A 230,686-nucleotide genomic window follows, 5' to 3' on the forward strand; every position below is an offset into this window, starting at 1 on the left:
GCACGCGATGCCTGGAACGTCGGCGACGGGTTCTGACCGCTACCCGAACGACGGAGAACATGAGCTTGGCACCGATGCCGAGCGTGATGGCGAGGACGACGACGTAGAGAGTCCACAGGGGCAGACCGAGCGCGTCGATCTCGTCGGTCGGTGCCGTCGTGGGACGACCGTCAGGTCCGGGGACGAGCAGCAGTCCGCCGATCGCGAGGCCGGAGCTGAAAGCCGAGAGCACCGCAGCGAGAGCAATTGCCTGCCAGAGAACCAAAGCGGCGCGCGGTGACCGGTACGGCCAGCTCGCGCGAGCGAGCACTGCCGGAACCGGCCCAGCCAGGATCAGCGCGAGTACTGCGAATACCAGCGCAGTCGTCGAGTTCATGTCCTCACCTACTGCCGCGAGCGTCAGTCCGTCGGACGGCGATCTCCAGCCGAAGGGGACTTCGATGTCGATTGTGCCACTTCCAACGCGGCAAGCGCCTCACGGAGGGCGTCGGCTTCGTCGGCCCCCACCTGACCGACGAAGTGCACGAGTGCCGCTGCGCGTCCACCCGACGCCGGTGCCTGCGACAGCGCATCGACCATAAGGCTTGCGACCAGCTCGTCGCGACCGTGCAACGGTGCGTAGCGGTGCGCTCTGTCGTCGCGTTGCTGGACGACCAACTTCTTCTTGGCCAGCCGCTGCAGCACCGTCATCACTGTCGTGTACGCGAGTTCACGATGCGTCGCAAGTGCCTCGTGGACCTGTCGAACGGTCTGGGGATCGGACGACTCCCACAGATGGTCCATCACTGCGCGCTCTAGTTCACCAAGACCAGCCATTCGTCCGAGTCTACGGCTACTCCGACGTGGATGCGTACTACTCGTGGTAGTACCGACCGTTCAACTGGTGTGGGATCGGTCATAGTCACAGTCGCGACGAATCGGCGGGTCTCGACCGCGGGACTCCCGGGGCGAATAATCTGTGCTGTGATCGTGCCGCCTTTCGGCCCGACGTTCGAGAAGTGAGCGGAGACGAAAGCGTGGAGTGGTTCGATTCCCTGTCGTTGATCGATGGTCCGGTACCGGTGATCGTGTCCGTTCTCGGTGCCCTCGGTGGTCTGTGGAAGCTCGTCTCGAGGTCGCGGCGATACGCCACACGTGCAGTGCCGATCGTCGTCACGGCAGCGATCGTCGTCACGGCGATCGGCTACGTGGTGGTCGAGAAGGTGTGGCGACCGTTCCCGGATCCGATAGAGACCTCGATCTACGTGTGGATCGGAGTGGGCCTCGCTGCGCTGTTCGCGGTGATTCCCAGGGCGGTGACCGCCCGAGGGGTGCTGGGCACGCTGGCGTCGGTGCTGGCGATGGTGTTCGTGGTGGCGGCGTCGGCCCTGCACGTCAATCTCGAGTTCGACGCGTATCCCACCGTGGGCAATGCTCTCGGCGCCGAGTCGGCGGCGCGCATTCAGTTCTCGGATGTGCCCGCTGCGGTGGAACAGACCGTTACGGGAACACCTCTGGACTCGGTGTGGACAGCACCGGCAGATCTGGCAACCGCCGGAAAGATCACCTCGGCATCCATTCCGGCCACCGCGTCGAACTTCACCGCACGAGATGCGGAGATCTACCTGCCGCCCGCCTACTTCGCCGATCCTCGCCCGCTCCTTCCGGTTCTCGTGCTGCTCGCCGGCCAGCCGGGAGCACCCGAGGACTGGCTCAACGGCGGAAAACTCGCCGAGACGATGGACGATTTCGCTCGCGATCATGCCGGTCTCGCGCCGGTTGTCGTCGTCGCGGACGGAACCGGGTCGTCGATGGCGAATCCGCTCTGTGTCGACTCGCCGCTGGGCAACGTGGACACGTATCTCTCCCGCGACGTTCCCGACTGGATCGACTCGGCGCTGCAGGTGGACCGCAATCGCGCACACTGGGCGATCGGCGGATTGTCCTACGGCGGTACGTGCTCGATTCAGATGGCGACCAATCACCCCGATGTCTATCCCACGTTCCTCGACCTCTCCGGCCAGCGCGAGCCGACTCTCGGCGATCGAGACCGCACGGTGCAGCAGGCCTTCGGAGGAAACTCCGCGGCGTTCACCGCCATCAACCCACTCGACCTGCTGAAATCACGTCAGTACCCCGACTCCGCCGGTATTTTCGTCGTGGGGTCCGACGACAACGACTACAAACCGGGCCAACAGGAGATGTACGACGCGGCGAAGGCCGCCGGAATGGATGTGCAGTACGTGGAAGTACCGGGCGGACACAGCTTCGCGGTGTGGTCGGAAGGCCTCCGGCGCGAGCTGCCATGGTTGGCAACGAGAACAGGGTTGATTTCGTGAACGTGACCGATCCGGAACGACCGTCCGCGGCGGACGCCGAACCACCCACACCCGCCGAACCGTCGTGGATGTCCGCGCGCACCGAATCCCTGAGGTCAGGTGCGTCTGCAGTGATGCGCCAGCTTCGGCGGGTGTGGGCGCTCATCGTGTTCGGTGCCGTGGGAGCACCGGTCAGTTTCACTTTGCTCGCCGTCGTCTGGGTGATGGGCATCGTCGCCGCGGTCGTGGACAACCGCGGCGAGATGGACAAGTACTTCGCCGTGGGCATCATGCCGTTCGAGCACTGGCACCTGTGGACCCCGCTCACCTCGGGTCTGGCGGCACCCAACATCGCCGGTTGTGTGGTGGCCACGGTCGGGGTGCTGCTGGCCGCCGCACCGATCGAGCGCCGTATCGGATCCCGTCGCTTCGCCGTCGCTGCGTTCGTGACGCAGGTGGCCGGTTCGTTGTTCGGCCTCGGTCTCGCGGTTCTGGCCAAGACCTTCGACGCGGACTGGGGATTCCGGTTGCACGTCGGAACCGCTGTGGGCCCGACGACCTGGATCTTCGGTGTGGTCCTGGTCGCGACCTCGCGAATGGATACGTTGTGGCGCAGGCGAATCCGCGTCGGCGTGCTGGCCTTGCTGGTGACATTGGCATTGTTCGGTGGACACCTGCAGGACGTCGTTCGACTCGCTGCGGCGGTGATCGGCCTGATCGTGGGCCCGTGGATCGTCGGTCGATCGGCACGTGGCCCTCGACTGGCGGGTACCCGACGCGAAGGCCGGGTGCTGGTTGCGCTGATCGTCGCTGCGAGCGCCCTCGGCCCGGTACTGGCGGCCCTGAGCCCCAACGCTGTCGGGCCGTTCGCGGTACTTCGTGATGTGGTGCGGGGAGTTCCGTACACGGCGGCGGAGGTGCGCGAAATCTGCGCCGACGCGACCACCGACCCGGTCGAATGCCGTCGTGGTCTGCTCGATCTCAGACTCGGGGGAGTCGGCCCGACCATCCTGAGCATCATGCCGTCGTTGTTCCTGCTGGTGGTCAGTGACGGCCTGCGTCGAGGCAGGCGTTTCGCGTGGGCCATGGCGGTGGTCTCGAAGGGAATTCTGCTCGCACTGTCGGTGGCCAACTTCGCGATTCGATTCCTCGAGTCCGGTGACGACCAGTCCCTGTTCTACGGCTTGGAATCGCCGACGGCGTACCGCACTGCGGTACCGTTCCTGCTGCCCCTGATCGTGTTGCTCGTTCTGATCGTCACGCGCAAGTTCTTCGACGTGTCGGCACCTTCGGGTACCTACCGTCGATGGGCGGCCTCGGTGGTCGGGGTGGCGGCAGGACTCGCCCTGATCTACTCGCTCGGTGGGTATCTGGCCCGCGGTGGCTTCGCCGATTCGCCGTCCTTCGGCGGACTGCTGGTGGACTTCCCGCAACGATTGGTTCCCCCGGTCTACCTGCAATGGCTCGAACCTGCCCTGCTCCCGCAGAGCACGCCGACGACCCTGCTCTTCGAGTGGACCGGTGTGGTGTTCTGGGTGGTGGTCTGCGTGCTCGCTGCGAGTACCTTCCTCACCCCGGTGTACGGCACCGAGACCGACGCCGCCGAACGTGCGCGCGCTTTGCTGATGTCGAGCAGCGGATCCGCTCTGTCGTGGATGACGACCTGGCGAGGCAACAAGTACTGGTTCGGTTCCGACGGTCGCAGCTACGTCGCCTACCGGGTCATCTCCGGCGTGGCACTGACCACCGGGGATCCCGTCGGTCCGCGGGAGTCCCTGCGGGACAACGTCGTCGAGTTCGCCGAGTTCGCGTCCGAGAACGGGTGGATCCCGTGCTTCTACTCCGTCACTCCCGACGTCCGCCGCATAACCGACTCCCTCGGTTGGGGAGGAATCCAGGTCGGTGAGGAAACGGTTCTGGACCTCGACGGCATTGCGTTCACCGGCAAGCGATTCCAGGACGTGCGGACTGCGCTGAACAGAGCGAAGAAAGCCGGCGTCGTCGCCGAGTGGATCCGCTTTCCTTCTGCCCCGCTGGCGATCACGGACCAGATCACTGCGATCTCGGAGGAATGGGTCGCGGACAAGGGTATGCCCGAGATGGGCTTCACCCTCGGCGGTCTCGAGGAGGTCGACGACGAGAACGTGCGGTGCCTGATCGCCGTCGACGAGAACCGGACCGTGCACGGCGTGACCTCGTGGATGCCGGTGTACGAGGACGGCGTCATCGTCGGATGGACGCTCGACTTCATGAGACGCCGGTCCGAGGGCTTTCGGCCCACGATGGAATTCCTCATCGCATCGGCGGCCCTGCTGCTCGAACAGGAAGGTGCCCGATTCCTCAGCCTCTCGGGCGCACCCCTGGCCAAGGTCGACGAGAAGCAACCCGAACACGTCTCCAGTGCCGAGCAGTCCACGCTGTCTGGGCTGCTCGAGCGATTGCTCGACGTCCTCGGACGCACCCTCGAACCCGTCTACGGATTCCGTTCCCTACTGGCGTTCAAGTCGAAGTTCCAGCCTCGCTACGAACCGATGCACATGACCTTCGCGGATCCGGCCGCACTGCCCAGCATCGGAAATGCGATCGGCCGGGCATATCTGCCCGACGTGTCGATCGGCCAGGGCGTCAAGCTGGTACGCACGATGATCGAGCGGTGAGACCCCGCGCTACCGCTCGGTGGAAGCACCTGCGGCGGCGTGACTCTCGGACCGGACGGGTCCACCGACCGACCCGTACACGTGGCGGGTGCCGATCGGAACGATGAGCGGACGGTCGGACATCGGATCGTCTATCACGGCGGCTTCGAGGCCGAACACGTCGAGCAGCAGCTGCTCGGAGATGACGTCCTGTGGCCTGCCCGAGGTGACGATCCGGCCCTGCTTCATCACGATCAACCGGTCGCTGTACCTGATTGCCAGGTTCAGATCGTGCAGGACCATGACGATGGTGCGGCCGAGTTCGTCGTGCAGGCGGTCGACGAGATCCAGGACCTCGATGGAGTGCGCCAGATCGAGATAGGTGGTCGGCTCGTCGAGCAGCAGGATATCGGTGCCCTGGGCCAGTGCCATCGAGATCCAGGCGCGTTGCCGTTGGCCACCGGACAATTCGTCGACGGGTCTGTCGGCAAGGTCGCTGATTCCGGTCAGTTCGAGTGCGTTCGCGACCTCTGCCTCGTCGTCCGAGCTCCACTGCCGGATCCACGATTGGTGGGGGTGACGACCGCGTGACACGAGATCTGCGACGGTCAGTCCTTCGGGAGCAGTGGGCGCCTGAGGCAGCATCCCGAGGGTGCGGGCCACCTCTTTGGTCTTCATCGACGAGATCGCCCGACCGTCGAGCATCACGCTGCCGGCCTTGGGCTTGAGCAGGCGGCCGAGCGAACGCAGCAGCGTCGACTTTCCGCAACCGTTGGGTCCGATGACCGTGGTGATGACACCGGTGTGAATCTCGAGATCGAGGTGTTCGACGATGGTGCGGTCGCCGTACCCGAGGCTCAGATCGTTCGCGATCAGACGCGAGGTGTGGCTGGTGGTCATACGGAGGCCTTTCGGTTACTGCGAACGAGTAGGTAGAGCAGGAACGGTCCACCGAGGGCCGAGGTGACGATGCCGACCGGGAGTTCCACCGGCAGAATAGTGCGCGCGATCAGATCGCTTGCCACGACCAGCAATCCACCGAGAAGTGCCGACGCGATGATCGGCGGGCCGGGCGTTCGCAGCACCCTCAGCGCTATTTGGGGAGCGGCGAGCGCCACGAATCCGATGGGTCCCGCGGCGGCGGTGGCGATCGCGGCGAGTGCGACGGCCGCGAGCAGCATCATGGCCTGACTGTGTTGCAGACGGACCCCGAGCGATCGTGCGTTGTCGTCGCCGAGTCGCAGGGCACCCAGAGTGAACGTCGCGACGACGGTGCCGCCACCGACGAGGACGACCGCGATGGCGACCGGCCAGACCGCGGACCAGTCCGCTCCGTTGAGTGACCCGTTGAGCCAGACCTGAGCGCGGGAGACGTCGTTGATGTCGGCGCTGATCAGCAGCCAGCCGATCACCGCGGTGAGCATGGCGTTGACGGCGATGCCGACCAGAATGAGCCGGAATCCGTCGACGCCCTTGCGCCAGGCGAGGGTATAGATCGCGATGGCGGTGAGCAGGCCGCCGATCAAGGCCGCCAGAGGAAGGCCGAGGGTGGCGAGCAGCCCGCTGAAGCTGCTGCCACCGCCGAGCACGATCAACGCGACGGCCGCGGCACTGGAACCGGCCGTGATGCCCAGTATGTCGGGGCTGGCGAGGGCGTTGCGGGAGATCGACTGCGTGATCGCGCCGGATATACCGAGGGCGGCCCCGACCAGGAGCCCGGTCAGTGATCGGGGCAGCCGCAGGTCCATCACGATGAATCGTTCGATCCTCGAACCGCCGCCGAGCAGCACGTCGAGGACCTGCACGATCGACAGCGGGAAGTCGCCTCGGCCGATGTTCACACACATGACCAGCACCAGCGCCGCAGCCAGTAGGACGGTCGTCAGTACCATCAGTGGCCGTCGGACCATCGAGATCGGACCGAGGCGGAACGCAGGCCGGGTGCGAACGCCGCCATGGCTGGGCGTCGGTGTGGGGGACTGCAGGTCGGCGGTCACAGGCCGACCAACTTCCGGCGTCGGACGAGAGCGATGAAGAACGGCGCTCCGATCAGTGCCAGAACGATGCCCACCTGAAGCTCGCCCGGACGCACCACGACCCGGCCGATGACGTCGGCGATCATGAGCATCACTCCGCCCATGAGGCCTGCATACGGGACGAGCCAGCGGTAGTCGGGTCCGGTCACCGCGCGGGCGATGTGCGGGACGACGAGGCCGACGAACGCGATGGGCCCGCATGCTGCGGTGGCTGCACCGGTGAGCAGCGTGATGGCGAGGATGCCGACGGTTCGGGTGATCGCGATGTTGGTCCCGAGGGATCGTGCGACGTCCTCGCCGAGGCTCATGACGTTCAGGCCGGGGGTGCTCGCCAGTGCGATGAGGACGCCGATCACCAGGAACGGCAGGACCTGCCACAGTACGTCGAGGCCGCGTCCGGCAACGGATCCGACCACCCAGAAGCGGTAGCCGTCCAAGCTGGTCTGATCGAGCAACACAACGGCGTTGGTCATCGCCGAGAGAAAGAATGCGACGCCTGCTCCGGCCAGGGCGAGATTGACCGGACTCGATCTGCCCGACCCGATCGACGACAGTCCGAAGACGACGATGCTCGCCACCGCCGAACCGGCGAACGCGAACCACAGGTACTGACTCGGCGAGGTGAACCGAAACAGATAGATGGCCATGACGACGAAGAACGCCGCCCCGGAATTGAGGCCGAGCAGGCTGGCGTCTGCCAACGGGTTACGGGTGTGCCCCTGGATGAGAGCGCCTGCGATGCCGAGTGCGATGCCGACGACCAGTGCGAGCACCGTGCGTGGGATCCGCAACGTGCGCACGATGATGTCGGTGTCGGTGCCCGTCGAATTCAGCAGCGCATGGGCGATTTCGGCGAACGTCAGTGGCCGCGCGCCGATGGCGATGCTGGCGAGGATGCCCGCCACGAGCGCGACGACCAGGACTGCCAGGCCGAGCAACCTGCGCCTTCGGATCGCGGCGACCGAGCCGTCCTTGGGAACGGGCTCGAATCCTTCTGCTGCCGCGGTCTTGTCGCGGACCACTTCCGACGACGACGTGTCGATCCCGAACTGACGACGCAGAGCCCGGCGTGCGCCGATGGGGCCATGGGTCGAGGTGTCTCGCAGCGTGAGCCCCAGCCAGCGCTTGCCGGTGCTCTGGCCTTCGTTGCCGTCGCGGTATCCGCGGTTCCAGACGAACAGAGCCACCGCGACGCACACCGCGATGGTGCCGAACACGAATCGGTCCGCCTGGCCGCCACCGTTGTCGTCACGAAGCGCGTCGACGGTCGACCAGCCGACGAACAGGGGGATCAGCACGATCAGTGCGTCGATCGCGGCTGCAGCGAGGCGAGAGCTACGCGGCGGCGGCCCGGTGGGCACGTCCTCGGTCCCGTACGGCTCGTCGGAAGACCGGCGTGCGCCGTGGGGGCCGAGTAGCGGAGCTGTTGTCACAGTGCTCGTGACTCCTCGCTGTTTCGAAGGGACACGGTTTAGGTTACGGAACCCTTCCTCGGCGCGTGAGGTGAGGTAAGGGTAGCGGCCTGACCGCTTTATAATCTGGTTAGGCTAACCTACATTGAGTGGGTAGGGGTGCGACGCGTGCACCCGCCGGGAAACTGAGGAGCGATCAGATGTCAGTTGCAGCAGCGTCGTATACGGGTTGGGCCGATGTGCATCGACTCTCGAGTCGATCCGGCGGGGCGGCGCTGTTGGCCGACTCGTGTGCGACCCTGCGTGCACTCAACCCCGATTACCCGCGGATGTACGCGGTGGCAGCGATGGCGAACGAGGGCAAGCGCCGTTGGTGGCAGTTGGCGGTGGGTCTCGACGACGGTCGCGTCGAGCAGATGTACCGGCGATCGCTCGAGGATCTCGATGTTCCCGAAGCTGCGGCAGTGCAGGTCGCTACGGCTCTGATTCATGCCGTCGTCGGGCGCGTGGCCGCGCTGCTGGTGTTGGAGGCACGAGCCTGGGATCCGGGCATCGACAATCTGTGGATCCACATGGACAGTGACGGCGGGATCGATTGGGCGGGAGTGACATCGCCGATCCTGCGCGTGCTGCCCGAGGATCCCGCCGCGGGTGAGCCCGGGACGGTCACACTTCCGTGCGAACAGGCTCTGTTGGTCTGGACTGCACATCGATGCACGACGTCGCTCGGCGCGGTGTTCCGCGCGATAGCCGACCGCGCACCGCTGAATGCGCGTGTCTTCTGGGCTCTGGTCGGCGACGCCATCCTGGGGGCCTCGACGTATGTACCGATTCTGGCTGGGGCGAGCGCATCGGCAGGTGCGCGCCGGGGTCAGATGCTGCTCGACGCCATGGTCGCGGCCGGGGCACCCGTGCGGTCACGCGTCGGCGTTCCTGGCCGCGCGAGACTGCGGGCATCATGGAGGCCTTGCGCCGAAACTAAGGTTTGCCTATGCTTACTTCGTACCAACGGACCGCGCCGGAGTCCTGAGGGCTGCAGTGACTCCCGGTCCTTGCCACGGTGGGCCTCTCGTTCTTCGCGAACGAGAGGCCCACCGATTTTTGTGGGTCCATCGTCGTGTATCTCTGAACGGGAGCCGACTGCCGAGTCGGCCACCCTCTCGACGCAACCGGAAGGCACAGCAATGACGGACTCGAACGGCACCACGGGGGAGACCTCCTTCGACACCATGACGCCGGAACAGCTCACCGAATTGTGTGCACGAGGATTCGACGGGGTCATCGGCCTGCGGTACCTCGAGGTATCCGGCGACGAGGTGCGCGCGGAATGGACCGTCAGTCCGCAGCTCCACCAGCCGGCCGGAATCATGCACGGCGGGGTTTTGTGCTCGGTGGTCGAGTCGGTGGCGAGTATCGGCGGATCGGCCTGGTTCGGCTCCCGGGGGCACGTGGTCGGAACCAACAACAACACCGACTTTCTGCGCGCGACTCGATCGGGAACCCTGGCCGCGCACGGACATCCGATTCATCGGGGCCGCACCCAGCAGCTCTGGCAGGTCGACATGACGGACGAGAGTGGACGCCTGGTTGCTCAGGGCAAGGTCCGGCTGGCGAATATCGAAAACACGGCGCATCTGGGACAGTGATGCCCATGACGGGACACAGCGACAGCGCCGACTCTTCCATCCGGCCGGGCGCAATTTCACTGACTGCCGACGCCTTCGATCGCCTCGAATCACTGTTCGGTCCCATCGACGACGAACTCGCGCAGCATTATCCAGGCGACCGAGTCGGTGGCCAGCCCTCTCACACCGTCTACGTATCGGCCTCGGATGCGTCGGCGGCTGTGCCCGCCGAATGGGGTGCTGCCGCTCTGGCAATCCTGGACGCCCACCCCGAGGTGTTCGCCGGACTCGACACACAGAACGCCTTACCCCTCGTACGCGACCGGCTCGGAAGTGCGCCCATCCAGGACCTCAGATTCGATTTCGAGGACGGTTACGGATGGCGATCCGACGCCGTCGAGGACCGCCACGCGACCGCAGTCGGGGCAGCTCTGTCCACTTTGGCCGAAGATCCGGCCGGACCGACGTGGCTCGGGATCCGCGCCAAAGGGCTTGCCGCACATGAGCGTCGGCGTGGGATTCGCACCCTGGAGCTGGTCCTGGACGGAGCCGGGGGAGTACCCGACGGCTTCGTGTTCACCGTACCCAAGCTCCGCGCCGTCGAGCAGGTAGCCGCCGTGGTCGCCCTGTGCGAGGAACTCGAACGTGCGCACGGCCTGCCCGATCGCGCCCTTCGCTTCGAGCTGCAGATCGAGAGCCCACAGGCGGTGATCGGGGCCGACGGAACGGCGACCCTGGCGAGGGCGATCACCAGGGCGGACGGCCGCTGCACCGCCCTGCACTACGGTACCTACGACTACAGTGCCGCCTGCGGAATCACCTCTGCACAGCAGTCACTGGCCCATCCGGTGGCGGACCATGCGAAGAACGTCATGCTGGCGGCAGCGGCGCAGACCGGGGTGTGGGTGTGCGACGGTTCGACTCAGGTGGTGCCGACGGGCGATTCCGCGCAGGTGGCTGCGTCCGCGCGTCGACATTTCGAGCTGGTGACCAGATCCCTCGAGCGCGGCTTCTATCAGGGTTGGGACATGCATCCCGGCCACCTGGTGACGCGGTGGTCGGCGACATTCGGCTTCTTCCGTCAGGCCATGCCGGTCGCTGCTGCTCGGCTGGGCAGCTACCTCGACCGCCAGGGTGGTGAGGTGATGGACGAGCCGGCGACAGCGCAGGCGTTGGCAGGCGTTCTGGTGCGGGGCCTGGATTCGGGCGCGTTCGGCATCGCCGAGTTGCAGAACGTGGCTGCCGGCATCGACCGAAACGTGCTGCGGGGACTGCTCGATCGATCGGTGACCGTGCCGCTCGGATGAGATGCGTCGGCGCGCTCCGCTGCCGGCAGGTCCTAAGCGTGTCAGAATTGCCGGGCACCATCACCGATCGGGACGGAGAACTCCAATGCGGTTGTCTCCGCACGAGCAGGACCGACTGCTCGTCAGCTACGCGGCCGAGCTCGCTCGGCGTCGTCAGGCACGCGGCCTCAAACTCAATCACCCCGAGGCGATCGCGGTCATCACCGATCACCTGCTCGAAGGTGCCCGCGACGGCCGGTCGGTCGCAGACCTGATGTCCTCGGGTCGCGAGATTCTGGGGGCCGACGACGTCATCGACGGTGTGCCCGAGTTGCTCCCCGAGGTGATGGTCGAAGCGACCTTCCCGGACGGCACGAAACTGATCACGGTGCACGAGCCGATCTCTCCGAAGCGGGGTGACGGTCACCTGATTCCGGGCGAGATCATCACCGTCGCAGGCGACATCGAGATCAACGACGGCGCCGAGGTGATCTCCATGGCCGTCGTCAACGCGGGAGATCGACCGGTACAGGTGGGCAGCCATGTGCATTTCCCGCAGTCGAACGCAGCTCTGCAGTTCGACCGCGAACGGGCGCACGGCTGCCGCCTCGACATCCCTGCGGGCACGGCGGTGCGTTTCGAGCCCGGCATCGAACAGACGATTCGGCTCGTGCCCCTCGGCGGCACGCGCGAGGTACACGGATTGAGCATGACACCTCCCGGAAAGTTGGACAGCTGATGGCGCGTATGAGTCGCAGTCGATACGCCCAGTTGTTCGGTCCCACCACGGGTGATCGAATCCGCTTGGCAGACACCGATCTTCTGATCGAGGTCACCGAGGACCGCAGTGGTGGCCCCGGCAACGCCGGTGAGGAGGCCGTCTTCGGCGGTGGCAAGGTGATCCGTGAATCGATGGGTCAGTCCCGAGCCACCCGCGCCGACGGCGCTCCCGATACGGTCATCACCGGGGTTGTCGTCGTCGACTACTGGGGAATCATCAAGGCCGATCTCGGTATTCGCGACGGACGCATCGTGGCGCTGGGGAAGGCGGGCAATCCCGACACCATGACCGGGGTGCATCCCGATCTCGTCATCGGCCCGTCCACCGAGATCATCGCGGGCAACGGAAAGATCGTCACCGCAGGCGGTATCGACTGCCACGTCCACCTGATCTGCCCGCAGATCAAGGAGGAGGCTCTCGGTGGTGGCATCACCACGGTGATCGCAGGCGGTACCGGCCCCGCCGAAGGCAGCAAGGCCACCACCGTCACGCCGGGCGCATGGCACCTGTCTCGGATGCTCGAGTCACTGGACGACTGGCCGATGAACATCGTGCTCCTCGGCAAGGGCAACACGGTCAATCCGGACTCGATGTGGGAGCAATTGCGCGCCGGCGCATCGGGTTTCAAACTGCACGAGGACTGGGGTTCGACCCCGGCCGCGATCGACGCGTGCCTGCGAGTGTGCGAGGACGCAGGTGTTCAGGCAGCGCTGCACTCGGACACTCTCAACGAGGCCGGATTCGTCGAGACCACCCTCGATGCGATCAGGGGACGTGGAATTCACGCGTATCACACCGAGGGTGCGGGCGGCGGGCACGCACCCGACATCATCACCGTGGCGGCGCAGCCGCACGTCCTCCCCAGCTCGACCAACCCGACGCGACCCCACACCGTCAACACCCTGGACGAACATCTCGACATGCTGATGGTGTGCCACCACCTCAGTCCATCGATTCCGGAGGATCTGGCGTTCGCCGAGAGCCGAATCCGGCCGTCGACGATCGCAGCCGAGGATCTGTTGCACGACATGGGTGCGATCTCGATGATCGGCAGCGACGCTCAGGCAATGGGCCGCATTGGTGAGGTGGTTCTGCGCACCTGGCAGACGGCCCACGTGATGAAGTCTCGTCGCGGCTTCCTGGCCGGCGACAACGGAGCCGACAACAACCGAGTCATGCGCTACGTCGCCAAGTACACCATCTGCCCGGCCGTCGCACATGGCCTCGACGACGAGATCGGTTCGATCGAGCCGGGCAAACTCGCCGACCTGGTGCTGTGGGATCCGGCATTCTTCGGGGTGCGTCCCCACATGGTCATCAAGGGCGGCATGATCGCCTGGGCTGCCATGGGCGATGCCAACGCGTCCATCCCGACCCCACAACCCGAACTGCCACGTCCTATGTTCGGGGCGTCGCCGAAGGCAGCCGCCGCGACGTCGCTGCATTTCGTTGCCCCGCAGGCGATCGAGGACGGACTGGCCGGACGTCTGAACTGCGATCGTCGGTTGGTTCCGGTCAAGAACGTGCGCGGTGTCAGGAAGTCGAACATGGCACTCAACGACGCTCTGCCCGACATCCGAGTGGATCCCGATACCTTCACGGTCCGTATCGACGGTGACGTGTGGACGGAGCAGCCGGCAACCGAACTGCCGATGGCGCAGCGATACTTCCTCTTCTGATGCCCGATGCCCGACTGCAGGTGACCACGCTTCTCTCGCTTGCGGATTCACGGCTGCCCACCGGTGGCCACGTGCATTCCGGCGGCGTGGAGGAAGCGATCGCCTCGGGCTTCGTCCGAGACATCGAGACGCTCGAGGCGTTTCTGCGGCGCCGCATCCGAACCTCCGGGGCCACAACGGCGTCCATTGCCGCATCGCTGGTGTACGGGTCGTCGAGCACGGACGAGGCAGATGCCGAATCCGACGCACGAACACCGTCCCCGGCCGCGAGGTCTGCTTCCCGTGCTCAGGGTCGCGGATTGCTTCGGTTGGCCAAGTCTGCTTGGCCGCATCATGATTGGGCGGCAATCGGCCGCAAGCCGCATCTGGCCGTTGCCGCCGGGCACGTCGGACTCGCGGCGGGCCTGTCGGTTACCGACACGGCCGCCGTGCAGGTGTACATCACCATGACCGGGTCGGCGATCGCCGCCCAGCGTCTGCTCGCGCTCGATCCGGCCGAGGTCGCGGCGTGCACCATCCGGTTGGGCGACTTCTGCGACGACGTGACCTCGGCGGTGTGCGAGTGCCTGCCCGAGCTGATGGAGTTGTCGGATCCGTTGCTGGACATGTTCGCCGAAGCCCACGCCGTCCGCGATCGGCCGTTGTTCGTATCCTGAGTACGGATCCATTTTTTTCTCTAGCGACAAGGAGTTCGACATGCCCCCGCACCTGATCGACGGTGAGCCCCACGACCACGGTTTGGATCGGCCCAAGCGCGCACGGGTGGCAGGTGACGCGCTGCGCGTCGGCATCGGTGGACCCGTCGGTTCCGGGAAGACGGCGTTGGTTGCTGCACTGTGCCGCGAACTGCGCGACGAACTTTCGCTCGCCGTACTCACCAACGACATCTACACCACCGAGGACGCGGACTTCCTGCGTAGGCACGCCGTGTTGCCCGACGAGCGCATCACGGCGGTCCAGACCGGTGGCTGCCCACACACCGCGATCCGAGACGACATCACGGCCAATCTCGACGCCATCGACGATCTGATCGAGAACAACCCGCCCCTGGATCTGATTCTCGTGGAATCCGGTGGCGACAATCTGACGGCGACGTTCTCGTCCGGTCTGATCGACGTGCAGATATTCGTCGTCGACGTGGCCGGGGGAGACAAGGTGCCGCGTAAGGGCGGTCCCGGTGTGACTTTCTCCGACCTGTTGGTCGTCAACAAGACCGACCTCGCTCCGTACGTAGGAGCTGATCTCGGTGTCATGGAACGGGACGCGGCTCAGGTACGCGAGGGGCGCCCGACTGCGCTGATCTCCCTCACCGACGATCCGGCGGCGACCATGGTGCTCGAGTGGGTGCGGGAGCAGCTGAAGGTGATCGCCGACGCCGACGCGCACGCCCACACACACTGAGCGTCGATGCACACAGAGCTCTGCATCGACGCGAGCCGCAGCCGCAGCCCACGCATCACCTCGGTGGGCGGACTCGCCGGCCGACAGACCGGACCGGACACGGTTCACCTGATCGGAACGGCGGCAACTCCTCTCGGCGGTGACACCATCGTGGTCAGAATCTCGGTGGCGGCCGGCGCGCACCTGGAGGTGCGCAGTGTCGCAGCCTCGTTGGCGATGCCCGGTGGGCTGCATCGTCACTCCTCCGCGCAGTGGCACTTCGAGGTCGGTGCAGGTGCGTCGCTGGTCTTCGACCCGGAACCGATGGTCGTCGTCTCCGATGCCTCGCACTCGGTGATCAACACCGTTGTGCTGGAACAGGATTCGACTCTGTGGTTACGAGAGCGAACGCAGATCGGCCGCTTCGAGGAAGCGTCGGGACAGTGGAGCAGTGCGATGCGATGCGACGTCGGAGGCAGCCCGCTGCTGCGTCATCGAGTGGAACTGGGTGCGGGATCGGTTGCGCACGACGCGTTGTCGGCACCGCTGTCGATGTCCAGCACGCTGAGGTATCCCGATACTCGGGCGTCCGAGGTCGATCTGGCAGACGGTTCCGTCCGGCTGGCGCTGGCCGGAGGCGGTTCGCTGAGTACCTCGGTGGGGCGTCGTCTACAGCCTGTCGATTCGCTCGGCTGAGACAGCCCTGACAAACGAACGACGCACGGGCCGACGGTATGTCGTCGGCCCGTGCGTCGCAGTCGTAGCGACGGGTCAGCTGCTGATCAGCCTGCGGCCTTCTCGCGTTCCTGTTCCTGATCGGCTGCGTCCGTCTTGACGGCACCCGCACGTTCGAGAGAGTTGAGTTGCTCGATGGCCAATCGCGCGAACACCTGCTGTTCGGTCGACGCCATCTGCGCGCGGCCCTTGCCGAGGAACGTCACGAACCACGAGATGACGGTCGTGATGCGGCTGCGGTATCCCACGAGGTAGTACAGGTGCAGAGCGAGCCACATGAGCCAGGCGATGAATCCGCCGAACTCGAGCTTGCCGACCTTGGCCACGGCGTTGAACCGCGACACCGTCGCCATCGAACCCTTGTCGAAGTACTTGAACGGGGCCCGCTGGGCGGGATCGTCCTGGCCCTTGACCGACGCCTTGATCAGCTTGGCAGCGTAGGTCGCTCCCTGAATGGCGCCCTGCGCCATGCCCGGAACGTCCTTGACCGACATCAGGTCGCCGACCACGAACACGTTCGGGTGACCCTTGACGGTGAGGTCCGGTTCGACCAGCACGCGTCCGGCGCGATCGGTCTCGGATCCGGACTGGTCGGCGAGTTGCTTACCGAGTGGGCTGCCCTGCACGCCTGCGGACCAGACCTTGCACTGCGCCTCGATGCGACGCGTCGTGCCGTCCTTCTCCTTGACGGTCAGGCCGTCGTTGTCGACGTCGGTGACCATCGCGTTGAGCTGGATTTCCACGCCGAGCTTCTCGAGCCGCTCGGCAGCCTTGCGGCCGAGCTTCTCGCCCATCGGCGGCAGCACGGCGGGAGCGGCGTCGAGCAGGATGACGCGGGCGTCGCGCGGATCGATGTTGCGGAAAGCTCCGTCGAGGGTGCGATCGGCGAGCTCGGCGATCTGCCCGGCGAGCTCGACACCGGTGGGACCCGCGCCGACGACCACGAAGGTCATGAGGCGGTCCTTCTCCTCCTGATCGTCGGAGAGTTCGGCCTGCTCGAACGCACCGAGGATGCGTCCTCGCAGTTCGAGTGCATCGTCGATGGTCTTCATGCCGGGCGCGAACTCGGCGAAGTGGTCGTTGCCGAAGTAGGACTGCTGTGCGCCTGCAGCGACGATCAGGCTGTCGAACGGAGTGACGGTGATGCGTTCGAGGAGCTTGGACGTCACCGTCTTGGCCTCGAGATCGATGTTCAGCACGTCTCCGAGCAGCACCTCGGCGTTTTTCTGCTTGCGCAGAATGACGCGGGTGGTGGGAGCGATCTCGCCGACGGACAGAATGCCTGTCGCGACCTGATAGAGGAGAGGCTGGAAAAGGTGGTGTGTCGTCTTGGCGACGAGGGTGATGTCGACGTCGGCTTTCTTGAGCGCCTTGACGCCGAACAGACCTCCGAACCCGGAACCGATGACGACGACGCGGTGACGCTTCGATTCGAGCGGTTGGATGCTCATTACCTGCTCCCTAACGATTGCGGTGTGAGGTCAACGGTAGTCGCCATCGATCGCGACGTCTCGACAAGGTCGTCGTGTCTGTGGTGGCAGCGCGCACCTATCGGCCGGCTGCTGCGCGCTTCGCCAGTTCCACGGTCGCGGCTCGCAGTTCGGCAGCCGAGCCGATCGGAGTCGCATAACCGACCCTGGTGTACGCGATTCCGCGCGGCGTGTGCACCTTCAGATCCAGTCCGTAGCGGTCCGCTGCCGTGCACTCCGCGGACGTCGCATCGGGAAAGCCGCCCAGTTCGCGGGCCATCGCAGTCAGCGACGTCGAGTGGTCGGCGTTGAGGTGCTCGACCGCGTACGCGGAGGTCGGCGACACCGGATCGGGCGCGGCCTGGGAATACGCTTCGGCAGTTGCAGAATCCATCCGGCCGTATCCGCCGACCCACCGGACCCGATGCACGCGCATGACCCAGAGCGTGAAATCGCTGTAGTCGAGGTAGTACTTCGCCGCCGGTACGCCGTCGAGGTGCGCCGCGCGTGCTGCGGCCAGCTCGTCGCCCTCCGGCCGCTCGACCACACCTGCCAGCGTGATTCGGCCCGACGCCAGCGGATCGGTCTGCGATTGCGGTGCCACGATCGACAGGCTCATCCGTTGATCACCGGTGAGGTTGCGTCCATGTTCGGCCATTCGCGAGACACACAGAACGGGAGCGCCGTCGAGCAATCCGTACGTGACGAACGAAGCCCAGGGATCGCCGTCCGCGGTCAGGCTCGCAAGAGTTGCGGTGTTGGTGGACGCAGCGATCGTGCGTGCTTCCTCGGCCGCGGACGGCCGACGGTCCTCGACGACGGGGGCCAGGGGAGGGGGAACGGACGGGGCGTCACCGGGATCGCCATGATCGAGTGCCATGCGCAGAAGCTTACGGCGACGACCTACAGGAGGTCTCGGGCATGAACGAGCGCGTCGGCGACGAGTGCGACACCGAGTACGACGAAGATGACGCGCACCGTCGGTGGGCCGTACCGCGTCAGAGCCCGCACGGTCGCGGTGAACGCCCGCCTGGAACGTCGACTCTTTCTCGACGCCAGAATCAGAACGAGGATGGGCGGTAGCAGCCCGATCAGGCAGTACACCACGACGATGGCCGGCCACCACGGCGGACGGGGATCGTAGGTGGAGAGCATCGTCAACCCGGCGAGATACGGCACTGCCGTCGGGCCCTGCACCAGACCGATCGTCAGTCCGGTCAGGGCAACGACGGGAATGCTCGAGCCGGCTCGGGCTGCCCACGCCGGTGGGCGGCGTTCGGTGGTGCGCAGTGCACCGAGACCGATCAGCACCAGCCCCACAACCAGTTCCGTTCGATACCGGAGCGTGGCAGTGATGGTGATGTCGAACAGATCGGTGAAGAAATCGATGCCGAGAACGGTGAGGATGCCGAACGTGGTGGTCGCCGTGAACACTCCGCCGACGAACGCCAGCCCGGCTCGGAAAGGAGACCGGCGGGTGGTTCTCGAGTGCACAGCGATGGCAGCGGTCACGCCGATCAGCAGCACGTCGAGTGAATCGAGTAGTGCAAATCCGACAAGCGCAAGCAGCAAGGTCACCATGGAGGGTCCAGGATATCGGTCAGTCGAAGGTGACCTTGTCGGTGACGACGGCCTCGGCGGTCCGGCCGGGAATCGGTTGCACGTCAGCTCCCCACGTACGCGGCCAAGTGCTTGCCCGTCAGGGTCGAACCGTCCGCCACCAGATCGGACGGCGTGCCCTCGAACACGACCAGTCCGCCGTCGTGCCCGGCACCGGGACCGAGATCGATGATCCAATCGGCGTGGGCCATGACGGCCTGATGATGCTCGATGACGATCACGGACTTGCCCGAGTCGACCAACCTGTCCAACAGCCCCAGGAGCTTGTCGACATCGGCGAGGTGCAGCCCGGTGGTGGGTTCGTCCAGCACGTAGATCCCGCCTTTGTCGGCCATGTGCGTCGCCAGCTTGAGGCGTTGGCGTTCTCCACCCGACAGCGTGGTCAACGGCTGGCCGATCTTCAGGTAGCCCAGTCCGACGTCGTTCAATCGCTGCAGAATCCTGTGTGCCGGGAGCAGTTTCGCCGGCCCGTCAGAGAAGAATTCCTCGGCCTCGGCGACCGACATCGACAACACCTCGTCGATGTTGCGCCCGCCGTAGTGGTACTCGAGTACCGATGCCTGGAATCGCTTGCCCTCGCACTCCTCGCACGTCGTGGCCACCCCGGCCATCATCGCGAGGTCGCTGTAGAGGACGCCAGCGCCGTTGCACGTCGGGCACGCGCCTTCGGAGTTCGAGCTGAACAACGCGGGTTTGACGTCGTTCTCCTTGGCGAACGCCTTGCGGATCGGTTCGAGCAACCCGGTGTACGTCGCGGGGTTGCTTCGACGCGAGCCACGGATAGCCCCCTGATCGACCGACACCACATCGTCTGTCCCCGAGAGCGATCCGTGAATGAGCGAACTCTTGCCCGAGCCTGCGACGCCGGTGACGACGACCAGTACTCCGAGTGGAACGTCGACGTCCACGTCGCGCAGATTGTGGGAGTCCGCGCCGCGGATTTCGAGTACTTCGGAGAACTCGCGCACCGATTCCTTCAGTGATGCCCGATCGTCGAAATGCCGACCGGTGACGGTGTCGCTCTGCCGCAATCCGTCGACGGTGCCCTCGAAACAGACGTGCCCGCCCGCGCTTCCCGCACCGGGGCCCAGATCGACGACGTGGTCTGCGATGGAGATCGTCTCGGGCTTGTGCTCGACCACGAGTACGGTGTTTCCCTTGTCGCGCAACTGAAGCAGCAGGTTGTTCATCCGCTCGATGTCGTGGGGATGCAGACCGGTGGTCGGCTCGTCGAACACGTACGTCACGTCGGTCAACGAGGATCCGAGGTGGCGAATCATCTTGGTGCGCTGAGCCTCTCCACCGGACAACGTTCCCGACGGACGATCCAGGCTCAGGTAGCCGAGCCCGATCTCGACGAACGAGTCGAGAGTCTCGCCGAGTGTGGTCAGCAGTGGTGCCACCGACGGTTCCTTCAGGCCGCTCACCCACTTCGCCAGGTCGCTGATCTGCATCGAACATGCGTCGGCGATGTTGACGCCCTTGATCTTCGACGACCGAGCACCTTCGTTGAGCCTGGTTCCGAGGCAGTCCGGGCAGGTGGTGAAGGTGATCGCACGTTCGACGAAGGCGCGGATGTGGGGCTGCATGGCGTCGACGTCCTTGGACAGGAACGACTTCTGAATCTGCGGCACGAGCCCCGAGTAGGTCAGATTGATGCCGTCGACCTTGATCTTCGTCGGTTCGCGATAGAGCAGGTCGTCGAGTTCCTTCTTGGTGTACTTCGCGATGGGCTTGTCCGGGTCGAAATACCCGCAGCCGCGGAATATTCGGCCGTACCAGCCCTCCATGCTGTAGCCGGGGATCGTGATCGCGCTCTCGTTGAGCGACTTGCTCGCGTCGTAGAGAGCGGTGAGATCGAAGTCGCTGACGGAGCCTCTGCCCTCACAGCGTGGGCACATGCCACCGGTCACGGTGAAGGACTTCTTCTCTGTGGTCTGCCTGCCGCCCTTGTCCACCTTGTACGCACCTGCACCGGACACCGACGCGACGTTGAACGAAAAGGTCTGTGCGGAGCCGATGTACGGCTTTCCGATTCGGCTGAACAGAATCCGCAGCATGGCGTTGGCATCGGTTGCGGTGCCGACGGTGGAGTGAGGATTGGTGCCCATGCGCTGTTGATCGACGATGATGGCCGTGGTGAGTCCGTCCATGACGTCGACATCCGGGCGGCCGAGCGTGGGCATGAATCCCTGAACGAAGGCACTGTAGGTCTCGTTGATCATGCGTTGTGATTCGGCCGCAATCGTACTGAAGACCAGCGAGCTCTTTCCTGACCCGGAGACCCCGGTGAACACGGTCAGTCGCCGCTTGGGCAGCTCCACATCGATGTCCTGGAGATTGTTCTGCCGCGCCCCCTGAACACGAATCGAATCGTGACTGTCGGCAGCATGCCGTGCCGAGCCCTCCGAGACCTTCTTCGTCGCCATGAGCAGTCACGCTAGTCGTACCGAAACGTGCTCGCTTCTCGATTCCTGATCGAATCCGGTGGCCGACAGGGCCGCGTCGAGTCGGCTCAGGTCGGCCGCCGAGGATGCGAGAAGTGGGCGTCGCACGGTCGCGTCGGAGATGACGCCGATCCTGGCGAGCGCGGCCTTCGCCATGATGGCCCCCTGCGTCGTGCGCATGATGGCGTCGGTCAACGGCAGGAGCAATCGCTGTACTGCGTTCGCTCGGTCCAGGTCGCCGACGCGGATTGCCGCGATCAGCTCGGTGTAGCGGTCTGCCACGACGTTTCCGGTGACGCTGACCAATCCTGTTGCACCGGAGGCGAGGTAGGGCAGCGCGAGTTCGTCGATTCCGCAGTAGTAGGCGAGGTCCGTCGAGGACATGACGGTCATGGCCTCGTACAGATCACCCTTGGCATCCTTGACAGCACCGATGAGCGGGTGGTGAGAGAGCTCGACTAGCGTCGACGCCTCGATCGCCACACCTGTGCGCGCCGGGACGTCGTACGCCATGACGGGTAGCCCGCCTGCTTCGGCGATGGCGACCATATGTTCCACGATGCCGGCCTGGGTGGGGCGCGAATAGTAGGGAGCGGTGATCAGCAATGCGTCGGCACCGGCAGCTGCTGCGGACCGAGCCATCTCCATCCCCGTGGAGGTGTCGTTGGTGCCTACTCCAGCGATCACGCGAAGAGCGTGATCGCGATGCCTGCAGGCGCAAGCGATCAGCTGCGAGACCTCGTGGCCCGTCAAGGTCGGTGCTTCACCGGTTGTTCCGGCGATCACGACGCCATCGCATCGTCTCGCCGACAGGTGCGTGAGAAGAGCATCGACGCCCGCAAGGTCGAGTGAACCATCGGGGTGCATCGGGGTCGCCATGGCGACGAGGTTCGTACCGAAGATCGTCGAGGCCGGCGACCGATTGGTGTTCATGGTCCGAGTGTGGACCGCTCGATACCTGAGGTCCAGCGATGCATTTGTGGCATTACTGCGTACTGTTCCTTCATGATCGATACCAGCGCCCTGCACGCACTGCGCGCTGTGGCTGCACTCGGCACTCTTGCGCGGGCCGCCGACGAGCTCGGCTACACCTCCTCGGCGATCTCCCAGCAGATCAAACGACTCGAACGGCAGATCGGCACCCCGGTACTGGCACAGGCCGGCAGAGGCGTTGTGCTCACCCCCGCAGGTCGGGCGGTGGTCGAGTCCGCGGGGGAGGTGTTCGACGCTCTGGAACGCTGCGTCGAGGCCGCTCGATCCGCCGACGGGGGCATCGCTCGTGGGGTCGTTCGATTGGTCGGCTTCTCGACCGCGGTGCGTGGATTGGTAGCTCCCGCGCTGATCGAGCTGGACCGACGGTACCCCGATCTGACGGTGCACATCAGCGAGGAGGATCCGGATCGTGCACTGCACAGCGTCCATGCCGGGACCGCAGATTTGGCGCTGGTGCACGATGCAGACGGGGTATCGGCACCCGCTCCTCCCTCGGTCGTTCGCCAACCGATTCACCTGGACTTCGGCGACGTGATCATGAAGCGAACCCACCCTCTCGCCCGACGCGAGACCGCGTTGACCCATGCCGAACTCGCTCGGTACCCGTGGGTGACGAGCCCGGCCGGGACGGTCTGTCACCAGTGGTTTCGGCGGCTGTTCGCCGAGTCATCCGCCGAGATCGATGTTCGCCATCTCGTCGACGATTTCTCCACGCAACTCGCGCTGGTCGAAGCGGACGACGTGCTCGCTCTCGTGCCTCGCCTCGCGCGTCCGGTGCTCGGTGCCGGTCTCGTCGCGGTTCCGCTCGAGCGCGCTCCCGCTCGTGAGGTGCAGGCCGCGTGGCGGCGCAGCGCCGATGCCAGCCCGGCAATTCATGCCGTGCTGGGCGTCCTCGGTGCGGCCTCGCGCTGAGCGGTCAGAACGACCAGCTGGCCGGTCGCTCGCGTCATGGCCACGTACCTGTCGACGGCACCGGCGATTCCTGATCCGAACGAATCCGGGTCGATGAGCACGACCAGATCGAATTCGAGGCCCTTCGACGACTGCGGTGTCAGCGAGCGGATGCGCTCCGACGGGGGAAACGTGGGATCGCCGATGACGCAGGCGATTCCGTCGATGTTCGATTGCAGCCAGCGATCGAGGATCGACGCCAGCTGTGCCGCGTCTCCGTACTCGACGGGCACTCCGGTACTGCGGATGGAGACCGGGACGTTCGCGTCCGGCAGCGCTGCACGGATCACCGGCTCGGCTTCGGCCATGACTTCCTGCGGGGTGCGGTAATTGACACCGAGGGTCGCGATCCTGACCCTGTCGAGACCGACCCGTCCAAGTCGTTCGCGCCAGGACTCGGCGAATCCCAGACGCGCTTGCGCGCGGTCTCCGACGATGGTGATGCTGCGCGACGGGCACCGGCGCAGGACCATGTGCCATTGCGCGTCGGTCAATTCTTGCGCCTCGTCGACGACGATGTGTGCGAACGGCCCCGCCAAGGGGTCCGACGGGATCTGCTCGAAGCCCGCCGAATCGACGAGCGCATCGCGAATTCCGTCTTGCCGCAACTGCGCAGCCATCATCTCGTCGTCGTCGGCGGCCATGAGTTCATCGACGACGCGGTCCATTCGCGCGCGCTCGTGTACAGCTGCCAGCTCCCGACGCCGAGTGCGCCGTGCATGTTCAGGATCTCCCAGCCGCATTCGTGCGGCGTCGAGCAGCGGGAGATCGGCCACCGTCCATCGCGTCGGATCGGGTCGTTGTAGTGCGTGGATGTCCTCGGGGGCGAGCCAGGGTGCGCACGAGCGAAGGTACGCCGGCACGCTCCACAGGTCTGCGACGAGGTCGGGAGCATCGATGATCGTCCAGGATCTTTCCAGCTCCGCGCGTAGAGACTCGTTGTTCTGCAGTGACTTTCGTATGTCGGTCGGGTCCTCGTCGCCGTCGTAGCGGTCCATCAGAATCGTCAGCAGCAATTCCCAAACCTGTTCACGAGCCTCGTTGTGTGGAGTGCCGGGGTCGGGTGCCTCGAAGGCCTCGGCCCAATCGGCCGCAGTCAATGTCAGATCGGCCCATTCGGTCTCCACGATCATGGTCCGAGTCGGTGGCTGCTCGTAGAACGCAACGGCCGCGTCGATCGCCACGTTCATGCTCTCGGTCGCCTTCAATTGCGCCACAGAAGGATTCGTCTCGTCGATCGCGTTCGTTCCTTCGGCGACGAGATCTCGAAGAGTACAGGTCTGCACACCGTCCTCGCCCAGACTCGGTAGGACGTCGGAAACGTAGGCGAGGTACGGCTCGTGTGGGCCGATGAACAGCACGCCGCCGCGGCTGTGTCCCAGACGCGTCTCCGCATACAGCAGATACGCGGTGCGATGCAGTGCGACCACGGTTTTCCCGGTTCCAGGACCACCGTCGACGACCAGCGCGCCGCGGGCGTCCGCTCGAATGATCGCGTCTTGATCTGCCTGAACGGTGCCCAGCACGTCACGCATTCGCGGTGAACGTGCCGTACCCAGACTGGCGATGAAGGCGGACTGATCGTCCAGCGCAGCATCGGTGATCGGTTCGGTCAGATAGAACACCTCGTCCCAGTAGTCGGTGATGGTGCCGTTCGTCCACCTGTATCTACGACGACTTCGCAGCCCCATGGGATTGGCGTGAGTAGCGCCGAAGAACGGTTCGGCTGCGGGGGAGCGCCAGTCGACGAGGAGTTGCTTGCCCGCGGTTCCCAGCAGTCCGAGTCGTCCGATGTATACCGGCTCGTCCGCGTCGGTGGTCACGACGCGACCCAGGCACAGATCGACTCCGTACCGACGCAGTGAACGGAGACGGCCGCCCAAGCGGTGTATCTCGAAGTCGCGTTCCATCACTTCTCGGCCCATACGGCCCGACGACTTCTGCGCTGCCTCCAGCCGTGCCGACGTGTCGAGACGAGACTTCTCGATACTCGAGCGAATAGCTGAAAAGTGTTGCTTGTCTTGGCCGATCAATGCCGAGTCACGCTTGCGCGCGAGATTGTCGGGTAGGTCGAAAACACTCGGGTACGCATGTTTCACAGGACTCCGATCGATAGCTACGTGGCTGCAGCGTGCAATTCTGAGCCCTGTACGGGGTCTTGCCGCAAGCCCCTGGGTGCGCTATACATTGAAAGGGGAAAAGAAGTAACAGTCGCTCTCGATCCCGTCCCCAGACACCAATGCCGACGAAACCGGCTGTGCATCAGATGATTCGAAGTCAGGATCAGGCCACAGGTGCGCGGCCGGCGAACTGCCCCTCGCGGTCGGGGTTCATCGATCGCCGAGAAGCAGATCGGCGATGGCTCCGGCACCGACCGGCCGACCCAAGAGGTATCCCTGCGCGAAATCGCAGCCGGTGGCGGCCAGCGCGTCGAGTTGCTCCTCGGTTTCGACTCCCTCGCCGACGACGGTGACGTCGAATGCGCGGGCGAGCGAAACGATGGCCGAGACGATCGCGCGAGCCCGAGGGGCCGGCAGCCGCGCTATGTACGACTTGTCGATCTTGAAGCACTCGAACATGGGGTAGCGGTCGAGGTACGACATGGAGCTGTGGCCTTTGCCCATGTCGTCGAGCAGGAGAGCCACCCCCATGGCGTGCAGGGCGGAGACGGTGTCGGCGACCCGTTCGGTGTCGGCGACCCACACGGTTTCGGTCACCTCGAGGCCGAGAGCGAAGGCAGGCAGTCCTGTTTCTTCCAGTACCGAGGCGACCTCGGTGGGAAAATCGGGATCGCGGAGTTGAAGCGCGCTGACGTTGACGCGGACCACGATGTCGGAGAACGTTCGCCATCGCGCCGCGGCCGTGCATGCGGTGCGCAGCGCCCACGCGCCCAACGGCGTTGCAAGACCGGTTCTTTCGGCGACTCCGACGAACTCGCTCGGTTCGATGGGGCCGAGTTCGCGGTGATTCCAGCGGGCGAGCGCCTCCACGGCAACGATCTTCCGTGTGGCGATGTCCACCAACGGTTGGTAGGCGAGAGTGAGTTCATCGGCGAGCAGTGCCGCTCGGAGATCGATCGACAGCGATCTGATGCGATCCGCGTCGTAGAGATCGGTGGGATCGAACACTGCATGCCCACCGGTACCACTGTCCTTTGCGCGGTACATGGCCAAGTCGGCGCGGTGGATCAGCTCGTGCCGACTCGAATTCGGTTCGGACACCGCGATACCGATGCTGGCGCTCAGGGGGATGGGCACGTCTTCGGCGGAGAAGGGAACGGCGATGGAACTCGAGATGTGTCGAGCGAGTTCCTCCGCGTGAGCAACGCTGTCGACGCCTTCACAGACGATCAAGAATTCGTCTCCGCCCAGGCGCGCGATGGTGTCGGCGTCTCTGATGGCCGAGGCGAGCCGTTCGACGAACTTGACCAACGCCCTGTCCCCGGCGTCGTGTCCCAGGCTGTCGTTGATGATCTTGAAGTCGTCGATGTCGAGCAGAAGCAGTGCTACGGTGCCTGCCTGTTGTCTGGCACGGTCCAACGCCGAATCTATGACCTCGTACGCGAGGGTGCGGTTCGGCAGACCGGTCAGGGCGTCGTGCGTACTCCGTCGTCGCAGTTGGAGTTCGAGGTCGATGCGTCGTATCGCCGCGGATACGATCCCGGCAACCGAACTGAGAAACGATACTTCTTCGTCACGATAGAGACGGGCCTCAGCGCTGTGGATGGAGAGAACTCCCCAAACCTTTCCGGCGGCGGTGAAGATGGGGACTCCGACGCCGCTGCGGAGGCCGAGAGAGATCATCGTGTCGGTACGGAAACGATTCTCGGCGTGACTGTCGTTGCACACGACAGGCTCCGAGAGCGTCAGTACGAATCCCACCAACGAACCGTTCCCGGACGGAACGTTCTGACGCACGCCCAGTGCACCGCTGGCCGCGTCCATGGTCAAGTACGGATCGGTCGGGTGCTCGAGATGGGCGATGGCGGAGTTGCCCACGCCGATCAAGGTGGCGGCTGTGTCGGTTGCTGCGGTGAGTAACCTGGGTAGCTCGGCTATGACGGCGAATCGGCTCAGATCGGCGAGAGCCTTCTGCTCCAGCGCGTGACGACCGGCGATCACCGCGTCGGCCGCCATCCTGGCACTGCGCTGTTCCACCGTGTGTCGGTGCCTGATGGTGGATACGACCACGTCGGGGCCACCGTCGTCACGACTGATCACGTAGGAAGACACCACGACCGGCATGCCGGTACCGGTCACGTGGTGACGCAGCTCGCAGTAGCCCTCCCACTTGCCTTCGGCGAGTAGACCGGCGGCGATGTCGTCGGTGAGATCGAGTCCGTCGGAAGTCAGCAGATCCAAGGCCGACAGCTGGCCGATATCGGCCACGTCCGAGACCCCGATCAGCTCCGAACCCGCCGGATTGATGTACAGAATCTTCCCCGTGAAATCGGACAGCGCAACGAAATCAGGGGAGCGTTCCAGAAAGGATCGAAGACTCACCGGATCGCCCGGGAGATCGAACATCGGCCCTCCGATCCGTGTCGCCCGGGATACGTGCGGCTCCGGGTCCATGTTATTCGTCGTTCGCGGCCGGTGTGCCCGAACAGCCCGTGCCGGGTATCAGTCTGTCCGTTGTCGTGCCTCGACGGTATGTCGAGCGACGAAGAGCGCCATATTTCCCACCATCGTGACCTCTGCTTGAATCTGTCGGCCAGGACTTCTCGTAAGCCAGGCAGATCGTCGCGCCGTTCACCGCACGCCTTGTACGTCTGTTCGACGCCGATCGCTGGCGATCCGAACAACCCGGGCACCGCACAACCGTCCGCAGTCCGGCACCAACGCTGTCCGGCACGAACGCGACCGACGAATGGATGCGACGTCGTCCCCGAAAATGGTTGTCGCCGTTGATGATTACGGTCATCTGATGGACGTGAGCGCAGAGTGCAGGGGAGTGAGGTCGATTCGTCGTTGTGCGGCCGACCCCAGCTGATGGCTGTGTCGGTCGGACAACGGGCAGTCTGTTGTCGCCGATGGCGGTGATCGGATTCAGGCTCGGCGTCGCCGGTACAGCGGCGGTTCGTTCGGATGCTGGGTGGTGGAAATTGCACCCGGTGACATGCAGTTCAGCCCAATTCGGGGGTGGCACCGAAGGTCGGATTCCACGTCATGATGGGCGGTCGCGACGGCGATGGTTCCGGGTGGCCGTGGGCGATGACATGAAGTTCGGCGATATGGGAATCGAACGCTTCCCGTCCGGCACCTGTCAGCTTCACCCACGTCACTCTCCTCGAGTCCGAACGTGACAGCGACGCAGTCTTCTTCATCGAGACGTAGCCCGCGTCGGAGAGCGCTTTGAGATGTTTCGACAGCGACGCGTCGCTGATCTCGAGTGTGTCGCGTATGACCGCGAAGTCGATTTCGTCGATTCGCCGCAGAATTCCGCAGACGCGCAGGCGGATTGGAGCATGTATGACGGAATCGAATTTCGGCCCGAAACCGGGATCTTCGGTCACGATCGGTTACTCCTGGACCGGCGGCCGGTGAGCTGCCGGACGCCTCCAGCGTGCAGATGGGTTCGGTACACGCCGTCGAACAGACGACCGCCGATCAGCACGACGACGAAGCACACGGCCTGCGGCAGAAGTACCCACCACGCAGACAGTGACGCCACCACACCGTAGGACACGCTCAACAAGCCGAGCACGCTCACCAGGAGCCCGATGAGAACACCCCATCCCACCATGCCTACTGCCGCCGGTCGCACCCCGGATATCCGGGGGTAGAGCAGAGCCAATGTCGCGGCTGCCGCTACCGGGAGAGCGGCGAATGCGGCACCCACGTTGCTGTCCGGCAATACCGGCGTTCCTACGTGCAGAGCGGTCACGGCGGCGAAGACCGGGTAGAACCAGGACGGTGCAGCGAGACGATCTGCGAGGGAGACGCGATCGGCGTGGAGCGCACCCAGAAGATCGCGCACGTCGTCCGGCGACTGATTGCTTTCCATGTTGGCAACTCTAACACTTTCCGTCTAGGCAAGTGTTACGTTGAATCCTGAAAGTACACCGCGCACATCCATGGAGGGTCATGAAGAAGCATCCGGTCGTCACTCGTTCACTCGTCCTCGCCAGCGCGCTCACAGCCGTGATCGGTACCAGCGCCGCGCAAGCCGGTGCCCAGGAGAGATACTTCTCGCCGCAACAACGGATTTACACGCTCGCCGAGGTTCCCCAATGTCTCGGCGGTACCGTCGATGTGAATGTCCAGAGCGGTTACGCGCCCAACGAGATTCGTGCGAATTTCACCACCCACCTGTACAGCCCGGCATGGGCCGGATCAGCCGACTACGAGTGTTATCTGAGCATCTATGCGGATTGGCGTAACCACGACACAGGACTCAGCGGAACCGCCGAGCAGCGGGTGGCGAGCTGGCGGTTCCAGGGCCCCAATGTGGCAAACCCTTACGTGGACATCGAGACAGGGGAGGGGCCGCTTACGGTCACCTTCAGAACGAGTGCCGCGCATACACCGAGCCCCACCTTCGAGGTGCCGGCCCGCTGAACAGCGCCGAACCGGCTTCCGGCGGGCGAGAGCCGTGACGTCTTCATGTCGACTCGAAAGAGAAAAGAGAAAACGTGACAATTGCTCGGAAGTCAGTTGTTCTGGTCGCGACTGTGTGCGGATTGGCCCTAGGTGGTTGTGCGAGTGGCGATTCGGACACCAGTGCCGCGCCGGACACGACACGTGTGCCCGCTGGGACGACGACGTCGCCCGCGGGGACGAGCACCGAGTCGTCGGTTGTGGCCGAGCCGCCGACTCGGCTCGAGGCCGAATCCCCACAGAAATCTGCAGTCGCTCCGTCGACGCGAACGCCGGAGGAAGCAGCGGACCTGGTGCCGGGTGGTGGTGGTGCGATCTTGCAGCCGTCGGGAGACGAAGCAGGCAACGTCGATCCCGTGACGTTCCGGACGGGGAGTGACAAATACAACTTCACGTCGCCTACGGGCAACATTCACTGCGGCATCTGGGACGCCGACGGGCCCGAGGGGCGAGTGGGATGTCAGGCCGTGGACGGCAGAAATCCTTTCGACGGACCGCAATGCTCGAACGCCGAGAACGACAAGGTCGCTGTTCGCGTAACCGCGGCGGGCTCGGAAAGCATGTGCACGACACAGGGCATCTACGTGGATGCGAACGCCCCAATACTCGAGTTCGGCCAGGTGCTGTCGGTCGAGGACGTGGTGTGCCGGTCCGGGCCCGACGACATAATCGGGTGTACCGCACCCACGGGCGGATTCACGTTCTCCCGAGGTATCAACTACACCTACTGATTCGGACGTTGCGGGGTGTGAGTCGACAGTCCACACTTGGACCCACCATGACGAACTACGATCTGCGCGCCAACCCACGGAAATTGCGGCCGCGGCCAGCGGTCCCGCGCGAGGTGGCGGTCGAGCTGACGTCCAGCGGGGTGCCTGTTGCCGAGCGCGACTTCTTCGTCGAGGAGTTCCGCGGGGTCACGATCGTGATCGCCCTTCCCATGGTGGGCGTCGCGGCTCTGGAAGCAGTGGAACGGACGGTCGGTGAGTTCGGCACCGGCGACACGCGATTCATATTCGTGGTTCCGGCCGACCATGCTCCGGAAGTCACCGCTGCAGTCGGTGGTGTGGCCATGGCCGGTGCGACTGTCTGGAACGACGAGTCCGTCGCCCGTCTGTGGCTCGCAATCGCGGACTCGGAATGCGTCGTGATCGGGGCGGAGGCGGCCGCTGTCGCGCGCACTGCAGGCACCGTGTCTGCGAGCGTGCGGGCATCGAAAATGGTCCTGACCGATCCGGGCGGGGGTTGGGGTAATCCTCCTCGTAGCTTCGCCGACATCGACCTGCACCGCGAGCGCCTGGTCGCCCACCTGGCCGAACGGGGGCTCGACAATTTCCCCCCAGCCGCCGAGGCAGCACTTGCCGGTGGTGCATACAGCGTAAACCTCTGTCGTGCTGAGGATCTCGAATTCGAGCTGTTCACATTCGACGGCCGAGGGACCGTCCTGACCCAAGGCCGCTACCTGCACTTGGCCTCGCTACAGGTGGACGACTTCCCGGCAATAGAGGCTTTGGTGGCACAGGGAGTGCGAGAAGGGGTTCTCAAGCAGCGCAGTCGGATCGAGATTGCCAGGATGGCTGTCGGTGGGCTCGGTGCTCGGGTACTGCGCACGGGGCACCTCGCCGGCATCGTCGGACTCGAGGTGGACCGTTACGCCGGAACCGGATTCGGCGAAGTGTCCGGCTTGATCACCGTTGCCGAGTTCTCCGGACTGGGAGCAGGCGGCTTGTTGATGGACGGATTGTTGGAGGTCTGCCGCACGAAGGGCATCTCGTCCCTGTTCGCGGTCACCGTCAGCAGTGAGGCCGCGGAGTTCTTCGCCAAACGCAGTTTCGTCGAGGTCGGGCATCAGGATGTGCCTGCAGCGAAGTGGGAAGACTACGACGCCGATCGGCTCGAGTCTGCTCGCTGTTTTCTACGATCAGTCTGAATATTTGTGAGCAGTGTTTTTCCGGGGTGGACCTGGTGTTGACACTCCCCTTGGGGGAGGCATCACCGTGGGGTCATGACAACACAATGGGATGGACTCCCGGACAACGTCAAGAAGTTCATGACCGCACTCGACTCCAAGCAAGGCGCTCGCGGGCTCTCCGTATTCACCGCGGATGCCGTGGTGACCGATGAGGGCCACGACTACTCGGGCCGAGACGAGATCGAGGCCTGGCTGATCGCCTCGGTCAGTGAGAGTGAGTACACCTACACGAGCGAGTTCACCGGAGCGACCACGACCGGCACGACTGTCGACGTCGAGCAACATCTGGAAGGCAACTTCCCCGGGGGAGTCGTCGACCTGCACTACCGCTTCACGCTCGACGGTGCGCTGATCCAGCGGCTGGTGATCGAACCATGAGCAAGCGATGGTTCATCACCGGTGGCACACCCGGCGGTTTCGGCATGGCGTACGCCGAGGTGGCGCTGAAGGCGGGGGACCGCGTGGTACTCACCGCCCGGCGTCCGGAGGAATTGGCGGCGTGGGCCGATCGGTACGGTGACCGCGTTCTCGTAGTGGCCATGGATGTCACCGACGCAGCACAGGTGCTCCGCGCGGTGCACACGGCCGAGGAGCATTTCGGCGGTATCGACGTGCTGGTCAACAACGCCGGTCGAGGCTGGTACGGATCGATCGAGGGAATGGACGAGTCCTCGATACGGGCGATGTTCGAGCTGAACTTCTTCGCCGTGCTGTCCGTCACGCGCGCAGTGCTACCAGGTATGCGCACTCGCGGAAGCGGGTGGATCGTCAACGTGTCCTCGGTGGCCGGGCTTCTGGCGGCGGTCGGATTCGGCTACTACAGCGCCACGAAATACGCGAGCGAGGCCGTCACCGACGCGCTGCGCCAGGAAGTCGCCGAGCACGGCATCTCCGTGTTGGCAGTCGAACCGGGCGCTTTCCGCACGAACGCGTACGCCGGATTCGCCGACGAGCCCATCGCGGAGGCCATTCCGGAATACCGCGAGATGCTGCAACAGGTGCGGGCCGCCTTCGTCGACATGAACGGGGTGCAACCGGGAGACCCGCATCGCGGTGCCCGTGCGGTGATCGCAGCGATGGCCCAGGACCCACCGCCACACCGGCTGATCCTGGGCAACAGCGGATACGACGCCGTGATCGACGCGCTGGAAGAAAACCTGAGCGACATCCGGTCGAACGAAACACTATCTCGTAGCGCGGATTTCCCTGCCTAGCCAGGCCCGCTGAAACAGAGAGGTATTGCGCTGTAACTGACGCAGAGCCGTGGGTTCCAATTAGTTGACATAATGTTGATTATCGGCAAAACGGAGCAGCAGTTCAGAAGGTGTCGACGGACGCTGCGGCGGTTCGGTTCCTGTGGCCGACGCATTCACAACGCTTCCGCGTCGAACGCTGTGTGCACGTCCCACTCGAGCACTGCGGCGGACACTCGGCGCTGTTGTCCAACGGGCAGCTCCTCGCGACGGTTGAATGAAATGTGTGGATCCGGATGAAATGTGTGAATCCGATCGAGCTTGCGTCACTCTCTTGCATCCCGCTCGCCCACCTTCAACCCTCCGAATCGTCACAGTGACGTTTTGCAAGGGTGGAGTTGGGACGAGCAGGCCGCGGTCCAGTCGCCGATTCGGTGTCTCTCCCCTGGCCCTCGAATATCCCACGCGAATCGGTCAGGGATGCTCATCGAGCGGTACCGGTCCCGTGGTCGGCCGAGGGACCTTCTCGGACTGCGAGGTACCGAAGTCGGAGTCGCTTTCGTTGCCGACGGGATCGGGCGATGTCGTGGCGACCTGATCCGCCAATTCCAACCCCGCACCTGCATAGACATTGAACGCGATGTCCACGCCGTGCTCCTTGGCCCACTGCACTTCGTCGTCGTAGCGGGCCACTGCGGCAACTGTTCCACTGAATCCGGATTCGCGCAGACAGGCGAGTGCTGTGACATTGGCACCGTGACGCGGCATCGCGAGCACGGCAATGCGTACCGACTCGGAATGCCGTAGTTGATGCCAGAAATCGAGATCGGTTGCGTCCCCTTCGATGACTCGTAGTCCCTGATCAGCCAGGCGACGAATGCGAGGCCCGTCGTAGTCGACTCCTACGGCATCGAGGCCGTAGTGATCGGTGAGCCGCTGATATGCCGCGAACCCGACACGCCCCATTCCGATCACGACCACCTCGGCGTCGCCGGCATCGCCGGAGCGTTCCTCGGGATGCAAGCTCGACTCGTCCTGCTCGGGTAGACGGGTCGCGATCTTCTCGACCATCAGGTGGCCACGACCGTTCACCAGAGCCGACGCGACGAAACTCAAAGCCACGGCGATCGACATCTCGACCAGCCAGGCCGGTGCGAGTAGGCCGGTCGTCACTCCTACCGACACGACGATCAGGCCGAATTCGGAGTAGTTCATCAGGCTCAGTCCGGCCAGGAGCGCGGTCCGATATCGCAACTTCATCAGGGCGAACAGCGCCAAGTACAGGACGGATTTGAGTGGCAGCAGAAGCACCATGAGGAGGGCGACACCGAGACTGGGTAGGTCCGGCAGCCCGGACAAACCGATCGAGACGAAAAAGCCCACCAGGAGCAGTTCCTTGATGTGGAACAGCGATCGTGACAGTTCCGACGAGGCCGGATGCGATGCCAGCAACACGCCGATGACCAGTGCGCCCAGATCCCCCTTGAGCCCCAGGGCGGAGAACAGGGCGTAACCCGGGACCAGCGCCATCACGATGCCGAACAGCGACTGCATCTCGCCGTGGCCGAGTCCGCTCCAGATCTTCCGAAGGATCCGCGTCACCGGCCACAGCAGTACGAGCGTCACCGCCCATGGGCTCGGTAGCGAGCCGCTGGTTATGGTGAGGAAAACCACGGCAACGATGTCCTGCATGACCAGGACACCGATCGCCACCCGTCCGTAGAGGGCGTGCGACTCCCCTCGCTCTTCCAGAACCTTGACCACGAACACTGTGCTCGAGAACGACATCGCGAATGCGAGCAACGCTATCGTCGTCAGACTTTGGCCGGACAACATGGCCAACCCGGCGACGGCGGCGAGCCACAGCACGGTGGTACCGACCACGATGCTCGCCACCAGATGCACCGATGTTGTCAGCCACACCTCCCGGCGCAGAAGAATACGAACGTCGAGCTTGAGACCGATTGCGAACAACAGCAGTGTCACGCCCAGGTCGGCGATCAGCTCGAGCTGGGGCACCTCACCGACATCGAGCGCATTGATGACGAAACCGGCAGCGAGAAACCCGACCAAGGGAGGTAGCCGTACCACCATGGCGAGTCCGCCCAGACCGAAGGCGATGACGAGGTAGATCGCGGCAACTGTCATGCACGGTCCCTTTGCTGGTGGGCTGCAACCGGATCTCCAACGGATCTTTCGACGTCGGCACAAGCCGTCGGAGTGCCCCTAGTATCCCGGCATACGCCACATTTCACAGCGGCGACTGCCGACGAGAACGGCGATCGACGAAGTCGCCTGATGACTTCGTCGATCGCCGTCAGCACGATCGACTACCGCGGTCCTTTCGTACGGAAGGACTCAGAGCTCGAACTCGGCCGGATCGATTCCGACTGCGAAGCACGCATTGCGCACGGCAGCCTTCTCGTGATCGTCGAAGTGGCCGTCCGCGCCGCCGATGATGATGCCGATCTGGATGACGGCCCGTGCCTGGTCGGGCTTCGACTTCAGCTTGCCGATCGTGGCTGTCGCCTCGACCTTCCCGAAGTCGAAGTCTCCCTGCAGCTTGTCGCAGTACCAGTCGAACTTCTGCCGAAGCTCGTCGGGCTCGAACACTCTCAGAGCCTCGTTGCCGGCGATCAGTGATGCCGTCTTCTGGCGCTCGGCAGGATCGATGGTGCCGTCCGCCGCCGCGATCAGGGCACACATGGCCATGCTGCCGTTGGCGAATTCCTTGTTCTTGAACTGGCTGGTCTTGGTCTGCAGCTGGCCGTTCAATTCCTGTGCCTTGGATTTGAGTTGATCCCAGAACGCCATGGAGCTCCTCACTAGGTCGTACCGCCTGCGCAGTCGCGCGGGCGGTACGACCATTGTCCATGGAGTCGGTGAACGAGTAAGGAACCGCAGTTCAGCGCAGTCGCTCTGCGTCATGAGCTTTGGCCAACAGCTCGGCGCACAGTCGGTGCAGTTCCGCAGCGTCGGCACCTTCCGCCACCGCCGTGCTGACGTCCTCGGCGGCACACCGAACCTCGAACGCTCTGTCTGCCACGGCCGACACCTCCTCCGCGGTCAGCACGACGGCGTCGTCGGGAATCGACGTCCCTTTCGTCGCGCTGCGCTGCTCGTAGGCTCGCTGACGGCACGATTGACGGCAGTACCGCCGCTTACGGCCGGTTCCTGTATCGGCGACCGGGCGCCCGCACCAGGCGCATGTCTGGTCGCGGCGGGTTCTGGCGGACATGGTCGTTCAGCCTACTGCGGCCGCGAGGTAAGATCGCCCGATAAGCTGCGCCGATGGGATCGCACCGGGACTCATCGGCCCGGGAACGAACCGACGCGCGGCGACGTTGTAGATCAGTGGGTAGACGGTGTAGTTCGATGTCGACGGATGGCTTCGACGCACGTACCTACTATCGATGGAGAGGACTTCACCATGGCAGATCGTGTACTTCGAGGTAGCCGACTGGGAGCGGTCAGCTACGAGACCGACCGTGATCACGACCTGGCGCCCCGCCGCGTTGCGCGCTACCGGTGCGACAACGGCGAGGAGTTCGACGTACCGTTCGCCGACGATGCCGAGATTCCCGGAACCTGGGCTTGCCGCAACGGTCTGGAAGGGTCGCTGATCGAGGGAACCGCGCCGGAGGCCAAGAAAGTCAAGCCTCCCCGTACGCACTGGGACATGCTGCTCGAGCGTCGTTCGGTCGACGAGCTCGAGGAGCTTCTCAAAGAGCGTTTGGACCTGCTGAAGGTCAAGCGCCGCGGCGCATGACGTTCGCCGCACTCTGCACCGCCTGATTGGAAACAATCCGGCGGTGCAGTTTTTTTTATGTATATCGAACTTATCGGATGTTTTCGCGGACCTTTGTTGCATTCATTGTCGCCTGACCAGCTATTCCAATACGATCGAGTGGCGAGGTGGCTGTCCGAGGTGCCATCATGGAGTATCGGTTGTCACACAAGTGGACGATTCGTGAACGGTCGCCGTAACAGTTGTCGGACAATACCGATAAACAGCGGCATCGCACTCGAAAAATCAGGGGGCAATAACTCGTGAGCCAGGATTCTGATCAGCGCTCGACCGACGCTTTGCGCACGGCGGCCTCCGAAGCGGAATCGGAAGGCCATCGCGCAGTCGGCGAGCAGAAGCTTGCGGAGTTGAGGCGCGAGTTGGACGGAATCGACGAAGTTCTGCGCGCTGCAATTCGAGACCGCATCGATGTGTGTGTACGTGTTGCACACGTAAAACGAGAACACGCCATTCCGATGATGCAACCAGGCCGTGTCGGATTGGTGACAGAGCGAGCGAGAGAATTCGCGTCGGCCAATGGGATGTCCCCCGACTTTCTCGAAGATCTGTACCGAACGATGATTGCAGAGGCATGTCGCGTCGAGGATTCGATCATCGATTCTCCGACGCCCGGGCCGGGCCTCGACAGGAAACGGTAGAAGCACGCCGATGACGATTCATACGCTCCTGGTGGACAATTACGATTCGTTCACCTACAACCTGTACAGCCTTCTCACCGAGGTGAACGGACGGCCGCCAACGGTGGTCAAGAACGACGTCGAGTGGACGTCTTTGGATTTCGAGGCTTTCGACAACGTCGTGATCTCACCCGGTCCAGGGCGGCCCGATGTGGAGCAGGACTTCGGGATCAGTTCTCGCGTGATACTCGAGTCCGGTCTACCGATACTCGGCGTGTGCCTCGGGCATCAGGGTCTGTGCCATCTGTTCGGTGGCAGTGTCGATCTCGCGCCCGCGCCGATGCACGGCAGGATCACCGACATCACTCATTCCGGCGTGGACCTGTTCGCCGGAATCCCCTCGCCCTACTCGGTGGTGCGGTATCACTCGCTCGTGGTGACCCGCACCCCTGCCGACTTCGAGGAAGTCGCATGGACGCCCGACGGACTGGTCATGGCCGTGCGGCACCGGAGCAAGCCCATGTGGGGCGTTCAGTTCCATCCCGAGTCGATCAGTACCGAATACGGCCGCGAACTACTCGCCAACTTCCGCGATCTGACACTGGCTCAATCGGCCGCATCGAGCGCCGCACGGACTCAGGATTCGATCTTCACCATCGAAACACGTTCGCTCGACGAGGCTTTCGACTCCGAGCAGGTATTCGACGCTCTTTTCGCGGACGGCTCGAAGAGTTTCTGGCTGGACGGTAGCGCGGCTCTCGAACCCGACTGCAGATTCACCGTCATGGGCGACTGCTCGGGTCCTCATGCGGAGTACGTGACCTACTCGGTTGCCGAGACCACGGTGACCGTGCAAGGTGCCGACGGTACGACCGAGCGCATCCACTCGACATTCTTCGACTACATCGACGAGCGATTGCGAGAGCGGTCCACTCCCCCTCGACACGACCTACCGTTTGCATTCGGACTCGGCTACGTGGGGTATCTGGGATACGAGCTCAAGGCCGATACCGGTGGCCAACTGGTTCACACGGCCTCGACTCCCGACGCGTCGATGGTCTTCGCAGATCGCGCGCTGGTGTTCGACCACGAAGCCGGCACCCTGTATCTGATGGGGTTGGCCACCACCCCCGGGGATCCTGTGTTGGCGCAGTGGTTCGACTCTGTCACCGAGACCCTGCGTGGCTTGTCTCGAAAGGCAGTCCCGAACGACCACGCGGATGCGCCAGCGTCGGGCACTCCCCTGCTCGGAGCAGATCGATCGCTCGAGCCCCGTCTACGCCACGACCGTGCCCACTACCTCGATCTGATTTCCCAGTGCCTCGCCGAGATTCGCTCCGGTGAGACGTACGAGGTCTGTTTGACCAACACGGCGACCGTAGCCGGATCCATCGACGCGACCGCCACCTACTCGTACATGCGTGAAATCAACCCCACTCCGTACAGTGCGCTGCTGAAGTTTCCCGAGCTGTCGGTGTTGAGTGCGTCTCCGGAACGCTTCTTGCGCATCGACGCCGACCGCGTAGTCGAGTCCAAGCCGATCAAGGGGACGCGTCCCCGCGGAGCCACGGCGGAAGAAGACAACGCGCTCAAGGCCGATCTCGTCGCGAACGAGAAGGACAAGGCCGAGAATCTGATGATCGTGGATCTGGTGCGCAACGACCTCGCCCAGGTCTGCGTGCCGGGGTCGGTTCACGTACCGAAGCTGTTCGATGTCGAAACCTATGCTCCCGTGCACCAATTGGTCTCGACCGTTCGTGGCCGCCTGCGCGAGGACGCATCCGCGGCGGACTGTATCCGTGCCGCGTTTCCCGGTGGTTCGATGACAGGAGCCCCCAAGATCCGCACGATGGCGATCATCGACAAGCTCGAAGACGGACCGCGCGGGGTGTACTCGGGTGCCATCGGTTACTTCTCGATCACCGGCACCGCAGACTTCTCGATCGTCATTCGCACGATCGTGGCCACCGAGCACGAAGTGACGTACGGAGTGGGTGGTGCAATCGTGGCACTGTCGGATCCCGACGAGGAGTTCGAGGAGACGATGGTCAAAGCCGTGTCGATGCGCCGGGCGTTGACCGGGCGGACAGCGAACAGCGGGTAGAGCGCACGCGCTCCACCCGCTGTTCGGACCTCCGTCGGCTCGGGGCCGTTCTGCCTTACGGAGTGGTGAAGTACTCGAACACGGCAGGCTGAGCCTGCGGGTTTCCGTTGGACGTACCGATGACCGCGCCGGCAACCGTACCGATGACGGTTCCGATGATGCACCCGGAGATGAAGTTCGGGAAGATCGATACACAGCCGATGGCGAAGCCGAGGCCTGCGCCGATCGCCGTGCCGACACCGCCACCGTTGTTCCAGCCGATTGCGAGCTGGTTGACCATGTTGTCGAATGCCTGCTGCTTGGTCCGCGGACCTGCGACCTCGGCGACGGGAACCGTCTGCGGAGTCAACGTCAGTTCGCGACCCTCGGCACCGATCAGCGGTGCGATCGAGTAGACGGTGCCGTTGATGGTGTATTCCAGCGGAACGGTTGCGAGCGTGGCACCGGCCTGGTCGATGACGGACACGTTCTCGCTCGTGGCGTCGACCCGGAACAGCCCGGCATCGAGGATGGTGGTGACCGTGCCGTCCGGGTTGACCGAAGTCTCGTAATTCACCGGGTCCGACGACGGGTCTGCCACAGCATGGCCTGCTCCGGTGGCCACCGCAGCGGTCAACGCCACCGCTACCGTTGCTGTTCTGATCAGTTTCACTTCTGTCCCCTGGTGGTAGTGATTCGTATTCGACGGCATTCGTCTCGAGTGCCGATGGTATTCGTAGATGTGCCCTGCGATGTGAAGAACACATCAATTGTTATTCAGGTGTATTCCCGAGATGAGAATCGACGACCGGCCCGATCACAGTGGCCGCATCTGCATTGGTCATCTCGTTGTGGAAAACGTCGACATCGTGGATGACGATATCTCCTGTCACATACGGCCGCCATTCCTGCGGAGATCGAACAATTCCATCGCTCGCACCCTTCGTTGCGGAGAAGAACAAAACATCTCCGTCGAACACGTCCGGGATGAACTCGGCCATTATTCGAGTCGAGTTCTCGAATCCCGCATTGATACGTAGCAGATGATCGGCGGAAACGCCGGTCGTCTGTCCCAACGACTCGTCGAGTAGTTCGACGCCCCGTTCGTAGGTCAACGGCTCGGTCGAGGGCTGAGCAGTCAGATCGAGCCCCAATCCCGCAAGCAGGTTCTCGACGCTCAACGCTCCCTCGACCGCTTCGCCGTCGTGCCCGTCGACGTAGCTGTCCAACAGTGCGAGGGTGCGAACATCGCTGCCGGTGCTGCGCAGTTCCACCGCTATCGCATGAGCGAGCGAGCCGCCGAGCGACCACCCGAGCAGGTGGTACGGACCCACCGGCTGAACAGCGCGAATCTCGTCGGCGTAGCGGTGCGCGAGATCGCGAATGGACCCGAACGTCGACCCTTCGACGATGCTCGGCAGCTGTAGGCCGTACACGGGACGGTCGTCGCTCAGATGCGAGACGAGACCGGCGTAGCCCCACGACAACCCGATTCCCGGGTGAACGCAGAACAACGGTGCCTTGGACCCGCTGCCGCGCAGCGGAATCACGACCCCGAACACCGAATCGAGATCCGCGCCCCCGGCGTCGGCATCCGCGGCGACCCGCGCTGCCAACCCCGACGGTGTCGGATCGACGAACAGCGCTTGCAGCGGCACCCGCACTCCGATGGCGTTCTCGATGGCAGGCACGATCTTCGTGGCCACCAGCGACGTCCCGCCCAGCTCGAAGAAGTTGTCGTCCATGCCGACCCGATCGACTCCGAGAACCTGCGCGAACGCATCGGCGATCGCAGCTTCCACGTCGGTGGCCGGTGCCCGGTACGGAGTGGTCGACGTCGTCAGCTCCGGAACCGGCAGGGCCCGCCGATCGAGCTTGCCCACAGGCGTCAGCGGAATGTCGTCCAGCTCGATGATCGCCGACGGAACCATATGACGCGGAAGCACTTTGGCGACTCGGTCTCGAAGTGCTTCGGTGTCGACCGATTCGCCGTCGGCCGCGAGAACGTAGGACACGAGAACGGTGTCACCCGACGCCGCCGTGTGCCCGATCGTGGCGGCGAATCCGACCTGCTCGTTCTCGGTGAGTGCGGAGTCGATCTCGCCGAGTTCGATGCGGAAACCGCGCACCTTGACCTGGAAGTCACTGCGTCCGACGAACTCGACGGCTCCGGCACTTCCCCAGCGCACGACGTCACCGGTTCGATACATCCGGTCGCCAGGAGTACCGAACGGATCGGCGACGAAGCGCTCGGATGTCAGCCCGAAACGCCCGAGGTATCCACGGGCGGTACCGGGACCGGCGATGTAGAGCTCGCCCGACACTCCGGCCGGAACCGGCCGCAGTCGTGCGTCGAGCACCTGGAACCGGAATCCGGTTCCAGGCCTGCCGACGTCCACCGTGCCACCGGGCACCAGCGGACCACCGACACTCGCCTGGATGGTGGTCTCGGTCGGACCGTAGCCGTTGAACATCTGGCGGCCCGGTGCCCATTTCGCCACCAACTCCGGAGTACAGGCCTCACCTCCGACGGCGAGGACCCGAACGTTGCCCAGACGTGTCTCGTCGATCGACGACAGCGCCGCGGGCGTCAGGAACGCGTGCGTGACGTGTTCGGATTCGAGCAGGTCGGCCAAGTCGCCGCCGCCGAAGACTCCCGGCGGCACGATCACGACGGTGGCACCGACGCCGAACGCCATCGTCAGCTCGTAGATCGATGCGTCGAAACTCGGTGACGCGATGTGCGAAACACGCGAATCCCGAGTGGGGCGGAATCGCTCGAGCACCTCGGCCTGGAGGTTGGCCAAGCCACGGTGCCGCACTGCAACGCCCTTCGGGCGACCGGTCGAACCCGATGTGTAGATCAGGTAGGCGGGGTGGTCGATGTGCAGGGTCGCCGTACGCTCGACGTCGGTCACCGCGTCCGCCGGGTAGCGAGACAACTCCGCGGAAATTTCCGGATCGTCCAGAACCAGCCACGGGACGGTGTCGGGCAGCGATCCCCTGCTGTCGATGTCGGTCAGACCCATTGCGGCATGGGAATCTTCGAGCATGTGCGCGATTCGGTCCGCCGGGTAGTTCGGATCGACGGGCAGGAATGCAGCACCGGTCTTGGCCACGGCCCACACCGACAGCACCGACTCGATCGATCGAGGCAGCGCCAACGCGACGAACGTCTCGGGCCCGACGCCGTAGTCGATCAGCATTCGAGCGATTCGGTTGGACCAGCTGTCCAGATCGGCGTAGGAAAGGCTGATGCCTCGGTAGGTGACGGCCACTGCGTACGGGTCGAGCGCGACCGCCGCCGCGAGCAACTCCGGCCACGTCCGGACTGCTGCGTCCGGGTTTCCTCGCGCCGGCGCCAACGCGCGCTGTTCGTCGGCGCCCAGAATTTCGATGTCTCCGACCACCGCGTGCCGGTCGCGTCCGACGGCGTCGAGAACTCGAATCAGTCGCGCCGCGATGGCCTCGACGCTGGCCGCGTCGAACAGCGCTGTGGCGTAGTCGAATGCGGCCTCGAAGCCGGACGGACGTCCCGCCTCGTCGAAGGTCTCGGACAGCAGCAGCTGAAGATCCTGCTTGGCTACCGGAACGTCGAAGTCGAAGCCTTCGACGCGGAGGTCCGGAAGCTCGAGCGAGGCCTTCTCGTTGTTCTGGAACGACAGCGCGACCTGTGACAGCGGAGCGTATGCCGTCGAACGGGTGGGATTGAGAACCTCGACGATTCTCTCGAAGGGCATCTCGGTGTGATCGAACGCGTCGAGATCGTGTGCCTTGACCTGGTTCAGCAGATCGTCGAACGTCGCGGACTCGTCGACTCGGCTGCGCAGCACGAGCGTGTTGACGAACATACCCACGAGGTCGTCGAGCGCCGCGTCCCCGCGCCCGGCCACCGGAGTGGTGATCGCGATGTCGTCGGTGCCGCTCAAACGAGCCAGAACGACCGCGAACGCCGCGTGCAGCACCATGAACATGCTGACGTTCTGTTCCCGAGTGATGTCGACGAGCGTCCGATGGATGTCGGCATCGACCGTGAAGCGAACTCGGCCACCGTGGAAGTCCTGCGTGGTCGGCCTCGGTCGGTCCGTCGGCAACGGCAGCAGGTCGGGAAGACCCGCGAGCGCGGTGGACCAGTGCTCGAGCTGGGCCGCGGCCACGCTCGACGGGTCCTGCTCGTCTCCGAGCAGCGAACGCTGCCAGATCGTGTAGTCGGCGTACTGGACGGGCAGCGGCTGCCAGTTCGGTGCCTGACCTGCACTGCGCGCCGAGTACGCGAGCACGACGTCGCGAGCGAGCGGTGCCATCGACGCGCCGTCGGCGGCGATGTGGTGCACCACCATGGCGAGTACGAAGACAGGATCCTCGGACGCGTCGACGCCGGCATCGAGCACCTCGAACAGCTCGACGTGCACCGGGATCTCGGTGGTCACGTCGAATCCTCGACCGGCCAACAGGGCGACGCGATCGGTCAGAACTGCGGCATCGATCCGTTCGGATTCGACCGCAGGCGCGACCTCGGCAGCCGGGTGCACGAGCTGCACCGGGAACTCCGGGCCGTCGGGGAAGGTCGTGCGCAGAGATTCGTGGCGTCCCAGAACATCGACCACCGCGGCGGCCAGCGCAGCGGTGTCGAGCCGCCCGGTCAGCTTGACGACCAACGGCACGTTGTACGCGGCCGACGAGGTGTCGAACTGGTTGATGAACCACATCCGCTGCTGAGCGAGCGAGAGCGGAATGTGCTCCGGACGCGCCGCCGCAACGAGAGCCGGGCGCTGCGCGCGAGTGTCGGCAGTGCCGACTGCGCTCGCCAGTCCCGACACCGTCGGGGTCTCGAAGATCGTGCGGACACCGATCGAGGTACCGAACTCGGCGTTGACGCGAGCGATCACCCGCGTTGCGCTGAGCGAGTCACCACCGAGCTCGAAGAATCCGTCGTCGGCACCGACTCGATCCACCTCGAGGATCTCGGCGAAGACCGCCGCGACCGTCAGCTCGGCCGGCGTGCTCGGCTCTCGGTACGAGGTGGCCGAGCCGAACTCCGGTACGGGCAGTGCGGCGCGATCGAGCTTGCCCACCGGAGTGAGAGGAATCGACTCGACCACGACGATGGCGCTGGGCACCATGTGCGACGGCAGCGCGGCGGCAAGATGGTCACGCAGAACCGCAGTGTCGAAGGTGTCGACCGCGTGTGCCGGGTTGTCCCCCGTCAGGCGCACGTACGCCACGAGAACAGTGGCACCGGACGGCCCGGGAGTTCCGAAGGTGGCTGCGAAATCCACCGCGGGATGTGCCGAGAGCGCGGCGTCGATCTCGCCGAGTTCGATGCGGAAGCCGCGGACCTTGACCTGCGAGTCGCTGCGACCGACATATTCGATGGCCAGATCCGGCGACCAGCGCACCACATCTCCGGTGCGGTACATGCGGGCACCGGGAGCACCGAACGGGTCGGCGACGAATCGTTCGGCCGTCAGCCCCATCCGATCGTGGTAGCCGCGGGCCAGGCCGACGCCTGCGAGATAGAGCTCACCCGCGACCCCGACGGGAACCGGCTGCAGTCGCGAGTCGAGAACCACCTCGTACACACCCCGCACCGGCCCACCGATCGACACCGGCTCGCCGGCGACCATCGGTGCACTGATGTTGGACATGATCGTGGCCTCGGTCGGTCCGTACCCGTTGAACAGGTTGCGACCGGGAGCCCACTTGGTGACCAACTCGGACGGAACGGCCTCGCCGCCGACCACGACATCGGCGAACGTGTCGAGACCGGCCGGATCGACCGAGGCGAGGGCGGACGGGGTGATGAAGCCGTGAGTGACCGATTCCTCGGCCAGCAACGACGCCAGCTCGGCTCCGCCGTACACCGTGGGTGGAACGATCACCATCGTGGCACCGACGCCGAACGCGAGCAGGTACTCGAGTACGGACGCGTCGAAGCTGGGTGACGAAACATGAAGCGTGCGTGAGTCCTTCGTGACTCGATAGCGCTCGCGCTGCTCGGTCGCGAAGTTGTCGAGGCCGGAGTGGGTGACCACGACCCCCTTCGGTACACCCGTCGAACCCGACGTGTAGATCGTGTACGCCGCACTCGACAGGGTGACGCGACCACGGCGTTCGTCGTCGGCGACGGGCTCGTCGCTCACCGCGTTCGGACCGTCGGTGGCGAGGTCGTCCAGGACGATCCACGGCACGGTCGACGGCAGGTCGTCGAGGTGAGTGCGGGTGGTGACACCGAAGGTTGCTCCGGAGTCGGCCAGCATGTGCTCGATGCGATCGGCCGGGTAGTTCGGATCGACCGGTACGAAGGCGGCACCGGACTTCGCGACGGCCCAGACGGTCAACACCGACTCGATGGATCGTGCGATCCCGAGAGCGACGAACGTCTCGGTGCGGACACCGCGGCCGATCAGAATGCGAGCGAGCCGGTTCGACTGTCGATCCAGCTCTCGGTACGTCAACTCGCCGTCGACGCTGCGCACCGCGATGGCGTCCGGGTCGACGGCAGCTGCGTCTGAGAAGATCTCCGGTAGCAGCCGAGTCGATCGGCCTTCGAGGCCGAATACCGGAGCCAGAGAAGCGAATTCGGTGTCGGCCAGCAATCGCAGCCGAGCCAGTGGCTGCTGCTCGTCGGCCAGCACTGCGTCGAGCACCCGCTCGACCCGATCGACGATGGCGTGCACGTCTTGGAGCTCGAAGAGTTCGGGCAGGTACTTGGCCTTGAGGTTCAGGCGCTCGTCGACCGAAGACACCAGTGTCAGCGGATAGTGCGCCGCGTCGGTGCCGAGGATGTCCGTCACCTGCATACCTGCGAAATCCGTTGCAGCAGAGGCTCCGGCGCGATCGACCGGGTAGGACTCGAACACCGTCAGCGTGTCGAATGCGACGCCGGCTCCGGCCGCGCGCTGGATGTCGGTCAGACCGAGGTAATGGTGATCGAGCAGCGCTGCCTGTTCGGCCTGCACACGATCGACCAGAGCGCCGAGTGTCTCGGCCCGATCGAGCGTGACCCGAACGGGAAGCGTGTTGATGAAGAGCCCGATCATGCCTTCGATGCCCGGAACCTCGGGCGGACGACCCGACACCGTGGCACCGAAGACGACGTCCTCGCGACCGGTCAGAGTGGCGAGCACGATGCCCCACGCAGTCTGAACGAGTGTGTTCAGAGTGGACCCGCGGCGCGCCGCGAAATCGCGCAACGCCGCTGTGGTCTCGATCGACAACGACCGCTCGGTCTCGCTCGAGACAGTGGACAACTGACGACCCCGGTCACCGGTGACGAGCAGTGTCGGCTCCTCGACGCCGGCCATCGCACTGACCCACTGCGCGGTGGAGATGGCGACGTCGCGTTGCCGCATCCACGCGAGGTAGTCCCGATACGCGGGAACTCGCGGCAGCATCGAATCGTCGGACTCGGTGACGTAGAGGGTGATCAGTTCCTTGACCACCAGCGGCGTCGACCAGCCGTCGAGCAGGATGTGGTGATTGGTCAGCAGCAGTCGCCAGTGATCGTCGGCGAGGGTGATCAGCGTGAACCGAAGCAGCGGTGCCGAGTCCATCTCGAATCGCACGCCGCGATCGGCCTCGAGTACGGCTTCCAGTGCTGCCTCGACATCGGCTTCACCGCGGAGATCGACCTCGGACCACGGCACCGTGACCGAACTCTGCACGATCTGCAGAGATTCGCCGGTGCTGTTGTGCACGAACGCTGCTCGCAAGTTCGGATGACGAGAGACGAGCTTGTTCACGGCGGAATGCATCCGCTCGGCATCGACGACGCCGCGCAGCTCCAGACCGAGCTGCACCATGTAGGCGTCGACTCCAGCACTGTCGCTGCCGACCTCGCCTGCGAGACGGGCGTGGAAGAGCAGTCCGGCCTGCAGCGGCGACATCGACCACACATCGTCGAGATCGGGGAACTGCTTCTCGAGCACCTCGATGGAGCGCTGATCGATGTCCACCAGCTCGAGGTCGGACGGGGTGAAGCCGCCCGCACCCTCGGTCGAGGCGTGCTCGGTGATCGCGGTCAGTGCCTGCGTCCACAGTTCGATCAACCGATCGACCTCGTCCGCATCCAGGATGCCGGCCGGGAACGCGAAGGTGGCGTCGAGCTGGGGCCCGTCGGGTGTCGAGGTGGTGACGGCGTTGATGTCCAGCGCGGCCGGTACCGGCATGTCCGGGTTCTGTGCGTCGCCCAGTTCGGCGTCGGCCACAGGAATCCAGCCCAAGTCTTCCATGCCCTCGGACGATCCGGTCGAGAAGCGCCCGAGGTAGTTGAAGCTGACCTGCGGAGCGGCGTAACCGGACAGTGCCTCGGTCCCGTCGGAGTCCAGGTACCGCAGCATGCCGTAGCCGATTCCGTGATCGGGGATCTCGAGCAGCTGTTCCTTCACGGCCTTGATCAAGGCTCCGGCGGAGTCGCCACCGGACAACGCGTCGGCGATGTCCAGGGAGCCGAGGTCGAGTCGAACCGGGAAGATCGTGGTGAACCAGCCGACGGTCCTGCCGAGATCGGCTCCGGGCACCACGGCGTCTTCACGGCCATGGCCTTCGAGTGTGATCAACGCACTGCGGACAGTGGCTCCCCGTTCGCGACGCCACGCCGTCAGTGCCAATGCCAGCCCGGCCAGGAGACCGTCGTTGACGCTGCCGCGGAAGGCATTCGGCACCGCTGTCAGCAGTCGCTCGGTCACCTGGACCGGAAGCGATGTGCGGATGCGCTGGACGGTCGCGTCGACATCGACGCGCTTGTCCAGTGGTCGCGAACCGATCGTCGGATCGTCGCCGCTCAGAATGCGCTGCCACAGGCCGATTTCGTCGGCGCGGCTCGGGGTGACCTCGGTCAAACCGGTGGACCACCGTCGCATCGATGTGCCGATCGGTGCCAGCGCAGGCGTGTCGCCCGCGACTATCTGGCTCCAGGCCGTCGCCAGATCCGGGACGAGGATGCGCCACGACACGCCGTCGATCACGAGGTGATGTGCGACGACGAGCAGTCGGCCGGACCCGTTCGGGGCCTGGAACCACACCATCTGCACCATGACCCCGTCGGCGGGGACCAGTCGATCTGCTGCAGCGTCGAGTTCCGTTGCAGCACGGGAGGAGAATTCGGGACCGTCCACGGAATCGACCGAGACCGCGTGGATCACCGACGCGGCGGACACAGTGCCGATCGGAGCTACTTCCTCGTGCCAGATTCCGTCCGCATCCTGGAACAGTCGCGATCGCAGCATGTCGTGACGATCGAGCACGGCCTGCACGGTGCGCTCGAGCGTGACGCTCTCGATGCCGACCGGGAGCTGAAGCAGTGCTGTCTGGGTGTAGCGCCCGAAGTCGGTGCTGCGCTCCAACATCCAACGCACGACCGGAGTGAGGGGCAGCGGGCCGACTCCCCCACCGTCGAGTTCTTCCAGTACGACGACGTCGCCTCCGAGGACCACGACCTCGGCCAATGCCGCGACGGTCTTGCGCTCGAAGATGTCGCGCGGAGCCAGAACCAGACCGGCCGCCTTGGCGCGTGAGACCAGCTGGATGGACATGATGCTGTCGCCGCCGAGCGCGAAGAACGAGTCGTCGACGCCGACGGTGTCGAGGCCGAGGACATCGGCGAACAATCCGGCGAGAATGGACTCGACTTCGGTTGCCGGCAAACGGCTCTCGGTGACATTGGCGGAGAAGTCCGGAGCCGGCAATGCCCGGCGGTCGAGCTTTCCGTTGGCGGTGAGCGGCAGCTCGTCCAGCACGATCAAAGCGGCCGGAACCATGTACGACGTCAGTGAGTGTCCGACGAATTCGAGAACGGCGGAGTGGTCGAGTGTTCGGCCCGCCTCGGCGACGACGTATCCGATCAGTCGATCGCCGAATCCGTCGTCTCGAACCGAGACCACGGACGCCGCGACGCCGTCGAATGCCAACAGCGCGCTTTCGATCTCGCCGAGTTCGATGCGGAAGCCGTGCAGCTGCACCTGCATGTCGCTGCGGCCCAGGTACTCGAGCGCGCCGTCACGATTCCACCGTGCGGTGTCGCCGGTGCGGTACATCCGGGCACCGGCTTCTCCGGCCGGATCTGCCACGAAACGGGTGGCCGACAGGCCGGCCCGGCCCAGGTATCCGCGAGAGAGCTGTGCCCCGGAGACGTACATTTCACCGGTGACGCCGGGTGGTACCGGATTGAGACGCGTGTCGAGAACGGCGACGCGCAGTGCGGGGATGGCCTGACCGATGACGCTGGCCGAGGCCGATGCCGCGAACTGCTCGGTCAAGGCCAGGTGGCTCACGTGGACTGTCGTCTCGGTGATGCCGTACATGTTCACCAGAGTCGGGGCGGACTCGTCGTGCCGGGCGTACCAGCGAGCCAACTGCCCGAGATCGAGTGCCTCGCCGCCGAAGATCACGTAGCGCAGCGAGAGATCGGAGTCCGTGGTGCCGGCGAGGTTCCCGGTGGCCACACGATCGGCTTCCGCGAACTGGTAGAACGCCGTCGGTGTCTGGTTGAGTACCGTGACCCGCTCGCGAACCAGCAACTCGCGGAACAGCTCCGGAGAGCGTGCCGTGTAGTAGTCGACGACCACGAGCGTTCCACCGTGCAGCAGCGGTCCCCACAGCTCCCACACCGAGAAATCGAACGCGTACGAGTGGAACATCGTCCAGACGTCACGATCGTCGAAATCGAAGAGACCAGCGGTGTTCTCGAACAGTGTCGCCACGTTGCGGTGCGCGATCTGCACGCCCTTGGGGCGACCAGTGCTGCCCGAGGTGTAGATGACGTACGCGATGGAATCGGCGCTGGTGCCACCCGAACGGTCCGCGTCGGTCAGCGGGGCACCCGACATGCCGGCCAGCTCCGCGATCAGCTCGGGCGAATCGATCTCGAGGACATCGAGATCCGAGGCGGGCACCGCCGCGCTGTCGGCAACAGTGGAGATCACGCAGACGGGCGAAGCGTCTTCGAGCATGAACGCCAGCCGGTCCGCTGGGTAGGACACGTCGATCGGAAGGTAGCCGCCACCGGACTTGATCACCGCGAGCAGCGCGACGATCAGCTCCTCGTTGCGAGGCATCGCGACCGCTACCAGCGATTCCGACGTCACACCGCGCTGTACGAGAAGCCGTGCGAGGCGGCTGGAGCGGTCGTCGAGCTCGGCGTAGGTCAGCGTGTGATCTCCGAAGACGACGGCGCGCGAATCGGGGAATCGCGCTGCGGCAGCAGCGAATCGATCGGCCAGCGTCGCATCGGATGCCACCCGGCCAGGGTGGTTCCAGTCATGCGTCATGGCGTCGAGCTCACCCGGCAGGAGCAGATCGATATCGCCGACTGCGCGCTCGGGATCGCTCGTCACGGAGGCGAGCACGGCACCGAATCGTGCCGAGAACTCCTCGACGGACGTTTCCTCGAACAAGTCGGTCGCGTAGGTGATCGCGGCGGTCATCCCGGCCGGTGCACCGGCCTCGTCGAACTCCTCGGCGACGGTCAGTTGCAGGTCGAACTTCGCGATGTGAGCATCGATGTCGACGGCCTCGACCGTGAGGTCCGGCAGTTCGAGCGTCGCGGACGTGTTGTTCTGGAACTCGAGAAGCACCTGGAACAACGGCGAGCGGTCGGTCGAACGAGCGGGGTCGAGAACGTCGACCAACCGCTCGAACGGCACATCGGTGTTCTCGAACGCCGCGAGATCGGCTGTCCGCGTGGCCCGAAGCAGATCGGTGAACGAAAGCTGCGGTGCCACCTCCGTGCGCAGAACCAGGGTGCCGACGAACATGCCGACCAGATCGTCGAGTGCAGCGTCACCTCGTCCGGCGATCGGCGTTCCGACAGCGATGTCCTCGGTGCCGCTGATGCGCGCCATCAGGATCGACCACGCCGCGTGGACGGCCATGAAGACGGTCGCCTCGTTGGCACGCGCGAGGTCGACCAGCCTGGCATGAGTGGTGCGGTCGATCTCGAACCGAACACTGTTGCCGCGCATGGACTGCCGAGCGGGCCGCGGGTGATCGAGCGGTAGCGGCAGAACATCGGGAAGATCCGCCAGGGCGGTCTTCCAGAAGTCCAACTGCTGCGCGGCGAGGGACGCGGGATCGGACTCGTCGCCGAGGACGGTGCGTTGCCAGAGTGCGAAGTCCGCGTACTGAACGTCGAGCGGTGTCCACTTCGGAGCGCCGGCAGCCGCGCGAGAGCCGTAGGCGACCATGACATCTCGCGCCAGGGGTGCCATGGATGCGCCGTCGGCAGCAATGTGATGGACGACGATCGAGAGCACGAACTCGTCCGGTGCGATCCGGTACAGGACCGCGCGGAACGGTAGATCGGTCGAGACATCGAATCCTGTTGCGGCAGCGGTCGAGATGGCCGCAACGACCTCGGTGGCGTCCAGCTCGACGACGGCGAGTTCGGTTCTCGCCGCCTGCACGTCGAGGATCTTCTGCTCAGGACGATCCCCGCGGGTGGGGAACACCGTGCGCAGCGACTCGTGACGTTCCAGAACGTCCCCGACGGCCGCGCTCATCGCGGCGATGTCGAGTCGACCCGTCAGTCTCACCGCAAGCGGGATGTTGTACGCCGCCGAGGTCACGTCGAACTGATTGATGAACCACATTCGTTGCTGCGCAAGCGACAACGGAATCGAATCCGGTCGCGGCTTCGCCACGAGTGCGGGACGGCGAAGGGTACCGACCGGGTTGCTGAGCACTCGCACCGCAAGTGACTCGACGGTGGGAGCCTCGAACAATGCGCGGACGCTGATCGTGGTGCCGAGGGCGGAGTTGACGCGCGCAGTGAGTCTGGTGGCACTGAGCGAGTCGCCACCCAGATCGAAGAAGCTCGAATCGATTCCGACGCCGTCGATCCCCAGTACCTCGCCGAAGATATCGGCGATGACCTGCTCGGTGTCGTTCCGCGGTGCACGCGAGTCGCCCCCGAGATGGAGATCGGGTGCAGGCAGGGCATTGCGGTCCAACTTGCCTGCCGGTGTCAGCGGAATCGACTCCAGTGCGACGAAGGCCGTCGGGATCATGTGGGTCGGTAGCGAACTCGAGACATGAGTGCGCAGAGCTGCTGCATCGACCTGCTCGCCGGACCTCGGGAGGACGTAGGCAACCAGAATGGTGTTGCCCGTCGGACCGTCGACACCCACGGTGGTGGCGAACTCGACCATCGGATGGTCGGTCAGGACGGCGTCGATCTCGCCCAGTTCGATGCGGAAGCCGCGCACCTTGACCTGGAAATCGCTGCGTCCGACGTACTCGAGCGTTCCAGACTCGGTCCACCGCACCACGTCGCCGGTGCGGTACATCCTGGCACCGCTCTCGCCGAAGGGATTCGCGACGAAACGGTCTGCGGTCAGACCGAATCGGCAATGGTAGCCACGAGCCAGTGCCGGGCCGGCGAGATAGAGCTCACCCACGACCCCGACCGGAACGGGATGCAGTCGTGCGTCGAGGACCACCTCGCTGAAACCGATTGTCGGAGAACCGATGTCGATGGCGGAGTCGACGTCGAGTCGATCACTGATGGACGAGAAGATCGTCGCCTCAGTGGGGCCGTACGCGTTGAACATCCGACGGCCCGGTGCCCAGCGAGCCACGAGCTCGGGCGGACACACGTCGCCACCGGTGGCCACCACGGCCAACTCGGTCAGGCCGTCCGGATCCACCGATGCCAGCGCGGCGGGCGTGACGAACGCGTGCGTGACGTGCTGTGCTGCGAGCAGTTCGGCCAACTCGGTGCCGCCGTAGACGGAGGTCGGCGCGATGACCATGGTCGCGGCACCGGAGAACACCATCAGCAGTTCCAGGATGGAGGCATCGAAGCTCGGGGACGCGAACGCGAGAACCCGAGCGCCCGGGGTCACCTCGAAACGAGTCCGCTCCTCTTCTGCCAGATTGGCCAGCCCGCGGTGGGTGACGGTGACGCCCTTGGGAACACCCGTCGAGCCCGAGGTGTAGATCAGGTAGGCGAGCTGATCGATGTGCATCGGGCGAATTCGGTCGCTGTCGCGAACCGGGGCGGTCGAGTGACCGGCGAGTTCGGTGCGCGTGGCGTCGTGGTCGAGCACGGTCCACCGAGCAGAGCCGAGACCGGAGACAGCGGCCTCGTGCTCCGACAGGGTAAGACCGATCGACGCGTTCGAGTCGACGAGCATGTGTTCGACGCGATCGCGCGGGTAGCTCGGATCGATCGGCAGGAACGCCGCCCCGGTCTTGGCGACTGCCCAGATGCCGAGTACGGATTCGACGGACCGTGGCAGAGCCAGTGCAACGACAGTTTCCGGGCCGGCACCGCGAGCGATCAAAGTTCTTGCGAGAGCAGACGATTGCGCGTCCAGTTCGGCATAGTCCACGGTGCGGCCGTCGCTCCACAGAGCGGTGCCCTGCGGGTCGACTGCGGCAGCGTCGGTGAAGATATCGGGAAGCAGTCGAGTATCCGACGACGCCGGTCCACGAACCGGTGCCAGCCGGCGCAATTCGTCCTCGGACAGCAACGAGAGCGATCCGACGCGTCGACCGGTGTCGGTTGCGATGGCCTCGAGAACACGCACGATTCTGTCGACCGTCGCCGCAACGACGCTGTGCTCGAACAACTCCGGCAGGTACTTCGCCTCGATGTGCAGCCGGTCGTCGACCATGGCGACCAAGGTCAGAGGATACTGCGCGGTGTCGCTTCCGTCGTGCACGTCGTGCACCTGCATGCCGGCAAGGTCGGTCTCCGCCGACAATCCCGCGCGGTCCATCGGGTACGACTCGAACACCGTCAGGGTGTCGAAGGAGACGGCCGGTCCGACTGCTCGCTGAATGTCGGTGAGCCCGAGGTAGTGGTGATCGAGTAGCGCGGCCTGTTCGGACTGCACCCGTTCGAGGTACTCACCGAGTGTCTCCGACGGATCGAGCACGATCCGCACCGGCAGAGTGTTGATGAACAAACCGACCATCGACTCGATGTCGGAGACCTCCGGCGGGCGTCCGGACACGGTGGCACCGAACACGACGTCGGAGCGTCCGGTCAGAGTGCCGAGAACCAGCGCCCAGGACGCCTGGACCATGGAGTTGATCGTCACGCCACGGGCGCGAGCGACGCTGCGCAAGCGGTTCGTCTGCTCCACATCGAGTGAGACCAACGAACGGCCGGCCAACGTCGATTCCTGGCGTCGGCTCTCGACCGGCGTCAACAGCGTCGGCTCGGACAAACCGGCGAGAGCGTTCGTCCACGCTTCGAGTGCCGACGAGCGATCACGCTTGGCCAGCCACGACAGGTAGTCGCGGTAGGCAGGAACTCGTGGGAGCACGGTCTCGTCACCGTCGACCACGTAGAGCGTCAGCAGGTCCTTGAGCAACAGCGGCGTGGACCAGCCGTCGAGCAGGATGTGGTGGTTGGTCATCACCAGGCGCCACTCGCCCGGTGCCACGGTGATGAGCATGAAGCGCAACAGAGGTGCCTGTGCCATGTTGAACCGAGTGGCACGGTCCTCGTGTTCGATGCGATCGAGCTCGACGGCTCGATCCTCCGGATCCAGTCCGGTCAGGTCGATCGACGACCAGGGGGCATCCACGTCGTGGTGGACGATCTGAATCGACTCGCCGTCGCTGTTGTGCACGAAAGCGGTCCGCAGGTTCGCGTGTCGACGCAGCAGCCCCCGAGCAGCACGCCGGAACCGCGCCTCGTCGACGCTTCCGCGCAACTCCAGCACCAGTTGGACGATGTAGGCGTCGACGGACTGATCCGACAGCTCGGCGTGAAAGAGCAATCCGGCCTGCAGCGGCGTCATGGACCAGATGTCGTCCAGCGTGGGATAGACCCGTTCGAGGTCGTCGATGGAACTCTGATCGAGCCGCACCAGATCGAGGTCGGAGGGCGTGAAGCCACCGGCCCCCGGTCGCTGGGCCAGCTGCGTCAGCGCGGTGAGAGCCTGACGCCACAGCTCCGCCAGCTCGGTGACCTCGTCCGCGTCGAGCACGCCGGTGGGGAAAGCGAACGTCGCCTCGAGCCGCGGGCCGGTCGGCGTCGCGGTGGTGACGGCATTGATGTCGAGAACGGCTGCGACCGGAAGATCCTCGTCCTGCGAATCGCCGACACCGGAGTCGTCGACCGGCAGCCAGCCGTGTCCGCGAAGTTCGTCGGGAACGTCGGTGCTGTAGCGCCCGAGATAGTTGAAACTGATCTGGGGAGCCGGGAAGTCACGCAGTGCAGCGGCACCGTCCTCGTCCAGGTAGCGGAGCATGCCGTAGCCGATACCGTGGTCCGGAACGGCCAGCAGCTGCTCCTTGACCGACTTGATCAGACGCGCTGCGTCGACGCCGCCTGCGAGTGCGTCGTCCAGATCCAGATCGGCGAGGGTCAGCCTGAGCGGGTAGAGCGTGGTGAACCAACCGACGGTCCGGCCGAGATCTGCACCGGGCACCACGTGGTCCTCGCGGCCGTGACCCTCGAGCGAGATGAGAGCGTCGTCGACGACCACTCCCCGACCACGTCGCCACACCGCCGTGGCGAGGGCGAGAGCCGCGAGCAGGCCGTCGTTGACGCTGCCGTGGAACGCGTCGGGCAGTGCCGTCAGTAGCCCCTCGGTGACGTCGGTGGACAGCGTCAACTCGACCTTGTCCACTGTTCGGTACACGTCGATCTCGCGATCGAGTGCTCGTGATCCGATGAGTAGATCCGGTTGTGCCAGAACGTCGCGCCAGATCGCCAGTTCGTCTCCGCGGGTGGCGGTGACCTCACGCAAACCGTGCGACCAACGACGCATGGAGGTGCCGACCGGAGCCAGCTCGGGGGTGCTTCCGCCGATGATCTGGGCCCACGCCGACGCGAGGTCGGGAACCAGGATTCTCCAGGACACGCCGTCGACGACCAGATGGTGGGCGACGACGAGCAGACGGCTCCCCCCGGAGCCGGCGTCGAACCACACCATCTGGATCATGACACCGGCATCGGGTGCCAGCCGGCCGACTGCTGCTTCTGCCTCGGCGTTTGCTTGCTCCGAGAACTCCTGTCCCCGAACGGTTGTCGAGGTCACGCGGTGCACGACCGAGTTCGCCGAGACCGATCCGACGGGAAGAACCTCCATCGCGGGGTGCTCACCCCGGTGCAGGACACCGCGAAGCATGTCGTGGTGATCGAGGACCGTCTGGACGGTGGCTTCGAGCACATCGAGTTCGATGTCGACCGGAAGTGTGAGAACCGCCGTCTGCGTGTGCTTGTCGAGAACGTCCGTCCGATCGAGCATCCACGCCACGATCGGAGTCAGAGGTACATCGCCTACGCCGCCGCCGGGCAACTCTTCCAGTACGAGAGGTGCGGTGCCGTCCGAGGACGCGACCACCTCGGCGAGCGCCGCAACCGTCTTGTGCTCGAAGACATCTCGTGGCGACAGAGACAGTCCGGCCGCCTTGGCGCGCGAGACCAACTGAATCGACATGATGCTGTCGCCGCCGAGGGCGAAGAACGAATCGTCGACACCGACACGGTCCAGTCGAAGCACCTCGGCGAACAAACCGGCCAACGTCTTCTCGACCGCATTGTCCGCGTCGCGACCGGACGTGACCTGAGCGGACCAATCGGGTTCGGGGAGTGCGGTGCGGTCGAGTTTGCCTGCCGGAGTCAGAGGAATGGACTCCAACATCACGAACGCAGAGGGCACCATGTGCGCAGGCAGCACCGAACCGGCATGCTCACGCAACGCATCGACCTCGAGGACCGTACCGGCCACCGGCAACACATACGAGACCAACACCGTTGCCCCGGCAGCAGACTCACGTCCGATGGTGACCACGAAATCGACACCCGACACCGCAGCCAACACCGAATCGATCTCACCCAACTCGATCCGGAAACCACGCACCTTCACCTGAAAATCGCTACGCCCCACATACTCCAACGCACCCGAGGCATTCCACCGCACCACATCACCGGTGCGATACATCCGCGAACCCGCACCACCGAACGGATCGGCCACGAACCGCTCCGCCGTCAAACCCAACCGCGCGTGATACCCACGAGCCAACGCCGGACCCGCCAGATACAACTCACCCACCACACCCACGGGCACCGGATTCAACCGCGAATCCAACACCACCTCCGCGAAACCGATCGTCGGCGAACCGATATCGACCGACTCCCCCACCACCAACGCCGACGAGATCGACGAAAAAATCGTCGCCTCCGTCGGACCGTACGCATTGAACATCCGCCGACCCGGCGCCCACCGCGCCACCAACTCCGGCGCACACACATCACCACCGGTCACCACCACCTCGACCGACTCCAACCCCACCGGATCCACCGACGCCAACGCCGCAGGCGTGACGAACGCATGCGACACCCGCTCCTCGGCCAGCAACGACGCCAACTCCACCCCACCGAACACCAACGGCGGAGCAATCACCATCGTCGCCCCACCCGAGAACGCCAACACGAACTCGAGAATCGACGCATCGAAACTCGGCGACGCGAACGCCAACACCCGCGACGACGGACCCACACCGAACCGAACCCGCTCCTCGGCAGCCAAGTTCCCCACACCACGATGAGTGACCACCACACCCTTGGGCACACCCGTCGACCCCGACGTGTAAATCAGATACGCCGCATCATCGAGCCGCAACACACCCGAACGCTCCACATCCAACACCGGAGCAGACGACCGAAACGCCAGATCCGCCACCACATCCGGATCATCGAGCACCACCCACGACACCCCACCCACACCCGAGAGCGCACCCACATCCGCACCCAACGTCACACCCACCACAGCACCCGAATCGACCAACATGTGCTCGATCCGATCCACCGGATAATTCGGATCCACCGGCAAGAACGCACCACCGGCCTTCGCCACCGCCCACACCGCCACCACAGACTCCACCGACCGCGACAACGCCAACGCCACGAACGACCCCGGACCCACCCCACACGACATCAACATCCGCGCCAACCGCGACGACGCCGCATCCAACTCACCATACGAAACAGACCGCGACCCCGACACCACCGCAACACCACCGACACCAGCAACACCCACCGCACCAGCCAACAACTCCGGCAACACCACACCCACCACAGACCGCGGACCACGAACCGGAGCCAACGAGTCGTACTCGTTGGCAGACAGAATCTCGATGTCACCGACTCGGATGGACGGCGTTGCCGTCACGGCGTCGAGGATCCGTACGAGGCGATCGGCGAGAACCCGGACGGTGTCTGCATCGAACAGTTCTGTGGCGTAGCGGAATCCGGCTTCCATGCCGACCGGTGCGCCGGAACTGTCGAATTCTTCCGAGACCGTCAACTGCAGGTCGAAGTTGGAAATGTCGTTGGGTAGCTCGATGCTCTCGATCGACAGTCCGGGCAACGTCACCGTCGGTCGGTCGGTCTGTTGGAACTCCAGCATCACCTGGAACAACGGCGCATGGGCAGTCGACCTCGCGGGATCGACCGCATCGACCACTCGCTCGAACGGGACATCCGAATGAGTGAACGCGGCGAGGTCGACCGAGCGAACCTCCGAGAGCAGGTCCTCGAACCGTGTCGAGCCGGGCACCTGGGTGCGCAGAACGAGGGTGTTGACGAACATGCCGACGAGCTCGTCGAGTGCGGCGTCTCCTCGGCCCGAGATCGGCGTGCCGACCGAGATGTCCTCGGTGCCCGAGAGTCGGGCCAGAAGGACGGCCAGAGCCGCGTGCACGATCATGAACGCGCTGGAATTGTGCTCGGCGGCAACAGCAGCAAGACGAGCATGGATTGCGGCGTCGATCTCGAAGGAGACGCTGTCGCCACGCAGGGATGCGACCGCGGGACGCGGGCGATCGGTCGGCAACGCCAGGACCTCGGGGCTGCCGGACAGTGTGTCGACCCAGTAGGCGAGCTGCTTGGCCATCATCGACTCGGGATCGGACTCCGCACCGAGGAACCGGCGCTGCCACAGCGCGTAATCGGCGTACTGCACCGGCAACGGTTCCTGGCTCGGTGCGTGTCCTGCGGCGCGGGCGCTGTAGGACACCATCAAGTCACGGGCCAGCGGAGCGCTGGAGAACCCGTCGGAGGAGATGTGGTGCACCACCATCACGAGCACGTGCTCGTTCTCGCGTACCCGAACCAGTCGTACCCGCAGCGGAACATCCGCCACGACGTCGAAACCCGAGCCGGCGACGTCGGCGATCAACTCGAGGACGTGACGCTCGTCGTTCGCGTGAATCGGAGTCAGATCCGGCAGTGCCGATGCCACGTCGAGGATGGACTGCGCGGGAACGTCGTCGGTCAGCGGGAACATCGTGCGCAGCGACTCGTGCCGGCTCAACACGTCACCGATGGCCGAGTGCATCGCGTCGACATCGAGCACACCACTCAGGCGCATGGCGAATGCCACGTTGTAGGCAGCCGACTCGGTGTCGTACTGATTGATGAACCACATTCGCTGCTGCGCGAGCGACAGCGGCACCACATCCGGGCGCTCCTGCGGGACCAGTCGAGGGGCAGCCGCAGCGTCGTGCTCGCCGATGTCGATGCCTGCAGACAACGCTCGCACCGTGGGGGCGTCGAACAGATCCCTGATGCCGATGTCCGTTCCGAGGGCCGCGTTGACGCGCGCGACCAAACGCATCGCGATCAGCGAGTTGCCACCGATCTCGAAGAAACTCGACGTGACACTGACCTGAGCGATACCGAGTAGATCACCGAAGACACCGGCGACGATCTCTTCTACCGGGTTCTCCGGGCCGAAGAACTCCGACGCGGCGACGGTGAATTCCGGCGCAGGCAATGCCTTGCGATCGAGTTTGCCGCTGGCGTTGACCGGCAGCGAGTCCAGTACGACCACGTGTGAGGGCACCATGTACCCCGGCAGGCGGCGCGAGGCCTCGGCCGTCAGCTGTGCGGGGTCGACGGCGGAGCCGGGTGCACCGACCACGTAGGCCACGAGGGTCTCACCGGTGTTCGGGTCCTTGTGCACCAACGCGACCGCCTGTGCGACCGACTCGGATCGAAGGAGAACCGATTCGATCTCGGGTAGTTCGATGCGCAGGCCGCGCAGCTTGACCTGGAAGTCCGTTCGGCCGATGTACTCGAGTTCGCCGTCGGCGCGCCAGCGCACCAGATCGCCTGTGCGATAGAGCCTCTCGCCGGGCTCGCCGAACGGATCCGCGACGAAGCGATCCGCTGTGAGATCGCCGCGACCGACGTACCCACGAGCGAGTTGCACGCCGGCCAGATACAGCTCGCCGGGAGCCCCGATGGGAGCCGGTCGCAACGAGGCGTCGAGCACGTACAAGCGTGTGTTCCACACCGGTGCGCCGATGGGGATCGAGACGGCGTCGTGGCCGGTCACGTGGTAGTAGCTGACGTCGACGGCTGCTTCGGTCGGGCCGTAGAGGTTGTGCAGTTCTGCGTTGGAGAACTGCGCGAACTGTGCCGCGGTGGCAGGCGGAAGTGCCTCGCCACTGCAGAAGACGAGTCGGAGCGAGACACATTCCGCAGCTCGTCCACCTGCCGCGAACACCGCGAGCATGGACGGTACGAAGTGCGCGGTGGTGATGTGCTCGTCCGCGATGATGCGGGACAGGTAGACCGGATCGCGGTGTCCGTCGGGTTCGGCCACGACGAGCTTGGCACCGACCTGCAGGGGCCAGAAGAATTCCCACACCGAGACGTCGAACGTGGCCGGCGTCTTCTGCAGAACGGTGTCCGCAGGCTCGAGGTGATACTCGTGCTGCATCCACAGCAACCGATTCACGATGGCCGAGTGCGTGACAGCAACACCCTTGGGTCGACCGGTCGAACCGGAGGTGTAGATGACATACGCGGTGTTGGAGCCGTGCAGTCTTCCCAGTCGATCCGAATCGGTGACAGAGGTGTGGTCGCGATCGGACACGTCGAGCAGATCGACGGCGAGGACCGGAGTTGCGACCGGGATGTTGATCCAGTCGCGGCTCGTGGTGAGGATGCACACAGGCTGGGCGCTGGAGAGGACGTAGGACGAACGCTCGACCGGATGGTCCGGGTCGATCGGCACATAGGCACCACCGGCCTTGACGATCGCGTACATGCCGACGAGCAGGTCGATCGACCGTCGGATCGCGAGGCCGACGTGCGATTCGGTCGTCACGCCGAGCGAGATGAGATGTCGCGCGAGCTGATTCGCACGTTCGTCCAGTTCGAGATAGGTGATGTGCTCGTCCTCGAACACCAACGCGGTCGAGTACGGGCTGCGCTGCACCTGTCGGTCGAACAGACTGCTGAGCGTCATGTCGACGTCGCCGGCCGGGATGTGCTGGTGGACCGGAGGTTCGATCAGCCGTGCAGTGTCGTTCCACTCGAACAGGACGAGTTCCCGCTCTGCGGCGGACAGGATGTCTATGTCGCCGGTGCGTACGTCCGTCGACGCCCCGATGGTCGACACGATCCGCAGGAAGCGATCGACGAACCTGTCGATGGTTTCGGGATCGAACAGATCTGTGGCGTAGGTGAACGAGGCCGACAGTGCCCCGGACGGATCCACGGGCTCCTGATCCACGCGCAGCTGCAGATCGAATTTGGCTGTGTCGGTGCTGATCTCCTCGAAACCGACGGTGAGATCGGGTAGTTCCAACGTGACAGCTGCATTGTTCTGGAACTCGAGGAGAACCTGGAACAGCGGCGAGTGGTCGGTCGACCTGGCCGGATCGAGTACGTCGACCAGTCGCTCGAACGGGATGTCGGTGTTGTCGAAGGCGGCGAGGTCGGAGCGACGAGTGTCGGCGAGCAGTTCGGCGAAGGTGGCTCGAGGCTCGACCTGCGTTCGCAGCACCAGGGTCCCGACGAACATGCCCACGAGGTCGTCGAGGGCCGCGTCGCCGCGACCCGCGATCGGAGTACCGACAGCGATGTCCTGGGTGCCGCTCAGGCGCGCGAGCAGCAATGCAAGCGCAGAATGGACGACCATGAACAGCGTCGAGTCGTGTTCGGCAGCAACCGAATTCAACCGAGCGGCGACATCGGCGGGAATCGTGAACGGGGTGACGCTGCCACGCATCGACTGCCGGGTGGGCCGCGGGCGATCGAGTGGCATCGGCAGCACGTCCGGCAGGTCTGCCAGAGCCGTCTGCCAGAACTCGATCTGCCGCGACGCCACCGAGGTGGAGTCGCTCTCGTCGCCGAGAACGGCGTGCTGCCACAGTGCGAAGTCCGCGTACTGAACGGTGAGTGGCTCCCACGCCGGAACCGAGCCGGCGGAGCGGGCGCCGTAGGCGACCATCACGTCTCGGGCCAGCGGTGCCATCGAGGCACCGTCGGCCGCAATGTGGTGGACGACGATGGAGAGCACGAAGCTCTCCGGGCCGGTCCGGTACAGCACCGCGCGGAACGGAAGATCGACCGTGACGTCGAATCCTGTTGTCGCAGCTGCACGTACGAGCTCATCGACCGAACCGGCGTCGACGTCGACCACGTCGAGGGGGAGCTTCGATCCGGTGACGTCCTCGACGGGTGCGATGACCTGAATCGGCAGATCGCCCACAGTCGGGAACACCGTGCGGAGCGACTCGTGCCGGGACAGGACGTCGCCGACGGCAGCAGCCATCGCACTCACGTCCAGACGGCCGGTCAGGCGCACGGTGAGCGGGATGTTGTACGCGGGCGAGGACACGTCGAACTGGTTGATGAACCACATCCGCTGCTGCGCGAGAGACAGCGGGATCGAATCGGGGCGGTCGACGGGGACGAGTGCCGGGCGGCGATGCAGCGACGCGCCCTTGGCTTCGGCACGTTCCGCCAGAGTCCGAACCGTCGACGCCTCGAACAGATCCAGTACCTTCAGATCGGTTCCGAGAGCCGAATTGACCCGTGCGATCAAACGCGTGGCCACGAGGGAGTTTCCGCCGAGATCGAAGAAGCTGTCGGTGACACCGACTCGATCGACCTCGAGAACGTCGCAGAACACGGACGCCACCGCGGCCTCGTATTCCGTTTCCGCGGCCTCGAATGCACCCTGTGAACCGAGTTCGGGTTCGGGGAGTGCGGTGCGGTCGAGTTTGCCTGCCGGAGTCAGAGGAATGGACTCCAACATCACGAACGCAGAGGGCACCATGTGCGCAGGCAGCACCGAACCGGCATGCTCACGCAACGCATCGACCTCGAGGACCGTACCGGCCACCGGCAACACATACGAGACCAACACCGTTGCCCCGGCAGCAGACTCACGTCCGATGGTGACCACGAAATCGACACCCGACACCGCAGCCAACACCGAATCGATCTCACCCAACTCGATCCGGAAACCACGCACCTTCACCTGAAAATCGCTACGCCCCACATACTCCAACGCACCCGAGGCATTCCACCGCACCACATCACCGGTGCGATACATCCGCGAACCCGCACCACCGAACGGATCGGCCACGAACCGCTCCGCCGTCAAACCCAACCGCGCGTGATACCCACGAGCCAACGCCGGACCCGCCAGATACAACTCACCCACCACACCCACGGGCACCGGATTCAACCGCGAATCCAACACCACCTCCGCGAAACCGATCGTCGGCGAACCGATATCGACCGACTCCCCCACCACCAACGCCGACGAGATCGACGAAAAAATCGTCGCCTCCGTCGGACCGTACGCATTGAACATCCGCCGACCCGGCGCCCACCGCGCCACCAACTCCGGCGCACACACATCACCACCGGTCACCACCACCTCGACCGACTCCAACCCCACCGGATCCACCGACGCCAACGCCGCAGGCGTGACGAACGCATGCGACACCCGCTCCTCGGCCAGCAACGACGCCAACTCCACCCCACCGAACACCAACGGCGGAGCAATCACCATCGTCGCCCCACCCGAGAACGCCAACACGAACTCGAGAATCGACGCATCGAAACTCGGCGACGCGAACGCCAACACCCGCGACGACGGACCCACACCGAACCGAACCCGCTCCTCGGCAGCCAAGTTCCCCACACCACGATGAGTGACCACCACACCCTTGGGCACACCCGTCGACCCCGACGTGTAAATCAGATACGCCGCATCATCGAGCCGCAACACACCCGAACGCTCCACATCCAACACCGGAGCAGACGACCGAAACGCCAGATCCGCCACCACATCCGGATCATCGAGCACCACCCACGACACCCCACCCACACCCGAGAGCGCACCCACATCCGCACCCAACGTCACACCCACCACAGCACCCGAATCGACCAACATGTGCTCGATCCGATCCACCGGATAATTCGGATCCACCGGCAAGAACGCACCACCGGCCTTCGCCACCGCCCACACCGCCACCACAGACTCCACCGACCGCGACAACGCCAACGCCACGAACGACCCCGGACCCACCCCACACGACATCAACATCCGCGCCAACCGCGACGACGCCGCATCCAACTCACCATACGAAACAGACCGCGACCCCGACACCACCGCAACACCACCGACACCAGCAACACCCACCGCACCAGCCAACAACTCCGGCAACACCACACCCACCACAGACCGCGGACCACGAACCGGAGCCAGGCGCGCGCGCTCGGCGGTGGACAGCAGATCCACATCGCCTATCGGCAGATCGGGCTCGTTGGTCGATGTGTCGAGAACGCGGACGAGGCGACGGGCGAGTTGAGCCGTGCTCGCGGCATCGAACAGTTCTGTGGCGTAATCGAAAACGACGGTGACAGAATCGGACTCGTCGACGGTGACGACCAGATCCATGCCGACTCCGTCACGCGGTAGTGCGGACGGACCGAACCGGAGCGCAACCTGAGCGAGGGGGCTGTGCGATTCCGTTCGAGGCAGATTCAAGGCCTGAACGACGTCGTCGAACGACGTGTCACCGTGTGCCATCGCCGCATCGAAGTCGGCTGCGGACGCATCGACGAATTCGGTGAACGACTGCCGAACGTCGGGTCGGCTTCGTAGCGCGACGGTGTTTCCGTGACCCGCGGGTACGGCTATCACCAGGTCGTCGGTGTTCGCCAGTCGCGAAAGCAGCACGGCGAGAGCAGATTCGAGAACCACGAACGGCGTCGTGGACCGTTCTGCCGCCAATCGAGTCACTCCGGACCACGTTTCGGATCCGATCGTAACCTCGTGGGATGCGCGAACGTGTCCGATGTGCGAGGCGCGCGAGCGGTCGGTCGGAAGATCGAGGAGATCGGGGGCGTCGGCGAGCCGTTCGGTCCAGTAGGCGAGCTGGGCTGCCGCGCGCCGCCGGCGCTGGCCCTCGCGTGCGCTGACCGGATGGACGTCCAGAACAGCGGTCTCGGGCCCGGCCGCGATGAAGGCTTCCACCATGTCGACGAAGCTCGAGTGGTGCGCGGTGAGGTCGTCGTCGTCGTACCGGTTGGGGTTGGCCCTGAAATCGACGAACGTCCGGGCCGGAGATCCGCTTTGATAGACGTTGACCAGGAGGTCCTCGACCGGACCCGAGGTCACGATGTTGAACTCGCCGACGATCGACCCGAGTTCGATCTGCTGATGGAACAGCATCATGTTGACCATCGGGCCGGACAGCTGCTTGTCACTACCCGAGGCCGCCAGCTCGCGCCGAATGTCCTCGATGCTGAAGCGCTGGTGCCGCAGCGCTCCCATCAGTTCGAGCTGCACCTGCTGAACCAGCTCGCCGACGGTCGCGTCCTGGGGCACGTGGATCGAAATGGGGGCGACGTTGACGAGCATTCCACCGGATCGGCGAAGCAGTGCGGTGGTGCGCGCGGACACCGGGATGTTGACCGAGACGTCTTCTCGCCCGGTCATTCGCGAGAGGTAGCAGCCGAAAGCGGCGATGAACACCGCAGCCGCGGTTCCACCCTTGGTCGCGTCGGACGCCTCGAGCTCGGCGACGACGTCCTCGGGGAGAGCGACGCTGCGCAACTTGCTGGCAGCGATCGTGCGACCGGTCGTGTTGGACAGAGAAGCTCCGTCCTGGATGTCCGCGGCGCGAGCAGTCCAGTACGCCTTGTCGGACTCGAAGCGCGACGACGTCCGGTAGTCCTGATCGAGCTCGTAGAGTCGGCGAAGCTCGGCCGCCTTGTTGGGAGCAGGCTCGACGTGTTCGACGGCCGCCGTGTACAGCGCGGCGGTTCGGTTGACGAGAGTCATGGCACCGTAGCCGTCGAGTGCTACGTGGTGAATCTTGCTGTACCAGAGGTTGCGATCGTCCTCGACCTGAATGATCCAACTGTCGACGAGAGGGTCGTGTTCCATGTCGACGGGCTTGACGTAGTTCTCGTCGATCCACCTCAGCGCCGACGCCATCGGGTCCTCGGCATCACGCAGATCGAGGTAGTGCACCGACTGGTCGATGGAGTGGTCGACCAGCTGTACGGGTTCGCCGTCCACCTCGGCCAGTCGGAGATATGCGGACTGGAACTCGTGTCCGGCCTGAGCCGAGGCCTCTTGCAGAACGCCGATGTCGAGGTTGCCGCGAAGGTCGACATATTGTGCGATACAGACCGGGACGTCAGGGGCAAGCTGCTGAGCGAACCACATGCCACGCTGAGCGGACGACAGCGGGAAACCGTTCTCGAAGCCGGGGCCGGTCGGGGGCGTCTGAGATCCACCGGAAATTGCTGCGCGCATTCACTTGCCCTTCGACGGCACGGTCACGATGGCCGACATCGGGTCGGTGGACCCGGAGACCTCGGTTCGGTTCGGACTGTCGAGCCGCGGCGGCCTGTGCGCGCGATTGAGCAATTCTGGCTTCCGTTCTGGTCTGCGTTCGTGTCGATTCACACACGTTCGGTGGTGATATGCCGTCGTATCGATTCGTCGCGCACGGCCCACTGGATTGAAACAGGGAAAGGGTACGGTTCTACCGAGGAGAACCAACCTCGAGTTCGCAAACCGAGTGCGTGGTGACCCTCGAATTCGACGTCCTGTCCGACATGAACTCCCCTCCCCACCAGGCGTACGACACGTTCGACCACGTCGGCGTTCGTGCTGCACTCACATACACACACGAGACCGTCGGCCAACCGCCGAAAGCCGACCCGAAATTCCGCGTCGAGCATCCCAGCGGCTTTCAAAGATACAACATCGGCAGGATTCTTTTGTGCAGTAATCATAAGAACCATCGATCGCCGACTCCAGCCTGTTACAGAAGTGACCCCGAGTGCACCCGAACAGGCGCTATTCGGTCGAACGAATGACTGCTCACGCCGCGTCGCACAGCATTGTCCGACCCGTATCGGACCTGTCGTTCTGATCGACCCGCCGTTTACCGACTCGACGATTGTTTCAGGAGGCGGAGCGGCGGCGCCCGACCACGAGCGTCGCGCCGAGGGCTGCGACTGCTGCCAGACACAACACCAGTTCCGATCCGAAGCCGAGTCGTGTCGCGACGGTGAGGGATTGTCGCAGTACAACACTGGAAACCAGCACGTCGGGAGTGAAGAGTGGCGAATCCTGCAGAACCTCTCCGTCCGGTGCCACGATCGCGCTCACACCACTCGTCGCGGCCACCACGACAGTTCTTCCGTGCTCGACGGCGCGCACCCTGGACATCGCGAGTTGTTGGTAGGTCATCTCGGTGTCGCCGAAGGTCGCGTTGTTGGTTGGAATTGCGATGAACTCCGCGCCCGATCGGACCGATTCCTCGAGGGCACGGTCGAATGCGACTTCGTAGCAGGTCGCTATTCCGGCTGCTATTCCCCCGGCGCGGACAACTCCGTTTCCGTTACCTGGAACGAAATAACCCGCTCGGTCGGCATATTCCGAGAACAATCGAAAAAAACTTCGGAATGGCAAGTATTCGCCGAACGGTTGAATTATCTTCTTGTCGTGCCGCTCACCGGGCCCGTCCGTACCGTTCCACGCAATCACCGAATTCGTGTTCGTGCCATCGGCATTGACGAGTACGGTCCCGACGAGAATCGGAGCCCCCACAGCCACGGACGCCTGCGTGATGAGAGTTGCAGCGTCGGGATTTCTCAGTGGATCTATGTCGGACGCATTCTCGGGCCACACGACGAGATCCGGGGCAGGTTGCCTGCCTGCCTCGACGTCGGCGGCCAAACTCATCGTTTCACGGACGTGATTGTCCAGTACCGCTCGCCGCTGCGCGTTGAAGTCCAGACCCAGACGCGGAACGCTTCCTTGGACGGCTGCGATCGTCACGGTCCGTTCGTCGCCTTCCGGTGCGTCGTTGCTGTGGAGCGTGGGTAGCAGCGCCACGGCCGCTATGGACGCGACCGTCGTGGCGACGACCGGCCCGAGGAACGAACGCACTCCGTCGCGCCGACTGCCCGCGACCAGCAGCGCGGCCGTTCCGGTTCCGGTCAGTGCCACACCGAAGCTGAGCAACGGTGCACCCCCGATGCTCGCCAAGGGAAGCAGCCAGCCCTCGGGTTGTCCGAACGCCAACCGGCCCCACGGGAAACCGCCGAAGGGAACACTGGACCGAAGCCACTCGGTCAGGCTCCAGGCCAATGCCATCGACACGGGCCACCAGGCACTCCGTGCTGCGACCACACCGAGCATTCCGAACAAGCCGACGAAGACGGACTCGGCGGCGGCGAGCGCCAGCCAGGGCATCGGTCCCACGTAGACACCGATCCACGGGAGCAGTGGAACGAAGAATCCGAGTCCGGCGGCACAGCCGTAGCCGAATCCCGCTTTCAGCGACAACGGACGTCGGCCGCCGAAGCCGGTCAGGACGAGGGCCAGCAGCGCGATCCCGAGCGGTGCCAGAAACCACAGGGTTCGCGGAGGAAAGCTCGCGAATATCAGGGCACCACCGGCAACGGAGAGTGCAGTGGACATCGAAGCTCGTCGTAGTCGCCCCGCCGACGGGGCCCTGGCCCCGATATCCGAGGCGGACTCAGTTCTCATGGATGACCTGCCCGCGATGGACGGTCATCGAGCACTGTGGGCTCGTGGACGACGGGTCGAGACCGGGCAACGGAGATACCCCCGCACGGGGGTCCGTCGACCAGCGTTGCACGCTGTCCTTGGGTGCTCGCACGACGAGTTCGTCGACCTCCCACACCGCGAAGGACGCGGGAGCTCCCGGCACCAACGTTCCCGCCAGTCCGTCTCGGACTCCGCCCGCACGCCACGCTCCGCGGGTACCGGCCGAGAAAGCGGCCCGAGGCGAGATGGCACTGCCCGGCGTGCGGTGGTTGACCGCAGCTCTGATCGTCGCCCACGGATCGAGTCGGGTGACCGGCGCATCCGAACCGAATGCGAGCGCCACCCCCGCCGATGCCAGGCGCGCGAACGGATGGAGCGCCGACGCACGATCCGCGCCGAGTCGCGCCGAGTACAGCCCGTCCGAACCGCCCCACAGGGCATCGAACATCGGTTGCATGCTGGCTATGACGCCCCACGAGGCCAATTTGTCGGCCTGTTCGGGTGCGACCATCGCCAGATGTTCGAGCCTATGCCCGCACGCGGCGACGGCAGGAGTTCCGAGCTCGGCCACCACCCGCTCGAACGCTGTGACGGCAGCCGACACAGCCGCGTCGCCGATGACGTGGAAACCCGCCTGTATCCCGGCGGTCGTGCACGCCGAGATGTGTTCGGCGATCGCATCGACGTCCTCGTACGGGACACCCGATCCGGAGCCGTCGGCGTAGGGCGACGACAGCCACGCGGTCCGCGACCCCAGCGAGCCGTCGACGAAGATGTCGCCGGCCAGTCCGTGGGCACCGGTGTCGCCGAGCAGCTGCCGCGCCTGCTCGGCCGTCTCGACCAGCTCGCCCCAGTATCCGCGAACCTCCACCCCGTGTTCGGTGGCCATCAGTTCGCGGAAGTCGTCGATACCCGACACGATCGGACCGGCACATTCGTGGACTGCGACGATTCCCTGCGCCGCAGCACTGTCGAGCGCAGCCGTTCGTGCCCGAGCGCGGGTATCGGGCGTGATCATCGACCGCGCTGTCTGCCGCGCGAGGTGATGCGCGGCAGCGGTGAGCGGGGACTGCTCCGAGAAGCCGGTGACGGATTCGATACCGGTCGCGGCGACGCGCAACGGCGTCGAGACGGCGGCCGAATGCGAATCGATGCGAGTGAGATACACCGGACGACCAGGAGCTGCCGCATCGAGGTCGGCTGTGGACGGTGCACGATGTTCGGGCCACCCGGTTTCGTCCCAGCCGTGTCCCCAGATCAGTGCGTCCGAGGACGATGATGCGTGTTCGGCGAGCACCCGTATGCAGTGTTCGAGCGAAGTGCAGCCGGACAGATCGAGTCCGATCAGCGACAGACCCAGATCGGTGACGTGCACGTGAGTGTCGACGAACGCCGGTGCCACGAAGGAGCCCGCCAAGTCGGTGATGCGGACTCCTGGATGGAGCGCTCGCCCGGTGCGGTCCTCACCGATCCAGCTGACGATTCCATCGGTCACGGCCATGGCGGTGGCGTCGGAGGCCATCGGACTGTAGATCCGTCCGCCGCAGAACAATTCGGTGGTCACGAACGACCAGTCTGCCCCTACCGGTGTGGCTTCCGGAAATCCCCGGCTGCGGGATCGAAGCGGTCGGCCTCGATCACCTGTCCCTCGAGTATCGGCGCAGAACCGGATGCATTCGGTGCTCGCGTGCTGTCGTCGAGGATCTCACCGTCGATGACGGTGGGGCGCATGCGCCGGGTGGCGGTAGCGACCTGTGGCAACCAGCGCGCGGCGGCCCACATCACCGCTGGGCGCAGTAGCCACCTGGTCGGCGGGATCAACAGCAGCAACCCGATCACCGTGGTCACCAGGCCGGGCACGAACATCGCGACCGACCCTGCGGCGAAGAGAGCGCCGTCGGCCACGGCACCGCCGGCCGATCGCTCGCCTCGCGATGCCCGCTGCAGACCGTCCAACACACGTCTGCCCTGCGATCGCACGAGGAGTGACCCCACCAGCGATCCACCGATCAGCAGCACGACGGTCCAGAGCACACCGAGCGCGCTTCCTACGGCGACCAGCGCTGCGACCTCGACCACGACATAGAGTACGAACAGAGCGAGCATGACGGTCCTTTCTTCGCTTCACCGGTACAACGCGCGGGGCATCGAAATAGCTCCCGACTTGCCGTGTTTGTCGGCAGATTCTCAGGAACCCGGCCGGACGAGGCCGGTTTCGTACGCCACGACGACGGCCTGGACTCGATCGCGGACGTCCAACTTCGTCAGGATTCGGCCGATGTGAGTCTTGATCGTCGCCTCGGACAGATGCAGGGCGGCCGCAATCTCGGCGTTGGACAAGCCGGTAGCCAAGTGCACCAGCACCTCGCGCTCGCGTCCGGTGAGAGCATCGAGAACGGCGGCATCGGTGGTCGACACGGACTGCTCGACGAACCTCGACAGCAAACGCTTGGTGACCTTCGGCGAGACGACGGCATCGCCTGCGGCGACGCTGCGAATCGCGGAGACCAGGTCCTCGGGTGGAGTGTCCTTGAGCAGGAATCCACTGGCCCCTGCCCGGAGTGCCCCGAGGACGTGTTCGTCGAGATCGAAGGTCGTCATCACCAGAACGTTGGCGTCCGAACCCGATTCGGTGATGCTGCGGGTGGCGGCGACGCCGTCGATGCCGGGCATGCGGACGTCCATCAGCACTACCGCCGGTGCCAGTCTGGCGACGGCCTCGACGGCACCCGCCCCGTCCGAGGCCTCCCCCACCACCTCGATGTCGTCCTGCGCCTCGAGCACCATGTTCAATCCCATGCGCATGAGTTCCTGGTCGTCCACGACGACAACGGTGATCGGCACCGACCCAACCTAGCCCTCACTCGATCGGTAGCGTTGCCCGCACGAGCCAATTGCCGTGCGGCGTCCGCCCGGCGTGCAGGGTGCCTCGAAGCACCGCTACTCGCTCGCGCATTCCGAGAAGTCCGTGTCCACCACCGTCCTCGGACGGTGGTGCGCCGGAGCCGTTGTCGGAGATCTCGACGGTGACCGCATCTTCTCCGCGAACCACCTTGACCACAGCGCGTGGCGCATGACCGGCGTGGCGGAGGACGTTGGTCAGCGATTCCTGCACCAACCGGTGCACTCCCAGGCTGATCGCCGGACTGATGTCGTCCAGGTTTCCGGTCTGTTCGAGCTCGACGTTCAATCCGGCGCGACCCATCATCTCCACGACACGGGCCAGACCGGCGGTGCCGTACTGGGGCATGTCGTCCGAGTCGGGCGAGGTTCGCAGCAACGCGACCGTTCGACGGAGCTCGGCCAATGCCGAACGGCCCGTTGCGGAGATGTTGGCCACGGCCTGCTCGGCGCGATCGGGATTGCGCCTGATGGCGTACGAGGCACCGTCGGCCTGCACCACCATGACACTGACGCTGTGGGCGATGACGTCGTGCAGTTCGCGTGCAATGCGAGTGCGCTCGGTGAGCACGGCCTCTTCGGCGCGTCGGTCCCTGTCGTACTCGGCCACGACGAGCCGGGCCTGAGTCGCTTCGTCGTACGCCCGGCGGGCACCGAGAAATTCCGCCGCAACCCACGACAGGGCGTACATCAGCGCGCTGAACAGCAGTGTCGTGAACACCGGTTGGGCGAACAGAAGCAGGTTCGCGGCGGTGTACACGGCGAGTGCGGCGGCATAGACGCCGCCCTGAACTCGACCGACGTACGCGACCAGCGTGTAGAGCATGATCGGCAGGGCGAGCGCTGCCGGGTGACCGTTGTACGCATCGCCCACCAGGCTGCCCGCTATGTCGGAGCTGAGCGTGGTGACGAGAGTCAGTGCTGCGATCGTGCGGGGCAGACGCCGCCGCCACGCGACGGGAATCGTCAGCACGACCGAGAAGACCAGGAACAACGGCCCGTTCAGACCGTCGACCGAGCTGACGAACACCAGAATGTCGACGACGAACAGCCCGACGGCCAGCAGAGCATCGGCCACGAACGGCTGCCCACGGAGCCACAGACTGAATCGACGCATGTGATTGAGTTTGCCGTATGACTGCCGCCGACTGGGGATTGCTGATGGTCGCGGCCACGGCCGCCGGTTGGGTCGACGCAGTGGTTGGCGGAGGTGGCCTCATCCTGTTGCCGGCGATTCTTCTCGTGGCACCTCAGCTGACGCAGCAGGCAGCGCTGGCGACGAACAAGGCGACTGCAGTGTTCGGTACCGTCGCCGCCGTCGTGACCTTCGCACGGAAGGTTTCGCTGAATTGGGCGGTGCTCGTTCCGGCCGGCGTCCTCGCCGCCGTGACCTCGGCGGCCGGCGCTGCTGCGGTGTCGTTGATCGATCGCGAGCTGTTCATCCCGATCATCATGGTGGTTCTCGTGGGTGTGGCAGTACTGGTCACCTGCCGTCCGACCATCGGCCTGACCGCGGCGCCGTCGCCGCCGACCCATCGCAAGGTTCTGATCGTCATCGGTTGTGCAGCCGCCGGAATCGGCTTCTACGACGGCATTCTCGGGCCCGGCACCGGAACGTTCCTCATCATCGTCTTCGCCACGATGCTCGGCACCGAGTTCGTGCGCAGCGCCGCGATGGCCAAGGTGATCAACGTCGGGTCCAATGTCGGTGCCCTCGCCTTCTTCGCCGTCACCGGCAGCGTCTACTGGCAACTCGGAGCAGTCATGGCGGTGTGCAACGTGTTCGGTGCCGTCCTCGGGTCAAGAACGGCGGTCGCCCGCGGTGCCGGATTCGTGAGAATCGTCCTGCTGGTCGTGGTCGTGGGGATGGTCGTTCGACTCGGCTGGCAACAATTCGGCTAGCGTCTTCAGGCGTGACGAGACAATCGGATCGGTCGGTCGACGCCGACTTCCTGGCTCTGCCCCTGCAGGCCCTCGCGGACGCCGCCCTGAGCACGGCTCGATCCGCCGGGGCAACGCATGCCGATGTTCGCGTGCAGCGCTTGACGACTCAGTCGATCTCGCTGCGCGACGGCTCGGTTCAATCGGCAATCGACGCCGGGGAGATTGGCCTCGCCGTACGAGTCGTGGTCGACGGCACCTGGGGTTTCGCATCGCACGCCGAACTCGGCACGGACGCAGCGGCCGAGACAGCGCGTAAAGCTGTCGAGGTGGCCACGGCACTGCGTGCGCTCAATCGTGAACGCGTCGAACTCGCCGCCGAGCCGGTGTACTCGAACGCGACGTGGACGTCGGAGTACGACATCGACCCGTTCGAGGTACCCACCACCGAGAAGGTGGCACTACTGGCGGAGTACTCCTCCCGGCTGGCGGCGTCGGACGGCGTCGATCACGTGACCGCCTCGGTTCTGCAGGTCAAGGAGCAGTCGTTCTACGCGGATCTGGCCGGCAGCAGCATCACTCAGCAGCGGGTGCGACTGCATCCACAATTCGAGGCCACCACGGTGGATCGATCTGCCGGTGCGTTCGAGACCATGCGCACCCTCGCTCCACCCGTCGGACGAGGCTGGGAGTACCTGGGTGAGCACAGCACGTGGGACTGGGCCGACGAGCTGGCCCGGATCCCGGACTGGTTGGCCGAGAAGGTGAAGGCGCCGTCCGTCGTGGCAGGCCCAACGGATCTGGTGATCGATCCGACCAATTTGTGGCTCACCATTCACGAGTCGATCGGGCACGCAACGGAATACGATCGCGCCATCGGCTACGAGGCCGCCTACGCCGGCACGTCGTTCGCGACCCCGGACCAGTTGGGGACGCTGCGCTACGGATCGCCCATCATGCACGTCACCGCCGACCGAACCGAGATCAACGGCCTGGCCAGCATCGGTTGGGACGACGACGGAGTGGCGTCGCAGAGATGGGACCTGGTCCGCGACGGCACACTGGTCGGCTACCAACTCGATCGAGTGTTCGCCCCCAAACTCGGTCTGGAGCGGTCCAACGGATGTTCGTACGCCGATTCTCCGCATCATGTTCCGATCCAGCGGATGGCGAACGTATCGCTGCAGCCCGACCCCGATGTCGATCGATCCACCGCCGACGTCATCGGCGAGGTGGAGGACGGCATCTACGTCGTCGGAGACAAATCCTGGTCGATCGACATGCAACGCTACAACTTTCAGTTCACCGGCCAACGCTTCTACCGAATCCGCAACGGCGTGCTCGACGGCCAGGTGCGTGACGTGGCGTACCAGGCGACGACCACCGAATTCTGGGGCTCGATGGAACTGCTCGGCGGACCGTCCACGTGGCGACTCGGCGGCGCATTCAACTGCGGCAAGGCCCAACCCGGGCAGGTGGCCGCCGTCAGCCACGGCTGCCCCGTCGCGTTGTTCCGCGGCGTCAACGTTCTCAACACCCGATCGGAGGCAGGTCGATGATCGCGCCGCAGCTCGTGATCGAACGTGCACTCGCCTGCGCGAGTGTCGACGACACCATCGTGACGGTCACCGACTCCAGCGACGCGACACTGCGGTGGGCCGGAAACTCCATGACCACCAACGGAATTGCCACCTCCCGGCGCTGGGAAGTGATCTCGATCGTGCGAGAGGCCGACACCGTTCGAGTCGGCACCGTGTCGTCGACGAGTGTCGATCCGGAGGACATCGAGGCAGTGGTTCGGGCGAGTGAGGCGGCGGCGCGATCGGCAGAGCCCGCCGAGGACGCGATGCCCTTGCTGCCTCGCGAGTCGGTCTCGGACCCGCACGACTGGGACCGCCGAGCACAGCATACGTCGATCGACGTGTTCGGCTCGCTGGCAACGGAATTGAACGTCGGATTCGATGGTGAGGACGCGCTGTACGGATTCGCGCAGCACACCGTCGACAACGTCTGGCTCGGAACCTCGACCGGGGTGCGTCGTACTTTCACACAGCCCACCGGATCGGTCGAGATCAACGGAAAGCGATCCGGTGCGAGCGCCTGGGTGGGCACCGGAACCACCGACTTCCAGAACGTGTCGGCCGAGACGATGTTGGCGGAGCTGTCCACCCGGCTCGGCTGGGCCCGAAACACCGTCGAACTGCCCGCCGGTCGCTATGAGACTGTGCTGCCCCCGTCGGCGGTGGCCGACCTGATGATCTACCTGATGTGGACCATGGAAGGCCGCGGAGCGCAGGAAGGCCGCACCGCACTCTCGCGGGCAGGTGGGACGCGAGTCGGCGAGAAACTCACCGACCTGCCGCTCACCCTGTACTCCGATCCACACGCATCCGGACTCGAGTACGCGCCGTTCGTGGTGGCCGGGTCGTCGAGTGATTCGGTGTCGGTGTTCGACAACGGCATGGACATCGAGCGCGTCGACTGGATCCGCGACGGATCGGTCTCCGCCCTGGCCTACCCACGTGCAACGGCGCAGAAGTTCGGAGCTCCCGTCGCGGTCCCGGGCGAGAACCTCGTTCTGACGGGCGGCACGGACGTCGGTCTGGACAAGATGGTTGCCGACACCGAACGCGGGTTGCTCCTGACGACACTCTGGTACATCCGTGAGGTCGATCCGACCTCGCTGTTGCTGACCGGGCTGACCAGAGACGGCGTCTATGCCATCGAGAACGGTCGAATCACCGGTGCGGTGAACAACTTTCGCTTCAACGAGAGCCCGCTGGATCTGCTGCGACGCGTCACCGAGGCGGGCGCAACCGAGGCGACACTGCCGCGCGAGTGGAAGGACTGGTTCACTCGCACGGCGATGCCACCGCTACGCGTTCCCGACTTTCACATGTCGTCGGTCAGCGCGGCACAGTAGGGTTGAATTCTGGTCGTTCCTGCAGGCTCCACTCCTGCCCGGCCTACTTGTCGGGACCGGTCAGCTCGAGGGCGATGTTGTCGGGGTCTCGGAACTCCACGATGGACATGCCGGGGCCCGCGTCCTTGATGCCCTCGTGCGCAATGCCCAACTCGTCGAGGGTCTTCACGGCATCCTCGAGTGCGGCTCGGGTGTCGACGGTGAAGCTGAGGTGATCCAGCCCGCACCGGTCCTCGCCGAAGGTGTCGTCTTTCGGTGCGACCGGGCGCAGCCCGAGCAGCCCGCCGCCGAACTTGTAGATGACGCCGCCGAAGAGGAACCACAGGGCCTTCTTGGTCTCTTCGTCCGCGTCGGGATCCCAGGCGTAGGCGACGTCGAAGCCGAACACCGAGTCGTAGAACGACCGGGACCGGTCGATGTCACTGACGGTGAGGCGAACATGGTTGTAATCGGTCACTGCGATAGGCACGTGGTGCTCCATTCCGGCAGCAGGGGAAGCTGCCTCACGAAGCATTCGGAACTGCGCATACGAGCGATGGTGCCGACTTTCGCTACCTGGCGGCGGTGATCGCCAGTCCGACGGAACCGCTCTTGCCCCGGCGCAGCACACTGCCCTTGACGGTGAGCCACCCGAGAATGCCGTACTTCGAGGCGATCGCTGCCCGGGCCTTCTCGGTTCCGTCGGCATCGAGGATCTCGGCGGTGGCGTCGATCGCCTCGCCCTGAGGCTTGCCGCGCATGTCGCACGGTGCCAGGGTGACTGCGGGGTTGCGGCGAATTCGTTTGACCTTCCACGAATCGGATACCGTCCAGACCAGCAGCCGATCACCGTCGAGGGCACCCCACAGCGGGGTCGGTACCCCGGTGCCGTCCTTCTTGAACGTCGTCAGCAGTACGTACTTGCCCTTGGCAATGTCTTCGAAGGTGGCAGCCATACCGCTCAGAGTACGTCGCTACTCCCCTTCGAGCTCGCCCTCGGTTTCCAGATACACCTGGCGCAAGCCGTCGAGAACCTGCTTGTTCGGCTCGGCCCACATCTTTCGCTCCGCGGCCTCGAGCAGTCGCTCCGCGATACCGTGCAGGGCCCATGGATTGGACTGTTGCATGAACTTCTTGTTCTGCTCGTCGAGCACGTACGTCTCGGCCAGCTTCTCGTACATCCAGTCCTGGACCACGTCGGTCGTCGCGTCGTAGCCGAACAGGTAGTCCACGGTCGCCGCCATCTCGAACGCGCCCTTGTAGCCGTGCCTGCGCATGGCGTCGAGCCACTTGGGGTTCACCACCCGGGCGCGGAAGACTCGTGCGGTTTCCTCCGACAGTGTGCGCGTACGAACCGATTCCGGCCGTGTGCTGTCACCGATGTACGCCTCGGGCGACTTTCCGGTCAACGCGCGCACGGTCGCGACCATGCCGCCGTGGTACTGGAAGTAGTCGTCGGAATCGGCGATGTCGTGCTCACGCGTGTCGGTGTTCTTGGCGGCGACGTCAATGCGCTTGTAGGCGGTGCGCATGTCGTCCGAGGCCGGTACGCCGTCGAGACCGCGGCCGTACGCGAAGCCACCCCAGGTGGTGTAGACCTGCGCCAGGTCGTCGTCGCTGCGCCAGGTCTTGCTGTCGATCAGCTGGAGCAATCCGGCACCGTAGGTGCCCGGCTTCGATCCGAAAATGCGCGTCGTGGAACGTCGTTCGTCGCCGTGCTCGGCCAGATCGGCCTGCGCATGGGCTCGCACGTAGTTCTGCTCGGCCGGCTCGTCCAACGCGGCGACCATCCGGACCGCATCGTCGAGCAATGCGAGAACGTGGGGAAACGCGTCGCGGAAGAAGCCGCTGATCCGGACCGTCACGTCGATGCGGGGACGGCCGAGCTCGACGAGGTCGATCACCTCGAGCCGCGTCACCCTGCGCGATGCCTCGTCCCACACCGGCGAGACCCCCAGCAAGGCGAATACTTCTGCGATGTCGTCGCCGGAGGTGCGCATGGCCGAGGTTCCCCACACCGACAGTCCGACGGATTTCGGCCACTCGCCGTGATCCTGGCGGTAGCGAGCGAGAAGTGATTCCGCCATCGCCTGCCCGGTCTCCCATGCCAACTTAGAGGGCACGGCCTTCGGGTCGACGGAGTAGAAGTTGCGGCCGGTGGGGAGAACGTTGATCAGCCCGCGCAGCGGGGAACCGCTCGGCCCGGCCGCGATGAACCCGCCGTCGAGAGCGTGCAGTACCTGGGCGATCTCGCGTGAGGTCCCGCGCAGACGCGGAACGACCTCGGCTGCGGCGAACTCGAGAATCTGGGTGACCACGCCGCCGTGCTCGCCCGCGACCCGTGCGGCAGCTGCGGGATCCCACTGCGCTGCCTGCATCGCCGCGACCAACCCGTGGGCCACGGCCTCGATGCTGTCGACGCGGGTCCGGTCCTCGTCGCCGTCCTCGCTGAGCCCCAGTGCTTCTCGCAGACCGGGGACCGTCTGCTCTCCACCCCACATCTGCCGAGCTCGGAGCATCGCGAGCACCAGTTCGACCTCGGCGTCTCCGACGGGTTCCTGGCCCAGGATGTGCAGTCCGTCGCGGATCTGTACGTCCTTGATCTCGCACAGCCACCCGTCGACGTTCAGCAGCATGTCGTCGAACACTTCTTCGTCGGGGCGCTCCTCGAGTCCGAGGTCCTTGTGCATCTGCGCCGCTGTCATCAGGGTCCAGATCTGCTGGCGGATGGCGGGCAGCTTGGCCGGGTCGAGGGCCGAGATGTTCGCGTGCTCGTCGAGCAGTTGCTCGAGGCGGGAGATGTCGCCGTAGCTCTCCGCGCGCGCCATCGGCGGAATCAGGTGATCGACGAGGGTGGCGTGCGCTCGACGCTTGGCCTGCGTGCCCTCCCCCGGATCGTTGACCAGGAACGGGTAGATCAACGGCAGATCTCCCAGAGCCGCGTCGGTTCCGCAGGAAGCGGACATACCGAGTGTCTTGCCCGGCAGCCATTCCAGGTTGCCGTGCTTGCCCAGGTGCACCATGGCGTCCGCACCGAAGCCGCCGTCGGCCTGCGTGGCCGAGATCCACCGGTAGGCCGCCAGATAGTGATGGCTCGGCGGCAGGTCCGGGTCGTGATAGATCGCAACCGGCTTCTCGCCGAATCCGCGCGGCGGTTGCACCATGATCACCACGTTGCCGAATTGCATTGCTGCGATGACGATCTCACCGTCCGGATCGGCAGACCGATCAACGTAGAGATCGCCCGGTGCCGGGCCCCAGTGCTCGACGACGCCGTCGCGCAGATCCGCGGGAAGCTTCTCGAACCACCGGCCGTACTGCGCGGCCGAGATACGAATGGGATTGCCCTCGAGCTGGGCATCGGTGAGCCAGTTGGGATCCTGGCCGCCGCGGGCGATCAGCGCATGGATGAGGGCGTCACCGTCGCGGGCAGCCAGACCCGGCACCGAATCCGGGCCGTCGAGCGGACCGAGGTCGTAGCCGGCGGTGCGCATTTCGGACATCAACGCGATTGCGCTGGCCGGAGTGTCGAGGCCGACGGCGTTACCGATCCGCGCATGCTTGGTGGGATAGGCCGAGAACATCAGGGCGATACGGCGATCGGCGGCCGGAATGTGCCGCAGCCGCGCGTGCCGTACTGCGATGCCTGCTACTCGAGCGGCCCGCTCGTGGTCCGGCACGTATGTGGTCAAGCCGTCGTCGTCGATCTCCTTGAACGAGAACGGGACCGTGATGAGGCGGCCGTCGAACTCCGGAACGGCGACCTGCGTGGCGACGTCCAGAGGGGAGAGTCCGTCGTCGTTCTCGGCCCACGTCGCGCGAGAACTCGTCAGGCACAGTCCTTGCAGAATCGGCACATCGAGCGCGGCGAGTTCGGCGACGTCCCAGGCTTCGTCGTCGCCGCCGGCAGACGCGCCGGCAGGTTTGGTGCCACCGGCCGCGAGCACGGTCACGATCAGGGCGTCCGCCGACTTCAGGGTCTCGAGCAGATCGGCTTCCGCGGTGCGAAGGGAGGCGCAGTAGATCGGAAGCGCGGTGGCCCCAGCGTTCTCCACAGCCGTGGCGAGAGCATCGATGTACGTGGTGTTTCCGGCCAGATGCTGGGCGCGGTAGTACAGGATCGCGACCGTCGGCCCCGCGGACTGCGGAGCTGAGGTTCGTTCGAGGTGGCCCCACGTCGGCAGGTGCCGTGGTGCATCGAAACCGTGCCCGGTCAGCAGCACCGTGTCGGAGAGAAAGTTGTACAGCTGACGAAGATTGTCCGATCCGCCCTCGGCCAGATAGTTGTGTGCCTGCGCCGCGACGTTGGCAGGCACCGTCGAGATCTCCATCAGATCGGCGTCGGGTGCCTGTTCACCGCCGAGCACGACGACCGGCAGTCCGGTGGCCAGAACCGCGTCGATGCCCGACTCCCACGATCGCCTCGACCCCAGGATGCGCACGATGATCAACTCGGCCGACTCGGCCATCGCCGGAATGTCCGCGGCGAGCAGTCGGGAAGGGTTACCCCAGGTGAAGTCTCCTCCGCTCGCGCGGGCGCTCAGCAGATCGGTGTCCGACGTGGACAGCAACAAGAACACGGGTAACGCCCTCCTCGGGGGTTTCGCGCCCCTGACTTCGGTGGTTCGAATGATCGGTGAAAACTGCTCTTCGACTCGTCGGAGAGAGGGTCTGACTCCAGCCCCGACCCGAAGGATCGAAGGCCGTCACAGTGGCGCGACCGTACCGGATTCTCGCCGGTTTCCTCTCGGCCGGAGCCGTGGACATCGAATGCTACCGGGGCGAGCGGGGAATCGGGCCACCCGTTGCGCTTGTAGCCTGGTGACCATGAGTTCGCCAGAGAGGTCGGTGCCCGACGGCTGCCCGGGAGCACTGACGACCCATCTGGCGGCGGACGGGCCGCTGGCACGAATCCGGCTGCCGGGTGGCGTCGTGTTGCCGGGGCAGATGCAGGTGTTGGCGCAGGCCGCTGCCGAGCTGGGCGACGGCACGTTGGAGCTGACCTCGCGGGGCAATATCCAGGTGCGGGCGGTGTCGGACCTGGACGACTTGGCGAGCAGGTTGGCCGACGCCGGGCTGCTTCCGTCCTCGACGCACGAGCGTGTACGCAACATCCTCGCCTCTCCCCTCTCGGGGCGGGTGGGAGGTCTCACCGACGTGCGCGCGCTGGTCGGTGCGCTGGACGAGGGCCTGTGTGCACGACCCGATCTGGCAGACCTGCCGGGTAGAACGCTGTTCGCGCTAGACGACGGTCGGGGCGACCTGTGCGGACTCGAACCGGATTTCGGTGCCTACGCCCAGTCCGACGGGTCGTACGCACTGCTGTTGGCAGGCCGGGACAGTGGCGTGCGCGTGGACCGCGACAGTGTCGTGTCGATGCTGCTGAACTGCGCGGGTGCCTTCGTGGAACTTCGGCAGTCCCAGTGGCGGGTAGCCGAAATGGACGACGGCCCGGCCCGGATCCTCGACCGACTCGGTCTCGCGGCCGGCCCTGTCCTGCCGATGCCCGCACCCGTGGAGGTGCCACCGATCGGTTGGCTCGATCAGGACGACGGCCTGGTCGCGCAGGCGGCGGGACTGGCCAACGGTGTTCTCGGAGCGCGGCTCGCGGAGTTCCTCGCGGCGATCGACCGCCCGCTGATCATGACCCCGTGGCGATCGCTGATCGTGTGTGATCTGGACGAGGAACCGGCCGAACAGGTCGTCCGCGTGCTCGCCCCGATGGGACTGATCTTCGACGCGGCATCGCCGTGGATTCGAGTGAGCGCATGTACCGGATCGCCGGGGTGCGAGAAGTCGTTGGCCGACGTACGAGCCGACCTCTCCGCCGCGGTCGATGCCCGGATGACCCCGCGCGACGAACGGCAACACTGGTCCGGGTGCGAACGGCGTTGCGGACGACCCAAGGGCGAAGTGACCGACGTCATCGCAACGGGAATCGGCTACCGCGTCGAGTGAGGGGACCCAGACCGGCTTCCGGCTGAGGGGCCCCTCTCCCCTATCGTGACACGCATGCACGACTACGTCCGCGACGGCGCGGAGATCTACCGACAATCGTTCGCGACCATCCGAGCCGAAGCAGATCTGTCTCGATTCGCACCGGACGTCGCACAGGTCGTCGTGCGCATGATTCACGCGGTCGGAGAGATCGATCTGACCGAGACCATCGGCTACACCCCAGCAGTCGTGACCTCCGCTCGCGCGGCACTGAACTCGGGCGCGCCGATTCTGTGCGACGCCAACATGGTCGCCGCCGGCATCACTCGTCGCCGTCTTCCGGCCGACAACGAGGTGCTGTGCACCCTGTCCGATCCTCGGGTACCGGATTTGGCTCGAAGTATGAACACCACGAGAACCGCTGCCGCCCTGGAGTTGTGGGGCGACAAGCTCGGCGGTGCCGTCGTCGCCATCGGAAACGCTCCGACCGCTCTGTTCCACCTGATGGAGATGCTGGAGGCAGGGGCACCGAAACCCGCAGCGATCGTCGGCGGCCCGGTCGGATTCATCGGGGCGGCGGAGTCGAAGGAAGATCTGATCGCCGCGGGCCTCGGCGTCGAGTACCTGGTGGTTCGCGGTAGGCGTGGTGGCAGCCCCATCACCGTCGCCGCCGTCAATGCCATTGCGAGCGAACAAGAATGACCGGCACCGGAAAACTGTGGGGAGTCGGAGTCGGTCCCGGCGATCCGGAGTTGTTGACCGTCAAGGCCGCTCGCGTGATCGCCGAGGCCGATGTGGTTGCTTTCCACAGTGCACAGCACGGTCGCAGCATCTCCCGCGGACTGGCGGCCGGGTACATGCGGAGCGGGCAGCTCGAGGAACATCTGGTCTACCCGGTGACCACCGAGGCCACGGCGCACCCCGGCGGATATCAGGGTGCGATCGACGAGTTCTACGAGTCCGCTGCCGCACGGCTGGCTACCCATCTGGACGCGGGGCGCTCCGTAGTACTTCTCGCCGAGGGCGATCCGCTGTTCTACAGCTCCTACATGCACATGCACAAACGGTTGGCCGACCGGTTCGAGGTCGAGGTCGTGCCCGGCGTGACGTCGGTCAGTGCCGCCTCGGCCGCGCTGGCAACTCCGCTCGTGGAGCGAGACGAAGTGTTCACCGTGCTTCCCGGCACACTGCCGGCAGACGAACTCACGCGCCGACTGCGCGGCACCGACGCGGCCGTCATCATGAAACTGGGCCGGACCTACCCGACGGTGCTCGAGGCCCTGGAGCGTTCCGGCCGGCTGAGTGAAGCGCGCTACGTGGAACGGGCCAGCACACCCGAGCAGCGGGTGCTCGACGCCGTCGACGCAGACAACGTTCCCTACTTCTCGATGATCGTCGTACCGAGCCCCTCCAATCGAACCCAAACACCAACTTGCGCCGGTGAAGTGGTGGTCGTCGGCCTCGGACCAGGCGACGACGCATGGACGACCGACGAAGTGCGCGCCGAACTCGCCGCCGCCACCGATCTGGTCGGCTATGTCACCTACATCGATCGGGTACCGCAGCGCCCCGGTCAGATCCGGCACGCGAGCGACAACAAGGTCGAGTCGGAACGTGCGGCGTTCGCTCTCGATCTCGCCAAACAGGGTCGCCGCGTCGCCGTGGTCTCCTCGGGCGATCCTGGTGTGTTCGCGATGGCAACCGCGGTCATCGAGGTCGCGGCCGAGGAGCAGTGGAGCTCGGTCCCGGTGCGGGTGGTGCCCGGGATGACGGCAGCCAACGCCGTCGCCAGTCGGGTGGGCGCACCGCTCGGACACGACTACGCCGTCATCTCTCTGTCCGACCGCCTCAAGCCCTGGAACGTCGTGGCAGCGCGGCTCTCGGCGGTCGCCGGAGCCGATATGGCGATCGCGATCTACAACCCCGCGTCGAAGTCGCGGACCTGGCAGGTTGCCGCAACGAAAGAGATTCTGCTCGAGCATCGTTCGCCACAGACCCCCGTGGTCATCGGACGCGCGGTGGGCAGCCCGCAGGAATCCGTTCGCACCGTGGCGCTGGGCGAACTCGACCCCGAGTCGATCGACATGCGATGCCTGCTCATCATCGGATCGTCGATGACGACGGTGGTCGAGACGGGAAGCGGGCCGAAGGTGTTCACCTCCAGGCGTTATCCGTCGGCAGGCAGTTCTTAGCGATCCGTCAACCGGTCCACGGCGGCTGCGACGTCGAACACCGTCGGTGCCGAGCCGGTTCGCGTGGGACGGTCGACCATGAGAACCGGAATCGATGCCGCTCGGGCGGCATCGAGCTTGGCTCGCGTCATGTCGCCGCCGCTGTTCTTGGTGATCAGCAGGTCGATTCGGTTGTCTGCCAGCATCATCGACTCGTGGTCGACGTCGAAGGGGCCACGGCTCAGTTGCAGCGTCATGTGCGGCGGCACCGCACCGGTCGGAGGGTCGATCGCCCGGACCAGAAACCACGAGTGATCGACACTCGCGAAATGGTGAACACCCTGCCTGCCTGTCGTGAGGAACACCCGGCTGCCGGGGGTGATCGCCGACGCCGCGTCGGGCAGTGAGGCAACCGAGGTCCATCGATCACCCTCGCCCGCGGTCCACGGTGGCCGCGTCAGCACCAGGAGCGCGACCGACGTTGCCTGAGTGGCCTGCTCGGCGTGTGCGGCGATGGTGGAGGCGAACGGGTGCGTCGCGTCCACCACCACGTCGATTGCGTTGTCTCGCAGCCACACTGCAAGGGCATCCGGACCTCCGAATCCGCCGATTCGAGTCTCGCCGACGGGCAACATCGGCTCGGCGACCCGGCCGGCTAGCGAGGTGATCGTCTCGATCCCCTGCACCGTGTCCAGAGCGGCCGCGAGTGCCCTCGACTCCGTCGTACCACCGAGAATCAGGACCTTCACCGTTTGGTCGCACTCCATTGTGTGACCGGCAGCTGCGGTCTCCACGTCGTGAACGCGCCCAGCGGTTCACCGCGGTAGATCTGGAACCTGCGGAGCTCGCCGCCGTACTTCGCCGCGGCGGTCAGCAACAACGAATCCGATTCGGCCGTCACCGAATTCGCGACCACTCGCCCGCCGGTGCGCACCGCATCCCAGCAGGCCTCGAGCATGTCGGCACCGGTCAACCCGCCACCGATGAACACTGCATCGGGTACGGCGTCCGAGACCGCCGCGAAACTTTCCGGAGCGCCGCCGTGGACGACGAGGCTCGGAACTCCCAGAAGCCGTGCATTGGTCTCGATCTGCTCACGGCGCACCTGCGAACTCTCGAACGTCACTGCACGACAGGATTCGTCGGTCCGCATCCATTCGATGGCAATGGTTCCCGATCCGCCCCCGATGTCCCACAACAGCTCTCCTGGCACCGGTGCCAACGCGCTGAGCGTCAGTGCGCGAACCTCCCGCTTGGTCATCTGACCGTCTCCCGTGTACGCGGAATCGGCCAGGCCGGGAATGCGGGTGTGGCGGGCAGCGTCGGGATCTCGGACGCACAGCAGTGCAACGACATTGAGTGGATCGACGCCTTCGAACGTCGACTCTCCGGCGATCCCGCGGGCGACCCGCTCGGCCGGTCCGCCGAGCTGCTCGAGGACCGTCATCTCGCTCGCGCCGAAACCGTTGGCGGACAACACCAGCGCGATCTCACCAGGAGTGCTGCTGCCCCGGCTCAACACCAGTATCCGACGACCGTCGGCCAACTCGGGCAACACCGTCTCGGCCGGGCTGTTCACCAGCGACACCGTCGTGGTGTGGTGGAGCGCCCAGCCCAAGCGAGCGCATGCCAACGACACCGAAGACGGGGCCGGGTACATCCGCAAGCGATCGGCACCGAACTCCCGCGCCAACGTCACCCCGATGCCGTGGAACATCGGATCGCCGCTGGCCAGCACGCACACGCGAGAACCCGTGCAGGCGTCGATCATCGGCCGCAGATTCGGCACCAACGGACTGGGCCATGTCCTGGTCTCGCTGCAATGCTCCTGTACTCCAGCGACCTGGCGCGCGGAGCCGAACACCACATCTGCTTGCTCGACGGCCCTGCGCGACGCGAGAGGCAGTCCGTCCCAGCCGTCCGCACCGATTCCCACGACCACGATCGGAGTGGGCACGGGTGCCACCATCAGCGCGGCATCCTGCGCCAGAGCCACTGCGGCAGTAGACGCATGGCGAAGAACACCGGTCGCAGCCTGCCGGGGATCCACACGGTGGCCCGACGCGTGCGCAGCGCAGCGACGACGCCGTCGGCCACCTGATCCGGCGTACTCGACATGGGTGCCGGGGTCATCCCCTCGGTCATCGAACCGATGACGAATCCGGGACGAACGAGCAGGAGGTGCACCCCGCTACCGTGCAGTGCGTCGCTCAGTCCGCTGGTGAAGCCGTCGAGACCGGCCTTCGCGGATCCGTACACGTAGTTGGCGCGTCGCACTCGAACCCCCGCGACCGACGAGAACACGACCAGGTCGCCACTCCCCTGTGCTCGGAGGATCTTCGATGCGTGCGTCAGCACCGAAACCTGAGCCAGGAAGTCGGTGGTGATGACGTCGAGAGCGTGCTGCGCGTCGTCCTCGGCGCGTGCTTGATCCCCGAGGATCCCGAACGCCAGCACCACGATCCCGATCGGGCCGTATCGCTCGGCCACCCGGCTCAGCAGCTCGGCGTGAGTGTCCATCTCGTTCGCGTCGAACTCGACGGTGTGAACGGCGTCCGCGCCTGCCTGCTCCACTCGTCGTTGCTGAGCATCGAGGTCGGTACTGCGCCGAGCTGCCAGTACGACGGTTCGCCCCGAAGCGAGTCGGGTGGCGACCTCGAGTCCGATCTCGCTGCGCCCGCCCAACAGCAACAGCGTTCCGGCCGCGGGTTCTGCTCGTCTGCTCACGACGACCAGTCTTGCCGATGAAATCGCATTCACTACAGTCGGGGCATGGCCGCCATCCCCGCAGACGCGACTGCCCTCGCCGACGACGCATTCGAGTTCCTTGCCGAGCGGCACCTCGCCACTCTGACGACACTGCGACCCGACGGAACCCCGCACGTCGTCGCCGTCGGCTTCACCTACGACGCCGAGGCCCGGTGTGCTCGGGTCATCACCAACAACGTGTCGCAGAAGGCGATCAACGCCGGCCGCGGTGCCTACGCCGCCGTCACTCAGATCGACGGTGCCCGCTGGCTGACGTTGGAAGGGCCCGCGTCGGTCCGACACGACCGTGAATCGGTCGTCGATGCGGAGAACCGCTATGCGCAGCGCTACCGCGTACCCAGAGAGAACCCCACCCGAGTCGTCATCGAGATACAGGTGCAGCGTGTATTGGGTAGCCGTTCTCTGCTGAACCGCTAGCGCGTCGTCGGCTCCATCGGCCACGGCAGAACCGTCAGGTTCGGCCACTCCGTCGTCCACCGGGCAGCCTTGGCCTCGTACACGTGTCGCATCGGCAGGCGCGGGTTCGGCCGCACGATTCCCCCGAAGAGATCGTCGAATCCGTGCGGTGCGTACACGACATCGGTTCCGCCATGGTCGGTGGTGATGCCGAAGCAGCACGTGGTGGACACGAAGTGATCGATCGCATCCTCGGTACTTCGGTACGGCGCGATCGGAGTGCCGAAATGTTTTTCGTACCACAGGTGTACGCGCGCCTCGTTGCGCACTTCGACGTCCACCCCGAGGTCGTCGAACACCGAGGCCGCGCGCTCGATCACCTCGTTCTCCGCGTCGTAGGACAGGTCGGAGTCGTCGAAGTAGAAGAAGTCGTAGTCCCGAATGCCGGCACGAAGGTCCCGGCCGGCCAGGTGGTTCCAGACCGTCTGGAAGAGGCCACCTGCCGTCAGATACCACCCGGGAAGCCCGAGTTGCGGCGCGCGCCCCAGTATTTCGGCGACGGCCGGATTGGACCTGACGACCGAGACGAACTCGTCCTCGCCCGGACGCGTCACACCGGCAGGACGGCCAGAGCGTGAGGCCTGAGGTTGACCGACTCGCACCCGTCTGCGGTGACCACGACGATGTCCTCGATGCGTGCACCCCACTGCCCGCGGAAATAGATTCCCGGCTCGATGCTGAACGCCATCCCCTCGGTCAGCGTGATGTCGTTGCCCGCAACGATGTACGGCTCCTCGTGCACCGACAGGCCGATCCCGTGACCGGTGCGGTGCAGGAACGCCTCGCCGAGACCGGCGTCGACCAGGACGTCGCGAGCCGCCGCGTCGATGGACTGCGCCGTGACACCGGGCACCACCGCGTCGACAGCCGCCTGCTGCGCCCGCTCGAGTACCGCGTACTGCTCGGCGATCTCCGCCGACGGTTCGCCGAGACTGTAGGTGCGGGTCGAGTCGGAGTTGTATCCCGGTGCGACGGGTCCGCCGATGTCGATCACCACGATGTCTCCTGCCTCGACGACTCGATCGGATACCTCGTGGTGTGGATCGGCACCGTGGGGCCCGGAACCGACGATGATGAATTCCGGTGCCGTGTGGCCTTCTTCGACGATCGCGGCAGCGATGTCCGCGGCGATCTGCGCTTCCGTTCGGCCCACCCGAAGCCATTCGCCCATCCGGGCGTGCACGCGATCGATGGCATACCCGGCTCGCCGCAACGCGTCGATCTCGGCCGCATCCTTGACCATTCGGAGTTCGCGAAGCACGTCGGTGGCCAGAACCGGGACCGTGCCGAAGACACCGGCCAGCGGCACGAAATGCAGGGCGGGCATGGCGTCGGCAACGGCTGTTCTCGTTCCGCCGGGAACCGCTGCTGCCACCAGTGCGTACGGATTCACACCGTCGACCCAGTCGACGAGAGTCAGAGACAGTTCCTGCGCTGCGGAGTCGCCCAGTGCGGCGAGCTCGAGCCGCGGAACGACGACCGTGGGGGTGCTACCGTCCGCCGGAACGACCAGCGCGATGAGCCGCTCGAACGAGCTGGCCTTGGACCCGATCAGGTACTGCAGATCCGGCCCCGGGGTGATCAGCAGGGCATCCAGGCCTGCATCCGACGTCAGGCGAGCCGCGCGGGCGAGCCTGGACGCGTATACATCGCTGGAGAAACGTGAGGAACTGACCGAAGAATCGACACTCATACCTTCAGGCTAATGCCGTACGGCAAGATGAGCCCCATGACCGCCCCCGGAAAGTCTCCGTTGCTGCTCCTCGACGGTGCGAGCCTGTGGTTCAGGGCCTACTACGCACTGCCCGAGTCGATTACGGCCCCCGACGGGCGACCCGTCAATGCCGTGCGCGGCTTCCTCGACATGATCTCGGCATTGATTGCGCGCACCGAACCCGGCCGACTTGCAGTGTGTCTCGATCTGGACTGGCGGCCACAGTTCCGCGTCGACCTCGTGCCGTCCTACAAGGCGCATCGTGTTGCCGAAGCCGCGCCGGAGGTCGCCGAGAGCGAAGAGGTGCCGGAAACGCTGACACCACAGGTGGACATGATCATGGATGTGCTCGCCGCGTTGGGGATCGCGACCGCAGGCGCAGACGGTCTCGAAGCCGACGACGTACTGGGAACCTTGGCCGCGCGCGAGCGGCAGGACCCCGTGGTCGTGGTCAGCGGAGACAGAGACCTGCTTCAAGTTGCCGCCGACGAGCCGAACGAGGTGCGCGTTCTGTACGTGGGACGCGGCCTGGCGAAAGCCGAACTGTTCGATCCCGCAATGGTTTCCGAGCGTTACGGGGTGCCGCTCCACCGTGCGGGTGCGGCGTACGCGGAACTCGCCTTGCTGCGCGGCGATGCGTCGGACGGTCTGCCCGGAGTGAAGGGCATCGGGGAGAAGACAGCGTCGACGCTGATGATGCAGTACGAATCCGTGGAAGCGTTGCGCGCTGCTGCACTCGACCCGTCGTCGGACATGGCCAAGGGCATCCGGGCGAAACTGGCCAATGCGAGCGACTACCTGGACGCGGCGCTGCCGGTTGTCCGAGTCGTCACCGACGCCGATGTCGTCCTGTCGAAGTCCGACGAAATTCCCGCCGAGCCCGCCGACGTCGATGTACTGAACTCGCTCGCCGAGACTCTCGGCATCGAGAACGCCGTGGCACGCCTCGTCGCCGCGATGGCGGCCACGGCGTCGACGACCTGATCGTGCGACCTGATCGGGTCTACTGGGGCAGGGAGACTTCGTAGTTGGCGTCGTCGTCGAGGAAGGTCAGAGTCACGGTCTTGAACGCACCGTCGACAGTCAGGGTGCACTCGACACTGGTCTGGGCCACGACCTCGATGTCCTGGGGACAGGACACACCGGAGACGTCGGACGCACCGTAGGACTCGGTGACGACCGTGCGAACACCCTCCTCGGCCGCCGCAGTATCGAGGGTGGTCGTTCGACCGAAAGCGAAGAACGACACCACAGCGATCACGGCGAGCACTGCGACCAGGGCACCCGCGATGATCAGGGGCTTCTTCGATCGAGCCCCGGCCGGTCCCGGCCCCTGCTGATTCGGATACTGCTGATTCGGATACTGCTGATTCGGATACTGCTGGTTGGGATACTGCTGGTTGGGACTCCACGGCTGCTGTGGTTGCTGGCCGTACGGACCCGGCCCGTATTGCCCACCACCGAATTGCTGTGGTGCGTAAGGATTCTGGTACGCCGCATCGCCCGATGCAGGCGCGCCGTACTGCTGACCGGAGGGGTAGTGCGCGGTGGGGTTCTGTCCCTGAGGGTAGCCGCCCTGTGCATTCGGGGCCGAGGGGTACTGCCCCTGCGGATAGCCGGCAGGTGGGTACTGACCTTGGGGGTACTGGCCCTGCGGATATTGACCCTGAGGGTACTGGCCGCCGGGTTGTTGCGGGCTCTGCCCGTAGCTCTGACCGGGTTCGCCGTACGGCGTGGCCTGTGGCTGTCCGTACTGACCCCACGCCGATGGCGTCGGAGTCTGTGACTCGGCGGAGGGAGCAGGCTGCGTGTCCGGTGTGTCGTTCGCGGCACCGTCCTGCTGATCGGGCGTGCGCGACCAGCTGTTGTCCGGATCGGTCGGACCGTATGGGCCGCTCATCTCGCCTCCACTGAAAATTCGGATTCGTCGGGGGTACAGTAACCCGCCCGTACGACTCTCTGCTGTACCGACCCGACAGTCCGATTCGGTGCCGTCATGCGGCATCTACGGCGACCACGCCGCGGCGCAAGGCCGCGATCGCGCGCGCCGCAGTTCGCGACAGTTCCGGCTCCGGGGCCGCGAGCCGAACCTGGTCCAACAGGTCGATCACCTGCCGACACCAGCGCACGAAGTCTCCACCCGAGAGTGCTTTGCCGTTGTCACCCGCGGTGACGAGCGCATCGACCAACGAATGGTTCGACGCCCACTTGTAGATCGCCTTCACGAAGCCCATGTCGGGTTCTCTCGTCGGCGGCAGCTTGTGTCGCACCTCGTCGGACCGCAGCTCGTGCCACACCCGGACGGTCTCGGTCAGCGCGTGCCGAATCGGACCCGTCGGTCCGTGCGGGGTGATGTCACCCTCCGATCTGGACTCGTAGACCACCGCCGAGACCACCGCCGCCAACTCTGCCGGAGAAAGCCCCTGCCACAGGCCGCCGCGCAAGCATTCGGCGACCAGCAGATCGGACTCGGAATAGATTCGGCTCAGCCGGGCACCGTCCTCGGTGACCTTCGGATCCTTGCCTGCCGTCACGTAACCGCGGTCGGCGAGCAAAGCCAGGATGCGGTCGAACGTTCGGGCGAGGGAGTTCGTCGTGGCCGACACCTTCTGGCGCATCGTCTCGGTCTCTCGCGCCAACCGGTTGTAGCGTTCACCGGTGCGACCGAGCTCGTCGCGGTCCGGGCGAGCGTGCACCGGATGCGAGCGGATTGCTCGCCGAAGGGTGGCGAGCTCCTTGTCGTCCGCTGCCGTCGACTTGCGTCGGATACGGTCCGACGGCTGCGAAATTCCGCGGGTGACCAGGGCGGCCGCGAGATCGCGCCGGGTCTTCGCGGTGCGGTGGTCGACGAATCGCGGCAGTCGCATCGTTCCCAGAGACGTTGCGGGCGATGGGAAGTCCGCTGCCGAGAGCCGGCCGGCCCACTTGTCCTCGGTCAGCACCAGCGGACGCGGATCGGCCCGGTCGTCATCGGGCTCGAGAACCACGGCAAGGCCGCTACGGCGACCGGTCGGCACCGAGATCACGTCGCCGCGGCGCAGGGCACGCAGCGAATCGACGGCCTTGTCCCGCCGATCGGACCTGCTCTGGCGTTCGAGGGTCTTCTCCCGATCCTTCAGTCGTTCGCGGAGCTTCGCATACTCGAAGTACTCGCCCTCGGGGCCACCGAGGCGTGCACCGAGTGCCTCCAACGTCTGCATGTTCTTCTCGATACCGCGAACCATCCCGACGACGGAGCGGTCCGCCTGGAACTGCGCGAAGGACCGTTCGAGCAGCAGACGCGAATCGGCCGCACCGAACTGTTCGATGAGGTTGATCGACATGTTGTATGCCGGCGCGAACGAACTGCGCAGTGGGAACGTACGCGTCGACGCCAGGCCCGCGACCTCGGTCGGTTCCGTGCCGGGCTGCCACAGCACGACGGCATGCCCTTCGACGTCGATGCCGCGGCGGCCGGCCCGGCCGGTCAGCTGGGTGTACTCCCCCGGCGTCAATTCGGCGTGTGTCTCACCATTGAACTTGACCAACTTCTCGAGCACGACGGTTCGGGCCGGCATATTGATCCCGAGAGCCAAGGTCTCGGTGGCGAACACCGCTCGGACGAGACCCTTGACGAACAATTCCTCGACGGTGTGCCGGAAGACCGGCAACATCCCGGCGTGGTGGGCGGCGAATCCCCGTTCCAGTGCGTCGCGCCACTCCCAGAAGCCCAGGACTTCGAGGTCCTCGCGCGGCAGCTCCGAGGTGTGTTTCTCGACGATGTACCGGATCTCCTCGGCCTGCTCGGGCGTGGTCAACACCAGCCGCGAACGCATGCACTGGGTGAGCGCGCCGTCGCAGCCGGCACGGCTGAAGATGAATGTGATGGCCGGGAGCAGACCCTCTTCGTCGAGTTTGGCGATCACATCGGGTCTGGCCAGTGGTCTGTTGTTCGCGCCGCTGCCCTGACCGCCACCGCGACCTCCGCCACCCGAACGTCCGCCGCGGCCCCTGCTGTGCGGCGCGTGCCAGCGGTCCATCGAGTCGAGGGACTGGCGTTGTTTGACGTGTCGGACGAGTTCACGGTCGACGACGATCTTCTGACTGCCGTCGGCCGACTGGGCTCGTGTGTCGAACAGATCGAACAGTCGGCGACCGACCATGATGTGCTGCGAAAGGGGCACCGGACGGTTCTCGTCCACCACGACCGCGGTGTCACCGCGAACCGTGCTCATCCAGGCACCGAACTCCTCGGCGTTGCTCACCGTTGCCGACAGGCTGACCAGTCGCACGTCGTCGGACAGGTGCAGGATGACTTCTTCCCACACCGCCCCACGGAAACGGTCGGCGAGATAGTGCACCTCGTCCATGACGACGTGCGAGAGTCCTCGCAATGCATCCGAGGATGCGTACAGCATGTTGCGCAGCACTTCGGTCGTCATGATGACGATGGGCGCGTCGGGGTTGATCGACGAATCTCCGGTCAGCAGCCCGACAGTGTCGCGCCCGTACCGTGCGGTCAGCTCAGCGAACTTCTGGTTGCTCAGCGCCTTGATCGGGGTGGTGTAGAAGCACTTACGTCCCGCAGCGAGCGCCAGGTGCACCGCGAATTCGCCGATGACCGTCTTGCCCGCACCGGTGGGGGCACAGACCAGTACCCCGTGACCGTTCTCCAGGGCTGTGCAGGCATCCACCTGGAACCGGTCGAGGGGAAAGCCGAGCTCGGCGGAGAATCGTTGCAGCTGGGTGGGTCGGGGGCTCGTCCCCGTATCGAGAACCGTCTCGGTCATGCTTTCGACCCTACGGGCCGGTCGATGTCAGATCGTGTCGTCGTACTGCGCCTGTACTCGGGTCGCGGTACCGAGACCGCTGGACGGCGGTGTCGGAGCGACAGCATCCGGTGATTCGATCGAACTTGCGCCGTCGATGCGCGTTGCTTCGTCATCTGACACATCACCCCATTCGTCTCTTCTCTTGCGCAACTTACGCTTGTCGTGAATTCGCGCAATCTGCACTGCCATCTCGAAGAGCACCGTCAACGCCAAGGCCAGGGCCAGCATCGAGAACGGATCCTGGCCAGGAGTTGCGATGGCCGCGAAGACGAACAATCCGAAGATGAGACCTCGACGCCACGCCTTGAGTCGCTCGTAGGTGAGTACGCCGACGAAATTCAAGGCAACGACCAGCAACGGAATCTCGAAGCTGACGCCGAAGATGATGAGGAGGTTGATCAGGAATCCGAAGTACTGATCACCGCTCAGCGCGGTGATCTGCACGTTGTCGCCGATGGAGAGCAGGAAGTGCAGGCCTTTGGCGACCACGAAGTAGGCCAGGACGGCTCCGGCGACGAACAGCGCAGCCGCTCCGGAGACGAACGAGACTGCATGTCGCCGTTCGTTGGCGTACAGGCCCGGGGTGATGAAAGCCCAGATCTGATACAGCCAGATGGGGCAGGCCAGTACGACACCGGCGGTGAACGCGACCTTAAACCGCAGCAGGAACTGATCGAACGGTCCGGTCGCGAGCAGACGACACTGATCGTCGTTGCTCAGATTCGCACGCAGACTCGGGTCGAGCGTGCAGTAGGGACCGCGTAGGAGGTCGCCGAGGCTCTCGACGCCGAAGATGGTGTGCGAGTACCAGAAGAACCCGAAGGCAGTCGTCACTGCGACTGCTACCAGCGACCACAGGAGCCGGGTTCGCAGCTCGTACAGATGATCGACCAACGACATGGTGCCGTCGGGATTGATTCGGCGCTTGCTTCGCCGCGGATCGAACGGAATGCGCATGGTGTTCTACGGTCAGCCTTCGTCGGTCGGACGACAGCGAGAAGCCGTCACCGACAGCAGTGAACCTTCGGTGCCGAACTGGCACCGAAGGTGTGCTGAGCGGCCGTGCGCTCAGGCAGACTTCGCGTCGTGCTGGGTCTCGGTGTTCGGCTGCGCGACCGGGGCGGGCGAGGGCAGCTGAGCGGGAGCGACGGGCTGCTGAGCGGGAGCGACGGGCTGCTGAGCGGGAGCGGTGTCGGCGTCGGACTTGCCGTCGTTCTGCATTTCCTTCACCTCGCTCTTGAAGATGCGCAACGACCGGCCGAGTCCGCGAGCAGCCTCGGGCAGCTTCTTGGAACCGAACAGAATGATGACGACCACCGCAACGATGGCCCAGTGCCAGGGACTGGTGAATCCCATGTGAACCTCCTACAGATCAGATGAATCGAGCGTACCCGACCACGGGTGCCGACTTCGGCAGCGGCGGGTCCGGGTTTGCCCGGTGTTCATGTGGCGACGGGACCGTCCGCGCTGGTGGCGTCGAACTCTGCGTACGCGTCCAGGGCCGAACGTGCTCGGTCGCGGACGGAGTTCACCAAGGATTCAGGTGCCAGTACCGTGACTCCGCCGCCGAAGCCCAACGTCAACCGTGTCATCCACTGCAGCGTGGCGAATCGCATCGTGACCACGATCGACCCGTCCGCATCCGCCGCGACCTGTGTCATCGGATAGTAGTCCAGGATCCAGGTGAATGCAGGTGAGACCTTCAGCCGCGCCTGCGACAGCGAGGGATCGTCGTTGAAGATCTCGAAGGCGTCCTCGTCCTGCACCGATTCCGGCGGCGCGGCCGGTTCGTCGAGTTCGGTTGCCGAGTCGATGCGGTCGAACCGGAACAGCCGAACACCCTCGGCGCTTCGGCACCACGCCTGGACATAGCTGTTGTCGTCGACGACCACCGTCCTGATCGGGTCCACGGTCCGCTCGGTCAGGACGTCCCGCGACGCGGAGTAATAGGTCAGTTCCAGAGCGTGCCGGTGCCGCAATGCGGATCGGACGGTGGCAGGGACCGGCCCCTCCTCCGTATCCGTGCCGTCGTGATCGGACGAGAGTGGCACGTTGGCCGCCGCCGATCCTGCCGCGGTCTCGATCTTCGCGATGGCGCGCTGAGCGGCGGACGGGTCGACCATCCCTGGCATCGACGTCAGAGATCGAAGCGCAACCAACAGGGCCGTCGCCTCGGTCGACGTCAGGCGCAGCGGTCGATCGATGCCGGCCGAGAACGTCACGTCGATGCTCTCCTCGGAGAACGACAGATCGATGAGATCACCCGGGCCGTAGCCGGGCAGACCGCACATCCAGAGCTGATTGAGATCGGCCATCAGCGTCGCCGTCGACACCCCCAGCTCCCGCGCGGCCTCCTCGGCGCTCAACCCGGGATTGGCCATGAAGAACGGCACCATGTTGAGCAACCTGGCCAGCCGAACCGACAGTCGCGCGCTCATCGCTCGTTCTCCACATCGGCCGCTGTCCGCAGTGTCGAGATCACGTCGGCGCGCAGTTCGGCGGGTTCGAGTACCACCGCATCCGCGCCGTGACCTGCGATCAACCGCGAGATCCAGTCCCAGGACCGCACGGGAACCTCCACGACGGTGCCGCTGCGGGCACCGAGACTCTGCACACCCACCACCGTCCCCATCCTGCGTAATTCCAGCGCCTTGCCGTCGTGCAGCCATACCCGGGCCGTGCCCGAGACCGAGGACGTGCCCGCCACTCGGCGGACGATGTCCTGCAGGTCGATGCCGTCGGGCTTGCGCACGCTCTGCGCGGTGCCGAACGGTTTGACGTCGTCGCCGATTCGGGAGAGGCGGAACGTGCGGGTGTCGTTGCGATCCACGTCGTGTCCCACCAGATACCAGCGGCCGCGAAATGTCACGACACCCCACGGCTGGACGGTTCTGGTGGTGAACGGCTCGGTCAGCGAGGGTCGGTGTTGGAAACGTACCGATCTACCGTCGTCGATCGCGGCCAGCAAGGCACCCAGCGCAGGTTCCGAGCCCCTGGTGCGTGCGGGAACCGCGGTCACCGCCGCAGCGGACTCGCTCTGGTCGACCTGGATTCCCGCCGCTCGAAGTTTGAGCAGCGCGCTCTGCGCCGCGGAAGTGAGCTCCGGTGATTCCCACAGTTTAACGGCCACCGCGACGGCGGCCGATTCCGCGCTGGTGAGGTCGATGTCGGGCAGTTCGTACGCGTCGCGGTTGATGCGATAGCCCTCGACGCCCCCGAACCTGGTGGCAGTGCCGGTCTCCAACGGGACTCCGAGATCGCGCAGTTCGTTCTTGTCCCGCTCGAACATCCGGCTGAACGCCTCGTGGCTGGTGGAGTCGTCGTATCCGGCAACGCTCTCGCGGATCCACTCCGCGGTCAGGAACTGACGTGTCGACAACAGACAGATGACCAGGTTCATCAGGCGTTCGACTTTGGTGGTGGCCACGACAGTCGAGCCTAGTTGCTCATCGGAGGACCGAGCGGTAGCGACCCGAGCTACCGGAGGTCCACCTGGCTACATCGACGCGATCAACCGCTCGACCCGCTCGTCGACCGAGCGGAACGGGTCCTTGCAGAGCACGGTTCGCTGAGCTTGATCGTTGAGCTTGAGGTGCACCCAGTCGACCGTGAAGTCGCGACCTGCCTCCTGGGCGGCCGTGATGAATTCTCCGCGCAGCTTGGCTCGGGTGGTCTGAGGCGGTAGATCGACGGCCTCGTCGATCTGTTCGTCCTCGGTGACTCTCTTCGCAAGACCCTTGCGCTGCAACAGGTCGAAGACCCCCCGGCCACGCTTGATGTCGTGGTACGCCAGGTCCAACTGAGCGATCTTGGGATCGGACAGCTCCATCGAGTACCGGTCCTGGTAACGCTGGAACAGCTTGCGCTTGATGACCCAGTCGATCTCGGTGTCGACCTTCGCGAAATCCTGTGTCTCGATGGCGTCGAGCGTGCGTCCCCACAGATCGACGACCTGCTCCACCTGAGTGTTCGGCTCGCGCGTCTTGAGATGCTCGACGGCTCGCGCGTAGTACTCGCGCTGAATGTCGAGGGCGCTGGCCTGTCGTCCCCCGGCGAGTCGAACGGGACGGCGTCCGGTGAGATCGTGGCTGACCTCTCGGATGGCGCGAATCGGATTGTCCAGTGCGAAGTCTCGGAAGGACACTCCCGCTTCGATCATTTCGAGAACGAGGGCTGCCGTTCCGACCTTGAGCATCGTCGAGGTCTCGGCCATGTTCGAGTCGCCCACGATGACGTGCAGCCGGCGGTACTTCTCGGCGTCGGCGTGCGGCTCGTCGCGAGTGTTGATGATCGGCCGCGAACGGGTGGTGGCCGAGGAGACGCCCTCCCAGATGTGCTCGGCGCGCTGCGACAGGCAGAACGTCGCCGCCTTCGGCGTCTGCAGTACCTTGCCTGCGCCGCAGATCAACTGACGCGTGACCAGGAACGGCAGCAGAACGTCCGAGATTCGGGAGAACTCCCCCGCCCGCTGAACCAGGAAATTCTCGTGGCAGCCGTAGGAGTTGCCGGCCGAGTCGGTGTTGTTCTTGAACAGGTAGATATCGCCGCCGATGCCCTCCTCTGCCAGGCGCTGCTCGGCATCGATCAGCAGATCTTCCAGTACCCGTTCGCCGGCGCGGTCGTGGGTGACCAACTGCAGCAGACTGTCGCACTCGGCGGTGGCGTACTCGGGGTGCGAGCCCACATCGAGGTACAGGCGGGCACCGTTGCGAAGGAACACATTCGAGCTGCGACCCCACGAGACGACTCGACGGAACAGATAGCGAGCCACTTCGTCCGGACTCAGGCGTCGATGTCCGTGGAAAGTACATGTGACACCGAACTCTGTCTCGATGCCCATAATTCGTCGCTGCACACTTCGACACTACAACGCAACCCTGGAAACGATGTGTCGGAGCGCCCCGATGTCGTCCGTCGGTGAGGATGCTGTCGCACGTGCTTAGGCTGGGCGTCATGACTTCCACGCGCACCTCGATCTCGACGGCCGTTCACGCGTGGGATCTGTCCCTGGTGGCACGAAGTGCTGCTCTGCGGCAGAGCCGAGCGGACGGCGGCCTGCGCGCGCTGAGCAACGCCGCCGATCACGGTCGTCTGTGGCTCGGCGCGGCTGCGCTTCTCGTCGCTGCAGGTGGCCCGGCCCGACGCGGGGGCGTTCGGGGTCTCGTCGCTCTGGCGGGTGCGAGCTCGGTCGCGAACGGCCTGCTCAAACCGTTGTTTCCGCGAACTCGTCCGGACTCCGAGTCGGTTCCCGTCCTGCGTCAGGTGCTGGCTCCACCGGTGTCGTCGTCGTTCCCGTCCGGTCATTCGGCGTCCGCGGCTGCGTTCGTCACGGCGGTGGCGATCGAATCCCCGGTAGCGGGTGTGCTGCTGGCGCCCGTTGCGGCTGCGGTGTGTTACTCGCGGGTCCACGTCGGGGTGCACTGGCCGACAGACGTCATCGCCGGTGCCGCTCTCGGCTCGGCCATCGCGTTGTCCACCCGTCGCTGGTGGGCCGTGCGGTCGGGCAAGCCCGCCGATCTGGGCTCGCCGGTCGACGTCGAGCCGCTGCCGGGCGGCCGGGGGCTGCTGGTGCTCGTCAATCCGGGTTCGGGCGACGACTCGGAAGCCGTGCCCGACTCGATCCGTCGAGCACTTCCCGAGGCAGATCTGTTCGTACCCGATCCCGACCGGGACTTCAACGAGCAACTGGAGCAGCGAATTCGGAGCACCTCACCGCGTGCGCTCGGTGTCTGCGGCGGCGACGGAACTGTGGTCAGCGTTGCCGCGTCGGCGGTACGCAACGGGTTGCCGCTCGCAGCATTTCCGGGCGGCACCCTCAACCATTTCGCTCGCGACACCGGGCTGACCGTCGTGGAGGACACCGCTGCCGCCGTGGAAGCGGGCACCGCCGAACTGGTCGACATCGCCGAGGTGTCCGTCGACGGCCGCAGCGTGTCGTTCGTCAACACCGCTACCTTCGGTGGCTACCCCGACTCGGTGCGGCTGCGTCAGAAGTTGCAGCGCCGAATCGGCAAATGGCCGGCCGCCGCCATTGCGATGACGAGGGTGCTGGCGGCTGCGGAACCACTGAACATCGGGCTCGACGGCACCAGGCATTCGGTCTGGATGCTGTTCGTGGGCAACGGCAACTACGTACCGGCAGATCAAGTTCCCATGTCTCGCAGCAGCATTCACACCGGAACCCTCGATGTCAGGTTTCTACCGTCGGAGCCGAAGGCATCGAGAACCAGACTGCTGTGGGCAACGTTGACCGGCACCCTCGGCTCGTCACCCGCCTACGTCCGTCGAGCGGTCAAGAAACTGACCGTCGAGGTGGAGGGCGCCCCGGTTGCGCTGGCGGCCGACGGCGAAGTGGTGGGCGACGGAACGTGGTTCGAGTTCACCAGTGACAAGAACGGTCTCGCGCTCTATCGGAAGCGATAGAGCGCGAGACCGTGGGAAAATCGGGGCCACCGATCAGGAGGGCGGTGCCGCTTCGGTATCGGTCACTGCCTCGGCCGCCGCAGACGGCGTCGGCAACATGTCTTCCAGCGCAGCTCCGGCAATGCGTCGGAACGCTCGCCTCGGCCGACCCTGGTCCAGCACCGCAACCTCGAGCGCCGACACCTCGAGAACCTTCTTCTCCGGCTCACCGCCCGCCGCAGGCGGCGTCGCCGGACCTGCCGTGAGTGCGTCGACGGCGACACGGACCGCGTCGGCCAGGTCGAGTCCGGACCGGTACGTGTCCTTGAGCGCAGCCACGATCGGCTCGGTCGTTCCGCCCATGACGACGAAATCCTGCTCGTCGACGATGGATCCGTCGTAGGTGATGCGGTAGAGCTGGGTCGCGATGGGCTCGTCCTGATGCGAGACCTCCGCGACACAGATCTCGACCTCGTACGGCTTGAGCTGCTCGGTGAAGATCGTGCCGAGTGCTTGGGCGTACGTCTTGGCGAGCGAACGGCCGGTCACGTCACGCCGATCGTAGGTGTATCCCTTGATGTCGGCGTGCTGAATTCCGGCCTTGCGCAGGTTCTCGAACTCGTTGTACTTGCCAACGGCCGCGAAGCCGATCCGGTCGTACAGTTCGCTCACCTTGTGCAACGCGGTCGAACGGTTCTCGGCCACGAAGAGCACCCCGTCCGCGTACGTCAGCACGATGACGCTGCGGCCGCGGCCGATTCCCTTGCGCGCCAACTCCGAACGATCGCGCATGATCTGTTCGGCAGATGCGTAGTACGGCATCGTCATGGTGCGCTACCCCCTTCGCTCACTTGCTGACCGGCCCGGGTGTGATGCTCGGCACCGCCGGAATGTGCGGCGCTCTCGGTTCGCTCCGCGAGGACGGACCGAGCTGCAGCCGAAATCCTGTCGTGCGCAACATCGTCCGCACCGACGCTGGTGATGGCGACAGCCGTCGGGTAGATCCCGCGGGTGACGTCAGGACCACCGGTGGCCGAGTCGTCGTCGGCGGCGTCGTACAGCGATTCCACCGCTGCGCGAATCGCCTCCTCCTCGGTCATTCCGGGGCGATAGAGCTTCTTGAGCGCGGACTTGGCGAACAGCGATCCCGATCCCACCGCGTGGTAGCCCGAACGCTCCTCGTATCGCCCGCCGACCACGTCGTAGGACACAATTCGTCCGGCACGATCCGGATCCGAGATGTCGATGTCGAATCCGACCAACAGCGGGACCGCGGCGAGCCCTTGCATCGCGGCACCGAGATTGCTTCGGACCATCGACGACAGCTTGTTGGCCTTGCCGTTGAACGTGAGCGGCACGCCCTCGATCTTCTCGTAGTGCTCGAGTTCGACGGCGAAGAGACGTACCAGTTCGATCGCTATGCCGGCAGTTCCGGCGATACCCGCGGCGGAGTAGTCGTCGGTGACGTAGACCTTCTGCATGTCGCGATTGGCGATCAGATTGCCCTGCGTGGCTCGCCGGTCACCCGCGATCAGAACGCCGCCTGCGTAGGTCAGCGCGACGATCGTCGTCCCGTGCGGGGCGATACCGGACTTGTCCGACCCGCCGTTCGCGGTGTGGGACGCCAGGTCCGCTGCGATACCGCTCTCGGGCAACAGATGAGGGGCGTGCTGACGAAGATAATCGGAGAACGACGAGCTGCTCGACCCGAACGGAATCGCCGTTCCGTCGCCGGCCGACCGTGGGTCCGAACGATCCACCGTCACTGGCCGCCCTTCTGAACGTAGGCGCGCACGAAGTCCTCGGCGTTTTCCTCGAGCACGTCGTCGATCTCGTCGAGAAGGTCGTCGGTCTCCTCGGCCAGCTTCTCGCGTCGTTCCTGACCACCGGCTCCGGTGTCGCCTGGAACCTCATCGTCGTCGCCGCCGCCAGAGCGCCGTGTCTGCTCCTGTGCCATAGTCGCCGACCTCCTCCGTATATCGAGAAAACAGATCTACTGCACTCTCACCGGTCGATCCGAGGTGCACCGTCGTGGATGTGCAAGTGCAACCGAACGTTCCGCCGAAAGTGCACGGACCTTTACCCTACCGACAGACCGACTCCGTCGGTCGGCAAGACACCGCGAATAGTCGGTGCCGGTCTTCGAGCGCGTCAGTTGGTGAGCTGATCGACGAGTTCGGCGGCACTGTCGACCGACTCGAGCAGCGCACCGACGTGCGATTTCGTGCCTCGAAGCGGCTCGAGGGTCGGGATGCGGACAAGGGAGTCGCCGCCGAGATCGAAGATGACCGAGTCCCAGCTCGCGGCGGCGATGTCGGCACCGAACTTGCGCAGGCACTCACCGCGGAAGTACGCCCTCGTGTCCTCCGGCGGCGTGCCGACGGCATCGAGTACCTGCTGCTCGGTGACCAGTCGATCCATCGACCCACGAGCAACCAGCCGGTTGTACAGGCCTTTTTCCAGGCGAACATCGGAATACTGCAGGTCCACCAGATGCAGCCGAGGAGCCGACCACCCGAGCCCCTCCCGCTGGCGGAACCCTTCGAGCAGGCGCAATTTCGCGGGCCAGTCCAACAGATGGGCGCACTCCATCGGATCGCGTTCGAGAAGGTCGAGGACCATCGCCCACTTGTCGAGCACATCCAGAGCGCGCGCGTCGTCACTGCCCTCGGCGGCCACGAACTTCGCAGCGCGCTGGTGGTAGATCCGCTGCAGCGCAAGCCCGGTCAGCTCGCGGCCGTCGGCGAGCGCGACGGCCTTGCGCAGCGTCGGATCGTGGCTGATCTGATGGACTGCGGTCACCGGCCTGGCCAGCTGCAGATCGGACAGGTCGACCCCTGCTTCGATGAGGTCGAGCACGAGCGCGGTGGTGCCGACCTTGAGGTAGGTCGACATCTCGGCGAGATTGGCGTCGCCGATGATGCAATGCAGGCGGCGGTACTTGTCCGCGTCCGCGTGTGGTTCGTCGCGCGTGTTGATGATGCCGCGCTTGAGGGTGGTCTCGAGGCCCACCTCCACTTCGATGTAGTCCGCCCGCTGCGAGAGTTGGAAGCCCGCTTCGTCACCGGACTGGCCGATTCCGACACGTCCCGATCCGGTGATGACCTGTCTGGAGGCGAAGAACGGAGACAGACCGGCGATGACCGCCGAGAACGGCGTCTCGCGCGACATCAGGTAGTTCTCGTGGGTGCCGTACGACGCGCCCTTACCGTCGACGTTGTTCTTGTAGAGCTGCAGGCGCGGGGCACCGGGCACACTCGAGGCGTGGCGAGCGGCGGCCTCCATGACGCGCTCGCCGGCCTTGTCCCAGATCACTGCGTCCAACGGATCGCGTACCTCCGGGGCGGAGTACTCCGGGTGCGCGTGGTCGACGTACAGGCGGGCACCATTGGTGAGAATCATGTTGGCCGCGCCGATCTCGTCGGCGTCGATCACCGGTGCCGGACCGCTGAAGCGTCCGAGGTCGAATCCGCGGGCATCACGCAGCGGCGACTCGACCTCGTAGTCCCAGCGTGTGCGCTTGGCCCGGGGTACCCCGGCGGCTGCCGCGTAGGCGAGCACTGCCTGGGTCGATGTCAGGATCGGGTTGGCGGTGGGTTCGGTGGGCGAAGAAATGCCGTACTCGACCTCGATACCGATGATGCGCTGCATATGTCGAGCCTAGACGTCGGCTACAGACCGCATTCGGGGCGCGCCCTGTGCGGACGCGCCCCGAAAGTGGTGTTCGACGAAGCTACAGGTACTGACCGGTGTTGGCCTCGGTGTCGATCGCCCGGCTCGCGCTGGCGTTCTTGCCGGTGACCAGCGTGCGGATGTAGACGATCCGCTCGCCTTTCTTGCCGGAGATTCGAGCCCAGTCGTCCGGGTTCGTGGTGTTCGGTAGGTCCTCGTTCTCGGCGAACTCGTCGACGATGGAGTCGAAGAGGTGTTGAATTCGCAGCCCGCCGTTGCCGGTCTCCAGTACCGACTTGATGGCGTACTTCTTGGCGCGGTCGACGATGTTCTGGATCATGGCACCGGAATTGAAGTCCTTGAAGTACAGAACTTCCTTGTCTCCGTTGGCATACGTCACCTCGAGGAAGCGGTTGTCGTCGCTTTCGGCGTACATACGCTCGACGACGCGGTCGATCATCCCTCGGATGCAGGCAGCGCGGTCTCCGCCGAACTCTGCGACATCGTCGGCGTTGACCGGCAGCGAGTCGGTCAGGTACTTGGAGAAGATGTCCTGTGCCGATTCGGCGTCGGGCCGCTCGATCTTGATCTTCACGTCGAGGCGACCGGGCCGCAGGATCGCGGGGTCGATCATGTCCTCACGGTTGGAGGCACCGATCACGATGACGTTCTCGAGCCCCTCCACGCCGTCGATCTCGGCGAGCAGCTGTGGGACCACCGTCGTCTCGACGTCGGACGAGACGCCCGAACCACGGGTGCGGAAGATCGAGTCCATCTCGTCGAAGAACACGATGACCGGGGTGCCCTCGGAGGCCTTCTCCCGTGCACGCTGGAAGATCATGCGGATGTGACGCTCGGTCTCGCCGACGAACTTGTTGAGCAGCTCGGGGCCCTTGATGTTGAGGAAGAACGACTTCGCTTCCTTGGCGTCCTGGCCGCGGGCCTCGGCGATCTTCTTGGCCAACGAGTTGGCAACCGCCTTGGCGATCAACGTCTTTCCGCAGCCGGGAGGGCCGTAGAGCAGCACACCCTTGGGCGGACGCAGGGAGTACTCGCGAAACAGATCCTTGTGCAGGAACGGGAGTTCGACGGCGTCGCGAATCTGCTCGATCTGCCGACCGAGACCACCGATGTCCTCGTATCCGACGTCCGGCACCTCTTCGAGGACCAGGTCCTCGACCTCGGCCTTGGGGACACGCTCGAAGGCGTAGCCGGCCTTGGTGTCGACGAGCAGGGAGTCGCCGGGGCGGAGTTTGCGGGACGGTTCGTCCGGGTCGATGGGGCCCTCGTCGTTGACCATGTCGATCAACGGCTTGGCCAGCCACACCACTCGCTCCTCGTCGGCGTGACCGACGACGAGTGCTCGGGATCCGTCGCCCAGAAGCTCACGCAGAGTGCTGATTTCGCCGACCTGGTCGAAGGTGCAGGCCTCGACGATGGTCAGCGCTTCGTTCAGGCGCACCGTCTGCCCCGGTGCCAGTGAGTCCGCCTCGATGTTGGGTGAGCACGTCAGCCTCATCTTGCGCCCGGAGGTGAACACGTCCACCGTGCCGTCGTCGAAGACGCTCAGCAGAACGCCGTAGCCGCTCGGCGGTTGGCCGAGGCGGTCCACTTCCTCGCGAAGGGCGATGAGCTGTTGCCTGGCCTCTTTCAGGGTGTCCATCAACTTCGCGTTGCGCAGCGACAGAGAATCGACGCGTCCTTCGAGTTCGCGTACCTGTTCGGGGGACTCCCCCAGTTGACGGCGCAGTGAAGCAGCTTCGGCTCGCACGGCGTCCAGTTCGGCTCTGGCCGCGGCCACATCCGGATTGTCTGTTGAGCTCATGAGCGACTCCTCCCAGTGACGATCTATCAACGCTACCGGCACCGGCCCGAATGTGCGGACCGACACCACGATCGGGACGGAGAAGCAGTGTGTCTCGACCGCACCCGAGCGTCGGTCGAGTTCATGTTAGCCTCACCTGACCAAGCGGCGGACCAACCATGGAATCAGGGGCTTCACCAGTGAAGATGCGTATTTTCTCGGCAGGTGTCGCGCTCGCGGCAGCGATGATTTCGGTGGCCGGCTACGGTTCGGCCGACGATTCCGATCACACCGATCACAATTCGACGGCGGCCGCCGAAACCAGCGATCCCGCAACCGATGCACCCACTGTCGCAGCACCTACGTCCGGTGAACTCGAAGCATCTCTGCTGCAACTGGTGGCACCGGATGTCGACGCGGCGACGAAAGCGGCTTCGGTCGAGAACGGGCAGGCCCGCCTGAGCAACCTCGAAACGATGACCGCGGCTCTGGCGAACTACGGCGCGATCACGTTCGAGGTTGCCGAACCGACGGTCGAGGGCCAGACGTCCACCGCGGACGTCGCGATCGCCACTCCGCGGGGAACGGCAGCACCGTCCCCGCAGACCTGGGTGCTGATCGACGGCGACTGGAAGCTCTCCGATGCCAGTACCTGCCAGATTCTCGCCATGGGGCAGGCGCCCTGCGCCTAGAGGCCGGGAATCCTCGCCGACGCCGCTGGGATCGTCAGCCCTTGCCGGACCGACGCTGCGGCTTCGGCGTGACGGTGCCCTCGGCGAGGCGTCGGACACTGACGAGGAATGCCGTGTGTCCCTGCATCCGATGCTCGGGACGAACGGCCAGTCCGACGACGTGCCACCCGCGCACCATCGACTCCCAAGAACGAGGTTCGGTCCAGCACTCCTGCGCGCGAAGGGCTTCGACGACCTTCGACAACTGCGTCACCGTTGCGACGTAGACCAGCAGCACGCCGCCGGGAACGAGAGCCTTCGATACGGCAGGCAGTGCGTCCCAGGGCGCAAGCATGTCGAGGACGACCCGATCGACCTGCTCACCGGGACGATCGACACCGAACCGGTCCACGTCTGCCACCGTCAGGTGCCAGTTGGCCGGCCGCTCGCCGAAGAACGTCTCGACGTTCTTGATCGCGTAGTCGGCGTGGTCCTGGCGAATCTCGTAGGAAATGACCGTCCCTGCGGTACCGACGGCACGCAGCAGCGAGCACGTCAGAGCGCCCGATCCGGCACCGGCCTCGAGTACACGCGCACCGGGGAACATGTCGCCCTCGTGCACGATCTGGGCTGCGTCCTTGGGGTAGATGACCTGCGCGCCGCGCGGCATCGACAGCACGTAGTCGGTCAGCAGCGGCCGAAGCGCGAGGTAGGGGGTGCCGTTGACGGAGGTGACGACGCTGCCCTCATCGGCACCGAGCAGTTTGTCGTGCGTGATTCCGCCCCGGTGGGTGTGGAACTCCTTGCCCGCCTCGAGCACCACCGTGTAGTGGCGGCCCTTCCCGTCGGTGAGCTGGACTCGATCTCCGACGCGGAACGGTCCGCTGCGGGCGGGTCCGGTCGGTACCGACTCGACCGGCACGTCGTCATCGGTCGCGAGAGCTTCGTCGAGTTCGATTTCGTCGACAGTTGCGGTGACCACTTCGTCCGCACCGATGACCGGGGCATCGACGATCGCGTCGACCTCGGGCCCGTCGGTCGACGCGGACGCGGAATCACCGAAGGACACAGCATCACCGGACGGCACAGCGGAACCTGCTTTCGTTGCTCTGTTCGGTGCCCGACCTGTTGCGGTCCGGCACCTGGGACGACTCGACGTGCCAGACTACGGCCTTGACCGAAGATGTCGGACCAACGGCATAGGGTCGCAGTCGTGAGTATTTCCGTGTCGACGCCCGTCGACTTGCCTCTACTCGATCTCGGCGACAGCGAGCACCGGTCGCCGGCGACGTCCGGCTCCCGCAGTACACCGGCGTTGTCGCCCTCGCGCGCAGGTGATTTCAAGCAGTGCCCACTCCTCTATCGCCTGCGTGCCGTCGACCGGATTCCCGAGGTCTCCACCGAAGCTCAGGTGAAGGGAACTGTGGTGCATGCCGCATTGGAGGCCCTGTACGCGTTGCCCGCACAGGATCGTGTTCCGGCCACTGCGCGAGAACTCGTCGATCCGGCGTGGGAGCGAGTGGTCGCTCGGTCACCCGACATCGAGAGTCTGGTTCCGGCGGACGAAAGACCGGCGTTTCTCGACCGGGCTCGCGCGCTGGTCGCCGGGTACTACGAGCTCGAAGACCCCACTCGATTCGAGCCCGAGTCCTGCGAACAGCGCGTGGAGGTAGTGCTGGACGACGGTACGCCGCTGCGCGGATTCATCGATCGGATCGACGTGGCACCAAACGGGATGATCCGCGTCGTCGATTACAAGACCGGCCGGGCACCGCGAGAGTTCACCGAGTCCAAGGCGCTGTTCCAGATGAAGTTCTACGCGTTGATGATCATGCGGATGCGCGGAGTCGTTCCGGCACAACTGAAGTTGATGTACCTCTCCGACAAGCAGGAGCTGACCTACACCCCGGACGAGGGTGAGTTGCGGAGGTTCGAGCGCATGCTCTCGGCCATCTGGAAAGCGATTCTGGCTGCGGGCGAGACCGGCGATTTCCGCGCCAAACGGGGCGCGTTGTGCAAGTGGTGCGACCACCAGGCGCTGTGTCCGGAATTCGGTGGTACTCCCCCGGCGTATCCGGGCTGGCCCACGGCCGCTGCCGAACCGGCGGGGGCCGAGCTGTGACGGTTCCGAATGCCTTCTTCGTGCCCGCCGGTGTCGGCAGCGAAGGCCACGAGCGGGTCACCGCTACCGAGCACACCGTCAGCCTGTGGGCACCGACGATGCAACACGGCGCTCCGCCGTCGGCCCTGTTGGTCCGGGCGCTCGAGCGAGTCGACGCCAGGGAGGACACCCGTATCAGTCGCGTGGCCGTCGACATCCTCGGACCGGTTCCGGTCGGGGACATCGAGATCCGGTCATGGACGGAGCGTCCCGGTGCCAATATCGAGCTCGTCGTCGCGGAACTCTGGGCGGACGGCACGTCGGGAACTGCCCGGGCGGTGGCCCGCGGCAGCGCATGGCGTATGCGCACCACGCCGACCGACGACGTTGCACACTCCGGGGATCCGGTGATGCGATCGGTGAGCAACGGTGTCGATTACACCTTCGGTGGCACCTGGTCGTCGGGCTATCTCGACGCCGTCGAGTTCAGGACTCTCACCGGACTCGGCGAGCCGGGGCCGGGCCAGGTGTGGGCAAGACCCAGACCCGTTCTGGTGCAGGGTGAATCGATGACTCCGTTGGAGAGACTGTTCTCGATCGCCGACATCGCCAACGGAATCGGAGCCAAGCTCCCGATCGACGAATGGACGTTCCTGAACACCGATCTGACCGTGCACGTGTTCCGCGTGCCGCAGGGAGATTGGATCGGGGTGTCCGCCGAGACCTCCACCGGGCCGGACGGAATCGCAATGTGCGCGGGCACCCTCAGCGACGAACGAGGACCTGTCGGTCGCATCGCTCAGACGGTGTTGGTTCGACGTCGCAGCTGACGTCTCGTCCGATCGAGACGTCAGCGCTGTGACGACGTGAATTCGGATTCAGAACGCGCGGCAGGACCTGATGTCGGAGGCGAGGATCGCCTTGGCACCGAGATCGGCGAGCTGGTCCATGACATTGTTGTGGACCTTACGAGAGACCATGGCGCGCACGGCAACCCAGTTGTCGTCGACCATCGGCGCCAGGGTGGGCGATTCGATTCCAGGAGTGATCTTGACGGCCTCGTCGAGGATCGACTTGGGGCAGTCGTAATCGAGCATCAGGTACTGCTGCGCGAAGACGACGCCCTGTACGCGGGCGATGAGTTGCTTGCGTGCGGAGTCGGTGCCCGGGGTGCCTGCTCGTTCGATCAAGACGCCCTCGGAATCGCAGAGAGATTCGCCGAATGCCACGAGGTTGTTCTGACGCAGCGAGCGACCCGACTCCACGACGTCGGCGATCGCGTCGGCGACCCCGAGCTGGATGGAGATCTCCACCGCACCGTCGAGGCGGATGACCGTTGCTTCGAGTCCTCTGGCGGCCAGATCCTTGCGCACCAGGTTGGGATAGGACGTCGCGATGCGCAATCCACCCAGATCCTCGGGTGCCCACTCCTTGCCCGCGGGTGCGGCATAGCGGAAGGTCGATCGGCCGAATCCGAGTGCCAGCCGCTCTTCGACAGCAGCACCCGAATCGAGAGCCAGGTCGCGTCCGGTGATGCCCAGATCCAGCTGCCCGGATCCGACGTAGATCGCGATGTCCTTGGGGCGCAGAAAGAAGAATTCGACGCCGTTCGCCGGATCGAGAACCGTCAGGTCCTTGGAATCGCTTCGGCGTCGGTAGCCGGCTTCACTGAGAATTTCGGCGGCGGACTCGGAGAGAGCGCCCTTGTTGGGTACGGCTACGCGCAGCATGGAGTTTTCCTTGTTCGACGAGTTCGTGAGCGACATGCGGATCGAACTCACAGATGTTTGTAGACGTCCTCGAGTTCGAGGCCTCTACCCACCATCATCACCTGGACCCAGTAGAGCAGCTGCGAGATCTCCTCGGCGAGTGCCTCGTCGCTCTCGTGCTCGGCGGCGATCCACACTTCACCGGCTTCTTCGAGGACCTTCTTGCCCTGGAAATGAACTCCCGCGTCCAACGCTGCTACGGTGCCCGAACCCTCGGGGCGGGTCTTCGAGCGGTCGGTGAGCTCGGCGAACAGCGAATCGAAAGTCTTCACGGATGGATATTCTTTCACGTAGTCGCTCGGGGGTACGAATCGGTCGAGATCAGGATGCCCAGGCTCGTCGCACCTCGTCGGCGGTCAATCCGACGAGACCATCGCGGATGGTGTACCCCGGTGCGGCCTGCACCGCAATTTCGGACGGAACCACCAGCACCGGGCAACCGGCGGTGTGCGCAGACAGCGAGCCGGTGGGCGAATCCTCGACCGCAAGGCACGAAGCTGCGTCGAGTCCGAGCAACGCTGCACCGCGCAGGTACGGGGCCGGGTGCGGTTTGCCTGCCTCGACCTCGTCGCCGGTGACCGTGATGTCGAAGTACTCGCGCCCCAGGGTGTCCAGAGCCCGCTCGACCAGACCCCGCTCGGTGTTGGTGACCAACCCGGTCGACAGACCCATCTCGCGCACGAGCGCAAGAGCGTCCTTGGCGCCGGGTCGCCACGGAATCCCCTCGGCGAACAGATCTCCGACGCGGGCCGTCAGCCACTCGCGGCCCTCGACCAGGCGCTCGTCGGTGACCTCGACCCCGGCATTCGCCAAGACCTTGCGCAGTGCATCCCACATCGAGTTGCCGAGGGTGCTTTCACGCACCTCCGCGCTGAGTTCCGTTCCCAGTGAGCGGGAGTACTCACCGATGGCGACGTCCCAGATCATCTCCGAGTCGAGCAGTGTGCCGTCCATGTCCCACAGGACACCCTGCAGGTGGGTTCTAGACATTGAAGTACTTGGCCTCCGGGTGATGAAGTACGAACGCATCGGTCGACTGTTCGGGGTGTAGCTGCAGTTCCTCGGAGAGCTTCACGCCGATTCGCTCGGGTTCGAGAAGTGCGGCGAGCTTGATGCGGTCCTCGAGATCGGGGCATGCACCGTAGCCGAACGAGTAACGCGCACCGCGATATTCGAGTTTGAAGAAGCCCTCGGCCTCGGTGGGATCCTCCGAGGCGACGGAATTGCCGTCGGAGAGCTTCAGTTCCTCGCGTACCCGGCGGTGCCAGTACTCGGCCAGGGCTTCGGTGAGCTGAACGCCGATTCCGTGGACCTCGAGGTAGTCACGGTACGAGTCGGCGGCGAACAGCTCGTTGGCGAAGTCCGCGATGGGCTGGCCCATCGTCACCAGGTTCATCGGCAGGACATCGACCTTGCCCGATTCCCGTGCCGCCGAACGCGACCGAACGAAGTCCGCGATGCAGAGGAAGCGGTCGCGGTGCTGCCGTGGGAACGTGAACCGAAAGCGTTCGGGCGCATCGGGTTCGGGTTCGGTGAGCACGACGACGTCGTCGCCCTCCGAGACCGCCGGGAAGTACCCGTACACCAATGCCGCGTGCGCGAGGATGCCGTCGGTGCTCAGCCGATCGAGCCAATACCGCAGGCGCGGTTTGCCTTCCGATTCCACCAGGTCCTCGTACGTGGCACCTTCGCCCTTGCGGGCACCGCGCAGACCCCACTGCCCCAGGAACAGGGCCCGCTCGTCGAGCAGCCCCGAGTACTCCGACAGTGACACGCCCTTGACGATGCGCGTGCCCCAGAACGGCGGCACCGGGATGTCGATGTCGGCAGCGACATCGGATCGTTCGGGCACGACCACCGGCGCTTCGGCGGCCTTGCGCTTCTCGGCGATGCGCTTGGACCGCTCGTGGCGTTCCTTGCGCTCGGCCGTCTTGGCCTTCGCAGCGAGTGCCTCGGGGCTGTCCGGGGCCGGTCCGCCACCGCGCTTGGTGGTCATGATGGTGTCCATCAGACGAAGGCCCTCGAATGCATCACGCGCATAGTGCACGTCGCCCTCGTAGACGTCCTGCAAGTCGTTCTCGACATACGACCGGGTCAGCGCCGCTCCGCCCAGCAGAACCGGGAATTGCTCGGCAACACCCTTCGAGTTGAGTTCGATGAGGTTGTCCTTCATGACAACGGTGGACTTGACCAGTAGCCCGGACATGCCGATCACGTCGGCGCGCTTGTCGATCGCGGCTTCGAGAATGGTCGAAATCGGTTGCTTGATACCGAGATTGACCACCTCGTACCCGTTGTTGCTCAGGATGATGTCGACGAGGTTCTTACCGATGTCGTGCACGTCGCCCTTGACGGTACCGAGCACGATGCGACCCTTGCCGTCGTCGTCGGTCGCTTCCATGTGCGGTTCGAGATACGCCACAGCAGCCTTCATCACCTCGGCGGAGGCGAGCACGAACGGCAGCTGCATCTGACCGGAGCCGAACAGCTCGCCCACGGTCTTCATCCCCGAGAGCAAGGTCTCGTTGATGATCTCCAGCGGCGGCTTCTCGGCCATCGCGGCGTCGAGATCGGCGTCGAGGCCGTTGCGTTCGCCGTCGACGATGCGTCGTTCGAGTCGCTCGAACAGCGGCAAACGGCCGAGTTCTTCCGCTCGAGATTCACGCGCCGACGCTGCGGAGACCCCCTCGAAGAGCTGCATGAGCTTCTGCAGCGGGTCGTAGCCCTCGCTGCGGCGGTCGTACACCAGATCGAGGGCCGTCTCGCGCTGCTCGTCGGGAATCTTGTTCATCGGCAGGATCTTCGACGCGTGCACGATGGCGGTGTCGAGGCCGGCCTGTGTGCACTCGTGCAGGAACACCGAGTTCAGCACCTGGCGTGCAGCGGGATTGAGGCCGAACGAGATGTTCGACAGCCCGAGGGTGGTGTGCACCTTCGGGTACTTCTCCTTGAGCTGCCGGATCGCCTCGATGGTCTCGATGCCGTCGCGTCGCACCTCTTCCTGGCCCGTCGAGATCGGGAAAGTGAGGGTGTCGACGATGATGTCCTCGTGGCGCAGGCCCCAGTTCTCGGTGATGTCGGTGATCAACCGGTCTGCGACGCGCACCTTCCACTCGGCCGTACGTGCCTGTCCCTCTTCGTCGATGGTCAACGCAACGACGGCGGCACCGTGCTCCTTGACCAGACGCATGATCTTCTGGAATCGCGAGTCGGGTCCGTCGCCGTCCTCGTAGTTGACCGAGTTGACCGCGCTGCGGCCACCGAGGTGCTCCAAACCTGCTTCGAGAACGGCAGGTTCGGTGGAGTCGAGCATGATCGGCAGCGTCGACGCCGTCGCCAATCTGCTCGCCAGCGCGGCCATGTCCGCGGCACCGTCGCGGCCGACGTAGTCGACGTTGAGATCGAGCATGTGTGCACCGTCGCGCGTCTGATCCTTGGCGATGTCGAGGCACTTCTCGTAGTCCTCGGCGAGCATCGCGTCGCGAAATGCCTTGGAGCCGTTGGAGTTGGTGCGCTCACCGATCATCAGGATGCTGGCATCCTGCTCGAACGGAACGGCGGTGTACAGCGAGGAGACGCCCGGCTCGGGCGCGGGCTGCCGTTCGAGTTTCGTTGCCCCGTGCACCATATCGGCAACCTGGCGGATGTGCTCGGGGGTGGTGCCACAGCAACCGCCGACCAGAGCCAACCCGTACTCGCTGACGAAACCGCTCAGTGCCTCGGCCAGTTCGGGAGCGGTCAGTGGGTACTCGGCCCCTTTCGCGCCCAGGGTGGGTAGGCCGGCATTGGGCATCACCGACACCGGAAGACGCGAATGCTTGGACAGATGGCGCAGGTGCTCGCTCATCTCGGCCGGGCCGGTCGCACAGTTGAGCCCGATCATGTCGATACCGAGGGGTTCGAGTGCCGTCAGTGCGGCACCGATCTCGCTGCCGACGAGCATCGCGCCCGTCGTCTCGACGGTGACGTGGGTGATGATCGGGATGCGGACGCCCAGCTTGTCCATCGCGTGCTGGCTGCCGATGATCGCGGCCTTGACCTGTAGCAAGTCCTGGCAGGTCTCGACCAGGATAGCGTCGGCACCGCCGTCGATCATGCCGAGGGCGGCTTCGGTGTACGCGTCGCGCAGTCGGGCGAAGGGAGCGTGGCCGAGCGTGGGGAGCTTGGTGCCGGGGCCCATGGAACCCAGCACGAAGCGGCCCATCCCGTCGCGGCCCGGGCCCATCTCGTCGGCGGTCTCACGCGCGAGACGAGTGCCCTTCTCCGCAAGTTCACGGATGCGGTCCTCGATGTCGTAATCGGCCAGGTTGGGCAGATTGCAGCCGAAGGTGTTGGTCTCGACGGCGTCCGCACCGGCCGCGAAGTACTCGCGGTGAATCTCACGCAGCACGTCCGGCCTGGTGGCATTCAGGATTTCGTTGCATCCCTCCAGGCCGAGAAAGTCGTCGAGAGTGAGGTCGGCGTCCTGGAGCATCGTGCCCATCGCTCCGTCGCCGATGACAACACGACGTGAAATCGCATCGAGCAGACTGGGCTTGTGTTGAGCGGGCATCACTACAGAGTAGTGGGCACCGAAGTTACGTCGGGTCGTAGGCTGTCGTGGTGAGTCCCCGAAACCTCGATGGCCAGTCCCCGATCGACGACGGAAACGAAAATACGGACATTTCAGGTACCGGATCGGATGTGCCTCTGGATGCTGCATTGATCGAGGCCGTCCACGATGCTGTGGCCAATGCCACAGACCTCGACGACCTCGACGATCTCGACGATCTCGACGACGTCATTCCCGAGTTGCGCTCCCCGATCCTGGTCGCTGCCTTCGAGGGCTGGAACGACGCGGGAGATGCGGCCAGCGGCGCGATCGAGCATCTGGAGCTGATCTGGGACGCCAGCCCGCTGGCCGAACTGGATTCGGAGGACTACTACGACTACCAGGTCAACCGCCCGACGGTCCGGCAGGTGGACGGTGTCACGCGCGAGATCGAGTGGCCGTCGACTCGGTTGTCGGTGTGTTCGCCTCCCGGCAGTTCGCGCGATGTGGTGCTGCTACGCGGCATCGAGCCGAACATGCGCTGGCGCAGTTTCTGCGACGACCTCCTCGAATTCGTCGAACAGCTCGGCGTCGAGACGGTGGTGATCCTGGGCGCACTGCTGGCGGACACTCCCCACACCAGACCCGTTCCGGTGACCGGCACCGCCTACAGCACCGAGTCGGCCGAACAGTTCAACCTGGAACAGACTCGCTACGAGGGACCGACCGGGATCACCGGTGTGCTGCAGGACGAGTGCGTCAAGGCCGGGGTGCCCGCGGTCTCCTTCTGGGCTGCGGTCCCGCACTACGTCTCCCAGCCGCCCAACCCCAAGGCCACCGTGGCGCTGCTGCAGCGGGTCGAGGACGTGCTCGACATCGAGGTACCGCTCGGCGAACTGCCCACCCAGGCCGAGGAATGGGAAGAGGCGGTGACCGAGATGACGAAGGAAGACGAGGAGATCAGCGAATACGTCCGCAGCCTCGAGGAACGCGGCGACGCCGAGGTGGACATGTCCGATGCGATCGCCAAGATCGACGGCGACGCCATCGCGGCCGAGTTCGAGAAGTACCTGAGGCGACGCGGTCCGGGCAACTTCGGGCTCTGACCGACCGCACAGGAGGAGCCGGGGGCCGGTGAGGTCTTTCTGATCCCGACGTAACGTCACCGCAGCGGTGACGTCACCCCGACCCCGCAACCTCGTGGGTATGGCCAGCACACCGCGATTCCTGCAAGGCGTCTTCTCGTTCACCGGACACGGTCTGGACAAGCCCGAGCTGATCGATCCCAGCCTCAGCTTCGTCGTCCCCGAGGGTGCGACGGCTCAGCCGCTGTACTTTCGCGGCGGGAATTCGAGCGAGGAGCTGGTGGTCGTGACCTTGCTGCGCGACGGCAGCCCGATGCGGATGTTCCCGATGGGTGCCAAGAGCGGGGTGAACATTCCGCTGCGGGTGGTCGAGGACGTGGATCCCGACACGGTGCTCGAATTGGTCGTCGCCGCCCCTGCCGGAACCAGCGGAGAGGTCGTCGTCGATTTCGGTCTGGTGCTGATCTGATGACCGCGGGCAAGCAGCGGCTGCTGGTGGTCGGTAACGGGATGGCCGGTGCCAGGGCGGTCGAGGAGATCATCAAACGCGGCGGCAGTTCGTCGTTCGAGATCACCATGATCGGCGACGAGCCGTACGGCAACTACAACCGAATCATGCTCTCGCACGTGTTGTCCGGCGAGGCCACCGTCGACGACGAGGATCTGATCCTCAACCCGATGAGCTGGTACAGCGAGAACGGCGTCACGCTGCACGCCGGAGACCGCGCGATCTCGCTCGACCGGTTCTCCAAGACCGTCGTCTGCGAGAGCGGTCGGTCCGTCGACTACGACGTGTTGATCATCGCCACCGGCAGCAACACGTTCTTCCCCAACATGGACGGTCTCCGCGAGTCCGACGGCAGGCTGGCGCGCGGCGTGTTCGGGTTCCGCACCATCGCCGACACCAACGGCATGCTGCAGATGGCGCAGTCGCGCGACGACGTGTGCGCCGTCGTCATCGGCGGCGGACTGCTCGGACTCGAAGCCGCATACGGCTTGCGCACGCAGGGCCTGGAAGTGAACGTGGTGCACTCCCCCGGTCACCTGATGAATCAGCAGCTCGACGAGCGGGGCGGCCGCGTACTGCGTAACAAGATCGAGTCACTCGGCGTCGGCGTGCACACCTCCAAGCGAACCACCTCGGTGTTGCGCTCCGAGGACGGCGTCGTCACCGGCGTGGGGTTCAACGACGGCACCTCGCTCGCCGCTGACATGGTCGTCGTCACCGCGGGCATTCGTCCCAGCGTCGATTTCGCTCGCGCCGGCGGACTGGTGATCGAACGCGGAATCGTCGTCGACGACCAATTACGGTGCGAGGACGAGGGTTCCATCTATGCCGTCGGTGAATGCTGCCAACACCGCGGCGAGGTCTACGGCCTCGTAGCTCCGCTGTGGGAGCAGGCCGTCGTGTTGGCAGACGTGCTCACCGGAGCCGATCCCACTGCGGCGTACCACGGTTCGCGTCTGACCACCAAGCTCAAGGTCGCCGGTGTCGACGTGGCCTCGATGGGGATCACCGCCCCCGAACGCGACGACGACGAGTTCGTCCAGTTCTACGAGCCGCGCAGCGGTACCTACAAGTCGGTGATCGTGCGGAACAACAAACTCGTCGGTGCCACCCTGCTGGGCGACATCTCCAAGGCGAACTTCCTCACCCAGGCGTTCGACGGGAAAGTGCCGTTGCCCGACGAGCGCATCAGCATGCTCTTCGACATGGGAACCCCCTCTGCGGCAACAGGAGCCGCCGAGCTGGCCGACGACGTCCAGGTGTGCAACTGCAACGGCGTCACCAAGGGAGCCATCGTGGCCTGCGTACACGCAGGCGCGAAGAACCTCGGCGACGTGACCGCGAAGACCAGGGCGGGCAAGGGGTGCGGATCGTGCAAGGGACTGGTGAAGGACATCATCGCGTGTGCAGCAGGCGGGGCCGTCGAGGCCGACCCGACCGCAGACTGGTACGTGCCGTGTATCCCGATGACCAAGCCGGAGCTGATCGACGCGATTCGCGCGCAGGATCTTCGGGCGGTGTCTGCGGTCTTCGCCGCGTTGGCGACCGGTGGAGCGGAGGATGCCGCGGCCAAGATGCCGTTGGCGTCGCTGCTGCGGACGGTGTGGGGCCCGGACTGGGTGGACGAGCGGGGCGCGCTGTTCATCAACGACCGAGTCCACGCCAACATCCAGCGGGACGGCACGTTCTCGGTGGTGCCGCAGATGAAGGGTGGCGTCACCACCCCGGATCAGTTGCGCAAGATCGCCGACGTCGCTGACAAGTACCACGTTCCGCTGGTCAAGGTCACCGGCGGTCAGCGTATCGACCTCCTCGGCATCAAGAAGGAAGACCTGCCGAAGGTGTGGGGCGATCTGGACATGCCCTCCGGCTTCGCCTACGGCAAGAGCATGCGCACGGTGAAGACCTGCGTCGGCAGCGACTTCTGTCGCTTCGGCCTCGGCGACTCGACGGCACTGGGCATCGCCCTCGAAGAACGGTTCCAGGGCTTGGAGACCCCGGCGAAGTTGAAGCTCGCGGTCGCGGGCTGCCCGCGCAACTGCTCGGAGGCACTGTGCAAGGACTTCGGCGTCGTCTCGGTGGGTGAGGACAAATGGGAGATCTACGTCGGAGGTGCGGCCGGTGCACACATCCGCAAGGGCGATCTACTGGCCACCGTGACGGGGGCCGAGGAGGTTCTGACCGTGGCAGGCAGGTTCATTCAGCATTACCGTGAGAACGCCCAGTGGCTCGAGCGAACGTACGCGTGGGTTCCGCGTGTCGGTTTGGAGGAACTGCAGAGCGTGCTGATCGACGACCGCGACGGCATCGTCGCCGGACTCGACGAACGAATGCAGGCATCGGTGGACGGGTACATCGACCCGTGGCAGGACCGCGCCGCCCCGAAGTCACCCGCCCAGTTCACCCCATCGCTGCCCCTGCTTCCGCTGCCACAGGTGCCGGTCCGATGAGCGTGCCGGTCGGGGCCGTGGAGGACCTGACGCCAGGCGAGGGACGGGCCTACGTGGTGGACGGCAAACAGGTGGCGGTGTTCCTGCTCCGCGACGGCTCGGTCCGGGCCATGGACGCCGTGTGCCCGCACAAGGGCGGACCGCTGGCAGACGGTCAGATCGACGGATCCATCGTCGTGTGTCCACTGCACCAGTACACCTTCTCGCTCGACGACGGCACCTGCCCCAGCGGCATCGACTCGGTGCGCACCTACCCCGCCGCAGTGGTGGACGGAAAAGTGACCGTGGAGCTCTAACCGGCACGGTTGAACGACTGACACCGCTGCACCGCCTGGTCGTTTCGCAGGCTCCACTCCTACCCCCTACCCTGTTCCAGTGAGCGAATCAGGCGAGGACGCACGACAGGGAGTCGTGAATGCGTTCGTGGAGGAAGATCGTCTCGGTCTCTTCTCGTTCGCCGTTGCCGAGAAGCGTTCCGAGTACCTGGCTGTTCTCCGGGCATTCGACACCGCACGAGCCAACTACGTCGTCCTGCTGCACTCCGGAGATGTCGCCGATCTCATCGCACGCAGCTCCGGGCGCCACGAAGCGCTGAGCACCCTCGACATCGCGCCTCTGCTCGATCAGCTCCATGCCTGGGGCCTGCTCGAACGCAGCTACGACGGCACCCGCGCCGCCACCCTCGCCGAGTACCGCAACCGTCACTTCGTCTACCAGTTCGGCCAAGCCGGCTACAAGGCCTACCGAGCGGTCGAGGACGTGCTCGGGGCCCGCCTGGACGACGCCGCCCTGTCGCGGCTGGTGCTGCCCGAGCTACTGGCCGACATGCACGAGTTGGCCGAGGCGAACCGTCAGGCCGACGGCGATCGCATCTACCGCAAGCTCAGCCGACTCGATTCGACACTGTCGGAGATGGCTACCCGCGCCGCGCACTTCTATCTGGTGCTCGGCGACCTCGTGCGCACCACCGAGATCACGCCGGAGTCGTTCCTGGTCCACAAGGACGCCCTGCTGACACACATGCGCGAATTCAGCTCCGATCTGACCCGCTACGCACCGAAACTCGCCGAGGCGATAGCACTCGTCGAGAGCACCGGAATCGAAGAACTCGTCGAGCGAGCCGCGATCAGCGACGAACGAGTCTTTCTCACCGTCGCCGAACGCCGCGCCGACTGGACCGATCGCTGGGCCGGCCTCTCGCACTGGTTCGTCTCGGCCGAGTCCGAACTCAGCGAGTCCGAGCGACTCCGCGAGGGCACGATGAGCGCAATCGCCGCCGTGCTGTCGCTGCTGCGCCGGGTCACCGAGACCCGCAAGGGCGGCGTCAGTCGCGAGAGCCAATTGCGCCACCTGGCCGGTTGGTTCGCTGCCGCACCGACCGAAGACAGCGCGCACGCTCTGTTCCATGCCGTGTTCGGTCTCGGCAGACCGCGGCATCTGTCGATGGTGCATCCCGACGCAGACATCATCCCGACATCCCGATCGTGGTGGGAGGCGCCTCCGGTCGAGATCTCGCGCACCCTGGCCGAGACCGGACGCACCCCGACCCCCGGTGTTCCGGGACGGGTGCAGCGCAACGACGGCGGCATCAGACGGCTTCGCGAGCAGCAACTCGAGTCGCAGCGATCACGCAGTGCCGCAGCGCAGTCGCTTGCCTCCGCCGGAATCCACGACCGGATTCTCGACGAGCAGGAAACCGAGGTGCTGTTGAGTCTGTTGAATGCAGCGTTGACCGCCCGGGTACGCGTGAGCGGACGCACCTCCGACTCGTCCGGATCGGACAGCGGCGTGCGCCTGACCCTCAGCGACAGCGACCGTTCGACGATCGTGCGGACCAGCAGAGGCCGGCTGCATCTGGACCGCCTCGCGCTCGAGGTCAGCGAGGTGGCACGCCGATGAGAGCTCGCGAGATCTCCACCCTCGCACTGGATTCCTACCAGCGGGCCGCCCGGGTTGCGCTGTCGAATCACCTGGTGACCACGACGTACCCCGATCGGATCGCGCTGCCACTGCTGCGCAGATGGGCCACCGAGTTGCGCGAGGATCTGCTCGAGCTGTTCGGGTATCGCCTCGAGGTCACCGAGACCACGGCTCGCCTGTTCCCGGTGATCGACGCACTCGACGACAGTCAACCCGCGCGAACGCCCACCGACCGAATCTTCGACCGCCGCAGGTACGCGTACCTGGCGTTGGCGCTGGCGGCACTCGGCCGGGCGGGCAACCAGATCACTCTGTCCGAACTCGCCGATCATGTTGCAGCAGAGGCGAGTCAGGTCGACGGTGTAGAGCTGACAACCGACCGGGCAAGCGACCGAGACGCGTTCGTCGACGCGATCGGGTGGCTCGCGACACGCGGGGCCATCGCGTTGGCCGACGGTGACGCGAGTGGCTGGGCGAACAACCCGTCCGCGGGCGAGGCGCTCTACGACATCGACCGTCCCGTCGTCGTTGCCATGTTCAGGCCGCCCCGCGCCGTGCAGCATCTGCGATCGATTCGCGGTTTGCTGGCCGGCTCGGACGCCGCGATCGACCCCGAGGAATCCGATGCGGGACAGACCGATTCGGGGCGTGAGGCAGATCCGAAGGAAACGCTGCGTGCGGTACGCCGGGCGTTGGTGGAGCAACCGGTGGTCTATGTCGACGATCTCGACCCGGACGGCCGCACGGCCCTCGCCGCGTCGCGCACCGTTGCCGACGTCGAGTTGCTGACCGGCCTCGTCGCCGAGCGTCGCGCCGAGGGAGTGGCCCTCATCGACACCTCGGGACGACTCTCGGACTACCGATTCCCCAGCACCGGAACCATTGCCCAGGTCGCATTGCTGATCGCGGGCGAGATCTCGGACCGGGTGATCGATCCGGATGCACCCGCGCTGGCGACCTACCCCCTTCCCGACGGTGACGCCCTGATCGAGCAGTTGGACGGTGCCATTCCCGACGGTGGAGTCTTCGGTGATCTCGCAGAATTCGGGTTCGGTTCCGATGCAACGGCATTCGACGATGCCGTGGACAAGAAGCAGTATCCGCTCATCGAGGACAGTTGGTTGGTCTCGGTGGTCGACGATCTCGTCGAACGGTTCGGGCGAACGTTCGCCGCGCAGTGGCAGACCGATCGCGACGGCCTACGGCTCCGAGCGATCGCGATGCTGCATCGACTTCGATTGGTGCACAGCGTGTCCGGCGGCGCGCTGGTGCTGCCGGTGATCGCGCGCTACCGCGACGTGATGGTCAGCGTACGCGATCGGGCCCCGCAGGATTCACTGTTCGCTACCGAACAGTCCCCCAGTACCGACCAGTCAAGCAGCACCGATGCATCCGAAGTAGAGGCTTGAGTAGATGACCGCACACTCGTCACGTTTCCGGCCGACGCGAGCAGGGATCGTCAACCTGTGGGACTACCGTGACCAGGAGTTCTCCTTCGCCGACGGTCGGCTGGTATTGCGTGGGCCCAACGGTTCCGGCAAGACCAAGGCTCTCGAAGTGCTGTTCCCGTTCGTCCTCGACGGCCGGATCGAACCGCGCCGGCTCAATCCGTTCGCCGGCGAAGAGCGGACGATGAAGTCCAACCTGCTCTACCGAGGGCAGGAAAGCGCGCACTCGTACGTGTGGATGGAGTTCGGCCGCGGGTCACGCGAGGACCCCGAATCGGTGACGGTCGGAATCGGAATGCGGGCGAGCCGCCACAACGACAAGGTGACCCGCTGGTACTTCGTGGCCGACGGCCGAGTGGGCGTCGACTTCTCGCTGTTGGGTTCCGACGACCGTCCGTTGACAAAGAAGCAACTCGGTGAACAGCTGGGCACCGACGCATTGACCGATCGGCCGGTGGACTATCGCGCCGCGATCGACGCACGCATGTTCGGGCTCGGGGCGCAGCGGTACGACCAGTTGATCAATCTCATTCTGACACTCCGCCGTCCGCAGTTGGCCAAGAACCTCGATCCGAAGGGGCTCTCGCAGGCGTTGACCGACGGCCTGCGTCCGTTGGACGAGCAGCTGGTGCTCGAAGCAGCGCGGTCCTTCAGCGACATGGAAGAGGTGGGCCGGGCGCTCGAAGGATTGGCGCAGGCCGATCACGCCGCCAAGAACTTCGTCTCGGTGTACTCCAAATACCTTCGGGTGCAGACTCGTTCGGATGTCGAGCAGGTCTCGCGCCGGCTCGAGACGGTGACTCATGCGACCACCGCGCACTTCGCCGCTGCCGCTCTGAAGGACCGCCGTCTGTTGGAACGTGCGGCTGCGGAAACCCGATTCGACGAGGCCGAACGCGCACTGGATCAGGCCGTCGCAGACCGCGAGACCCTACAGCGCTCGAGCGCGTACGAGGGCAAGCAGCAACTCGACGATCTGGCCGAATCCGCTGCGAAGCTGGAGATCTCGACCGCCCAGCAGGCCGACCGCGCCCGCAAGGCTCGAGTAGAACTGGAGCAGCGCACCACCGAAGCGGCTCGGGCCGATTCCGCACTCCGGGATTCCGTTGCCGGGGTCACCCGCGCCGAGGAGGAACTGCAGACTGCAGCCGAGGACGCGGGGATCGTCTGGACACCACTGCCGGGAACGGCCCGTAGCGACCAGATCAGCACCGCGCTGCGTGGCCACGCCGAGGAACGCGACGGCGACGTGCGGGCGGTTCGCGAGGCGCTGGGAACCGTCGAGAAGGCGTCGACGGAACGCACTCGTGCGGAGAAGGCCGCGTCGAAGGCCAGAGAGATGCTCGAGGCCGCGTCGGCTGCGGTCACCGAGGCCGAGGCGACCGTGGACCTGGAGAAGGCGCAGTTCGCCTCCGGACTACGGGCCTGGTGGTCGAACAATTCGGCGCTCTACTCTTCTGCGGGCATCACCTCCGCAGCGTTCGAAGCCCTCGACGCGGCGTTGGCACACGTCGGCGACGACGACGCCCCGAGCCTGGAATCGGTGCTGGCCGAACAGACCGCGGACGGTATCGACGCGCTTCGTGCCCGGCAGGCACAGGCCCGCGTGGACGTATCGGCCCGCACGGCCGAGCTGAATGCGCTGCGCGACGAACTGTCCCTGGTGCGGGCCGAACACGATGACGCGCCGCCGCCGTTCGCGGCCCGAACCGACTCTCGCGTCGAACTCTCGGGTGCTCCGCTGTGGCAGCTGGTTCGGTTCGCGGATTCGGTTTCCCCTGCCGACGCCGCCGGAATCGAATCCGCGCTGCAGGCGGCGAATCTGCTCGACGGCTGGATCCATCCGATCGCGGATTTCCCCGTCGACTCGAACTCGGAGCAGTATCTGTCGCCGCTGCCCGAGGCCTCGCGGCCGACCGGGACCACGTTGGCGTCCGTCCTCGATCCCGAGCCCGGCACTGCCGTATCGGAATCGCGCATACTCGACGTGCTGAATTCGGTTGCACTGCAACAGGACCAAAGCGCATTCTCGGGCGGTGCCGTCTCGGTGGGCGTCGACGGTCGGTACTGGCAGGGTGTGCAGCAGGGTCGCCACACCAAGGCCGACGCCGAGTACATCGGTGCGACGGCGCGGGCTCGTAGGCGTGAGCAACGCATCGCCGAGCTCGGTGCCGCGATCGATACCGCAACGGCCGCGCTGGAGACCGCGACGGCCGACGAACGATCTGCGCGCGAATCGGTGCAGGCACTGGGTGCGGCCGCCAAGCAGCTCCCCCGGGTCTCGGCCATCGTGAGAGCGCAACGCGCCGTCACCGCTGCCGCTGGAGCGCTACGCACCTCCACGGAGGGTGCTGCCGCGGCGGACCGTGAGTTCGACCAGGCGATCGCAGACCTGTCGGCGAAGGAGAAGCAGCTGCGCACCGTCGCTGTGGCTCATCGCACCCCACACATCGGTCGCGACATCGATGCCCTGGCTGCGGCGATTCGGCATTTCGAGCATCAGGGCTCGGTGGTCATCCGTAAGCGTGGCGATCACACGCGTGAAGCAGAACGCGCCCGCGAAGCAACCAACCGGCTCGAAGAGGCGACCGGCCTGGCCGAGGAACTCGCCGAGGAAGCGGCCATAGCCGAAGAGAACTACCGACAGCAGGTGCAACGCCTCGAGCTCCTGAGCGAGAAGCTCGGTGCCACCGCCGAACAGATCGACACCGATCTGGAGAACGCGCGCGAACGCATCGAGAAATGCCGCGCCGAGCAGCGGGCCGCGCGCAAAGCGGACAAGGAAGCCGGCGAAGCGATCGGCAAGGCCGAGGGTGCCTGCAACACCGCGCTGGAAAGCCTGCGCGGTGCCGTCACCGAAACCCTGGGCGACGCCGTGCGGCTGGCTCCCTACGCTCGCAAGGACCTGCTCGGCATCCTCGGCGTCCACGAGGCGTACGCCTGGCCTGCCAGTGATTCTGCCTGGTTGACCGTGGAGCAGATTCTGTATCGAGTTCAGCAGGCCGACGGTCCCGACGACGAGGTTCCGGTACTACCGCCGGTCGTGCACGCACTGCATTCGGCACTCGACGCAGCGACGGCGTCGGTGAAAGTCAGTGACTCGAGCCGGAAGTCGACCCGGACGGCGCTGACGAGTGCGCTGCAGGAGTTCGACTCGCAACTCGCCGCATCGGGTCAGGACTACCGTTTGCAGTGGGATGCGCCGGACGGTTTGACCGTCGTACGAGTTCAGGACGAGCAGGGCTATTCGTCGGTCGGAGATTTCGCCGACCGAATCGGCGCGGCGAGGGCCGATCAGGAGTTGCTGCTGACCGAGCAGGAGCGCCGAATTCTCGAAGATGCACTGCTGACCGGCCTGGCGCAGCAGATTCACGAGCGCACCGTCGACGCACGCGAGCTGATCGCCCAGATGTCTGCGGAGATGAAGCAGCGCCGCATGTCGTCGGGCAACACGATCGGTGTGCACTGGGTGCTCGCGGACAACCTCGACGACGGGGCCCGGGCGGTGTCCAAACTGCTCGACCGCGACGCCTCGGCGTTGAACCAGGACGATCTGGCCGCGATGCGCGCCCACTTCGCGTCGGAGATCAGGATCGCTCGCGCGGCGCATCCGGAACGGTCCTACCCCGAGATCCTGTCCACCACACTGGACTATCGCCGCTGGCGCGTGTTCGCCTTCACACTCATCAGCGGTGACGGCAACGAGGATCGTCTCACCGTCGCACGCCACAGTGCGCTCTCGGGCGGTGAGCAATCGGTGTCGCTGCACCTGCCATTGTTCGCCGCGGCGCACGTGATGCTGTCCTCCGCCGATCCACATTCACCTCGGCTGCTGGCGCTGGACGAGGCGTTCGCCGGTGTCGACGACAACGGTCGCAGCGAATTGCTCGGCCTGAGTGTGCAATTCGACCTCGACCTGTTCATGACCGGATACGACCTGTGGATCACCTACGGGGACGTCCCCGGCTGTGCGCACTACGACCTGGCGCATTCGACAGCCGAGAACACCGTCAGCGCAGCACTTCTGGTGTGGGAGAACGGCGAACTGTTCGCCGAGCACGACGGTACCGACCTCGCCGCCGCACTCGGGTCACCGCTGACGCGCCGGGTGCCGACCCGAACCGAAGGTGGGCTGGAGTTTGAGCGGTAACAGCGAATGGCGCGGCAGCGTGGAATTGGGTGCGCTGCTCGATGCGGCACGAAAGAAGTTGGAGTCCAACTGGCTTCGGGTCGGCGGCAACATCACCGTGGATCTGAGCGATGCCCCGGAGCTGTGGCGTCTGTGCAGCGCGATCTCTCGGTCCAACTCGAGTCTGCATTCTCGGGCGCGCAGCACCAGACTCGACCTGGAGCGGTTCGACGCGTGGCTGAGCCATCCGCTCAACGGTGGCCTCGGACTGATCGACACCCTCACGTCGCAAGCCCCGTTGCAGGACAAGAAACGGATCGCCGCCGACAAGGCTCAGGTGCGTGCCGATGCACTCGATCGGGCCAGGGAGGTTCTCGGCGGCGGCACCGACCGAGAATGGATCGAGCACTGGATCGCCTCGTTGCTCAACCAGGACGGCACCCTCGGCGGCCGGGTCGCCGTCGACGCGCTCGAGGTGGCCACGAAGGTCCTCGCGATGCTGCCGGTGGACGGGATGTCGCTCACCGAGCTGGCCGAACTTGCCTGCGGGGACACCAAGGCACTCTCGGCCGGCGGTGCCCCGAAACTTGTTCTGGATGCATTGTCGTTGCGCGAGAACGTCCCTCGGCCCGTCGATCCGGTCGGTATCAGGGCGTTGTGGGAGACCGCGGGTGTGTCGGTCGACGCGGTGTCCAGCCGGGTGCTGGTGCTCGGTTACCGCGTCGACGAGACCCATACCGTGGCGGGGTGGCTGAACGAGGCTGCCGACGAGGGCATCCCCTTCCCCGTCACCGTGGACATGCTCATGCGCGGGACGCTCACCAACAGTTCGGCCACGGTGTTCGTCTGCGAGAACGTGGCGGTTCTCGCCGCCGCAGCCCGCACTCTCGGGGCGAACTGCGCGAGCCTGATCTGCACGGACGGTCAACCATCCGCAGCGGTACACCGGCTGCTGACCTCCCGCGCGCCGGGGACCACGATTCGCTGGCGTGCCGACTTCGACTGGGCCGGACTGCACATGGTGAAACGAGCACTCTCCCGGTACGACGCGGCGCCGTGGCGCATGGACGTCGACTCCTATCGACATGCGCTCGACGCACGAAATTCCGAACCGCTGAAGGGCCATCCGACGGACAGTCCGTGGGACACGGAACTGGCTGTCGCCCTGCGTGACTCGGGCCGGGCAGTCATGGAGGAACGACTCGTCCCGGATCTGTTGATGGATCTGCGAGCCGGGGATTCGACCTAACGCAGCGGAACTCCGAGCAACGCGTCGACTGCATCGGCGAAGGCGGCGGGTGCACCCGCATCCGATCCGCCGCGCTCGACTGCGAAACTCGCCCACGCGTCGAGCGCATCGAGGGCCTTGGGGGTGTCCAGATCGTCGGCCAGATGCTGCCGCAACCGATTGATCACGTCGTCGGCCGACGCTGCGTTCTCGAGCGCAGCGGCCCGACGCCACAGTGCGAGCCGAGTGTGAGCCCGTTCGAGAACCTCGTCGGACCACGGCCGATCCTGCCGGTAGTGCCCGGCCAGCAGACCGAGTCGCACGGCTGCGGGGTCGACGTTCTCGGCCCGGAGCTTGGAGACGAACACCAGATTGCCGCGGCTCTTGGACATCTTCTCGCCGTCGAGCCCGATCATGCCGGTGTGCACGTAGTGCCGCGCGAAACGCGGATCACCGGTCGCCGCCTCCGCGTGGGCGGCCGAGAATTCGTGGTGCGGGAAGATGAGATCGCTTCCGCCGCCCTGGATGTCGAAGCCGGTACCGATGCGGTTGAGGGCGATGGCCGCGCATTCGATGTGCCACCCGGGCCTGCCGGGACCCCACGGCGACGGCCACGACGGCTCGCCCGGCCGCACCGCGCGCCAGAGCAACGCATCGAGCGGATCCCGCTTACCGACCCGATCGGGGTCACCTCCGCGTTCGGCGAAGAACGTGTCCATCGTGGCGCGGTCGTAGCCGGACTCGTAACCGAACTGCTCGGTGGCATCGGCACGGAAGTACACATCCGGGTACTCGGCATCGTCGACGACGTACGCGGCACCGGACGCGACGAGCTTGCCCACCAGTTCGACGACCTCGTCGACGGACTCGACGGCGCCGATGTAGTCGCGCGGAGGGAGCACGCGCAGCGCTTCCATGTCGGCACGGAAGAGCTCGATCTCACGCGCTCCCAGATCGCGCCAGTCCTCGCCGTCGCGGTCGGCGCGCTCGAACAGTGGGTCGTCGACATCGGTGACGTTCTGGACGTAATGCACGTCCATGCCCGCGTCTCGCCACAGTCGGTTGATCAGGTCGAACGTCAGATACGTCGCTGCGTGTCCGAGGTGAGTGGCGTCGTACGGGGTAATTCCACAGACGTACATCCGAGCCGTCGAACCCGGGGTGACGGGTCGAACCTGACGGTCTGCGGTATCGAACAATCGAAGCGCTGGACCCTGTCCTGGAATTGTCGGGATCTCCGGGCTCGACCAAGAATGCATGCAACCGAGCCTATCCGAGCCCGATCAGAAGGCGGGCCAGGGTATGGGTCTGCTCGAGCGCGGCTCCGGCATGACCGGCCGCGCGATCAGCGCCTGCGCCCGATCGAGAACCGCGACCGTTTCGGTCAGGGTGATCTTGTCGACCAATCGTGGTGCGATGACCGCGTCGAACGTCTCGACGAACCGCACGACGTCGGTCATCAACGCGTCGTCCACCGCCTGGCCTGCCCACCCCCACAGCACCGTGCGCAGCTTGTTCTCGGCGTGCAGGCAGATACCGTGGTCGACTCCGTACACGTAGCCGTCCAGACCTTCGAGGGCGTGCCCGCCCTTGCGATCGGCGTTGTTGAGGATCACGTCGAGAACCGCCATCCGCTGCAGTCGCGGATCGTCGGCGTGGATCAGCGCGATTTCCTCGCCCTCGCCGTCGTACGCCTGCAGTACCGGAATCCATCCCGCCGGTACGAGATCGGGACGGCAGATATCGACGAGGTCGACGCGTCCCTCGGCGTGATCGTCGGGCGTGTCGATCCACTTCTGCACCATGCCGGGACCGAACGGCCCGTCGCGCAGAACCGTCGGCGGGATGACTCCCCAACCGAGGGCCTCGGAGATTTCGTAGGACGCCACTTCGCGGCCCGCGAGAGTGCCGTCCGGAAAATCCCACAGCGGAACCTCCCCGCGAACGGGTTTGTACACGCACCGCACGGCCGAGTCGCCCTCGCCCGCCTCGCACACCAGCGTGGCGTTGCTGGCCGACACCACCCGACCGACGATCGTCAGGTCGCCGGTCTCCATGGTTTCGCGGCCCTCGAACGGCGGCAGTTCGACGGTCAAGACTCGTCGACCTCGGTCACCGGTCCGAACGTCGCACCGCGGCGGTAGCCGTTGGTTCTGATGCAGACGTGTCCCTCGGGGGCCAAAGGCTGTCCGCACAGCGGGCACGGCGCACGGCCGGCCGCGATGACGCGCTCGGACCGCACCGCGAACTCGCGGGCCTGCACCGGAGTGAGGAACACCCGGACGGCATCCGGGCCCTCGTCGGTGTCGTCGAGAACGACCGATTCGTCCACCTCGACTTCGCTGACGGCGAGAAGTTCCACCACGACGGCGTTGGCGTCGGCATCCCAGCCGAGTCCCATCGTTCCGACGCGGAATTCTGTGTCGATCGGAGTCAGCAGCGGACTGGTGTCGACCGAATCGGTCTCCTCGGCCGGAACGTCGGCTCCGAACCGGCGGTGCACTTCTTCGAGTAGCAGCCCCATCCTGTCTGCGAGTACCTGGACCTGCTGCTTCTCCAGCGCGACCGACACCACGCGGGCGTCGTGCACCGCCTGGAGGAAGAACGTTCGGTCGCCCGGTTCCCCAACGGTCCCGGCAACGAAACGATCAGGGGTGCGAAAAACGTGTATGGCGCGCGGCATTGCACCTCCTAACGACTCGAACAGCTCCGCGAAGTGATTCTCGGAACTTTCATTATCGGCCACGGATCGACCGTGGACGGTATTGCTTGCCCTCCAGCCTGCCACCGATAGGGGTGTCAGCGCCGAAAGGGCGCTCTAGCTGCCTGCCCCACCACCGACGACCGCGTCGGAAGAGTCCGCATCGACCGATTCCGGCGTGGCGGGCTCCTCGGCCTTCGGCACGAACGCACTCAGATCGGACCCGGTGTCGTTGGTCCGTAGTACGAACGGCCGCGTCGAGGTGTAGCGGACGACACTGATCGAGGCCGGGTCGGCGACTATCCGCTGGAAGGAATCGAGGTGGGCCCCCATGGCGTCCGAGAGCACCGACTTGATGACGTCGCCGTGCGAGCACGCCACCCACAGCACGTCGCGGCCGTGCTGCGCGGCCAACCGGGCGTCATGTTCACGCACGGCCTGCACCGCGCGTTGCTGCACTGTCGCCAAGCCCTCGCCCTCCGGGAACACCGCAGCCGACGGGTGCTGCTGCACCACCTTCCACAGCGGTTCGGCCAGCAACTCCTTGATCGTCCGGCCGGTCCACTGTCCGTAGTCGACCTCGACCAACCGGTCCTCGACCACCGGCGAGAGCCCGAGCTTTGCCGCCAACGGCTCCACCGTCTGCTCGCACCGCAGTAACGGCGAGCGCACGATCTCGGCCACGGGAAGCTCGCCGAGACGATCCGCCACCGCCTGCGCCTGCTCACGCCCCCGATCATCGAGCTCGACTCCCGCGCTCCGACCCGCGAGCGTGCCTGCGGTGTTCGACGTCGAGCGGCCGTGCCGAAGCAAGATGACTGTCATTGCATCGAGCCTAATTAGGGTGAACCTACGTTGCCGACACGACCCCGCCGGCCAGCAGCCCGAGCACGACGACACCCAGCACGATGCGGTATCCGACGAACCAGTACAGCGAGTGGTTCGCGACGAACTTCAACAACCAGGCGATCGAGGCGTAGCCGAGACCGAAGGCGACGATCGTGGCGACCAGCAGCTGCGGGCCCGACGCGGCCAGCCCCGTGCCGACCGGCTCGAAGGCGTCGGGCAGCGAGAAGAGACCGGAGGCGGTGACCGCCGGGATGGCGAGCAGGAACGAGAAGCGCACAGCCGCTTCTCGTTCGAGTCCGAGAAACAGGCCTGCGCTGGTCGTCGCCCCGGAACGGGACACTCCGGGGATCAACGCGAGGCACTGCGCCAGACCCATGACGATGCCGTCGCGGGTGGTCAGCTTCTCGATGGGACGTTCCTTGCGGCCGACCTTCTCCGCGATCGCGATGACGACGGCGAACGCGATCAACATGAACGCGATGAGGTAGAGGTTCCGGGCACCGGTTCGGATCTGATCCTTGAACAGCAGGCCGAGAACGCCGATGGGGATGGTGGCGATGATCACGTACCACCCCATTCGGTAGTCGAGTCCGCGTTCGTCCTTCTGCTTCAGTCCGACGAACCAGGCCTTGACGATTCTGACGATGTCGCGCCAGAAGAACAGCAGCACAGCGGCTTCGGTGCCGAGCTGGGTCACGGCGGTGAAGGACGCGCCCGCGTCCTCGTTCCAGAACACGCTGGACACGATGCGCAGGTGCCCGGACGAAGAGATCGGCAGGAATTCGGTGATGCCCTGCACCGCACCGAGGATGATCGCCTGCAGCCACGTCATGTCGATCATGCGGGGCTACCTTCCGAGATCGGTGTCGATGGACTGTCCACTGTCGATGCGCGGCCGCCGGCCTGCCCCCTGAATTCGCGATTCACGGGCACGACCGTACCCGGCGCGGCACGTACGCACCGAGCGGCGCGGCGCACTACTGTGCACTGGCGGCAGTGCAGTTCGACACCGACGATCACACGTAAAAGGACATTCGGCACATATGAAGCAGAGATCGGTCGGCACCAGCGGACTTCGAGTCTCGAGACTCGGCCTCGGCACCCTCGGATGGGGTAGCGGAACCGACGGTGACGACGCCGCAGCACAGTTGTCGGCGTTCGCCGAGGCCGGCGGCACGCTCGTCGACACGTCTCCGGCGTACGGCGACGGACGGGCACAACGAGTACTCGCCGAGTTGCTCGACGACGTCGTCCCGCGGCACGAATTGGTGATCAGCAGCGCAGCGGGCCTGAGTTCACGCTACGGCCGCTATCACGTGGATTGCTCGCGGCGCGGACTGCTCGGCCAACTCGACGCCACGCTGCGCGAACTGGGAACCGACTACCTGGACCTGTGGCAGGTCGCGACCTGGGACCCGATGACTCCGGTCGACGAGGTCGCCGCAACGCTCGACTACGCCGTGACCAGCGGACGGGTTCGCTATACCGGAGCCCGCGGATACCTCGGCTGGCAACTGGCGACGGCAGCGGGCGCAGCCGGTACCGGGCGCATCGTGGCCACTCAGGCCGAGTACTCACTGCTCGCGCGCGGAATCGAGGACGAACTGGTTCCCGCCGCGCACCACCACGGCATCGGCATCCTCGCGGCGGTACCCCTGGCAGGCGGCGTCCTGACGGGCAAGTACCGCAGCGGAGTACCCGCGGACTCCCGCGGGGCCGACGAGCTGCACGCCGAGGCCGTGCACGCGTACCTGACCGATTCCGCCGTGGGCGTCGTCGACGCGGCCGTCACCGCTGCAGACGGTCTGGCCACCTCTCCCCTGGTGGTCGCACTCGCGTGGGCGCGGGACCGACCGGGAGTGAGCAGCGCGATCGTGGGAGCGCGGGACCTCGCACAATTGATGGGCGCACTGATGGCCGAGGAACTCGAGCTGCCGCCAGCGATCGCGTCGGCTCTGGACGACGTCAGCGCCTGATCACGCACAAACATCGGACAGGCTAACCTTCCGTGGTGACCGTCAACCGTCTCGCCGCCGTGCTCCTCGTCGCCGGAGTCCTGGTCGCCTGCTCGGCGAACACCCCCGGCACCGCATCCTCGGACTCCGTCGGCCCCCGCACCGCCGTCGTCGACGATCCCAATCCGGAACCCGTCGTCGACGATCCGGCGGAGGTGCTTCCCGTGACCGTGACCGGATTCGACGGCGTCCCCGTCACGGTGACGGACAACAGCCGCATCGTCGCCGCCGACCAGTACGGCACGCTGGCCGAGACCGTCTTCGCGCTCGGACTCGGCGACAACCTCGTCGGGCGTGACACCTCGGCTGCATTCCCCGCGGCCGAGAACGTGCCCGACGTCACCCCGACCGGCCATTCGCTGAGCGCCGAGGGAATTCTGGCGCTGTCGCCGACCGTCGTACTGACCGATACCAGCATCGGTCCACGTGCCGTGCAGGATCAGATCCGAGCCGCGGGCATTCCGCTCGTGTACTTCGATCCCACGCGCACTCTGGCCGGCGTCGCCCCTCAGATCGAGGCCGTCGCAGCTGCCCTGGGTGTGCCCGACGCCGGTGCCGCACTCGCCGAACGAACGCACACCGAGATCTCGGCAGCGGAGAACGCCGCACCCGAGTCCTCGGAACCGCCGAAGATCGCGTTTCTGTACATGCGCGGCCCGGCGATCAAGATGCTCGCCGGACCCGGCTCGGGAGCGGATGCACTGATCGAGGCTCTCGGTGCAAGGGACGCCGGTGTCGAATCGGGTCTGACCGAACAATTCGTGCCGGTCACCAGCGAGGCGTTGATCGCCGCGGCACCCGACGTCATTCTGATGATGACCAAGGGCCTGGAATCGATCGGCGGAATCGAGGGGCTCGAGCAGATCCCCGGAATCGCGCAGACCCCGGCAGGCCGAGATCGCCGCGTGGTGGACATGGACGACGGCACCATCCTCAGTTTCGGCCCGAACACGGGAAAGGTGTTGGGCGCACTGTCGAAGGCCGTGTACGACCCGGCGTCATGACCGACCGCGCACTCGCCGAAACGCGCACGGGCCGAGGGCGGGTCCTTGCAACATTCGGAGCCATGGTCGCGGCACTGGTGTGTCTGGCCCTGATCTCGGCCGTCGTGGGGCAGGTGCCGACGACACCGCTGGAAGTGTTGGGCAGCCTCGCGCATCGGGTGGGACTCGACATCGGCCCGATGCCCGCACACCCCAGCGGCGAGGTGACGTTGTGGCAGGTTCGATTCCCGCGCCTGACTCTGGCGATCGTCGTCGGCGCGTGTCTGGGGTGCGCGGGTGCGCTGCTGCAGGGGGTGTTCGCGAATCCGTTGGCCGAGCCGGGTGTCGTCGGGGTCTCCTCGGGCGCTGCCGTCGGTGCCAGCTCGGTCATCGTGCTCGGCGGCAGCTTCGCCGGAGTCTGGAGTGTGGCGTTCGCAGCATTCGTCGGCGGGCTCGTCACCACGATCGCCGTGTATTTCCTGGCCCGCAACGCAGGACGCACCGAGGTGGTGACGCTCATCCTCACCGGCGTTGCAGTCAATGCATTCGCCGGCGGTGCCATCGCGTTCTTCACGTTCGTCGCCAGTCCCGCAGCCCGCGATCAGATCGTGTTCTGGCAACTGGGGTCACTCGCGGGCGCGACCTGGCAGTCGGTGGCCGTGGTCGGCCCGCTCGCACTGCTCGGAATCGGAGCTTCCCTGGCGATCGCGCGCCGACTCGACCTGCTTGCGCTCGGAGAGAACGTCGCACGCCATCTGGGAGTAAACGTCGAACGCCTCAGACAGTTCGCCATCGTCGTCGTCGCCCTGCTGGTCGCGTCCGGCGTCGCCTTCACCGGAATCATTCTGTTCGTGGGGCTGGTGGTTCCGCACGCCATGCGGATGGTGCTCGGTCCCGCCCATCGACTCCTGATCCCGGCCAGCGCCCTCGCCGGCTCCGTCGTGCTGCTCGCTGCCGATCTCGTCACCCGCACCCTCGTCGCGAACGTCGATCTGCCGCTCGGCATGGTGACGTCACTGGCGGGTGCGCCGTTCTTCTTCTGGCTGCTCCGCCGTACCCGTGCTCGCCAGGGCGGCTGGGCGTGACGAAGCGAATCGGCACGGCACGCAACGACATCCCGGTCATCCCCGAACAGGGTTCGAAGACCCTCGTCGCCCGCGGAGTCTCCGCACGGCGCGGGAACGCGACGGTGTTGTCCGACGTCCACCTCGACGTGGTCGCCGGCGAGATACTGGCGCTGGTGGGCCCCAACGGCGCGGGCAAATCGACGCTGCTGTCGGTCATGGCGGGAGACACCGAGCCCAGCGCCGGGTCGGTTCTGTTGGACGAGAAACCGCTGAACCGCCTCCGCACGGTCGACGTGGCCAGGCGTCGTGCGGTGCTGCCTCAGCAACACAGCGTCGGGTTCGCGTTCACGGCCGGACAGATCGTTCGAATGGGTCGAGCCCCCTGGGTCGGTACGTCGGCTGCGCGCAACGACGACGACCGCGTCGCCGCAGCCATGTCCGCATGCGACGTAGCGGACTTCTCTGATCGACCGTTCGCGTCGCTCTCCGGTGGCGAGCAGGCCAGAGTTGCGCTGGCCCGCGTCATAGCCCAGGACACCGCGACGATCATGCTGGACGAGCCCACTGCCGCACTCGACCTGGGACATCAGGAGTCGGTCATGGCCGTGGTGCGCTCGCTCGCTGCCGCCGGCCGTGCCGTCGTTGTCGTGCTGCACGATCTCGGCCTCGCGGCGGCATACGCCGACCGCGTCGCGATCCTGGACTCGGGTGAACTGGTCGCAACCGGTCCGCCGCGGGAGGTGCTCACCGCCGAGCGACTGGCCCGGGTCTACCGACATCCCGTCGACGTGTTCGACCATCCCGTGACGGGCGAACAACTGGTGGTTCCCCACCGTGTCAGAAACCCTCCAGCACGGAATTGACTCGGTTGAAGAAGGCTCGAACAGCGGTGGTGTCTCGCTGTGACGCATCGGACAGCTGCTGCGCATGGGCGACCGCGTCACGCACCACACCGACGATGCTGCGCTCGTCCGTCAGATCGACCTCGGTGACCGAATGCTCGGCAACCGCCTCGACCTCGGACCGATCCGGTACCGGAGATTGCACATCGGCGCGGTATATCTCCACGTACAGGGTGCTTCGATGCACACGAAACGCGAACGCCCGACCGTCATCGGTGCGTCCGAAGCCGTTCGGGTGCGTTCCCGCGTTCACTTCCTCGACGACGAAGTGTGTTTCCTCGGTTCCCACGTCCACTCCCATGTCGTGTACTCACCTCGCCCGATCACGCTACCGCCTGTTCGGGCGAGACCGAACGACAACCGATCCGGCGCGGTCGATTTCGCCGAGGTCGCTGCACGCTGGTACAGATGTGGCAACGCCTCCACAGGCAGCGTCTTCTCGAGGAAGTAGGTTCGGCCTCATGCGAACACCGTCGGCTCGGTCCGTTCGAGCGGCAGTCGCGTCCGCGCTCGCCGTCGTCACAGTCCTGTCGGTCGGCGGGTGTTCCAGCGACGACGAGAACGCCGACGACATCTCCGTCGACCCCCGACCGCCGGCCGAGTCCCCCGAAGCCACTGTCACCCCCGCCGGAACCGTCAGCGCATTCGCGCCCGTGGACGCCCTCACGTTCGACCCCGTCACCCGCACCCTCGTGGCGCTGACCGACGCATCGACAACCGTGACCCTGGCCCGCGACGGAGCCGCAGCGCAGACCCAGGTGGTCGATCTGGGCGCCACGGGAGCAGCACTCGTCGCCGGACGGGACTCGACAGTGCTGGTGCCCATGGACGGTTCCGTCGCGAGGATCTCCGTGGTGGACGGACAGCGGACTGCCCTGCCTGTCGACGGCGACGCGCTGTCCGCAGCAGACCTACCCGACGGCACGACGGCTGTCGGGGACGACACCGGCGCGGTCCGTGTACTCGACACGAACGGTGACGTCACCACCACGGTCTCCGGCGGCAGTGTGACCTCTGCCGATGCTCTGGCCAGTACACCGAACGGGGTCTCGGTTCTCGACCGTCGCCAGACGTCGGTGACCGACCTGAATCTGGACGACGGCACCCTCGGAGTGGCCTTGCGCGCAGGCGAAGGTGCCGCGGAGATGACCAGCGACGAGTTCGGCCGCTTGCTGGTCACCGATTCGACGGGGACCGAGTTGCTCGTCTTCACCTCGCACGATCTGCTGATGCGGCAACGCTTTCCGGTCGGGTCGCAGCCGTGGGCGATCGCCTACGATGAGCAGTCCGGTGTCGTGTGGGTGACGCTTCCCGCGTCCAACGAGGTGGTCGGGTACACACTCGATACCGGAATTCCGGTCGAGGCCGGGCGGTTGGCCACTGTGCGGCAGCCGAATTCGGTTGCTGTCGACGCCGACACCGGCGACCTGTACGTGGGATCGGCTACCGGTGACGGACTGCAGCGCATCCCTGCTGCCGGTCGTTGACCCGCGTGGACGCGGGAGTGGAGCCTGCAGGAACGAACCGTACGTACGGAGGAGGCATATGAACGCGCATGACAATTCGGCACCGGGGCGCGCGAAGATGCCCGTCGGATGGGAAGTGTCTGCGTCCGACGATTGGGAGTACGTGCCGTTGCGGCTGCCGCCGGATGTGACCCGGGTGACGGCCTCGATGCGGCTGGCGATTCAGGCGGAGTTCGGCGGCTGGGAACTGTCGCGGGTTCGGCTGTACACCGATGGCAGCAGGCGTGTGTTGCTCAAACGCAAGAAGACCGCGCATCACATCCCCGAGCCCGGAATCTGAGCCCGTCGCAGTACTGTTCGACCGCACGATCGTTGACACCACCGCATGAGTTCGACCGAGCCAGATCGACCGGAGAGAAGACCGTGGGAGACCGCCTGTACCGAGTTCTGTTGCGCCTGATGTTCCTCGTGCCACCGGAGAGGATCCATCACCTGGCGTTTCGGGTGCTCCGCGTCGTCGCCGTCGTGCCGCCGCTCCGCTACCTGGCCGAGAAGGCGTTCGTGGTCGACGATCCACGACTGCGCTCGACGGTGTTCGGCGTCGACTTCCCGGCTCCGCTCGGCCTCGCGGCCGGCTTCGACAAGAATGCCGACGGAATCGACGCGTGGGGGCCGATCGGATTCGGTTTCGCCGAGATCGGCACCGTGACAGCGCAGAGCCAGCCGGGCAATCCGACGCCGCGGCTGTTCCGATTGCCTCAGGACCGCGCCATCGTCAACCGCATGGGCTTCAACAACCACGGTGCCGAGCACGCCGCCCAGCGTGTCCGCGCCAGGCGCACGGGTATCCCGATCGGTGCCAACATCGGCAAGACCAAGATCGTGGAGCCGGTGGATGCCGCCGCGGACTACACGGCCAGCGCCCGGCTTCTGGGCCCGTTGGCGGACTTCGTGGTCGTCAACGTCAGCTCCCCCAACACCCCTGGGTTACGTGACCTTCAGGCCGTCGAATCGCTGCGGCCGATCCTCGAGGCGGTTCAGTCCGTGGTGACGGTGCCGGTATTGGTCAAGATCGCCCCGGACCTGTCCGACGAGGACATCGACGCCGTGGCCGATCTGGCCGTCGAGCTCGGTCTCGACGGGATCGTGGCCACCAACACGACGATCTCCCGCACCGGGCTGCGCACCGACGCCGACGTGGTCGCCGCAGCAGGAGCAGGTGGCCTGTCCGGTGCTCCGCTGGCAGACCGCTCGCTCGAGGTGCTGCGACGTCTGTACCGCAGAGTGGGCACCCGGCTGACGCTCATTTCCGTCGGCGGAATCGAGACCGAGGCACAGGCGTGGGAACGCATCACCGCGGGCGCGTCACTGGTCCAGGGTTACACCGGGTTCATCTACGGCGGCCCGCTGTGGATCAAGAACATTCACCGGGGACTGGCTACTCGGCTCGAGGAACATGGCTTCGCCACGATCACCGATGCGGTGGGCTCGGCGAACAAGCCCTGAACCGTCGGGTGTCGGAACCGGTGTTTCGACACCCGACGATCGAGCTCAGGCCTCGTAGATGCCGGTGAGGACCGCACGACCGATGGCGTGCGAGAACAGATTGAAGCCGAGGTAGGCCGGGGTGGCCGTCTCGTCCACTTCGAGCCGTTCGACGTCCACCGCGTGAACCACGATGAAGTACCGGTGCGGGCCGTGGCCTGCGGGCGGAGCAGCACCGATGTAGCGGAACAGACCGGCGTCGTTCTTGAGCGTCACCGCGGTGCTGGGCACCCCGGTCCCGCCGTCGTCGCCCGCGCCCGACACCAGCGATGTCGTCTCGACGGGGATGTTCGCCACTGCCCAGTGCCAGAAGCCGGATGCCGTCGGCGCGTCGGGGTCGTAGACGGTGACGGCGAAGCTCTTGGTGCCCTCGGGGAATCCGGACCAGGACAGCTGCGGAGAGTTGTCGTGCCCACCGGCTCCCATGATTCCACTGACCTGCTGAGCGGCCAATGTCTGGCCGTCCTCGACGTCCTCGGACGTCAACTCGAAGGATGGTAGGTCCGGAAGCGAGTCGTATGGGTTGTACGCCACGATGGTTCCTTTCGTATCAGCTGTGCAGCAAGAAGTGTTCGAGTACCTGTGTACCGAACTCCAACGATTCCACGGGTACTCGTTCGTCGATGCCGTGAAACAACGCCGCGAAATCCAGTTCCGGTGGCAACTTCAGCGGAGCGAAGCCGAAGCAGCGAATACCGATGCGCGCGAACGCTTTTGCGTCGGTTCCGCCGGACAGCATGTAGGGAACTGTTCGACCGTTCGGGTCGTGTGCCATGACTGCGTCGTTCATCGCGTCGACGAGATCGCCGTCGAACGTGGTCTCGTACGGTTCGAGTTTCGTGATCCATTCGCGTTCGACGTTCGGGCCGATCAACTCGTCGACCTCCTTCTCGAAGGCCGCCTGCCGCCCCGGCAGCACTCGGCAGTCCACCACTGCCGTAGCCGTCTGCGGAATCACGTTCGCCTTGTAGCCGGCCGAGAGCATCGTCGGGTTCGCGGTGTCGCGAAGGGTCGCTCCGACGATGCGGGCGATGCTGCCGAGTTTGAGCAGGGTGCCGTCGATGTCCGGTGACGTCGGGTCGAAATCGAGACCCGATTCCTCCGAGACCGCCTGCAGAAACTGCGAGACCGATTCGGTGAGCACCAGCGGAAACGTGTGATTGCCCAGTTTGGCCACTGCCTCGGCGAGGTACGTCACGGCGTTGTCGTCGTGCAGGAAGGATCCGTGTCCGGCGCGGGCCTTGGCCGTCAGCCGCATCCAGGCCAGGCTCTTCTCCGCCGTCTCGACCATGTAGAGCCGCTTCTCGGTGCCGTCCGGACGGGCGACGGTGAGCGAGAACCCGCCGACCTCACCGACCGCCTCGGTGACGCCCTCGAACAGATCGGGTCGGTTGTCGACCAACCAGTGCGATCCGTACTTGCCGCCCGCCTCCTCGTCCGCCAGGAACGCGAACAGGATGTCGCGGGGTGGGACGGTCCCGTTGGACTTGAACTGGCGGGCCAGCGCGAGAGCCATGCCGACCATGTCCTTCATGTCCACCGCGCCTCGGCCCCACACGTAACCGTCCTCGACGGCCCCGGAGAACGGATGCACGCTCCAGTCGGCGGGTTCGGCCGGTACGACATCCAGGTGTCCGTGGACCAGCAGCGCGCCGCGAGAGGAGTCCGCTCCGCGCAGCCACGCGAACACGTTGCCTCGACCCGGGGCACCGGACTCGACGTACTCCGTCTCGTAGCCCACCTCCTCGAGCTTGCTCGCCACCCACTCGGCGCATTCCTTCTCGCCGACGGTCGTGTCGAGCTCCCCCGTGTTCGAGGTATCGAACCGGATGAGGGAACTGACGAGATCCACGACTTCGTCGAGGGCAACGGTGGCGTCGATATCGGGTGTTTTTCCGGGATTGCTCACATCGTTGGGCACACGTCGTTCCTACCACCAGAATCCGCTCCGGGCACCATGAGAAACGGCCTCGAGCATGAACTGACGTGGGGATTTGGGTTATCGGGAACCCGTCGGATAATCTTACGCAGCACACAGCGGCCGGCTGTGAAAGCAACAAAAGAATATGCGGCAGAGGTCGCACTTGTCCGAGTGGCGGAATGGCAGACGCGCTAGCTTGAGGTGCTAGTGTCCTATTAACGGACGTGGGGGTTCAAGTCCCCCCTCGGACACCGTCTGAAAGATGTAGTCAGACAAAGATTTTCACAGATCTGAGTTGAGACAGACGAAACTGACCCTGATTCTTCGGAATCGGGGTCTTTTTCGTTCTGCACTCGCTTTCGTTCGGCTCGAAGGGGCCGATGCTAGGAGACCGACGATGGACGCGATCGACCCGACCGATCTCGAGACGTGCCTGCGCGTGCTGAAGCAGGCCGCAGAGCTGGACAAGAACCATCCGGATTCGATCGCTGTGCAGCGCGCGTCCGGTGCCATGTTCAAAGATCTCAAGCGCGCTCGACGCGTCGCGGCGCGCAATGCCGTCAATGCCGCCGACCGTGCCGTCGTCGCTGCAACCGCAACCGGATCCCCGGACCGAATCGACGACGAGACCGCAGGACTGTCCCTGACCTCCCGCGCCGAGGGAGACATCGCAGGCACGTTGATCAAGGCTCGTCCCTGCTACATCTGCAAGCAGCGCTACACCCACGTCGACTCGTTCTATCACCAGCTGTGCCCGGAGTGCGCGACGCTCAATCGAGGCAAGCGCAACGCTCGAACCGATCTGTCCGGCCGGCGGGCGTTGCTGACCGGTGGTCGGGCGAAGATCGGGATGTACATCGCACTTCGACTGCTGCGCGACGGTGCACACACCACGATCACCACTCGCTTTCCCAACGACGCCGTGCGTCGCTTCGCCGCGATGGACGACAGTGACCAGTGGCTGCACCGTCTGCGCGTCGTCGGCATCGATCTTCGCGATCCGGCTCAGGTTGTGGCGCTTGCCGATTCGGTCGCGGCCGAGGGACCTCTGGACATTCTGATCAACAACGCCGCACAGACCGTCAAACGCTCCCCCGGCTCCTACAGCGCACTGGCCGATGCGGAGGCCGAACCATTGCCCGCAGCCCTGACCGAGGGCGCAGGACCGGAGCGGATCACGTTCGGCAAGACCAGTGATGCGCACCCCGCGTCACTGGCGAGCTCGTTGCCCGCCACCGCGATCGGCGGCCGATCGACTGCTGCCCTGAGCGCGGACGACGTGGCCTCGCTCGCCATGGTCGCCGGCTCGGTCACGGCCGAGAGGATCGAGAGCGGACTCGCCATCGATGCCGGCGGCCTGGTACCCGATCTCGCCGAGACCAACAGCTGGATCCACACCGTCGAGCAGGTCGACCCGGTGGAACTGCTCGAGGTGCAGCTCTGCAATTCCGTCGCACCCTTCATCCTGGTCTCGCGGCTACGCACCGCGATGGAGGCCTCGGACGCGCGGCGCAAGTACGTGGTGAACGTCTCGGCCATGGAAGGCCAGTTCGGCCGCGCGTACAAGGGGCCGGGCCATCCCCACACCAACATGGCCAAGGCCGCGCTGAACATGCTGACGCGCACCAGCGCGAAGGAGATGCTCGAGAGCGGAATCCTGATGACGGCCGTCGACACCGGCTGGATCACCGACGAACGGCCACACCCCACCAAGATGCGGCTCGCCGACGAAGGTTTCCACGCTCCACTCGACCTGGTCGACGGTGCCGCCCGGGTGTACGACCCGATCGTGCAGGGCGAACTCGGAGTCGATCTGTACGGCTCGTTCCTCAAGGACTACCAGCCGTCACCCTGGTGATTTTCGCGTGCGTGCCCCTCGGTGAACGTGGGCTGCGATACTCGTAAGCCGAAGTCGTTGCGCGCGAGCGAACGGCCCTTCTTCACGCACCGATAGGCGGGCACCATGGGCGAGGACGTCGAGCGCCGTAAGTTCACCAGGCAGGACAGGCACGAGTTTCGCCAGAAGGTGCAGGACTGTCTCGATGCCCTGGCGATCATGTTGGCCGATGAGACCTTCCACGTCGGTGAACCGCAGATCGGCATGGAGATCGAGCTCAATCTCGTCGACGACGACATGGAACCGTCGATGGCCAACGCGGCGGTGCTCGACGCCATCGCCGATCCCGACTATCAAACCGAGCTCGGCCAGTTCAACATCGAGATCAACGTCGACCCTCGGCCACTGCGCGGTGCCTCGATCGCCGAGTTGGAGACCGACCTGCGCAGATCGCTGAATGCAGCGGACGAACGCGCCCGCACCTCGGGTAGTCGGCTCGCCATGATCGGCATGCTCCCGACTCTGGACGAGGAGCACTTCGAGCACCGGTGGCTCTCGGCGAATCCGCGCTACGACCTGCTCAATCAGCAGATCTTCGCCGCTCGGGGCGAGGACATCGAACTGAAGATCGGCGGAGTTCGACTGCCCGGTGCCGCTGCCGCCGAGGATCTCGACATCGTGACCGACACGATCCTGCCCGAGGCGGCCTGCACGTCGGTTCAGCTGCACCTGCAGGTGGCTCCGGACGAGTTCGCGTCGTATTGGAATGCAGCGCAAGCCCTTTCGGGTGTACAGGTGGCGCTCGCCGCCAACTCGCCGTTCTTCGCCGGACGCGCGCTGTGGCACGAGACTCGCATTCCGCTGTTCGAGCAGGCCACCGACACCAGGCCGCAGGAGCTCAAGAATCAGGGTGTCCGACCGCGGGTGTGGTTCGGCGAACGATGGATCACCTCGATCTTCGATCTGTTCGAGGAGAATTCACGCTACTTCCCTGCGTTGCTGCCGGTCTGCAGCGAGGAGGATCCCAAGGCTGCGCTGGCCGAGGGCAAGACACCGTCGCTGTCCGAACTGCGCATGCACAACGGAACCGTCTACCGGTGGAACCGGCCGATCTACGACCGGTCCGGCGACGGCCATCACATCAGGCTGGAGAATCGCGTTCTGCCGGCCGGACCGTCGGTGGTCGACACTCTCGCCGACGCGGCGTTCTACTACGGAACCGTCCGCGCGCTGGCCGATGCCGACCGCCCGCTGTGGTCGCAGATGTCGTTCGACGCCGCCGAGGAGAACGTGCACTCCGCGGCCCGCGGCGGGTTCGATTCGATGCTCTACTGGCCCGAGGTGGGCTGGGTGAGTCCGCAGGAACTGGTGTTGCGTCGGCTGCTGCCCCTGGCCGACGCCGGATTGGCCGCCTACGGCGTGGACGCGGCGGTCCGCGACCGCTATCTGGGGGTGATCGAGGCGCGGTGCCTGGCCAAGCAGTCCGGCTCGGTGTGGCAGCGCAACGCCGTCGTCGCCCGCGAAAGCGCCGGTGAGAAGCGCGATAGAGCGCTTGCGGGAATGCTCGGTGATTACGTCACCCTCATGAATGCCGGAGAACCCGTGCACACCTGGACGAACTGACGGCGCGTCGACTCGCCGGGGTGACCCGCGTTAGTGTCGCTGGTATGAATTCGCCTGCATCCGACTCCCCCGATCGCACTCACGACATCGTCGTCTACGGCGTCACCGGCTTCGTCGGGAAATTGACGGCGAAGTACCTCGCCGAGCATGCACCGGCAGACACCCGCATCGCCCTCGCCGGGCGCTCTACGGCGAGGGTGGAGGCCGCCAGGAAAGAACTGGGCTCCAGGGCTCAGCAGTGGTCCGTTCTCGAGGCCGACGCAACCGACCTCGCATCGCTCGAGGCCATGGCCCGATCGACCCGAGTCGTCATCACCACGGTCGGTCCCTACGCCAAGTACGGCTTGGAATTGGCAACGGCGTGCGCCGAGGCCGGGACGGATTACGTCGACCTCACCGGCGAGGTCCTGTTCGCTCGCGAGAGCATCGATACCAACCACGAAATCGCTCAGCGCACCGGGGCCCGCATCGTTCACTCGTGCGGCTTCGATTCCATCCCGTCCGACATCGGCGTACACGCGCTGTACGAGGCCGTTACCGCGGACAACGCCGGTGAGCTGACCGACACGACCCTGGTGGTCACGTCGATGTCCGGCGGGGTCAGCGGCGGCACCATCGACTCGCTGCGCGGGCAGATCGAGGCGATGAAGAAGGACAAGCGAGCCCGACGCATCGCCGCGCGGCCGTACTCCCTCAGTCCCGACCGGGGCCTCGAGCCGCAACTCGGCCGTCAGCTCGACACCGTGCTGATCGACGGCAAGAAGATCGACCCGAGCCTGCGTGGTTGGAAAGCCCCGTTCGTGATGGCCTCGTACAACACGCGAGTCGTCCGGCGCACCAATGCACTTCGCGACTGGGCCTACGGAAAGCAGTTCCGCTACAGCGAGGTGATGAGCGTTGGCTCGTCGTTCGCCAGCCCCGTCCTCGCCGGTGCTCTGTCTGCCGGGCTGTTCGTCGGCGTGTCCGCGATGACTGTGCTTCCGGCCAAGGTGCTCGACCGCATTCTGCCCAAGCCGGGCACCGGCCCCAGTGAAAAAGCCCGTGAGAAGGGACATTTCACGGTCGACCTGTACACCCTCACCACGTCGGGGGCTCGCTACCGGGCTCGCGTCAAAGCGTCGGGAGACCCCGGCTACAAGGCCACCGCGGTCATGCTGGCGGAGTCGGCACTCGCACTCGTGTACGGCGGCGACGCCTTACCGAAGGCCTCAGGAGTTCTCACTCCCGCCACCGCGATCGGTGACGTCCTCGTCGATCGTCTCAATGCTGCCGGAATGGAGATCTGGGCCAAGCGGAACTGATCGACCGCGAACTACGACCGCGGGGAGGCCGAGGACAGCTCGGAGTAGAGCTCCTCGGCCTCCGCGGTCGAGTCGACCTGTGGCGGTGAGCCTTCCAACGGTTGGGTGGCGGACTCGCGCAGAAACCCGACCGCGACGAGGCCGATAACACCGCTCACGACGAGGTAGTACGCAGGGATCATCGGGCTACCCGTTGCGCTGACCAACGCAGAGGTGACCAGTGGCGTCGTACCACCGAAGATCGACACCGACAGATTGAACCCGATCGACAGCGCGCCGTAGCGAATTCGGGTGGGAAACAGGGCCGGTAGCGTCGACGCGCTCGGCGCCGCGAAACACGCCAGCACGAGACCGAGCAACAGGCACGCGATCAGCGGGCCGATCCACCCGCTCTCGCGGAGCAGCAGGAAGCAGGGCACGGCGAGAACGATCTGCCCGACAGCACCGAACACGAACACCGGTTTGCGGCCGATTCGATCGGTCAGCCTGCCGACACCCACGATGACGCTCACCACGACGACCATCGCCGACAGGACGAGCAAATCGGCGCTGAGCTGACTGCGGCCGACGATCTCGGTGAAGTACGTGGGTAGATACGACGTGACCATGTAGTTGGTCACGTTGTACAGCAACACGATTCCCATGCAGATCAACAGAGCCCGCCAATGGTCGGTGAAGATCTTCCCGATCGATCTCCGACCGCTCTCCTGCGCCTTGACCTTGCTGTCGTGTTCGTCGAGTTGTTTGCGGAACGCAGGGGTGTCTTCCAGCTTCAGCCGCAGGTACAGCCCGATCAGACCCATCGGTCCTGCGACGAAGAACGGTATGCGCCAGCCCCATTCGACCATCGTGGCGTCGCCCAACACCGCGTTGAGGATCGTCACCAGGCCGGAGCCCATGGCATAACCGACGAAAGTGCCGAAGTCGAGCCAACTACCGAGAAAACCACGACGCTTGTCCGGGGAGTACTCGGCGATGAACGTCGTGGCACCGCCGTACTCGCCGCCGGTGGAGAACCCTTGGACCAGCCGCGCGACGAGTAGGAGAATCGGTGCCCAGATCCCGATGGTCGCGTAACTGGGGATGAGTCCGACGGCCAGCGTGCCGATCGCCATCATGATCATCGTCGCGGCGAGTACCTTCTGCCGCCCGATTCGGTCCCCCAGTGGTCCGAAGAACAAGCCTCCGAGTGGACGGACGACGAACGCTGCCGCGAACGTGGCGAACGTCGAGATGAGCTGCACTGCGGGCGTGGCGTCGGGGTAGAACACCTTGCCCAACGTCGCGGCCAGGTAGCCGTACACACCGAAGTCGAACCACTCCATCGTGTTGCCGAGAGCAGCGGCCGACACCGCGCGCTTGAGCATCGGCTGATCCACGACGGTGATGCTCTTCTGCGAGAGCGCCGGCTTCCTCCGCATTCGGTTCGTGAACGCGTCGCGTCGAAGAAGCTGGACGTGTCGATGTCCCCACCGCGTGTGCTGCGGGGTTGTCTCAGGCTCTCGGGCTACGGTCATTCCAGCAACGTTAGCCAGACAAACGATGTGATTTCAAACGACCGAACTCGGTCTACCGATGTTCCTCCAGGTGAACGGCAGGACGTCGAATGTGCCACACCACGTTGACAATTGGAGCAATTCGGCCAATCCGGACAGAGACCGTCGCGGGGCAACGACACCGATCGACGCACAGCTGGCAGGATGGACCCGTGCCGAACCACAACTACGGACTCACCGTGAGCTGGACGGGCAACCGCGGCGTCGGTACCACCGGTGCCGCCGCCTACGACCGCGATCACATCGTCTCGGCACCCGGCAAGCCCGACCTCCACGCGAGCTCCGATCCGAGCTTTCGCGGCAACCCCGAACGCTGGAATCCCGAGGAGATGCTCGTCGCCTCGCTGTCCAGTTGCCATATGCTGTGGTACCTCGGGCTCGCCGCCGCCTCGGGAGTGGTCGTCACCGACTACACCGACTCCCCCACCGGAGTGATGACCGAGCTATCCGACGGTTCGGGTCAGTTCGTCGAGGTCACCCTCGTTCCGGTCGTGACCGTCGTGGACCCGTCGATGGTGCCGCGCGCCGAGAAACTGCACGCATCGGCGTCTTCGAAGTGCTTCATCGCGCGATCGGTCAACTTCCCGGTGCGGCACACCCCGACGACGGAGGTGGCGTCGTGACCGTCCCCTTGATCGTCGACGTGGACACCGGAATCGACGATTCTCTCGCGTTGCTGTACTTGCTCGCCAGTGAGGATGCCGAGGTCCTCGGCATCGCATCCACCGCGGGCAATGTGCCGGTGAACCAGGTTGCCGCGAACAATCTCGCCTGGCTCGACCTGTGCCGCGCCGGCGATGTCGAGGTCTCGCTCGGCGCACAGGTACCCCTCGTGGCACCGCTGATGACCACCGAGGACACCCACGGCCCGCAGGGCATCGGGTACGCGGAGCTTCCGGTGTCCACGCGGCCGCTGTCCGACCGGGACGCCACCACGATGTGGATCGAGCTGGTTCGTTCGCGGCCGGGCGAGATCACCGGATTGGTCACCGGTCCGCTGACCAATCTCGCGCTGGCGATCCGTCGGGATCCCGAGCTACCTCGACTGCTGAAGCGCCTGGTGTTGATGGGCGGCGCATTTCAGCACCAGGGCAACACGACGCCGACCAGCGAGTGGAACATCGCCGTCGACCCCGAGGCCGCCTCGGAGGTGTTCGCGGCCTTCTCCGGACTACCGCCGGAACGCCATCCCATCGTCTGCGCGCTCGACATCACCGAGACCATCGAGATGACCCCCGAACACATCCGGCGTCTTGCCGAACGCGCCGGAAGCATTCCGGCCGAATCGATCTCGTCGAGCGATGCTCCGGGTGTTCGCTCGGCCGCGTCGAACCCGATCGTGCGGCACTTCTCCGACGCGGTGCGGTTCTACCTGGAATTCCATCGCGATCACGACCAGGGATTCTTGGCACACATGCACGATCCGTTTGCGGCCGCTGTCGCGCTGGACGCGGACATCGCCACCTACCGGCACGCGACCGTGGACGTCGAACTCGTCGGAACCCTCACACGGGGAACGACAGTGGCCGACTGGCGCGGGATGTGGGGTCGAGAACCGAATGCCGCGATCGCGACTCGTACGGACCCGGAGGCATTCTTCGACCGCTTGATCGAGCGTGTCGGGGATCTCGCCGCCCGACTCTACCCGGCCCCAGGGCCAGAAGACGGAGCTTCAGGAATCGAACGCGTCGAGTAGTTCCTGCGCGGCCAACGCGGCGGTCAGCGAACCGTCGCGCACCCGGGCCTCGACGTCGCCGCGAATCGCCTTGACGGAGGGATTCTGCGCCAGCCTTCGCAGCAGTTGATCGTTGACCATCGTCCACGTCCAATCGACCTGCTGCTTGCGACGCTTCTCGGCGAATTCGCCTGCGTCGCTGAGCACTTGCTGATGGCGTAGCACTGTGTCCCAGTACTCGTCGAGACCGGTGCCCTCGATGGCGCTCATCGTCAACACCGGGGGCTTCCAGATCGCGTCGTGCGGATAGATCAGCCGCAGGGCGCCCGCCAACTCCCTCGCCGCGTTCTTCGCGTCGGTCGCGTGCTTGCCGTCGGCCTTGTTGACGGCCACCAGATCGGCGAGTTCGAGAACGCCCTTCTTGATGCCCTGCAACTGATCTCCGGTGCGCGCGAGCGTCAGGAACGTGAAGCAGTCGACCATGTTCGCGACCGTCACCTCGGACTGCCCGACGCCCACCGTCTCGACCAGAATGACGTCGAAGCCTGCTGCTTCGAGGAGCACGATCGTCTCCCGCGTCGCACGTGCGACCCCGCCCAGGGTTCCCGACGTCGGAGACGGCCGAATGTACGCGTTCTCCTGCACCGCGAGACGCGACATCCGGGTCTTGTCACCCAGGATGGAGCCACCGGTCCGCGTCGACGACGGGTCGACGGCCAGCACCGCGACTCGGTGCCCCTTCTCGATCAACCGCATTCCGAGCGCGTCGATGAAGGTCGATTTGCCGACCCCCGGCACGCCGGTGATGCCGACTCGATGGGAGCCACCGGCATCGGGCAGAACCCGAAGCAGCAACTGCTGAGCCAAGTCTCGATGATCCGATCGGGTCGACTCGACCAGCGTGATGGCACGCGCCAAACCGGATCGCTCGTTCGCTCGGACAGCGTCGGCCACCGCATCGATGTCGATGATTCGGCCTCTCGGCGACGCTGCACCGGTCGAGGAACTCGTGTTGTCGTTCGGAGAACCCATGCTCAGGCGTTGGCCTCGCGTGGTGCGTGCCCGAGCGCAACGGACAGCTTCTCCACCAGGCCGATCGCTGCGTCGGCGATGACGGTGCCCGGAGGGAAGATCGCCGCGGCGCCCGCGGCGTACAGCTCGTCGAAATCGCCGGGCGGGATGACGCCACCGACGACGATCATGATGTCCTCGCGCCCGACGTCGGCCAAGGCCTGCCGCAGGGCGGGCACCAGCGTCAGGTGGCCTGCCGCCAGTGACGACACTCCGACGACGTGAACGTCGTTGTCGGCGGCCTGGCGGGCCACCTCCTCGGGGGTCTGGAACAGAGGGCCGACGTCCACGTCGAAGCCGATGTCCGCGAACGCCGTGGCGATCACCTTCTGACCGCGGTCGTGTCCGTCCTGACCCATCTTGCACACCAGGACGCGAGGCCGACGGCCCTCGTCCTCGGCGAACTGCTCGACCAGCGCGGTGGCGCGGGTGATGTTCTCGGATTTGCCTGCCTCGTCGCGGTACACACCACTGATTGTCCGGATTTCGGCCTGATGGCGCCCGTAGACCTTCTCGAGCGCGTCGGAGATCTCGCCGACGGTGGCCATCTTGCGTGCCGCGTCGATGGCGAGGGCCAGCAGATTGTTCTCCATACCCGGCTGATCCGACGCCGCAGCTCTGGTCAGGTTCGCCAGAGCGGCTTCGACCTCGGCGGTGTCCCGCTCGGCCCGCAGCCGCTCGAGCTTCTCGATCTGCTCACGTCGAACCTTGGAGTTCTCGACCTTGAGCACCTCGATGGTGTCGGGCTCGTCGGGCACGTACTTGTTGACGCCCACCAGGGGCTGACGACCGGAGTCGATGCGCGCCTGCGTGCGGGCCGCGGCCTCCTCGATGCGCAGCTTGGGGATGCCCTCGCCGATGGCCTGAGCCATGCCGCCTGCTTCCTCGACCTCGGCGATGTGTGCCCGGGCCCGATTCGCGAGCTGGTGGGTGAGCCATTCGACGTAGTGCGAGCCGCCCCACGGATCGATCGGGCGAACGGTGTTGGACTCCTGAGCGATGAGCAGCTGGGTGTTGCGGGCGATCCGCGCCGAGAAGTCCGTCGGCAGGGCGAGTGCCTCGTCGAGGGCGTTGGTGTGCAGCGACTGAGTGTGGCCCTGGGTTGCGGCCATCGCCTCCACACAGGTGCGGGCGACGTTGTTGAACACGTCCTGTGCCGTCAACGACCAACCCGACGTCTGCGAATGAGTGCGCAGCGAACGGGATTTGGCGCTCTTGGGCTCGAACTGTTGGACGAGCTCGGCCCACAGCAGACGCCCGGCCCGCAGCTTGGCGACCTCCATGAAGAAGTTCATTCCGATGGCCCAGAAGAACGACAGTCGCGGCGCGAACGTATCGATGTCCATGCCCGCATCCAGACCGGCCCGGATGTACTCGACACCGTCCGCAAGGGTGTACGCGAGTTCGAGATCGGCTGTGGCACCTGCTTCTTGGATGTGGTAGCCCGAGATGGAGATCGAGTTGTACTTGGGCATCTTCTCGCTGGTGTACGCGAAGATGTCCGAGATGATGCGCATCGACGGCTTGGGCGGATAGATGTAGGTGTTGCGCACCATGAACTCTTTGAGAATGTCGTTCTGGATGGTGCCGGCGAGCTTCTCCGGCCCGACGCCCTGCTCCTCGGCGGCCGCGACGTACAGCGCCAGGATCGGCAGCACCGCACCGTTCATGGTCATCGAGACCGAGACGCTGCCCAGGTCGATGCCGTCGAACAGCTGACGCATGTCGTAGATGGAATCGATGGCGACACCGGCCATTCCGACGTCACCCTGCACTCGCGGGTGATCGGAGTCGTAGCCGCGGTGGGTGGCCAGGTCGAACGCAACCGACAGACCCTTCTGGCCGGCCGCGAGGTTCCGACGGTAGAACGCGTTGGACTCGGCGGCGGTGGAGAAGCCCGCGTACTGACGAATCGTCCACGGCTGGTTGACGTACATCGTGGGATACGGCCCGCGAAGGAACGGCGGGGCACCCGGGTAACTGTGCAGCGGGTAGCCCTCGGCCTCGGCGGCGGCTCGATCGGCCTCGGTGAACACGGGCTTGACGTCGATGCCCTCGGGGGTGGACCACACCACCTGCTCGGGTGTGTAGAAGTTGGCCTTCGCACCCTTCTCCACGTGAGCGGCGACGTCCTCGGCCGACGGCGGCGGCGGAGTCGGCTCGTCGGGATCGACCAATGGCACCTCGGCGAAACTGCCGATGGTGTGCGAGATTCTGCGCTCGTCGGTATTCACTTCAGGCTCGCTCATCTCAGGCTCCCAGGGTGTCGAGAAGTTCGGTCAGCACGGCGACGGCGTCGACCTTCGCGGTCAGGAATCCATCGGGACGCGAGTCACCCTCGACGCCGGTGAAGATCTTCTCGGGGCCGGCGAGCAGCACCTGCGTGACGCCTGCTGCCCGCAGTGCCTCCACGGCAGTGGCGGCCTCGTCGGCGTACCTCTTGTCGGTTCCACACACCACCGCTATGTGAGTTCCGGACGCCTCCACTGCTCCGGCAACAGCCTCGACGGTCAGCGGACCCGGGTTGACGGCCTCGATCCCGCCCGACGCCAACAGATTCGACGCGAATGTCGTCCGGACGTTGTGTTCGGCAACGCTGCCCAGCGGTACCAGAAGCACGGTCGGCCGCGAATCATGCTGAGCCAAATGAGCATCCGAGCGATCCCGCAAAGCTTCGAAAGCCCTGGCGTACCTGTACACGGTTGCCGAATCCTGCGGCTCGGTCTGCTCCGGGGTCAGTGGTGCCTCGGCCAGGTTGGGAAATTCGTTGACGCCGGTCAGCGGGGTCACTCGGTGAGCGATGTCGGAATCGCGTTCGGCGCGGGTCTTCTCGATCGCGGCCACGAGCGAACCGTCGGCGACAGCGGCACGGAATCCGCCCGACGCTTCGATGGTCTGGAAGAACTCCCAGGCCTTCGCGGCGACAGCAGCGGTCAGTTCTTCGATGTACCAGGACCCGGCACCCGGATCCAGGACCCGTCCGAGATGCGCCTCTTCGAGCAGCAGCAGCTGGGTGTTCCGGGCGATGCGTGCCGCGAACGTCTTCGACACCCCGGCTGCGCCGCCGTCGAGTGCCGCATCGAACGGGAGCACGGTCACCGCATCGGCACCGCCGACTCCCGCGCCGAACGACGCCAGCGTGGTCCGCAGCATGTTCACCCACGGATCCCGCTGCGACATCATCGCCTCCGAGGTCACCGCGTGCTGAGGAGCGTCACCGGCGTCGGGGGCTCCGCAGACCTGCGCGATGCGCGCCCACAACGTGCGAGCGGCCCGGAACTTGGCGATGGTCTGGAACTGGTCGTCGGTGGCGGAGAATCGGAACTCGATCTGTCTCAGGGCATCCGAGATGCCGATACCGGCATCGGTCATGGACCGGAGGTACTCGAGGCCTGCGGCAATCGCAGCACCGAGCTCCTGCGCGTCGCCGCCTCCGAGATTGTGGAACACGGTGCCGTCGACGGTGATCGCACGAACTGTCTCGGTGCGACCGATCGATTCACGAACCAGTTCGAGTGCCTCGTCCATCTCGATCGACTCGGTTCCACCCAACGGCGCTGTGAGAGTGGCCGCGCCGAGTCGGATGTCGACTGCGGCGCGATCGTCGATATCGGCCGAGTCGAGCACCCCGAACACTGCTGCAGCTGCTGCCCGAACATCCCCGCGCGCATCGAGCGTCAGCGGTGCGAGCTCGAGAAACACTCCACCGAGAACCTCCGGGAGCGCAGTCGGATCCACACCACCGGTGCCGACCGTCAACCACAGAGCGCTGGTGCCGTTGGAGAGGGAATCGAGTATCTGCGTGTTGAGGGTCGACGCGTCGTCGGCACCGTCGCCGCGGACCGAGCCGTGGCGGGTGCACACCTTCCAGCCGGCGTTGACGTCGCGGTGGGGGTCGCGGCCCCGCAAGTAGGGAAATTGCCCCGGCAGTGGACCTTCCGGGTGCTCGTCGAACGCGGTGTACAGCGGGGACACGGTGACCCCGTCGTACGTCGTCGAATCGAGTAGATGTTCGGCGTCGGCGGGCAGATCGGCCACCTCGACCCGACGAGATTTGGCCAGGACACCGGCCACTGCCTTCTGCCAGGCCGCATGAGCGCTGCGTGCGGCATCTTCGTGCGACGCGATGGACACGTGTGCTGCTCCCTCGGTTCGGCGGGTAGTCCTGCGCCCGACTTGAAGTGATGCTAACCCCACCGCCTTGCAGGTTATCGTGAGGATCACCTCACGTTCGGTAGGACGGCTCAGCTCTCGCACTTGCCGAAACACCGAGGTGTCGTCTCGCGCCGGTACGCTGGTCTCTCGTGACCCGGCACCTGCGTGACGTTCGACTGATCGCGCTGCTGGCGGTTGTTGCCGTCTTCGCTCTCGTGGCGGTGTTCGCTCCCCATCCGAGTGTCGAACAGATTCGCGATTGGGGCGTCTCAGTCGGCCCGGCATTCCCGCTCGTGTTCTTCGGCGTGCACGCGATCGTGACCGTCGCACCCGTCCCGAGAACACTGTTCACGCTCAGCGCAGGAGTGCTGTTCGGGCCCCTTACCGGATTGGCGGTCACCATCGGCGCGTCGACGGTCAGTGCGATTCTGGCTCTGCTGTTGGTCCGCGCGATAGGTCGAGAAGCCGTGGCAGCGCGGATGTCGCACTCGGTCCTGGATTCGGTGGACGAGAGTCTGCGGCGGCGCGGATGGCTGGCCGTCGGCTCTCTGCGCCTGATAGCGCCGGTGCCGTTCTCGGTGGTGAACTACGCGTGTGGCGTGTCGGCGGTTCGGCCCGTCCCGTTCGCGCTGGCGACGGCCGTCGGGATGCTGCCGGGCACTCTCGGAATCGTCGTGATCGGCGGAGCGATCGGGGGCGAGACACATCCGGCGCTGCTGGTGCTGTCCGCGGTCTGTATCGCGATCGGCCTCAGTGGGCTGGTCGTGGATTGGCGTCTGTCGCGCGGTTCGCGACCCGAGCCCACACCCGCGGGCAGTCGACAGGCCGGGAACCTTGATTCCGACGAATCAAGCCTTGAAGCTTGACTGGGTCACATCAACGATCTAGCCTTGTCCGATGTTCGTACTGACCGTGGACCAGCGCCGCAGTAGGCGCGATATCGATCGCGTACCCGAACTGCTCGATCGCTACCGCGACCACGAGCTGATCCGTCCCTTCGAGCGAACCGCAGGAGACGAAGTGCAAGCCGTCTGCGAGGAGGCCGCCATCGTCGTCTCGATCGCCCTCGAACTGGTATCCACCCCGCACTGGAGCGTGGGCATCGGCATCGGCTCCGTCGAACTCCCGCTGCCCGAGACCACGCGCGCCGGACGCGGACCGGCGTTCGAGGCAGCCCGAGACGCCGTGACCAGAGCCAAGAACGCACCGGCTGCACTCGCCGTCAGCGGCCCCGACGCCGCTGCCGCCGAGGATGCGGAGACCGCATCGACCCTGGTTGCGCTGCTCGTCGGCAGACGCTCGGACCAGGGCCGAGAAGCAGTCGAACTCATGGCTCGCGGGTTGTCGCAGACCGACGCGGCCGAACGACTGAAGATCAGCAAACAAGCCATGTCGCAACGACTCTCGGTAGCCGGCTGGCACGTCGAGAACGCGGGCCGCACCCTGGCGACTCGCTTGCTCGACACCGCGAACACGACGGAAAGCCATCGGTCATGATCGTCGCCACCCTCGTGCTGCTTGCACTGACCGCAATCGCCGCTACGGTCCCCGCCGGCACCGGAATTCGCCGATGGTTGCCCACCGCCGCCGCGTCGAGTCTGCTCGCGGCAGCGGCAGTCCTGGCCACTGTCGCCGGACCGGCCTACGGTCTCGGCCACGCCATCGGAGTGGTCCTGAGCGTCGTCGCTGCGGCCCTGGGTGGAACAGCAATGGTGCCCACCGTTTTTCGCGTCGCACGACGACGAAGCGACCCGACCGGAGAAGATCCGGTCGAGCCGCTTCGTGGTGGACTGACCATCGGCATCCTCGAACGCGTGGCCGTTGCCGTGTCGATTCTCGCCGGTTGGCCGGAAGGGATCGCCATCGTGCTGGCAGTCAAGGGACTCGCGCGCTATCCCGAACTGCGCGAATCCCATGCCTCCGAACAGTTCATCATCGGCACCTTCGCCAGCGTGCTGTGGGCCCTGGCCGCTGCCGGCGTCGGCGTCGGAACTGCCCTGATCAGCTGATCAGGGCGGACCTCAGCGCTGTTCCGGCTCCGCCTCGGGCGACGCCGCCAGGGCACCGAGATCCAGCCCTTTGGAGAGTTCGGGAGACGCAGCCAGCGACGTGTCGACCGGCTTGCGCGCCACTGCTTCTGCCGCCTTGACCGCCTCGGCGACCGCCGGATCGGTCTTGGTCTCGAACCATTCGGCGACCTCGTCGGAGTCGTCCTCCGGCTTGGGCTCGTTGCCCGCCGACTCGTTGGGCTCGTAGCGGAAGACACCGTCCTCGCCGGGCGCACCGAGGGTCTTGGCGAAGCCCTTGAGCGCATCGCCGAAATCGCTCGGAATCATCCACACCTTGTTCGCATCGCCCTGCGCCATCTGCGGCAGGGTCTGCATGTACTGGTACGCGAGCAACTCGGGGGTCGGCTTGCCGGCCTTGATGGCACCGAACACCTTCTCGATGGCCTTGGCCTGGCCCTGGGCCTCGAGATACTTCGCAGCTCGATCACCCTGCGCCCGCAGGATGCGCGACTGCCGCTCACCCTCGGCGGTGAGGATGGACGCTTGCTTGCCACCCTCGGCCGCGAGAATCCGACTCTGCTTGTCGCCCTCGGCGGTCTTGATCGCCGACTCACGATGGCCCTCGGCAGTGAGGATGGTCGCTCGCTTCTCGCGATCGGCCTTCATCTGCTTCTCCATCGATTCCTGGATCGAGGGCGGCGGATCGATGCTCTTGAGCTCCACTCGGGCCACTCGCAGACCCCAGCGGCCGGTCGCCTCGTCCAGCACGACGCGGAGTTGACCGTTGATCGAATCACGCGAGGTGAGCGTCTCCTCCAGCGTCATTCCGCCGACGACGTTACGCAGTGTGGTGGTCGTCAACTGCTCGACGCCGACGATGTAGTTGTTGATCTCGTACACGGCCGATTGCGGGTTCGTCACCTGGAAGTACACGACGGTGTCGATCGACACGGTCAGGTTGTCCTTGGTGATCACCGGCTGCGGGGGAAACGACACGACCCGCTCACGCAGGTCGACCTTGGCGCGGATGCGGTCGACGAACGGCACGAGGAACGTGAGCTGTCCGGACACGGTGCGTGTGTAGCGGCCCAGCCGTTCGATGACGGCGGCCTCGGCTTGCGGGACGATCGAGATGGATTTGGCCATCAACACCGCAACGAACGCGACGATGACAGCCAGTGCGATGAGTGCTTCCACTGGCTACGGTCCCTTCCATACGACGGCGGTAGCGCCGTCAATTTCCATCACGGTCACGGTGGTGCCAGGGGCATAGACCTCGGTCTCGTCGAGAGGACGAGCCGTCCACACCTCACCACCGAGCTTGATCTGGCCTTCGTGGGCAGTGACCTGTTCGAGAACGACCGCACTCTTACCGGTGAGCGCCGCCATGCCCATCGGGGTATCGGGCGGATTCGCGAAGCGCCGCAACAGAATCGGCCTCAACCCGAGCACCAACGCCAGTGACAGGACACCGAAGACGATCGCATCGGCCCACACCGGGAAATCCGTCAGAGCAGAGACACCGGCAGTGCCGAGCGCACCGCCGGCAATCATCAGAAGAAAGAAGTCGCCCGTCAGTGCCTCGGCACCGGCGAGCACCACTGCCGCTATGAGCCAAATGATCGCTGCCACAGCCTCCATACAATCATGAATCGGACAATTGCCGGTGCGTTGCTGGACACAGCCCTACTCGGTCACGAAGTCGACCAATTGTTCGACGGCACCGATCAACGGTGCCTCGAGATCCCGAAAGCTCGACACCGACGAATACACCCGACGCCACCCCTCCCTGGGAGTACCCCACCCCAGCTCTCGGCAGATCCCGGTCTTCCAATCCTCGCCGCGCGGAATCTTCGGCCACGCAGCGATTCCCACGGCCGCAGGCTTCACCGCTTCCCAGACGTCGATGAACGGATGACCGGTGACCAACACGTGCTCACCCAGCGACCTCGTCAGCTTCGACTCCTTGGACCCGGTCACCAGATGATCCACCAGCACTCCGACGCGACGGCCGGGGCCAGGACCGAAATCGGCCAACCGCTCCCCCAGATTGTCCAGACCCTCCAGATGCTCGACGACCACGCCCTCCACCCGAAGATCGTGTCCCCACACACTTTCCACCAGGGCCGCGTCGTGCACGCCCTCGACCCAGATGCGGCTCGCACGGGCCGTCCGTGCCCGCAGCCCCTCGACTTTGGTGGAACCGGACGCGGAGCGCGTCTGCTGCGGCGCTGCAGCGGCGGGCTTCGGACGCACCAGAGTCACCCGGCGTCCGTCGATCAGGAAGGCTGCCTCGCGCAGGGCGAACAGCCGCGTCGTACGGGCACCGTCCTCGAGACGGACGAAATCTCCGTCGTAGGTGCGCTCGAAGCCGACCACGGCACCGCAGTACCCGGTGCCGGCATCTTCGACGACCAATCCACGGTCGGCCGACACCTCCGGTGCCGGAACCTTGCGCATGCGACTGTGCCCTCTGAGAATGTCTCCGCCGTACATGTCGTTCACGGCGACCAACGCTAGCGACACCGGCGTCTCCAGCACGGTTCGCCACGCCGACCTATGCTCGTGAGTCGTGTGTTCCTCTAGCGCAAGTCTCGCCCTGTGGGCCGGTTCCTGGCTGGCCGGTTCCAGCTCGCCCGACGACGTCATCGACGCGATGTCCGAGTGGGCACCGATGCATCTCGTCGGTGCGGGTGATCCGGACGCAGCCAACGATTTCGGGCTGCAGTACCCCAGCTACGCCGAGGGAATAGCGGGCTTGCTGCCTGCGATCAGAGCGGCCGCAACTGCGTCGACGCCCACGGCCGGGGACGACCGGATCAAGCTCGTTCTGCCCGCCCCCGGCGCGGTGAGCGGCCTCCCCGCCAACACGGACTTCTCCCGAGCTGCCCTGAACACCGGTCAAGCGGTGGTGATCGGTACCTCGGGCAACACCGGGATCGGGTTGGTACCCGTCGTCGAGGGGCCGGATGTGTTGCGTTGGACCGTCTACTCGATCGTCGTCCCCGAGCACGGTCATCGGGATCGGGGGTTGGGTGAGGCCGAGTACGAGATGCGTGAGGCCGTCCGCGGTGCGGCCGACGCTCTCGCACGGATGCAGTCGCTACCCACCCGAACCCTCGACGCCGATCCGCGCACTCGTATCGCCGAGTTGATCGCCGACGCGGCGCGGCATCGCTACCCCGCAGACATGTCCGACAGGGCGTTCCGCGTCCTCGAATCGGCGGATCGGGTGGCCGCCATTCTGACGGTCGCGGCGGGATCGGCTCCGTCGGAGGCACCGACCGCGTCGGCAGCTGCAGCACGGGAAGAACTCGTTCGACCGCTCTGGGCTGCGGTGCGCACCGCACGCACCATCGCGGTCGCGACCAGCATCGAAGCGGCGATGCATTCCGCCTGACACCGACGTCCGGACGCGGTGTCAGGCGGCAACGTTCACGACGTGGCAGCGGCGGGCCGGGAGGGCCTGGTGGGCTGCTCACAGCAACCGACGGCGCAGCGACTGCCGTCCAGTGTCGAGCCGTAGCCGGGCACACTGCCGAGACCGCGGCATCGGCCGCCGACTCGGTATTCGTCCACCAGCTCGCGGATCATCCGTGGGAAACGCGCGTCGGATCCGGGAGTGCCTGCGCGCGCGAAGGCCATGCCGAGTTCGCGAGCCTTCTCCTCCGCTTCGGTGTCCAGATCCCACACGACCTCGAGATGGTCGGACACGAATCCGATCGGACACACGATCACGGCGTCGACGGACTTCTCCGACAGCGCTTCGAGATGATCACAGATGTCGGGGTCGAGCCACGGCATCTGCGGGGGCCCGGAGCGGGACTGCCAGACCAGGTCGTAGTCGTCGACGCCCGACGCGGCTGCGACCAGCCTCGAGGCCTCTGCCACCTGACGGCTGTAGAGGTGACCGCCGTCCTCGGGCGGGCCGGCGTTGGCGTCGGCGGCCGAGGGAATGGAGTGTGCGGTGAACACCAGACGCGCGCCGGCGCGGTGTTGCTCGGGCAGTGTGGCTCGCGCCGATGCGACGGCGTCGCTGAACGCGTCGACCATCAGCGGGTGGTCGTAGTACTGCCGGATCTTGAGCAGATGCGGCGCATCGTCACCGACGGCGGCGCGGGCCCGGGCGATGTCCTCGTGGTACTGCCTGCATCCGGAGTATCCGCCCCACGCGGAGGTGGGAAACACGAGTGCGTTCCTGATTCCGTCCGACTTCATGGTCGCGACGGTGTCCTCGATCATCGGATGCCAGTTGCGGTTTCCGAAGTAGATCGGCAGATCCACTCCGGCGGAATCGAATTCGACACGGAGGGCGTCGATGATGTCTCGGTTGAGCCGGTTGATCGGCGAGACGCCCCCGAAGTGCATGTAATGCTCGACGACCGCGTCGAGCCGCTCGGGCGGCACTCCACGTCCGCGAGTGACGTTCTCCAGGAAAGGGCGTACGTCGGCGGGCTGTTCCGGCCCGCCGAACGAGAGCACCAACAATGCGTCGAAGTCTCCAGGGGTGGTCATGTGTCCATTGTGCCCCCGTCGCCGACCGGCCCCGGTGGGGGTCCGATCGGCGATCGAAACCTCTCGGTGGGCGAAACCACGTGCGGTTCCGCCCACCGCGGTGTCACATGTTCTCGGGGAGGTACGTGTTGTGGCTGGCTCCACCGTCGACGTACACGATGGATCCGGTGGTGCCGGGCAGCCAATCGGACAGCAGCGCGACGATCGACTTCGCGACGACGGTCGGATCGTTGACGTCCCAACCGATGGGAGCGGCGCCGTCCCAGTAGACGTTGAGCTGGTCCATCTTGGCGGCATCACCGGTCGCGGTACCCGCAATCGCCTTGGCGGCGAGAGTCCTGATCGGCCCTGCTGCAACAAGATTGGAGCGGATGCGCTTGGCTGCGCCCACTTCCCGTGCCACGTAACGGTTCACCGACTCGAGGGCGGCCTTCGCCACACCCATCCAGTTGTAGTACGGCATCGAGGTGCGCGGATCGAAGTCCATTCCGACGATGGAGCCACCCTCGTTCATGACCGGGAGCACGGCGCGCGCAAGCGACGCGTAACTCCACGCAGAGATCTCGAATGCCCTCGCGGCATCGGGTCCGGGGCCGTCGAGGAACGGCTTCGCATCGGGGCCCATGAGGGTGCGGGGCGCGAATGCGATCGAGTGCAGAACCCCGTCGATACCTTCCGGTGCCACTTCGCGTACGCGGTCGGCCAGCGCCGCGAGGTGCTCCTCGTTGGTGGCGTCGAGCTCGATCGCCGGGGGCACCTCCTTGGGCAGACGCTGCGCGATGCGGTCGATGAGTCGGAGTCGATCGAACCCGGTGATGATCACCTTGGCACCCTGCTCCTGCGCCATGGCTGCAGCGTGAAAAGCGATCGAGGCGTCGGTGATGATGCCGGTGATGAGAATGGTCTTGCCTTCGAGCAATCCGCCCATAGTGCTGTATTCCTTAATTCGGAGGTGTACGTCTGTCGAAATCGTTGTGCGAGTAGGACTTCAGTGCCCCATGCCCATACCACCGTCGACGGGAATGACCGCACCGGACACGTACGACGAGTCAGGTCCGGCAAGGAAGCTCACCACTGCCGCAACGTCCTCGGGCTGACCGAGACGCTGGAGGGGGATGTATTCCTTCGCCTTGCCGCGCAAGTCGTCCGAGAGTTCTGCCGTCATGTCGGTTTCGATGAAACCCGGGGACACGACGTTCGCCGTGATGGAACGCGAACCCAGTTCCCTCGTGATCGATCGAGCCATTCCGATGACGCCCGCCTTGGACGCTGCGTAGTTGATCTGCCCCGGTCCGCCGGCCATGGCCACGACAGAACTCAGGAAGATCATCCGACCCCAGCGCGCGCGCAACATGGCTCGGTTGGCGCGCTTGGCGACGCGGAAGGCTCCGGTCAGGTTCGCGTCGATCACACGCTGGAACTGGTCCTCGGTCATACGCATCAGCAGCGTGTCGTCGGTGATGCCGGCGTTGGCCACGAGCACCTCGACCGGTCCCTGCTTCTCTTCGACCTCCTTGAAGGCCGCGTCCACCGAGGCGGAGTCGGTGACGTCGCAGACGACTCCGAACAGCCCGTCGGGAGCGCCGGAGCCACGGTGGGTGACGGCCACCTTGTGGCCGTCGGCTTGGAGCCGCTGGGCGATGGCAAGACCGATTCCCCGGTTACCTCCGGTGACGAGTACCGATCGCGCGATGAAGTCAGGTGTGGACATGCCTAGCAACCTATCTGTTCGTCCTGGAATGACAAAGCGAAACTTACTGGTGAGTAAGAACAACGATCACGGGAGACGTTGCCGCATCACCAATGCCGAACCGAGGCCGACCGAGATACACAGGACGCCGAGTATCAGCCACGGACGCGACGCGTCTCCGCGGGTGATCTCGAACCCGATCTGTTCCTCGAGGGTGTCGTAGACGTCTCTGAGATCCTCGAGCGACGACGCGGAGAAGAAGCTGCCGCCGGACAGATTCGCGATCTCCCGCAACGACGGATCGTCGACCGGTACGGGTACACGTTCGACGCCGTTCTCGTCCTCGATCTCGACGGAGCCGTAGCTCGTGCCGAACGAGATGGTCGAGATGGGCACGTTCTTGTCCTTGGCGGCACGCGCCGCGGTGTACCCGCCGCGGGGGTCGTCGAGGTTCTGCGGAACGGTCTGCTTACCGTCCGAGAGCAGCACGATGCGCGCAGGCGGTGCCGCGTCGCCGCCGCCGAGTATCGCGCCGAGAGTGTCGATCGACTGGAGCGAGGTGAAGATCGACTCGCCGGTGGCCGTTCGTTCGCTGAGTTGCAACCTGTCGATGGCGGATTTGGTGGCCTCGCGGTTGGCCGTGGGCGAGACCAGGACGGACGCCGTTCCGGCGAACGCGACCAATCCGAGATTGATGCCGGGCGTCAGACCGTCGGCGAAGGATTTGGCTGCTTCCTGCGCGGCTGCCAACCGAGTCGGCTCCACGTCGGTGGCCTCCATCGACAGCGACACGTCGATGACGAGCATGACGGTCGCTCGGTTCCGTGGCACCCGCTGGTCCGCCGTGGGACCGGCCAACGCGACGGTCAGGAACATCAGGCCGACCAAAACCAGTGCCGTCGGCAGGTGTCGCAGCCGATTGGGCCGATCCGGCGCAACGGACTCGAGCAGTTCCATGTTGGAGAACCGCAGCACGTGCTTCTGCTTGCGCCGCTGGATCACGACGTAGCCGACCGTCAGTGCGATGACGACGACGAGAAACCCCAGCCACCACGGCGAGGCGAAATCGGTGAGGCTCATCGCGGTGCCCGCGCAGTGTTGGTGAACCCGGACCCGATGGTGTGCCTGCGTGCGGTCACGAACCGTACGACGTCTGCGATCCAGTCACCGTCGGTGCGGAGCGTCAATCGGGGTGCGCCGCAACGACGTAGCGCCTTCTCGACGTCGTCGCGGTGTGCTGCAGATGCGCGCGCGAAATCTGCACGCAGCCGAGGCGTGGTACTGAATTCGCGAGTGCGGCCGGATTCCGGATCGTGGAGAACCACGTCACCGACGTCGGGCAGTTCCAGATCACGTGGGTCGAGTACCTCGACGGCCAGCACGTCGTGTCGAGCGGAGATGGCCCGAAGCGACCGCTCCCAATCGATCGGCCCGAGGAAGTCGCTGATCACCACAGCCATCCCGCGGCGGCGTTCGGGCCGTCGCAGCGCTTCGATGGCAGCGCGCAGGTCACCGCGCACACCGTCGGCCGCAGCCGGCGTCGTGGCAATGGCACGGAGCATCGACTGAGTGTGCACGCGTCCGCCGCGTGCCGGAATGCGGTTGGTCTCGGAACCGGTGGCCACCACCGCGCCGATTCGATTACCGCCACCGCCGGACAGATGAGTGATGGCGGCCGAGGCCGCGACCGCGAGATCGCGCTTCTCGCACCCGGTGGTGCCGAAGTCGAGGCTGGCCGACAAGTCGACGACGAGCCAGGTCTCCAGCTCGCGGTCGGCCACGGACTGCCGCACGTGCGGATGCGTCGTACGCGCGGTGACCGACCAGTCCATCTGGCGGACGTCGTCGCCCGGCTGGTATTCCCTGGCGTCGCCCGGTTCCGAACCGGGACCGGGAATCAGCCCGAGATGATCGCCGTGCAACACCCCGTCCAATCGGCGGCGGACGGTCAGCTCCAAGGTCCGCAGCGCGGCAGCCAGTTTCGGATCGCGCAGTTCACCCGATCGGAAGGACGGCGGCCGAGAGACGACGGCACGGGATGCGGTCACGGAAGCGGTGTCGGATCCGCTCACTGCCCCGGCGTACCGATCGCCGATCCGTCACCCGACGGCTTCTGCAACGACGGTGCCGGCTGACCGTACTGACCGCCCTGTGGCTGCTGCTGGGGTCCGGGCTGCTGCGACGGAGGCATCTGGCCCTGCACGGGAAACTGCCCCGGAGCGGGAAACTGGCCGGGATGCTGACCCTGGCTCGGGTAGGGACCCTGTGGCTGACGTCCGTCGAAGTGTGGGCCGTCCGGAGCGGCTCCGTTGCTCTGCGGCACCGGTACCGCCTGCGGTGACACCTGCGGCAACCCGACGGTCTGCAGCACCCTGGAGATGACCGTCTCCGGGGTCACCTCGTCGGCCAGAGCGTCGTAGGACAACACGAGACGGTGCCGGAGCACGTCGGGGATGACCTCGAGAACGTCCTGGGGAACGACGTAGTCGCGACCACGGAGCAGAGCCAGTGCGCGGGAGGCGGCGATGATGCCGAGCGTCGCACGCGGCGATGCACCGTAGGCGATCCAGCTGGCCACGTCGTCCATGCCGAACTGCTCGGGAGTTCGAGTAGCAGAGATGACCCGCACCACGTAGTCGACGAGCGCATGGTGCACGAACACCGAGCTGGCCAGATTCTGCAGGCGAACCAACTCGACCGGGTCCAGGATCTGCTTGGGCTCGGGGGCTTTGATTCCCATGCGGTAGACGATCTCGCGCTCTTCCTCGACCGTCGGGTAGTCGACCACGATCTTGAACAGGAATCGGTCTCGCTGCGCTTCGGGAAGGGGGTAGACACCCTCGTTCTCGATGGGGTTCTGCGTTGCCATCACCAGGAACGGATCCGGCATCGGGAACGTCTTGCCGCCGATGGTCACGTGTCGTTCTGCCATGACCTCGAGCAGAGCGGACTGAACCTTGGCCGGTGCACGGTTGATCTCGTCGGCCAGCACGAAGTTGGCCACGACGGGTCCGAGTTCGGTGTCGAACTCCTCACGACCCTGACGGTAGATGCGAGTGCCGACGAGGTCGGTGGGAACCAGGTCGGGCGTGAACTGAACTCGCGAGAACGAGCCACCGACCACACGTGCGAACGTCTCGACGGCAAGGGTCTTCGCGACGCCGGGAACACCCTCGAGCAACACGTGTCCGCGGGCGAGCAACCCCACCAGAATGCGCTCTACCAGCCGATCCTGACCGACGATCACGCGCTTGACCTCGTACACGGCTTTCTCGAGAAGCTGGACGTCCTCGGCCAAGGCCGGACTGTCCACCCGCTTCGGCTCCACACCCGGTGGATTCGACGTCTCGGACTCGACTCGCGTCGACCCCTCGTCGTTCGAAATCCGGCCGTCACGTGATGTCACCAAGAATTCACCGCTTTCAGTCGATCGTCGTCGGGCACGTTTCATACCGCCGCAATCAACTATTCCAGGTGTTCGGCACGCGCGCCGAAAGGCACCCCCGACGCGCGCGCCGGATCCGCGCTCAAGACACCATGCGCACGGCGTACGGCGTCATTCCGCTGTATCGCACGTCGGACACCTTGACCACCGAACCCGACTGCGGAGCTTCGAGCATCTTGCCGTCGCCGAGGTAGAGCGCGACGTGTTGGCTGGCGTTGGGTCCGTAGAAGATCATGTCGCCCCGCTTCATCTCCGAGGACGGCACCTGCTTACCCGCTGTGTACTGGTAACCGGTGTAGTGCGGCAACGAGATCCCCAGGCCCGCGAAGGCGTAGATCATCAGCCCCGAGCAATCGAAGCCAACCTTGTTGTAGTCGCCGTAGCTGTCCGCGACTCCGCCGTCCCTGATGCCCTTGGTCGGTCCGTTCTCGTCGCCGCCACCCCACGAGTACGGCACGCCGAGTTGACTCATGCCGCGGTCGATCGCCAATTCGACGGCTGCGCTTCCGGTCACCGACGGGGTCGTGGACGTCTTCGGTTTGGCGGGCGTCTTCGGCGTGGTGGGAGTGCTCGGCATGGTCGGGGTGGTCGCGGTGGAACTGTCCGAGTCGGTCGATGTGCTCCAATCCTCGTCCACGTCCACGTCCACGTGTGAACGCTGGCCCTCGGCGATGGCCGCCGCGCGCTGTTGCGCCGCCAGGTTGGCCGATACTCGCGCCGCTGCCTGCACGGCAGCTTCCTTCGCTGCGGCCGTGGCGGCGGCGATGGCCGCATCCTCGGCCGCCTTCTGCGCCTCCCAGGTGCCGTACGCCGCACGCTGATCCTGCAGACCGGCGACGTTGCTGCGGGCGGCGTCGAGTTCGGTCTGCGCCGAGTCGCGCTGTGATTCGATCGTGGCCTTACGATCGGCCTCTGCCTGCAGCGCTGCCTGCGCCTCGGCGATGGCCTGTTCGGCCTCTGCTTTCTTGGCCTCGGCTTCCGAGGCGGCCGCGTCGGCCTGCTGCTTGGATTCACGCGCCGCCGAATCGCGGTTCGCCTGCTCGGTACGGGCCCGTTGCAAGCCGTCGAGTACCGCGTTCTGGCTGTTGGAGAGCACCTTGAGGACCTGGGCGCGGTCCAGGACATCGTCGGGTCCGCTGGATCCGAGGAACGATGCCATCGAGGCAACCCCGGAGCCCTGGGTGTAGCTGGATTTGGCGAACTCGTCGAACTTCTTCTGGGCTGCCTGGATCTGGGTGCCCGCATCGGCAAGAGCCTGCTGCGCGGCACCGACGACGGCCGCAGCGACATCGGCCGCGTCACGCGCATTCTGCAGATCGACGAGGGCCTTGTTGACGCCTTCTCGCTTCGAGGCGACCTCGTCGTCGAGTTGGGCGAGTTGCTGGTTGGCCGACGCGATCGCGTCGATCAGCTGACCCACCTGGCCGAGGCTCGAATCGACGGCGCTGCCTGCGGCGGCGAGATCGGTGTCCGAGGGGTTGGGCGGTGGCGGAGGTACCGCGGCGGCAACCCCGGGAAGGGTCGCCGTCAACGCGAGAACGAGGCCTACGCCCACCAGCACGAATCGGGTACGGACGAGTGCACGGCGGTGAGTTCCGCGGACTTGACGTCGGCTCACAAATGTCTCCCTCGGGTCCGGCACTCACTCGGGTTCGCGTCGAACCGTCGTGCCGTCGAGGTGCTCTCCGTCCTCCACCCCGATCGCAGGTGACGGTGAGCGTTCTCGCCGGGCAGGAAAGAAACACGCAGCGATACGACAGGTGCGAACCACGTCAGTCACACCCGAAGCAGTGGCCTCCCGAGTTCCCCACGGATGACAACCGCCTTCTGCGACACTCCTTCCCCAGCAGTGCCAATGGCACCGTACGACACTTCGCACCCTAAGGAAACTCCAGTCACAAATGACACATTGGTAATTCCACCAGGCACAACGCCGTGAACTCGGGGTTTACCGGAAACAATTTTTCCGACTTTTTCGGACGACCTCACGGTCATGATCGCGACCGGGTCCGACAGTGCGGGTGTCGGTCACTCGAACGACACGCGCAGGAGAGTGCTCAGTCGCTGACGGACTCGCTGTGAGCGTGATCATTCGACTCCGAACGAGAGCGGTATCTGCGGACCTTGACGGCAGCGGTCAGGGTCGCGACCGCGGCAACGACGATGACCAGGCCGCCGGTGAGAAGGCCCCACGGCGTCTGGTCCTCGACGAGGGTGTCGACGAAGTTGTCCGCGGCGACGACGTGGTTGCCGGTGTAGGTACGGTCCTGGCCTGCTTCGAGGGTCACCCGACTGATCGAGTCGCTGAACGTGCCCACCTGACCGGGACTGAGCACGAGAACCGTGCCGCCCTCACGCGCTCCGACAGCGGTGGCGAGGTCGCGAAGTTGCGACTCGTGGCGAGGTTCGGTCGGCACGATCACGATGCTCAGGTCGATGCCGTGGTCCTCGGCACGCGCGACGGCCGCAGACAACCCTGCTTCTTCGTCGCCGGGGGCACTGACACCGGACTCGCGGACCGTGGCGACGATGCTGTCGACGTCCAGACCTGCCGGTATGTCGGTGGCAAGTGGGGAAACGGCGTGAATCGGCTCAGGCATCTCTCGTCCAGTCGGTAGGAACCAGTCGGATCGAACCCTACGTCACCGCCGCGCCCGTACCTGGTAGGCCCGCAGGTCCGATGCAACTACTGAGGTCGCCCTTCATTGCGCAGCCGGGAGCACTACGTGAGGATCGTCCTGTGGATCGGTCTCGCGACACCCACCGAGGACCGGACCGCAGGTTTTCACAGGACAAGCGTACTGTTAGACTTCCATCGAGACACCGACTGTGCGTCCGCCTCGAACTCTCGTTACCGAGATTCGAGGCCGAGGCCCGCAGTCGGAGCCTCGCTTCAACCGTCGACACAGCCCCGTCGGCGGTGTGCCTCATAGACGAGTGGAGCTGAAGTGACCGCAAGTAAAGATTCATTCGGTGCAAAGGGCACCCTCGAAGTCGGCGAGAACTCGTACGAGATCTTCCGACTGTCGGCTTTGCCCGGTGCCGAGAAGTTGCCCTACGCACTGAAGGTCCTCGCGGAGAACCTCCTTCGCACCGAGGACGGTGCGAACATCACCGCCGACCACATTCGTTCGATTGCCTCGTGGGATCCGTCCGCAGAGCCGAGCTTCGAAATCCAGTTCACCCCTGCACGCGTCATCATGCAGGACTTCACCGGTGTTCCGTGCATCGTCGACCTCGCCACCATGCGTGAAGCCGTCACCACCCTGGGCGGCGACCCCAACAAGGTCAACCCCCTCTCCCCCGCCGACATGGTCATCGACCACTCGGTCATCCTCGACGTCTTCGGCCGCGCCGATGCTCTCGAGCGCAACGTCGACCTCGAGTACGAGCGCAACGGTGAGCGCTACCAGTTCCTGCGTTGGGGACAGGGCGCATTCGACGACTTCAAGGTCGTCCCCCCGGGCATGGGCATCGTGCACCAGGTCAACATCGAGTACCTCGCACCGACGATCATGACCCGCAAGGGCCAGGCCTACCCCGACACCTGCGTCGGCACCGACTCGCACACCACGATGGTCAACGGCCTCGGCGTGTTGGGCTGGGGCGTCGGCGGCATCGAAGCAGAGGCGGCCATGCTCGGCCAGCCCGTCTCGATGCTCATCCCCCGCGTCGTCGGCTTCAAGCTCTCCGGCGAGATCCAGCCCGGCGTCACCGCGACCGACGTGGTGCTGACCGCAACCGAGATGCTGCGCAAGCACGGCGTCGTCGGCAAGTTCGTGGAGTTCTACGGCGAAGGCGTGGCCGAGGTTCCGCTGGCGAACCGCGCCACCCTGGGCAACATGAGCCCCGAGTTCGGTTCCACCGCAGCGATCTTCCCGATCGACGAGGAAACCATCAACTACCTGCGCCTGACCGGCCGCAGCGACGAGCAGCTCGCTCTCGTCGAGGCGTACGCCAAGGAACAGGGCATGTGGCACGACCCGGAGAACGAGGCCGTGTACTCCGAGTACATCGAACTCGACCTCAACACGGTCGTGCCGTCCATCGCAGGCCCGAAGCGCCCGCAGGACCGAATCCTGTTGTCCGAGTCCAAGGTTGCGTTCCGCAAGGACATCCACAACTACGTCGAGGAGAACCACCCCAAGCACGAGGGTGACAGCAAGCTCGACGAGGCCCTCGACGAATCGTTCCCGGCCAGCGACTCCGCTTCGCTGAGCTTCGCCGAAGAGGATTCCGTCGACGTTCGTTCTGCCGCATACGGCTCCGAGGGTCGTCCGAGCAAGCCGGTTCGCGTCACCACCGACGAGGCAGGCGAATTCGTGCTCGATCACGGCGCCGTCGTGGTCGCGGGCATCACCTCCTGCACCAATACCTCGAACCCGTCGGTCATGCTCGGCGCGGCACTGCTCGCCCGCAACGCCGTCGAGAAGGGCCTGTCCACCAAGCCCTGGGTCAAGACCAACATGGCACCCGGCTCGCAGGTCGTCACCGACTACTACGAGAAGGCCGGCCTCTGGCCGTACCTCGAGAAGCTCGGCTACTACCTCGGCGGTTACGGCTGCACCACGTGCATCGGCAACACCGGTCCCTTGCTCGAGCCGATCTCGAAGGCGATCAACGACAACGACCTCTCGGTCACCGCTGTGCTGTCGGGTAACCGCAACTTCGAGGGCCGCATCTCCCCCGACGTCAAGATGAACTACCTGGCCTCACCGCCGCTGGTCATCGCCTACGGCCTCGCGGGCACGATGGACTTCGACTTCGAGACCGACGCCCTCGGTGAGGATCACGAGGGCAACCCGGTGTTCCTGAAGGACATCTGGCCGTCCACGCAGGAGATCGAAGAGACCATCCAGTCCTCGATCAGCCGGGACATGTTCACCAAGTCCTACGACACCATCTTCGCCGGCGACAGCCGCTGGCAGAACCTGTCGACCCCCGAGGGCGACACGTTCGAGTGGGATCCCAACTCCACGTACGTGCGCAAGCCTCCGTACTTCGACGGCATGACGATGGATCCGGCTCCGGTCGAGGACATCAAGGGTGCACGCGTCTTGGCCCTGCTCGGCGATTCGGTCACCACCGACCACATCAGCCCGGCAGGCCCCATCAAGGCAGGCACGCCTGCCGCGCAGTACCTCGATTCGCACGGTGTCGAGCGCAAGGACTACAACTCGCTCGGTTCGCGTCGTGGAAACCACGAGGTCATGATTCGCGGAACGTTCGCGAACATTCGCCTGAAGAACCAGCTCCTCGACGACGTCTCGGGCGGTTACACCCGTGACTTCACGCAGGACGGTGGACCGCAGTCCTTCATCTACGACGCGTCGCAGAACTACCAGAAGGCCGGCATCCCGCTGGTCGTGCTGGGCGGCAAGGAGTACGGCAGCGGCTCCTCGCGCGACTGGGCGGCCAAGGGCACCTCGCTCCTCGGAGTCAAGGCCGTCATCACCGAGTCGTTCGAGCGCATCCACCGCTCCAACCTCATCGGCATGGGCGTCGTTCCCCTGCAGTTCCCGGCCGGTGAGAGCGCAGCGTCGCTCAAGCTGGACGGCACCGAGACGTTCGACATCGTCGGCGTCGCTAAGCTGAACGAAGGCACCACCCCGAAGACGATGACCGTCATCGCCACCAAGGAAGACGGCTCCAAGGTCGAATTCGAGGCCGTGGTTCGCATCGATACCCCGGGTGAAGCGGACTACTACCGCAACGGCGGCATCCTGCAGTACGTGCTGCGCAACATGATCAGAGGCTGAGTGCGCGTCGTCTGACGTATGCCTCGAACGGCGATGGGCCCGGAACCGACAACGTGTTTCCGGGCCCATCGCCGTATCGGTCGAGGCCCTCATCGAAAGTAGGAAACCCACACGTGCCCAAGGTCAGCGAAGACCACCTGGCCGCCCGTCGAAGCGAAATTCTCGACGGCGCGCGCAAGTGCTTCGGCGAGTTCGGTTACGAGGGCGCGACGGTACGGCGCCTGGAAGAGGCCACCGGCCTGTCGCGCGGAGCCATATTCCACCACTTCAAGGACAAGGACGGTCTCTTCCTCGCGCTGGCGCAGGAAGATGCCCGACGCATGGCCGAGGTCGCGTCCACCCAGGGTTTGGTGCAGGTGATGCGAGACATGTTGGCGCAACCCGAACAATTCGAGTGGCTCGGAACGCGGCTCGAGATCACCCGACGACTACGCACGGACGCGGACTTCCGGAGCAGCTGGGCCGAACGGTCTGCAGAGCTGACCGACGCGACACTGGGGCGACTCGAGCGTCAGAAGACCGCAGGAAGACTGCGCGACGACATTCCCAACGACGTCCTCGCCGACTACCTGGATCTCGTGCTGGACGGCCTGGTGGCGCGCATCGCGTCGGGCCACGGCAGGTCCAACCTCTCGGCGATCCTGGACCTGGTCGAGGAATCGGTTCGCAGGCAAGACCGATCGGAATGACCCTGGCGAGCGGGTCAGGCCAGCTGGATCAGTTCCAGGTACTCCTGCGACCAGTGGTCCTCGGTACCGTCGGGAAGCAGAATCACCCGCTCGGGTGAGAGCGCTTCGGCGGCACCGGGATCGTGGGTGACCAGTACGACGGCACCCTTGTAGCTGCGGAGTGCGTCGAGGACCTGCTCGCGTGAGATCGGGTCGAGGTTGTTGGTTGGTTCGTCGAGCAGCAACACGTTCGCCGCCGAGGACACCAAGCCGGCGAGTGCCAGGCGGGTCTTCTCACCCCCGGACAATGTCCCCGCAGGCTGGTCGAGCTGGGGACCGGTGAACATGAAGGCTCCCAGGAGCGACCGCAGTTCCTGCTCGCCGGTGTCCGGTGCCGCGTGCCGGATGTTCTCCCAGACCGACGCGTGGTCGTCGAGGGTGTCGTGTTCCTGTGCGAAGTATCCGACGCGCATGCCGTGGCCCGGCTCGATCTCGCCGGTGTCGGCCTTCTCGGTTCCGGCCAGGATCCGGAGCAGCGTCGTCTTGCCCGCACCGTTGAGCCCGAGCACCACGACACGGCTGCCTCGGTCGATGGCCAGGTCGACGCCCGCGAAAATTTCCAGCGATCCGTACATCTTGGTCAAGTTCTTCGCCATCAGCGGCGTCTTGCCGCACGGTGCGGGCTCGGGGAAACGGATGTGCGCCACCTTGTCCGACACCCGTTCGGCGTCGAGGTTGGCGAGCAACTTGTCCGCGCGCTTCGCCATGTTCTGTGCCGCAACGGCTTTCGTTGCCTTGGCCCCCATCTTGGCGGCCTGCACCCGTAGCGCGCCGGCCTTCTTCTCCGCGTTGGCGCGCTCACGGCGGCGACGCTGCTCGTCCGTGGCGCGGGCGTCGAGGTACTTCTTCCAGTTCATGTTGTAGATGTCGGCTTCGCCGCGCACTGCGTCGAGGAACCACACCCGGTTCACCACGTCTCCGAGCAGTTCGACATCGTGACTGATCACGATGAGTCCGCCCTCGTGGCCCTGCAGGAATCCGCGCAACCAGGTGATGGAATCGGCGTCGAGGTGGTTGGTGGGCTCGTCGAGCAGCAATGTGGTGTTCGAGCGTCCGCCACTGCCGTCGGACGCGGCGAACAGAATTCGAGCCAGTTCGACGCGTCGGCGCTGACCACCGGAGAGGGTCCGCAGCGGTTGACCGAGGATGCGGTCAGCCAGACCGAGGCTGTTGCAGATTCGGGCCGCCTCGCTCTCGGCCTCGTAGCCGCCGAGGGATGCGAACCGCTCTTCCAGTTCGCCGTACTTGCGCACGGCCTTGTCGAGCAGCGCCTCGTCTGCGACCTCGGCCATCAGTGCCTGCTGCTTCTCCATGCTGTGCAGGAGGGTGTCCAGGCCCCGGGCCGAGAGCACTCGATCCTTGGCCAGCACGTCGAGGTCGCCCTCTTTGGGATCCTGCGGAAGGTAGCCGAGCTCTCCGGTACGCACGACCTCGCCCGCGTACGGCTCTCCCTCACCTGCCAGGATGCGCAGCGTGGTGGTCTTGCCTGCACCGTTGCGGCCCACCAACCCGATGCGGTCGCCTGCCTGTACGCGGAGCGCGGGCCCCTCGGTGGACAGAAGGGTCCGCACACCGGCACGAACTTCCAGGTCGGTGGCGGTGATCACGCGTGCGCTCCTAGCGATTGCCGAACAAGACCGTTGCCCGTCGACCGACGGGCGAACTCAGGTGTGCCGGCGAACGGCACAGCAAACCCCCATTTTAGCTCAGCATTCACGTGCCCTCACCCAGGAACGACGGTGACACCGGTAACGTCTGATCGATGACCGACGCCCCCGAAACCGTCAGCCCGTCCAGCGCGCCGATCCCCGACCTGGCCGGGCGCACCGCACTCGTCACCGGCGGCAGCCGAGGCATCGGCAAGGCCATCGCCGCGGAACTGCTCGCTCGCGGCGCGAACGTCGCCATCACCGCACGCAAGCGCGAACCACTCGTTGCGGCGGCAGCAGAGCTCGGCGATTCCGTGCTCGCGATCGACGGCAACGCAGGCGACCCGGAGCACCGACGCACCGCGGTGGCGAGCACGGTGGAGACCTTCGGTTCGCTGGACATCCTGGTCAACAACACCGGTATCAATCCCGTCTACGGCTCGCTGATGGATGCCGACCTGGCGGGTGTGAGCAAGATCTTCGACACGAACGTGGTGGGCACTCTCGGCTTCGTCCAGCAGGCGTTCCATGCCTGGATGGGCGAGCACGGCGGCGCGGTCGTCAACATCGCGAGCGTGGCCGGCATCCGCTCGACCGGGGTGATCGCCGCGTACGGCGCATCCAAGGCCGCTCTGATCCGCCTCACCGAGGAGCTCGCCTGGCAGCTCGGTCCGAACATTCGAGTCAATGCCGTGGCACCGGGCGTGGTGAAGACCAAATTCGCCGAGGCCCTCGTCGCCAACGGAGAAGACGCGGCAGCGGCCGGCTACCCGATGAAGCGTCTGGGGAACCCGGAGGACGTGGCTGCGTTGGTGGCCTTCCTGGTGTCGGACGCCTCCTCCTGGATCACCGGCGAGACCGTGCGCGTGGACGGTGGTTTGCTCGCCACCGGCGGAATGTGAACGATTACTCGGCCGACGTCGCGGTCGTCGGACTCGGTCCCGCCGGGCGGGCGGTCGCCCATCGATGTGCCGAGGCCGGACTCGATGTGATCGCAGTCGATCCACACCCGTCGCGTACGTGGACACCGACGTACTCCGCCTGGGCCGACGAGTTGCCGTCATGGTTGCCCGAGACCGCGGTCGCCTCGACTGCGCGCAAACCCGCGGTGTGGACCGATCACCAGCGGATCATCGACCGGACGTACTGCGTGCTGGACACACCTGCGCTGCAAGCGGCCTTGTCGGTCGACCGCGTGCGGGTGCTGGCCGCGACGGCTGTCGACGTCACCGGTTCCCGGGTGACGACCGCCGACGGCTCCATAGTCGATGCCCGTCACGTCGTCGACGCCCGTGGCACACTCGATTCGCGCGACCTCGCCCAGCAGACCGCCTACGGGATCGTCGTCGAACGCGACCGCGCCGAACCGATCCTCGAAGGGGCCGACGCGTGGTTCATGGACTGGCGCACCGACAACGGCGCTCGGCACGGCGAAGCCCCGAGTTTTCTGTACGCCGTGGCACTCGACGACGATCGAATCCTGCTCGAAGAGACCTGCTTGGTGGGCCGACCCCCGCTGGAACTCGCAGTTCTTCGATCGCGGCTGCACCACCGTCTGACGTATCGCAACCTGGAACCGACCGGCAAGGAGGATGTCGAACGAGTCCGCTTCTCGGTCGAACCGCCGCCTCGGTCGCAACAGCACACCGGCCGAGGCGGTCCGGTGCTGTTCGGCTCTCGCTCGAATCTGATGCATCCCGCCACCGGGTACAGCGTCGCGGCGTCGCTGGCGTCGGCGGATCACCTCGTCGAGCGATTCCGAGGTGGCGGTCGGTCGCGCCCGATCCGCCCGGTGCACGTCTGGACGGTCCAGAAGCTTCGTAACCTCGGTCTGCGCACGGCACTGGCTCTCGAACCCGAGATGGTCCCCCAGTTCTTCTCCAGCTTCTTCTCGCTCCCGGTCGAACTGCAACGCTCGTACCTGTCCGGCCACGACGACGCATTCGGGACGATGACCGCGATGCTGAAGATGTTTCCGACGCTTCCGGCGTCGGCCAGGCTCGCGATCGCGCGAACGATAGTGCGCACGCCGGGCCGTAGCTGAGTTTCTCGCCAACGGTCGACACGCGGGCGCCCGGTCGGCGATCATGGACAGATGCGCAGCATTTGGAAGGGCTCGATCGCCTTCGGACTGGTCAATGTTCCGGTGAAGGTCTACTCGGCCACCGAGCAGCACGACATTCGGTTCCATCAGGTGCATGCGAAGGACGGCGGTCGTATCAAGTACGACCGGATCTGTCAGGAATGCGGCAAGTCGGTGCAGTTCGCCGATATCGACAAGGCTTACGACTCCCCCGACGGTGAACGGGTCATTCTCACCGACGACGACTTCGACAAGCTGCCTGCGGCGGAGAAACACGAGATTCCGGTTCTCGAATTCGTGCCGACCGAGCAGATCGATCCGATCCTGTACGACAAGAGCTACTTCCTCGAGCCGGACTCTGCCTCACCGAAGGCCTATGTGCTGCTGCGCGAGACTCTCGAAGAAACAGAACGCACCGCGTTGGTGCATTTCACTCTGCGACAGAAGACCCGCCTGGCCGCACTGCGTGTGCGTGACGACGTCCTGGTGATCCAGACACTGCTGTGGCCGGACGAAGTCAGGGCGGCTGAATTTCCTTCGCTCGAGGACGCGCCGTCCGCGCGCCCGCAGGAAGTGAAGATGGCGACGTCCCTGGTGGAAAGCATGTCCTCGGAATTCGATCCGACCGAGTACACGGACGACTATCAGACCGAACTGCGCAAGCTGATCGACGAGACGCTCGCCAACGGCGGTGAGAAGGTCATCCACACCGACACGGAAAAAGACGACGACGGCGAAGACGCCGAGGTCGTCGATCTCGTGGCGGCCTTGCAGCGGAGCGTCGAGGCGGCCGGCAAGAACGCGAAGTCCGGTTCGGCCACATCGGCTCCGGAGAAGAAGGCACCCGCCAAGAAGGCAGCTGCGAAGAAGGCTCCGGCCAAGAAGGCGGCTGCGAAGAAAGCCTCGGCCAAGTCCGCCGACTCGAAAGCCGACGAAGCGAAGGGTGCGTGAGGGGGCCGATTCGGCCGTGCGTCAGACGGTGAAGCCGAGGGCCCTGAGCTGCTCGCGACCGTCGTCGGTGATCTTGTCCGGGCCCCATGGCGGCATCCAGACCCAGTTGATCTTGAGATCGGCGGCCAGTCCGCTGCGCACGAGCGCGCCGCGCGCCTGATCCTCGATGACGTCCGTCAACGGGCATGCCGCCGAGGTGAGCGTCATGTCGACGGTGACGATGTCGTCGGCGTCGATCTTGATGTCATACACCAGTCCCAGATCGACGACATTGATTCCGAGTTCGGGATCGACGACGTCGCGCATCGCTTCTTCGAGGTCCTCGAGCACCTTGATCTCGTCGGCGGTCAATTCCACCGGCGTGGTCTCGGCTGTAGTCGTCACTGCCTGCGTCGTCTCTGTTGCTTCGGTCATGATTGCTGTCCTCCGGAAAGTGCCGACTGGGCGGTCTCGCCCGTCGTGGCTGTCGAATCTGCGTCCACTACTTGAACAACCGCGTCCTTGAAAGCCATCCAACCCAGCAGAGCGCATTTCACGCGGGCCGGGTATTTGGCCACACCGGCGAATGCGATTCCATCGCCGATGACGTCCTCGTCACCCTCGACGGTACCTCTGCTGCCGACCATGTCACTGAATGCGTCTACCGTCTTCAGCGCGTCGGCCACGCTCAGGCCGACGACCTGATCGGTGAGAACGGACGTCGCTGCCTGACTGATCGAACAACCCTGGCCGTCGTACGAGACGTCTGCAACGGTGCCGTCCTCGATCTGCACGCGCAGGGTGACCTCGTCGCCGCAGGTGGGGTTGACGTGGTGGACCTCCGCGCCGAAGGGCTCACGCAGCCCACGGCCGTGCGGGTGCTTGTAGTGATCGAGGATCACTTCCTGATACATCTGTTCCATCCGCATCTAGAGCTGCCCTCCCCCGCCGTGGTCGTCGGAGCGAGCGGTTCCGAAGAACGATTGTGCGCGGCGAATCGCCTGTGCGAGAACCTGCACTTCCTCGACCGTGTTGTACAGCGCGAACGAGGCGCGCGCTGTCGCAGCCACACCGAACCGTCGGTGCAAAGGCCACGCGCAGTGATGCCCGACGCGAATGGCGACGCCCTCGTCGTCCAGGATCTGTCCGAGGTCGTGGGCGTGAATGCCGTCGACCACGAACGACACTGCCGAACCGCGGTCGACGTTCTCGGTCGGGCCGATCACGCGAACACCGTCGATTTTCGCGAACTCGGCGAGAGTTGCTGCGACCAAGGCTTTTTCGTGCGCGGCGATGACATCGATGCCGATGTTCTCCAGGTACCGCACAGCGGCACCGAGTCCGACGACCTGCGAGGTCATGGGAACCCCGGCCTCGAATCGTTGCGGAGGCGCTGCGAACGTCGTCTTCTCCATGGTGACGGTCTCGATCATCGAACCGCCGGTGATGAACGGAGGCATCGCTGCGAGGAGTGCAGCCTTGCCGTACAGCACGCCCACTCCCGAGGGACCAAGCATCTTGTGACCCGAGAACGCGGCGTAGTCGACATCGAGCGCGTGAAAATCGACCTTCATGTGTGGTACCGATTGGCATGCGTCGAGGACGACGAGCGCACCGACCGCCCTGGCTCGACGGACCAATTCCTCGACCGGGGCCACCGCGCCGGTCACGTTCGATTGATGCGTGAAGGCGAGAACCTTGACGGCGGAAGACAATTCGAGCGAGTCGAGATCGATGCGTCCGTCGTCGGTCACGCCGTACCAGCGCAGCGTTGCACCGGTTCGAGCAGCAAGCTCTTGCCACGGAACGAGATTGGCGTGGTGCTCGAGTTCGGTGACGACGATCTCGTCGCCGGGACCGAGGTGACGATCGAATCGTTGATCGGCAAGCACGTACGTCACGAGGTTGAGCGACTCGGTCGCGTTCTTGGTGAACACGATCTCGTCGACATCCGCCCCGACGAACGACGCGATGGCCGCGCGCGCACCCTCGTAGGCGTCGGTGGCCTCTTCGGCCAACTGATGCGCCCCGCGATGCACAGCGGCGTTGCACGTAATCAGGAACTCACGCTCGGCGTCGAGTACCTGCACGGGCCGCTGCGAAGTTGCACCGGAATCGAGGTACACCAACGGCTTCCCGTCGCGGACGGTGCGCGAGAGGATGGGGAAATCGCGGCGAACCGTGGCGACATCGAACGATGTCGCCACCGCCGCAGCTGCGGGTGCAGCCATACTCATGCTCCGGTGGTCGCGGCCTGCGCGTAACCGGCGTATCCGTTGGCTTCGAGCTCGTCGGCCAGCTCTGCACCGCCGGACTTCACGATTTCGCCGTTGACGAAGACGTGGACGAAGTCGGGCTTGATGTAGCGCAGGATGCGGGTGTAGTGCGTGATCAGTAGCACTCCGCCGTCTTCACGCTCCTTGTACTTGTTGACGCCCTCGGACACCACGCGCAGAGCATCGACGTCGAGGCCGGAGTCGGTCTCGTCGAGGATGGCGATCTTCGGCTTGAGCAGTCCCAGCTGGAGAATCTCGTGACGCTTCTTCTCGCCGCCGGAGAAGCCCTCGTTGACGTTGCGCTCGAGGAAGTTGGCCTCGATCTCCAATTCGCTCATGGCGGTCTTGGCTTCCTTGACCCAGTGCCGAAGCTTGGGGGCCTCACCGCGCACGGCGGTGGCGGCGGTACGCAGGAAGTTCGACATCGAGACGCCGGGCACCTCCACCGGGTACTGCATCGCCAGGAACAGGCCGGCACGGGCGCGCTCGTCGACACTCATCTCGAGCACGTCTTCACCGTCGAGAGTGATGGTGCCGGAGGTCACCGTGTACTTGGGGTGGCCCGCGATGGCGTAGGACAGCGTGGACTTGCCGGAACCGTTGGGCCCCATGATCGCGTGCGTCTCACCGGACTTCACGGTGAGGTCGACACCCTTGAGGATGTTGATGGGCTCCGCGGTCGAGTCGGAGTTGGCGACGCTGACGTGCAGATCGCGGATTTCGAGTGTGGACATCACAGTTCCTTTGTGCAGTCGAGAAAGGTTCGGGTGAGACCTACGCGCCGGCGACGGCGAGTTCGGTCTCGATGGCGGCGTCGAGACGCTCGCGTACGGCGGGGACCGGAATCTTGTCGATGATCTCGTGGAAGAAGCCGCGGACGACGAGTCGACGAGCAACCTCCTCCGAGATGCCACGAGCGCGCAGGTAGAACAGCTGCTCGTCGTCGAAACGGCCGGTGGCGCTGGCGTGGCCTGCTCCGACGATCTCCCCGGTCTCGATCTCGAGGTTCGGCACCGAGTCGGCGCGAGCGCCGTCGGTCAGGACCAGGTTCCGGTTGAGCTCGTAGGTCTCGGTGCCCTCGGCCTCGGCTCGGATCAGAACATCTCCGATCCACACGGTGTGCGCGTCGACGGTTCCGGGTCCGGTTTCGCCCTGCAGCGCGCCCTTGTACATCACGTTGGACTTGCAATGCGGTGCCGAATGGTCGACGAGCAGTCGCTGCTCGAGGTGCTGGCCTGCGTCGGCGAAATACACACCGAGCATGTTCGCGTCGCCGCCGGGTGCGCTGTAGCGCACGGTCGGGCTGATGCGCACCAGATCGCCGCCGAGACTGACGTTGTAGTGCCGCAGCACGGCGTCGCGTCCGAGCATGGCGTGGTGTGCTGCGACGTGCACGGCGTCGGACTGCCAGTCCTGGATCAGTACGACGTGCAACTGCGAGCTGTCGCCGAGAACGAACTCGACGTTCTCGGCGTACGTTCCGCTACCCCGCTGGTCGATCACGACGGTGGCGCGAGCGAACGTGCCGAGCCTGATCTGCACGTGGCCGTAGGCGACGTGGTCGACACCGGGACCGTCGACGGTGATCTCGATCGGATCGGCCACCTCGACCTCGTTCGGCACGGAGACGATCGTGGCCTCGGTGAACGCCGAGAATGCCTGCGCGGCAATACGATCGGCCGGGACACCGGCCTTGCCCAGTCGCTCGTCGTCGCGGCCGACGGTCTCCACGACCACCGACTCCGGGGCGCCGACGGTGACCCGAGCGGCCCCGTCGGCGACAGCGGAACCGTCGTGCAAGCCGCGCAGCCGACGCAGCGGTGTGAAACGCCACTGCTCGTCACGGCCGGACGGGATCTCGAACGCATTCACGTCGTAGGACGTGAACTGAGCGCCCTTGTTCTCGACGAGCTTCGACTTGTCTTCCTTGGCCGACTCTGGATTCTCGGATGCCACAGCACCCATGACTCCGGTGAGGGGGTTGTTCACTTATCCGACCGACCCTTCCATCTGCAGCTCGATGAGCCGGTTGAGCTCGAGCGCGTATTCCATCGGCAGTTCGCGAGCGATCGGCTCGACGAAGCCGCGCACGACCATCGCCATGGCCTCGTCCTCGGTCATGCCGCGGCTCATCAGGTAGAACAACTGATCGTCGCTGACCTTCGAGACGGTGGCCTCGTGGCCCATCGACACGTCGTCCTCGCGGATGTCGACGTACGGGTACGTGTCGGAACGACTGATCGTGTCGACGAGCAATGCGTCGCACTTGACCGTCGAGCGCGAACCGTGTGCACCCTTGTTGATCTGGATCAGACCGCGGTACGACGTCCGGCCACCGCCGCGAGCGACGGACTTGCTGACGATGTTCGAGGACGTGTGCGGTGCCAGGTGCAGCATCTTCGAGCCGGTGTCCTGGTGCTGGTCCGGGCCTGCGAACGCGACCGAGAGAACCTCACCCTTGGCGTACTCACCGGTCATCCACACGGCCGGGTACTTCATGGTGACCTTGGAGCCGATGTTGCCGTCGACCCACTCCATGGTTGCGCCCGCCTCGGCCTTGGCACGCTTGGTGACGAGGTTGTAGACGTTGTTCGACCAGTTCTGGATGGTCGTGTAGCGGCACCGACCACCCTTCTTGACGATGATCTCGACCACGGCGGAGTGCAGCGAATCCGACTTGTAGATCGGTGCGGTGCAGCCCTCGACGTAGTGCACGTAGGCACCCTCGTCGACGATGATCAGCGTGCGCTCGAACTGACCCATGTTCTCGGTGTTGATCCGGAAGTAGGCCTGCAGCGGGATGTCCACGTGGACGCCCGGCGGGATGTAGATGAAGGATCCACCGGACCACACCGCGGTGTTCAATGCGGAGAACTTGTTGTCGCCTGCGGGGATGACGGTGCCGAAGTACTCCCGGAACAGCTCCGGCTGCTCCTTCAGGGCGGTGTCGGTGTCGAGGAACAACACTCCCTGGGCCTCGAGATCCTCACGGATCGAGTGGTAGACCACCTCGGACTCGTACTGAGCAGCGACACCGGAGACGAGGCGCTGCTTCTCCGCCTCGGGGATGCCGAGCTTGTCGTACGTGTTCTTGATGTCTTCCGGCAGGTCTTCCCACGTGGCAGCCTGCTTCTCGCTGGAGCGCACGAAGTACTTGATGTTGTCGAAATCGATGCCGTCGAGGTTGGAACCCCAGTTCGGCATCGGCTTGCGCTCGAACGTCTTGAGCGCCTTCAGGCGCGCCTCGAGCATCCACTCGGGCTCACTCTTCTTCTGCGAGATGTCCCGAACGACGGCCTCGGAAAGACCGCGCTTGGCACTCTCACCGGCTACGTCCGAGTCGGCCCAGCCGTATCCGTAGGTGCCGAGCGAGGCGATGGTCTCGTCCTGGGTCAGCGGCGCGGTGGGTGTCACCTGGTCTGGTGTGACGGTCATGCGGGCTCCTTCCGGAGGCGTGGGCGTTCTCCGACACGGAGCTGCGCGTCGGGAGTCTTCTTGTCGGAACTATTGGTGTTCGAGTACCGCGTCGGTGACAGCGGTACGTGCGTCGTGCATGCGCAATTGCCGTTGGCGATGGTCGCCAAACGCTGCACGTGCGTGCCGAGGATCTCGGCGAACGCGGTCTGCTCGGCCTCGCACAGCTCCGGAAACTCGGAGGCGACGTGCGACACCGGGCAGTGGTGCTGGCAGATCTGCACACCGTTGCCCACCTGACGGGTGGTGGCAGAAAAGCCCGCCGCGCTGAACGCGTCGGCGATCCGGTCGGCAGCGTCCTCCACGGCATGCGCATCGGAACCCGTGGCCGGCTCCACGTCGGCCACGATGGTGTTGACGCGTTGCCGCGCGAATGTCTCGATGGCCGCGTCCCCGCCGATCTTGCGTAACTGCCGCATGGCGGCACCGGCAAGATCGTCGTAGGTGTGGCCGAGACGGTTACGCCCGGCTGCGGTGAGCTGGAAGTGCTTCGCCGGTCGGCCTCGGCCCCGTTGCCGGGCACCTGCGGGGGTTGTGATGCGGGCCTCGCCCGCGTCGATGAGTGCGTCCAGGTGACGTCGGACACCCGCCGCGCTCAACCCCAGTCGAGTGCCGATGTCGGAGGCGGTGATGGGGCCTTCCTCCAGCAGCAGCGTGACCACTGCGCTCCGCGTCTGCCCCTCGGGCGCCGACGTGAGTCGCACCGACGAAACGCCTGCGCCGGAGGCCGACGACTCGACACTTCCCGGACGCACGAGCGAGCTCTCGGTTGTTTTCACAACACCAGTGTGACGGAATTGCTGTACTCGGTCCAGCAAGGGTGCCCTATGCGGGCTACTCACCCAGCGCGGTGGCCGATGCACATGTCGTCGGGTGGAGCACCGTGCAGGTGGTGACCGAGTGCCCCGCTACGCTCCCACTGTGCCATCGACCGACAGTGAGCCCAGTTTCGAGAGCTCACCTTCCGCGGGCGGTCCCGGTTCTCCCCCGGTGTCCGGCACATCGAAGTCCGCGCCGGCTGCATTCGTCCACAGGTTCGTCGTGGCCCCGGCACGTCGAGTCATCGGCCTCGAGCCCACGCCTCCGGGCGGGGTGGTCGCCACCCTGCACGGAGACGAGCAGGAGGCACCGGGGCTGAATCCGGCGGAGACGAACCAGCTCAGGAACATCCGCCGTTTCGGTGCCGCGGGCGCACTGCTGATGGCGATCGGAGCACTCGGCGCGGGCGCGCAGCCGGTGCTGCAGAACCCGATCGCAGGCGTCCGACTCCTGAGCCTGCCGTCCCGGATGGCGACCACCGCACTGACCGTCACGATGACCGGAACCGTCATCGTGGTGCTCGCGTGGTTGCTGCTGGGAAGATTCGCGTTGGGACGCTTGCGATCGGGAGCGACCCCGCGGCGACTCACCCGCTCCCAGATGGACCGCACGTTGCTGCTGTGGATCCTGCCGTTGTGCGTGGCACCGCCGATGTTCTCGCGCGACGTCTACTCGTACCTGGCTCAGAGCGAGATCACCGCACGCGGACTCGACCCGTACGAGGTCGGTCCGGTCGATGCACTCGGGGCCGACAACGTACTGACCCGAACGGTTCCCAACATCTGGCGGGAGACCCCGGCACCCTACGGCCCGCTGTTCCTGTGGATGGGGCGTGGCATCACGTACCTGACCGGCGAGAACATCGTCGCCGGCATCTTTCTGCATCGCCTGCTCGCATTGGCGGGCGTGGCGTTGATCGTCTGGTCGCTGCCCCGCCTCGCCCGACGCTGCGGGGTTGCGTCGGTGACGGCACTGTGGCTCGGTGCCGCGAATCCGTTGCTGCTCTTCCATCTGGTGGCCGGTATCCACAACGAGGCCCTGATGATCGGGCTGATGCTGGCCGGTACCGAACTGGCGCTTCGCGCGATCGAGCGCTCGGGTCCCCTCCGCAACAGCGATATCGCGTTCCTCGTCGGCGGTGCAGGCTTGATCGCACTGTCGTCTTCGATCAAGATCCCCTCGCTCATCGCGCTCGGCTTCGTGGGAATGGCCCTGTCGAGGAGGTGGGGCGGGACCCTCAGATCCGTGGTGTACGCCGCAATCCTGCTCGGCTCCATAGCCGTCGCGGTCCAAGTCGCGGTGAGCCTGGGCAGTGGGCTCGGCTTCGGCTGGATCAACACTCTGGGGACCGCCGGCGTGGTGCGCAGCTGGATGTCGATTCCCACGATTCTCGGGCTGGGCACCGGATTCGTCGGCGTACTCCTCGGCCTCGGCGACCACACCACCGCTGTGTTGGGTCTCACTCGCCCGATCGCTGCCGTCGTCGCGGGAATCATCGTCGTCCGCATGCTCATCGCCGTTCTGCGCGGCCGTCTGCATCCGGTCGGCGCACTCGGCGTCGCGCTCGGTGCCGTCGTCCTGTTGTTCCCCGTGGTCCAACCCTGGTACCTGCTGTGGGCGGTGATTCCGCTCGCGGCATGGGCCACCACTTCCTCGTTCCGGCGTCCGGCCATCGCCTTCTCGTCGTTGGTGAGTGTGATCCTGATGCCGAACGGCAGTGAGTATCAGCCGTTCCAGATCGTGCAGGCCGCAGTCATGACCATCCTGACGATCGCGGTGCTCTACCTGTTCACGCGAAACCGAATGCCGTGGCCCACCCGCACCGGACCACCGGCACGCGACCGCAGCGCAGACGAATACGCTGAGTCCTCGTGATCTCCGGGACGTCCGACGCGACGCAACCTGTCGTACAGCTGACCGACGTACGCAAGTCGTACGACGGTGTCAGTGCCGTCGACGGACTCAGCCTGAACATCGGCCCCGGCGAGGTTCTCGCACTGCTGGGCCCCAACGGTGCCGGAAAAACCACCACCGTCGAGATGTGCGAAGGATTCGTCGTACCCGACGGCGGCTCGGTCCGAGTCCTCGGACTCGACCCCGTCGCGCAGTCGGCGCAGCTGCGGCCACGCATCGGGGTCATGCTCCAGGGCGGAGGTGCGTACCCCGGTTCCAAAGCCGGCGAGATGCTCCAACTCGTCGCCTCGTACTCGGCCGACCCCCTCGATCCGGCATGGCTGCTCGACTGCCTCGGCCTCACCTCGGCCGTCCGCACCCCGTACCGGCGACTCTCCGGTGGGCAGCAGCAGCGGCTCGCCCTGGCGTGCGCCATCGTCGGACGACCCGAACTGGTGTTCCTCGACGAACCGACCGCCGGGCTCGACGCCCAGGCCCGGCTGCTCGTGTGGGAGCTGATCGACGCCCTGCGCCGCGACGGAGTCGGCGTTCTGCTCACGACACATCTGATGGACGAGGCCGAGCAGCTCGCAGACCGGCTGACGATCATCGACAACGGTCGCGTCGTCGCCTCGGGCACTCCCTCGGAGCTGACCAAGCAGGGTGCCGAGGGCCAACTGCGCTTCACCGCACCCCCTGGACTCGAACTCTCCATGCTCGACGCGGCTCTTCCCCCGGGGTACGTACCGTCGGAACCGACGCCCGGTTCCTATGTGGTCGCCGGTGTGATCGAGCCGCAGATCCTGGTGATCGTCACGTCCTGGTGTGCACAGCAGGACGTGTTGGCGACCGAACTGCAGGTCGACCAGCGCCGCCTCGAGGACGTGTTCCTCGAACTGACCGGCAGAGAATTGAGGAAGTGACCGTGCGCAGAGAAGCCCGGCTCGCCGACAACCGATTCGAGACAGGTCTGTTCGCGCCTCGCCCGCAGCCCGCGTCGGCTGCACGTATGTTGCTCGCGCAGACCCGCCTCGAGCTGAAGTTGTTGCTGCGCAACGGTGAACAGTTGCTGCTGACGATGTTCATCCCGATCACGTTGCTGATCGGATTGACCCTGCTGCCCTTCGGCGAGCTCGGCGTCGACCGCGTTGCCCGAGTGGTTCCGGCTGTGATGATGGTTGCCATCATGTCGACGGCGTTCACCGGTCAGGCGATCGCCGTCGGCTTCGATCGCCGCTACGGCGCTCTCAAGCGGCTCGGGGCGACACCACTTCCGCGGTGCGGCATCATCGGCGGCAAATCCGCCGCCGTGGTGATCGTGGTGGTCCTGCAGACGATTCTGCTCGGCTCGATCGGCGTCGCTCTCGGATGGCGCCCGAGCGCGACGGGGCTGTTGCTCGGTGCCGTCATCATCGCTCTGGGAACCGTCACCTTCGCGTCCATGGGGTTGCTGCTGGGCGGCACCCTGCGCGCCGAGATCGTGTTGGCGCTGGCGAACATCGCCTGGTTCGTGATGCTGGGCGTCGGCAGCGTGGTGTTCGTGGACGACCAGATCCCGCAGGGCCTGCAGAACGTGGCGCGCATCGTTCCGTCCGGCGCACTGGGCGAGGCACTGAGCAGGGGTGTGGCGTCGTCGTTCGACGTGTTCGGTGTGGTCGTCCTGCTGGTGTGGGCTGCGGTGTGCAGCACGCTCGCCGTGCGCACGTTCAAGTTCACCTGAGTCACGCTCGCTACCCAACGACGCTGTGTAGTTGATCGGCGTTTACCATCGTGGAGTGCCTTACCTCCTACGGAAGCTCTATGGCGTATTCCTGCGCGTCGTCGATCTCCTGCCACTGCCGTCGCTTCGTGTGCAGCGAATTCTGGCTTTCATCGCAATCCTGACGCAGGGCGGCATCGCCGTCACCGGTGCAGTCGTTCGCGTCACCGGATCCGGTCTCGGCTGCCCCACCTGGCCGCAGTGCTTCCCCGGTAGTTTCACTCCCGTCGGGGTGTCCGAGGTACCGATATTGCATCAGGCCGTCGAGTTCGGTAACCGCCTGCTCACGTTCGTCGTCGTTCTCGCGGCCGCCGCTGTCGTGATCGCAGTCACCAGGGCGCGGCGTCGTCGCGGAGTGCTGTTCTTCGCATGGCTGATGCCACTCGGTACCGTCGTGCAGGCCGTTATCGGCGGATTCACCGTGCTGACCGGACTGCTGTGGTGGACCGTCGCCGTTCACCTCGTCGTCTCGATGGCGATGGTCTGGCTGGCCACGCTGCTGTACGCCAAGGTGGGCGAGAGCGATGCGGCATCGGAGTCGACGCCGACGGTGCCCGGTGCTCTGCGAGCGCTGACGGGACTGTCCGGGATTGCTCTGGCGGGTGTGCTGATCGCGGGCACCATGGTGACCGGAGCCGGTCCGCACGCAGGCGACAAGAGCATCGAGGAACCAGTACCGCGCCTCGGTATCGAGATCGTGACGCTGGTGCACGCGCACTCGCAGTTCCTCGTCGGCTACCTGGCGTTGCTCGTCGGACTGGCTTTCGCCCTGTATGCCGTTCGTGCGCCCAAGACGGTCACGTTTCGACTCAATGTCCTGATCGTCCTGGTGTTGGCACAGTCTCTGATCGGATTGGTCCAGTACTTCACCGGAGTTCCGGCCGTACTCGTCGCCTTCCATGTGGCCGGTGCGGGCGCGTGTACCGCCGCAACCGCAGCCGTCTGGGCGGCCTGCCGAACTCGCGGCCCGGCCGCGGCCGACAAGATCGAGACCACCGAGGACGTCGCAGTTCACTCGTGACGATCGATCGATCTTCGAACAGGGTGGAGGGGCAGCCGACCTCCCCCTCAGATGGCCGACTGCCCCTCCACTGACTTCGACGCACCGGGTGCCCAGATGGTTCCCGCCTGATCGAACAAGTTTTGCGACTTGTCTCCGCTCAGACGATCGCCTGGTTACGCGCCTTCGGAAACTTCTTCTGATGGGCTACCCACCCGGCCATCTTCTCGTGGTGTCCGGGTGCCGGATTGACCGAACTGGTCAACTCGCGGTCCCATTCGGCCTCGGTCAACTGGTCGAGACCGTCGACGATCGCGCGGGCGATGGCGGTACTCGCCACCACCTGGTCCCCCAGAACTCCGTCGGCACCGACCATGGTGAGCCGAGTCCCGGCGCGACCGACCGGCTGAATCACCACGTCGGCAGAGTTGCCGTGGTCGGCGAGGAAGCTCTTCACCGCCGCGAGCGTTCCCTTGGGAACGTCGTTCGACTCGTTCTTCTCGATGCCCGCACTGTCGATTTCGGTAGCCATGCCGACACGATACCGAGACCGTTCGCAATTCCCGCATCGACCCGTCGAGTCGTTACTGATCGGTAACTTCGCCCGCGTGCGTGCATCGAGCGGATCCGTGCCACCGGGTGCGACGCGCCGGTGTAGAACGGTCTTCATGCGTGCCATTCGAATAGACAACACCGGCGGACCCGAGGTCATGAACGTCGTCGATGTTCCGATACCGACGCCAGGACCTGCTCAACTCCTGGTCAGGACGGACGCCATCGGCATCAACTACATCGATACGTACTTTCGGCGCGGCCTGTATCCGCGCGCACTCCCCTACGTTCCCGGCGACGAAGGGTCCGGAGTGATCGATCAGGTCGGGTCGGATGTCACGGACTTTGCTCCGGGAGCTCGCGTCGCCTGGGCCGCAGCACCCGGCAGCTACGCCGAATACGTCCTGGTGGACGCTTCGTCGGCCATCGCGGTTCCCGACGGCGTTCCGGCCGATCAGGCCGCCTCGGCGCTGCTCCAGGGCATGACTGCGCATTACCTGATCGAGTCCACCTATCCTGCCCAGCGGGGCGACACAGTGCTGGTACACGCAGGCGCAGGTGGCGTCGGACTGTTGTTGACGCAGATGGCGGTGGCGAAGGGCGTGAACGTGATCACCACGGTCTCCACGGATGCCAAGGCCGAGCGGTCGACGCAGGCCGGTGCCGCCCACGTGTTGCGCTACGAGGACGACATCGCCGCCCGCGTGCGTGAGATCACCGACGGCGAGGGTGTCCATGCGGTGTACGACGGCGTGGGCGCCGACACGTTCGAGGCGAGTCTTGCGTCGCTTCGGATCAGAGGGACACTGGCTCTGTTCGGTGCCGCGAGCGGTCCCGTCCCGCCCATGGATCCACAGCGCCTGAACGGCGCGGGCTCCCTGTTCCTGACCCGGCCCACGCTCGCACATCACATCCGAAACCGGGCCGAGCTGGAGTGGCGCGCCGGAGATGTGTTCGCAGCGATGGCCAGCGGAGCTCTGACGGTCGAGATCGGTGCGCAGTACGCGCTGGAGGATGCTGCTCAGGCCCACATCGATTTGGAGTCACGCAATACGATGGGGTCCATCGTGCTGGTTCCCTGACGCCGACTGTGCCGGACGGCTCGCTCAGGAAAGGATCTGAGCGAGCGTCTGCCAGCCCAGAACGGAGTCGACGGCCAAGCCGCAGAACACCAGTGCCAGGTATTCGTTCGAGAGAATGAACAGCTTGAGCGGCTTGACCGGAGTTCCCGCTCGCACGCCTGCGTAGAGACGGTGGGCCACGACGAGGAACCACACTCCCGAGGCCACAGCGACGGCTGCGTAGACGATGCCCGAGCCCGGGGCCAACGCGAGCGTTGCGGCAACCGTGGCCCACGCGTAGAGCACGATGTGCTTGGTGACCTTCGTTTCCGAGGCGACAGCAGGCAGCATCGGCACGTTGGCGGCCTGGTAGTCCTCCTTGTAGCGGAGCATGAGCGCCCAGGTGTGCGGCGGTGTCCACAGGAAGATCACCAGGAACATGACCAGCGCCTGCCACCCGATCGTGCCGGTCACGGCGGACCAACCGATCATCACCGGCATACATCCGGCCGCGCCGCCCCACACCACGTTCTGCGAGGTGCGCCGTTTGAGCACGAGCGTGTAGACGAAAATGTAGAAGCAGATCGTCACGACGGCGAGCACACCGCTGAGCAGATTCGTGGTGGCCCACAGCCAGAAGAACGAGAACACGCCCAGGACGAGCCCGAAGATCAGGGCGTGCGAGACGGGCATGGCACCGCGCGCGAGTGGGCGCTTCTCGGTGCGCTTCATCACCTTGTCGATGTCTGCGTCGACGACCATGTTCAGAGTGTTGGCGCTGGCTGCGGCCAGCATTCCGCCGAAGAGTGTGGTGAGGATCAGCCAGGGATCGACGTTTCCTCGGTCGGCCAGCAGCATCGCCGGAATGGTCGTGACGAGGAGGAGTTCGATGACCCGGGGCTTCGTGAGCGCGACATACGCAAGAAAGAGTGCGAATGCTCTGCGCGGGGCGGACGTCGCCGGCGCGGCCTGCGTGGGCTCACCCTCGTCGTCTGCTCCGAATCCGGGGCCGCCGGCGAAACCGTGTCCGCCCGGCTGCTGCCCAATTCGCACTGCGTCTCCTCGCACGACTGTCGTTCTCTGGCGCTCGGCCACTTGCTCGCATGCCACCGGCACGCGGGTTGACTCTCGATGGCGACACTTCGGCGCCTTCGCGCACGCGCCGACCCCCGCGTTCACTACCGCGGCAGCCGACGAACGTACGCCTACTACGACCGATGGTAGACGGCTGGGTTTGCACCTCCAATTCGCAGGGCACCCAAAGTGAGGAATACGTCGCCTACGAGTAACCCGTGCGCAATCGCCCGGGGGAAGGCACGACAGTAGGGTCGGACGGAACTAGGCTGGTGGGGGACGTCCTTCGGCACCGACTGCGTGCGCGCTCCACCCAGGCGCATCGCAGAGGTCGCCGAGCGACGATTCCTCGGAGCCACAACTCGAACGAATGTCAGGAGATTTCTGCTCGTGTCGATCACAGACGATATTGACGTCCTCACCACGGCGCACCACCCGAGCGACTGGACGGACCTGGACACCCGAGCGGTCGACACCGTTCGTGTTCTGGCAGCGGACGCAGTGCAGAAGGTCGGCAACGGCCACCCCGGAACCGCGATGAGCCTGGCCCCTCTCGCCTACACCCTCTTTCAGCGCACCATGCGCCACGATCCCACCGACACGCACTGGATCGGCCGCGACCGATTCGTCCTCTCGTGCGGTCACTCGAGCCTGACGCTGTACCTGCAGCTCTACTTGGGCGGCTTCGGACTCGAGCTCGCCGACATCGAGGCGCTGCGCACCTACAAGTCCAAGACTCCCGGGCACCCCGAGTTCCGCCACACCGACGGCGTCGAGATCACCACCGGTCCGCTCGGTCAGGGACTCGCCTCCGCCGTGGGTATGGCCATGGCGGCGCGCCGCGAGCGTGGCCTGTTCGATCCCGAGCCTGCACTCGGCGAGAGTCCGTTCGACCACTTCATCTACGTGATCGCCTCCGACGGCGACATCGAAGAAGGCGTCACGTCCGAGGCGTCGTCGCTGGCCGGTACACAGCAGCTCGGCAACCTGATCCTGTTCTACGACGACAACAAGATCTCGATCGAGCACTCCACCGACATCGCCCTGTCCGAGAACACGGCCGCGCGCTACGAGGCCTACGGCTGGCACGTGCAGGTGGTCGAGGGCGGCGAGAACGTCACTGCCATCGAAGAAGCCGTCGAGGCTGCCAAGGCTGTCACCGACAAGCCGTCGATCATCGTCCTGCGCACCATCATCGGTTTCCCGGCCCCCACCATGATGAACACCGGTGCTGTTCACGGTGCCGCACTGGGCGACGAGGAGATCGCGAAGGTCAAGCAGGCACTCGATTTCGACCCCGCCAAGACGTTCGAGGTCACCGACGAGGTCATCGGCCACACCCGCAAGCTGCAGGAACGCGGCCGTAAGGCCCACGCCGAGTGGACCGTCGAATTCGACGCCTGGGCCGCGCGCGAGCCCGAGCGCAAGAAGCTACTGGACCGCCTGACCCAGGGCACGTTGCCCGAGAACTGGACCGACGTTCTGCCCACCTGGGAGCCCGGCAGCAAGGCCGTCGCGACCCGTGCGGCGTCGGGCGAGGTTCTCAACGCCGTCGGACCTGTCCTCCCGGAGCTGTGGGGCGGCTCCGCCGACCTGGCCGGCAGCAACAACACCACGATCAAGGGTGCGAAGTCCTTCGGCCCCACGTCGATCTCCACCGACGACTGGGACGCCGAGCCGTACGGCCGCACGCTGCACTTCGGCATCCGTGAGCACGCGATGGGTGCCATCCTGTCCGGCATCGTCATGCACGGCCCGACCCGTGCCTACGGCGGAACGTTCATGCAGTTCAGCGACTACATGCGGCCGGCCGTTCGACTGGCGTCGTTGATGGACATCGACCCCATCTACGTGTGGACGCACGACTCCATCGGCCTCGGCGAGGACGGCCCGACGCACCAGCCGGTCGAGCATCTCGCCGCGCTGCGGGCCATCCCCAACCTGTCGGTGGTACGCCCCGGTGACGCCAACGAAACCGCATTCGCATGGCAGGCCGTGATGGCCAAGTCCAGCAGCAGCGGACCCGTCGGTCTCGCGCTGACGCGTCAGGGCATCCCGATTCTCGAGGGCACCAGCTACGAGGGCGTCTCGAAGGGTGGATACATTCTCGTCGAGTCGTCCAAGGCGACCCCGGACGTCGTCCTGATCGGCACCGGCTCCGAGCTGCAGTACGCCGTGGAGGCGCAGAAGCAGCTCGAGGCGCAGGGCATCGCCGCCCGCGTCGTCTCGATGCCGTGCGTCGAGTGGTTCGAGAGCCAGGATCAGAACTACCGCGACCAGGTGATCCCGCCCACCGTCAAGGCCCGGGTGTCGATCGAGGCCGGCATCGCGATGCCGTGGTGGAAGATCGTCGGCGGCTTCGGCGAGATCATCTCGCTCGAGCACTACGGCGAATCTGCCGACGCTGCAACACTTTTCCGCGAGTTCGGCTTCACGGCAGAGGCCGTCACCGCAGCCGCACAGCGCTCCATCACCAATGTGAAGGGATAATTCATGACCCAGAACAAGAATCTTGCAGAGCTCTCCGCCGCCGGCATCTCGGTATGGCTGGACGACCTGTCCCGCGACCGCATCCGCTCGGGCAACCTCAAGGACCTGATCGACACCAAGAGCGTCGTCGGAGTGACCACCAACCCGTCGATCTTCCAGGCGGCCCTGAGCACGGGCGAGGCTTACGACGAGCAGGTGAACAAGCTCGCCGGTGAAGGTGCCGACGTCGAGACCACGATCCGCACGGTCACCACGGACGACGTCCGGGAAGCATGCGACATCCTGATGCCTCAGTACGAGGCGAGTGCAGGCGTCGACGGCCGGGTGTCGATCGAGGTCGATCCCCGCATGGCCCACGACGCCGACAAGACGTACGAGCAGGCCGTCGAGCTGTGGAAGATCGTCGACCGCCCGAACCTGCTCATCAAGATTCCGGCCACCGAGGCAGGAATTCCCGCTATCGCCAAGGTGATCGGCGAGGGCATCAGCGTCAACGTCACGCTGATCTTCTCCGTCGAGCGCTACGAGCTGGTGATGAACGCATACCTCGAGGGTCTCGAGAAGGCCCGCGCGGCCGGTCACGACCTCGACAAGATCCACTCGGTCGCGTCGTTCTTCGTCTCCCGCGTGGACAGCGAGATCGATTCCCGGCTCGATGCGATCGGCACTCCCGATGCCGAGGCGCTCAAGGGCAAGGCCGCGCTGGCCAATGCTCGTCTCGCATACGTGGCGTACCAGCAGATCTTCGAGGTCGCTCCTCGGTTCCGCGAGCTCGTCGGCAGTGGCGCACGTCCGCAGCGTCCGCTGTGGGCCTCGACCGGCGTCAAGTCCGACGCCTACCCCGACACCATGTACGTCACCGAGCTCGTCTCGCCGAACACGGTGAACACGATGCCGGAGAAGACCATGGACGCGGTTGCCGATCACGGCGAGATCGTCGGCGACACGGTCTCGGGCAAGGGACCGGAATCCCAGGAAATCTTCGACCGCATCTCGGCGCTCGGTATCGACATCTCCGATGTCTTCCTGACGTTGGAGAACGAAGGCGTCCAGAAGTTCGAGGCTGCCTGGAACGAGTTGCTCGAGGCCACCGGCGAGCAGCTTCGCCAAGCAGGTCAGAAGAGCTGACCGACTGTGCCCACCGCAGAAACCGAACCTCTCCACTCCGCGGACTGGCTCAACCCTCTCCGCGACGCCCGAGACAAGCGGCTCCCCCGTATCGCGGGCCCGTGCAGCATGGTCATCTTCGGGGTGACCGGCGATCTCGCGCGTAAGAAGCTCATGCCTGCGGTGTACGACCTGGCGAACCGGGGGCTGCTACCCCCCGGTTTCGCCCTGGTCGGATTTGCCCGACGGGAATGGCAGAACCAGGACTTCGCCAAGATCGTGCACGATTCAGTGCGCGATCACGCGCGAACACCGTTCAGCGAGGAGGTGTGGAACACCCTCGCCGAAGGATTCCGGTTCGTCCAAGGCTCTTTCGACGACGACGCCGCGTTCGACGAGCTGTCACGGACGCTGACCGAACTCGACGAGACCCGCGGCACCGGCGGGAATCACGCCTTCTATCTGTCCATCCCGCCGAGCGCGTTCCCGGTAGTCCTCGAGCAGCTGTCGCGCTCGGGCCTGGCGCAGAGCAAGGACGGCAATTGGCGACGCGTCGTCATCGAGAAGCCGTTCGGACACGATCTGCAGAGTGCGAAAGAGCTCAACGCGGTCGTGAACCGAGTGTTCCCCGAGGACACCGTGTTTCGTATCGACCACTATCTCGGCAAGGAGACGGTGCAGAACATCCTGGCACTGCGCTTCGCCAACCAGCTGTTCGATCCGATCTGGAATGCGCATTACGTCGACCACGTTCAGATCACGATGGCCGAGGACATCGGATTGGGCGGTCGCGCAGGGTATTACGACGGAATCGGTGCCGCCCGCGACGTCATCCAGAACCACCTTCTGCAGCTTCTCGCCATCACTGCGATGGAGGAGCCGGTCAGCTTCAACCCCAAGGAGCTGCAATCGGAGAAGATCAAGGTGCTCTCGGCCACCAAACTCGCCGAGCCACTCGATCGAACCTCGGCGCGCGGTCAGTATGCCGCGGGGTGGCAGGGCAGCCAGAAAGTGAAGGGCCTCAAGGAGGAAGAGGGCTTCGACTCCGAGTCGAACACCGAAACCTACGCCGCCATCACCCTGGAGGTGGATACGCGACGCTGGGGTGGGGTGCCGTTCTACCTTCGGACCGGCAAGGCACTCGGGCGTCGGGTCACCGAGATCGCAATGGTGTTCAAACGCGCTCCGCACCTACCGTTCGACGCCACGATGACCGAGGAACTCGGTCAGAACGCGTTGGTGATCCGAGTCCAGCCCGACGAGGGCGTGACGATGCGGTTCGGCTCCAAGGTGCCGGGCTCGAGCATGCAGGTGCGCGACGTCAGCATGGACTTCAGCTACGGCCAGGCGTTCACCGAATCCTCGCCCGAGGCGTACGAACGCCTCATCCTCGACGTGCTGCTCGGTGAGCCGTCGCTGTTCCCGGTCAATGCCGAAGTGGAACTGTCGTGGAAGATCCTCGACCCCATTCTGGAATTCTGGGCTTCCGGCGGCACCGCGGAGCCGTACGAAGCCGGTACCTGGGGGCCTTCCTCGGGTGACGAGATGATGCACCGCACCGGACGCGAATGGAGAAGACCGTGATTGTCGACATCCCCGCCACGACGACGGCCGAGGTCGGCAAGAAGTTGGTGGAGGTGCGCGAAGCAGGCGGTGCGGTGACCATCGGCCGGGTGCTGACACTGATCGTCGCCAGCCGTGATCCGGCCAAGGCCGAACGGGCGATCGACGCAGCGAACGAGGCCAGCCGCGAGCATCCGTGCCGCGTCATCGTGCTCATCCACGGAGACCGATCCGCCGAATCGAGCCTCGACGCACAGATCCGTGTGGGCGGAGACGCCGGTGCATCGGAGGTCGTGGTGTTGCGCCTGAACGGCGAACTCGCCGATCACGAGCACAGTGTGGTGATCCCGTTCCTGCTGCCCGATACCCCGATCGTGGCGTGGTGGCCGGACGAGGCACCGACCGTTCCGGCGAAGGATCCGCTGGGACGCTTGGCAATTCGCCGGATCACCGATGCCACGAACTCGCCCGACACCACGGCGACGATCAAGGGTCGGCTCAGCAGCTACACCGAGGGCGACACCGATCTCTCCTGGAGTCGCATCACGTACTGGCGCGGCCTGTTGGCCACCGCGCTCGACCAGGCTCCGTTCGAGGCGGTCGTCTCGGCCACGGTGTCCGGACTGGCCGAGGAACCCGCACTCGACATCCTGGCAGGTTGGCTGGCCGCCAAACTCGACGTGCCGGTCCACCGCCGTGCGGGTGAGCTGAAGGTGGAGCTGATCAGAGAGAACAGCAGCATCTCGCTGACGCGTCCGCAGACCGGCAAGACCGCAACCCTGCGACGCACCGGTCAGCCCGACGCGGAGGTCGCACTGGCGCGTCGCAACACTCGCGAGTGCCTCGCCGAGGAACTGCGCAGACTCGACACGGACGAGATCTACGAACTCGCCCTGCACGGACTGTCGAAAGTGAGCTATGAGTAAGACATCGGTACTCCAGTACTTGGACGCGCAGGCCCTGGTCGACGCTGCACGATCTCGCTTCGTCGACGTGGTCACGGCCGCGCAGGCCGAGCGTGGCTTCGCATCGGTGGTGCTCACCGGTGGTGGCACCGGAATCGCGCTGCTGGAAGCGCTACGTGAGGACTCCGGATCGATCGACTGGGGCAAGGTCGACATCTACTTCGGCGACGAACGCTTCCTGCCCTCGGGTGATCCCGAACGCAACGAGGTCCAGGCCTCGGAAGCGCTCCTCGATCACGTCGATGTTCACCCGGATCGGGTGTTCCGGATGGCCGCATCCGACGGACCACACGGAAGCGACCCCGAGGTGGCCGCCGCAACGTACGCACAGATCCTGCATTCCGGATCGGAGGGTGAGCCGACGCCCCGGTTCGACGTCCATCTCCTCGGAATGGGCGGCGAAGGCCATATCAATTCACTCTTCCCCCACACCGATGCAGTGCGTGAGCAGCACCGCTTCGTCGTGGCGGTCGAGGACTCCCCCAAGCCCCCGCCGGTGCGCATCACACTGACGCTGCCTGCGGTTCGCCGCGCACAGCACGTGTGGTTGCTCGTCTCGGGAGCGAACAAAGCCGACGCCGTCGCCGCTGCGGTGGGCGGAGCCGATTCCGACGACGTCCCGTCGGCAGGCGCGCTCGGCACCGAATCGACGGTCTGGTTCGTCGATGCAGGCGCTGCGTCCAAGCTGGACACCGTCTGATCCCACCCGACTAATCGGGGTCGGCAGCGTCGGGGTCACATCCGGGCCGCTCGCAGTCGTAGTCGCCGACGCTCCGGGCATATCCTGATATCGAACGACCGATCCGCCTACTGCTCATGCGGTAGGCGGATCCGTCTCTCCAGGTATCGATCGAACTGCTGCACTGCGTCATACCTCGTTGGACGCGATCGACCGACAACCGGTTCCTCGCCCCTCGTGCGTGGCTAACCGCTGTTGCGCAGCGCCGTCGCGAGACCGTTCATCGTCAGCAGAATTCCTCGCTTGACCCGTTCGTCGTCGTCACCGTTGCGGTATCGACGCAGCATCTCGACCTGCATCTGATTCAGTGGCTCGAGGTACGGGAAGCGATTGTGCACCGAGCGCTCGAGCGACGGGTTGTCTTCGAGCAGGCGACTGTGACCGGTGATCTTCAGGTACATCCGCACCGTCGTGGCATGTTCGGCTTCGATCATCCCGAAGATCCGCGCGCGCAGGTCCGCGTCGGGAACCAACTCCGCGTACCGAGCCGCGATGCCCAGATCCGATTTCGCCATGACCTGCGCGAGGTTGGACAGAACGGTCTGGAAGAACGGCCACTTTCGGTACAGCTCGGTCAGCACCTCGAGTTTGGATTCGTCGTCGCCGACCCACTCCTCGAATGCCGAACCGGTGCCGTACCAGCCGGGCAGCATCACGCGGCACTGACTCCACGACATCACCCAAGGAATGGCACGCAGGTCGTACACCGAGTTCGTCGGCTTTCTCGATGCCGGACGGGAGCCGATGTTCAGCTCACCGACCTCGGCTACCGGCGTCGACGTTCGGAAGTACTCGACGAAACCGGGCTCCTCGTGCACCAGCCGGCCGTAGGCCGCACGCGCCTTCGCGGCGAGGTCGTCCAGGATGTCGTATGCGGCTTCTGCGCCGTCTCCGAGACCCTCCACATCCAGCAGAGTCGATTCGAGAGTTCCCGCGACCAGAGACTCGAGGTTTCGGCGCGCTATGGACGGCTCGGCGTATTTCGCCGCGATGATCTCGCCCTGCTCGGTGAGCCGCAACGATCCCTGTACCACTCCGGGCGGCTGCGCCAGGATCGCGTCGTAGCTGGGACCGCCGCCGCGGCCGACCGTACCGCCTCGACCGTGGAACAGCCGCAAGCGAATACCCGTCTTGCGTGAGGCCTCGAGCAGATCCAGCTCGGCGCGGTACAGCGCCCAGTTCGCCGCGAGGTATCCACCGTCCTTGTTCGAGTCCGAATACCCCAGCATGACTTCCTGGTTCATGCCGCGCCCAGCGACCAGCGCGCGATAGATCGGAACGTCGAGCGTGGCGAGCAGGGTCGCGGCACCCTGCTGCAGATCCTCGATGGTCTCGAACAGTGGCACGACACCCACCGTCGACGTGGGTGCCGAGCCGTCGGTGCCGGGGTCGAAGATGCCCGCTTCCTTGAGCAGCAACGCCGCTTCGAGCATGTCACTGACCGACTGACACATGCTGATGACGTAGTTCTGGATGGTGTCGGGGCCCAGGTGGTCGATGGCCTCCTTGGCGGCCCTGACGATGCCCAGTTCCTTGGTGGCGAGCTCACTCAGTTGCGCGTTGGGGCCGACCAGCGGCCGCCTGGTCGCAAGATCCTGCGACAGAACCGCGACCCGCTCGTCCTCCCCGAGGGACATGTAATCGGAGTGGACACCGGCCCAGGCCAACAGCTCGGCGACCACCTCTTCGTGTGTCTCGGAGTTCTGCCTCATGTCCAACGCCTGCAGATGGAATCCGAACGTCTCGACCGACTGCCGAAGCCGGAGCAGACGATCATCGGCGATCAATGCATCCCCGTCGGCCCGCAGAGCCCGATCGATGACGTCGAGGTCGTCGAGAACGTCTTGCGGACCGGCGTACTTCTGCGCACCGAGGTCGATCCCGGAGACCGGCACCGCGTCGAGCACCGCCCGGGCGGTGGCCGTGAGCCGCGCCCGGATACCGGCGACGGCGACGCGATACGGCTCGTCCGATCGACGGTCGTCCGGCTCGGTCGATGCGCCGGCCAGAGCCTTGAGATCCTCGGTGACATCCACCAGACGCGCGGACATCGACAATTCCTTCTCCAGCGCGACCAATTCGTCGAGGTAATGCTCGAACGCCACGTATCCCGCTTGATGGGTTGCGGTGTGGACCACCTCTGCGGTCACGTTCGGATTGCCGTCGCGGTCGCCGCCGATCCAGGAACCGGGCCGGAGAATGGGGCGAGGCAGTAGATCGTCCTCGGGCCACCGTGCCCGCAGCGCTGCCCGCACGTCGGCGTTCAACGCCGGCATGACATCGAACAGGGAGGACTCGAAGTACCGGAGGCCGACTTCGATTTCGTCCTGAATCCTCAACCGCGACAACCGAATCAGAGCCGTCTCCCACAGGGTCAGTACTTGCCTGCGGATCTGCACGTCGATGGCGGCCAGTTCCTTCGCCGCAGTGGCGGCCTTGCCCTCACGTGCCGCAGCGGCGACATCGCGGCGCCGCATCAGCTCGGTGATCTTCGACTGCACATCGAACACGGTGCGTCGACGTGTTTCGGTTGGGTGCGCGGTGATCACCGGCGCGACCAACGCATCTGTCAGGGCCGCGGCCACCTGCTCACGCGACGGTGCTGCGGCATCGATCTTGAGCCAGGTGGCGTCGAGACTGCTGTCCTGTGGCGGGTCCTCGCGGTCGAGGTGAATCGCTCGACGACGTTCGCGGTGCAGGTCCTCGGCAAGATTGGCCAGCAGCGAGAAGTGACTGAACGCGCGAATCAGTGGAACTGCCTGTGCCACTTCGACGTCGGTGTAGCGACCGACGGAATCGTCGCGTTCTATCTCCGACCTGCGTACCGCGAAGGATTCGACGCGAGCCGACTCGATCAGCTCGAAGACGTCGTCGCCCTCGTGCTCGCGAATGATCTCACCCAGGATGCCGCCCAGATAGCGGATGTCCTCACGGAGAGGCTCTGTCAACTCCCGACCCTGAGCTGTCGGTGGGACGAAGGCTGGGGAACCGACTGACTCGTAGGAGGATTCGCTCATCCACCCAGTATCGTCGCTCCGTCACCAACTCGCACTCGGAGCCGAATCCGATCAGGTGTATTTGATCTCCAGACCGATACCGAGGATGGCGATGAGCCAGATGATGCCGGTGAAGACCGTGAGGCGATCGAGGTTCTTCTCGACAACGGTGGAACCGGAGAGGCTGGACTGCACTCCGCCACCGAACAGGCTGGACAATCCGCCGCCCTTGCCGCGATGCAGCAGGATCAGCAAGATCAGTGCCAGGCTGGTGACGACCAGCAGAATATCCAGAAACAGATCCATGTCCACCTCAAACTCGATTCGATGCCTTCAGCAGCCTACCTGGCCCCGCGAACGGCTTCGGACACCCCGCCGAAGCGAGGTGTCCGAAAACCGTTCGGTACAGCGTTGCCGATGGCCGATCAGGGCAGGGGTCCACCTGCGGCGATGGCCGACAACGTGGCGAACTCGTCCGCCTTGAGCGAGGCGCCACCGACGAGGGCACCGTCGACATCGGGCTGTCCGACGATCTCGCCGACGTTCTTCGCGTTGACCGAGCCGCCGTAGAGCACTCGCACGCCCGCGGCGACCTCGTCCGAGGACAGCGCCTTCAGTTCCTCACGAATGGCACCGCACACTTCCTGAGCGTCCGACGCCGACGCGACCCGGCCGGTACCGATGGCCCATACCGGCTCGTAGGCGATGACGACCTTGGAGATGTCGTCGGCCGACAGTCCTTCGAGCGACCCGCGCAGCTGTGCCACGTTGTAGGCCACGTGCTCGCCGGCCTCACGGATGTTCAGACCCTCGCCGATGCACACGATCGGAGTGAGCCCGTTCTTCAGGGCCGCCTTCGTCTTGGCGAGCACGACGGCGTCGTCCTCGCTGTGCAGCGTGCGTCGCTCGGAGTGACCGACGACGACGAAGGTGCACCCCAGCTTGGCCAACATCGATCCGCTGATCTCGCCGGTGAAGGCACCCTTGTCCTCGGACGAGACGTCCTGTGCACCGTAGGTGAGCAGCAGTTTGTCGCCCTCGACCAGGGTCTGCACGCTGCGGATGTCGGTGAACGGCGGGATCACCGTCACGTCGACCTTGTCGAAGTACTTCTCGGGCAACGAGAATGCGATCTTCTGCACCAGCGAGATGGCCTCGAGGTGGTTGAGGTTCATCTTCCAGTTGCCCGCGATGAGCGGCTTACGTGCCATGCGTTACGCCTCCAGGACGGATAGGCCGGGGAGCTGCTTGCCTTCGAGGTATTCGAGGGATGCACCGCCGCCGGTGGAGATGTGCGAGAAGCCGTCGTCGGGCAGTCCCAGGGTGCGTACCGCCGCGGCCGAGTCGCCGCCACCGACGACGCTGAACGCGCCCTTCTCGGTGGCTCCGATGATCGCTTCGGCGATGCCCTTGGTGCCGGCCGAGAACTTGGCGAACTCGAACACTCCGGCCGGTCCGTTCCAGAAGACGGTCTTGGCATTCGAGAGGACAACAGCGAAGCGGCTGCCCGAATCGGGTCCGATGTCCAGACCCATCCAGCCGTCCGGAATCTCGGATGCCTTCACGGTCTTCGCCTCGGCGTCCGCCGCGAACTTGTCTCCGACGACGATGTCGACGGGCAGGTGGATCACGTCGCCGAAACGCTCGAGCAGGTCCTTGCAGACCCCGATCTGATCCTCCTGCAACAGCGAGTTGCCGACCGAATACCCCTGCGCGGCAAGGAAAGTGAACGCCATACCGCCGCCGATGACGAGGGTGTCGACCTTGGGGGCCAACGCCTCGATGACGCCCAGCTTGTCCGAGACCTTGGAGCCGCCGAGCACCACCGCGTACGGACGCGCGGCGTCCTCGGTGAGCTTGGCCAGTACCTCGACCTCGGCAGCGACGAGAGTGCCCGCGTAGTGCGGCAGCAACTGCGCCACGTCGTAGACCGATGCCTGCTTACGGTGCACGACGCCGAATCCGTCGGAGACGAATGCTGCGTCGTCGCCGGCCAGAGCAACGAGCTCACGAGCCAGAGCAGCTCGCTCGGACTCGTCCTTGCTGGTCTCGCGCGGATCGAAGCGAATGTTCTCGAGCAGCAGCACGTCGCCGTCGGTCAGACCCTCGGCCCGAGCCTCGGCGTCCTGACCCACCACGTCGCCCGCGAGCTGAACGTGACGGCCCAGCAGTTCGCCGAGCTTCGCTGCGACCGGAGCCAGGCTGTACTTCGCGTCCGGCTTGCCGTCGGGACGACCGAGGTGCGCGGTCACGATGACCTTGGCACCCGCCTCGACCAGTGCCCGAAGAGTCGGGATCGACGCCTGGATGCGGCCGGGGTCGGTGATCGTGCCGTCCTCGAGCGGGACATTGAAGTCCGATCGCACGAGGACGCCACGGCCTTCGACACCGGCATCGAGCAGATCCTGCAGTGTCTTGACAGCCATCGGTGTCAGAGGGACTTGCCGACGAGACCGATGAGGTCGGCGAGGCGGTTGGAGTAGCCCCACTCGTTGTCGTACCAGGAGACGATCTTGACCTGGTCGTCGATGACCTTCGTCAGCGGCGCGTCGAAGATCGACGAGTGCGGGTCGGTGACGATGTCCGAGGAGACGATCGGATCGGTGTTGTACTTCAGGATGCCCTTGAGGGGGCCCTCGGCTGCGGCCTTCATGGCGGCGTTGATGTCGTCGGCGCTGGCCTTCTTCTTCAACAGCGCAGTCAGGTCGGTGACCGAGCCGGTGGGGATCGGTACCCGAAGCGCGTAGCCGTCGAGCTTGCCGAGCAGCTGCGGGAGAACCAGGCCGATGGCCTTGGCCGCGCCGGTGCCGGTCGGCACCACGTTCAGGGCTGCGGCGCGGGCGCGACGCAGATCGCTGTGCGGCCCGTCCTGCAGGTTCTGGTCCTGCGTGTACGCGTGAATGGTGGTCATCAGACCCGAGACGATGCCGAACTCGTCGTCGAGAACCTTGGCGATGGGGCCGAGGCAGTTGGTGGTGCACGACGCGTTGGAGATGATGTTCTGGCTGCCGTCGTACTTGTCGTCGTTGACGCCCATCACGATGGTGATGTCCTCGCCCTTGGCGGGCGCGGAGATGATGACCTTCTTGGCACCGGCGTCGATGTGGCCCTGTGCCTTCGCAGCGTCGGTGAAGATGCCGGTGGACTCGACGACGACGTCGACACCCAGGTCACCCCACGGAAGTGCGGACGGGCCCTCACGCAGCGACAGCGCCTTGATCTTCTGGCCACCGACGACGATGGTGTCCTCGCCCTCGAGCGAGACATCGTGCGGCAAGCGACCCAGGATCGAGTCGTACTTGAGCAGGTGTGCGAGCGATGCGTTGTCGGTCAGGTCGTTGACAGCAACGATTTCGATGTCGGTGGTACCGAGCGCCTTCTGCGCATCGACAGCCCTGAAGAAGTTACGCCCGATGCGGCCGAAGCCGTTGACGCCTACCCGGATCGTCACTGTTCGCTCCTAAAAGTTGTGAAAACAGATGTTTGATTGTGCCTGCGTGCGGGGTGCCACACGCGGTTCCCACCCTAGTGTGCGCGCAGGCAGAGCGCGCGCATCACGTGATCGGGCCGGTCATGCCTCGTCGAGCAACTCGGCGGTGACGGCGGACTCGGTGTCCGGAATTCCGGTTTCCTTCGCCTTGCGGTCGGCCATGGACAGCAGGCGTCGAATTCGGCCTGCCACAGCGTCCTTGGTCATCGGCGGGTCGGCCAACTGGCCGAGTTCCTCGAGCGACGCCTGGCGATGCTGCACTCGGAGCGAGCCCGCGGCGGCCAGATGATCCGGCACATCCTCGCCGAGGATGTGCAGGGCCCGCTCGACGCGCGCTGCGGCGGCGACGGCGGCCCTGGCCGAGCGGCGCAGGTTGGCGTCGTCGAAGTTGGCGAGCCGGTTCGCGGTGGCCCTGACCTCGCGTCGCATCCGTCGTTCTTCCCAGATCAACCGGGTGTCCTGTGCGCCCATGCGGGTGAGCAGTGCCCCGATCGCCTCGCCGTCGCGGACGACCACTCGATCGGTGCCGCGGACCTCGCGTGCCTTGGCGGCCACGCCGAGGCGTCGAGCGGCTCCGACGAGCGCGAGAGCTGCCTCGGGTCCCGGACAGCTGATCTCCAGAGCCGAGGACCGACCCGGCTCGGTGAGTGAACCGTGCGCCAGGAATGCGCCCCGCCATGCCGCCTCGGAGTCCCCCACCGTGCCGCCGACCACCTGGGCGGGCAACCCGCGAACCGGGCGACCGCGCAGGTCCAACAGGCCGGTCTGCCGCGCCAGTGCCTCGCCGTCCTTGGCCACGCGCACCACGTAGCGAGAAGTCTTGCGGAGCCCGCCCGCTCCGAGCATGTGCACGTCGGAGGAGTAGCCGTACAGCTCGAAGATCTCCCGACGCAGCCGTCTCGCAATGGACCCGAGGTCCACCTCTGCCTCGACCACCACTCGGCCTGCCACGATGTGCAATCCGCCGGCGAATCGCAGGAGTGCGGACACCTCGGCCTTGCGGCAACTGACCTGACTGACGGTGAGCCTGCTCAGCTCGTCCTTGACCTCCGCTGTCATGGCCACGAAGTGATCCCCTCTCTGCGTGCGGTAGTCGGTGCGGTGCCGTCGGTGGACGACACGATGGAACCGAGAGCCGCAGCAAGCTTGCCGTAATGATGTGCGTGGGTGCCGTTTTCGGCAACGTCGACGTAGACGACCTCGGCACCGAGCCGGGCCGCTGCCCGCGCCACGTGCTCGCGGTTGCTGCCTTCCGGGACCGAGGCGGAATCGACCAACACGTAGTCGATTCCCAAATCCGGTGCGTGTTGGGAGAGTACGTGGACATGGCGCTCGGCGGAGAATCCGGTGGTCTCCCCCAGCTCCGGTGCGAGGTTCAACACCAGTACCTTCGGCGCGCTGGTGCGAGCGAGCGCGGCGAGCTGATCGGGCACCAACACGTGCGGGATGACGCTGGAGAACCACGATCCCGGTCCGAGCACCACGAGGTCGGCCTTCTCGATCGCAGCGAGTGCATCCGCCGAGGCAGGCGGCTCGGGTGGCAGCAGTCGAACGCGGCGAACCTTGCCCGGAGTCGTCGCCACCGCAACCTGTCCGCGAATGACGCGGCTCACGCGTGGGTCGTCCTCGAGACCGGAGACGTCGGCCTCGATGTCGAGTGCGATCGGCGACATCGGAAGCACCCGTCCGTCGATTCCGAGCATCCGCACCATCTCGTCGAGTGCGGCGATCGGATCGCCCAGTACTTCGGTGAGGCCGGCGAGGATGAGGTTGCCCACCGAATGTCCGGCCAGAGCGCCCGTGCCGCCGAAGCGGTGCTGCAGGACGTCCGTCCAGAGCTGCGTCCTCTCGTCCGATCGTGCCAGCGCAGCCAGTGCCATGCGCAGGTCTCCGGGCGGAATGACGCCGAGCTCGGCCCGCAGACGCCCCGAGGATCCCCCGTCGTCGGCGACCGTGACGATGGCGGTGACGTCGGGACCGAGCAGCCGGGCCGCCGACAGCGTGGCGTACAGGCCGTGCCCGCCGCCGAGCGCGACGATCCTGGGGCCCGCTGCCGGTACCTCGGTGTCGACCTCGCTCATTCGCGACCCAGATCCCGATGCAGCACGCGCACCGACACATCACCCTGGTCGGCGAGAATTGCCGCCAGTGCCTCGGTCATCGCGACACTTCGATGCTTCCCTCCGGTGCAGCCAACGGCCACCGTCATGTACCTCTTGCCTTCCCGCACGTATCCCTCGATGGTCAGATTCAGCAGGTGCGTGTACGTCTGCAGGTAATCGCGTGCCCCGTCCTGCCCCAACACGTAATCGCGAACGTCCGCGTCCTGGCCGGTATGTTCGCGCAGCTCGGGCACCCAATGTGGGTTGGGCAGAAAGCGCACGTCGCAGACCAGGTCGGCGTCCATCGGCAGGCCGTACTTGAAGCCGAAAGACTGCACGGTGACGCCCACTCCTGTGGTCTCGGCCGCACCGAACACCGTCTCGATCTTGCGCCGGAGTTGATGCACGGACAGGGACGTGGTGTCCACCGTGAGATCCGCAGCTGCCTTCACCTGAGCGAGTCGCAACCGTTCGGCGGTGATGCCCTCGGTCAGTGTTCCGTCCTGACCGTCGTTCTGCAGGGGATGGCTACGCCGGTTGGACTCGAATCGACGGATCAGCACTGCGTCGGACGCGTCCAGGAAGAGCACTCTGTTGCGCACGCCCTTGGAGTCGAGTTCTTTCACCACCCAGCCCAGATCGCCGGTGAACAGGCGGCTTCGAACGTCCATCACCAGTGCCAGACGCTCGATTCTGGGCTTGGACTCGCGTCCGAGATCCACCATCTTGGAGATGAGCTCCGGCGGTAGGTTGTCGGCGACGTACCAGCCGAGATCCTCGAGAATCTTGGCCGCAGTGCGCAATCCTGCACCGGACACCCCGGTGACCAACGCCACTTCGATCTCGTCGTGCTGCGACTCCCCCTCGATGGACTGCTCGAGGTGTTCTTCGGACGGTGGATGTCTCTGTGTCTGGTGTTCGCTCACTACGAAGCCTGTCCCGCCGATTCCACACGCGGTGCGATCGCATGTTCCGCCGTGTTCTCGCCCGATGTCGTTGCACTTGCGTTGCCATCATCGCCTACATCGGCGTCGTCCGTGTCGGAACCCAGCGCGGCCAGCACCGACTTGGCCGTGGTCTCTCCGATTCCCGGAACCTCGACAATCTCCGCGACCGTCGCACGCTTGAGGTTGGCGACCGAACCGAAGTGTGCCACCAACGCTGTTCGACGCGACTCACCGAGTCCGCGAACCGAATCGAGGGCCGACGCCGTCATCCGCCGTGATCGCTTGCTGCGATGGAACGTGATCGCAAACCGGTGCGCTTCGTCTCGGACCCGTTGCAGCAGATAGAGCGATTCGCTCGTGCGCGGCAGGATGACCGGATCCTCCTCCCCCGGAACCCATACTTCCTCGAGACGCTTCGCCAGACCGACCACAGCGACGTCGGTCACGCCGAGCTCGTCCAGTACCGCTGCGGCGGCGGCCACCTGAGGGGCACCGCCGTCGACGACGAAGAGGTTGGGTGGATACGCGAACTTTCGTGGTCTGCCGGTCTGCGGATCCAAGGCCGCTTCGGGGGCCAGATCGCCCCCTGTTCCCTCGGCCGAGCCGTCGGCCGAGTGTCGCAGGAATCGGCGACGAGTCACCTCGGCGATGCTCGCCACGTCGTCGGAATGCCCGTCGCCTGCCGCTTCCTTGATCGCGTAGTGGCGGTAGTCGCTCTTGCGGGGCAGTCCGTCCTCGAAGACGACGAGCGAGGCCACCACGTCGGTTCCCTGCACGTGGGAGATGTCGATGCACTCGATACGCAGTGGTGCGGAATCCAGATCCAGCGCCTCCTGAATACCCTGCAGCGCAGCCGATCTGGACGTGAAGTCGCCTGCACGCTTGAGCTTGTGCTGCTGCAGGGCCTCCTTGGCGTTGCGCTCGACGGTCTCGGCCAACGCCTTCTTGTCGCCGCGTTGCGGAACGCGCAGGGTCACGTTCGAGCCCCGGAGTTCACTGAGCCAGACCTGAACCTCGTCGGCGTTGTCCGGCAGGACCGGAACCAGTACTTCCCTCGGGACGGCATTGGATCCGCCGTCGTCGCCGCCCGGTGCCTGTGCGGACAGGGCGGCCTGCTCGCCGTAGAACTGCGTCAGGAACTGTTCGACCAGAGCGGGCAGATCGGCCTCGTCCTGGCGTTCGATCACCTCGCCTGCCTTCTCCACCACCCAGCCGCGTTGCCCTCGCACACGGCCGCCGCGGACGTGGAATACCTGAACTGCCGCTTCCAGGGCATCGGTGGCGAAGGCGACGAGATCGGCGTCGGTGCCGTCGCCGAGCACAACCGCCTGCTTCTCCAATGCTCGACGCAGCGCACCGACGTCGTCTCGCAGACGCGCGGCGGTCTCGAAATCGAGGTCCTCGGACGCAGCCTGCATCTTCTTCTCGAGCTGACGAACGAGCTTGTCCGTCTTACCGGCCAGGAAGTCACAGAAGTCCTCGACGGTGCGCCGATGCTCGTCGGCGCTGACTCGGCCGACACACGGTGCCGAGCACTTGTCGATGTAACCCAGCAGGCAGGGCCTGCCGATCTGATTGTGGCGCTTCAACACTCCGGTCGAGCACGTGCGCGCGGGGAACACCCGCAACAGAAGATCCAGCGTCTCCCGAATGGCCCACGCGTGCGCGTAGGGGCCGAAATACCGCACGCCCTTGCGCCTCGGTCCGCGGTAGACGAACAACCGCGGGTATTCCTCGTTCATCGTCACCGCGAGCATCGGATAGCTCTTGTCGTCGCGGTAGCGGACGTTGAACCGCGGATCGAATTCCTTGATCCAGTTGTACTCGAGCTGCAGGGCCTCGACTTCGGTGGTCACCACGGTCCACTCCACCGAAGCCGCGGTGGTCACCATCTGGCGGGTGCGAGGATGCAGCGAGGCGATGTCGGCGAAGTAGGAATTGAGCCGACTGCGGAGGCTTTTGGCCTTTCCTACGTAGACGACGCGACCGTGCGGATCGCGGAATTTGTACACCCCCGGCTCCACCGGGATGGTTCCGGTGGCCGGGCGGTAGGTAGCGGGGTCGGACACGGCAACCACGTTAGCCGTCGGGTCCGACGTTCTCCGCATCCGCAGCTCAGCTGTGGTGCGGAGGTCCGACGTCAGTCCCGATCGACCTCGATGTCCGGAACGGAGGCGGCGGGCGCGTACTTGCGTTCGAGGGTGCGGAACTGTCTCACCGCCGCGACCGCGTGGTCACGATCGTTGGACTGGATGGCCATCACATTGATGAATTCGTCGTCGGGAATGTCGACTCTGGCCCACATAGCGCCGTCCGGGAAAGACAGGCCACGCACCAGATCCCATTCGATGAGACGCTCCGACAACAGGTTCCGTACCGCGACACCGGCCGGCCCGACGCGAATGCGCGGGCGCGTCAGCACGAGCGCCAGACCTCCCAGAAGGACTCCGATTCCCGCCATCGCGAGCTGGTCGGCGGTCCTGAAGTACACCCCGGTCGGCGACACTCGCAGCAGGACGGCGACGGTCGAGTGCGCCACCACGAGCAGTACCGCGGTCGCGATGGCGTAGCGGGCCGACTTACGCGACTTCACCACCATGTCCCACTCGGCGGACGGTGCGCTGCCGGTCACGTGAACTCCTGATTCGTCCAGGGTTGGCGAAGGTGCTTGAGAGTCAGCGCGGTGTCGATCGCGGCCGCCGTGGCCTGAGCGCCCTTGTCCTCGAACGAACCGGGCAGTCCGGCGCGATCGAGCGCCTGCTGCTCGTCGTTGGTGGTGAGCACACCGTTGGTGACCGGAGTGCCCTCGTCGAGCGAGACACGCGTCAGCCCGGCCGTCACGGCGTCGCACACGTACTCGAAATGTGGTGTGCCGCCACGGATAACGACACCGAGGGCGACGACGGCGTCGTGGTTGCGGGCCAGCGCCTGCGCGACGACGGGCAGTTCGATGGCTCCGGCGACACGGATGACCGTGACGTCCTCGATCCCCGCCGACTCGGCTTTGCGAAGTGCACCGTCGAGCAGCGCCTGGGAGATCTTCTGGTGCCATTGACCGGCCACGATCGCCAGCTTGAGATCACTCGCGCCTGCCAACTGCAGGGTGGGTTCGCCTTCGCCGCTCATGATGTGGCCCCATTCTCGTGGGCGGGAGTGGAGCCTGCGGAATGACCATTTTCGAAGTCGTCGAGCCCGGTGAGGTCGTGGCCCATGCGGTCGCGCTTGGTGCGCAGGTAGGTGAGGTTCTCGGCGTTGGCGCGCAACGGCATCGGCACTCGCTCGGTCACGTGCAGCCCGTAGCCGTCGAGTCCCACTCGTTTGGCGGGGTTGTTGGTCAGCAGCCGCATCGAGGACACGCCGAGGTCGACGAGGATCTGGGCACCGATTCCGTAGTCGCGCGAGTCGGCGGGGAGTCCGAGCTGCAGGTTGGCGTCGACGGTGTCGGAGCCTGCGTCCTGGAGTTGGTAGGCCTGGAGCTTGTGCAGCAGACCGATGCCGCGACCTTCGTGTCCGCGCATGTACAGCACGATGCCGCGGTCCTCGGCGGCGACCATTTCCAGCGCCGCGTCGAGCTGTGGTCCGCAGTCGCAGCGCAGTGATCCGAACACGTCGCCGGTGAGGCATTCGGAGTGCACTCGAACGAGCACGTCGTTGCCGTCTCCGTCGGGGCCCGCGATGTCGCCGCGGACGAGCGCGACGTGTTCGACCTCGTCGTAGATGCTCTGGTAGCCGACGGCGCGGAAGGTGCCGTGGCTGGTGGGGATTCGGGCGTCGGCGACGCGGACGACGTGCTTCTCGTGCTTGCGACGCCAGGCGATGAGGTCGGCGATGGAGATGAGAGCGAGGTCGTGTTCGTCGGCGAAGACGCGCAGTTCGTCGGTCTGTGCCATCGCGCCCTCGTCCTTCTGGCTGACGATTTCGCAGATGACGCCTGCAGGCCTCAGGTCTGCCATGCGGGCGAGGTCGACGGCCGCCTCGGTGTGGCCGGGGCGACGCAGCACTCCGCCGTCCTTGGCGCGCAGGGGTACGACGTGGCCCGGCCGGGTGAAGTCGTTGGCTCCGGTGTCGGGATCGGCGAGCAGTCGCATCGTGGCCGCCCGGTCGGATGCCGAGATTCCGGTGCCGATGCCTTCGCGGGCGTCGACGGTGACGGTGTACGCGGTGCCGTGCTTGTCCTGATTGGTGGCGAACATCGGTGGCAGGCCGAGCCGGTCGCAGTCCTCACCGGAGAGCGGAACGCAGAGGTAACCGGAGGTGTAGCGGACCATGAAGGCGACCAGTTCGGGGGTGGCCTTCTCGGCGGCGAAGATGAGGTCGCCTTCGTTCTCGCGGTCCTCGTCGTCGACGACCACCACTGCTTTGCCCGCAGCGATGTCCGCAACTGCGCGCTCGATACTGTCGAACCTGGTCACCACGGTGTGCTCCATACGTCTCGGGCCTGGCTCAGCGCCCTGGAAATTCTCCGATGCACCATCGATTGCGTGCACGTCAACAGTACTTACTGTGCGTCGATCGTCTGCAGCCGCTCCACGTACTTGGCGATGACGTCGACTTCGAGGTTGACCGGCGTTCCGACCTCGGCCGTGCCGAGAGTGGTCAGGTCGAGGGTGGTGGGGATCAGGGAGATCTCGAACCAGTGCGCACCGTCGTCGGCACCGAGCCCGGAGACGGTGAGCGAGACGCCGTCGACGGTGATCGAGCCCTTCTCGACGACGTAGCGTGCGACCGAGGTGGGCAGTGCGATGCGCACGACCGTCCAGTTCTCCGACGGGGACCGGCCGATGATGGTCCCGGTGCCGTCCACATGGCCCTGCACCAGGTGCCCACCGAGGCGGCTGCCGAGCGCGGCTGCCCGCTCGAGGTTGACGCGGCTGCCCACATCGAGGGCACCGAGGCTCGAGCGGTTCAGAGTTTCCTGCATGACGTCGGCGGTGAATCCGCCGTCGGGCAGTACCTCGACGACGGTCAGGCAGACGCCGTTCACGGCGATGGAGTCGCCGTGGCCTGCATCCGAGGTCACCACCGGTCCGCGGACGGTGAACCGCGCGGCGTCGGGAAGTTCGTCCTTGGCCACGATCTCGCCGAGCTCTTCGACAATTCCGGTGAACATCTACTTCGCTCCTTCGGGCACGACGCCGATCAGAATGTCGTTGCCGATCATGGTGACTGTCTCCGTGCGGAACCGAATTGCGTCGGCAATTGTTCCGATACCCGCATTCTCCACCGCTGCGGGCCCGCTGCCCAACACGGCCGGCGCGACGTACGCCACGACGCGGTCCACGAGCCCGGCGGCGAGGAACGCTCCGGCCAACGTCGGACCGCCTTCGAGCTGGATGTCGGTGTGCTCGTGCAGAGCATCGATGACGGCGGCGGGATCGTGTGTGTCGAGGAACACCGTGGGTGCGTCGGATCCACGGATTGCCGCGGTCGGGGGTGTCGGCCGCGATCCGACGACGACGCGCACCGGTTGGTGGGGTGCAAGGGTCCCGTCGGGACGTCGTGCGGTCAGGCGCGGGTCGTCGGCCAGTACGGTGCCGGTTCCCACCACGATGGCGTCGAGCTTGGCCCGTTCGGCGTGGACGTGCGCCCGGGACTGCGGTCCGGTGATCCACTGGCTCGTGCCGTCCGCCGCCGCGCTACGGCCGTCCAGGGTGGCGGCATACTTCCACGTCACGTGCGGCCGCCCGGTGCGTTGCTTGTGCAACCAGGCTCGCAGCGGACCCTGCCGCACCTCGGTCTCGCCGGTCCCCTGTTCGACGCGAATGCCCGCCCCTCGCAGAGCTGCCCCGCCGCCCGATGCGAGCGGATTCGGATCGGCCACGGCGTGCACGACCGCCGCGATGCCTGCATCGATCAGGGCCTGTGAGCACGGTCCGGTGCGGCCGGTGTGGTTGCAGGGTTCGAGGGTCACCACCGCGGTACCGCCGCGAGCTCGGTCCCCGGCCTCGGCCAACGCGACGATCTCGGCGTGTGGTCCGCCGGGCGGGCGAGTCGAACCGATGCCGACGACGATGCCGTCGGCATCGAGGATCACCGCGCCGACCGGGGGGTTGGGACTGCTGATGCCCCGGGCGGCTTCGGATGCCTCGACGGCGAGGGCCATGGCGTCCGCGACGGACAGTGCTGCGCCCCGGCCGTTCATTACGACAGGTGGTGTGATGCGCGGGCGGCGCGGGCACGGAGGTCGCGCACGGCGACCGCGGGGTCGGCGGTGTTGTAGACGGCAGATCCGGCCACGAAACAGTCGATTCCGGCCTCCGCGGCCTGCTCGATCGTGTCGGAGTTGATGCCGCCGTCGATTTCCACTATCAGACGGAGATCACCGGAATCGACAAGTGCCCGAACAGCTTTTGCTTTGGAGAGCACCTCGGGCATGAACGACTGTCCGCCGAAGCCCGGCTCCACGCTCATCACCAGCAGGGTGTCGAAGTCGCGCAGGATCTCGAGGTACGGCTCGATGGGTGTTCCGGGCTTGACGGACAGGCCCGCTTTCGCACCCGCGGCGCGGATATCGCGTGCCACGGCTGACGGGTCGTCGGTTGCCTCGGCGTGAAAAGTGACGTTGTACGCCCCGGCCTCGGCGTAGGGCGGAGCCCAGCGGGCCGGGTCCTCGATCATCAGGTGGCAGTCGAGGGGGATGTTCGTCGCCTTCAGCAAGCTCTCCACTACCGGCAGACCCAGGGTGAGGTTCGGCACGAAGTGCGCGTCCATGACGTCGACGTGCAGCCAGTCGGCTCCGGCCACCGCCTCGGCTTCGGCAGCCAGACGAGCGAAATCAGCGGACAGGATCGAGGGGGCAATCATCGGGGAAACCACGATTGACGAGCCTAGCCCAGCCGGTATCGTTCGCCCATGACCACCATGGATTACGCGGCGACGGTGATCGCCGAGTTGCCCGAGGTCACCGAGGGTGTTCGGTACGGCCATCCGGCGTGGTCGGTGGGCAAGAACGTGTTCGCATGGATTCGGCCGTTCAGCAAGGCCGATCTGAAGCGATTCGGCAGCCAGATCCCGCCCAGCGGGCCGATCCTCGCCGTCCGCACCGCTGATCTGAACGAAAAGGAAGCCATCCTCGCAGCCCACCCGCGGACGTGCTTCACCATCCCGCACTTCGACGGGTTCGCCGCCGTTCTGGTCGACATCGACAACACCGGCGACGACGAACTGCGAGAACTGATCGTCGACGGGTGGCTCGTCTACGCCCCGAGAACCGTGGCCGAGACGTTCCTGGCCGGCGACTGATGACATCGGCTTTCCGGTCACATCGGTTTGCTGGTCACATCGGTTTACGCAGCGCCGCCATGAACATCGCGTCCGTGCCGTGTCGGTGCGGCCACAGTTGCACGGACGTACCGTCACCGAGTTGTGGCACGCCCGGCACCAGCTCACGGGTATCGAGCGGCTCGACGCCGTAGCGGCGGATCGCGTCGGCGACGACGGCCGTGGTTTCGGACAGATGCGGCGAGCAGGTCGAGTACAGCACCACTCCACCGGGGCGAACCAGCTCTATTGCCGCTGCCAGCAGTTCTTTCTGCAGCGTCACGAGCGCCGCCACGTCGGAAGGTTGTCGACGCCAGCGTGCTTCGGGCCTGCGGCGCAGGGCACCGAGTCCGGTGCACGGCGCATCGACGAGCACTCGGTCGTAGCCGCCGTCGAGTCCGGACGCTCGACCGTCGACGGTGTGCACCGTCACCGGGAGATCCTTCGTCGTCTTCGACACCAGATCGGCTCGGTGCGGGGTCGGTTCGACCGCGTCGACTATGGCACCGTCGATCTCGGCGATGGCACCGATCAGGGCAGCTTTACCGCCCGGTCCGGCGCACAGGTCCAGCCACCGGCCACCGTCCTCGCCGACGAGCGGCGCCAGAGTGAGCGCCCGGCCGACGAGTTGACTGCCTTCGTCCTGCACTCCGGCCAACCCGTCACGGACGGCGTCGATCTTGCCGGGATCACCGCCGTCGAGGTGCACGGCGTACGGCGAATAGGGCCCCTCTTCTCCCCCGGTGATCAGCGCCAGTTCTTCGGCGGAGATCTCACCGGGCCGGGCGACCAGATGCACCGAGGGGCGCGCGTCGTCGGCCTCGAGGACAGCGGCGAGTTCACCGGCGTCGGCACCGAGTGCATCGGCGAAGGCCTGCGCGATCCACTTGGGATGCGCGTACTCGAACGCCAGGTGACCGACGGGATCGGCCCCCGCCTCGGGCGCAAGTTCGTCGACCCACTGCGCCGCCGTGCGTTCGGACACGCGCCGCAATACGGCGTTGACGAAACCTGCTTTGCCGGAACCGAATTCGGACCGAGCCAGGTCGACCGACGTGGCGACGGCGGCGTGAGGAGCCACCCGGGTACGCAGCAGTTGGTACGAGCCGAGCCGCAGAATGTCGAGTAGTGGTCCGTCGATCTCGGCGGCGGGCCGACCGGCGGCGTGGGCGATCACGGCGTCGAGCACACCACGCGCTCGGGACGCGCCGTACGCGAGTTCGGTGGCCAGTGCCGCGTCGCGTGAGTCCAGCTTGCGCTCTCGCAGCAAACCGGGCAGCACGAGGTTGGCGTAGGCATCCCGCTCGCGAACGGCCTTCAGCACGTCCCTGGCCGCGCGACGGGCCGGATCTATCGCGTCGACGGCACGAGGTCCCCCGCCCTGCGGGGGCCGGTTTCCCTTCGGACCACGCGCACCGGGCGACTTCTTGGTGGTCTTTCGGGCCGGACTCGACTCGCGCTTTCGAGGCCTGTCGGGTTCTGTCATCGCGCTACCGCCGTATCGTCCAGCCGAGCGCCGCGCGCCCAGTCGAGTGCCTTCATGAGCTTCTTGCCCTGCGGTTGAACTTCGCCGAGAACCACTGCCGTCGTACCTGTTCCGACGTGCACGCCGGACTTGCGCACCTCGATCGAACCTGGCGCGAGCGTGTCCTCGGAGTGCTGAACCGGTGAGATCTTGACGCGGAGTTCACCGATCGTCGTCCATGCGCCAGGTGCGGGGGTGACCGATCTGATGTGCCGATCGACGAATGCAGCAGACCGCGTCCAGTCGATGCGTGCGGCGTCGACGCTGACCTTGCTCGCGTAGGAGATCCCGTCCTCGGGCTGCGGATGCGCCGATGCCGTCCCGTCCTCGATCGCGTCGAGGGTGGCAGCGAGTAGGTCCGCTCCGCTCGACGCCAGCCGGGTGAGCAGGTCCCCTGTCGTGTCGGTTGCGCGTACCCGCTCGGTGACGACGCCGAGTACCGGGCCGGTGTCCATTCCCGCGTCGAGCAGGAAGGTGGAGGCACCGGTGATCTCGTCGCCTGCGGCGATGGCGGCCTGTACCGGCGCGGCACCTCGCCATGCGGGCAGCAACGAGAAGTGCAGATTGATCCAGCCGAAGCGAGGGATGTCCAGCACCGGCTGCGGCAGCAGTGCCCCGTAAGCGACCACCGGACACACGTCGGGTGCGAGTTCGGTGAGCTGTGAGACGAAATCCGGATCCGAGGGCTTCGCGGGCGTGAACACAGGGATTTCGTGCTCGTCGGCCAGCTGCCCGACCGGTGACCGCATCGTCTTGCGACCTCTACCGGCAGCGGCGTCGGGCCGAGTCACCACGGCGATCACCTCGTGGCGTTCGGACTCGAGCAGTGCCCGCAGCGACGGGACCGCGGGCTCCGGTGTACCGGCAAAGACGACGCGCACTCGAGCAACTCCCTGGGATGGACGAAAGGATCTCGGGTGTCCATCCTAGGGAGTCGCGAGCACTGCGGACGATTCCGCACCTGCCGGTCACGGCGCGTCGGGGGCGTCGACCGTGTCGTCGGGATCTCGATCGGTCGAACCGTCCTCGGCAAGTATCCGATACAGCGCCCTGCGGGCTTGAGTGAGAATCTCGGCGGCCTGCTCCACCTGTTTCGGTGTGCCCACTCCGGCAACCTGACCGGCTGCGCCCATCAACTGGCCGATCAGCGCCCGCAGATCCCGGGCGTCGACTCCGACGGACTCTGCCACGTCGTCCCACGGGCTGCCCAGGTCGGCACGATGGGCCTCGATGTGCGTTCGACCCTCGTCGGTCAGTGCAGCGGTCTTGCGGCCGGCCACCTTGTCGATGAGGACCAGGCCCTCGTCTTCGAGTTGCGACAGGGCCGGGTAGATGGAGCCAGGACTCGGCTTCCAGGTGCCGTTGCTCTTCTCGGCGATCTGCTGGATCAGTTCGTATCCGTGCATCGGACGTTCCTCGAGCAGCAGGAGGATTGCAGCGCGCACGTCCCCGCGACGCCCTCGCCCTCCCCGACCGCGACCTCGACCGAAATCTGCGTTCGGCCCGAAACCACCGGGACCGAAACCGGGGCGCATGCCTTCCGGTCCCCGTCCGAACGGCCCACCGGCACCGTGCCTGCTCCGTTCACCGTGACCTCTCCTGCCGCGGCCGCGCTCTCGTGGACCGTGATCGTCCGACGGGCCGCGGTCCTCACTCTGCGCGACCCACATCTGGAACGGCGCGCCACGCATGTGTCGACGTGCTCCTGCGCGACGTCCGAATTCGTGTGCGAATCCTTCGATTGCGTAATTCATGTCTTGCTCCTTCGTATCGATTGACATGTCGACGATATATCGACAATAGATCTTTGGCAAGGTCCAGAGGCAACCTCCACGTTTCCCGACTGCGAGGAACGCGCCCCGGACGGCTCACGCTCGCTAGGATGACGCGGTCGGTACGAGCTCTCGTCCAACAGACCGAAACAGCGGCCGGCTCTACCGCGCTCGCGCAACCGCGCTCGCGCACCAACGAGGGAGGCCGTGTGGCCGGATCGACGAGGCGACGCGTGACCGTCGTGCTCGGATGCGTCCTCGTCATCGTCCTGCTCGCCGGCTCCAACGTTCTCGGCCAACGAACCTCCGTACTGATCGACGACGTCGCACAGCTCGCGGGAGGTATCACGGCGACGATCGTCTGCTGGCGGACGGCGTCGAGAAGAACGGGCACCGAACGGCAGTGGCGCGTTCTGATGGCCGCCGGAATGGCCTGCTGGAGTGCAGGCATGGCGGTCTGGGCCTTCTATCGATCCGTTCTCGGCATGCCGCTGCCGACCGCGTCCGTCGCCGACGTCGGATTCTTTCTCTTCCCGATCCTCGCCGTGCCTGCCCTGCTGGCCTTCGTCGGCCCGTCGCCCTGGCGGGCTGCCTCGAGTGCACGCCATGTCTGGGTGATGTCGTTGCTCGACGGGGCCGTCGTCGTCGGGTCGCTCTTCGTTCTCTCCTGGGCAACCGTGCTCGGCGCGGTCGTGCATTCGTCGGAATCCGAATCGATCGAGTTCCTGGTGGCGATCATGTACCCCATCACCGACCTGGTACTCGTGGCCATGATCGTGCTGCTCGCCGTGATCCCGAGGATCGCCGCGCGATATCGGACGCAGCTCACCCTGCTCGGCGCCGGAATCCTGATGATGGCGATATCCGACAGCATCTATGCGTATCTCGTCGCCACCGGTGCGGACTTCATGCCGGTTCTGACCGACGGCGGATTCATCGCAGGCACAGCGCTCATCGCCCTCGCGGCCGCTGCCCCGAGGACCGTGGACGACAACCCGGCACCGCGTGACTCGTCGACACACGGCTCGTCGCTGTACGGATCGCAGCCCACCGAGTCGGACTGCACCGAGGCCGTCACCGGCGCGAGAACGCAATTGCTGTTGCCGTACGCACTCATGGGTGCGATCGGGATCGTGTTGGCGATACTGCGTGTGCAGACCGGGGAGCTGGACTCGACCGTGGTGGTACTCGGGGTTGCAGTGGTGTTGCTCTCACTCGTTCGCCAGGTGATCACCCTGGTTCAGAACGACAATCTGCTGCGCAGCCTGACTCGGGCGCAGGCCGAGTTGACGTACCGCGCGCATCACGACGGGCTGACCGGATTGCTCAACCGGTCGTCGTTCGACGAGCACCTTCGAGCGGCGGTGCACGACGCCCGAGCGGGCCGGGGCCGCGCCGTCCTGCTCCTGATCGACCTCGACGACTTCAAGAGCGTCAACGACAGATTCGGACATGGTGGCGGCGACCGACTACTGATCGAACTTGCACGCCGCCTCGACCGATGCGTCGTGGACGGAGTAGTGGCGCGCTTCGGCGGCGACGAGTTCACCGCCCTGGTGTACGCCGACCTCGATGCCGGTCGCGCGACGGCGGTCCGCATCGCCGAGACGATGCGGACCGCCCACGAGATCGACGGCCATTCGGTGTCGGTCGGCGTGTGCGTGGGCGTGGTGCAGATCGGTCAGCTCGACCGCACACCCCACGACACCACGACCGTGGCCGGCTCCGACACCGCCGACGAGGACGAGCTGATGCGGCTGGCCGATCGAGCGATGTACGAGGCCAAACGCGAGGGCAAGGCCGGCATCTACGCCTACGACACCGCGGGTGCACTCACCGCGGTGCCGAGCACCTCCGATCAGGCGACCCTGGGGACCAGGCCGAAAATGGTTGCAGGTGAACCGGATCCGGCTCGGTTGATCGGGCCGCCGACCAGAACGTAGGCACCCGTGGTCGGAATCGACTCCAGATTGGTCAGGTTCTCCAGGCTGATCCGACGCCGGTCGTAGAGCTTGACCGACACCGGATAGGTGTCGTCGTTGCCCAGATCGGGCCCGAAGGTGTCGGTGCCGAGGGCACCTCTTTCGGCTAGCCTGCCCGTGTCGATCAACCACTGTGCTGCCTCCGGAGAGAACCCGGGTTGGTGCGTCACACCGTCCGCGTCCGCGTTGGCGTACGCATCGGTCCCCCAGCGTGACGCCCATCCGGTCCACAGAACGACAGCCGCCCCTGGTGGAATGGCACCGTTGACTGCTTCCCAGTTCTGCAGGTCGGCCACGGTTACGGCGTAGTCGGCGTCGGCCGCCGCCCGATCACGAATGTCGATCTTCACCGCGGGCAGAAACAGATCCTTTGGATCGAGCTGGTCGGCGGTCAGGCCACCTTCCTGGAAGTGCGCGGGTGCGCCCCAGTGCGTGCCGGTGTGCTCGCCCTCCTTGACGTACTGGAGGTAGAAGCCGTCGTCTGCGACGGTGAACGCCGTCTCTAGCGAGAATTCGGGATCGCCGGGAAAGATAGGGGTGAGCGCCGGATCGTTGATGTGCGACAGGGACACGATTCGTAGCAGTCGATCCAACGGAACGACCGGTGTCGGTGGCTGCGCCGAGCCGGTACCGGGCAGGGCGTCGGCGGTGGCAGGTGCGGCCAGACGGGCACCGATCACCACTGCCAAACCTGTTGTCGCACGGCGAAAGAGCTGCCTTCTCTTCATGTCCCCGACCCACCTTTCATCGGTGCCCCGTGCGCCGCCCCGAGGCAACCCTAGGCCACGTCGAGCCGGGACGGCGGAATCAGCCGATTCGAATCGGGTCTATCTGGACCCGCACTCCGCCGCCGAGTTTCTTGGCACTGCGCGATGCCTGCGCGGTGGCCAGTGCCCGCGCCAACGCCGCCCCGGTGCTGCGCGGCACGCGTATCAACAACCGCTGCACATCACCGGGACGTGCGTCCTCACCACCGCCCGCCGGTGCCCGTTGGCCGTCCGGCAGATCGACCGGACCGAGTATTTCCACCGACTCGGGCAGATCTGCGCTCTCGACCAGCGCGGAGATCGCATCGGTGGTTCCGTCGACGGCCGCAACGTGCACGGCGGGCGGGAACCGTACCTCCACTCGTTCGTCCAACTGACTTCTGGCGTGCCACAGCGGGTCCCAGCGAACCAGTGCCTGCACAGTGGGTATCTCGGACTCGGCGACGACGACCACTCGGCCGCCTGCCGTGCCCGGCCGAACCAAAGCGGCGGCGGTCATCCACCGACGCAGTGTCTCCTCGGCCGCGCGCAGGTCTGCCCGGCCGAGCAGGGCCCAGCCGTCCAGCAAGAGAGCCGCACCGTATCCACCGTCGACCGTCGGCTCGGCACCGACGGTGGACACGACGAGACCGGCACCGGGTCGGACGGCGTCGAGCACGGCGGCGCCTCCCGAGTTGTGAACCGGTACACCGGGAAATGCCCGTCCGAGTTCCTCGGCGGTGCGGCCCGCGCCGATCACGACCGCACGCAGGTTGCGCGATCCGCATACCGTGCACCGATGCGCGGTGTCTGCGATGCCGCACCACGAGCACGTCGGACTCCCTGCTCCGTCGCTCCCCGGGGCCGACGGCAGCGCCAACGGACCGTTGCACCGGCGACACCGAGCCGGATGTCGACACTTCGCGCACGCCAGTGACGGCACATAGCCCCCGCGCGGAACCTGAACCAGCACAGGCGAATCGGCCTTCAGCGCGGCCCGCGCCGCCTCGAACGCGATCGCGGGCAACCGGGCGACACGGGCTGCCGGATCCCGCGCGAGCGCATGGTCCGAGTCGGCCAAGGCCACCACGTGGGGTTGACGCTCACGGACAAGCTCACGTGGAGCCACCAGGTCGTGTGCCCAACCGGAATCCACGAGAGCTTCCGCCTCCGCAGTCCGCGCATGTCCGCCGATGACCACCGCGGCTGCGGAGACGTGCGCTCGCAGCAACGCCACTTCTCGGGCATGCGGATACGGCGAACGGGGCTCGGCGAAACTGTCGTCACCGTCGTCCCAGATGGCGATCATGCCGAGAGTAAACACCGGAGCGAACACGGCGCTTCGTGTCCCCACCACGACGACCGGGCCCGATCGCAGACCACGCAACCATTGCCGATACCGCTTCGCCGGGCCCAAACCGGCCGACAGCGCCACCACCCGGTCGGCACCGAGCAGAGCCGTACAGGCCGTCTCCAGACGATCGAGGTCTCGCTGATCGGGCACCACGACCACCGCAGACCGACCGCCGGCCACGGTCACGGCGGCGGCCTCCGCCAACCGCATCGGCCACAGCTCACCGGGCAACGCCTGCCATACCGCGCGCGGTACGCGTCCCGACGCCAACGCCTCGAGGAAGTTCGAGCCGTGGGTGTAGGCCGACCAGGCTGCCCGGTCGATGTCCGGCTCGGCCGGGGGCTCGACGGCGGGTGTCTGTTCCGCCTCGACTCGGGCGTGGCGAGCCGGGATCGCCAGCCGCAGCACGTCCGCCCTGGTCCCGGCGTATCGATCGGCCACCGCCGCGGCCAGTTCAGCGATCTCCGGAGTCAGAACCTGCTCCGCGGACACCACCCGATCGAGCCAGCCGAGCTTGCCGGAATGCTCGGTCTCGGCCAGTCTGGCCAGCACGAAACCGTCGACCAGCCGGCCCGCGAACCGCACCCGAACTCGGACACCCGGCTGAGCATCATTGCTCACCTCTTCGGGCACGAGGTAGTCGAACTCGCGGTCGAGATGCGGCAGCGGCAACATCGGAAGAATGCGCGCGATCGGGAGATCCGACGCCGCCACCCGCGCTACGCCCGCCACCGCACCTCCTCCTCGATTCTCACCCCACACTCGATGTCGGAGCACCGAGTCGGTGCGAGCAGGGTACGTGCAGAACGGTCGAAACCGAACTCAGAGTCCGGCAGCCTCCCGGAGCTTGCCGGCGCGGTCGGTGGACTCCCACGGAAGATCGATGTCGGTGCGGCCGAAGTGACCGTACGCCGCGGTGGGCGCGTAGATCGGTCGCAGCAGGTCCAGATCACGAATGATGGCACCGGGACGCAGGTCGAACACCTCGCTGATCGCCGCCTGAATGCGCGCGGGATCGGTCTTCTCGGTGCCGAACGTCTCGACGAACAACCCGACCGGTGCCGCCTTGCCGATGGCGTACGCCACCTGGACCTCGATGCGATCGGCGAGACCGGCAGCAACAGCGTTCTTCGCGACCCAGCGCATCGCGTACGCAGCACTGCGGTCCACCTTGGACGGGTCCTTGCCGGAGAACGCACCGCCACCGTGCCGTGCCATGCCGCCGTAGGTGTCGACGATGATCTTGCGGCCGGTCAGTCCGGCGTCGCCCATCGGTCCACCGAGGACGAACTTTCCGGTGGGATTGACCAACAGACGCACGTTGGACGTGTCCAGTGTCGGCACGTCCAACTCGGCGAGCACCGAGCCCAGCACCTTCTCCCGAATGTCGGGGGTGAGCAGGTTGTCGAGATCGATGTCGGCTGCGTGCTGAGTCGAGATCACGACGGTGTCGAGGCGAACGGCATTGTCACCGTCGTATTCGATCGTCACCTGCGTCTTGCCGTCCGGACGCAGGTACGGCAGCACTCCGCTCTTGCGGACCTCGGTCAGTCGCCGAGAGAGCCGGTGCGCCAACGCGATCGGCAGCGGCATCAGCTCGGGGGTGTCGGTGTTGGCGTAGCCGAACATCAACCCCTGATCCCCCGCGCCCTGACGGTCGATCTCGTCGTCGGACAGTCCCTCGACTCGGGCCTCGTGCGAGTGATCGACGCCCTGAGCGATCTCGGGAGACTGCGCGCCGATCGCGACGTTGACACCGCACGAATTTCCGTCGAACCCCTTGGCCGACGAGTCGTACCCGATCTCGAGCACCTTCTCGCGCACGATCTTGGGGATGTCGGCGTATGCGGTGGTGTTGACCTCACCCGCGACATGCACCTGGCCGGTCGTGACCAGAGTCTCCACGGCCACACGGGCACGCGGATCCTCCGTCAGCAGAGCATCGAGAATGGAATCGCTGATGGCGTCACAGATCTTGTCGGGGTGACCCTCTGTGACGGACTCGCTGGTGAAAAGCCGACTACCGGACTTGCTCACGGACTTCCTCTCGACGCATGTTCCTGCCCGACCCGACGCCTCGCGCCGGTCGGGCACTCCACGAAAATTGACGTTCCTTCGGTGTTATCGCCCCTGCCGGAGCCGCGCAAACCTCTACGGCACTACACGTGGTGCCCAGCACGGTAGCCGGTACGACATCGATCGTGCACTCTCGGCATCGTCACGAATTCGACCTCGGTCGAGTACTCCGCGCATCGAGCATCTGCGCCACAGAATCCAGCACGCGGCTCGCGAGGAGTGCTTTCGAGCCCTCGCCGAGCGCCGCTTCGGAACCGTCGGAACCGAGCAGCCAGCCGTCGTTGTGGTCGACCTCGAACGCCTTGCCGTCCCCGACGGCGTTGACCACGAGCAGGTCGCAGCCCTTGCGTTCGAGCTTGGCCCGCGCGTACGTCAGCACGTCTCCGTTCGCGTCCCCGGTCTCGGCGGCGAATCCGACGATGACCGTCGACGGTTCGAGCTCACCGTCGCGGCGAGCCGATACGAGGCCGGCGAGTATGTCGTCGTTGCGGACCAGCGGGATCGACGACGGTTCGTCGGCCCCCTTCTTGATCTTGCTGCCCGCGATGGATTCGGGGCGGAAGTCGGCGACCGCGGCCGCCATCACCACGGCGTCGACACCGACGGCAAGTTTGCGAACGGCCTCCTGCATGTCCGACGCCGTCTTGACGTGCACCACCTCGACCGCGGCCGGGGCGTCGAGGTCGCTGGTGTACCCGGCGACCAACGTCACCTGGGCTCCGCGTTGCGCTGCCACTCGCGCAAGCGCATATCCCTGCTTGCCCGAGCTTCGGTTGCCCAGAAAACGAACCGGATCGAGAGGCTCGCGAGTGCCCCCGGCAGAGACCAGAACACGGCGTCCTTCGAGATCTCGAGGGAGCGCATCCCCTCGCTCGGTCACCAGCATGGAGAGCGCGAAGATCTCGTCCGGCTCCGGTAGCCGACCCGACCCGGTGTCTCGCCCGGTCAGACGCCCCGATGCCGGTTCGATCACGTGTGTTCCGCGAGAACGAAGGGTCCCGACGTTGGCGACCGTCGCGGGGTGCTCCCACATCTCGGTGTGCATCGCCGGGGCCAGGACCACCGGGCACCGCGCCGTGAGCAGGGTGGCCGTCAGAAGATCGTCCGCACGTCCCCCGGCGATGCGGGCCATGAGGTCCGCGGTGGCGGGGGCGACGACGACGAGGTCTGCCTCCTGACCCAGTCGCACATGCGGGACCTCTGGCACGTCCGCGAAGACGCCGGTGTGTACCGGTTGGCCGGACAACGCCTCGAATGTCGCGCGCCCGACGAACTCCAGGGCGGATGCGGTCGGGATCACCCGGACCTGGTGCCCGCTCTCGGTGAAACTGCGGATGAGCGAACAACTCTTGTAGGCGGCGATACCTCCGCCGACTCCGACGACAACGTGCAAGTCAGATGTCCTCTGTGAGGTTCTTATTCGCCTTCGGTGTGCTCGAGCAGGTCTGCGTGGATCTCGCGGAGAGCGATCGACAGCGGCTTCTCCTGCAGACCCGGCTCGACCAGCGGTCCCACGTACTCGAGGATGCCGTCACCGAGCTGGTTGTAGTAGTCGTTGATCTGGCGGGCACGCTTGGCTGCGTAGATCACGAGGGCGTACTTGGACGAGGTGCGGGCGAGCAGCTCGTCGATGGGCGGATTGGTGATGCCGAGCGGCGTGTCGTAGGCCGGCAGAGCGCTGCGTCCGTCGAAGTCGGAAACGGCCGCTGAAATGCTGCTCACTGATGATCTCCTGAAATTGCATCGTTGGTGCTACGAACTAGCTGGTCGGGGCCTCGTGCGCCGTGAAAATGGTCAGCTGTTGCCGACCGACGACCTACCGACCAACAAGGATACCAACTGTTCGCACGAATGGTCGACATCGGTATTGACAACCACCGTGTCGAACTCGTCCTGTGCGGCCAGTTCCACCCGTGCGGTCTCCAATCTCCGGGCGGTGGCCGCGCTCTCCTCGGTCGCGCGCCCGACCAGACGAGAGACGAGGTCGTCCCACGTCGGTGGAGCCATGAACACCAGCATCGCCTCGGGCTTGGACACCCGCACGGCACGGGCACCGGCCAGATCGAGCTCGAGCAACACTGGGCTACCCGCCTCCAGCGCGGCCTCCACCGGTGCGGCCGGAGTCCCCGACCGCTGCAGACCTCCGTGAATGCTCGCCCACTCGAGCAACTCGTCGTCGGCGATCATCCGATCGAACTCATCGGCCGACACGAAGTGGTAATCCTGACCGTCCACCTCACCGGGCCGCGGTGCTCGCGTCGTGACCGACACGCTGAACACCAACTCGGGCAGCGCAGCACGCACGAGCCGAACGACACTGGACTTGCCGACGCCGGAGGGGCCGGACAACACCACCAACCGGCCGCGCTCGATCTCCGGGACCGATGTCGCCGCAGTGTCACTCACCGTCGTCAGGCCTCGAAATCGAACTTCGTCAACAGCGCCTTGCGCTGCCGATCTCCGAGACCGCGCAGTCGACGGGTGGGCGCGATCTCCAATTCCGTCATCAGCTCCGCGGCCTTGACCTTGCCCACCTTCGGCAGGGCCTCGAGCAACGCGGAGACCTTCATCTTTCCGAGAATCTCGTCCGTCTCGGCATCTGTGAGCACCTGCTTGAGATCGGTGCCGCCGCGCTTGAGGCGCTCCTTGAGCTCGGCGCGCGCCTTCCTGGCGATCGCTGCCTTCTCGAGGGCAGCGGCACGCTGCTCGGGCGTCAACTGGGGAAGGGCCACTGTCGGTTCCTCCGTCTTCTCGTTCTGGGCGATACGACGTGCACGATCACTGTCGGCACGTCGACCATCGATGTTCCACTGCCACGGACGACGTTCATCGGCGCTCCGCACCGGCGATCCGCACTGTTCGTCGGCAGCGCTAGCGACCGTACCGACGACTGCCGCTCACCGCTAACCCGCCCCCGAATGCCGGAGCGCGGCAGCGTCGACTATGCGAGACCGGCTTCGATCTCGTCGCGCAACCGCGTCGCTGCGTCGCGCAATGCCGTCACCGACGGGCCTGCCGCCAGGACACCCCGAGAGGAGTTGGGAAGCAACAGCTCACGCGAATCGCGGAAGATCTCCGCAAGATCTGCAACCGTTGCTCCCTGCGCTCCCAGACCCGGCGCGAGGATGGGTCCGGTGTAGTTCGACAGGTCGAGACCGTGATCACGAGTGGCACCGACGACCAAGCCCACCGTGTCGGCGTCGACGCGGTTGCGCTTCCCCGCCGCGTCGACGATCGACTGAGCCACCGACTCGCCGTCCGAGGTCGCCGCCTGCTGCAGGGCCGAGCCCTCCGCATTCGAGGTCCGAGCCAGCACGAACAGACCGCGCCGGTGTCGCACCGCTCGATCGACGGTATCCCCCAGTGAATCGAAGCCCAGGTACGGCGACACCGTCACTGCATCCGAGGACAACGGAGAATCGGGTTCCAGCCAGGCCTGCGCGTACGCATCCATCGTGGTTCCGATGTCGCCGCGCTTCGCATCGGAGATCACCAGGGTGCCCGCATCCCGAAGAACACTCACAGTGCGTTCGAGCACCGCATACCCGGCAGATCCGTACGCCTCGAAGAACGCCACCTGAGGCTTGACGATGGCCACCTCGCCGACGTACGCCTCGACGCACAGCTCGGCGAACACCTCGAGACCGTCCGCCGAGCGAGGCAGGTCCCACGCCGCGAGCAGCGCCGGGTGCGGATCGATTCCGACGCACAGTCGACCACGGGCCGCAACCGCGGCGCGCAACCGATCCGACCAGGTGTGATGGCTCACTCCACTCCCAGCCCCTGCTTCAGACCGGCGTGCAGGTCCTGCAACGAGCGAACACCGATTCCTCCGGCGATGCCGGCTTCGATGCCCTGCACCGCTGCCGATGCACCCTGCACCGTGGTGATGCACGGAATGTTCTGCGCCACTGCCGCGCTGCGGATCTCGTACCCGTCGACGCGGGGGCCGGAGTTGCCGTACGGGGTGTTGATCACCATGGCGATGTCACCGGCGAGAATCCGGTCGACGATGGTCCGCTCCCCTGCGGGCACGTCCTCACCGGACTGCTTGTAGACCTGCTCGCATTTGATTCCGTTGCGCCGCAACACATCTGCGGTTCCTTCGGTCGCCAAGATCGTGAAGCCCAGATCCGCCAGTCGCTTCACCGGGAAGATCAGTGATCGCTTGTCCTTGTTGGCCACCGATACGAACACCGCGCCACCCGCAGGCAACGAGCCGTACGCGGCAGTCTGACTCTTGGCGAACGCGGTACCGAAATCGAAGTCGATTCCCATCACCTCACCGGTGGACTTCATCTCCGGGCTCAGCAAGGTGTCCACTCCGGTCCCGTCCGCGCGGCGGAACCGGTTGAAGGGCAACACCGCTTCCTTGACGGCGATCGGGGATCCGGCCGGGACGGTGCCACCGTCTCCGGTCTCGGGCAGGATTCCCGCGGTCCGGAGTTCGGCGATGCTCTCCCCGAGCATGACGCGAGCGCAGGCCTTCGCGAGCTGCACTGCCGTCGCCTTGGACACGAACGGAACCGTGCGGCTCGCGCGAGGATTGGCTTCGAGGACGTACAGGATGTCGTCCTTGAGTGCGTACTGCACGTTGAGCAGACCGCGTACGCCGATGCCCTTCGCGAGCGCCTCGGTGGACCGTCGGACGTTCTCGATGTCGGTCTTGCCCAGCGTGATCGGCGGCAACGCACAGGCCGAGTCGCCGGAGTGGATACCGGCCTCCTCGATGTGTTCCATGATGCCGCCGATGTAGACCTCGGTGCCGTCGCACAGTGCGTCGACGTCGATTTCGACTGCGTCTTCGAGGAACCGGTCGACCAGCACCGGACGGTCGTCCGAGATCTCCGTCGCGTTGGAGATGTACGTGGCCAGCGATGCCTCGTCGTACACGATCTCCATGCCGCGTCCGCCGAGCACGTAGGACGGGCGCACCAGCACCGGGTAACCGATTCCGGCGGCGATCTCACGGGCTCCGTCGAACGTCGTTGCTGTGCCGTACTTCGCTGCCGGCAATCCGGCTGCGTCGAGCACCTTGCCGAACTCGCCCCGGTCCTCGGCGAGATCGATGGCCTCGGGCGACGTTCCGACGATCGGGACACCCGCGGCCTTCAGTCGCTTGGCCAGTCCGAGCGGGGTCTGACCGCCGAGCTGGACGATGACGCCCCGCACCGTGCCCGACGCGGCCTCGGCCCGGTACACCTCGAGGACGTCCTCGAAGGTCAGTGGCTCGAAGTACAGGCGGTCGGCGGTGTCGTAGTCGGTGGAGACGGTTTCCGGGTTGCAGTTGACCATCACCGTCTCGTACCCGGCCTCAGACAGTGTCTGCGCCGCGTGCACACAGCTGTAGTCGAATTCGATGCCCTGACCGATGCGGTTGGGACCCGAGCCCAGGATGAGCACCTTGGGGCGGTCCGGCTGCGGGGCCACCTCGGATTCGGCGTCGGGGTCGAGTTCGTAGGTGCCGTAGTGGTAAGGCGTCTTGGCCTCGAAC

General features: G+C 65.5%; 180 protein-coding genes, 1 tRNA gene and 1 pseudogene (2 of these 182 only partly in view). 73 read left to right on the plus strand and 109 right to left on the minus strand.

What is annotated here, in order from left to right:
• On the minus strand, positions 1-376 hold the 5' portion of the coding sequence (locus QM590_RS05150; RefSeq protein ID WP_094641731.1) for a M56 family metallopeptidase. 581 nt of this gene lie to the left of the window's left edge; 376 of the gene's 957 nt are visible here — the first part of the coding sequence; the start codon lies at positions 374-376; its stop codon lies off the left edge, out of view.
• 23 nt (positions 377-399) lie between these two features.
• On the minus strand, positions 400-816 hold the full coding sequence (locus QM590_RS05155) for a BlaI/MecI/CopY family transcriptional regulator (protein ID WP_094641733.1): 417 nt from the start codon (positions 814-816) through the stop codon (positions 400-402).
• A 200-nt stretch (positions 817-1,016) separates the two neighbouring features.
• Between QM590_RS05155 and QM590_RS05160 the strand changes: the two genes are divergently transcribed.
• Both QM590_RS05160 and QM590_RS05165 read left to right on the plus strand, forming a co-directional pair.
• Entirely contained in the window at positions 1,017-2,318 is a 1,302-nt protein-coding gene (locus QM590_RS05160) for an alpha/beta hydrolase (protein WP_269594221.1), read from the plus strand.
• A 68-nt stretch (positions 2,319-2,386) separates the two neighbouring features.
• Positions 2,387-4,954: a bifunctional lysylphosphatidylglycerol flippase/synthetase MprF gene (locus tag QM590_RS05165; RefSeq protein ID WP_411741299.1), complete on the plus strand. Its 2,568-nt coding sequence runs from the start codon at positions 2,387-2,389 to the stop codon at positions 4,952-4,954.
• Between the two features lie 9 nt (positions 4,955-4,963).
• Here the strand turns inward: QM590_RS05165 and QM590_RS05170 are convergent, their stop codons facing one another.
• The 3 genes from QM590_RS05170 to QM590_RS05180 form a co-directional block, all read right to left on the minus strand.
• On the minus strand, positions 4,964-5,833 hold the full coding sequence (locus tag QM590_RS05170; RefSeq protein ID WP_269594070.1) for an ABC transporter ATP-binding protein: 870 nt from the start codon (positions 5,831-5,833) through the stop codon (positions 4,964-4,966).
• Complete coding sequence (locus QM590_RS05175) at positions 5,830-6,843, minus strand: FecCD family ABC transporter permease (protein WP_231893713.1); 1,014 nt, start codon at positions 6,841-6,843, stop codon at positions 5,830-5,832. Before QM590_RS05175 ends, QM590_RS05170 begins: the two co-directional genes overlap by 4 nt.
• 83 nt (positions 6,844-6,926) lie before the next feature.
• Positions 6,927-8,402, minus strand: a complete 1,476-nt coding sequence (locus tag QM590_RS05180) for a FecCD family ABC transporter permease (protein WP_269594071.1) — start codon at positions 8,400-8,402, stop codon at positions 6,927-6,929.
• A gap of 179 nt (positions 8,403-8,581) precedes the next feature.
• Here QM590_RS05180 and QM590_RS05185 point away from each other — a divergent pair.
• From QM590_RS05185 to QM590_RS05220, 8 genes and pseudogenes are all read left to right on the plus strand, one after another.
• Positions 8,582-9,331 (plus strand): annotated as a pseudogene (locus QM590_RS05185) (hypothetical protein); the annotation flags it as partial.
• 279 nt (positions 9,332-9,610) lie between these two features.
• Positions 9,611-10,027 carry a PaaI family thioesterase gene (locus QM590_RS05190; protein WP_269594223.1) on the plus strand — a complete coding sequence of 139 codons (417 nt, stop codon included), beginning with the start codon at positions 9,611-9,613 and terminating at the stop codon, positions 10,025-10,027.
• Positions 10,028-10,032: 5 nt separating this feature from the next.
• Positions 10,033-11,313 carry a DUF6986 family protein gene (locus QM590_RS05195; protein ID WP_269594072.1) on the plus strand — a complete coding sequence of 427 codons (1,281 nt, stop codon included), beginning with the start codon at positions 10,033-10,035 and terminating at the stop codon, positions 11,311-11,313.
• Between the two features lie 85 nt (positions 11,314-11,398).
• Positions 11,399-12,031 carry an urease subunit gamma gene (locus tag QM590_RS05200; RefSeq protein WP_094670151.1) on the plus strand — a complete coding sequence of 211 codons (633 nt, stop codon included), beginning with the start codon at positions 11,399-11,401 and terminating at the stop codon, positions 12,029-12,031.
• Positions 12,031-13,752, plus strand: coding sequence for an urease subunit alpha (locus tag QM590_RS05205; RefSeq protein WP_269594073.1), 1,722 nt, complete (start codon positions 12,031-12,033; stop codon positions 13,750-13,752). Before QM590_RS05200 ends, QM590_RS05205 begins: the two co-directional genes overlap by 1 nt.
• Complete coding sequence (locus QM590_RS05210; protein ID WP_269594076.1) at positions 13,752-14,408, plus strand: urease accessory protein UreF; 657 nt, start codon at positions 13,752-13,754, stop codon at positions 14,406-14,408. The genes QM590_RS05205 and QM590_RS05210 overlap by 1 nt, the downstream gene beginning before the upstream one ends.
• Before the next feature lie 40 nt (positions 14,409-14,448).
• Positions 14,449-15,153 carry an urease accessory protein UreG gene (gene ureG, locus QM590_RS05215; protein WP_094641747.1) on the plus strand — a complete coding sequence of 235 codons (705 nt, stop codon included), beginning with the start codon at positions 14,449-14,451 and terminating at the stop codon, positions 15,151-15,153.
• A 6-nt stretch (positions 15,154-15,159) separates the two neighbouring features.
• Positions 15,160-15,828, plus strand: a complete 669-nt coding sequence (locus QM590_RS05220) for an urease accessory protein UreD (RefSeq protein WP_269594077.1) — start codon at positions 15,160-15,162, stop codon at positions 15,826-15,828.
• Positions 15,829-15,914: 86 nt separating this feature from the next.
• Here QM590_RS05220 and QM590_RS05225 read toward each other — a convergent pair whose 3' ends face one another.
• The 5 genes from QM590_RS05225 to dapA all read right to left on the minus strand — a co-directional run bounded on the left by QM590_RS05225 (position 15,915) and on the right by dapA (position 22,336).
• The gene (locus QM590_RS05225; RefSeq protein ID WP_269594078.1) at positions 15,915-17,318 is read right to left on the minus strand and encodes an NAD(P)/FAD-dependent oxidoreductase; all 1,404 of its coding nucleotides are present in this window, start codon (positions 17,316-17,318) and stop codon (positions 15,915-15,917) included.
• Between the two features lie 97 nt (positions 17,319-17,415).
• Positions 17,416-18,216, minus strand: a complete 801-nt coding sequence (locus QM590_RS05230; RefSeq protein WP_269594079.1) for a HugZ family pyridoxamine 5'-phosphate oxidase — start codon at positions 18,214-18,216, stop codon at positions 17,416-17,418.
• Positions 18,217-18,239: 23 nt separating this feature from the next.
• Positions 18,240-18,917 carry a GAP family protein gene (locus QM590_RS05235; protein WP_094641753.1) on the minus strand — a complete coding sequence of 226 codons (678 nt, stop codon included), beginning with the start codon at positions 18,915-18,917 and terminating at the stop codon, positions 18,240-18,242.
• 83 nt (positions 18,918-19,000) lie between these two features.
• Positions 19,001-21,385 (minus strand): ATP-binding cassette domain-containing protein, encoded by a 2,385-nt coding sequence (locus QM590_RS05240; protein ID WP_269594080.1) that lies wholly within the window; start codon positions 21,383-21,385, stop codon positions 19,001-19,003.
• Positions 21,386-21,391: 6 nt separating this feature from the next.
• Complete coding sequence (gene dapA, locus QM590_RS05245; protein ID WP_269594081.1) at positions 21,392-22,336, minus strand: 4-hydroxy-tetrahydrodipicolinate synthase; 945 nt, start codon at positions 22,334-22,336, stop codon at positions 21,392-21,394.
• A 72-nt stretch (positions 22,337-22,408) separates the two neighbouring features.
• On the opposite strand from dapA, the gene QM590_RS05250 reads away from it, so the two are divergent.
• Positions 22,409-23,308, plus strand: coding sequence for a LysR family transcriptional regulator (locus QM590_RS05250; RefSeq protein ID WP_269594082.1), 900 nt, complete (start codon positions 22,409-22,411; stop codon positions 23,306-23,308).
• Here QM590_RS05250 and helR read toward each other — a convergent pair.
• The 4 genes from helR to QM590_RS05270 all read right to left on the minus strand — a co-directional run bounded on the left by helR (position 23,269) and on the right by QM590_RS05270 (position 29,353).
• A complete protein-coding gene (gene helR / locus QM590_RS05255) occupies positions 23,269-25,446 on the minus strand; it encodes an RNA polymerase recycling motor ATPase HelR (RefSeq protein WP_269594083.1) in 2,178 nt (725 codons plus the stop codon). The two genes, QM590_RS05250 and helR, sit on opposite strands and share 40 nt — an antisense overlap.
• 231 nt (positions 25,447-25,677) lie before the next feature.
• The gene (locus tag QM590_RS05260) at positions 25,678-27,873 is read right to left on the minus strand and encodes a sensor domain-containing protein (protein WP_269594084.1); all 2,196 of its coding nucleotides are present in this window, start codon (positions 27,871-27,873) and stop codon (positions 25,678-25,680) included.
• A 599-nt stretch (positions 27,874-28,472) separates the two neighbouring features.
• Positions 28,473-28,862, minus strand: coding sequence for a transcriptional regulator (locus tag QM590_RS05265; RefSeq protein ID WP_269594085.1), 390 nt, complete (start codon positions 28,860-28,862; stop codon positions 28,473-28,475).
• A complete protein-coding gene (locus tag QM590_RS05270; RefSeq protein WP_269594086.1) occupies positions 28,859-29,353 on the minus strand; it encodes a hypothetical protein in 495 nt (164 codons plus the stop codon). Before QM590_RS05270 ends, QM590_RS05265 begins: the two co-directional genes overlap by 4 nt.
• A gap of 80 nt (positions 29,354-29,433) precedes the next feature.
• On the opposite strand from QM590_RS05270, the gene QM590_RS05275 reads away from it, so the two are divergent.
• The 5 genes from QM590_RS05275 (at position 29,434) to QM590_RS05295 (ending at position 33,132) form a co-directional block, all read left to right on the plus strand.
• Positions 29,434-29,907 (plus strand): hypothetical protein, encoded by a 474-nt coding sequence (locus QM590_RS05275; protein WP_068047269.1) that lies wholly within the window; start codon positions 29,434-29,436, stop codon positions 29,905-29,907.
• 239 nt (positions 29,908-30,146) lie between these two features.
• Entirely contained in the window at positions 30,147-30,677 is a 531-nt protein-coding gene (locus tag QM590_RS05280; protein ID WP_269594087.1) for a hypothetical protein, read from the plus strand.
• 47 nt (positions 30,678-30,724) lie between these two features.
• On the plus strand, positions 30,725-31,876 hold the full coding sequence (locus tag QM590_RS05285) for a GNAT family N-acetyltransferase (protein ID WP_269594088.1): 1,152 nt from the start codon (positions 30,725-30,727) through the stop codon (positions 31,874-31,876).
• 75 nt (positions 31,877-31,951) lie between these two features.
• Positions 31,952-32,296 carry a nuclear transport factor 2 family protein gene (locus QM590_RS05290; protein ID WP_269594089.1) on the plus strand — a complete coding sequence of 115 codons (345 nt, stop codon included), beginning with the start codon at positions 31,952-31,954 and terminating at the stop codon, positions 32,294-32,296.
• Positions 32,293-33,132: an SDR family NAD(P)-dependent oxidoreductase gene (locus tag QM590_RS05295; RefSeq protein WP_269594090.1), complete on the plus strand. Its 840-nt coding sequence runs from the start codon at positions 32,293-32,295 to the stop codon at positions 33,130-33,132. Before QM590_RS05290 ends, QM590_RS05295 begins: the two co-directional genes overlap by 4 nt.
• A gap of 453 nt (positions 33,133-33,585) precedes the next feature.
• Here QM590_RS05295 and QM590_RS05300 read toward each other — a convergent pair whose 3' ends face one another.
• From QM590_RS05300 to QM590_RS05310, 3 genes are all read right to left on the minus strand, one after another.
• Positions 33,586-35,259, minus strand: a complete 1,674-nt coding sequence (locus QM590_RS05300) for a cation:proton antiporter domain-containing protein (protein ID WP_269594091.1) — start codon at positions 35,257-35,259, stop codon at positions 33,586-33,588.
• A 210-nt stretch (positions 35,260-35,469) separates the two neighbouring features.
• Positions 35,470-35,925 (minus strand): tellurite resistance TerB family protein, encoded by a 456-nt coding sequence (locus QM590_RS05305; RefSeq protein ID WP_032398482.1) that lies wholly within the window; start codon positions 35,923-35,925, stop codon positions 35,470-35,472.
• A gap of 91 nt (positions 35,926-36,016) precedes the next feature.
• Positions 36,017-36,349 (minus strand): hypothetical protein, encoded by a 333-nt coding sequence (locus tag QM590_RS05310; protein WP_068051195.1) that lies wholly within the window; start codon positions 36,347-36,349, stop codon positions 36,017-36,019.
• A 192-nt stretch (positions 36,350-36,541) separates the two neighbouring features.
• On the opposite strand from QM590_RS05310, the gene QM590_RS05315 reads away from it, so the two are divergent.
• The 3 genes from QM590_RS05315 (at position 36,542) to pabB (ending at position 39,640) form a co-directional block, all read left to right on the plus strand.
• Positions 36,542-36,880, plus strand: a complete 339-nt coding sequence (locus QM590_RS05315; RefSeq protein ID WP_027497120.1) for an RNA polymerase-binding protein RbpA — start codon at positions 36,542-36,544, stop codon at positions 36,878-36,880.
• A 281-nt stretch (positions 36,881-37,161) separates the two neighbouring features.
• Positions 37,162-37,557, plus strand: coding sequence for a chorismate mutase family protein (locus tag QM590_RS05320; protein WP_082898863.1), 396 nt, complete (start codon positions 37,162-37,164; stop codon positions 37,555-37,557).
• A 10-nt stretch (positions 37,558-37,567) separates the two neighbouring features.
• The gene (gene pabB / locus QM590_RS05325) at positions 37,568-39,640 is read left to right on the plus strand and encodes an aminodeoxychorismate synthase component I (RefSeq protein ID WP_094641776.1); all 2,073 of its coding nucleotides are present in this window, start codon (positions 37,568-37,570) and stop codon (positions 39,638-39,640) included.
• 55 nt (positions 39,641-39,695) lie between these two features.
• Here the strand turns inward: pabB and QM590_RS05330 are convergent, their stop codons facing one another.
• The 7 genes from QM590_RS05330 to QM590_RS05360 form a co-directional block, all read right to left on the minus strand.
• Positions 39,696-40,292: a DUF8020 domain-containing protein gene (locus tag QM590_RS05330; protein ID WP_094641778.1), complete on the minus strand. Its 597-nt coding sequence runs from the start codon at positions 40,290-40,292 to the stop codon at positions 39,696-39,698.
• A 100-nt stretch (positions 40,293-40,392) separates the two neighbouring features.
• Positions 40,393-67,164: a non-ribosomal peptide synthase/polyketide synthase gene (locus QM590_RS05335; protein WP_269594092.1), complete on the minus strand. Its 26,772-nt coding sequence runs from the start codon at positions 67,162-67,164 to the stop codon at positions 40,393-40,395.
• Between the two features lie 657 nt (positions 67,165-67,821).
• Entirely contained in the window at positions 67,822-69,345 is a 1,524-nt protein-coding gene (lnt, locus tag QM590_RS05340; RefSeq protein ID WP_269594094.1) for an apolipoprotein N-acyltransferase, read from the minus strand.
• Positions 69,346-69,403: 58 nt separating this feature from the next.
• The gene (locus QM590_RS05345; RefSeq protein ID WP_411741298.1) at positions 69,404-70,957 is read right to left on the minus strand and encodes an amidohydrolase; all 1,554 of its coding nucleotides are present in this window, start codon (positions 70,955-70,957) and stop codon (positions 69,404-69,406) included.
• A 59-nt stretch (positions 70,958-71,016) separates the two neighbouring features.
• Positions 71,017-71,541: an FxsA family protein gene (locus QM590_RS05350; protein ID WP_094641784.1), complete on the minus strand. Its 525-nt coding sequence runs from the start codon at positions 71,539-71,541 to the stop codon at positions 71,017-71,019.
• An 81-nt stretch (positions 71,542-71,622) separates the two neighbouring features.
• The gene (locus QM590_RS05355) at positions 71,623-72,279 is read right to left on the minus strand and encodes a response regulator (RefSeq protein WP_269594096.1); all 657 of its coding nucleotides are present in this window, start codon (positions 72,277-72,279) and stop codon (positions 71,623-71,625) included.
• 16 nt (positions 72,280-72,295) lie between these two features.
• Positions 72,296-73,453, minus strand: coding sequence for a sensor histidine kinase (locus QM590_RS05360; protein ID WP_094641788.1), 1,158 nt, complete (start codon positions 73,451-73,453; stop codon positions 72,296-72,298).
• Positions 73,454-73,470: 17 nt separating this feature from the next.
• Between QM590_RS05360 and QM590_RS05365 the strand changes: the two genes are divergently transcribed.
• The 3 genes from QM590_RS05365 to QM590_RS05375 are packed head-to-tail and all read left to right on the plus strand — an operon-like array spanning position 73,471 to position 77,140.
• Entirely contained in the window at positions 73,471-74,238 is a 768-nt protein-coding gene (locus QM590_RS05365; protein WP_094641790.1) for a TSUP family transporter, read from the plus strand.
• Positions 74,239-74,249: 11 nt separating this feature from the next.
• Positions 74,250-75,776: a TldD/PmbA family protein gene (locus QM590_RS05370; protein ID WP_269594097.1), complete on the plus strand. Its 1,527-nt coding sequence runs from the start codon at positions 74,250-74,252 to the stop codon at positions 75,774-75,776.
• Positions 75,773-77,140 carry a metallopeptidase TldD-related protein gene (locus QM590_RS05375; RefSeq protein WP_269594098.1) on the plus strand — a complete coding sequence of 456 codons (1,368 nt, stop codon included), beginning with the start codon at positions 75,773-75,775 and terminating at the stop codon, positions 77,138-77,140. Before QM590_RS05370 ends, QM590_RS05375 begins: the two co-directional genes overlap by 4 nt.
• 43 nt (positions 77,141-77,183) lie before the next feature.
• On the opposite strand, the gene QM590_RS05380 is transcribed toward QM590_RS05375, so the two are convergent.
• The 3 genes from QM590_RS05380 to cobN all read right to left on the minus strand — a co-directional run bounded on the left by QM590_RS05380 (position 77,184) and on the right by cobN (position 81,699).
• On the minus strand, positions 77,184-77,609 hold the full coding sequence (locus tag QM590_RS05380; protein ID WP_149405767.1) for a VOC family protein: 426 nt from the start codon (positions 77,607-77,609) through the stop codon (positions 77,184-77,186).
• 82 nt (positions 77,610-77,691) lie between these two features.
• Positions 77,692-78,075 (minus strand): PPOX class F420-dependent oxidoreductase, encoded by a 384-nt coding sequence (locus QM590_RS05385; protein ID WP_269594099.1) that lies wholly within the window; start codon positions 78,073-78,075, stop codon positions 77,692-77,694.
• 18 nt (positions 78,076-78,093) lie between these two features.
• On the minus strand, positions 78,094-81,699 hold the full coding sequence (cobN, locus tag QM590_RS05390; RefSeq protein WP_269594100.1) for a cobaltochelatase subunit CobN: 3,606 nt from the start codon (positions 81,697-81,699) through the stop codon (positions 78,094-78,096).
• A 247-nt stretch (positions 81,700-81,946) separates the two neighbouring features.
• Here cobN and cobG point away from each other — a divergent pair, with 247 nt between their 5' ends.
• Genes cobG through cobJ form a run of 3 tightly spaced genes read left to right on the plus strand, consistent with a single transcriptional unit; the run spans position 81,947 to position 85,248 of the window.
• The gene (cobG, locus tag QM590_RS05395) at positions 81,947-83,077 is read left to right on the plus strand and encodes a precorrin-3B synthase (protein WP_269594101.1); all 1,131 of its coding nucleotides are present in this window, start codon (positions 81,947-81,949) and stop codon (positions 83,075-83,077) included.
• Positions 83,078-83,131: 54 nt separating this feature from the next.
• Positions 83,132-83,758 carry a precorrin-8X methylmutase gene (locus tag QM590_RS05400; protein WP_068050694.1) on the plus strand — a complete coding sequence of 209 codons (627 nt, stop codon included), beginning with the start codon at positions 83,132-83,134 and terminating at the stop codon, positions 83,756-83,758.
• Positions 83,755-85,248 carry a precorrin-3B C(17)-methyltransferase gene (cobJ, locus tag QM590_RS05405; protein ID WP_094688651.1) on the plus strand — a complete coding sequence of 498 codons (1,494 nt, stop codon included), beginning with the start codon at positions 83,755-83,757 and terminating at the stop codon, positions 85,246-85,248. The genes QM590_RS05400 and cobJ overlap by 4 nt, the downstream gene beginning before the upstream one ends.
• Here the strand turns inward: cobJ and QM590_RS05410 are convergent.
• The 3 genes from QM590_RS05410 to dprE2 are packed head-to-tail and all read right to left on the minus strand — an operon-like array spanning position 85,245 to position 87,954.
• A complete protein-coding gene (locus QM590_RS05410; protein ID WP_411741284.1) occupies positions 85,245-85,994 on the minus strand; it encodes a cobalt-precorrin-6A reductase in 750 nt (249 codons plus the stop codon). The genes cobJ and QM590_RS05410 overlap by 4 nt on opposite strands.
• Positions 85,973-87,196, minus strand: coding sequence for a precorrin-6y C5,15-methyltransferase (decarboxylating) subunit CbiE (gene cbiE / locus QM590_RS05415; protein WP_269594224.1), 1,224 nt, complete (start codon positions 87,194-87,196; stop codon positions 85,973-85,975). The genes QM590_RS05410 and cbiE overlap by 22 nt, the downstream gene beginning before the upstream one ends.
• On the minus strand, positions 87,196-87,954 hold the full coding sequence (gene dprE2 / locus QM590_RS05420; protein WP_269594103.1) for a decaprenylphospho-beta-D-erythro-pentofuranosid-2-ulose 2-reductase: 759 nt from the start codon (positions 87,952-87,954) through the stop codon (positions 87,196-87,198). Before dprE2 ends, cbiE begins: the two co-directional genes overlap by 1 nt.
• 45 nt (positions 87,955-87,999) lie before the next feature.
• On the opposite strand from dprE2, the gene QM590_RS05425 reads away from it, so the two are divergent.
• Positions 88,000-88,413, plus strand: coding sequence for a TIGR03618 family F420-dependent PPOX class oxidoreductase (locus tag QM590_RS05425; protein ID WP_269594104.1), 414 nt, complete (start codon positions 88,000-88,002; stop codon positions 88,411-88,413).
• Here the strand turns inward: QM590_RS05425 and QM590_RS05430 are convergent.
• Complete coding sequence (locus tag QM590_RS05430) at positions 88,410-89,006, minus strand: nucleotidyltransferase family protein (protein WP_269594105.1); 597 nt, start codon at positions 89,004-89,006, stop codon at positions 88,410-88,412. The genes QM590_RS05425 and QM590_RS05430 overlap by 4 nt on opposite strands.
• The gene (locus QM590_RS05435; protein ID WP_269594106.1) at positions 89,003-90,145 is read right to left on the minus strand and encodes a M24 family metallopeptidase; all 1,143 of its coding nucleotides are present in this window, start codon (positions 90,143-90,145) and stop codon (positions 89,003-89,005) included. The genes QM590_RS05430 and QM590_RS05435 overlap by 4 nt, the downstream gene beginning before the upstream one ends.
• Positions 90,146-90,172: 27 nt before the next feature.
• Here QM590_RS05435 and QM590_RS05440 point away from each other — a divergent pair, with 27 nt between their 5' ends.
• A complete protein-coding gene (locus tag QM590_RS05440) occupies positions 90,173-91,150 on the plus strand; it encodes a 5'-3' exonuclease (RefSeq protein WP_269594225.1) in 978 nt (325 codons plus the stop codon).
• 19 nt (positions 91,151-91,169) lie between these two features.
• Here QM590_RS05440 and QM590_RS05445 read toward each other — a convergent pair whose 3' ends face one another.
• From QM590_RS05445 to pafA, 7 genes are all read right to left on the minus strand, one after another.
• Positions 91,170-92,066: a DUF4333 domain-containing protein gene (locus tag QM590_RS05445; RefSeq protein ID WP_269594107.1), complete on the minus strand. Its 897-nt coding sequence runs from the start codon at positions 92,064-92,066 to the stop codon at positions 91,170-91,172.
• Between the two features lie 94 nt (positions 92,067-92,160).
• Positions 92,161-94,935: a DEAD/DEAH box helicase gene (locus tag QM590_RS05450; protein WP_094641811.1), complete on the minus strand. Its 2,775-nt coding sequence runs from the start codon at positions 94,933-94,935 to the stop codon at positions 92,161-92,163.
• 27 nt (positions 94,936-94,962) lie between these two features.
• Positions 94,963-95,934 carry a twin-arginine translocase subunit TatC gene (gene tatC / locus QM590_RS05455; protein ID WP_068050772.1) on the minus strand — a complete coding sequence of 324 codons (972 nt, stop codon included), beginning with the start codon at positions 95,932-95,934 and terminating at the stop codon, positions 94,963-94,965.
• Between the two features lie 111 nt (positions 95,935-96,045).
• Entirely contained in the window at positions 96,046-96,333 is a 288-nt protein-coding gene (tatA, locus tag QM590_RS05460; RefSeq protein ID WP_269594108.1) for a Sec-independent protein translocase subunit TatA, read from the minus strand.
• 86 nt (positions 96,334-96,419) lie between these two features.
• Positions 96,420-97,415 carry a helix-turn-helix transcriptional regulator gene (locus QM590_RS05465; protein WP_269594109.1) on the minus strand — a complete coding sequence of 332 codons (996 nt, stop codon included), beginning with the start codon at positions 97,413-97,415 and terminating at the stop codon, positions 96,420-96,422.
• On the minus strand, positions 97,412-98,404 hold the full coding sequence (locus QM590_RS05470; protein WP_094688665.1) for a helix-turn-helix transcriptional regulator: 993 nt from the start codon (positions 98,402-98,404) through the stop codon (positions 97,412-97,414). Before QM590_RS05470 ends, QM590_RS05465 begins: the two co-directional genes overlap by 4 nt.
• 69 nt (positions 98,405-98,473) lie before the next feature.
• Positions 98,474-99,832 carry a Pup--protein ligase gene (gene pafA / locus QM590_RS05475; RefSeq protein ID WP_170944814.1) on the minus strand — a complete coding sequence of 453 codons (1,359 nt, stop codon included), beginning with the start codon at positions 99,830-99,832 and terminating at the stop codon, positions 98,474-98,476.
• Between the two features lie 98 nt (positions 99,833-99,930).
• Between pafA and QM590_RS05480 the strand changes: the two genes are divergently transcribed.
• On the plus strand, positions 99,931-101,400 hold the full coding sequence (locus tag QM590_RS05480) for a bifunctional phosphatase PAP2/diacylglycerol kinase family protein (RefSeq protein WP_269594110.1): 1,470 nt from the start codon (positions 99,931-99,933) through the stop codon (positions 101,398-101,400).
• Positions 101,401-101,433: 33 nt separating this feature from the next.
• On the opposite strand, the gene prcA is transcribed toward QM590_RS05480, so the two are convergent.
• The 5 genes from prcA to arc form a co-directional block, all read right to left on the minus strand.
• Entirely contained in the window at positions 101,434-102,207 is a 774-nt protein-coding gene (gene prcA, locus QM590_RS05485) for a proteasome subunit alpha (RefSeq protein WP_068050778.1), read from the minus strand.
• The gene (gene prcB / locus QM590_RS05490; RefSeq protein ID WP_068050779.1) at positions 102,204-103,145 is read right to left on the minus strand and encodes a proteasome subunit beta; all 942 of its coding nucleotides are present in this window, start codon (positions 103,143-103,145) and stop codon (positions 102,204-102,206) included. Before prcB ends, prcA begins: the two co-directional genes overlap by 4 nt.
• Positions 103,142-103,336 (minus strand): ubiquitin-like protein Pup, encoded by a 195-nt coding sequence (locus tag QM590_RS05495; RefSeq protein WP_008716348.1) that lies wholly within the window; start codon positions 103,334-103,336, stop codon positions 103,142-103,144. Before QM590_RS05495 ends, prcB begins: the two co-directional genes overlap by 4 nt.
• Before the next feature lie 194 nt (positions 103,337-103,530).
• Complete coding sequence (gene dop / locus QM590_RS05500) at positions 103,531-105,030, minus strand: depupylase/deamidase Dop (RefSeq protein WP_269594111.1); 1,500 nt, start codon at positions 105,028-105,030, stop codon at positions 103,531-103,533.
• An 82-nt stretch (positions 105,031-105,112) separates the two neighbouring features.
• Complete coding sequence (gene arc / locus QM590_RS05505) at positions 105,113-106,876, minus strand: proteasome ATPase (protein WP_068050781.1); 1,764 nt, start codon at positions 106,874-106,876, stop codon at positions 105,113-105,115.
• A 185-nt stretch (positions 106,877-107,061) separates the two neighbouring features.
• Here arc and QM590_RS05510 point away from each other — a divergent pair, with 185 nt between their 5' ends.
• A complete protein-coding gene (locus QM590_RS05510) occupies positions 107,062-107,547 on the plus strand; it encodes an MTB12 C-terminal domain-containing protein (protein ID WP_269594226.1) in 486 nt (161 codons plus the stop codon).
• Positions 107,548-107,581: 34 nt separating this feature from the next.
• Here the strand turns inward: QM590_RS05510 and QM590_RS05515 are convergent, their stop codons facing one another.
• Positions 107,582-108,448, minus strand: coding sequence for a tRNA (adenine-N1)-methyltransferase (locus QM590_RS05515; protein WP_269594228.1), 867 nt, complete (start codon positions 108,446-108,448; stop codon positions 107,582-107,584).
• 321 nt (positions 108,449-108,769) lie between these two features.
• Between QM590_RS05515 and QM590_RS05520 the strand changes: the two genes are divergently transcribed.
• Together QM590_RS05520 and QM590_RS05525 are read left to right on the plus strand one after the other, a co-directional pair.
• Positions 108,770-109,648 (plus strand): RecB family exonuclease, encoded by an 879-nt coding sequence (locus QM590_RS05520; RefSeq protein ID WP_411741297.1) that lies wholly within the window; start codon positions 108,770-108,772, stop codon positions 109,646-109,648.
• Positions 109,645-110,457 (plus strand): thioesterase family protein, encoded by an 813-nt coding sequence (locus QM590_RS05525; protein WP_149405784.1) that lies wholly within the window; start codon positions 109,645-109,647, stop codon positions 110,455-110,457. The genes QM590_RS05520 and QM590_RS05525 overlap by 4 nt, the downstream gene beginning before the upstream one ends.
• Positions 110,458-110,505: 48 nt before the next feature.
• Here the strand turns inward: QM590_RS05525 and hisG are convergent, their stop codons facing one another.
• Genes hisG through metH form a run of 4 tightly spaced genes read right to left on the minus strand, consistent with a single transcriptional unit; the run spans position 110,506 to position 115,948 of the window.
• Positions 110,506-111,357: an ATP phosphoribosyltransferase gene (hisG, locus tag QM590_RS05530; RefSeq protein ID WP_094642360.1), complete on the minus strand. Its 852-nt coding sequence runs from the start codon at positions 111,355-111,357 to the stop codon at positions 110,506-110,508.
• A gap of 47 nt (positions 111,358-111,404) precedes the next feature.
• Positions 111,405-111,668 carry a phosphoribosyl-ATP diphosphatase gene (locus QM590_RS05535; RefSeq protein ID WP_032398466.1) on the minus strand — a complete coding sequence of 88 codons (264 nt, stop codon included), beginning with the start codon at positions 111,666-111,668 and terminating at the stop codon, positions 111,405-111,407.
• A gap of 49 nt (positions 111,669-111,717) precedes the next feature.
• On the minus strand, positions 111,718-112,386 hold the full coding sequence (locus tag QM590_RS05540) for an HAD family hydrolase (protein ID WP_269594112.1): 669 nt from the start codon (positions 112,384-112,386) through the stop codon (positions 111,718-111,720).
• Positions 112,379-115,948 (minus strand): methionine synthase, encoded by a 3,570-nt coding sequence (gene metH, locus QM590_RS05545; RefSeq protein ID WP_269594113.1) that lies wholly within the window; start codon positions 115,946-115,948, stop codon positions 112,379-112,381. The genes QM590_RS05540 and metH overlap by 8 nt, the downstream gene beginning before the upstream one ends.
• A gap of 173 nt (positions 115,949-116,121) precedes the next feature.
• Between metH and QM590_RS05550 the strand changes: the two genes are divergently transcribed.
• From QM590_RS05550 to QM590_RS05585, 8 genes are all read left to right on the plus strand, one after another.
• Complete coding sequence (locus QM590_RS05550; RefSeq protein WP_269594230.1) at positions 116,122-117,033, plus strand: PAC2 family protein; 912 nt, start codon at positions 116,122-116,124, stop codon at positions 117,031-117,033.
• A 100-nt stretch (positions 117,034-117,133) separates the two neighbouring features.
• Positions 117,134-117,481 (plus strand): molybdopterin oxidoreductase, encoded by a 348-nt coding sequence (locus QM590_RS05555; protein ID WP_269594114.1) that lies wholly within the window; start codon positions 117,134-117,136, stop codon positions 117,479-117,481.
• Positions 117,481-119,970 (plus strand): nitrite reductase large subunit NirB, encoded by a 2,490-nt coding sequence (gene nirB, locus QM590_RS05560; protein ID WP_269594115.1) that lies wholly within the window; start codon positions 117,481-117,483, stop codon positions 119,968-119,970. Before QM590_RS05555 ends, nirB begins: the two co-directional genes overlap by 1 nt.
• Positions 119,967-120,266 carry a Rieske (2Fe-2S) protein gene (locus QM590_RS05565; RefSeq protein WP_149405790.1) on the plus strand — a complete coding sequence of 100 codons (300 nt, stop codon included), beginning with the start codon at positions 119,967-119,969 and terminating at the stop codon, positions 120,264-120,266. The genes nirB and QM590_RS05565 overlap by 4 nt, the downstream gene beginning before the upstream one ends.
• 127 nt (positions 120,267-120,393) lie before the next feature.
• The gene (locus QM590_RS05570; RefSeq protein ID WP_411741296.1) at positions 120,394-121,869 is read left to right on the plus strand and encodes a TIGR02677 family protein; all 1,476 of its coding nucleotides are present in this window, start codon (positions 120,394-120,396) and stop codon (positions 121,867-121,869) included.
• Positions 121,866-123,299: a TIGR02678 family protein gene (locus QM590_RS05575; protein WP_269594117.1), complete on the plus strand. Its 1,434-nt coding sequence runs from the start codon at positions 121,866-121,868 to the stop codon at positions 123,297-123,299. The genes QM590_RS05570 and QM590_RS05575 overlap by 4 nt, the downstream gene beginning before the upstream one ends.
• A 4-nt stretch (positions 123,300-123,303) precedes the next feature.
• The gene (locus QM590_RS05580; RefSeq protein ID WP_269594118.1) at positions 123,304-127,488 is read left to right on the plus strand and encodes a TIGR02680 family protein; all 4,185 of its coding nucleotides are present in this window, start codon (positions 123,304-123,306) and stop codon (positions 127,486-127,488) included.
• A complete protein-coding gene (locus tag QM590_RS05585; protein ID WP_269594119.1) occupies positions 127,478-128,716 on the plus strand; it encodes a DUF2399 domain-containing protein in 1,239 nt (412 codons plus the stop codon). The genes QM590_RS05580 and QM590_RS05585 overlap by 11 nt, the downstream gene beginning before the upstream one ends.
• Here the strand turns inward: QM590_RS05585 and mshC are convergent.
• The 5 genes from mshC to QM590_RS05610 form a co-directional block, all read right to left on the minus strand.
• Positions 128,713-129,954, minus strand: a complete 1,242-nt coding sequence (gene mshC / locus QM590_RS05590) for a cysteine--1-D-myo-inosityl 2-amino-2-deoxy-alpha-D-glucopyranoside ligase (protein WP_269594120.1) — start codon at positions 129,952-129,954, stop codon at positions 128,713-128,715. The genes QM590_RS05585 and mshC overlap by 4 nt on opposite strands.
• A 24-nt stretch (positions 129,955-129,978) precedes the next feature.
• Positions 129,979-130,752 carry an SCO1664 family protein gene (locus tag QM590_RS05595; protein ID WP_269594231.1) on the minus strand — a complete coding sequence of 258 codons (774 nt, stop codon included), beginning with the start codon at positions 130,750-130,752 and terminating at the stop codon, positions 129,979-129,981.
• Positions 130,753-130,787: 35 nt separating this feature from the next.
• Positions 130,788-131,378 carry a DUF3090 domain-containing protein gene (locus QM590_RS05600; protein WP_269594121.1) on the minus strand — a complete coding sequence of 197 codons (591 nt, stop codon included), beginning with the start codon at positions 131,376-131,378 and terminating at the stop codon, positions 130,788-130,790.
• 135 nt (positions 131,379-131,513) lie between these two features.
• Complete coding sequence (locus QM590_RS05605) at positions 131,514-132,221, minus strand: histidine phosphatase family protein (RefSeq protein ID WP_149405798.1); 708 nt, start codon at positions 132,219-132,221, stop codon at positions 131,514-131,516.
• 25 nt (positions 132,222-132,246) lie between these two features.
• On the minus strand, positions 132,247-133,077 hold the full coding sequence (locus QM590_RS05610) for an undecaprenyl-diphosphate phosphatase (protein WP_411741295.1): 831 nt from the start codon (positions 133,075-133,077) through the stop codon (positions 132,247-132,249).
• A 211-nt stretch (positions 133,078-133,288) separates the two neighbouring features.
• Between QM590_RS05610 and QM590_RS05615 the strand changes: the two genes are divergently transcribed.
• The 4 genes from QM590_RS05615 to QM590_RS05630 are packed head-to-tail and all read left to right on the plus strand — an operon-like array spanning position 133,289 to position 137,173.
• On the plus strand, positions 133,289-134,221 hold the full coding sequence (locus QM590_RS05615; protein ID WP_094641830.1) for an aldo/keto reductase: 933 nt from the start codon (positions 133,289-133,291) through the stop codon (positions 134,219-134,221).
• A 35-nt stretch (positions 134,222-134,256) separates the two neighbouring features.
• Positions 134,257-135,264: a heme/hemin ABC transporter substrate-binding protein gene (locus tag QM590_RS05620; RefSeq protein ID WP_269594123.1), complete on the plus strand. Its 1,008-nt coding sequence runs from the start codon at positions 134,257-134,259 to the stop codon at positions 135,262-135,264.
• Positions 135,261-136,328 (plus strand): FecCD family ABC transporter permease, encoded by a 1,068-nt coding sequence (locus QM590_RS05625; RefSeq protein WP_411741283.1) that lies wholly within the window; start codon positions 135,261-135,263, stop codon positions 136,326-136,328. The genes QM590_RS05620 and QM590_RS05625 overlap by 4 nt, the downstream gene beginning before the upstream one ends.
• Positions 136,319-137,173, plus strand: a complete 855-nt coding sequence (locus QM590_RS05630; protein ID WP_411741294.1) for a heme ABC transporter ATP-binding protein — start codon at positions 136,319-136,321, stop codon at positions 137,171-137,173. The genes QM590_RS05625 and QM590_RS05630 overlap by 10 nt, the downstream gene beginning before the upstream one ends.
• Here QM590_RS05630 and QM590_RS05635 read toward each other — a convergent pair.
• A complete protein-coding gene (locus tag QM590_RS05635) occupies positions 137,148-137,513 on the minus strand; it encodes a hypothetical protein (protein WP_149405801.1) in 366 nt (121 codons plus the stop codon). The two genes, QM590_RS05630 and QM590_RS05635, sit on opposite strands and share 26 nt — an antisense overlap.
• Before the next feature lie 160 nt (positions 137,514-137,673).
• On the opposite strand from QM590_RS05635, the gene QM590_RS05640 reads away from it, so the two are divergent.
• From QM590_RS05640 to QM590_RS05650, 3 genes are all read left to right on the plus strand, one after another.
• Positions 137,674-138,699 carry a YncE family protein gene (locus tag QM590_RS05640; protein WP_269594125.1) on the plus strand — a complete coding sequence of 342 codons (1,026 nt, stop codon included), beginning with the start codon at positions 137,674-137,676 and terminating at the stop codon, positions 138,697-138,699.
• Between the two features lie 58 nt (positions 138,700-138,757).
• A complete protein-coding gene (locus QM590_RS05645) occupies positions 138,758-139,018 on the plus strand; it encodes a DUF5703 family protein (RefSeq protein ID WP_269594126.1) in 261 nt (86 codons plus the stop codon).
• Positions 139,019-139,113: 95 nt separating this feature from the next.
• Entirely contained in the window at positions 139,114-140,184 is a 1,071-nt protein-coding gene (locus tag QM590_RS05650) for a quinone-dependent dihydroorotate dehydrogenase (RefSeq protein ID WP_269594233.1), read from the plus strand.
• Between the two features lie 45 nt (positions 140,185-140,229).
• Here the strand turns inward: QM590_RS05650 and QM590_RS05655 are convergent, their stop codons facing one another.
• The gene (locus QM590_RS05655) at positions 140,230-140,757 is read right to left on the minus strand and encodes a YbhB/YbcL family Raf kinase inhibitor-like protein (protein ID WP_068050809.1); all 528 of its coding nucleotides are present in this window, start codon (positions 140,755-140,757) and stop codon (positions 140,230-140,232) included.
• A gap of 16 nt (positions 140,758-140,773) precedes the next feature.
• Positions 140,774-142,105, minus strand: coding sequence for a M20/M25/M40 family metallo-hydrolase (locus QM590_RS05660; protein WP_269594234.1), 1,332 nt, complete (start codon positions 142,103-142,105; stop codon positions 140,774-140,776).
• A gap of 204 nt (positions 142,106-142,309) precedes the next feature.
• Between QM590_RS05660 and QM590_RS05665 the strand changes: the two genes are divergently transcribed.
• The 4 genes from QM590_RS05665 (at position 142,310) to QM590_RS05680 (ending at position 146,905) form a co-directional block, all read left to right on the plus strand.
• Positions 142,310-142,395 (plus strand) — tRNA-Leu (locus QM590_RS05665).
• A 146-nt stretch (positions 142,396-142,541) separates the two neighbouring features.
• Entirely contained in the window at positions 142,542-144,002 is a 1,461-nt protein-coding gene (locus tag QM590_RS05670) for an SDR family NAD(P)-dependent oxidoreductase (RefSeq protein WP_149405804.1), read from the plus strand.
• Positions 144,003-144,107: 105 nt separating this feature from the next.
• Positions 144,108-145,604 (plus strand): glutamate-cysteine ligase family protein, encoded by a 1,497-nt coding sequence (locus QM590_RS05675; protein ID WP_068050811.1) that lies wholly within the window; start codon positions 144,108-144,110, stop codon positions 145,602-145,604.
• 44 nt (positions 145,605-145,648) lie between these two features.
• Positions 145,649-146,905, plus strand: coding sequence for a saccharopine dehydrogenase family protein (locus QM590_RS05680; protein WP_094641840.1), 1,257 nt, complete (start codon positions 145,649-145,651; stop codon positions 146,903-146,905).
• An 11-nt stretch (positions 146,906-146,916) separates the two neighbouring features.
• Here QM590_RS05680 and proP read toward each other — a convergent pair whose 3' ends face one another.
• Positions 146,917-148,422 (minus strand): glycine betaine/L-proline transporter ProP, encoded by a 1,506-nt coding sequence (gene proP, locus QM590_RS05685; protein ID WP_411741282.1) that lies wholly within the window; start codon positions 148,420-148,422, stop codon positions 146,917-146,919.
• 191 nt (positions 148,423-148,613) lie between these two features.
• Between proP and QM590_RS05690 the strand changes: the two genes are divergently transcribed.
• Positions 148,614-149,084, plus strand: coding sequence for an OsmC family protein (locus QM590_RS05690; protein WP_094641844.1), 471 nt, complete (start codon positions 148,614-148,616; stop codon positions 149,082-149,084).
• Entirely contained in the window at positions 149,081-150,157 is a 1,077-nt protein-coding gene (locus QM590_RS05695; protein ID WP_269594128.1) for a nucleoside hydrolase, read from the plus strand. The genes QM590_RS05690 and QM590_RS05695 overlap by 4 nt, the downstream gene beginning before the upstream one ends.
• Here the strand turns inward: QM590_RS05695 and meaB are convergent.
• Genes meaB through mutA form a run of 3 tightly spaced genes read right to left on the minus strand, consistent with a single transcriptional unit; the run spans position 150,134 to position 155,341 of the window.
• Positions 150,134-151,168 (minus strand): methylmalonyl Co-A mutase-associated GTPase MeaB, encoded by a 1,035-nt coding sequence (gene meaB / locus QM590_RS05700; RefSeq protein ID WP_269594129.1) that lies wholly within the window; start codon positions 151,166-151,168, stop codon positions 150,134-150,136. The two genes, QM590_RS05695 and meaB, sit on opposite strands and share 24 nt — an antisense overlap.
• Positions 151,169-151,170: 2 nt before the next feature.
• Positions 151,171-153,456: a methylmalonyl-CoA mutase gene (gene scpA, locus QM590_RS05705; RefSeq protein WP_149405809.1), complete on the minus strand. Its 2,286-nt coding sequence runs from the start codon at positions 153,454-153,456 to the stop codon at positions 151,171-151,173.
• Between the two features lies 1 nt (position 153,457).
• On the minus strand, positions 153,458-155,341 hold the full coding sequence (gene mutA, locus QM590_RS05710; RefSeq protein ID WP_269594130.1) for a methylmalonyl-CoA mutase small subunit: 1,884 nt from the start codon (positions 155,339-155,341) through the stop codon (positions 153,458-153,460).
• Positions 155,342-155,511: 170 nt separating this feature from the next.
• Between mutA and QM590_RS05715 the strand changes: the two genes are divergently transcribed.
• Genes QM590_RS05715 through QM590_RS05725 form a run of 3 tightly spaced genes read left to right on the plus strand, consistent with a single transcriptional unit; the run spans position 155,512 to position 157,371 of the window.
• Complete coding sequence (locus QM590_RS05715; RefSeq protein ID WP_269594131.1) at positions 155,512-156,228, plus strand: TVP38/TMEM64 family protein; 717 nt, start codon at positions 155,512-155,514, stop codon at positions 156,226-156,228.
• Positions 156,229-156,259: 31 nt separating this feature from the next.
• Positions 156,260-156,859: a hypothetical protein gene (locus tag QM590_RS05720; protein ID WP_094641852.1), complete on the plus strand. Its 600-nt coding sequence runs from the start codon at positions 156,260-156,262 to the stop codon at positions 156,857-156,859.
• Positions 156,856-157,371, plus strand: a complete 516-nt coding sequence (locus QM590_RS05725) for a hypothetical protein (RefSeq protein WP_269594132.1) — start codon at positions 156,856-156,858, stop codon at positions 157,369-157,371. Before QM590_RS05720 ends, QM590_RS05725 begins: the two co-directional genes overlap by 4 nt.
• A 12-nt stretch (positions 157,372-157,383) precedes the next feature.
• Here the strand turns inward: QM590_RS05725 and QM590_RS05730 are convergent, their stop codons facing one another.
• From QM590_RS05730 to QM590_RS05740, 3 genes are read right to left on the minus strand one after another with little or no spacing between them, the layout of a single operon-like run.
• Positions 157,384-158,568: an SPFH domain-containing protein gene (locus QM590_RS05730; protein ID WP_068050491.1), complete on the minus strand. Its 1,185-nt coding sequence runs from the start codon at positions 158,566-158,568 to the stop codon at positions 157,384-157,386.
• 3 nt (positions 158,569-158,571) lie between these two features.
• Complete coding sequence (locus QM590_RS05735) at positions 158,572-159,003, minus strand: NfeD family protein (protein WP_032378478.1); 432 nt, start codon at positions 159,001-159,003, stop codon at positions 158,572-158,574.
• A 54-nt stretch (positions 159,004-159,057) separates the two neighbouring features.
• Positions 159,058-159,867, minus strand: a complete 810-nt coding sequence (locus QM590_RS05740; protein WP_269594235.1) for a DUF3097 domain-containing protein — start codon at positions 159,865-159,867, stop codon at positions 159,058-159,060.
• A 76-nt stretch (positions 159,868-159,943) separates the two neighbouring features.
• Between QM590_RS05740 and QM590_RS05745 the strand changes: the two genes are divergently transcribed.
• Complete coding sequence (locus QM590_RS05745) at positions 159,944-160,771, plus strand: Rv1486c family protein (RefSeq protein WP_269594133.1); 828 nt, start codon at positions 159,944-159,946, stop codon at positions 160,769-160,771.
• 35 nt (positions 160,772-160,806) lie between these two features.
• On the opposite strand, the gene QM590_RS05750 is transcribed toward QM590_RS05745, so the two are convergent.
• The 8 genes from QM590_RS05750 to QM590_RS05785 all read right to left on the minus strand — a co-directional run bounded on the left by QM590_RS05750 (position 160,807) and on the right by QM590_RS05785 (position 169,621).
• Entirely contained in the window at positions 160,807-161,886 is a 1,080-nt protein-coding gene (locus QM590_RS05750) for a ferrochelatase (protein ID WP_269594134.1), read from the minus strand.
• Between the two features lie 103 nt (positions 161,887-161,989).
• The gene (gene inhA, locus QM590_RS05755) at positions 161,990-162,814 is read right to left on the minus strand and encodes an NADH-dependent enoyl-ACP reductase InhA (RefSeq protein ID WP_032377850.1); all 825 of its coding nucleotides are present in this window, start codon (positions 162,812-162,814) and stop codon (positions 161,990-161,992) included.
• Positions 162,815-162,874: 60 nt separating this feature from the next.
• Positions 162,875-163,597, minus strand: coding sequence for a 3-oxoacyl-ACP reductase FabG1 (fabG1, locus tag QM590_RS05760; RefSeq protein ID WP_068050494.1), 723 nt, complete (start codon positions 163,595-163,597; stop codon positions 162,875-162,877).
• A 66-nt stretch (positions 163,598-163,663) separates the two neighbouring features.
• Complete coding sequence (locus QM590_RS05765; protein ID WP_269594135.1) at positions 163,664-164,656, minus strand: VWA domain-containing protein; 993 nt, start codon at positions 164,654-164,656, stop codon at positions 163,664-163,666.
• Positions 164,653-165,624, minus strand: a complete 972-nt coding sequence (locus QM590_RS05770; RefSeq protein ID WP_269594136.1) for a DUF58 domain-containing protein — start codon at positions 165,622-165,624, stop codon at positions 164,653-164,655. Before QM590_RS05770 ends, QM590_RS05765 begins: the two co-directional genes overlap by 4 nt.
• A 20-nt stretch (positions 165,625-165,644) precedes the next feature.
• Entirely contained in the window at positions 165,645-166,982 is a 1,338-nt protein-coding gene (locus QM590_RS05775; protein ID WP_269594236.1) for an AAA family ATPase, read from the minus strand.
• Between the two features lie 121 nt (positions 166,983-167,103).
• The gene (locus tag QM590_RS05780; protein ID WP_269594137.1) at positions 167,104-168,639 is read right to left on the minus strand and encodes an NlpC/P60 family protein; all 1,536 of its coding nucleotides are present in this window, start codon (positions 168,637-168,639) and stop codon (positions 167,104-167,106) included.
• A 439-nt stretch (positions 168,640-169,078) separates the two neighbouring features.
• Positions 169,079-169,621: an Rv1476 family membrane protein gene (locus tag QM590_RS05785; RefSeq protein ID WP_269594138.1), complete on the minus strand. Its 543-nt coding sequence runs from the start codon at positions 169,619-169,621 to the stop codon at positions 169,079-169,081.
• Between the two features lie 348 nt (positions 169,622-169,969).
• Here QM590_RS05785 and QM590_RS05790 point away from each other — a divergent pair, with 348 nt between their 5' ends.
• Both QM590_RS05790 and QM590_RS05795 read left to right on the plus strand, forming a co-directional pair.
• On the plus strand, positions 169,970-172,780 hold the full coding sequence (locus QM590_RS05790; RefSeq protein WP_269594139.1) for an aconitate hydratase: 2,811 nt from the start codon (positions 169,970-169,972) through the stop codon (positions 172,778-172,780).
• A 113-nt stretch (positions 172,781-172,893) separates the two neighbouring features.
• Positions 172,894-173,469: a TetR/AcrR family transcriptional regulator gene (locus tag QM590_RS05795; RefSeq protein WP_068282405.1), complete on the plus strand. Its 576-nt coding sequence runs from the start codon at positions 172,894-172,896 to the stop codon at positions 173,467-173,469.
• A 14-nt stretch (positions 173,470-173,483) separates the two neighbouring features.
• On the opposite strand, the gene QM590_RS05800 is transcribed toward QM590_RS05795, so the two are convergent.
• Entirely contained in the window at positions 173,484-175,115 is a 1,632-nt protein-coding gene (locus QM590_RS05800; protein ID WP_269594140.1) for an ABC-F family ATP-binding cassette domain-containing protein, read from the minus strand.
• Positions 175,116-175,270: 155 nt separating this feature from the next.
• On the opposite strand from QM590_RS05800, the gene QM590_RS05805 reads away from it, so the two are divergent.
• The 3 genes from QM590_RS05805 to ku are packed head-to-tail and all read left to right on the plus strand — an operon-like array spanning position 175,271 to position 178,191.
• Positions 175,271-176,059 carry an SDR family oxidoreductase gene (locus QM590_RS05805; RefSeq protein WP_269594141.1) on the plus strand — a complete coding sequence of 263 codons (789 nt, stop codon included), beginning with the start codon at positions 175,271-175,273 and terminating at the stop codon, positions 176,057-176,059.
• Positions 176,056-177,201, plus strand: coding sequence for a lycopene cyclase family protein (locus QM590_RS05810; RefSeq protein ID WP_269594142.1), 1,146 nt, complete (start codon positions 176,056-176,058; stop codon positions 177,199-177,201). The genes QM590_RS05805 and QM590_RS05810 overlap by 4 nt, the downstream gene beginning before the upstream one ends.
• 51 nt (positions 177,202-177,252) lie before the next feature.
• Positions 177,253-178,191 (plus strand): non-homologous end joining protein Ku, encoded by a 939-nt coding sequence (ku, locus tag QM590_RS05815; protein ID WP_269594144.1) that lies wholly within the window; start codon positions 177,253-177,255, stop codon positions 178,189-178,191.
• Between the two features lie 21 nt (positions 178,192-178,212).
• On the opposite strand, the gene QM590_RS05820 is transcribed toward ku, so the two are convergent.
• From QM590_RS05820 to QM590_RS05850, 7 genes are read right to left on the minus strand one after another with little or no spacing between them, the layout of a single operon-like run.
• Positions 178,213-178,605: a metal-sulfur cluster assembly factor gene (locus QM590_RS05820; protein WP_269594145.1), complete on the minus strand. Its 393-nt coding sequence runs from the start codon at positions 178,603-178,605 to the stop codon at positions 178,213-178,215.
• Complete coding sequence (sufU, locus tag QM590_RS05825; RefSeq protein ID WP_269594146.1) at positions 178,602-179,099, minus strand: Fe-S cluster assembly sulfur transfer protein SufU; 498 nt, start codon at positions 179,097-179,099, stop codon at positions 178,602-178,604. The genes QM590_RS05820 and sufU overlap by 4 nt, the downstream gene beginning before the upstream one ends.
• A complete protein-coding gene (locus QM590_RS05830; protein ID WP_269594147.1) occupies positions 179,100-180,401 on the minus strand; it encodes a cysteine desulfurase in 1,302 nt (433 codons plus the stop codon).
• A 2-nt stretch (positions 180,402-180,403) separates the two neighbouring features.
• Positions 180,404-181,180, minus strand: a complete 777-nt coding sequence (sufC, locus tag QM590_RS05835) for a Fe-S cluster assembly ATPase SufC (protein WP_094641863.1) — start codon at positions 181,178-181,180, stop codon at positions 180,404-180,406.
• A gap of 40 nt (positions 181,181-181,220) precedes the next feature.
• Complete coding sequence (sufD, locus tag QM590_RS05840) at positions 181,221-182,411, minus strand: Fe-S cluster assembly protein SufD (RefSeq protein ID WP_269594237.1); 1,191 nt, start codon at positions 182,409-182,411, stop codon at positions 181,221-181,223.
• 24 nt (positions 182,412-182,435) lie between these two features.
• Entirely contained in the window at positions 182,436-183,881 is a 1,446-nt protein-coding gene (sufB, locus tag QM590_RS05845; protein WP_032377835.1) for a Fe-S cluster assembly protein SufB, read from the minus strand.
• Positions 183,878-184,624 (minus strand): helix-turn-helix transcriptional regulator, encoded by a 747-nt coding sequence (locus QM590_RS05850; protein WP_411741293.1) that lies wholly within the window; start codon positions 184,622-184,624, stop codon positions 183,878-183,880. Before QM590_RS05850 ends, sufB begins: the two co-directional genes overlap by 4 nt.
• A gap of 286 nt (positions 184,625-184,910) precedes the next feature.
• Between QM590_RS05850 and mptB the strand changes: the two genes are divergently transcribed.
• The 4 genes from mptB to QM590_RS05870 are packed head-to-tail and all read left to right on the plus strand — an operon-like array spanning position 184,911 to position 189,412.
• On the plus strand, positions 184,911-186,614 hold the full coding sequence (gene mptB, locus QM590_RS05855) for a polyprenol phosphomannose-dependent alpha 1,6 mannosyltransferase MptB (RefSeq protein WP_411741292.1): 1,704 nt from the start codon (positions 184,911-184,913) through the stop codon (positions 186,612-186,614).
• Positions 186,611-187,555, plus strand: coding sequence for an ABC transporter ATP-binding protein (locus QM590_RS05860; protein WP_176460513.1), 945 nt, complete (start codon positions 186,611-186,613; stop codon positions 187,553-187,555). The genes mptB and QM590_RS05860 overlap by 4 nt, the downstream gene beginning before the upstream one ends.
• 2 nt (positions 187,556-187,557) lie before the next feature.
• Entirely contained in the window at positions 187,558-188,352 is a 795-nt protein-coding gene (locus QM590_RS05865; RefSeq protein ID WP_411741291.1) for an ABC transporter permease, read from the plus strand.
• A 55-nt stretch (positions 188,353-188,407) separates the two neighbouring features.
• Positions 188,408-189,412: a COX15/CtaA family protein gene (locus QM590_RS05870; protein ID WP_149405823.1), complete on the plus strand. Its 1,005-nt coding sequence runs from the start codon at positions 188,408-188,410 to the stop codon at positions 189,410-189,412.
• A 139-nt stretch (positions 189,413-189,551) separates the two neighbouring features.
• Here QM590_RS05870 and QM590_RS05875 read toward each other — a convergent pair whose 3' ends face one another.
• Entirely contained in the window at positions 189,552-189,923 is a 372-nt protein-coding gene (locus tag QM590_RS05875) for a hypothetical protein (RefSeq protein WP_149405824.1), read from the minus strand.
• A 136-nt stretch (positions 189,924-190,059) separates the two neighbouring features.
• Between QM590_RS05875 and QM590_RS05880 the strand changes: the two genes are divergently transcribed.
• Positions 190,060-191,025, plus strand: coding sequence for a quinone oxidoreductase family protein (locus QM590_RS05880; RefSeq protein ID WP_269594150.1), 966 nt, complete (start codon positions 190,060-190,062; stop codon positions 191,023-191,025).
• 24 nt (positions 191,026-191,049) lie between these two features.
• On the opposite strand, the gene QM590_RS05885 is transcribed toward QM590_RS05880, so the two are convergent.
• Entirely contained in the window at positions 191,050-192,057 is a 1,008-nt protein-coding gene (locus tag QM590_RS05885) for a heme o synthase (protein ID WP_149405826.1), read from the minus strand.
• Between the two features lie 411 nt (positions 192,058-192,468).
• On the opposite strand from QM590_RS05885, the gene tkt reads away from it, so the two are divergent.
• From tkt to pgl, 5 genes are read left to right on the plus strand one after another with little or no spacing between them, the layout of a single operon-like run.
• On the plus strand, positions 192,469-194,568 hold the full coding sequence (gene tkt, locus QM590_RS05890) for a transketolase (RefSeq protein ID WP_269594151.1): 2,100 nt from the start codon (positions 192,469-192,471) through the stop codon (positions 194,566-194,568).
• A gap of 3 nt (positions 194,569-194,571) precedes the next feature.
• Positions 194,572-195,696 (plus strand): transaldolase, encoded by a 1,125-nt coding sequence (gene tal, locus QM590_RS05895; RefSeq protein WP_149405828.1) that lies wholly within the window; start codon positions 194,572-194,574, stop codon positions 195,694-195,696.
• 6 nt (positions 195,697-195,702) lie between these two features.
• Positions 195,703-197,259 (plus strand): glucose-6-phosphate dehydrogenase, encoded by a 1,557-nt coding sequence (gene zwf / locus QM590_RS05900; protein ID WP_269594152.1) that lies wholly within the window; start codon positions 195,703-195,705, stop codon positions 197,257-197,259.
• Complete coding sequence (opcA, locus tag QM590_RS05905) at positions 197,256-198,164, plus strand: glucose-6-phosphate dehydrogenase assembly protein OpcA (RefSeq protein ID WP_170946023.1); 909 nt, start codon at positions 197,256-197,258, stop codon at positions 198,162-198,164. The genes zwf and opcA overlap by 4 nt, the downstream gene beginning before the upstream one ends.
• Positions 198,157-198,903: a 6-phosphogluconolactonase gene (gene pgl / locus QM590_RS05910; RefSeq protein ID WP_269594153.1), complete on the plus strand. Its 747-nt coding sequence runs from the start codon at positions 198,157-198,159 to the stop codon at positions 198,901-198,903. The genes opcA and pgl overlap by 8 nt, the downstream gene beginning before the upstream one ends.
• Positions 198,904-199,127: 224 nt before the next feature.
• Here the strand turns inward: pgl and ppc are convergent, their stop codons facing one another.
• From ppc to rpe, 15 genes are all read right to left on the minus strand, one after another.
• Complete coding sequence (gene ppc, locus QM590_RS05915; protein WP_269594154.1) at positions 199,128-201,959, minus strand: phosphoenolpyruvate carboxylase; 2,832 nt, start codon at positions 201,957-201,959, stop codon at positions 199,128-199,130.
• A 51-nt stretch (positions 201,960-202,010) separates the two neighbouring features.
• Positions 202,011-202,244: a preprotein translocase subunit SecG gene (gene secG / locus QM590_RS05920; RefSeq protein ID WP_068050526.1), complete on the minus strand. Its 234-nt coding sequence runs from the start codon at positions 202,242-202,244 to the stop codon at positions 202,011-202,013.
• Between the two features lie 119 nt (positions 202,245-202,363).
• The gene (tpiA, locus tag QM590_RS05925) at positions 202,364-203,149 is read right to left on the minus strand and encodes a triose-phosphate isomerase (protein WP_068050527.1); all 786 of its coding nucleotides are present in this window, start codon (positions 203,147-203,149) and stop codon (positions 202,364-202,366) included.
• A gap of 3 nt (positions 203,150-203,152) precedes the next feature.
• On the minus strand, positions 203,153-204,364 hold the full coding sequence (locus QM590_RS05930) for a phosphoglycerate kinase (RefSeq protein WP_269594155.1): 1,212 nt from the start codon (positions 204,362-204,364) through the stop codon (positions 203,153-203,155).
• Between the two features lie 5 nt (positions 204,365-204,369).
• The gene (gap, locus tag QM590_RS05935) at positions 204,370-205,389 is read right to left on the minus strand and encodes a type I glyceraldehyde-3-phosphate dehydrogenase (protein ID WP_032365753.1); all 1,020 of its coding nucleotides are present in this window, start codon (positions 205,387-205,389) and stop codon (positions 204,370-204,372) included.
• 120 nt (positions 205,390-205,509) lie between these two features.
• Positions 205,510-206,493: a DNA-binding protein WhiA gene (gene whiA / locus QM590_RS05940; protein ID WP_068050529.1), complete on the minus strand. Its 984-nt coding sequence runs from the start codon at positions 206,491-206,493 to the stop codon at positions 205,510-205,512.
• Positions 206,484-207,509 carry a gluconeogenesis factor YvcK family protein gene (locus tag QM590_RS05945; protein ID WP_149405832.1) on the minus strand — a complete coding sequence of 342 codons (1,026 nt, stop codon included), beginning with the start codon at positions 207,507-207,509 and terminating at the stop codon, positions 206,484-206,486. Before QM590_RS05945 ends, whiA begins: the two co-directional genes overlap by 10 nt.
• On the minus strand, positions 207,506-208,399 hold the full coding sequence (gene rapZ / locus QM590_RS05950) for an RNase adapter RapZ (protein WP_094642373.1): 894 nt from the start codon (positions 208,397-208,399) through the stop codon (positions 207,506-207,508). Before rapZ ends, QM590_RS05945 begins: the two co-directional genes overlap by 4 nt.
• Positions 208,400-208,455: 56 nt before the next feature.
• Entirely contained in the window at positions 208,456-210,546 is a 2,091-nt protein-coding gene (uvrC, locus tag QM590_RS05955; protein WP_269594157.1) for an excinuclease ABC subunit UvrC, read from the minus strand.
• A 71-nt stretch (positions 210,547-210,617) separates the two neighbouring features.
• A complete protein-coding gene (locus tag QM590_RS05960; protein ID WP_068050542.1) occupies positions 210,618-211,076 on the minus strand; it encodes a PH domain-containing protein in 459 nt (152 codons plus the stop codon).
• 29 nt (positions 211,077-211,105) lie between these two features.
• Positions 211,106-211,603, minus strand: coding sequence for a 6,7-dimethyl-8-ribityllumazine synthase (gene ribH / locus QM590_RS05965; protein ID WP_032398003.1), 498 nt, complete (start codon positions 211,601-211,603; stop codon positions 211,106-211,108).
• Complete coding sequence (locus QM590_RS05970) at positions 211,600-212,889, minus strand: bifunctional 3,4-dihydroxy-2-butanone-4-phosphate synthase/GTP cyclohydrolase II (protein WP_068050543.1); 1,290 nt, start codon at positions 212,887-212,889, stop codon at positions 211,600-211,602. The genes ribH and QM590_RS05970 overlap by 4 nt, the downstream gene beginning before the upstream one ends.
• Before the next feature lie 86 nt (positions 212,890-212,975).
• Entirely contained in the window at positions 212,976-213,587 is a 612-nt protein-coding gene (locus tag QM590_RS05975; RefSeq protein ID WP_094670225.1) for a riboflavin synthase, read from the minus strand.
• Positions 213,588-214,619 (minus strand): bifunctional diaminohydroxyphosphoribosylaminopyrimidine deaminase/5-amino-6-(5-phosphoribosylamino)uracil reductase RibD, encoded by a 1,032-nt coding sequence (gene ribD / locus QM590_RS05980; protein WP_269594158.1) that lies wholly within the window; start codon positions 214,617-214,619, stop codon positions 213,588-213,590.
• Positions 214,619-215,293 (minus strand): ribulose-phosphate 3-epimerase, encoded by a 675-nt coding sequence (gene rpe, locus QM590_RS05985; RefSeq protein ID WP_068050536.1) that lies wholly within the window; start codon positions 215,291-215,293, stop codon positions 214,619-214,621. The genes ribD and rpe overlap by 1 nt, the downstream gene beginning before the upstream one ends.
• A gap of 36 nt (positions 215,294-215,329) precedes the next feature.
• Here rpe and QM590_RS05990 point away from each other — a divergent pair, with 36 nt between their 5' ends.
• On the plus strand, positions 215,330-215,719 hold the full coding sequence (locus tag QM590_RS05990) for an MmcQ/YjbR family DNA-binding protein (RefSeq protein WP_269594159.1): 390 nt from the start codon (positions 215,330-215,332) through the stop codon (positions 215,717-215,719).
• 34 nt (positions 215,720-215,753) lie between these two features.
• On the opposite strand, the gene QM590_RS05995 is transcribed toward QM590_RS05990, so the two are convergent.
• The 3 genes from QM590_RS05995 to QM590_RS06005 form a co-directional block, all read right to left on the minus strand.
• On the minus strand, positions 215,754-217,223 hold the full coding sequence (locus tag QM590_RS05995) for an RsmB/NOP family class I SAM-dependent RNA methyltransferase (RefSeq protein ID WP_269594160.1): 1,470 nt from the start codon (positions 217,221-217,223) through the stop codon (positions 215,754-215,756).
• Positions 217,220-218,143 carry a methionyl-tRNA formyltransferase gene (gene fmt, locus QM590_RS06000; RefSeq protein ID WP_269594161.1) on the minus strand — a complete coding sequence of 308 codons (924 nt, stop codon included), beginning with the start codon at positions 218,141-218,143 and terminating at the stop codon, positions 217,220-217,222. The genes QM590_RS05995 and fmt overlap by 4 nt, the downstream gene beginning before the upstream one ends.
• A gap of 87 nt (positions 218,144-218,230) precedes the next feature.
• On the minus strand, positions 218,231-218,953 hold the full coding sequence (locus tag QM590_RS06005; RefSeq protein ID WP_269594239.1) for a PadR family transcriptional regulator: 723 nt from the start codon (positions 218,951-218,953) through the stop codon (positions 218,231-218,233).
• A 191-nt stretch (positions 218,954-219,144) separates the two neighbouring features.
• Between QM590_RS06005 and QM590_RS06010 the strand changes: the two genes are divergently transcribed.
• On the plus strand, positions 219,145-220,977 hold the full coding sequence (locus QM590_RS06010; RefSeq protein WP_269594162.1) for a diguanylate cyclase domain-containing protein: 1,833 nt from the start codon (positions 219,145-219,147) through the stop codon (positions 220,975-220,977).
• On the opposite strand, the gene QM590_RS06015 is transcribed toward QM590_RS06010, so the two are convergent.
• From QM590_RS06015 to carB, 9 genes are all read right to left on the minus strand, one after another.
• Entirely contained in the window at positions 220,893-221,744 is an 852-nt protein-coding gene (locus QM590_RS06015) for a cyclase family protein (RefSeq protein WP_269594163.1), read from the minus strand. The genes QM590_RS06010 and QM590_RS06015 overlap by 85 nt on opposite strands.
• Before the next feature lie 79 nt (positions 221,745-221,823).
• Positions 221,824-223,791 carry a primosomal protein N' gene (locus tag QM590_RS06020; RefSeq protein WP_269594240.1) on the minus strand — a complete coding sequence of 656 codons (1,968 nt, stop codon included), beginning with the start codon at positions 223,789-223,791 and terminating at the stop codon, positions 221,824-221,826.
• 147 nt (positions 223,792-223,938) lie between these two features.
• Positions 223,939-225,153 (minus strand): methionine adenosyltransferase, encoded by a 1,215-nt coding sequence (metK, locus tag QM590_RS06025; RefSeq protein WP_037189390.1) that lies wholly within the window; start codon positions 225,151-225,153, stop codon positions 223,939-223,941.
• Between the two features lie 181 nt (positions 225,154-225,334).
• Entirely contained in the window at positions 225,335-226,612 is a 1,278-nt protein-coding gene (coaBC, locus tag QM590_RS06030) for a bifunctional phosphopantothenoylcysteine decarboxylase/phosphopantothenate--cysteine ligase CoaBC (protein ID WP_502941866.1), read from the minus strand.
• Positions 226,609-226,914 carry a DNA-directed RNA polymerase subunit omega gene (gene rpoZ / locus QM590_RS06035; RefSeq protein ID WP_032377808.1) on the minus strand — a complete coding sequence of 102 codons (306 nt, stop codon included), beginning with the start codon at positions 226,912-226,914 and terminating at the stop codon, positions 226,609-226,611. Before rpoZ ends, coaBC begins: the two co-directional genes overlap by 4 nt.
• Before the next feature lie 72 nt (positions 226,915-226,986).
• Positions 226,987-227,598, minus strand: coding sequence for a guanylate kinase (gene gmk, locus QM590_RS06040; protein WP_269594165.1), 612 nt, complete (start codon positions 227,596-227,598; stop codon positions 226,987-226,989).
• 5 nt (positions 227,599-227,603) lie between these two features.
• Positions 227,604-227,924: an integration host factor, actinobacterial type gene (gene mihF / locus QM590_RS06045; RefSeq protein ID WP_008716579.1), complete on the minus strand. Its 321-nt coding sequence runs from the start codon at positions 227,922-227,924 to the stop codon at positions 227,604-227,606.
• A 209-nt stretch (positions 227,925-228,133) separates the two neighbouring features.
• A complete protein-coding gene (gene pyrF / locus QM590_RS06050) occupies positions 228,134-228,961 on the minus strand; it encodes an orotidine-5'-phosphate decarboxylase (protein WP_269594166.1) in 828 nt (275 codons plus the stop codon).
• Positions 228,958-230,686: the 3' portion of a carbamoyl-phosphate synthase large subunit gene (gene carB / locus QM590_RS06055; RefSeq protein ID WP_269594167.1), read on the minus strand. Its footprint extends 1,613 nt past the window's final position; the window shows 1,729 of its 3,342 coding nt (coding positions 1,614-3,342); its start codon lies off the right edge, out of view; the stop codon is at positions 228,958-228,960. Before carB ends, pyrF begins: the two co-directional genes overlap by 4 nt.

The organism is Rhodococcus sp. IEGM 1372 (assembly GCF_030056835.1).
In the GTDB taxonomy this organism is placed as follows: domain Bacteria; phylum Actinomycetota; class Actinomycetes; order Mycobacteriales; family Mycobacteriaceae; genus Rhodococcoides.

Bases quoted from the DNA above. Each gene is read 5' to 3' on its own strand.
- QM590_RS05155 (WP_094641733.1), bottom strand. From the start codon at position 816: ATGGCTGGTCTTGGTGAACTAGAGCGCGCAGTGATGGACCATCTGTGG.
- QM590_RS05165 (WP_411741299.1), top strand. From the start codon at position 2,387: ATGTCCGCGCGCACCGAATCCCTGAGGTCAGGTGCGTCTGCAGTGATG.
- QM590_RS05170 (WP_269594070.1), bottom strand. From the start codon at position 5,833: ATGACCACCAGCCACACCTCGCGTCTGATCGCGAACGATCTGAGCCTC.
- QM590_RS05175 (WP_231893713.1), bottom strand. From the start codon at position 6,843: ATGGTCCGACGGCCACTGATGGTACTGACGACCGTCCTACTGGCTGCG.
- QM590_RS05190 (WP_269594223.1), top strand. From the start codon at position 9,611: ATGACGCCGGAACAGCTCACCGAATTGTGTGCACGAGGATTCGACGGG.
- QM590_RS05195 (WP_269594072.1), top strand. From the start codon at position 10,033: ATGACGGGACACAGCGACAGCGCCGACTCTTCCATCCGGCCGGGCGCA.
- QM590_RS05200 (WP_094670151.1), top strand. From the start codon at position 11,399: ATGCGGTTGTCTCCGCACGAGCAGGACCGACTGCTCGTCAGCTACGCG.
- QM590_RS05205 (WP_269594073.1), top strand. From the start codon at position 12,031: ATGGCGCGTATGAGTCGCAGTCGATACGCCCAGTTGTTCGGTCCCACC.
- QM590_RS05210 (WP_269594076.1), top strand. From the start codon at position 13,752: ATGCCCGATGCCCGACTGCAGGTGACCACGCTTCTCTCGCTTGCGGAT.
- ureG (WP_094641747.1), top strand. From the start codon at position 14,449: ATGCCCCCGCACCTGATCGACGGTGAGCCCCACGACCACGGTTTGGAT.
- QM590_RS05220 (WP_269594077.1), top strand. From the start codon at position 15,160: ATGCACACAGAGCTCTGCATCGACGCGAGCCGCAGCCGCAGCCCACGC.
- QM590_RS05225 (WP_269594078.1), bottom strand. From the start codon at position 17,318: ATGAGCATCCAACCGCTCGAATCGAAGCGTCACCGCGTCGTCGTCATC.
- QM590_RS05230 (WP_269594079.1), bottom strand. From the start codon at position 18,216: ATGGCACTCGATCATGGCGATCCCGGTGACGCCCCGTCCGTTCCCCCT.
- QM590_RS05235 (WP_094641753.1), bottom strand. From the start codon at position 18,917: ATGGTGACCTTGCTGCTTGCGCTTGTCGGATTTGCACTACTCGATTCA.
- QM590_RS05240 (WP_269594080.1), bottom strand. From the start codon at position 21,385: ATGGCGACGAAGAAGGTCTCGGAGGGCTCGGCACGGCATGCTGCCGAC.
- dapA (WP_269594081.1), bottom strand. From the start codon at position 22,336: ATGAACACCAATCGGTCGCCGGCCTCGACGATCTTCGGTACGAACCTC.
- QM590_RS05250 (WP_269594082.1), top strand. From the start codon at position 22,409: ATGATCGATACCAGCGCCCTGCACGCACTGCGCGCTGTGGCTGCACTC.
- QM590_RS05260 (WP_269594084.1), bottom strand. From the start codon at position 27,873: ATGTTCGATCTCCCGGGCGATCCGGTGAGTCTTCGATCCTTTCTGGAA.
- QM590_RS05270 (WP_269594086.1), bottom strand. From the start codon at position 29,353: ATGGAAAGCAATCAGTCGCCGGACGACGTGCGCGATCTTCTGGGTGCG.
- QM590_RS05275 (WP_068047269.1), top strand. From the start codon at position 29,434: ATGAAGAAGCATCCGGTCGTCACTCGTTCACTCGTCCTCGCCAGCGCG.
- QM590_RS05285 (WP_269594088.1), top strand. From the start codon at position 30,725: ATGACGAACTACGATCTGCGCGCCAACCCACGGAAATTGCGGCCGCGG.
- QM590_RS05290 (WP_269594089.1), top strand. From the start codon at position 31,952: ATGACAACACAATGGGATGGACTCCCGGACAACGTCAAGAAGTTCATG.
- QM590_RS05295 (WP_269594090.1), top strand. From the start codon at position 32,293: ATGAGCAAGCGATGGTTCATCACCGGTGGCACACCCGGCGGTTTCGGC.
- QM590_RS05300 (WP_269594091.1), bottom strand. From the start codon at position 35,259: ATGACAGTTGCCGCGATCTACCTCGTCATCGCCTTCGGTCTGGGCGGA.
- QM590_RS05305 (WP_032398482.1), bottom strand. From the start codon at position 35,925: ATGGCGTTCTGGGATCAACTCAAATCCAAGGCACAGGAATTGAACGGC.
- QM590_RS05310 (WP_068051195.1), bottom strand. From the start codon at position 36,349: ATGTCCGCCAGAACCCGCCGCGACCAGACATGCGCCTGGTGCGGGCGC.
- QM590_RS05315 (WP_027497120.1), top strand. From the start codon at position 36,542: ATGGCAGATCGTGTACTTCGAGGTAGCCGACTGGGAGCGGTCAGCTAC.
- pabB (WP_094641776.1), top strand. From the start codon at position 37,568: ATGACGATTCATACGCTCCTGGTGGACAATTACGATTCGTTCACCTAC.
- QM590_RS05335 (WP_269594092.1), bottom strand. From the start codon at position 67,164: ATGCGCGCAGCAATTTCCGGTGGATCTCAGACGCCCCCGACCGGCCCC.
- lnt (WP_269594094.1), bottom strand. From the start codon at position 69,345: ATGTCCACTGCACTCTCCGTTGCCGGTGGTGCCCTGATATTCGCGAGC.
- QM590_RS05345 (WP_411741298.1), bottom strand. From the start codon at position 70,957: ATGGCCTCCGACGCCACCGCCATGGCCGTGACCGATGGAATCGTCAGC.
- QM590_RS05350 (WP_094641784.1), bottom strand. From the start codon at position 71,541: ATGCTCGCTCTGTTCGTACTCTATGTCGTGGTCGAGGTCGCAGCGCTG.
- QM590_RS05360 (WP_094641788.1), bottom strand. From the start codon at position 73,453: ATGCGTCGATTCAGTCTGTGGCTCCGTGGGCAGCCGTTCGTGGCCGAT.
- QM590_RS05365 (WP_094641790.1), top strand. From the start codon at position 73,471: ATGACTGCCGCCGACTGGGGATTGCTGATGGTCGCGGCCACGGCCGCC.
- QM590_RS05375 (WP_269594098.1), top strand. From the start codon at position 75,773: ATGATCGCGCCGCAGCTCGTGATCGAACGTGCACTCGCCTGCGCGAGT.
- QM590_RS05385 (WP_269594099.1), bottom strand. From the start codon at position 78,075: ATGGCTGCCACCTTCGAAGACATTGCCAAGGGCAAGTACGTACTGCTG.
- cobG (WP_269594101.1), top strand. From the start codon at position 81,947: ATGAGTTCGCCAGAGAGGTCGGTGCCCGACGGCTGCCCGGGAGCACTG.
- QM590_RS05400 (WP_068050694.1), top strand. From the start codon at position 83,132: ATGCACGACTACGTCCGCGACGGCGCGGAGATCTACCGACAATCGTTC.
- cobJ (WP_094688651.1), top strand. From the start codon at position 83,755: ATGACCGGCACCGGAAAACTGTGGGGAGTCGGAGTCGGTCCCGGCGAT.
- QM590_RS05410 (WP_411741284.1), bottom strand. From the start codon at position 85,994: ATGGAGTGCGACCAAACGGTGAAGGTCCTGATTCTCGGTGGTACGACG.
- cbiE (WP_269594224.1), bottom strand. From the start codon at position 87,196: ATGGTGGCACCCGTGCCCACTCCGATCGTGGTCGTGGGAATCGGTGCG.
- QM590_RS05425 (WP_269594104.1), top strand. From the start codon at position 88,000: ATGGCCGCCATCCCCGCAGACGCGACTGCCCTCGCCGACGACGCATTC.
- QM590_RS05435 (WP_269594106.1), bottom strand. From the start codon at position 90,145: ATGAGTGTCGATTCTTCGGTCAGTTCCTCACGTTTCTCCAGCGATGTA.
- QM590_RS05440 (WP_269594225.1), top strand. From the start codon at position 90,173: ATGAGCCCCATGACCGCCCCCGGAAAGTCTCCGTTGCTGCTCCTCGAC.
- QM590_RS05445 (WP_269594107.1), bottom strand. From the start codon at position 92,066: ATGAGCGGCCCATACGGTCCGACCGATCCGGACAACAGCTGGTCGCGC.
- QM590_RS05450 (WP_094641811.1), bottom strand. From the start codon at position 94,935: ATGACCGAGACGGTTCTCGATACGGGGACGAGCCCCCGACCCACCCAG.
- tatC (WP_068050772.1), bottom strand. From the start codon at position 95,934: ATGCGCATTCCGTTCGATCCGCGGCGAAGCAAGCGCCGAATCAATCCC.
- tatA (WP_269594108.1), bottom strand. From the start codon at position 96,333: ATGGGATTCACCAGTCCCTGGCACTGGGCCATCGTTGCGGTGGTCGTC.
- QM590_RS05465 (WP_269594109.1), bottom strand. From the start codon at position 97,415: ATGAGCGCGCGACTGTCGGTTCGGCTGGCCAGGTTGCTCAACATGGTG.
- QM590_RS05480 (WP_269594110.1), top strand. From the start codon at position 99,931: ATGACTTCCACGCGCACCTCGATCTCGACGGCCGTTCACGCGTGGGAT.
- prcA (WP_068050778.1), bottom strand. From the start codon at position 102,207: ATGACGATGCCGTACTACGCATCTGCCGAACAGATCATGCGCGATCGT.
- QM590_RS05495 (WP_008716348.1), bottom strand. From the start codon at position 103,336: ATGGCACAGGAGCAGACACGGCGCTCTGGCGGCGGCGACGACGATGAG.
- dop (WP_269594111.1), bottom strand. From the start codon at position 105,030: ATGCAGCGCATCATCGGTATCGAGGTCGAGTACGGCATTTCTTCGCCC.
- arc (WP_068050781.1), bottom strand. From the start codon at position 106,876: ATGAGCTCAACAGACAATCCGGATGTGGCCGCGGCCAGAGCCGAACTG.
- QM590_RS05510 (WP_269594226.1), top strand. From the start codon at position 107,062: ATGCGTATTTTCTCGGCAGGTGTCGCGCTCGCGGCAGCGATGATTTCG.
- hisG (WP_094642360.1), bottom strand. From the start codon at position 111,357: ATGCTGCGCGTAGCCGTACCCAACAAGGGCGCTCTCTCCGAGTCCGCC.
- QM590_RS05540 (WP_269594112.1), bottom strand. From the start codon at position 112,386: ATGTCTAGAACCCACCTGCAGGGTGTCCTGTGGGACATGGACGGCACA.
- metH (WP_269594113.1), bottom strand. From the start codon at position 115,948: ATGCCCGCTCAACACAAGCCCAGTCTGCTCGATGCGATTTCACGTCGT.
- QM590_RS05555 (WP_269594114.1), top strand. From the start codon at position 117,134: ATGGCCAGCACACCGCGATTCCTGCAAGGCGTCTTCTCGTTCACCGGA.
- nirB (WP_269594115.1), top strand. From the start codon at position 117,481: ATGACCGCGGGCAAGCAGCGGCTGCTGGTGGTCGGTAACGGGATGGCC.
- QM590_RS05565 (WP_149405790.1), top strand. From the start codon at position 119,967: ATGAGCGTGCCGGTCGGGGCCGTGGAGGACCTGACGCCAGGCGAGGGA.
- QM590_RS05575 (WP_269594117.1), top strand. From the start codon at position 121,866: ATGAGAGCTCGCGAGATCTCCACCCTCGCACTGGATTCCTACCAGCGG.
- QM590_RS05580 (WP_269594118.1), top strand. From the start codon at position 123,304: ATGACCGCACACTCGTCACGTTTCCGGCCGACGCGAGCAGGGATCGTC.
- mshC (WP_269594120.1), bottom strand. From the start codon at position 129,954: ATGCATTCTTGGTCGAGCCCGGAGATCCCGACAATTCCAGGACAGGGT.
- QM590_RS05595 (WP_269594231.1), bottom strand. From the start codon at position 130,752: ATGGAGACCGGCGACCTGACGATCGTCGGTCGGGTGGTGTCGGCCAGC.
- QM590_RS05600 (WP_269594121.1), bottom strand. From the start codon at position 131,378: ATGCCGCGCGCCATACACGTTTTTCGCACCCCTGATCGTTTCGTTGCC.
- QM590_RS05605 (WP_149405798.1), bottom strand. From the start codon at position 132,221: ATGACAGTCATCTTGCTTCGGCACGGCCGCTCGACGTCGAACACCGCA.
- QM590_RS05610 (WP_411741295.1), bottom strand. From the start codon at position 133,077: ATGACGTGGCTGCAGGCGATCATCCTCGGTGCGGTGCAGGGCATCACC.
- QM590_RS05615 (WP_094641830.1), top strand. From the start codon at position 133,289: ATGAAGCAGAGATCGGTCGGCACCAGCGGACTTCGAGTCTCGAGACTC.
- QM590_RS05625 (WP_411741283.1), top strand. From the start codon at position 135,261: ATGACCGACCGCGCACTCGCCGAAACGCGCACGGGCCGAGGGCGGGTC.
- QM590_RS05635 (WP_149405801.1), bottom strand. From the start codon at position 137,513: ATGGGAGTGGACGTGGGAACCGAGGAAACACACTTCGTCGTCGAGGAA.
- QM590_RS05640 (WP_269594125.1), top strand. From the start codon at position 137,674: ATGCGAACACCGTCGGCTCGGTCCGTTCGAGCGGCAGTCGCGTCCGCG.
- QM590_RS05645 (WP_269594126.1), top strand. From the start codon at position 138,758: ATGAACGCGCATGACAATTCGGCACCGGGGCGCGCGAAGATGCCCGTC.
- QM590_RS05670 (WP_149405804.1), top strand. From the start codon at position 142,542: ATGGACGCGATCGACCCGACCGATCTCGAGACGTGCCTGCGCGTGCTG.
- QM590_RS05675 (WP_068050811.1), top strand. From the start codon at position 144,108: ATGGGCGAGGACGTCGAGCGCCGTAAGTTCACCAGGCAGGACAGGCAC.
- QM590_RS05680 (WP_094641840.1), top strand. From the start codon at position 145,649: ATGAATTCGCCTGCATCCGACTCCCCCGATCGCACTCACGACATCGTC.
- proP (WP_411741282.1), bottom strand. From the start codon at position 148,422: ATGACCGTAGCCCGAGAGCCTGAGACAACCCCGCAGCACACGCGGTGG.
- meaB (WP_269594129.1), bottom strand. From the start codon at position 151,168: ATGGGTTCTCCGAACGACAACACGAGTTCCTCGACCGGTGCAGCGTCG.
- scpA (WP_149405809.1), bottom strand. From the start codon at position 153,456: ATGAGCGAGCCTGAAGTGAATACCGACGAGCGCAGAATCTCGCACACC.
- QM590_RS05720 (WP_094641852.1), top strand. From the start codon at position 156,260: ATGTTCGTACTGACCGTGGACCAGCGCCGCAGTAGGCGCGATATCGAT.
- QM590_RS05725 (WP_269594132.1), top strand. From the start codon at position 156,856: ATGATCGTCGCCACCCTCGTGCTGCTTGCACTGACCGCAATCGCCGCT.
- QM590_RS05740 (WP_269594235.1), bottom strand. From the start codon at position 159,867: ATGTACGGCGGAGACATTCTCAGAGGGCACAGTCGCATGCGCAAGGTT.
- QM590_RS05750 (WP_269594134.1), bottom strand. From the start codon at position 161,886: ATGACCACCCCTGGAGACTTCGACGCATTGTTGGTGCTCTCGTTCGGC.
- inhA (WP_032377850.1), bottom strand. From the start codon at position 162,814: ATGGGCGGATTGCTCGAAGGCAAGACCATTCTCATCACCGGCATCATC.
- fabG1 (WP_068050494.1), bottom strand. From the start codon at position 163,597: ATGTCCACACCTGACTTCATCGCGCGATCGGTACTCGTCACCGGAGGT.
- QM590_RS05765 (WP_269594135.1), bottom strand. From the start codon at position 164,656: ATGAGCCTCACCGATTTCGCCTCGCCGTGGTGGCTGGGGTTTCTCGTC.
- QM590_RS05785 (WP_269594138.1), bottom strand. From the start codon at position 169,621: ATGCCTGAGCCGATTCACGCCGTTTCCCCACTTGCCACCGACATACCG.
- QM590_RS05805 (WP_269594141.1), top strand. From the start codon at position 175,271: ATGACCGACGCCCCCGAAACCGTCAGCCCGTCCAGCGCGCCGATCCCC.
- ku (WP_269594144.1), top strand. From the start codon at position 177,253: ATGCGCAGCATTTGGAAGGGCTCGATCGCCTTCGGACTGGTCAATGTT.
- QM590_RS05820 (WP_269594145.1), bottom strand. From the start codon at position 178,605: ATGACCGAAGCAACAGAGACGACGCAGGCAGTGACGACTACAGCCGAG.
- sufU (WP_269594146.1), bottom strand. From the start codon at position 179,099: ATGCGGATGGAACAGATGTATCAGGAAGTGATCCTCGATCACTACAAG.
- QM590_RS05830 (WP_269594147.1), bottom strand. From the start codon at position 180,401: ATGGCTGCACCCGCAGCTGCGGCGGTGGCGACATCGTTCGATGTCGCC.
- sufC (WP_094641863.1), bottom strand. From the start codon at position 181,180: ATGTCCACACTCGAAATCCGCGATCTGCACGTCAGCGTCGCCAACTCC.
- sufD (WP_269594237.1), bottom strand. From the start codon at position 182,411: ATGGGTGCTGTGGCATCCGAGAATCCAGAGTCGGCCAAGGAAGACAAG.
- sufB (WP_032377835.1), bottom strand. From the start codon at position 183,881: ATGACCGTCACACCAGACCAGGTGACACCCACCGCGCCGCTGACCCAG.
- QM590_RS05875 (WP_149405824.1), bottom strand. From the start codon at position 189,923: ATGGCTACCGAAATCGACAGTGCGGGCATCGAGAAGAACGAGTCGAAC.
- QM590_RS05880 (WP_269594150.1), top strand. From the start codon at position 190,060: ATGCGTGCCATTCGAATAGACAACACCGGCGGACCCGAGGTCATGAAC.
- tal (WP_149405828.1), top strand. From the start codon at position 194,572: ATGACCCAGAACAAGAATCTTGCAGAGCTCTCCGCCGCCGGCATCTCG.
- pgl (WP_269594153.1), top strand. From the start codon at position 198,157: ATGAGTAAGACATCGGTACTCCAGTACTTGGACGCGCAGGCCCTGGTC.
- ppc (WP_269594154.1), bottom strand. From the start codon at position 201,959: ATGAGCGAATCCTCCTACGAGTCAGTCGGTTCCCCAGCCTTCGTCCCA.
- secG (WP_068050526.1), bottom strand. From the start codon at position 202,244: ATGGATCTGTTTCTGGATATTCTGCTGGTCGTCACCAGCCTGGCACTG.
- tpiA (WP_068050527.1), bottom strand. From the start codon at position 203,149: ATGGCACGTAAGCCGCTCATCGCGGGCAACTGGAAGATGAACCTCAAC.
- QM590_RS05930 (WP_269594155.1), bottom strand. From the start codon at position 204,364: ATGGCTGTCAAGACACTGCAGGATCTGCTCGATGCCGGTGTCGAAGGC.
- QM590_RS05945 (WP_149405832.1), bottom strand. From the start codon at position 207,509: ATGAGCGAGGTCGACACCGAGGTACCGGCAGCGGGCCCCAGGATCGTC.
- QM590_RS05960 (WP_068050542.1), bottom strand. From the start codon at position 211,076: ATGGTGGTGAAGTCGCGTAAGTCGGCCCGCTACGCCATCGCGACCGCG.
- ribH (WP_032398003.1), bottom strand. From the start codon at position 211,603: ATGAGCGGCGAAGGCGAACCCACCCTGCAGTTGGCAGGCGCGAGTGAT.
- QM590_RS05975 (WP_094670225.1), bottom strand. From the start codon at position 213,587: ATGTTCACCGGAATTGTCGAAGAGCTCGGCGAGATCGTGGCCAAGGAC.
- ribD (WP_269594158.1), bottom strand. From the start codon at position 214,619: ATGAACGGCCGGGGCGCAGCACTGTCCGTCGCGGACGCCATGGCCCTC.
- QM590_RS05990 (WP_269594159.1), top strand. From the start codon at position 215,330: ATGACCACCATGGATTACGCGGCGACGGTGATCGCCGAGTTGCCCGAG.
- QM590_RS05995 (WP_269594160.1), bottom strand. From the start codon at position 217,223: ATGACAGAACCCGACAGGCCTCGAAAGCGCGAGTCGAGTCCGGCCCGA.
- QM590_RS06005 (WP_269594239.1), bottom strand. From the start codon at position 218,953: ATGCGTGGCGCGCCGTTCCAGATGTGGGTCGCGCAGAGTGAGGACCGC.
- QM590_RS06010 (WP_269594162.1), top strand. From the start codon at position 219,145: ATGACGCGGTCGGTACGAGCTCTCGTCCAACAGACCGAAACAGCGGCC.
- QM590_RS06015 (WP_269594163.1), bottom strand. From the start codon at position 221,744: ATGAAGAGAAGGCAGCTCTTTCGCCGTGCGACAACAGGTTTGGCAGTG.
- QM590_RS06020 (WP_269594240.1), bottom strand. From the start codon at position 223,791: ATGTTGCCGCTGCCGCATCTCGACCGCGAGTTCGACTACCTCGTGCCC.